The sequence below is a fragment of the Emcibacteraceae bacterium genome (assembly GCA_041396985.1).
In the GTDB taxonomy this organism is placed as follows: Bacteria; Pseudomonadota; Alphaproteobacteria; order Sphingomonadales; family Emcibacteraceae; genus Pseudemcibacter.
Genome location: JAWKXO010000001.1, coordinates 403,701 through 634,386, shown reverse-complemented (window position 1 = coordinate 634,386; position 230,686 = coordinate 403,701). Strand labels below are relative to the sequence as shown.

Here is a 230,686-nt window from a genome sequence, read left to right as displayed (position 1 = left end):
CGACTTGATGATTTCTGTCTGGACATTATGAAACTATTTCTACAGGATGGCCCGGTTAATAAGAATGAGCAGAGGGGAAATTTATGCATCTGTTAGACAGTCCGATAAGGTCAGAAGAGCTGCTTGTAAAAACGTTCGGGATAAAACACCGTTTCTATGCTTCTTCATCAGAACCGCTTTCCCATAAGGAACTGATTGAACTTGCCGAGAAAAACGGGGATCAGGATCTTATTGATCTTTATAATGATCATTCCCTTGGCTATGCGGAGAATAGCGGCAGCCTTGATCTAAGGCAAGAACTGGCAACCCTTTATGGGCCCGAAATTGGTGCTGATAATATCGTCGTTTTCCCGGGTGCTCAAACGGGTATGACTTTGACCACATTGTCGCTTCTTCGTCCGGGGGATCATTCAATTGTTATTACGCCCAGCTATCAGTCCCTTGAAGAGGGTATCAAAATTGCCGGAAGTGATTTTACGCGAGTGACTCTAAGCCCTAAAAATAACTGGCAGATTGATGTGGCAGCCATCGAAGCAGCCATTCGTGGTAATACAAAATATATTGTTTTTAATGATCCGCATAATCCTTCAGGGTCACTGATGAGAGAGAAAACCAAAAAAGAACTGGTTGAACTGGCCGAACGACATAATATTCTGTTATTTTCTGATGAAGTTTACCGATTGCTTGAGCTTGATCCCGCATTGCGGTCTGCGTCAGTTGCTGAACTGTCGGAAAATGGCATTGCCCTAGGCACAATGGCCAAGCCCTTTGGTGCCGGAGGTACCTGTATTGGCTGGGTCGCCTGTAAGAATAAGGATATCATTGAAAAACTGCGCAAGGCACAGCATATTTTCGCGGTTTGTTTTGCCCGTGCCGGTGAAATACAGGCAATGATGGTTCTTCGTGTGCGCGAGAAGATCGTTGAAAAAAATATGAATATCATCAAAGAAAATCTTGTTCTGCTCGAAGATTTTTTTGCGGAAAATTATGACCTGTTTGAATGGATGCCCCCACAGGCTGGTGGTACAGGGTTTGTCAAATTCAAGGGGCCGCTAACGTCGGATCAACTGGCCAAGGAACTGCTTGAGCAGGGGATTTTGGTGTTCCCGTCGTCAATATTTGATTGCGATGATGATCTTAAACAATATTTCCGTATCGGGTTTAGCCGCCGGACAATGCCCGCTGCGTTAGAGGCATTTAAGGAATTCGTTGATGAAAGGCGAGAAAGTTGGGGATTTCCCCGATCATAAACCAATAAATTATATAGTGAAGCGTTAAATTATAGAAAAAATATGCAAGATCAGGTTCCCAATTTTAGTGATGAGAAAATCGCCCGGATCGCCAAAGAGCTTTATGGTCTTGAGGGGGAAATTAAACCGCTCGTTTCCTTTGAAGATCAAAACGCCCGGATTAAAACGGCACATGGCCGCTATGTCCTTAAAATTGCCAATAAACGGTGGAGCAGGGAATTCCTTCAGATGCAGACTGATATTCTGGATCATTTAAAATTAACTGTCCCTGATCTGGCCTTCCCGGAAGCGGTTAAAACCAAAAATGGGAAAACCATGACGATTATTGATGGTTTTGCGGTTCGGCTTCTGACCTATCTTGAGGGCAATATTCTGGCAAATATGGATAGAAGCCCTGAACTTTATAATGATATCGGACGTTTTCTGGGCCAGTTTTCAAAAGCGATGGAGAGCTTTCCCTATGATGGCACCGATGGGTCGGATAAATACTGGAAGCTGGATAATGTCATCGCCTGCAAAAAATATCTGCCGGAAGTTGATGACCTTGATGCCCGTGACCGGATTGAACGGCTTTATAACAATTATGAAAAAAATATACTGCCAAGATTGCCTGAGCTTCGCAAAGCGGTTATCCACAGTGATGCCAATGAGCAAAATTTTCTCATTAATCCGGAAAGTCCCGAAAAAATAGCCGGGCTAATCGATTTTGGAGAAATGCAGTATGCCAGTCAGGTCAATGAACTTGCCATTACCCTTGCCTACAGTCTTTTAAATGAAGAAGATATTGATATGGCAGCATGCAATATCATTGACGGGTATGTCAAAGAATTTCCGCTTGAACCGATAGAGCAGGAAATTTTATATGATCTGATGGCCATGCGGCTTGTCACCAATATTACAATGACTTCCCATAGCGCAAAAATGTTTCCGGAAAATGACTATATTCTGATTTCGCAAAAACCGGCCAGAATGCTTTTAAAGAAACTGGAAGACGAAAACTATATACTAGGGTAGCATTGATTAATGACATACAGAGAACCATGGTCAAAAAAGCATAAAAGGGTGACGGCAAATACTCCGTTTAATCTGTCCAATTCCTTTGCCGAGCCACTCACCAGTGGTGAGCTGATCAAACTGTCACTGGAGCGGGGCGATGAGGATATTGTTGAGCAATATCAGCACCATATTCTGACCTATACCCCCAATGGCGGCAGCCTCGATCTGAGGGAGGAAATAGCGGGACTATACGGCCCGGAAATTGGTCCGGAAAATATTGTTGTTTTTCCGGGCGCTCAGGTGGCTTTGCAGACAGCCGCCAATGCAATAGTTGATGAAACTTGCCATTCCATTGTCTTTACACCCGCTTATCAGTCCGTTCAGCAGGCACCCCTTCATGCGGGAGGTGAGATTACAAAAATCAGACTTGATCCGGAAAATGGCTGGCAGATTGACACGGGTCAGGTGGAAGCAGCAATAAAGCCAAATACCAGATATATGGTTTTTAATGAACCCTATAACCCGGCCGGAACATTGATGAGCCGCGAGACTCAAGCGCGTTTAAAGGAAATTGCAGAAAAAAACGGCATTTATATATTGTCTGATGAAGTTTACCGCTTGCTGGAGCATGATGAAAAAAACAGACTGCCGGCCATGGCCGATTTATATGAAAAGGGTATAAGTGCTGTTACCCTTTCAAAGCCGTGGGGTGGATGCGGCATAACCATCGGCTGGCTAGCAATGCAGGACCCGGACTTAAAGCAAAAAATTATTGATACAATGTATTTTGCCACGGCCTGCCCAAGTCGCGCCAGTGAAATTCAGGCGATAATGACACTTCGCGCTAGTGATTATATTTTAAAGCGGAATTTAAAAATTATCAGACAGAATGTCGCCCTTCTGGATCGGTTTGTCGAAAAATATCATGAGTTTTTTGAATGGGTGAGACCAGTTGCCGGGGCCATTGCCTATATGAAATTTAAAGGTCCTTTTAGTTCCAATGAGCTTGGCGAACAATTGGCGGAACATGGAATCTCAATAAAGCCCGCTTATGTCTTTTCCGATGAAAATCTATATAGTGACTATTTTCGTATTGGTTATGGCGAGGCCATTATGCCAAAAGCTCTTGATGCGCTCACCCGATTTGTCGAAGCTCATCAGGAAGAGTGGCGAAGCCAGCTTTCATAAATTATCCCGCCTTTTTTATTTCATCTAATAATCATGTATGTTATGAAGCGGTTGTTATTGATAATCGCTTCGATGAATGTGAGGGTGCCGGATGTCAGATGAAGTTATTGCAATTGCCAGTGATCATGGCGGTTTTGATTTAAAAGAAATTCTGAAAACTGAATTAGAGCACCTGGGTTATGGGATTCTAGATCTTGGCTGTTATAATAATGACTCGGTGGATTACCCCGATTATGCAAATAAAATGGCGGCAACACTCCTTAATAAATCGGCTGAACGTGGTGTCCTTATTTGTGGTTCCGGTATCGGTATCAGCATAGCGGCAAACCGCCACAGGCATGTGCGCGCAGCACTCGTTCATGACGGGTTGACCGCGCAACTTTCCAGACACCATAATAATGCCAATGTCATCGTCCTGGGTGGGCGGACAACTGGTGTTGATGTGGCAAAAGACTGTCTTAAAATTTTCCTTGAAACTGATTTTGATGGTGGACGCCATCAACGTCGAATTGAACTAATGTCCTAATTTTTTTTATTATTAAAGGCCCTTACAAATGTCATCATATTTAGATTCATTTTTTAATGCACCCTTAAGCGAAGCAGACCCTGAAATTCTGGAAAGTATTGATCTGGAAATGGGGAGGCAGCAAAGCCATATTGAGCTGATTGCCTCTGAAAATATTGTCAGCCGCGCGGTAATGGAAGCGCAAGGCTCAATCATGACCAATAAATATGCGGAAGGATATCCCGGTCGTCGTTATTACGGTGGGTGTGAGTATGTTGATATTGCCGAAAATCTGGCGATTGAGCGGGCCAAAAAACTATTTAATTGTGAATTTGCCAATGTTCAGCCCCATTCCGGTGCTCAGGCCAATGGCGCCGTGATGATGGCTCTTGCCAAGCCGGGGGATACTATTCTTGGAATGTCACTTGATGCCGGAGGACACCTAACCCATGGTGCGCCACCCGCACAATCAGGAAAGTGGTTTAATGCCATTCAGTATGGAGTGCGCCGCGATAATCATCTGATGGATTTGGATCAGATTGAAAGTCTGGCAAAAGAACATAATCCAAAAATTATCATTGCTGGCGGGTCTGCCTACCCACGGGAAATCGATTTTAAAAAAATGCGCGAAATTGCTGACAGTGTCGGTGCTTACTTAATGGTTGATATGGCTCATTTCGCCGGCTTGGTGGCAGGTGGTGTTCATCCAAGCCCGCTTGAGCATGCTCATGTTGTGACAACCACAACCCATAAGACCCTGCGTGGCCCGCGCGGTGGTATGATCCTGACTAATGATCTGGAGCTTGGCAAAAAAATTAACAGCGCGGTTTTCCCTGGTCTTCAGGGTGGGCCGCTTATGCATGTTATTGCGGCAAAGGCTGTGGCTTTTGGTGAGGCGTTGACGCCGGAATTCAAACAGTATGCCGCTCAGGTAAAATCAAATGCCCACGCATTGGCAGCCAAACTAAAATCTGGCGGCTGCGATATTGTTTCCGGCGGGACGGACACCCATGTAATACTGGTTGATCTTCGTCCGAAAGGACTGACAGGACGTGATGCGGATAATTCACTGGGACGCGCCAATATTACCTGCAATAAAAATGGTGTACCGTTTGACCCGGAAAAACCAATGATTACTTCCGGTATCCGGGTGGGAACACCTGCTGGCACAACACGGGGCTTTAAAGAAGCAGAATTTGAACTGGTTGGGGATTATATTCTTGAAATTCTTGACGGGCTTGCAAAAAATCCAGAAGATAACAGCGCAGCGGAAGCAGCAGTGAGGGAAAAAGTAATCGCACTTTGTGACAAATTCCCGATATATTAATTTTTAAGAGGAAATGAAATGCGGTGCCCATTTTGCGGTAATGAAGATACCCAGGTAAAGGACAGTCGACCGACCGAGGATAATTCTGCGATCAGGCGCCGCCGTTCCTGTGGCGGCTGCGGGGCGCGCTTTACAACGTTCGAACGTGTTCAGCTTCGTGAGCTGACCGTGCTTAAAACATCCGGCAAAAAAGTACCATTTGATCGTTCCAAACTTGAGCGGTCAGTGGATATGGCAATCAGGAAACGACCGGTTGCAGAAGAACAAGTCGAAAGAATGGTTAGTGGTGTCGTCCGACAATTGGAAAGTATGGGGGAAAGTGAAATTCCTTCAACGACCATAGGGAAATTAATCATGGAAGGATTGAAGCAACTGGATACTGTTGCCTATGTCCGGTTTGCATCGGTATATAAAAATTTCCGTGAAGCCAGCGATTTTGAACATTTCGTCAGCGAGATTGCTGATCATGAAGAAAGCTGAATATTTTTCAGAGCAGGACAAGGCTTATATGAAGATTGCGCTTGATCTTTCAAGGCGCGGTCTTGGCATAGTTTTTCCAAATCCATCAGTCGGCTGTGTCCTCGTCAGAAATGGCCACATAATCGGTCGTGGCTGGACAGGGGCGGGCGGGCGTCCACATGCGGAACAAAATGCACTTGAGTTTGCAGGAAATGCTGAAAATTCGGTTGCTTATGTTACCCTTGAACCCTGCTCTCATCATGGAAAAACGCCGCCCTGCGCCCAGGCGTTTATTAATGCCAAAGTGGCAAAAGTCATTGTCGCCACCGGTGACCCGGACCCTCGGGTAAATGGCAATGGGATTAGAATGCTAGAAGAAGCCGGAATTGAAGTTCAATTAGGACTTTTGCAGGAAGAAGCGGATTATGTCAATCAGGGATTTTTTCAGAGGATTAAGGAAAGAAGACCGCTGATTACAGTAAAGATAGCCAGTACAAAAGACGGTAAAATTGCCAAAGCTGAAGGGGAGCAATATTGGGTGACCGGACCATTATCACGAAAACGCGGGCATCTTTATCGGGCCACTCATGATGCTATTATGGTCGGGATTGATACTGTAATGACTGACGATCCAACGCTGGATTGTCGAATTAACGGACTTGAAAATCGCTCACCAATTCGGGTGGTACTAGATAGCCATTTAAGGATAAAGCCACATAGTAAACTTTGTAAATCGGCGGAGGAAATTCCGCTCTGGATCATGACCACCGTTTCGGATACAAAAAAATATGCTGAACTGGAAAAACGGGGCGCTAAAATTTTCTGTATCGAAAAGGATGAAATGGGGCGGGTTAATATTGGTCAGGTAATGGAAGTGCTAAGTGGTGAAGGCATTACAAGACTATTGGCAGAAGGTGGAGCCAAACTTAATGCTTCCCTGATCCGGGCAAGTCTGGTAGACCGTCTGCTATGGTTTAAATCTGAAGATTCTATTGGTGAAACAGGCGTTGATGCGTTATATGATATTCCCATAGAAAATCTTGGAAAATACCTTAATTTATCGCTTGTGGATGAAGGGGAGACCCCTCCCGATCACTGGCAGGAATTTAGGATAAAACGTTAGGTAAAAAATGTTTACTGGAATAATTACCGATATTGGCAAAGTGACCGGGATTAAGAAAAGCGGTGATACCCGTATTGTAATCAGCACGGCTTATGATACGTCCACTATAGAATTTGGTGCGTCTATAGCCTGTTCAGGTGTTTGCCTGACGGTTGTTGATAAAGGGGATGACTGGTTCAGTGTCGATGTTTCTAATGAAACGCTTTCCTGCACCACACTTGGTGATTGGACCAATGGAAACCGCGTCAATCTTGAACGTGCCCTGAAAGTTGGTGAAGAATTAGGCGGTCATCTTGTTACAGGACATGTGGACTGTGTCGGCGAAGTTATATCCGTTGAACCGGAAGGGGACAGCAAGAAATTTACATTCAGTCTTCCGCATAAGCTAAAGAATTTTGTCGCGGAAAAAGGGTCTATTACGATCAATGGCGCATCGCTGACAGTCAATAAAGTTACTGATGAAGCTGACCAAACCTTATTTTGTATCAATATCATTCCCCATACCCAGGAAAAAACAACATTTTCAGAAATCAAACCGGGTGACCGGGTGAATATAGAGATTGATATTCTGGCGCGATATGTCGCAAGAATGCGCGATTTATAATTTATCAGACATACCAATAAAAAATTTAGAGAATAATATGCCGAAAAATTTCCTATCCTCCATTGAAGATGTTCTTGAAGACGCAAAAAACGGGCGGATGTTCATCCTTGTTGATGATGAGGACCGTGAAAATGAAGGGGATTTGATTATCCCCGCACAAATGGCAACGCCGGATGCGATCAATTTTATGGCCACTCACGGTCGAGGGCTTGTCTGCCTGGCCCTGACGGCGCGTCGGTCGGAAGATCTGGGGCTTTCAATGATGTCCCAGAAAAATGCCACAAGACATCAGACGGCCTTTACAACTTCAATCGAAGCGGCGGAAGGGGTAACAACCGGTATATCAGCAGCTGACCGTGCCCACACAATTTCTGTGGCCATTGACCCGACAAAAGGCAAAGATGATATTGTAACACCCGGGCATGTTTTTCCGATTGTTGCCAAAAGGGGCGGTGTACTTGTTCGCGCCGGTCATACGGAAGCGGCCGTTGATGTGGCCCGCCTTGCCGGCTTAATCCCGGCGGGTGTCATCTGCGAAATTATGAAAGATGATGGCACCATGGCGCGCCTTCCTGATTTGATTGAGTTTGCCAGAAAACATAATCTGAAGGTGGCAACGATTGCGGATCTGATTGCCTACAGACGTCGCAATGATAATCTGGTTCAGTGCATTGACACCACTAAGGTTGATAGCGAATTTGGCGGTAAATTTTTAATGAAAGCCTATCTTGCCAAAGACGATGGCATTCAGCATTTTGCACTCATAAAAGGTGATCCGAAGTCAGCTGAAAAAGTTCTGGTCCGTATGCATTCCTTTAATATTTTTGAAGATTTGCTCGGGCAAAAGGGACCGAGAAGAAGCCAGTTTAACCGTGCCATGGAAGAGCTTGGCAAGGAAGAGTGCGGTGTATTGGTTTTTCTACGTGAAAACCGGAAGACCTATATTACCGACCAAATTGAAAAGAAAGATCAGAAAGTGAAGAAACAGTCGCCTAATATCAAAAATTATGGCATTGGCGCGCAGATCCTCCTTGATCTGGGCGTGAAGGACTTTGTTTTGCTTTCTGATAGTGAACAGAATGTAATTGGTATTGAAGGGTATGGATTAAATATTATCGGGCATCAAAGATTTGATGAAGCTCTGGACCTTCAGATTGTAAAGAAAAAAGGATAAAACGATGAAGCTGCTGATTGTCGAAGCCCGGTTTTACGAGGATATTGCCGATGAACTTGTAAAAGGCGCAATTCAGGTGCTTGATGAAGTTGGAGCGGAATATGACCGGATATCTGTGCCAGGGGCTTTCGAAATTCCGGCGGCAATCAGGTTCGCGGCTGATGGCCCTGACGGTTATGATGGCTATGTCGCCCTTGGCTGCGTCATTCGCGGCGAAACAACCCACTATGATTATGTCTGTGAGGAAAGCGCAAGGGCGTTACAGGATCTGGCAGTCAGGGACAGATTGGCCATCGGTTATGGAATATTAACAGTTGAAAACGGGGATCAGGCCTGGGCGAGATGTTCTGTTGATAAACATAACAAGGGGGCTGCTGTCACACATGCGGCAATAAGGATGATTGAACTTAAAAAACAATACGGGCTAAAACGCTGATGGCGACAGAAAAGTCAATAAAAGGCGGAGCGCGCAGCTCGGCACGTCTTGCTGCCGTTCAGGCGCTTTATCAGATTGAGGCAAGCGGTACACCCAGCCGGATTGTGATTAAGGAATTTGTTGATCATCGTCTTGGGGAACTCATTGATGATGAACAGTTTGCCAGAGCAGATAATGCTTTTTTTATAGACCTTGTTTCCGGCGTTGATGGCCGATCTGCTGAAATTGATGACTTGATTACGTCTAATCTAACGGACAGCTGGAGCCTTGAGCGAATTGAATCAGTTGCGCGTGCTGTTATAAGATCAAGTGTATATGAAATTCTGGCCAGACCGGATGTGCCGACCAATGTGATAATCAATGAGTATGTTGATGTTACCAAAGCATTCTTTGATGATTCCACCCCGGCCTTTGTGAATGGAATTCTTGATAAAATTGCCAAACTGACGAGAGAATAGACGCTGTCAAAATCAGAATTTGACCTTATAGAAAAATATTTTGCTCCTTTAAGCACGACAGGAGCCCCGGCATTCTCGTTATCAAATGATGCCGCAATTTATTCTCCGGAACCAAACAAAAATTTGATTTTTACGAAAGATATGCTGGTTGGTGGTAAGCATTTCTTTGAACATGATGATCCTTATCTAATCGCCCAAAAAGCCTTGAGAGTTAACCTGTCTGACTTGGCGTCTATGGGCGCAGAACCACTAGGTTATCTGCTTGGGATTGCTTTGCCAGACAAAAATTTTGATCCGGATCATTGGCTTTCTTCATTTGCAGAGGGGCTTAAGGATGATCAGGATAAATATCGGCTGAAACTTTGGGGTGGGGATACTGTGTCAACTACGGGACCGATAACTGTTTCTGTCACTGCCATCGGGCAAACTGGAAGCACAGTAAATCTATCCAGATCAGGGGCAAAAACTGGCGATGACATATATGTTTCTGGAACATTGGGTGATGCCGCTGCCGGTTTGGTCGTTCTGAAGGAAAAAATGGACCCGACAAAATTTGAATATCTGATAAAACGATATCATTTACCAGAACCCAGGATCAGGCTTGGCCAGGCTTTGTCGGAAATCGCCACGTCAATGATGGATATATCAGATGGGCTTTTGGGGGATATTTCACATATTTGTCGCCATTCAAAAGTCGGTGCTGAAATAGAAACAAAAAAAATTCCGTTTTCATTTGCCCTTGGTAATCTTTTGGCAACCAAAGCAGATTATAGTTCTCTAATCTGGAGCGGGGGTGATGATTATGAATTATTATTCACCACTTCACCAGATAATGACAGGGTGATTGAGAAGCTGTCAGAACAGTTGGCTATAAAACTGACAAAGATAGGGAAGATTACCAAAAGTCAGAACGTGATATTATTGGATGACGAAGGCACCGAAATAAAATATGAAAAACGGGGCTTCAGTCATTTCTAAGACCGGGAATGAAGTATGGCTGATGAAGAAGTACAGCAAAATAACGAACAGGAAAAGACAAATAACGGTAGCAAAAAATTACTGATTTTAGGCCTGGTCGCAGGCCTTATTGTCGGTGGGGGAAGCGCAGCTGGCTTTTTTATCATGCAACCGCATGAAACAGCACAAGACGTTCAGGAAGAAAAGATTGTCGAGGAAAAAGAGCCCGAATTACCTGACTATCAATATGCGAGAATGGAAAGACTGCAATTGCCATTATTCTATGATGGTAAAATTTTAAATTATGCCCTTATGGATGTGTCAATTGAAGTGGTCGGTAATAAAGACAAAATGCTTGTTGTAAAAAACATTCTTATCTTTCGGGATGCGCTATTGCGTTACTACAGCGTAAATTCTGTCGGTCGCGATGATAACCCGCGCATTGTTGATTTTGATAAATTATCAGAAAAAATCAAAGGGTTTGTTGACGATGAATTAAATAAAGAAATTGTATCCCGAGTAGTCATTACACAGAGCAGGAATATTTAGTTTCCTGCCTGTGGCCCTCCGGTCGCAGAACCAAAACGACCAATATTTCCAAATAATTCAGCAAGAAAATTAACATCCCGTCCATGTGTAATTGTCTTTTTTGAAACGGGATCAATAACTTTATTGTCGGCAACCGTATAGTGTTTAATGTCTGAAACATAATCTTCGTTATCAAAGGTAATTGCCAGAATATTCATCTCAACAACCTTTTCTTTGAAAAATGCCCAGCGCTCCGTTCTTTTGTTATAATAATACCAGTTATTATCATCAAACGTGGCTTTCATAGTGGGATCTCCCAGCATGGCTACAACAGACTGTTTGGTATCAATATCTTCTCTGATTGCATCGACCTTTTCAGGATCGGGAATGTAACCGTGATAAGCTTTAATAGTGGAGCATCCTGTAAGAAAAGTGACCAACAAAGAAGCAAAGATAAAATTGGTTAAAGTTTTTTTCATATTGATCACAGGCTAATTTTTTAGCTTTCTCACTCTGGAATTCATTGCTGTTTAGGATACTGCATGTTAATCCACATTCAAAAATTCAAAGCAACATACATGTTGAATTCTAATTCAGGCAACAAAATGGCATTTGCAAGGTGGCTAGTCAATAATTTAGTATATGATTTTTAGAAAATATGAATTAGAACCGCCATTTTATTGCTATTATATGAAATTTGAGAAAGAAAATTTTTATGTTTGGTTTTTTGTTTAAAGAAAAAAGACTGAATGATAGCGGTCAGGGTTTATTTCTGTCGATTATCGAACAGTCGCGGCTTCCGTTTTTTTATGCCGACATGGGGGTTGCTGACAGTATTGATGGCAGATTTGATGTGATGGTTTTGCATATGGCAATTTTGCTCGACAAATTGGATAAGCATAGTGATGAAGTCCCGGAAGCGATGAAACTTAGGCGTATAGTTCAGGAAATTATGTTTGATAATCTTGATCTAACTTTGCGGGAAATTGGTGTGGGAGATTTGGGCGTTGGCAAAAAAATCAAGGTTATGGCTGAAGCGTTTTATGGAAGGGTAAAAGCTTATCAGGCGTTATTTTTATCTGAGAATTCTGAAGAAATGTCAGAAGCATTAAAAAGAAATATCTATCGGGGCAACGAGACTGATAAAAAGATTTTAAGTCATTTTTCTGCCTATATCTTTAAAATGCGGCAGGAAGTTTCCAAACAGCCAATTTTGGACATAATGGAAGGAAAAATTACCTTTCTAAAACCAGTGGGGATCAAAAATGACTGATTCAGAAATTGAAAATGAATTCAGCAGACTATTTAACCTCGAACTGATCAAAAAAGATGGCAGTAAGGTTGAATATTCGGCCACAGAGGAGGAAGGTGAAAAGCTTGCAGAAAGATTTTCCATTCCTGCCGTGATAAGCCTGAATGCAAGATGCGAATTAAAGAAACTGGATGAAAAAATATTTGGCGATTATAGCCTTCATGTTGAAATGGAAGCAGAAATTATTCAGCAGTGTGTAATGACGCTTGAGGATGTAAACGAATCAATTAAAGAGAATTTCTCAATTATTTTTAAAAGAATATCATCATCTGAAGTTGAAGATGCTCAGTCTAAGGAAATTGATTTTGATGCAGAGGAAGAGGATATCGTATTTATACATGATAAAGTCGTTGATATAGGTGAATATATTGCCGAATACTTATCGCTTTCTATGAACCCGTATCCTAGGCGGGAAGATATAGATAGAGATAAGTTGGGTTATAAGCTGGTAACGGATGATCAGTTAAATACTATCCCTGAAAAGAAAAACCCGTTTGAAGTTTTGAAAGACCTTAAACATAAAACTTGAAGATAAAGTTTATTACTATATTTTAAACAGATAGCATGATGAACCTGTTGTTAACGGTTCTGATATAATATGATTTATGATATTAATAAAAAGATTATAGAATAAGGGTATGCTTTGACGCGTGAACTTATAATTTCATTAGATGCAATGGGTGGTGATCACGCTCCCGATATTGTTATTGAGGGGGCGAGTATTGCCCGGGAAAGAGTGCCGTATGTACGCTTTCTCATCTTTGGCGACGAAACGAAAATTGTTCCGTTGCTTACCCGTTACCCGATATTAAAAGGTTGTTGTGAAGTCCATCATACTGACAAGGTTATTTCAGCCGATGAAAAACCCAGTCAGGCCCTTCGACGTGGTCGCGACAGCAGCATGGGACAGACAATTCAGTCAGTAAAAGACGGTCAGGCGCAGGCGGCAGTCCTTGCGGGCAACACAGGGGCCCAGATGGCACTTGCCAAATTTATTTTAAGAACGATGCCTGGGATCGATCGTCCTGCACTTGCAACGCTCATTCCCACAAATCGCGGGGAAAGCGTTATGCTGGACTTAGGTGCGAATGTGGAATGTGATGAAAATAATCTTGTCCAGTTTGCGATTATGGGTGCTGCTTTTGCAAGAACGGTTCTTGGTGTTTCCAAGCCTACTGTTGCTATTCTCAATGTCGGTGTTGAGGAGCTAAAAGGAAGCGATGCTATCAAGAATGCTGACCGTATTTTACGTGAAGCAAATATTCCGATGGATTATAAAGGCTTCACAGAAGGCCATGGTCTTGGTGGTGGGGTTGTTGACGTAGTCGTGACCGATGGTTTTACAGGAAATATCGCTCTTAAAACAGCAGAAGGTACAGCAAAAATGATTGCAAACCTTCTGAAAAGATCTTTAAACGAGTCCCTGCTTTCAAAAATTGGCGCGCTGTTTGCCAGTTCTTCTTTGATGGCGCTCAAAAATCATCTTGATCCTAATAATCACAATGGTGCCGTATTTATGGGGCTTAATGGACTGGTGATTAAGAGCCATGGTGGTGCATCAGCAAAAGGCTTTGCCAGTGCGATCGGCGTTGCTATAGATATGGCAGAAAATGATCTGGCGGGTAAAATAACCCGGGATTTGAAAAATTTTAACAGTACAGCAGCTGAACAGGATGATGATCAATTGGCCGAAAATGATGACACAATTGTTGAAATGAACATCAAGGAACACAAATAATGGGCGTAATACGTTCTGTCGTTTCCGGCACAGGGTCATATCTTCCTGAAAGAATACTTACCAACAAAGAGCTGGAAAAAAAAGTTGATACGTCTGATGAATGGATTATTGAAAGAACTGGAATCCATCAACGCCATATAGCGTCTGACACAGAGGTTACATCAGATCTTGCTGTAAATGCTGCACTAAAAGCTCTGGAAAGTGCAAAACTTGAGGCATCAGATATTGACCTGATCGTCGTTGCCACATCGACGGCGGATCAGACATTCCCGTCTACAGCGACAACGGTTCAATATAAACTGGGCAATACGAGTGGCGCCGCTTTTGATGTACAAGCCGTCTGTTCTGGTTTCGTTTATGCATTGACGGTTGCCGATAATTTTATCAAGGCCGGACAATCGAAACATGCACTTGTAATTGGTGCTGAGACTTTTTCACGGATTTTAGACTGGGAAGATCGTACCACCTGTGTTCTGTTTGGTGATGGCGCAGGGGCCGTTATACTTTCCGCCCATAATGGTGCAGGAAATAACAATGACCGTGGCATTCTGGCATCACGCATACATTCCGATGGAACATATAACGATCTTCTTTATGTTGATGGCGGGGTGTCATCTACCGGAACTGTTGGCTATCTTCGGATGAAAGGAAAAGAAGTATTCCGTCATGCTGTTGTGAAACTGGCTGGTGTCATTGGTGAAGTGCTGGAAGACAGCAATATGACCTCTGACAATATTGACTGGATCGTCCCGCATCAGGCCAATAAAAGAATCCTCGACGGAACGGCAAGAAAGCTGCAGGTTGACCCTGAAAAGGTCATTGTGACAGTTGATAAGCATGCCAATACATCTGCCGCTTCCATTCCACTGGCACTGGATGAAGCCGTCAGGGATGGGCGAATCACTAAAGGTCAAGTGGTGATTCTGGAAGCCATGGGAGGCGGATTCACCTGGGGTGCTTGTCTGCTAAGGTGGTAATATTTACATTTAGTGTGATATTTTTATCTTTTTTCCCAATTTGACACATAATCTAGACTATTAGGAACTATACGCATCCCTTTGATATTGACCGTATAATCCTGCTACAGTAGGCTAGAGAAAAAATAAGAGGTAGGAACATGAGTGGAAAAACAGTAACGAGGGCTGATTTAATTGAAGCCGTTTATCAGGAAGTGGGGTTATCCAGAAACGAGTCTGCTGACCTTGTGGAAACAGTGCTTGATGAAATTGCCGCCAACCTGACCAACGGTGACAATGTTAAAATATCTTCATTCGGCAGTTTTATAGTTCGTGATAAAGGTGGCAGAGTTGGCCGCAATCCAAAAACGGGCGAAGAAGTTCCAATTGAGCCTAGAAGAGTGCTGGTATTCAGACCTTCACAGGTTTTGAAAGACAGAGTCAGCAAATCGTAAAAAAATAGAAGTAAGCAGGCTGTAAATATGTTGTTTGACAAAGCAACTGTGCGGCTGCACAGAAAGATATTGAGCTAAATGTCAGCCTCTAAACAAGCCAAATCTCCAAATGCCTTCAGAACCATCAGTGAAGTTGCTGACAATATAGGCATTCCTCAGCATGTACTTCGCTTCTGGGAAAGTAAATTCAGTCAGATCAAACCTATGAAGCGTGGTGGCGGACGCCGGTATTACCGGCCTGAGGATGTTGAGGTAATTGATGCTATTAGAAGACTGCTCCATGATGACGGTTACACCATCAAAGGTGCACAGAAGCTTCTTCGTGAGCATGGGGTAAAAGCAGTCGTTCAGCAAAGTTATGTTCTGAGCAGTGCTGATGATGAGGAAAGGCACATAGAACTGCCTGCAATAGCCAATTCAGACGATGTTTCCTTAACATCAATCAGAGACAAGCTTGAAGAAGTAAGTGAAAATCTGAAAGCGGCACTTAAATCATAGCTATTGAAATTATCTGCCTTAATGCTTAATCAGATCATCCCAATTCAAGGGCTTGATATGGTGCGGGGCATCATCGTAGCGGCCAATGGTATTGCCGGAAATGAAATTCAGTTCAGTTTCCTTCATAACCATAAGTTCTTCAAAATTATCAATACCATCAAGAGATAGATTTATATTTTCACGCGCGCACTCGATGGCAAGTTTCTGTATTTTACTCAGATATGCATCTGAAGTTCTCTCTCTTTCAGTGATATTAAGGCAAATTCCTTTAATGCCACAGGCTTTATAATAACCGACATCTGTTGGAATTTTATCACAGACAATTGTAACATCGCGGCAGAATGTAAGCAGGCTGGTAATAATCTCATGCATTCTGGCTTCCGGGAAACCATCCGGAAAGCCGGCCAATGAAAAAGTGATATATTTTCTTAAGGGAATGGGAATTGACTGACACTGAAAAAGAAAATTATGCAGTCGGGTCAAATTGAATAATGTTTTATAATTCAAGGGGATGGAGAACATTGCCCGGAAATTGTTTTTGAAAAAATCCTGCATCATTTCAATAATTTCATCCAGCATGAACCGGTCAAGCTCAATCATAGACGCCAGGCAGAATGGGTTTTTCAAGGCATTATGACCAATGGGGCCTGTGACCGGATCATTAATATCCTGTTTGCCGGATTTTCTGATACTCACCATGAATGTAGAGACAACATTATTCTTTTTATCCCATATCGGCTTATAAATGAGCTCGTAAGGACGTTTCTTTTTAGCTTTAATCGGGGAGGCAAAAGCTTCCAGTTTAGGAGTGACTTCAGACGACATCCGCTTCCGCTCTTCCTGAAGATCATTTTCTGTTTGACTGGAATAGGCGACATCCTTAAATAGCAACTTTCCGTTTCGCCGGCCAATGGCAAGCCTCAAGGTGATATTATGGTCATATGATTTGCCGAGATATTTAATGGTAATCTGTTTCAGGATATCACCGCAAATCTGTTTTGCATCCGGTTTTGAATGATCTGTAAAAACGACCAGATGATCAATTTCGGACCGTGAACAGAAAATATCATCATCGCCAATATTATTTTTTATTTTTGTTGATAACAGAGATACAATCTCTTCGCGATGATTGATCCATCTTGAGCCGAGTTCATCATGGATAAACTGCAGGCTGATCAGATAAACCTGTCCCGACTGGTAAAGGTCGCTGACGGCAATAAGTTTTTCAAAATTCTGAATATCAAAAGTAGGTGTAAAATGTTTTTTCCGGGTTACGGCGGAAAACACATTCGTAAATTTGCCAGAAAAAAAATCAAGTATGCCTTTCATGTCCAATGATATTCCTGATCATAATAACAGAACCGACGGGCAGAACCCTTTTATCGGTCCATTTCTGATCATAAATATAGCTGGCATGCTCTTAAAAGAGCTTTAAAAATTAGATAAAATTATTATGAAATAACAATATTAATTTTAAGGGTTACGCCCTTCAATCAGGCGACTTATCACCGCATCAGAATAATCAAGCAGTTTGCCAAAGGCGGTGGCTATGTCACGTCTTGCTGCTTTGTCATATTTATTTTGGGCAATCATTTCTGCCTTTTTCTTCTTTAGGGCCTGATATTTTTCAAGCGTATCGCCCTTATAAATTAAAAAAAGCGTTTTTCCCTCTGTTCTCGCCGGGTCAAACAGGTCAGTCACCAGAAAATCATTTTCCCGGTAATATTTGACGTCGTTGCGCTCGGCAATATGGCTGACCACCGGTTCCCATTTGCTTGCTTCTTCTTCCGTGAACATTTCACTAAGGCCAATTTGTTTAACATCCATATTGACCACTTCGGCAAAAGCAGCAATCACGCCCATATGGAAATAGATATTTTCAACAGTGAAATCCTCCAAATTCTGCGCGTGGGCTTGCGTGGAAAAAGTAAGAATTGCGAAGAGAACGAGTTTTCTGATCATCTGAGTATCCTGCAATAATTGTATCTTCGGCCATGGTATAAATATTTATTCAAAAGATCAATTGGCCGTTGCAGGGACAAGGATGTGTCGTTATATTGCCAGCAGTTTGACGGAATGTAGCGCAGCATGGTAGCGCACTTGACTGGGGGTCAAGGGGTCGCAGGTTCAAATCCTGTCATTCCGACCAATCATTATAAGGCCCGGTGGAAAACTGCCGGGCCTTTTTAGTTTTATGGATCAAGTCCCAGCTCAGCGCGCAGTTTTTTTGTCAGGCGGGCGGCGATAATGTCATAGGCCGATTTTAAATAATCCTTTAAATCATCATCGCTCATAGTGTCCGCATCCGTGATCTGAACCCATTTCGCCCGGGCGAGGTAAGGGGCGGGTTCAATCCCGTCCAGCTCACATAAGATCTGAAAATTATGATCGCTGCATTTAAAACTGAGACGGTGTGGCTCACCAACAGTATCGCAAGAATGAATGGCAAAAATCTTGCCGCCAATTTTCCAGACACTGTTATCATCCCACTGAATGACATTTGTGGTGGATTTCAGACTTTTGCAAAATTTGTTAAATTCTTCTAACGTCATGGTGACCCCCTATAATTGATCGGTGCAAATATTGACCTTAGCCGCGACTATGATAAACTTTTAATCGTTAAAATAACAGAGGGGAATTTTATGCCGAAACCGGGTGTATCAGACGAAAAAAGACGGGATTTTTTAAAGCTTGCCAGCAGCCTGTCTGCCGGGGTGATTTTAAGCGGTTCCGCCGCCACCATGGCGCGGGCGCAAGCTTCCGGCATGGCCGAAGCGCCGCCGCAGACGGTTGAAGATCAGTTTGACCCGTGGATTGAGCTTAATATCGATAATCTGAACCATAATATTGCCGAAGTGAGGAAGAAAATAGACGGCCGCCCGATCATGGCGGTGATTAAATGCAATGCCTACGGCCACGGGCTGATTGAAATGGCGACTAGCATGGCAATGGAAGGGATCAACCATTTCGCCGTTGTCAAAATGGATGAAGCCGAAAATCTCCGCCACCATAAAGTAAGCGGCATGATTTTAAACCTTGGCCCTTTTTCGGCGCGGGACGCACGCACCGCCATCACCCATGATATCAGCCAGTCTGTTTTCTCGGATGCCGTTGATATTTTGAACGAGGAAGCCGGAAAGCTGGGCCGGATTGCCAAAGTCCATATCGAGCTGGATACCGGGCTCGGCCGGGTCGGTGTTCCCTATAAATTGGCCGATGCCTTTGTCGAGAAAGTGGCAAAGCTCCCCCACATAAAAATAGAGGGGCTGATGACCGCCATGACCGAGGATGCGGATTTCAACCCCATCCAGATCGCCCGCCTTAATGCGGTTTATGATAACGCCAAAGCAAAGGGGATAGACCTTGGCATTCGTCATGCCGCCTCCAGCGCGGAAGTGGACCATGACCCCAATGCCCATCTGGATATGGTGCGCCCGGGTAGCGCTCTTGTCGGGCTCGAACCATTGCCCAATATGGATATAAAACCGGTGCTTTCGGTCAAAACCAGAGTGCTTTATATCAAGGACATGGAAGTTGGCGAAAGCATTGGTTATCATCAGGCTTATAAGGTCATGAAACCGATGAAGATTGTCACCCTGCCGCTTGGCTATTCCGACGGTTTTTCGCTTAAATCAGTGGATAATGCAAATGTTATCATCGCGGGTAAAAAATACCCGATGATCGCCATGATCACCGCCAATCACACCATCATTGATGTGACGGGGTCGGAGGGGATTAATATCGGCGATATCGTCACCATCATCGGCCGTGACGGGGATGCGGAAATAACCAACACCGACTATTCAAACCAGACCGGCGGCCATGCCTATCATACAGCCAATTGCCTGAAACCATATCTGACCCGGCTTAAGGTCTGATGATGAAGTGGGAACTTAAGGAATATTTGCTGTAGCTCTTAATATTATGAAGTTGGGTATCTCATATGCGGATTCCCCCCATCTTGTAATATTTAGATCGGAATAATTTGACCGTTATCATTGTTTATCTTCTTATAACGCGGAATCCGTTCCATTCAGAACGCTTTGTTTTTTTTATAATGGTGCGTGCCGACAGGCTGGCCCATTCCCACGAGTCCCACCAACTTCCTCCCCGTTCCGCAGTCAAATCACAATCACTTACAATTCTTGGATTAGGTTTTAGATTTAGATCTGCATTATAGCAGCCCATCACCAACTCAGCAGCATTGCCAATTACATCATATAGCCCAAAATGGTTTGGGGCATAATTGCCAACATGCTCCGGCATATCTTCATCTACTTTCGATGAACAACCACTACACAGTGCGTTACCCTCACCAATTTCATCGCCCCACCAATATATAGTCTCTGTATTGCCCCGGGCAGCATATTCCCATTGCTCTTCGGTTGGAATTAAGTATTCCTTGCCTGTCTTTTGACTCAGCCACGCTACATACTCCATCGCATCCTTAAGATTAATGCCCGTGACAGGCAGTCTATTTACGTTCACCTCTTCTGTTCGATTAAATGCTGAACAGAAGGGGTTTTTTTTGCATATATCATAACTACTGGGCGGGGAATAACTGCATCCGCCATCATTGACACAGGCCATATACTGTTGAAAAGTGACTTCATATTTTCCCATATAGAACCCATCTTCAATGACCACACGATGCAGCTTCTGCTCCCAATCAAATGCATTCTTATCATATGGCCGTGCCCCCATCATAAATTCTCCGGCCGGGATAAAGACCATTTCCGGACAATTATCACAATCGACTATTGACTGTATTTGTGCATCATCACCAGAGGAACATCCCTGTAGAAAAGCCAGTAACAAAGAAAAAATTATGTAAGTTTTAAAATTCACCCGCCAAGCTCCATTATTCAGGTATTTATGATTATTTATTCATCTTGTATAAACTTAATTTTCATTGATCTTTTCCAACAATCTCTCAGCCTCAATATAACCGGGTTTGCTTAGGCCCGTTTCCCTCATCTCTATGCGCACATCGCCGCTATTACCTTTTGGGATAAAAACCGGGGTTCGGTTATCCCGTGGCTTTGCGGACTTTTTAAGCCATGATATGGCTGTGTCCGTATCCCCGGCTTCATAGGCGGCAAGGCCCAGTTGGTACTGCGCTTCCTGATCGCCGTTTGCGGCAAGGCATTCAGTATATTTTTCAGAGTATATTTCCTGACCGGCATATTGGCCGCAATCCTGAAATCCGGCCGCGCAACCGCAAAGCGCGAGCAGGAGGAGGGGCAGCTTTAAGGCGAAGCTTAAAAATTTTAAATGTCGGGAAAAAATAAACAAACATACCCCCAATGTCATGACTTATAAATTCAGCCTAATCCATCGTATCAGTAAAATCAAATATTGTATTCCAAGCCGTCATACCCGCGCAGGCGGGTATCCATTGATCAGGAGGACAGCAAATGACAGGGGTTTCATGGACACCTGCTTTCGCAGGAGTGACGATGATGGATCGTTAAATCAGGTCCATGGTTTTAAAGCTGTTGTGACCGGACTTTGAAATGATCAAATGATCATGAAGAAGGACGCCGAGCTGGTTGCCAGCATCCATAATTTTTCGTGTCATTTCAATATCTTCGCGGCTTGGAGTCGGGTCGCCGCTTGGGTGATTATGGACAAGGATAATGGCGGTGGAGCCAAGCTCAAGTGCGCGTTTGATAATTTCCCGCGGGTAAACCGGGGTATGATCAATGGTGCCTTCCTGCATTTTTTCATCACTGATCAGCCGGTTCTGACGGTCAAGGAAGAGCACGCGAAACTGTTCCTTTTTCTTATAGGCCATCTGGGCAGAACAGTAATTGATCAGCGCCTGCCAGTTGCTGAGCACCGGTTTATCAAGGATAAGGCCCTGGGCCAGTTTCTGGGCGCTGGCTTCGGTCAGTTTTAGAACGGTAATGACATTTTCACCGACACCGGAAATTTCCGATAAGCGTTCCGGGGCTGCGCTGATTACTTCGGCGTAGGAGCCGAAATGATTAATCAGGTCCTTGGCCAGTGGTTTGACATCGCGGCGCGGGATTGCGGTCATCAGTAAAAGTTCAAGAAGTTCATAATCAGCCAACGCCTCCACCCCGCCTTTGCGGAACCGTGCCTTAAGGCGTTCTCTGTGGCCCGCTTTATGATCAGTCATAAGGCGGTTTGGTAAACCCTTTTGGTGAAAGGGTGAAAATCTCCACCCCGTCAGCGGTTACCCCCATACTATGTTCAAACTGCGCGGAAAGGGATTTGTCCCTTGTCACCGCGGTCCAGTCATCGGCAAGAACCTTCACATCTTTTGTGCCGAGGTTAATCATCGGCTCAATGGTAAAAAACATCCCTTCCTTAAGTTCGGCCCCCTGGCCCGGGCGGCCATAATGCAGAACATTGGGGCTGTCATGGAATATCCGGCCCAAACCGTGGCCGCAGAAAACCTCAACCACGCTACAACGCTGGCTGTGGGCATATTCCTGAATGGCGTAGCCGATATCACCCATAGTATTGCCGGGTTTTACCTGTTCAATGCCGCGCATCAGACATTCATAGGTAATATCGATCAGGCGTTTTGCCTTGACATTGGGGGTGCCGACATAAAACATGCGGCTAGTATCGCCGTACCATCCGTCGACAATGACCGTGACATCAATATTAATAATATCGCCGTCCTTTAATTTTTTAGGCCCCGGAATACCGTGGCAGACCACATGATTAACCGACGTACAGATTGATTTTGGAAAACCGTGGTAATTAAGGGGCGCGCTGATGGCACCATGATCGGCGACAAATTCGGCACATAATCTGTCCAGCTCGTCCGTGGTTACACCCGGCACCACATGCGGCGTGATCATATCAAGGGTGCGTGCGGCCAGATTGCCCGCCTTTCGCATGCCTTCAAAGTCAGCCGGATCATATATTTTTATCGCATTTGTCGCCTCAATCGGGGCTTCTGATGCTTTTACGTATCTCATTCAATTTCCAATAGGGGAATAGCTTCCCCGACATTAATTGCTTTTGGAGTAACATCGCATATATAGCAATATGCTTCCACACCTTTTTTCTTTGCCGTTTTTAAAGCATCTGAATAAGCGGGGTCAATGTCTGATGCAATCCTGAATTTTTCCAGGTCTCCCCTCTGCGCCAGATAAAGCATGACGCTGCGAAAACCCTGATCGGTCATGTCGCCCAATTCGGCCAGATGCTTGGCGCCGCGGGCAGTGACGGCGTCGGGAAATTCACCAATGCCGCTTTCCCGGCTAAGGGTGACGCTTTTAACCTCGACATAGCAGTCGGGGTTGCCGTCATTATGATCGCTTAAAAATATATCAATGCGGCTGTTCTGGCCGTATTTCATTTCGCGGCGTAAATTCTGATAGCCCTGCAGCTCGGCAATTTTACCGCTCAATATGGCTTCTTCAACAATGCGGTTAGGAAGGGAGGTATTAATTCCGACCAAAGCATCCCCCGCCTGAACCAGTTCCCATTTATAGGAAAGTTTGGCTTTGGGGTTGGTGGCCGGGGATAGCCAGACCGGGAAGCCCTCGTCCTTAAGGCCCATCATGGAGCCACTGTTGGCGCAGTGTGCGGTGACAATCTCGCCGCTGTCCAGTTTGACGTCGGCAAGAAAGCGTTTATATCTTTTTATCAGGGTGCCTTTTAAAAGGTCATGTTCATAATTCATAAGTTAGGATATAATCATATAAACAAATTTATTCAATTAAGTTGATGGAAGAATGGTAAAAAAAGTTAAAGCAGCGCTTATCGTTATTGGCGATGAAATCCTTTCCGGCCGCACCCGGGACGCCAATATAAATTATATTGCCAACTGGTTAGGCGGACTTGGCATTATCCTTGATGAAGTCAGGGTCATTCCCGATGATGCGACACGCATCCAGAAAACCGTTAATGATTGTCGGAAGGCTTTTGATTATGTTTTCACCACCGGCGGTATCGGCCCGACACATGATGATATAACGGCGGCCAATGTCGCAGCAGCTTTTGGGGTCAAATTCTCATTAAATGAAAAAGCAAGAAAACTATTGGAAGATAATATAGGGAAAGACAATATGACGGAAGCACGGCTCAGGATGGCGATGATTCCGGAAGGGGCAAGCCTGATCAAAAATCCGGTCAGCGCGGCACCCGGTTTTCAGCTTGACAATGTATTTGTCCTTGCCGGAATTCCGGTTGTTATGCAAAGCATGCTGCTTGATGTTGAGAACCGGATTTCCGGTGGTGCAAAAATATCATCAAAAGCCATTCATGTTTTTGCCGGAGAAAGTCAGTTTGCCGATATTCTGTCTGAAATTGAAGACCAGTTTGAAAATCTGACGATCGGAAGCTACCCATTTTACAAAGGCGGCACCTATGGCGCGACATTTGTGCTTCGCTCACCTGTTCTTTCAGAGGTTGATGGGGCGCTTGCATTATTAAAGAGCAAAATCAACGAAAGCGGCGTGGAATTTTTCATGGGCGAGGCCCCAGATTAATTGGGAAATCTGCCAATTTTGATATAAAAATTAAAAAAGTTGAAAAAAAGCAAAACTCATGGTTCCATTCATGAATAATATATGGCATACCCTCTTATCGTTTTATCAATCACGATTTTACAGGCGCTCGTGGTGAAATTGGTAAACACAGCAGACTTAAAATCTGCCGCCCTCACGGGCTTGCCGGTTCAAGTCCGGCCGAGCGCACCATATTAATCTATCTTCATAACTATTTGATTTTATTTAATTTTTACAAAAATAAATTCATTCACTTTCATAAATATTTGCTTCCAATGCTCTATGCTTCAATGTAAGTGGCTGCCTTATGGTTAATAAATCTAATTATTTCTGCTAATTTTCTTAATTGAAGCAGTTGGAATAAAAGGATTTTTATAATTTGTTAACCTTGTATATGTAAAAATGTTCCTTTCAGGTTTTCTTTAAAACGGTAAGCTTATGAAAGTCAGCAGGGGATTACAGGGATTACAGCTAAGTATTTAAAATGACAGATAAATATTCTTCACAAGGCCTGATCAAACTGGCGCAGGAAAATTCCTCGGGATCAAAAAAAATCCTGATGGAAAATATTTCTGATCTGTTCCTGTCCTCGGAAGGACGACTGAACGAGCATGAACGTGTCCTGATGAATGATATTATGGTCAAACTTTTAAAAAGTGTCGAAAGAGCGATCCGTAAGGATCTGGCAGAGCGATTGGCTGAATCAGAAGAAATGTCACCAGAGCTGGTGACGATGCTTGCCAATGATCATATTGAAGTTGCCCGTCCGGTTCTTGAAAAAAGTTCGCTTTTAAAAGATGAGGATCTGATCGAAACGATTCGCAACCGTACGGATGCCCACAGATTGGCCATTGCTATTCGTGCCCATGTCAGTACCGAGGTCTCAAAGGAGCTTATTGAGCATGGCAGCATCGATGTTATTGAGGCACTGGTGCGAAATGAGAATGCCGAACTTTCAAGGGCATCAATTGATTATCTTGTTCAGGAATCCCGTTCTGTTGATCGTTTTCAGGAACCGCTCCTTAACCGGAATGACCTTACTTTTGAGCTTGCCCATAAAATGTACTGGTGGGTATCTGCGGCGCTCAGACGGAAAATTGTAGCGGAATTCGATGTGGATCAGACCATTCTGGATGATGCCCTTGAAATGGTGACCAAGAAAATCGTCAACAAACATGATGAAAAAGAAGGGGTGATGAGCAAGGCAATTCACCTGGTTAAAAACCTGGCGGAGCAGAGAAAACTGAATTTCGATTTTGTGGTAACATCGTTAAGGCAGGAGCGAATCAATGTGGCCGTTGCGGCTCTTGCGGAGCTTAGCGGGCTCAGTGTCAAAATTATCTGGCGGGTTCTTCGTGAAAGGAATGATGAGAGCCTTGCTGTGATTTCAAGAGCTATAGGCCTTGAAAAAAGCCAATTTTCAACGATGTTTCTGTTGATTTTACAAACCAACAGCGGGCCGAAAGCCCGTTCAACGTCGATTTTAAATGCGATGTTGAGTTTATATGATAGAATAAAACCGGCAAATGCAAGGGCTGCTGTTCGCTATTGGCAGCGAGATTTTAGTTACCAGCAGGCCCAGATGCAGCTTAAGGATGCGAGTTAAGTTTTGCTCGTAAATGCAGAATGGCATTGAAAAATATAGGAATGTAAAGTGCGTAATGTAAATAACATAACAGATAAAACGATTATTCCGCTTGAAATCGTGGAGAAGCTACGGGCTGAGAAGCTGGTTAAAACCCAGCTCAGCAAAAGTGAGCATCCAACCGTAAAAGAACAAATTCATTCGCTTCTGGCAAAAATGAAATTTGACGATATGGTTCCCCTTTACGTATCAACGATCGGCGGTGAGTTGGTTTATGTCAATGATGGCTATCGCGCCCTTGTTAGTGACAGTGAATCAATTGGCGGCATGGTTCATAAAGCGGACGGCGATTATAAATTACCACCAAGTCTTATTTCCATATTGAATGAAGTCCAGCTGACCCGCAGCAGTGTAACCGTTGAAGAGTCTATTCATATTCATGGCAACATACGCCAGTACAGATCACGTCATTTCCCCATTTGTGATGATGACGGTTATGTGATTGCGGTGGGGGGCACCTATACGGACTGTACTGAACAATATAAAGTCAGCAATGCCGAGGATTCAACACTGACGGAACAGCGCTACCGTGATTTTGCCCGTGCGACCTCGGACTGGTACTGGGAAGTCGATAAATCGATGAAACTGACATATGTCTCAAACCGTTTTACGGCGATTACCGGTATTCCGTCATTTTTGATGGTCGGCAAACAGATTGATGACATTGGTGAGCTGAAAAACGGTTTTGAAGGTGAAAAAATAGAAAGCAGTTCATTTATGAACAAAAATGCACCATTCAGGGATCAGCTTCTGGTTCTGGAGGGTCAGGAAGGCGAAGATATTTATATATTCCTCAGTGGTGTTCCAATGTTTGATGTGGAAAGTGGTGAATTTCACGGCTTCAGGGGGGCCGGCACCGATGTCACTGAAAGTTATAAGGCAAGGGCAAGAGCAGAAAAAATGCAGAAATCCCTTGAAGATACGCTTTATGACTTGAAAGATAAAAGGGCTCAGCTTGATATTGCGACCAAACAGGCGGAAGCGGCACTGGAAGCAAAAAGCGATTTTCTTGCCGCTATGAGCCATGAGCTCAGAACGCCACTCAATGCCATTATAGGATTTGCAGAAGCGATGAGCATGCAGGCGTTTGGTGAGCTGAATGATCAGTATATTTCCTATAGCAATGATATCATGAATGCAGGACGACATCTGCTTCATCTGATAAATGACATTCTTGATGTCGCCGTTCTTGAAAGCGGAAAAATTCAGCTGGATACGGAAAATGTTTCACTCAAGCAAGTAATTGAAAAAGCACTAAACCTGGTCGTTATCAGTGCAGATAATAAGAATATCGACACCAGTATGGTAAGGGTTAAAGAAGACAAGGATATCTTCGTTGATAGTAGGCGCGTTACCCAGGTATTCGTTAACCTGTTGAGTAACGCCGTTAAGTTTACCCCTGAAGGCGGCAAAATTGGTGTCCGGCTAGAAAATGTTACTGAGGATATTATTGGCATCACGATCTGGGATACGGGGATTGGAATTTCACCTGAACAACAGGAACTTGTGTTTGAAAAATTCCATCAGGACCGTGGTCATATTTATTCACGTAAGGAAGAAGGAACGGGGCTTGGCCTTCATATTTCAAAGCATCTGGCCAAACAGATGGGCGGGGATATTCTTCTGAAAAGCAGAGTGGGTGAAGGCTCTGAGTTTACAGTACTCTTACCGCTTGCCGGATAAGTTCAGCCAATAAATTGTTCCGTTAAAATGCGCTCCTCAAGCGTATGATCTTTGTCAAACAATAGCGTTTTTGTTATTGACTGATCCTGCCTGACAGTAACATACATAACATTTCTTACTTCAATCGTATCGGCAACCGCGCTAACCGGCCGTTTTTGCGGATGACAAATTTCAAGTTTAATTTCCACATCCTGTGACATCAAAGCGCCGCGCCACCGGCGAGGTCTGAAGGCACTGATCGGTGTCAGGGCAAGAATATTGGCGTTCATGGGGATAATCGGGCCATGCGCTGACAGGTTATAGGCTGTACTGCCTGCCGGAGTAGATATAAGCACGCCATCGCAGGCGAGCTCTTCCAGCCGGAGTTTATTATCAACATAAATTTTAATTTTTGCAGTCTGCCTTGTCTCGCGAAGTAAAGAAACTTCGTTAAAAGCGAGTGCCTCCGTTACCTGATTATCGACGGTGACGGCAACCATATTTAATGGATGCATTTTAACGGGAATGGCATTTTTAATGCGATTAATCAGATCGTCCGGATTGAATTCATTAAGCAGAAATCCGACAGTTCCCAAATTCATTCCAAAAATCGGTATTTCAAGATGAAGAAATTCATGAAGCAGATGAAGCATAAAGCCGTCACCGCCGAGTGCAACAATTACATCGGCCTGATCCACGGGCACAAAATTATAAAGCTTTCTGATCTGTTCAGCTGATCTGGTTGCGGCTTCACTGTCGCCATTTACCAATGCAAGCTTAATGTCGGTTTGGGACATGATTTACCTAACTGCATGTAAAATAAATAATTGCGTTAGAATATAGGATTACGGGACGAGTCTTCAACCCATTTGTGTAAAATGCTTTTGGCTCGTTGTTCGCTTGTATTCACAAACTGACTGTAGGCATGCTCTATTTCTGGCTGTGACAGTTCTGTATCCATCATTTTCGCCTCACGGGTAAGCCGGAACATGGTCAGAAATACAGATTTATCAATTTTTGCAGCGCAGCAGGCAATCGCCAGTGCGGATGGCCCCCGTTCATAAAGAATATTATACATAATCGCTTCGGGAATATTCAGAATTTCGGCAAAGGCCAGCTCAAAAAGTCTTATATTTCCCTGACGAAGACTTTTCATCAGGAAGGATATATGAAGTTTATTGGCTTTCTTCAGTTTATCGATAAGGGTCTTTTCACTATCGCCCTTGTTTATTCTGAGTTCATCTTCACTTTTTAACTCATCTACACTTTCGGAAAGGATTGTTTCCAGTTCTTCAGCGGAAAATGAATGTATTTCCAGGAGTTCCTGTTTTAGCGACATAGAAACCCAGCTATACATACGGGCAGCAATATGTTTCGGTAAATCTTCCCGGTGAATAATAGGAGACTGAAGAACTTCCCTTGTTTTTGATTTTTCCACAAGCAGTTCGATGGTTTCATTATCGATCCTTGCTTCCTTATTGGTAAGCATGGTAACGATAACGCCGTCATCATCAGTTTTAACCAACTCCCGACAAACTTCTGAAGAAAGCATTTTACGGGCAGCGATACTTAACTGATGCTGCCGTGATTTTCTCTGGATGATGTTGACGAGTTCCCGGTCGGTCAGGAGTGTATTCTGGATAAGAACGGGGTTGGCGACTTCAATTTCATCATTGGCAAGTAAGATAATCAGTTCCACCGGAACATCGTCTTTATCGGCAAGCTTTAACGAAAGCTTTCTTCTCAGGCTGACCTCAACGTCCCGGATAATTCTGCCGAGAATATCCATCATCAGATCAATTTCAGTAGAGGAAATTTGTTGGTACTGGGATTCAATTAAGTCCGTAATACCATTAAACAAATCTGCCCGGCCTTTCTTGCTACTGTCATGGGCCAGCTTAATCAGATTTTGTATTTCTTCGCCTGTATTTATCATATCGCTCATTTATACTCACCAATATCATTCCAACTCATGAGGAAGATATTTTCTGCTTATTTTAATATATTACTAAATATATGCGTAAAAGGTTAAGAAAATGCATAATCATTTGGAATAATTTCAAAAATTTCCAAAATATAATATCAATTTATAGAATAATAATTATTTGATTATGTCCAGGGCCGCTTCTTCTGTTTCAGATAATGCTCTCAGGACGGCGGCATTGGCTTTATAGGCATGTTTTGCTTTTATAAGTTCTGAAAATTCAATTGCAGGATCTACATTGGGAATGTCCACAAATCCGTTACTGTTAGACGCAGGATCATTAGGACTATAAAGTGAAAATGAAGCCGGGTTAACAGGAACTTTAGTCGCGATGACACCGCCATTCCTGCCACTACTATTAATCACTTTTTGTGGAACATAAGCGCGAGTCGAACGGAGTGCCGCGGTGGAGGTATCACCACCGAGCGGGAGTGAGGTATTATAGGCATTAACGATATTATTGGCAGCGGTGCTGGCTCTCGTTGATGCCGCTAGTAACCCGGACAGACTTGTACTAATTCCATTTATCATGCATACAGAATAAAAATGAATTTCTAAATATTCATTAATGAAAAGCGACAATTTTAACTATTGAATATGATTATTTTTCAGCGATATCAGCAAGGGTTCTGGATAGATTGAGATATCCGTTTATTCGGCTTTCAATTTTTGACCATTTACGCACATAAACAAGCCTGTGATCTGGTCTGATTTTGGTGATACTGTCCTGTTTGGTCAGAAATTCTATAAGGCCGGCAGGGTTGGCAAATTTTGAATTTCTGAAAGCAACGATTGCCCCCTTAGGCCCGGTTTCAATTTTTTCAATTCCTGCTCGTCGGCAATATTGTTTGATTTCAATAATTTTAAGAAGATGTTCGACTTCCTCAGGTAATTTACCAAATCTGTCAATAAGTTCTGCGCCAAAGGCATCAATATCACGTTTGTCATGAAGGTCGGCAATTCGCCGATAGAGAGACATGCGAAGGTTAAGGTCTTTAACATACCGCTCAGGGATCATAACACTGGCACCGACATTGATTTGTGGTGACCAGCTATCTTCAAATTCCTCGTCAAAAGCACCGGATTTTGTCTGTGCGACAGCTTCTTCAAGCATTTGCTGGTAAAGTTCGATACCGACTTCCCTGATATGACCTGACTGCTCATCGCCGAGCAGATTACCGGCACCTCTAATATCAAGATCATGACTGGCGAGGGTAAAACCTGCCCCAAGAGTATCAAGGGTCTGCAATACATGAAGCCTTTTTTCAGCTTGCGGGGTCGGGATTCTTCGGGGGGGCAGGGTAAGATAGGCATAGGCACGAACCTTTGATCGGCCAACCCGTCCTCTTAATTGATAAAGCTGTGCCAGTCCGTAATTGTCTGCCCGGTGAATAATCATTGTGTTTGCTGTCGGAATATCAAGACCACTTTCCACGATAGTGGTCGAAAGCAGGACATCATAAGCGCCATCATAAAATGCATTCATAATGTCTTCGATTTGCCCGGGGGCCATTTGGCCATGTGCTGTGACAAATTTAATTTCAGGCACGGTTTCTTTCAGAAATTCTCCAACTTCCTTAAGGTCGGAAATGCGCGGGCATACATAAAAACTTTGTCCACCCCGGTAATGTTCCCTAAGCAGGGCTTCCCTGATCACCAGATCATCCATCGGCAGAACAAAGGTACGGACGGCAAGCCTGTCCACCGGTGGTGTGGCAATAAGGCTTAAGCCCTGTATGCCACTCATGGCCAGTTGTAGTGTTCTTGGGATAGGTGTAGCCGTTAAAGTCAGCACATGTACATTGCTTTTTAATTTTTTCAGCTTTTCTTTATGAACAACACCAAAATGTTGCTCTTCATCAATGATCAACAGGCCAAGATTATTAAACTTTACAGTTTCACTTAATACAGCGTGGGTACCGACCAATATCTCGCAGTCGCCTTTTGCCACTTCTTCCTTAGTCAGTTTCTGGTCTTTTGAGCTGACGAGGCGCGACAAATGTCCGATTTTTATATTAAGCCCTTTAAATCGTTCACAGAATGTTTTGTAATGCTGCCTCGCGAGCAGGGTGGTCGGTGCAATGATGGCAACCTGATACCCTTCCATTACAGACAGAAATGCGCTTCTTAAGGCAACTTCAGTTTTGCCAAAGCCCACATCACCGCAAATCAGGCGGTCCATCGGACGTCCGCTTGACAAATCATCAATCACATCACCTATAGCCCTCAATTGATCGTCAGTTTCCGTATAGGGGAAGCGGGCACAAAATTCATTATAAAGCCCATCTGCGGGCTTTATAACTTCGCCTTTGCGAAGCGCACGTTCGGCCGCAACCTTGATCAGTTCATCGGCCATCTCACGGATGCGTTTTTTCAGCCTTGCTTTTCGGCTCTGCCAGGCGACACCGCCCAGTTTATCAAGTTTGGCATCACTGTCTTCATTGCCATAACGGCTAAGGACTTCGATATTTTCAACCGGCACATAGAGTTTATCGCCGTCCTGATAATTAAGCAGGACACAGTCATGGGCAGCGCCATCAACCTCAATTGTTTTAAGGCCGACATAACGACCAATTCCATGATCCAGATGAATGACCAGATCACCGGGGGTTAGCGCTGATGCTTCTGAAATAAAATTTTCCGCTTTTCGGCTGCGCCTGACTTTTCGGATCAGGCGATCCCCCAAAATATCCTGTTCAGATATGATGGCAAACTTATCTGTCTCAAAGCCCGCTTCCAGAGGAAGGATTATAAGCCCGATCACTTCTTTCGGCAGACGACTGGCGCTTTTCCAGCTGTCCAGCTGCTTATGGTTAGCCATGCCATGATCCTTAAGAACGGCACTTAATCTATCCTGAGCGCCAATACTGTAACTGGCAAGATAGGTTTTTTTGCCCTTTTCCTGAAGGCTTACGATATGTTTTCTTAAGGCATCATATATATTGGTGTTTTTATCATTCCGCTCCGGAGCAAAACTCCGCCCCGCCACACCTTTAAAAGCGCGGACATTATCAGAAGAGGGAACATTGAAAGGATTAAGCTGATGTATATGAAATTTTTCAGCTAAATCCTGCCATTCTGCTGCTGTTAAAAATAAGCTTTCCGGAGGAACCGGTTTATAAGGGGCAACCGTACTATTGTTTTTGGGAGTATCTTCAAGCGCCGATTTTCGGGCAAGATAATAATCCGAAATAGCACTAAATCTGTTTTCAAGGGCTTCAGTGGTTAAATTATCCATAGTCACCACTGCATCCGGTAAATAATCGAACAGCGTTTCCAGATTTTCATGAAAAAAGGGAAGCCAATGTTCCATCCCGGCATGACGGCGTCCTTCCATTATGGCCTCATAAAGCGGATCATTGCCTCGGGCAGGGCCAAAATTGCTGACATAGGACCGCCGGAACAGGCCAATTGATTTTTCATCAAGAAAAATTTCACCCATGGGCACCAGTTCAATTTTGTCTGTTTTTTCTTCTGTCCTTTGGCTGATGGGATCAAATATTTTAATCGTGTCAATTTCATCGCCCCAAAGATCAATTCTTAAGGGGTTTTCCGATGCGGAAGGGAAAATATCAATGATATTGCCGCGAATGGCATAATCGCCATGATCTACAACAGTGCTGGCCCGTGAATATCCGTTATGGGTAAGGTAGTTATTAAGGACATCAGTATTCAACCTCTCTCCGACTGAGGCTTTAAAACTTGTGTCCTTTAATGTTTTTCTGGTCGGGATACGCTGAGTGATGGCATTAATAGTCGTGATAATGATCTGTTTTTTTGTCTGATTAAGAATTTTAATCAGACTTGTCATTCTGCGTGCAAGAATATCCGGGTTTGGCGAAACCCGGTCATAGGGCAGACAGTCCCAAGCCGGAAAAGTGATAATTTCTGCCTGTGGGTTAAAAAAGGCGATAAGCTCGGCCATATTTTCCATACGCATATCATCGCGGGCAATATGTAAAATTGACTGATTTTCCCCGATCTCATTTGCCGCTTCGGCAAGAAGCTGTGCATCCATGCCTTCCGGCACGTTGCTTAATATCAGGGGATGTTCGGCACGGATAAAACTGATCACTTGATTATCTTAATATAGTCAATGGATTTAAGCATTTTCATGACGTCATGGTCATATTGTTCAGGTGAAGGGCTGTCATTTGTAATCCAGGCAACAAGATCAGAATCAGCTTCCCGCAGTAGATTTTCATAAAGATCAAGTTGCTCCAGTGTCATTTGATCAAGAAACTGATCAGCAAATGAGCCAAGCAGAATATCTGCTTCCTTAATTCCACGATGCCAGCTTCTGAATTTCAGCCGTTTTCTGCGGATATTGATGTCTTCGTTCTTATCAATTTGGCCTTCAATAAAACCTGGCGTATTAAATTGTGTCACTTAACTTCTCATTCGGCAGTTGGTAAGTTATGTTAAGTGTATATAAAAATTACAATTAAAATAAAACCTTTAATATTGCGGAACCGATGCGACCAGAAATACTCTTTCCATTATTTGCTGAAACGGAAACTTTGCCCGGTGTGGGTAAGCGCATTGCTGCCGGAATTGAGAAAGTGGCCGGAAGCCGTATATTGGATTTATTGTGGCATATGCCGGTAGACATTATTGACCGTCGCGCAGGGCCGGACTTGAAAGATATTACATTTGATCAGATCGTGACCTTGGAAGTCACTGTCGGAAGACATGATCCTGCACCGGCAAATAGCAAAAAACCATACCGAGTCTGGTGCCATGATGATACGGGAACAATTTGTCTGGTCTTTTTTCATCCACGTAAGGATTATATTCTGACGCAATTGCCAGAAGGTCAGAAACGTCTTATCAGTGGCAAAGTTGAAGTCTATAGCGGTCAGCTGCAGATGAGCCATCCTGACTATATTCTACCACCCGAAAAAAGAAATGAGATACCGGCTGTAGAGCCGGTGTATCCCCTTACTGCCGGGGTTAGTGGCAAGGTAATGGCCCGAATTATAAATGAAGCGACAAAAAAAGTACCTGATTTACCAGAATGGCTTGATCCTGCTCTAATCAAAAGAGAGAGTTGGCTGGACTGGAATAGGTCTATTATTAAGGCGCATCATCCAGAGAAAAAGGAAGATACCAACGCCAACAGTCCGGCACGCCTACGGCTGGCTTATGATGAACTGCTGGCAAATCAATTGGCTCTTGAAATTATGCGAAAGCAGACGAAGAAGAAAAAAGGTCGTGCCATGAAAGGCACACATAAGCTTACGGATAAATTTCTTGCAAACCTTCCTTATCAATTAACGGGCGCTCAGAATAATGCCATTGCTGAAATAGGGGAGGATATGACTGGTCCATCATCCATGATGCGGCTACTTCAAGGTGATGTGGGAAGCGGAAAAACGGTCGTCGCCCTTTATTCAATGTTGATTGCTGTAGAAAATAAGACGCAGGCCGCGATTATTGCTCCGACCGAAATTTTGGCAAGGCAGCATTATGCAAGTCTTTCGGAAATGGTGAAAGGGCTTGGGGTCAATATAACCATTCTGACGGGAAGGGATAAAGGTAAAGCAAGACAGAAATTGCTGGATGATCTGGCGTCGGGGGAAATTAATATTCTTGTCGGGACACATGCCCTTATTCAGAAAGATGTCATTTATCATGATCTGGCCATGGCCGTCATCGATGAACAGCATCGTTTCGGGGTGGAACAAAGAATGGCGCTTTCCGCCAAAGGCCCTAAAGGGATCGGTATGGATATCCTGGCGATGACGGCAACCCCGATCCCAAGAACCCTTACCCTGACGGTTTATGGCGACATGGATGTATCAAGGCTTTATGAAAAACCGCCGGGTCGTACGCCAATTGATACACGGGTGATGGCATTAAACCGGATTGAGGAAGTGATCACCGCCACCAGAAGAACCATAGAAAATGGCGCCAGAATTTACTGGGTATGCCCGCTTGTAGAGGAATCCGAGGTCCTTGATTTGGCCGCGGCAGAGGAAAGATATCGCCATCTGGAACAGTTATTTGGGCACAGGGTTGGCCTTATCCACGGTAAAATGAAAGTGAAGGAAAAAGATGACGTGATGAACCGCTTCATAGCCGGAGATATTGATATTCTTGTCGCAACAACGGTTATAGAAGTTGGTGTTGATGTGCCGGAGGCAACCGTCATGATTATTGAACATGCTGAGCGATTTGGTTTGTCGCAGCTTCATCAACTTCGTGGCCGTGTTGGCCGGGGAGGAGGTAAATCAACCTGTCTTCTTCTTTATGGTGCACTTGGCGCGACAGCGAAATCACGGTTGAATATCATGCGACAAACCGAAGATGGTTTTATTATCGCGGAAGAGGATTTAAAATTGAGAGGGGCTGGTGAAGTCCTAGGCACCCGGCAGAGCGGGCTGCCCAAATTTAAAGTTGCCAGCCTTGAAGACCATCATAAACTGATCCCGATGGCAAGGGATGATGCAAGGCTGGTTCTGGAACTTGATCCTGAGCTTTCAGGAAAACGCGGAAAAAACCTTCGTATTTTACTTTATCTGTTTGAAAGGGATGAGGGGGTTAAATATCTTAAGTCCGGATAAAAACATCATATCGGGTTGATTTCCCGACAATCTGGTGTGACGGCTTTCTTATGCCATCCAATGATTCCGCCCGCATTGGCCATTTTAATACAACCCGTGATCTGGCGCAGGCGAGGGCAATTTCAAGCAGCTCTCGGGCATCTGGGTCAGTGCCAACAATGTTCCGGATCAGGCGCATTTCTTTTTTCACAAGCGCTGATTTTTGTCTGGGCGGATGCATGGGATCAATCAGTATTACTTCCGGGTTTAAGGTGGGGAGCAGGTCTTTGGCGTCTCCATGAAGAAGGGTCATACGCCCAATAATTTCTGCATATTGCTCATTTTCATTTTTTGCCCGCTTGAGCCCTTCTTGCAGCAAACTATGAATATGATCATTTCGTTCAATCAGGGTAACCTGAGCCCCCAACGACGCAAGTAAGAAAGCATCACGACCAAGACCCGCAGTCGCATCAACGACTGATGGTATATGACCGCTTTTAAATCCAATGGCTTTTGGTAACGCCTGCTGCCGTCCACCGCCATATTTCAGTCGATGACCAACCGCACCACCGACAAAATCGCAGACGAGCTCATCATTATTTTTTGACATTTTTTTTGGGCAGATCCTGTGGATTCACAAGCCCTGCTGAAATAACATATTTTGCACCCTGATCAGGGGTCATATCCAGATAAATCAGGTCTTTCTTCGGCACAAACAGTAAAAATCCTGAAGTTGGGTTTGGAGTTGTTGGCAGAAATACATTGACCACTTCATCTTCAATTTTACCCTGAATTTCGCTTTTATTTTCACCGGATACAAAAGCAATCGCCCATAGACCTGTGCGTGGATATTCAACCAGAACTACATCACTGAAGCTCTTGCTATCCTGGGCAATAACGGTTTCAAATATCTGTTTTAAGGTGCTGTAAACGCTTCTAACGACAGGCATTCTGTCAACCAGTCTTTCACCAAAGCGGATTAGGGCGCGGCCGAACAAATTGGCGGTCAAGGCCCCCAGAATAACCAGAAATAAAAATAAAAATATCAACCCTAATCCCGGTATTGAAATAGGCTTAAGATATGTTTCAGGGTTATAGGCTGCTGGGATCAGCGGCTTAATGTGGCTATCGACTAGGGATATGAACCACCAGCCAATATAGACGGTGATTCCAATCGGGGACGCGACCACAAGTCCGGTCAGAAAATAATTTCTGACACGGTGAAAAAATCCTACTTTTCTAACGGGTTCTTCTGTATCTGACATTTATAAATCTTTTTGATATAATCTGTATGTTTTATATTTCACGCAACCAATTGTCTCAAGCAATTTTGAGAGCCTCGTATTCTCTTCAAGTACCCATGAAAGTTCTGCTTCTTCACATCCGACAGCGGTTGCTGTCTGTCGGCATGCTTCAAACAGTCCGAACGACATTATACCGCTTAAACGACTGTTTTGATATTCTTTTCGAACACCCATGAGTGGCACGCGAACGGTTTTAAAACTGGGGCTTATTTTTAACCGCCATAGCAGTTTAAAAATACCAAATGGAAACAGTTTGCCGTCAAGATCACGGATAATTTCATTGATATTGGGCAGAGTAACCATCATTGCCTGTGGGACACCGTCAATTTCAGCAATGTAGGTAAAATCCTCGCGGATGATCATTTTTAATTCCTTAACTGCATGATCAAGTTCCGCTTCGGTAAAAGGGATATATTTCCAGTTATCAATCCAGGCATCATTAAAAATATCAAGGATAATTTTCAGCTCTTCTTCATATTTATCCATATTTATGGGACGAAATTTTACTTGTCCTTTTTCTACAGCACGATCAACAAGTTTTTGAATAACAGGCGGCAAAATCGGTTTGCTGATATCCAGTGTATATGCCCAAGTGTCCTTCACTTTATTAAAACCGGCACCATTGACCAGTTTTTCGAAATAGGGGCGGGCATGGCCCATTAGAAGCCTGGGCGGGGTATCAAATCCATCGACTAGCATGCCAGTTTCCTCATTGATGGAAAGATTGAAGGGGCCAATTACTTCGATCATGTTATTCTTTTTCAGCCAGTTACAGGCGGTGTTAAATAAAGCATTGGCAACGTCCTGATCATCAATGCAATCAAAATAACCGTAATGACCGGTTTTAATGCCATGATATTTTTCGACCAGTTCATCTATCTGTGCACTGATACGGCCGACCGGTTTACCGTCTTTGTAGGCGATCCAGAACTTTACTGTCGCATGCTCAAAAAACGGGTTCTTTTTTTCATCAATAGCATCAAGCCGTTCCATAATGAGTGGCGGAACCCAGTTTGGTTCATCTGCATATATGTCCCAAAGCAGTTTTACAAAAACTTTGCGGTCTTCTTTTGTTGTCGCTTCTTTTATTTCAATATTAGCGAATGTCATTAACAGTCCTTTTTTTGATTATTCTTCTGTTAACAGGATAAAGCTTACCCCGGCAAGTCCGAATAACAGGAAGGGGAGCCATGCGGCAATAATTGGCGGAACCGCTCCATATTGTCCCAGAGCGATAAACAGATTATTGACCACAAAAAACCCAAATCCCATGGAAAGGGTAATTAATATCCGCCCAAGTAGATTACCGCCGCGATGTAGGCCAAAAGCGGCAAGCCCGGCAAGGAGTGGCATTAATAATGTGCTTAAAGGGGATACAAATTTCTGATAAAGCATGGTTCTCAGATTTGCCGTATCATGGCCTTCGGATTGAAGCTGGCTGATGGCCCGGCGCAGGCGTGGCAGATTAACCTGATCAGCGACGATCGCAAGAGAAATAAACCGTTCCGGTGGAATAGTTGTAACCCAGTCCATATTTTCCAGTACATCGATTTTCAGGGTTTTCAGGTTAAAATTGATAACCCCGTAAAGTTTCCAGCTATCATTTCTGTAAACGGCAAAATCGGCTTTAATGATATTCGTAATGTTTTTGTCTTCGTCCCGGATATATTGCGTCACCTGATCGAGCAGCAAAATGCTACCGTTTCTATTGGCGCTTTCCGCCTTTACAAGGTTCTGGCCGTCCGTGACCCAGGTATCATAAACGGAATCCGGTGCCGGCGGAATATCGGCGGCAAAATTATTGGCTTCCCAGTTTCTGAGTTCAGCACGCGCATGGACAGTAACAGTTTCTGAAAATACAAAATTCACTGCACCGATCAGTAGTGAGACGGCCATCAGCGGTACCAATATCCGAAAGGCGGACCAGCCCGCGGCTTTCATAATAACAATTTCACTATTAACATTTAGCACTGATAGAGTAAGGATTGATGACAGCAACGCAACAAAGGGCGAAAATAAAGAAATCAGATGAGGACTGCGCAGGGTTACATATCGCCATAAGTCAGTATAAACAGCACCTTCACCAGCAAGAATTTCATCGGACTTTGCCAGAAGGTCAAGCATCTGTAATGTTGCAATAAGACCGGCAAGAATTATGACATAACGGACAGCAAAAATTTTTGCCAGATAAACATCCATACTTCCAGGGCTGAATATTTTACCAAAATGTCCGCCATAGCTCATCACCCGCTCAACCATTAGCTTGATGTCCTCACGCGTTTAAATAGTTTGGTGAAAAACTCAAGAATGATATCGGATACCAGTTCAAGTGTTCGCAGCGGCACACCACCGACTGTATAGGCACCAATGTAATAAAGCCTTGCCGTTACAGCAATAAAGACCGCTGTGGGCACCCAAATAGTCAGCCATGGACTAAAGCTGCCGTCTGCAGCAAAATCAAGGCCGAATTCGAGGACTTTATGATAAAGAAGGAGAATAAAGACGCCCACGGAAATGCCGAGTGCCCTTCCGGACCTTTTGGCAACCAGCCCTAATGGCACAGCAAGAAAAGGGACAATTAAAATGGATAATGCCCGGGCAATCCGGGAATGAAGCGTTGCGATGATCGCTGTATTGCCACTATCCCGAAGTTGCCAAAGTTCATTAAATGTCATTTCCGCAGCATCATCACCGCGGTTTCTGAACTGTTCGAACATTGGCACTTCCAATGGTAGATCATGCATATCAAAATTCAAAATGCGCGGCCTGTTCTGGCTGGTATCAAAATCGATGAGCGTCCCGTCAAAGAGCCGTAAAATAATATATTTTTGATCTGGTGAGGCATAAAAACTGCCTTTTTTTGCACTGACAGAATATATATGCCCATCGGGTTCTTCTTTCTGTGCAAAAATATCAAGGAGCTCACGACCTGAGTTTTGAGATTCTTCGATCCTCAGTGTCAAACCTTTTCCAAGATTGGTGAATTCATTTGATTTTATTGCAGCGCCTAACGCGCCACTTCGGACATCAAAAATTAGCTCTTCATAGGCATATTTGGTATAGGGTTGGACAAAACCAACAACAAGAATGTTAATAAGCAGAAGAAGAACAGCCAGAAAAATAGGCATTAACAGTAATCTGTGAAGACTTATACCGCAGGAGAGTAAAGCATCAAGTTCACTGCTTAAAGCGAATTTCCGGATGGCAAGCAAGACCCCGAGGAACATTGCCAGTGGGATAACAAGGGTCAGATATTGTGGCATCAGATTACCCAGCATCTGCCAGACCACATCAATGGGACCGCCCTGGTTAATGACGAAGTCGAACAGGGAAAGCATTTTTTCAAGCAGAAGCAGCAGTGCCGAAATTCCCAAAGTAGCAACTAATGGGACAATCGTACTTTTCAGAACATAAAAATCAATTTTGTTAAACATAAATGGGGCTTTGCCTGATTATTGCCTTGTGTTCTTTCTATAGCTCATTTATGGCTAAGTATATTAATATTTTATAACAGTATTGTAGAAAATAATGTCGAATTAATAAATGTTTTTTGCTTATGACGAAACTTTATGGTCAATATAGGGCAGAAACATGAATTAGTGCGTCAATAAAAATATCGTATGTTGATAAAAAGTACAGAAATAAACCGGGATAATTAAGTTGGATTTGATCGCTATTTTAAGTAGCCCTGACTCATTTCATAATAAAAGTGAAATGGATAAAATCAGGAATATCATAAAAGAGGAAGGTTCAGGGATCATTCACTATGAGGTGAAGAATTTTGCGGACATTGGTGAAGCTTTGTCCAGATTCCACCAATGTAAGGTGAAAGCAATCATCATCGTTGGCGGACAGGCATTATCTTCGGCAACTTTTGAATATTTAATAGATAAGAAGCCGTTTGGAGAAACCAAAATTCCCATTTCCGTACTTTCCGGTGATGATGAAAGATTTATTGCTCAAAGCTTTGGTGCCACATCTAACCATGCTCATCAGGATCTAAAGAATATCCTCAGAAAGCATAAAACCGGACGTCTTTTGGATCATATTGTGAAAACGCCCCTGATCAAGGTGGAAGGTGTTATGCATGTCGGCAAATTATATGGACTTTATTTTTGCACCGGGGAAATTATCAGCAGAAAATCTCTCTTCCAGAGAACATTGCATAGAACAGGTATTCGGCACGTCATTCAGAATTATACAACGATCATTTCCCTTCTTTATAAAGCATATATCGGATCAAGACGTTCCGATGATATAAATGATATGATCCGCATAAACAGAAACCAGAGAGGGGCTGTGGTAGGGCGCTATTTTATGGTACTACTCAGTAGTCTTGACTGGATTTTCCTCGGAACCAGGCTTCCGCATAGGCACAAGGCTAATAGCCTGAATTTCTTAAGTGTGGAAAATACCAAAGATGCCATAATGAGCACAGGAAAAAGAATGCTTAAAGGCAGTTACGGCGAAAGAATGCTTCCCGGGCATGTGATGGCTGAAATTGAACATGCAAGGCTTGTTTTTAATAAGAAATTTGTCGTTGACGGCTGTTTTTATGAAACGGGGTCAAGCGGGGAACTGCTTATTTCCGCTGCGGAAGATTTGACCTTTATCCGTATTGATTAACTTAATACGTTCAGCTTTTTTCCGACGGCTATAAACTTTTCCAGCATATAATCTATTTGTTCAAATGAATGTGCTGCTGAAAGGCTGCACCGCATAAGATTAAGGCCGTTTGGTGTTGCCGGTGGGACGGCAAGGTTCACATAAACGCCTTCTTTCATCATATTCTGCCAGTAGGCAATGGCTGTTGGTTTGTCATCTATGATGATCGCGGCAATCGGGCTTTCACCTGTTGTTCCCATATTAAACCCGGCACTCGCCAAACCTTTATTAAGCCGCATTGAATTTTCGAGCAGTTTTACTCTCAAGTTACTGTCTTTAATTAGTTCCAGTGCTTTTGTGGCTGAAGCAACAACCGACGGGGGAAGTGATGCTGTAAAGACATAGGGGCGACAGACCAGTCTTAATGTCTCAAATTTGGGATGATTTGAAACACAATATCCACCTACTGTGCCAACGCTTTTGCTGAAAGTGCCGACAGTAAAGTCCACCAGATGTTCAACATTTTGCTCCTGGGCAACGCCCCGGCCCGTTTTACCAAAAACACCAATTGAATGGGCTTCATCTACAAGCACAAATGCATCATGTTTTTTTGCCGCAGTCGCCAGTTCCTTAATTGGGGCCTGATCGCCAAGCATGCTGTAAACGCCTTCAATAACGACAAGAATGCCAGCATCCGGATCTTTCCGTCTTATTCGTGCCAGACGTTTTTCAAGATCTTCCGGGTTATTATGGCCGAAGCGGACGACTGTTGCATTTCCCATGGCGCAGCCATCATAAATACTGGCATGACTGTCGGCATCAATGACCACATAATCTTTGGGTCCGGCCACAGTTGAGATGACACCTAAATTTGCCTGATAACCCGTTGAAAAAACAATGGCATGCTTAGCGTCATAGAAATCTTTCAGTGTTTCCTCAAGTTTTTTATGGCCGTAATAAGTGCCGTTTAATACACGTGACCCCGTTGTGCCGGTACCAAAACTCCTTAAGGCTTCCTCGGCTGCCTTAATACAGTCCTGATTGTAGGTCATACCCATATAGTTGTTGGTTCCGGCAAGAATTGTTTTTTTGCCATTTATGATAGCTTCGGTCGGAGAAATCACAGCATCCATACTGACCGTGAAAGGGTTTAACTCTCCACCTTCTGCAAGTTTTTTATACTCAGCAAGGATGTTATCGAATTTATCAAATAGATCGTGGGTCATGGGGTATGATTTTTCCGCTAAAAAATTAATTTTCTTCGTCAAGAATTCTTTTTATGGCTTCGGCGACTTGTCCAACGGTTTCAAGGTCAGGAAGTATATTTAGCGGTACAGTTACATCAAAATGATCTTCAATGGCTGCCAGCATATCCATAACTGAAAGAGAATCCAGTTCAAGATCAGAGGCAAAAGTGGTATCTGCTGATATGGTAACGCCTTTTTTATTAAACGGGGCCATAAGCTCGCAAATCTGATCTAAAATTTCTGTAGTATCAAGTGTCATCTTTGTACCTTTGTTTCGGGTGGCTAACTTACAGAATATGTCTGTTAAAATCCATTAGAAAATGCGCATTATATATATTCGTTCTTTTTGTACCAGTCGAGAGTTTGTTTTAAACCCTTCTGCAAATCATACTCAATGACATTATTGTCTGCCGGGATACCCATCTGCGGATTGCAAACCCAGTCTGAGTGACAAATTTCATTCACCTTTTTTGCTGATAACATTGGCGAGTAACCAAATATACGTCCACTTATGGTATTAATATGGCCGGTAGATTTTAAAATGAATTTGGGCGAAGTGATTTTTAAAGGTGAAACCTGCATAATTGATGCAGCTGTATTATAAAAATATTCATGCGTATATCCGCCCGGCTGACCATCATCAACTTCAAGAATTTGGCTAAATAACTGTTCATTTTCAATTGTTGAAATAATTGAATTAACCAGATCACTTACATGTATCCAGGAAACCCGGTTTTCTCGATTTGCCGGAAATATAGCCAGACCAGACTTTAACATTTTAAATATCTTGAGGGTTTCAGTATCTCCAGGGCCATAGATCCCTGGCGGTCTGATGATCGACCAGTTTAATGAAAGATTATTATTTTTAAGTTCTTCTTCACCCATAAATTTACTCACCGCATAGTCGGATAATTGAGGCTCACGTGCTGCGAGTGACGAAACCTGAATGAAATGGTCTGGCTTATTTTCAGGACTTATGGCACCCAGAATATTTGATACGGCTACTGCGTTGGCTTCTAAAAAATCCTGCTTATTCATTGCCTTGACCAGACCAGCCACATTTATAACAATATCTGCATTCGAGCAAAGTTCCTTGAGCGCTGCCTGATCCCCAAGACCACCATAAATCCAGCTTACATTATCAATGGGCAGTTGATGGCGTCGTGTAAGGGCATTGATTTGAAATCCTCTGGTGAGCAGCTCTTTTAACAGATGTCCGCCAACAAAGCCCGTAGCGCCTGTTAAAGCAATAGTTTTCACTTTTCGTTATTCCTAAATAAGAAAACGCCAATCTTTATGTTATGTAAGATTAGCGTTTTGATATCTCTTTCGTCAATCAGGTAATTTTAGGTAAGCTGTCCTTCAAGATATTGTCTGCGGGCCTTTACCCGTGACAATTTCCCGGATGATGTGCGTGGGAGTGACCTTGGTGGAACCAAAATAACTTTTGGTGCCTTGCCGATAACAGCCTGTACTTCATGTTTAATTCTGTTTTCCAGGTCAATTCGGTCTTCTTCATCACGTTTACGACATTGTACCAAAATAGCCGGTATTTCTTCATTATTTTCACCGGGAATTGAAATGGCGGCACTGTCTCCGGAACGGAGTTCGGGTAATTTTTCTACTGCCCATTCAATATCATGGGGCCAATGGTTTTTACCATTAATAATGATCAGATCTTTAATTCGGCCAATAATATATAAGGAGCCATCAGCCATATAACCGATATCACCAGTATCAAGCCATCCGTCTTCCGACAGGCACTGACGGGTTGCTTCCTCGTCCATATAATAGCCAACCATGACGCTTGGCCCTTTAACACAAACGCGGCCAATTTCCCGTTCCAGCAGCGCATCATCGTGTTCATCACGGATTTCCAGTTCATATTCAGGAAGTGGCTTTCCGCAATTGACAACTTCACGGTAATTGGCACCATTGCCGTTTAATTTGTGGTCCGGAACCGATTTTACATCACCGCTTAAGACTTCTTCGCTGACGAGATCTACTTCATAACCTGAAAAGGCGGGTGCAAAACTAACAGCAAGAGTACATTCAGCCAGACCATAACTTGGCATAAAGGCCCTTTTGTCAAAGCCGCATTCTTTAAATGTTTCAGCAAAAATTTCCAGAACATTCGGGCGGATCATATCAGCGCCAATTCCGGCCACACGCCAGCTTGAAAGGTCAAGCCCCTCAAGGTCGGTTGAATTGGCCCGTCTGGCACAAATTTCATATCCAAAGGTTGGGCCGGAGCACATTGTTCCTTTATTTTTTGAGATCAGTTTAAGCCACTGCATCGGACGGCGGGCAAATGCCTCGGTCGCAAGATAATCAATAGATACCTGGCAGGCAATCGGAGAAATAAGCATGCCAACAAGGCCCATATCATGATAAAATGGCAACCAAGATACGGCACGGTCATTGTCCTTTACTTCCATACCAATTTTACCGATGCCGTGACTGTTTGACATTAATGAACGATGTGTGACGGCAACGCCATGTGGGAAACGCGTGCTGCCAGAGGAATACTGTAGATAGGCAAGGTCGTCCGGTGTCACTTCCGGAAGAATTACATTTTCAATTTCACTATCGCTAGCCTGCGCTTCGAAAGTATCTGGTGTGCCGACAAAAACCATTTCGAGGCCATTTGTCGCTTCATCAAGAAGCGGCAGCATATAAGCGGCTGACATTGCAACCGTTGCCCCGCAGCTTTTCATTTGTTGATGAAGCTGTTCTGTATAGCCTTCCCGACCACCAAAGGAAGTTGGAAGGGGCAGTGGAACCGGGAGTAAACCGGCATATTGACAGCCAAGAAAATAACAAACGAAATCTTCATTGGTTTCAGCGATCAGAGCAACTCTTGAATTTTTCTCAATACCAAAATGAACCAGTCTTCGGCCAATTTCCATAGACCGGTCCCTGACTTGTGTATAGGTGATGCTGCTTTCCAGTTCCCCGCGCGGAGAATAGAAATTAAGGCCCCTTATGCCTTTTGCTGCGTAGTCCAGTGCTTCCAGTAGCGTATTGAATTCGGCATATTTTCGTGGAAGACCAGGGTCTAATGTTGGTGTAGGTTCAAGCATATATGAATAATGTCACTCAGCTGTTTTAAATAAAGTTATGTGAAAAAGTCCAGAACTGAACTATTGGCTTTTCCCGTTTTTAAAAGTTTATCTTTAAAAATAACTCATATGTCATATTTGTTTAATATACAATTTCACCTTCGATACATGCTGTTACATATAATCGCAAGTTATTTTTTATTTATTAGTGCGCATTTTACAGTGCGAATTGGTTTTTGCCAACAAATAAAAGAAACGGTTGAAATATATATAATTTTATCTATTTACTGACGAGGGTCTTTTTTTTAATTTGAGAGACATAAATTCCCCCAGCAATAAACAAAATGGCAAAGAAAGTTGTCGGCTTTAATGTTTCATCCAGAAATAAATATCCGGCCAGCACCCCAACCACCGGAATGATGTAAGTGTTATAGGATACAAATGTAGAGCCAGCTATTTGTGTGAAGACGACCATAACCATTGTGGTAATACCCGTTGGCAGTATGCCCAGATATAAAAGTGAAAGAATTTCAAGAGTACCAAAATTTGTGAAAGAAGGTTGCTCCAGCAGTATAGCAAGTGGCCATAGCAAAACTGATGTTGTCGTCAGCATAACAAATGACGTGCGAATAGGATCGGTTTTTACATATCTTCGAATGAGGATGTTGGCGAGGGCGTAACCGAAAGAAGCCACCATCATTGCAATAAGGGCATAAAATGCCAGATTTCCATGATCATTGTTTATAAAAAGTGAATCGTAAAAGAGCACTAAAATTCCACAAATTCCGCTGATGATGCCAACAAATCCAAGCAGGTTCATTTTTTCATCGTTGAAATGGGCCATAACAAAAACCATGAGCGGGATAACAGACATGCAAATGGCACCGGTCCCGGCATTAATATAAAGCATAGCCCAGCTTATGAGTACGAAAGGGATACCCGTGCCTATCAGGCCGATAACAGATCCTTTTATCCAGATTGATCTGTGGCTGGGAAGTTTTTCACCTTTTGAAAAAATATAAATGGCGATAATGATTGCCCCGACTGAAATACGTGAAGCAGCTATGGTTATCGGAGGAACGGTCGGTGCAATCATTTTTAAAAATAAAAATGACATACCCCAGACACTGGAAAGGAATAATAAATATAAATAATGTGATAAGGGTCTATGCTCGGTCATTGGAAATGGGTAATCTCTGCAAATGAACAAAAAAAGTAAGAAAATTAATATAACAAAAGAATATATTCAAAAAGCAGCCTATCGCTACCTTGAAAGATATGCAACATCGGAAGCGAATTTAAAATTTATTCTGAATAGAAAAATTGATCGTCAGCTGGCAAATATTGAAAATGCAGAGGATTTAAGACGAGAAGCCCGTATGTGGGTGATGGATACAGTTAAAAAATGTGTCGAACTGGGACTGGTGAATGATCAGCTTTATGCTGAAGCAAAAATAAATGCCTATCTGAATTCTGGAAATTCGTTAAATATTGCGAAAAACAAACTGAGATCAAAAGGTCTACCGACACAATTAATTTCGGAAATGGTTTCTGATATTGAAGAAAAATCACCAGACATTAATTTCATTAGCGCAATAAAATATGCAAAGAAAAGACGGTTTGGTCCTTTCCGGGTCAGGAAAGCGAATGAGGATACCGAAAAAAAAGAACAGGCATCGATGGCAAGAGCAGGCTTTTCATTTGAGGAAATTATGCGGGTTTTAAAAGCGGACAGCGAAGAATTGGAAAATATTCTCTATGAAAATTAGTAATCTTGCTTTTTTAAAGCTATCCGCCAATTACACCAGCCTTTATTTGTATCTTGGCATTATGACGCCTTTTTGGGGGATGTGGCTTCGGAATAAAGGATTATCACCTAGCGAAATTGGCATTATCATCGCCCTTCCATATATAATGAAAATAATTATCGTGCCGCTGGTCAGCCAGGCTGCGGACCGCAGAGATGAATATTGGCCCCCGCTTTTGATTTCGGTTTGTTTTGGCACATTATTTTCGACATTTTATTTTTTTGATTTGAATTTCTGGACACTGCTTTTAACAACATTTCTGGTCAATTTATTTGTGCCCGCGATCACACCGCTTCTTGAAACCATAACGGTAAGTCAGGCAGTAAAGCATAACCTGAATTATGGCCGTATCCGCTCATTCGGGTCTTTTTCCTTTATTGTCAGCTCAGTTGCCATTGGAATGTTTTTAAAATCAAATTCTATAAATGATGTGATCTGGATCATTTATGGCATCTTGTTGCTTATGATTATGACCACCTATAATCTGCCGCGCGGAAATAAAAAAATTGTCCAGGATGATGAGCAGATTGTTTCCCCCATAAGATTTTTACTGAGCAGCAGTGAATTTATCTGGTTTCTTATAATTGTCGGATTGTTACAGATGAGCCACGGTGTATTTTATTCGATGGGCAGCATTTACTGGCAGGAAAATGGTATCAGTGAAGAGTTCATTGGTTTGTTGTGGGGGGCAGGTGTTATCGCCGAAATTCTTCTTTTTATCTTTTGCAATAACCTGATCAGGAAATATCCGGTTTTCATCATTTTTGCGATCATCGGTTTTTCCGGTATGGTTCGTTGGTTTATTTTTTCAATGACATTTAACCTGCCGGTTCTGTTTGTCGCACAAATTTTACACGGTCTTACCTTTGGTGCCAGCCACCTTGCCGCCATTCACTATCTGGGCAGTAAAATTGAGAGTGGGTGCGGTGGAACGGCACAAAGCCTCTATTCTTCGTTGCCCCTTGGTCTCGGCATGGGGCTCGCAACCTATGTTGGTGGAGTTGTGTATGAAAGCGCAGCGGGTGGTGCCTATATTGCCATGAGCCTGCTTTGCGCAATGGCGTTTTTACTATCCGTTTTTTATTTTTATCGCAAAAAATAGTCATTTTATCCCCTTTTTTAAAAACAACGACAGGTTTTTAAATCTACGACGTATTATGAGTACATGACTTGTGGGAATGGGATAAATTTTTGGAGATTAAAATGACTAAATCTATTTATGTAATTACAGGAGTATTGGCCCTTACCTTCACAGGCGTTGCGATGTCTCAAGAAGGAGGTCGCGGTATGTCAATGATGGATACTAACAAAAACGGTACTGTTGAGAAGTCCGAATTTTCAGCAATGATGGACAAACGTTTTGCTGATACGGATAAAAATGGTGGCGGAATTTCGCTTGATGAATATAAAGCAAAAGCCAAAGCAGACCGTGAAGCTATGATGGCGAGGCGCCAGGAAATGGCTGAAGAGAATAAGGCGGATCGTGAAAAGCGCGCTGATGAGCGCTTACAAAAACGCTTTGAAAGCATGGATGCAGATAAAAACGGTACAATTTCAGCCGAAGAGTACAAAGCGGCCGGTGAAAAAATGTTTGACCGTATGGACCGTAATGGTGATGGCATTTTAAATGATCGCCGTGATCGTGGTGACAGAATGCGTGATCGTCCACGCGCCATGCGTAACTAATTCATATCTAATGTCCCGTGCGTCTAAGAATTACCCCATAAATTCTTAAACGTATCACTGAAAGGCGGGAAACTATTCCCGCCTTTTTTTTGTTTAAATTCACCGCTATAACCATATATGCTTGCAGAGTTGCCCTATGCGGCTTATTTTGCAGATAAAATACAGAAAATTGGAGCATTATCATGTTTGGCGGATCAATCCCGGCCCTTATCACACCTTTTAAAAATCGTGAGTTTGATGAAGAAACTTACCGAAAATTTGTCAGCTGGCAAATTGAACAGGGCTCCACTGGTGTTGTCCCTTGTGGTACCACCGGCGAATCCCCGACCCTTGATCATACGGAACACCGGGCCGTTACCGAAGCCTGCATTGATGAAGTGGCGGGTCGGGTACCGGTGCTCGCCGGCTGCGGGTCAAATTCAACCCGTGAGGCCATTGGCCTGACAAGGCACGCCAAAGAGGCGGGTGCGGACGGCGCACTGATCGTCACACCCTATTATAATAAACCCAATCAGGAAGGAATGTTTCAGCATTTCAAAGCAATTAACGATGCCGTTAGCCTGCCGATTATTATATATAATATTCCGGGTCGCAGTGTTGTTGATATGAGCGTGGAGACCATGGCGAGATGCTACCGTGAACTGGAAAATGTAATCGGGGTCAAAGACGCGACCGGTAATCTGGCCCGGGTGCCGCTTCAGCGCGCCGCCTGTGGCAAAGGATTTATCCAGCTTTCCGGCGAGGATCAGACGGCACTGGCCTTTAACGCCCATGGCGGTGTTGGCTGCATTTCGGTGACGGCCAATATAGCACCAAAACTGGTTTCGGACTTTCAGAAGGCGTCTTTATCGGGCGACCATAAAAAAGCGCTTGAGCTTGAAGACAAGCTAACCGCGCTTCATGATGTGATGTTTATTGAACCCAGTCCTGGTCCCGTTAAATATGCGGCGTCACTATTGGGATTATGCCTGCCTGATATGCGACTGCCACTGGTGCCGATAAGTGACACGACAAAGGCAAAAGTAAAAGCCGCCATGATAGGAGCGGGCCTGCTGGAAAAATAAATGGCAAGTGATAAAAAAAACAGTGCCTATAAGGTTATCGCGCTGAACCGCAAGGCACGGCATAATTATATTATTGAAGAGGAATTTGAAGCCGGAATTGTGCTTACCGGATCCGAGGTTAAATCGCTTCGTGCCGGTGAAAGCAATATTACCGACAGCTACGCCGAAGTGAAGGACGGCGAAGTTTTCCTGATCAATGCCTATATCAAGGAATATGAACAGGCCAACCGCTTTAACCATAGCGCAAGACGGGTCAGAAAACTGCTTCTTCACCGTAAGCAGATCAATAAAATGATGGCGGCTGTGCAGCGAAAGGGCATGACACTTGTCACCTTAAAGCTTTATTTCAATGATCAGAACCGGGCCAAAGTGCTTCTTGGGCTGGCACGGGGTAAAAAGCTTCATGACAAGCGCGCTTCTGATAAAGAGCGTGACTGGAACCGTCAAAAAGAGCGGCTGTTAAAAGACAGGTAAAAAAGCGAGGGAACAGGCAGATGTCAGCTTTAACACTGGATGATTTTCTAACCGAGATCAGAGCCTGCAAAATCTGTGAAAAATCCTTATCCGATGGCGTAAGGCCGGTTCTTCGCGCGGGCGAGGGGGCAAAAATCCTCATCGTCGGGCAGGCCCCGGGCCGCCGCGTTCATGCAAGCGGTATTCCCTTTGATGACCCAAGCGGCGATCGACTTCGTGACTGGATGGGGGTGGATAAGGATATTTTTTACGACAGCTCCAAAATTAATATAGTGCCGATGGGCTTTTGCTATCCGGGGACAGGGAAAAGCGGTGACCTCCCGCCCAGAAAGGAATGTGCCGACGCCTGGCGCGCGCCACTGATGGAAAAACTGACCTCGGTCGAACTTACCCTTGTGATTGGCCAATATGCCATTGACTGGCATCTTGGGGAACGGCGTAAAAACACACTGACCGATACGGTCCGCGCCTGGCGGCAATACTGGCCCGACCATGTCGTGCTGCCCCATCCCAGCCCGCGCAATAATATCTGGCTTCGGAAAAATGACTGGCTCGAAACTGAAATCCTCCCTCGGCTTAAAAAACGCGTCAGGGAATTACTTTGAAAAATGTGTATTTTGTACAACCTCTTCCGACATATAGCGGACAGTCAAAATTTGCCTAAATATTAAGCTAATGCGCTTATATTCAAATGCTAATCTTTACTCTGATAAATTTTCAAAAACCTGTTTATTGATCAATGTTTAGAAGCTCTTAAATATCTAACGGCAAGGCAATTTTAAATAGGTGAATATACAAAAAAACTAATTTGATCCGACCATGTAAACCTGCTTCATTTAACGAAAATATATAAATAGTTTTTGAAGCCAAAAATAAATTACTTTTTATAAAAAAATCTTGAAATTTTTAAAATTTTGGTGCATTGAGTTGCCGCGCACGTGCCTTGGCTCAATATGGTACAGCAACGACGTAGCTTTTTTGTTAACAACGGGGATTTGTTCCCTATTTGCTTTGGGTTATAGTTGATGCACCATAAAATTTCCTCTGCGGGACGTCAGTCTCCACGCTATATTTCGAATAAGTATGTAGTTGGCCAATATCCGCACGGTTTTTCCAATAGTTTTGTTGATAATGATTTATCAGATGATGACGTTCGTGCGCTTGCTCCTATTTTGCCGGTAGCAATCCTGTTGCCGGATGAAGTAATAGGCAAGACAAGAGAGTTTATGGATGCATTTACGGGGAGCACAATGTTTGCCGTTAAATGTAATCCTGATCCTATAATACTTAAAGCGATTTATCAGTCGGGCGTGCGTCATTTCGATGTTGCATCTATCAGCGAAGTACGTTTGCTACGGTCTCTTTTCGACGACGTTGAACTTTATTTTATGCATCCAATTAAAGCGCCCGAGGCTATAAAAGAAGCCTATGACTTGCATAATTTACGAGTTTTTTCGGTCGATTATATCGGAGAGTTGGACAAAATTCTGAAAGTCCTTGGTGATAAGACTGATTTGGTTTTGTATGTCAGATTTGCAATTCCAAAAGATAAACCGGATGGTGGTGTTGCAACTGATTTTTCTACAAAATTTGGTGCAAAATTTGACGATGGCGTTACTTTGCTGAAAGAATGTCGACCCTATTGCAGCCGACTTGGTGTTAGTTTTCACGTTGGTACACAATGTGAAGATCCGTTCGTTTTTGAAAAAGCCATTGCCCATATATCTCGCGCCATAAACGAAAGCGGCGTAATTGTCGATGCCCTGGATGTTGGAGGTGGATTTCCGGCATCCCTTCCAGGACCAAGATTAATTCCGCCAGTAACCGCATTTACGGCAACAATCGAAACAGCAATTAAAGATCAAGGGCTCGAGGGGCTCGATCTCATCTGCGAGGTTGGTCGTGCTATAGTCGCCTCTGGGGGCTCCCTAATCGCACGGGTTGAAGGACGCAAGGGCGATCTTCTTTACCTGAATGATGGTACATACGGTGGTATTTTCGAAGCCGGCGGGGCGATTGGCCTACGTTATCCCGTACACCTTATTCGGAGTGATGCTCATCGTCCACCTCTACCGCTACAGCCTTTTCGGTTTGCGGGGCCAACATGCGATTCCGTTGACTTGATGAACGGACCATTCATGCTTCCAAATGATGTTCAAGTTGGTGACTGGATCAGAATTGAACAATTGGGCGCATATGGCGAAGTATCCCGCACAGGGTTTAACGGGTTCGATGCCACACATAAAATAACCGTGAGCAGTCAGGTCGAATGACCTTGACATTGGCCAGTTGATTAAAACTTTTATTCTTTTAAAAGTTTCGTTTTTATCCAAAGGGAAATTTATCAATAAAAGTTATGATGTGTGACCGCTTCAGATCGGAAACAGACGGGGGTATATAATCTTTTCCTGTCTAAAGAAAAACTAAAATTATAATCCGTCCAGATGATCCTCTTAACCGTTGCCTATATCCTTTTTGTATTCTTCCAACACTTCCGACAAAAGCTGGATGTCGCTTTCAAATGTTTCGGGCAGGAGGGGGCCGAAACTGAACCTGAACATGTCCATATAGGGGCTGACATAATCCGGATCTTTGGAATGGGGCCGACCCATATCGCAGTCGCGCCCAGCGAGGATCGCTGCACCGCGTTTATAAAGCCGGCGGTTAAATTCATCGCAGTTCATGCCTTTCGGCAGCCTGATCCAGTGGTAAAACCCGCCGTTTCCGGTAAAAACTTCCAGACCCATTTTTTCAAAGGCCTGCTTATACCGCTCCCGTTGCCAGTTATAATGTTCTTCAATGGCTTTGCGCTGTTTGGCGACCCGTTCCGGTTTCATGAGCTCGACAGCATACATCTGGCTGGGGTGGGATACCCCACCCATGCCGAAGGAGCTGAAATTTGACAGCGTTTCAATATTCTTTTTGGACGCAATGATCCAGCCGACACGAATGCCGGGGCTCTGGAGGCCCTTGGTACAGGCCCCGGAAAGAAAGATATTGGAATTATCAAGGTCTTTTACATACTGCAAACCGCTGACCGACGGCGAATGGAACATTTCATAGGCTTCATCAAGCAAGATACCGTTTCGCGGGGCCTCCGCCATCTGCATGAGTTCTTTAAGCTCATCCCCGGCACGCGCGTGTCCGGTCGGGTTGCTGGGGTTCGATATGACCGGGAAAAGCATTGTTTTATGATTAAGGCCCGAGCGGTCGAAATATTCAGCATTGCTCGGATGAAAATTATTTTCCGGCGTCATGGGGACCGTTTTCCAGTCCGCCTTCGTCTGGGTCAGGATATCAAGATATGCTGGCCATTCAACATTGCCGATACGTACCTGGATATTCTTTTTCAGGAATGCCAGTACGGTATAAATACCCGGGCGCCCCCCGGCAAAGATCATGACATTATCCGGGGTAATGTTTGAGCCGTAATAGGTATTGTAATACTCAACGACAGCGTCGCGCAGCAGCGGATGGCCCCATGCTTTTGGATAAAACCGGTCTTCCCATGTCACATCGACGGAGGAAGGGAGCGATGGGCCATTAAACTTTTCAAGTGGGGTGGTAAGCGGAAAGCCCTGTGACCATGGGTGGGTGCCTTCGGTTCCCATGAACGCACCGAAGGCCTCCTTAAAGGCATAAAGCGTTTCATAAATGCCCATGGGCGGCACGTCATCATTTAAAAAAGAGTCTGTCGGGTGATTTGTAAGTGTCATAGCTGTCTAAACCCCTTTATTCTTATACCCATTCTTTTTAACCCGGAATCCGTTTTTTTGCCAAACGATATTATTCGCTGGTCATCTTAAAAACATTCTATTTTTCGTTTCGTTCCTTTATTGGTTTTATATAAAAAACATCAAATTGTGAAATGAGATTGTATTAAACTATTCTCAAAATTTCGTAAGTTCTTCTTGAAGTAAATCATATACTACCCGAATACGCTTACTGGTTCGAAGCTCACGGTGAGAGACAAGCCAAAGTGGTAAAATGGCGATAGGCTCAAGGACTGGAATAACCCTTTCAATTTGAGGGTCTGCATCACCTATATCTTCTGGAAAAAGGGCAATCCCCATACCTTTTTTAACAAGCTCATATTGCATCAGCAGAAACTTGGTTATGATTGGAAAATTTCTTTGGGTTAAATTCGATCCAAAACCATTCAGAATATTCAAGACGGTGTCGCTTCGATCAAACCCAATAAAATCAGCTTGCGAAAGACCGCTCACGGAGTCCGGGTTTCCAATGCTGTTTATATAGCCTGGACTTGCATAGAGACGGATATTAATTTCCCTGATTTTTTTGGCGATGAGATCAGGATGTTCAGGGTGAAAAGTTCGGATCGCGATATCGGCTTCACGACGTCGCAAATCACTTGCATCGTTGGACACAACGATTTCTATATCTATACCGGGCTCTTGATTGCGGAGTTTGGCAATGAAGGCGGGTAATCGAAAAGTAGCATCGACTTCACTCGCAGAGATGCAAACCGACCCTTCGATAGATTGTGACTTGCCCGCTGCAGAAAGCGAGACACGGCTGGCAGCGTCCCCCATAGCGCGGACATGATCAACAAGCTCTAATCCGTTGGGGGTTAAAATCAACCCATTGCCGACGTGTTCAAAAAGCACAACACCAAGCTCTTCTTCCAATGCTGAAACCTGACGGCCAAGAGTAGGCTGTGTCATACCAAGAGCCCTAGCCGCAGCAGATAAAGACCCTTCCTCGACGGTTACTAAAAAGGCACGCGCTCTGTTCCAATCAAATTTTACTGATTTCCAATCCATACAAATATGTATAGCAGAAATGCATATATAGGCAATTTATTTAGAAAAAATGCATGGTTATATAAGGCCAATTGTTGATTGAAAGGAATAAAATGAAAATTTTTATAGCAGGTGCAAGCGGCGCAACAGGCCGATTACTGGTCGCTCAATTACTTAAACGCGACCATGAAGTGAAAGTGTTGGTTCGGTCGAATACTAATTTATCCAGGAAATTGGAAAATCATAAAAACCTGACGGTTGTTTATGAAAGTATTCTTAACCTTGATACCCAGGAAATGGCAAATCTTGTTCATGGATATGATGCCGTGGTCTCATGCCTGGGCCACAATTTGAGCTTTTCTGGTATATTTGGCGCACCGCGCGAACTGGTAACAGAAGCAACACGACGACTTTGTGACGCAATCAGGGTTAATAACCCGGTTAAACCAGTTAAATTTATTCTTATGAATACGACTGGTAACAGAAACAGGGACCTTAATGAGCAGATTTCCTTTGCTGAAAGATGTGTTATTGGACTTATTCGATTACTTCTTCCGCCTCATAGGGATAACGAAAAAGCAGCTGATTATCTGCGCACGCAAATTGGACAAAAAGACGACAGAATAGAATGGGTGGTGGTGCGTCCTGCACTTTTAATCGATGAACTAGAAGTCAGCGACTATAATATTCACCCTTCACCTACCAGAAGTGCAATCTTTGGTGGGGGGAAGACCAGTCGAATTAATGTAGGCCACTTGATGGCTGATCTTATCATAAATGGTGGTCTTTGGAAAAAATGGCAAGGCAAAATGCCAGTAATTTACAATAATATCTGATTTATAATAATATCTGATCCAATTGGATGATTGCCTGGAATCGAGAGAGGTCATCAAAATACAGTTTAAAGAAACAAAAAAATACCCGCGGGGTGCGGGTATTTTCTCTTTTCGGGTTCTATTTAATCGTCTTGCTTAAAAACTTGGTTCCGCGACCGGGTCACCGAATTTCCAGCTGCCATCCGGCATCAGACAGGCATTGCCATATGCGGGGACGTCCTTGCCGCCGATCTGAATAGTTGTGGTATATTCACGAACCTGCAGGCAGTTTTCATTGGCAAACTGGTCTGACTGTTGCTGTTGACCGCTATAGACCTGCTGCTGTGGTTCCTGGGTATAGACCGGAACCTGTTGAACAACGGTCTGTACCGGTCTTTCAATATAAACCACCCGTGTTCTTGGACGATAATAATAGCTGCTGGCCCATCCGTATCTTGGTCCGTAGCCGTAATAATAGGGATAGCTGTAGCCATAAGGATAACCGTAATTATAGGACAGGCTAATGCTGCTGCCGCTATAATAACCGCCATATCCACCATAGTAGCTACTGTAATAGCTTGGGCTGTTCAGCGCAGAATATAAAAACGCACCGGTCACCAGACCCGGAATAAACCCGTTATTGTTATACCGTCTGTTATAGTGGTTTCTATAATTATTGCGGTATCTGTCTCTATAATTGTCGCGGTAATTATAGTTATTGATTATCGTGCGGTTTGGCCGCTGATTGGCCACGTAACCGTTCCCAAGGTCTCTGTTAACCCTTGTCGTCGTGCGGTTAAGAGTTCTTGTAAAAGGGTTGCTATTATTGTTGCTATTGGAAAAAGTTCGGTTGCTGCTTCTTGTGCCTTCACTTAAACTTCTCATGCTGCTCGCATTGACGGCAGGGCGGCTTATTGTAGGGCGACTTGCCTGTTTGTCAAAGTTTCTTGAAGGGCGTACAGCAGCACTTCTTGAAGCCTGACGCATTACACTTGCAGCAGGACGGCTTATGCTGTTTCCCATCGCCCGGTTTGGGCGAGCATTGGATACGGCCGATTTGCCGCCGAAATTTTTATACGCAGCAGATTTCGAGCGCCCATCTTTTGGGCCCGCTTCGGCAAGTGGGGTCATAAGCATACCCATCATTGCCAATCCACATATGGCCGCTGAACTTTTTAGGAATTTTTTAGACTTACTCATAATAGTATTCCTTAGTTATTCATAATAGAACCCGATCACCTGAGAATCACTATACCAAGTTCAGCTTAACCCAAACTGAACGAAAATTCCAGTTTTTCACCATACCAAAGGTTGTTTTATCTATTTATATGGTTGTAAATATCTATATATACTATACTTAAAAATGTATCCGGGTTCATGAAGCCGTTTCCATAATCAGCGTCATATTTTTTAAGCGGGGCCATTTCCTTAACCTGATCAAGGGTTAAGCCCTTTTCAGCTAGGGGCCTTAAGATGCTGTCAATATCCATCAGAACGTCATAATAAATCTTAAGCCCTGCTTTATCGGTTAGGGGGCCGTGGCCGGGGATAATCTTGGTTTGATCATCAATCTGATTAAGGGTGTCCTTAACGGCAATCAGGACGCCTTTCCATGATCCGCCACCTTCAACATCAACATATGGGTAGGCTTCATTAAACATGATATCAGCCATGTGGATGACATTTTTGCCGCCAAAATAAACGATGCTGTCACCGTCAGTATGCGCGGAACGATAATGCCTTGTTTTAATATCCATGCCATTTAAGTGAAATGTCAGCATGTCATTAAATGTGATGATCGGCAGAGCTTCTTTTGCGGCACCACTTTCATTCAGGCGGTTATAAACCTCATCATGGGCAACGATATCAATTCCCATTTTGCCCAGATTTTCATTTCCGCCGGTATGGTCGCCGTGATAATGGGTGTTGAAGACAAAATGAATTTTATCACTTGAAAGTTTTCGGATAGCGGCCACAATTTTTTCAGTTAAAGGGGCATACTGATCGTCAATCAGAAAGACACCGTCTTCACCGATTGAAACCCCAAGATTGCCCCCTTCGCCTTCAAGCATATAAAGATTATCAGTGACTTTGGTGGTTTTGATTTCGATTTTGTCCCAATCCTGCGCGGTTGCCGCACTGGCAAAAGCAAGGCTGGCGGCTAATGTAATAATTGTTTTTTTCACGATTATGTCCTTATTTTATTATGGTCAGGAGTATATTTTGCAATGGAATATTTTGAAACTATATCATAGTGACTGTTCATTTCAAATGGCTGATTATTGTCGTTCTTTTAAGATACTGTTATAGGCAAATTTTAAAAATGTTTCGCCTCTTATATCCCCTTTGCCCCAAGTGTCATCATAGTCTCTAAGCAGCGGCAGTTTGATTATTTCATCTATGCTTATCCCCTTATCAGCAAGGGGGATGAGTTCATTATATATTTTCTTGAGAACCTCGTTATAATTTTCAAGTTCAGCCTTGTTTGAAAGCCTGCCATGTCCTGGAATGATGATGGTTTGATCGTCAATTGTCTTAAGCACATCATCAACTGCATTGATCATACCGATGAAGGATCCGCCAGCATCAATATCAATATAAGGGTAACCGCTTTGTTCAAATAGGTCGCCAGTATGGATGACATTTCGCCCTTCAAAAAAGATAACACTGTCACTTTCAGTATGGGCATTCGGGTAAAATCTGGTTCTGATGGTAAAGCCATTCATGTGAAATGTCATTTTATCATTAAAGCTTATAATGGGCAGCGCTTCTTTAGGGACATTCTGGTCGTGAAGCCGTTCGTAAACCTTATCATGCGCGGCAATGTCAATATTCATTTTGCCTAAATTCTCATTCCCGCCGGTATGATCATCATGATAATGGGTGTTGAAGACGAAATGGATTTTTTTGTCTGACAATTTTCGAAGTGCGGCCAGAATTTTATCGGTCAATGGGGCATATTGATCATCAATAAGAAAAATACCGTCTTCACCGACTGATACTCCAATATTTCCGCCGTTGCCCTGTAGCATATAAAGACCGTCGGTTATTTTTGTCGCTGTGATTTCAACACCGTCAAAACGTCCCTGCGCCCATAATGTTAAGGGCATCATCAATGCAAAAATATATATGAAAATCTTCAATTATTGCTCCCCAGATAATTTTTGATCTGATTAAATACATTCTCAAACATTTCAGTCGTCAGTCGTCCCGTGTTGGTATTATATCTTGAGCAATGATAGCTATTGATCAATTGAATTTTGTTTGAAAGAGTGTGCATCCGGTTATGGCCGAATTTGAAAGCTGATTTTTTCTCGCCAAAGGTGGACAGTACGGCATTATGGGCAACTAGGCCCAGCGCTAGGATTATGCGGATTTTGGGAAGCTTTTCAATCTGTTCAATAAGGTATGGTCGACATGCTTTTTCTTCGGCGCCCATTGTCTTATTTTGTGGCGGAACGCATCTGACAGCATTGGTGATTATGGTATTTTTTAAAATCAGGCCGTCATCAATACGTGCCAGAAATTGTCCGCTTGCAAAATTGAATTTCAAAAGCGTCGGATAAAGCAGGTCTCCGGCATAGTCACCTGTAAATGGTCGTCCGGTACGGTTAGCCCCTTTAAGGCCGGGGGCAAGGCCGATGATCAGGAGTTCTGCATTGGGGTCACCAAATGCCGGGACCGGACCATTGAAGAAATCCGGGTACTTTTTTCTGTTTTCTTCCCTGAAAGCAACCAGACGTGGGCAAAGGACGCAATCAAGCGGAGCATTGCCGGGAAGCAATTCCGTGTTTTTTTTAATAAGATTTAAATTTTTCATATTCTGGGATGCCCGGTGGCAGCTGTAGATGCGCTTCGCCCGAATTCCTCTTTCATATTGGCAATTTCAATAAAGCTGTCTGCCTGACGTCGAAGTTCATCTGCAATCATCGGCGGATTGGTTTTGGTGCTGCTGACGACAGAAACCCTGACCCCTTTTCGCTGCAGGGATTCGACAAGGCGTCTGAAATCACCATCGCCTGAAAAAAGCACCATATGGTCAACATGCTCAGCCATACCCATCATATCAATGGCAAGTTCCATATCCATATTGCCCTTGATCTTCTTTTCACCGTTTTGATCTGTGAATTCCTTCGTTGGTTTGGTTATGAGTGTATAGCCGTTATAATCAAGCCAATCGACGAGTGGTCTTAGCGGCGAATATTCCATATCTTCAATGAGGGCCGTGTAATAATTGGCCCGAAGCAACCGGCTTTGGCTGGCAAAATAAAGCCTTAACCGGCTATAATCAATGTCAAAATTAAGGGCTTTGGCGGTGGCAAAAAGATTAGAGCCGTCAATAAAAATGGCCAATTTTTCTTCTGGGTAAAAGAGCATAATAAAATTCCTGAAAAATAAATAAAATATGTTTCATTATAACATAAAATTTTGGCAAGTGGAACAGGAAGAGAAATGAAAAGATTTAGAAGCTTTATAAGTAATTTTACTGGCTCATTTATAACAGATACTGTAAACAGCAACTGTTTTTAATAGTAATCGGACTTTTCATGATTTTAATTGGCCTGGGCAGTAATCTGACAACTGCTGACTATAAATCGTCCAGCGAAATACTTGATGCAGCCATTAATGAACTTAAGGCAAGTGGGATTCAAATTTTAAAAAAATCCCGATATTATGAAACGGAGCCTGTGCCAAAATCTGACCAGCCATGGTATGTTAATGCCGTAATTTCTGTAGAAACTTCTTTATCTGCTTCAGAACTCCTGAAATTAATGCATGAAATTGAACAGAATCTTGGTCGTGTAAGACGGGAAAGATGGGAAGCACGTATTATCGATCTGGATCTTTTATGTTATCACGACAAAATATATCCGAGTAAAAAAGAGTGGTTGGCAGTGGTCTCTAAAAATACAAATGATGGTATGATTGTCCCGCATCCGCGTATGCATTTAAGAGACTTTGTGCTGATTCCGGCAGCGGAAATAGCGGGCGTCTGGATGCATCCGGTGTTGAAGAAAAATATAAAGACCATGCAAAATGAGCAACTTTCTGATGGAATTGTAAGACTTTTATAGCCATTTCCCCTTAAAATTGCTATATATCGCCTTTACAGAACAGGGTAACAATTGTATAAGCCCTTTTTTATTTATTTATATGGAGAATGTGCACTATGGCACGCGTTACCGTAGAAGATTGCGAAGATAAAGTTGATAACCGTTTTGAGCTTGTGCTGCTTGCCGCTCGTCGTGCGCGTCAGATTTCAGCCGGAGCTCCCATCACAGTTGAGCGTGATAATGACAAAAATCCTGTTGTTGCTCTTCGTGAAATTGCCGATGATGCTATTCAGCCGGAAGATATCAGAGAAGCAATTCTTTATGGCCTTCAAAAGCATGTCGAGGTTGATGAGCCTGAAGAAGATGATATTTCACTGTTGCTCGCGGAGCAGAAATTGTCAGAAAATAATCAGGATATGACTGCCGATAATCTTTCAAAAGTAGCTATGGAAGTGAAGGCTGATGTTGCCAGGGCGGAAGCAGATTTCGACGACGAAGACGACGACGAATAACAGCACAAAAAATATTTATAAAAAAGACTTGTTTGAGGTGTTCTCAGCAGGTCTTTTTTTGTACACTGCCAGAATATACGAACTTAATATGGAATTTGGCTGGTGATACGTCAATTTGAACTGGTAGATATGGTCAAGGCTTATGACCCGGATATAGACGAGGCCCGTCTGAACCGGGCTTATGTTTTTTCCATGAAAGCGCATGGTTTGCAGAAACGGGCAAGCGGTGACCCTTATTTTTCTCATCCGCTTGAAGTTGCAGGAATCCTCACGGAAATGCAGCTTGACTGCGATACCATTGTCACGGCACTGCTTCATGATACGATTGAAGACACGGTTGCCACTTATGAGCAGATCGAAGAACTTTTCGGTACCAACATTGCCAAAATGGTTGATGGTGTAACCAAACTTTCTGAGCTTGAATATACATCTGAAACATCAAAGCAGGCGGAAAATTTTCGTAAATTCCTACTGGCGATGTCAAATGATATACGTGTGTTGCTGGTCAAGCTTGCTGATCGCCTCCATAATATGCGTACACTTCATTATATCAAAAACCCGGATAAAAGGGCGCGGATTGCACGCGAGACACTGGATATATACGCGCCGCTTGCAGAACGGATAGGAATGCAGGAGCTGATGAATGAACTTGAGGATCTCGCTTTTCCTCACGTTTATCCGGAAGCGCACGAGTCGATTATGAAAAGGCTCGATTATCTTTATGCCAACACAGAAAATATCCGTGATGAAGTGATTACGGAGCTTGAAAAAATATTTGCCAAAAATTTTATTGATGCAGAGGTGATCGGCAGAAGGAAGCAGCCTTACTCAATCTGGAAGAAAATTACATACAGAAATGTAAGCCTTGAAAATCAGGCTGATCTGTTTGCCTTTAGGGTGATTGTCGACGATGTGGGGGACTGTTATAAGGCGCTCGGCGTCATTCATCAGGTATGGCAGGCAGTGCCCGGACTTTTAAAAGATTATATCTCCATGCCGAAACCAAACGGATACCAGTCTATCCATACAGTGGTAATCGGCCCGCAAAGAAAACGAATTGAAATTCAGATCAGGTCAACCGAAATGGACATTATTGCCGAGAAAGGGGTAGCCGCACACTGGCGTTATAAAAATGATGCCTCGCCAAAAGACGGCGTTCATTATCGCTGGCTTCGTGACCTTCTGGAAATACTTGAGCATGCAGCTGACCCGGAAGAATTTCTGGAACATACGAAAATTGCCATGTATCAGAATCAGGTTTTTTGCTTTACCCCCAAAGGCGAGCTGATCAATCTTCCGTCCGGCTCCACGGTTGTTGATTTTGCCTATGCTGTTCATACAATCATCGGTGAAACATGTGTGGGCGGCAAAGTGAATGGTGAACCTGTTCAGCTGAAACGGATACTGTCAAATGGTGACCAGGTTGAAATATTAACCTCAAAAGCACAGAAGCCTCATAAAAGCTGGGAAAATTTTGTCGTTACCGGAAAAGCAAAAGCGGCAATTCGGCGTTATACCAGACAGCAGCAAAAACAGGAATATATCAGGCTTGGTGAAGAAATTCTGAAACATTCATTTGAACAGGAAAATCGTGAATATACAATCAAGTCAATTAATGACGCTGCCAATAAGCTTAATCTGGATGGCGGATCATCAACGGTATTTGAGAAAGTCGGCAGTGGTGAGGTTTCAGACAGGAAAGTACTCGAAATCATTTTCCCAAGACTTAAAGACAAAAAAGATGTTAAAAAATCCGGACCAATTATTCTGGACACCAAACGAACCCACAAAGGTGGCGATAATCAGCTGCCTATTAAAGGGCTTACACCCGGATTGCCTGTTCATATATCCAAATGCTGCCATCCGCTGCCGGGGGACCGAATAGTCGGGATTGTCTCGGAAGGAAAGGGCATAATGGTCCATACCATAGATTGTGAAGCTCTGGATGTTTATACAGAAGCGCCCGAAGCCTGGCTTGATCTGTCTTGGCATCCTAAGGATGAAGATTCGGAAATTTTTATCGGTCGTGCTGATATGACAATAAAACACGTGCCGGGGGCACTGGCTTCTGTTTTGTCCATTATTGCGCAGGATGATGGTAATGTCAGTAATATAAAATTCAGCGAAAGATCCGCTGACGTTTTCAGAATTGAGCTTGATCTTGAGGTCAGAGATGTTAAACATTTGACAGACATTATTTCTGCTCTAAGAGCCAGCAAATTCGTTAATACCATAGAGCGGGCATTTACATAAACAAAAAGGATAGCCATGGACAAGCAAGCCGTTTTAAATGAATTCAGAGATGCAAAAGCACTGCTGGAAGGACATTTCCTGCTTTCATCCGGCCTTCATAGTGAAATGTATCTCCAATGCGCAAGGGTTCTTATGTGCCCCGAAAGGGCAGCCCGGCTTTGTAGTGCTTTAGCAGAAAAAATCAGATTAAATATAGAGCCTGAAATAGATATGGTGGTTTCCCCAGCCATGGGCGGAGTGATTGTGGGCTATGAAATGGGTCGACAGCTTGGTGTCAATGCTATTTTCACTGAACGGGTTGAAGGCATGTTTGAGCTGCGCCGTGGTTTTGAAATCCCGAAAGGGGCAAATGTCTTAATGGCCGAAGATATTGTCACAACAGGACTTTCTTCCAGGGAATGTATTGAAACAATTGAAAAATACGGTGGTAAGGTGGTCGCAGCCAGCTGTCTCGTGGACCGCAGCAACGGTAAAGTGGATGTGGGTGTCCCCCTGGTGTCATTAATGGGGCTTGAAATTCCGGCATATTCGGCAGATAACCTGCCGGCGCATCTGAAAAATACCGAGGCTGTAAAGCCGGGAAGTCGTGATTTAAAAAAATAGCATTACAAATTTAAGAGGTTTCGTCCTGTTTAAGCGCCGAAAAAAACAATCCCTATTTGAAAAGCTGAGAGAGTTTTTGTGGCCTAAATCAGGTTGGAGACGTGCGGCCAGCTATCTTCATCACCGCATTGCCCGAATTGACGGAACGCCTTATGCCATTGCCTCAGGGTTTGCCTGTGGTGCAGCGGTTTCCTTTACCCCATTTGTAGGACTTCATTTTGTTATTGCTGCAATAATTGCCTGGATTGTCAGAGGGAATATTTTTACTTCAGCGATCGGAACGGCGGTCGGCAATCCTTGGACTTTTCCAATAATCTGGGCAGTAACCTATGACTTGGGAATTAAAATACTCGGCTGGCAGGCAACTGATGATATTATGATCAAAATGGGTGAAATGTTCAGCAGTTTTACAATTGTTGATCTTGTGAATGATCCGTTAAAGGCGTTAGAACCATTTTTTGAAACAGTTTTTTTACCAATGTTGCTCGGCGGTGTTATCATTGGGGGGATGTTATGGATAGCGTTTTACTGGCCGATTTACAAATTGGTTTCACAATATAAAATAAACCGTCTGAAAAGAAGACAGATGAAAATGAAGAAGGGTAAATATAATGAGCAGCAATAGAATTAGGCTAGGTGTCAATATTGATCATGTCGCCACAGTGAGAAATGCCCGCGGCGGCTTTCATCCGGACCCGATCAGGGCTGCTCTGCTTGCTCAAAAAGCAGGGGCGGACGGTATTACGGCCCACCTTCGTGAAGACAGAAGGCATATAAAAGACAGTGATATTGAAAGGTTAATGGCAGAAATTTCAATTCCCCTAAATTTTGAAATGGCCGCTACAGAAGAAATGCTTGAAATAGCCACCCGATTAAAGCCTGCGTCTTCATGCATTGTACCAGAAAAACGCGAAGAACTGACCACTGAAGGTGGTTTGGATGTGATTGGCAGCTATAAACATCTTGAAGAGTATATTGCCAAACTTAAAGCAGCAGGGGTTAGCGTCAGTCTATTTATTGATCCCGACCCAGATCAGATTAAAGCGTCGAAAGAGCTTGGTGCGAACAAGGTTGAGCTACACACGGGCTCCTATGTAGATGCACATGGCAAAGAAAGGGAAGATGAGCTGGAAAGGCTGAGAGTTGGGGCCAGGTGTTGTGGTGAGCTGGATCTTGAGGTTCATGCAGGACATGGACTTAACTATGAAACAGTTGAAGCAGTGGCCAGAATTAAGGAATTTACGGAATTCAATATTGGTCATTTTTTAATTGGGGAAGCAATTTTTGTTGGCCTGGAAGGCACTATTATTGAAATGCGCAGGCTGATGGACAGGGGACGGGAAAATTGCTAGGCACGTCACATTTAAGCCATATTGGAATTACTAAATGAGAATCATAGGTCTGGGAAATGATTTGGTGGATATCCGCCGTATCGAAAAATCATTAAACCAGTTTGGTGGCAAATTCATGGAACGGGTTTTTACCGACCATGAAATTGATTATTGCAGATCGAAAGGGAATGCGGCGGCAAATTTTGCCAAAAGATTTGCAGCCAAGGAAGCCTGTACAAAGGCATTGGGTACGGGAATAGCCAAGGGGGTATATTGGAAGGATATTTGTGTGATCAATGATGATGCCGGTAAGCCGACTTTAAAACTTGGCGGCGGGGCACTTGAAAGGCTAATTGAGCTGACACCGAGCGGTATGCGGTATCAAATTGATCTATCCATTACAGATGAACACCCTATGGCACAGGCAATTGTTATTTTTACGGCACTGAAAAGTGATGAATAAATATAGAATAATATTTTGAGATTTTATATTTCATGGGTTATTGCTATGTGTTGAATGAAGGATTAGGGTATAGTGAAAAAATTACAAATGGTTACAGTTCATGAGCGAAAAAGAAGATAAAGCAATTGCCAAGGATTTGGCGAAATCAGTCCTGTTAAAAGAAGACGAAAGCTGGGCGGATTTCTTTAAGACAATTTTTTATGCCTTTCTGATTGCCATTTCTTTCAGAACGTTTGTATTGCAGCCATTTTCCATTCCATCAGAATCGATGTTGAAAAATCTTATGGTTGGCGACTTCCTGATGGTCTCGAAATTTTCATACGGATATTCAAAACATTCTCTTCCCTGGAGTCTGCCACTCATTCCGGGAAGGATATTTGCGTCTGATGTTGAGAGAGGTGATGTTGTCGTATTTCGTCTGCCAAGGGATCCGGATACATATTATATTAAGCGTATTGTTGGTGTTCCGGGGGATAAAATACAGGTTAAGGGTGGCCGGCTTTATCTGAATGATGAGAAAATTCCAACAAAACAGCTTGATGATTATGTTCGTACTGATGAATATGGCCGTGAGGAAAGATTTCACCGTATCCAGGAAACAATGCCAAATGGCAAAAGTTATGTAACGCTGGATATTCAGTATATGCAGGGTAGTATGGCAGATGACACAGATGTCTATATTGTACCTGAAGGCCATTATTTTGCGATGGGGGATAACAGGGATAACTCACAGGACAGCCGCTGGCCGAGCAGTTCAGGTGTCGGTTATGTTCCAGCTGAAAATATAATAGGTAAAGCACAGTGGATTACACTTTCATTTGATAATAAAAGTGCCCTGTGGGAGTTTTGGAAATGGTTTCCTGCCGAGCGCAGAGAACGTTTTTTTACAAAAATTAACTAAGCAATTCAGGTGGAGCATTGACAGAATATAAAGGTCAATATGCTGAGTTATATAATATTCTTGGCTATAAATTCAAAAATGAAACGCTCCTTCGTGAAGCGCTAACCCACCCCAGTCTTGAGGGTAATCCAAATTATCAGCGGATGGAGTTTGTCGGTGACCGCGTTTTGGGGCTTGCCATAGCAGTGTGGATGTATGAACTTCACCCAACCGCAGATGAGGGAGGGCTGGCCAGCCGGCATACAAATCTGGTGCGACGGGAGGCCTGTACAAAAATCGGCAAAAAGCTGGAGCTGGGAAGATTTCTGCATATGGCAAAAAGTAGTGATGAGACGGGCGGGCGAACCAGAAACACAATAATAGCCGATTCAGTGGAAGCCATTATAGGGGCTATATTTCTTGATTCAGATTTTAAAACAGCGGAAAAGTTTATCCGCAGGAACTGGGTTGATCTTGCCAATAATGTGAAAGTAGCGGACCGCGATGCAAAAACCAAATTACAGGAAATGGTACAGGCAACAGGCAGACCCACTCCTGTCTATACAACCATAGACAAGTCTGGTCCCGATCATGAACCCGTTTTTACCATTGCTGTCAGGGTACAGGATGAAGGGGAAGAAATAGCCAAGGGGCAGTCAAAAAGGGAAGCGGAAAAACAGGCAGCTTCCCTCATGCTGGCAAGGCTTAAGAGCAGCTGGAATAAGTGATCAGTTTAATGAAAGTAATTGAATGACAGAAGAGCTTGATATAAAGGCAAAGCGCTGTGGATTTGTTGCCCTGATAGGGGCGCCCAATGCCGGTAAATCAACACTTCTCAATTCGCTTGTTGGCAGCAAAATTGCTATTGTTACTCATAAAGTTCAAACCACAAGATCGAGACTTGTTGGAGTGGCGGTACATGGCCAGTCCCAAATGATATTTGTTGATACGCCGGGCATTTTTCAGCCGCGCAAAAGGCTGGAACGGGCAATGGTAGCGGCGGCATGGGAAGGAGCCAATGATGCTGATGTCATTATTCTGCTTGTCGATTCCACAAAAAAACTGGATGACAGCACCAGATTGATTGCCGAAGGACTTAAAGAAAGTAATAAGAAAAAAATTCTGGCTCTTAATAAAATTGACATTGTCAAACGGGACAGTCTGTTGGCTTTGTCAAAGGAGCTCAATGAGCTTGGCGGCTTTGAGGCCACGATGATGATTTCAGCAAAAACAGGAAACGGTCTTGCCGATCTGCAGAATGAAATAGCGAAATTCCTTCCGGAAAGTCCCTGGCTTTATCCGGAAGATCATTTGACCGATATTACGGAAAGGATGCTGGCCTCGGAAATTACCCGGGAAAAGTTTTTCCTGCGTTATCATGAGGAGCTGCCCTATGCCGCAACGATTGAGACGGAACGCTGGAAAGATTTAAAAGATGGCAGCGTGCGGATTGAACAGGTCATTTATGTTGAGCGGGACAGCCAGAAAGCGATGGTTATCGGTAAAGGCGGGCAGGGCCTTAATACCATTGGCAAGATGGCACGGGAAGAACTGGAAGAGCTGCTTGACCGCAAGGTCCATTTATTCATTTTCGTAAAGGTACGAAAAGGATGGAGCGACGATAAGGAGCGCTACCAGAATATGGGTCTTGACTGGGTCAAATGATTATGGCTTAGGCCATTATTCTCCCTGATCAAGTGAATGCGTTGGAAAAATCTGGCGGCCAAAAAGACTTGCTGTCAGATCAACAGCAATTTCAGCCGTGCTGTTTTTAGTGTCCAGTGCCGGGTTGATTTCAGCAATATCAAGCGATCCCATAAGCCCTGAATCATGGATCATTTCCATGCAAAGCTGGGCTTCCCGGTAAGTAAGGCCGCCGGGAATGGTTGTCGCAACCCCCGGCGCAATGGAGGGGTCCAGACTGTCCACATCAAAACTCACATGAAGATGGGCGCCTTTAATGGCAACATCATGCAATATTTCCTGCATGGTCTGGCGTATGCCGATTTCGTCTATTCGGCGCATGTCGTAAACATTTATACCGCTTTCGATCACCAGTTTTTTTTCATTTTCGTCAACGGATCGGATGGCAATCTGGTAGACATTTTCTGGTTCTACCATCGGAATTGCGTGACCGATAGCAAGCAGGTCGGGATGACCGTTACCGGTCGCAACGGCGACGGGCATTCCGTGAATGTTGCCGGAAGGGGATGTCACATTGGTATTATAATCGGCATGGGCATCAATCCAGAGGATGCAGATTGGCTTTCCAGTTTCCGAACAATATTTTGCAATGGCCGCTACAGAACCGATCGACATGGCATGATCCCCGCCCATCATGATTGGTAATTTGCCTGCCTTTAACTCGTTATAAATGGCATTTCGGATATTTTCCGACCATTCAGTTATTTCCTTTAAATGACGATATCCATTTTCCGGCGGCTGTTCTGGATTGGCAGGACCCCGGACGTCGCCTGCATCAGTGACATTGATGTCCTGTTTTTTCAATGTTTCTAAAATACCTGCAACGCGGAGGGCTTCCGGTCCCATTGAGGCGCCACGGTCACTTGCCCCCATATCACTGGGAACACCAACGAGCGATACATTATTATTCATCATATTCTGCCTTTAAATTTTAATTGAACCCGGGAAGCAGCCGGCTTCCCGTTCTGATAACCGGAACAGAGTCTGGCACAAAATTGCCTGAATGAAATTTTTATTTTTAAAATTAAGCCAAATAATATTCGGTGTACTTGAATTTGGCTGAATTTTATTTTATTATTTAATATTTTTAATAAGTTAGTCTTATTTAATCTTGATTATCACAGGATAATATTATGAAAAAGAAAGCTATTGATCAGATTGACCTGAATATTCTTTCGATTTTACAGTCGGATGCAAAAATTACCAATCATGATCTGGCCGGCAGAGTAAATCTTTCGCCAAGCAGTTGCCTGCAAAGGGTAAGGCGTCTTGAAGATGAAAGATATATTGAACGCTATATGGCTCATATTGACCTGAACAAGGTTTGCCGAACGGTCACCGTAATATTAACAGTGAGCCTTCATGACCACACCAATGAAAACTTTGAAAATTTTAACAAGGCAATAAAGGAATTTCCCGAAATTGTTGAATGTTACACGGTGAGCGGCAATTTTGATTATTTTCTGCGGGTGGTCTGTCCGGATATGAAAAGCTATCTTGCCCTCAATGACGCCCTGATTGAACGGATGGGCGGCACAGCCAATATAAGCGGTCATGTTGTCCTGGAATGTATTAAACCGTTTGAGGGCTATGCAATAGACGCATTGGTTGAATAATGCGATTAGTGGTTGAATGTTCCGATTTTTCTTGACTCATGGTTTCCCGTTTTGTTTTATTGATACGTTATATAATAACGATTATTAATAGCATTCTAATAAATTTATATATTAAGTGATAAAAAAATGAATAATAAAACTGCCTGCATAATAAGGGGAACACTGTTTGTTTGTTTGTCGGCGGCCTGCGCCGAAGCGTCTGCTGCTGAAAATGAGGAAGCCACATACGAAAATAGTGAAGTCGATAAAATTGTCGTTTATGGCCGTGCCGAACAGCTGATCGGCACCGCCACGTCAGCATCCGAAGGGGTTGTCGGTTATGATGATTTCACCACCAGGCCGCTGCTTCGTGTTGGTGAACTGGTTGAGGTCATCCCCGGCATGGTCGCAACACAGCATAGTGGCACCGGAAAGGCCAACCAGTATTTCCTGCGTGGGTTTAATCTGGATCATGGCACCGACTTTTTTGCCAGTTTCGAAGGAATGCCAATCAACCTGCCGACCCATGGCCATGGGCAGGGGTATCTTGATCTCAATTTCATCATTCCGGAAGTTGTTGAAACGGTCACTTACCGGAAAGGGCCTTATTCCCCCGAAATTGGCGATTTTTCATCCGCCGGGTCGACCAATTTTAAAATTTATGACCGGCTCGACCGGAATTTCGCGGAAGTCGGCATAGGTGAAGATGGCTATTACCGCTTTGTCAGCGGCAACAGTTTTGATCTGGCTGGCGGTGATTTCCTTTTTGCCGCTGAAGGGCAATTGAATAATGGTCCATGGGTGCTTGATGATGACCTGCGTAAATATAACGCCCTTGCGAAATATACCCGTGATCACGGTGATCTGAAGGCGGAGGTGCTGGCAACCGCATATTATTCAAAATGGGATTCAACAGACCAGATCCCGCGCCGCGCCGTATTAAGCGGCATGATTGATGAAATGGGTTACATTGATGACGATCTGGGTGGGGAAACAACCCGACTTTCCCTTACCACCAAAGTGACGACTGATAACCTTAAAGCGCAGGTTTATGCCCAGTATTATGATTTTGACCTTTTTTCAAACTTTACCTATTTCCTGGATGATCCGGTCATGGGCGATGAATTTGAACAGGTGGATAATCGAAGCATCTGGGGCGGTAATTTATCCTATCAGGATCAACTGACTGTTGATGATGTTGATATTGAATGGGAGGTCGGCGGCTCGCTTCGTTATGATCGTATCGGCGAAGTCGGCCTTTATAAAACCGCCTCCCGTATCCGCCATCAGACCGTCCGCAATGACCGGGTTGATGAACTGGCCCTTGGCGCCTATGGTAACCTGACCGCATTTCTGAATGATGATTTCCGGGTAAGCGGCGGGTTTCGGGCCGACCGTTACAGTTATGATGTGACGGCACAAAGACCGGAAAATTCGGGCAGCGGCAATGATGCAATCTTAAGCCCGAAATTCTCGGCAGCATACAGACTGACGGACGCGGCAGAAATTTACGCCAATTACGGTCATGGCTTCCATTCAAATGATGTGCGCGGTGCCGCCATCAGCGTCGACCCGGTCAGTGGCGATCCGGTCACTGCGGCACCACTGATTGCCAAAAGCAAGGGTGCGGAATTCGGTGTCCGGCTTGAACCGGCGGAAACGGTCAATTTCACCGTGGCCGGGTTCTGGCTTGATGTGTCCTCGGAACTGGTCTTTGTCGGGGATGCCGGCGGGACGGAAGCCAACGACGGCAGCCGCCGTTACGGTGTTGAATTTTCCGGCTTCTGGCAGGCAACAGACTGGCTCGCCTTTGATATGACGGCGGCCTCCACCGATGCCAAATTTAAGCTGCCCGCGGATTTCCATATTCCCGGCTCGGTCGGGGCGGTTCTGGGCGGCGGGGCAACGCTCACCCTTGATAACGGTATAACAAGCAGCTTAAGAGTGCGTCATTTTGGCAGCGCCCCGTTGATTGAGGATAACAGCCAGCGCTCAAAACCGCTGACTTTGGTCAATTTCGGTGTTGGTTATGAATTTGACGCCTACAAAATTGATCTGGATATTTTCAACCTGTTTAATTCAAAGGCGCGGGATATTTCATACTTCTACGAATCCCAGCTGCCGGGGGAGACGGGCCCGGTTGAGGATCTTCATTATCACCCGGTTGAGCCATTCACCGTCCGCCTGAGCTTCAGGATATCCTATTAGTTATTTCCTACCACTCAATTCTGTCATACCCGCGCAGGCGGGTATCCATTATTCAGGCGATTGAGGAATGATGCGGGTTAATGGACTCCTTCTTTCGCAGGGGTGACGAAGAAAAGCAGTGTAACCCCCGTCATCAAAAGATGATTTATGGTGATCAGCTTATGCCAAAATGGGGTGTCTTGCAAATTTCAATAAAAACAGGGGTGCGGGGGGCAGTTGACGCTTGCGATTATGCCGCGCTGGTGTTAGGTTCCGGCAATTATAGTGACTTAAATTGATAGCAAAAATTGATAGAAAAGCAGAACCGATATGTCAGTTGATAAAGATACAGTTGCGAAGATCGCAAATTTGGCCCGGATTGAGGTGAGCGAGGATGAACTCGAAAGCACCGTGGGAGAGCTAAACAATATACTGGACTGGGTTGAGCAGCTGGGCGAAGTCAATACCGACGGCGTGGCGGCCATGACCAGTGTTGTTGCCGCCGATCTGCCCTGGCGCGAGGATAAAATCACTGACGGTGGCTACCGTGATCAGGTTCTGAAAAATGCACCGCAGGCCGAGCATGGTTTCTTTGCTGTGCCAAAAGTAATCGAATAGGGGATGGGATAATGAGTGAACTTACAAAAATGACCCTGTCCGCGGCCCGTGATGCCCTTCATAAAGGGGAAATCAGTGCGGTGGAAATCACCAAAGCCCATCTAGCGGCGATTGAGGACGCAAAAGAACTGAACAGCTATATCGTGGTGACGGGTGATCAGGCACTGGACATGGCGGCAAAGGCTGATGACATGATCAGGGGCGGAAATGCCAAGGGCATGACCGGTATTCCGATCGGCATTAAAGACCTATACTGCACCAAGGGTGTCCACAGCCAGACCGCCAGCCATATTCTGGACGGTTTCAAACCGGAATATGAAAGCACGGTGACCGCCAACCTTTGGGCCGACGGCGCGGTGATGCTTGGTAAAACCAATATGGATGAGTTCGCCATGGGCTCCTCCAATGAAAACAGCTATTACGGCCCGGTGAAAAACCCGTGGCGGGCGTCGGGGTCGGATAAAGACACCGTACCCGGTGGCTCATCCGGTGGTTCCGCCGCGGCAGTGGCAGCTGATATTTCCATTGCCACAACAGGGACCGACACCGGCGGTTCGATCCGTCAGCCGGCGTCCTTTACCGGGCTTGTCGGGCTTAAGCCGACCTATGGCCGCTGTTCCCGCTGGGGCATGATTGCGTTCGCATCATCGCTTGATCAGGCAGGGCCCTTAACCAAAACCGTGCGCGATGCGGCGATCATGATGGAAAGTATGGCCGGGTACGACCCGAAGGATTCAACATCCATCAATGTGCCGGTGCCAAATTATGAAGCGGCGTTAAGCGGTGATATTCGCGGGTTAAAAGTTGGCGTGCCGAAGGAATACCGCGTTGACGGCATGCCGTCGGAAATTGAAAAATTATGGCTGCAGGGCATCAACTGGCTTAAGGAAGCGGGTGCTGAAGTGGTGGATATCATTCTGCCGCATACGAAATATGCGCTGCCGACTTATTATATTGTGGCCCCGGCCGAATGTTCATCAAATCTGGCCCGTTATGACGGGGTTAAATATGGTCTGCGTGTGGATGGCAACAGCCTAGATGATATGTATAAGAAAACACGGGCCGAAGGGTTCGGGGATGAGGTCAGGCGCCGTATCCTGATTGGCACCTATGTGCTGTCGGCCGGATATTATGATGCCTATTATTTAAAGGCGCAGAAAGTCCGCACCCTGATTGCCGGGGATTTCAAGGCGGCTTATGAAAAATGTGATGTGATCCTGACCCCGACCGCGCCGAGTGCGGCTTTTAACCTTGGGGAAAAGGTATCCGACCCGATTTCAATGTATTTAAATGATGTGTTCACGGTTCCGGCGTCCCTTGCCGGACTTCCCGGTATTTCGGTGCCCGCCGGGCTGAGTGCGGAAGGACTTCCGCTCGGGTTACAGCTGATCGGTCAGGCCTTTGGTGAAGAACAGCTGCTTAACGTTGCCGGAGTGCTGGAAAGCGCGGCTTCTTATAAAGAAAAACCCGCAAAATGGTGGGGAGAAAAAGCATGACAAAATTATACCAAGGCGCCACAGGAGACTGGGAAGCGGTCATCGGGCTTGAAATCCACGCCCAGGTCATATCGGAATCCAAATTATTTTCCGGGGCATCAACCGCTTTTGGTGCCGACCCGAATACACAAGTGAGTTTCGTGTGCGCGGCCATGCCGGGAATGTTGCCGGTGATTAATGAGGAATGCGTCCGTCAGGCGGTCCGTACAGGACTGGCCATGGGTTGTAAAATTAACCTTCGCAGTATTTTTGACCGTAAAAACTATTTTTACGCCGATCTGCCGCAGGGCTATCAGATTTCACAATTTAAAGACCCGATTGTCGGCGAAGGCCATGTCAGGATTGATCTTGAGGATGGCACAACCAAGGATATCGGGGTGGAGCGTCTTCATCTTGAACAGGATGCAGGGAAATCCATGCATGACCAGCATCCAACCATGACATATGTTGACCTTAACCGCTCCGGCGTTGCGCTGATGGAAATTGTTTCAAAACCCGATATGCGCACCCCGGAAGAGGCAGGGGCCTATTTCCGGAAAATCCGTTCGCTGGTCCGTTATGCAGGCACCTGTGACGGTAATATGGAACAGGGATCAATGCGGGCGGATGTCAATGTCTCCGTCCGTCGTCCAGGGGAGCCGTTCGGCACCAGGACAGAAACCAAAAATGTCAACTCGATCCGCTATGTAATGATGGTTGTTGAAAGCGAAATCCGCCGCCAGATTGACGTGCTTGAGGATGGCGGCAAAATTGACCAGGAAACCCGGCTGTTTGATGTGGCAACCGGCACAACGCGGACGATGCGATCAAAAGAAGAAGCGCATGATTACCGCTACTTCCCGGATCCTGATCTATTGCCACTTGAATTTTCACAAGAATTTGTGGATGAACTGGCAAAGGATATGCCGGAGCTGGCGGATGCTAAAAAAGACCGTTTTGTAGCCGAGCTGCATATTAGCCCCTATAACGCCGGTGTGCTTGTGGCGGAAAAGGAAAGTGCCGATTATTTTGAAGCTCTGCTTGCGGCAGTGGTCAAGAAATCCGGTAAGCCTGTATCCGAGCTTGGTACGCTGGTCGCCAACTGGGTAATTGGTGATCTTTTTGGTGCCCTTAAAAAACTTGGTGTCGGTATTACCAAAAGCCCCGTGTCCATTGATCATGCGGCTGAGCTTTTATGCCTGCAGATTGATGGCACAATTTCCGGGCGGATTGCCAAGGAAGTTTTTGAAAATATGCTGGAAAGCGGCAAATCACCGGAAGCAATTGTTGAGGAAAAAGGCCTTAAGCAGGTTTCCGACACAGGTGAGATTGAAGCCATGATTGATGAAATTCTGGCGGCCAATGCCGACAAGGTGGCAGAATATCGTGGTGGTAAAGATAAGCTTTATGGCTTCTTCGTTGGGCAGGTGATGCAAAAAACCGGCGGAAAAGCCAATCCGCAGGTCGTCAATCAGTTGCTACGGCCAAAGCTTGACGGCTGATAGTGCCAATTAAAGAATAATTTTAAAGAAGCTGGTGACTGAAAAGCGCCGGCTTCTTTTTTGTGCCATAATTATAGCTAACGCCTATGGTTTATATTTCATTACCTAATGGTATAAAGTGATTCTATTTTTAAGATGATTCCGACTTCTGAAACCCTGATTTTTGCAAAAATTAACCTTTGTTCTATTTGTTAACCTTTAAAAGTTAACTATATTTATCTTTTATTATCAACAACTTATCAAATTAATTTTGTCGTTAACTAAATTTTTATAGTTATAATTCAACTTTGTTAATCATAAGACGAAAAAATAGTCGTCAAACGAGAAATATAGTTAATTTAGGAGAAAATGTTATGGGAAATGTTGATACGAATTATCTGGCAAACAGACTGGCAGATGCCGAACGCGGTAAAGCGGAAGCTTTTTATGATCTTGGTCTGCTTTATTCAATCGGACATGGAGTAGAGCAAAATAATATTGAAGCCCACAAATGGTTTAATCTCGCCGCCATGCGCGGAATGTTGAGCGCGCAGATTGACCGTGCTGAAGTCGCGGACAATATGTCAACGATGGAAATTTCTGAAGCACAGCGCAAAGCGCGTGAATGGATGACACAACACTGATATTGCTGCATCCGGGCGGATGCAAGCACATTAGTTGACTATTGCTGTTCCCATAGCGCATAGTATTTTTAATGTGAAGAAGGCATGGAAAAATTTTCCATGCCTTCTTTTTTTGTTCATTTCAAATTTTGGGTAGAAATGTTTTGACAAGCGCGTCCAACACAACTAAAAACGGCGGCGGAGAGGTGGCTGAGTGGTCGAAAGCGCTCCCCTGCTAAGGGAGTATACCTGAACAGGTATCGAGGGTTCGAATCCCTTCCTCTCCGCCACTTATATGTAGGCCTTAAATGGGCCTTTTTTATTTATGAATATATTCCATAAAATCATCGGCAATTTCCAAAAATCAACATAATTTCGAAAGAATTAATTGATAATATTAGCTTTTGGTGAAGTTTGTATATATATAAGTCTATTCGGTTGTTTTTAATGGAGAATATTACGGTGAAATCATCGTTGAAGGTTGCTCTTCTGGCCGGTATGGAATCAATTGATTTTAAAGTTCTGTACTGCCTTTATAGAGAGTTTAATAATATCTATGTTATTTCTAATGATAAAGAATCCATTTTAAAATCTTCCAGATATAAAAAGAAGTATATTTATATCCCCTGGTCGGCAAAATCAGAAGATCAGGAAAATAATATTGCTGCCATAAAGGATTTCTTTGATGAAAATGGTGTGGACTTTATCATTACCGGCGGTTGCGATTCATCGATATTTCTGGATAAATATAAAGACAGTTTTCCAAACCAGAAATTTTTTCCAACGCTGGATTATAAAACTCTTCAACAAATAGATCATAAATGGACTTTCACGGAAAAATTGGTGAAAGAAGATATTCCTACTCCAAAGACGTTTTATATTGATAAAGAGAGTAAAATAGATGAGACCAGCCGTAAAAGGATTGAACAGGAAATCGGGTTTCCATTAATGGTTAAACCTGTCCTGAGCGACGGGTCATTAGGGGTTAGAAAAATAAAAAGTTTTGACGCTTTAAGGGACCATATTTTTGGAGAGCATGCATATAACGACTTCCCGCTGGTCATCCAAAAATTTGTGGAAGGAAGTGATGCATCATTTTGTTATCTTGCCCTCAACGGAGAGGTACTACATTTTTGTATAAAAGTTTTCTTAAACGAAGATGAAGTTGAATATTACGACCATCCTGAAATTGAAGCGTTGGGAAGAAAAATAATTAAATTCTATAAAATGACCGGGCCTGGAAATTTTGATATCAGAATAGATAAGCATACGGGCAAAATATATGTAATTGAATGTAACCCGAGATTCTGGAGATCGGTTACCGCTTCTATGTGGTGTGGGTTAAATTATCCCGAAGCAATGATTAGGAAAACTATGGGGCTGGAATATAATGCTGAAAGACCGATGGGGAATTATATATTAACAGGGAAAAAGGTAAAAATGCTCGCCAGGAAACCGTGGAAGTATTTTTCTTTTTCCAAATCAGAAAAGGAAGAAATCTGGTTTAATCTAACGGACATTGGGCCCCAGCTGGCACTTTTTATGCGCCGGTTTAAAGATTGAATAATGTTTCTTTTGGTCAGACTTTATCAAATACATTTTTGACAGTTGCGTGTCCTTTTATCAATACGCCTTTAAAGGGCCTTAATTGTTGCAGATCATAGTGTCACAACAGCGAGGACAATATTATGAAAAAAATAATTAATCTTATCACATCAGCATTCATTGCTCTTTCATTATCATTATCAATGGCTTTTTCTTATCAGGCTGCGCCTCAATCATCGGATAAAGCGAAGGAAATGATGGAAAAAAAAGCAGAAAAGATGATGGAGAAAAATGCCGATAAAGGTGAATCTGCTGAAGCAAAAATGAATGCTGAGCAAAAGAAAATGGAAGGTCAGGCTAAAGCAACTGCAGCCAAATCAAAACCAAGACCACCTTCACGACGTTGATTTTTTTATTTTCATGTAAGTTAAATAATAGGCCATTTTCTAATTGAAAATGGCCTATTTCTTAGACGACGCCATATAATAATTTACGTCTTTTTCCAGATTTTGCAGAAATTCCAGATAATCGGATTGTTCGGCCTGACTGAGAAAATTATAAACGACAGTCAGATGTTCATCCTGTTGTTCGACAACCGTTTCAACCTGTTCCATAATGACCTGAATATGATCAAGAAGGGCTTTTGCTTTTTTTAAGCTAACATTCTGTTTTTGCAGTTTAGGAAGAAGCTCTTCGCCTTGAAAAATATTAAAATCTACTGGTGATAACTCATTAAAATGATGATCTATTTTCTCATTGATCACAATTGAAGCCTTTCTATACTATTGGAGAATGATAAAATTTATTATTGCAGCTTGGCAAATTAATTTTCTGGATTTTTTCGGTGCTTTTCAAACCTTGCTGTTATAAAGTTCCACATTGATTGAATTAAAGGATCATGATGGATAACGTTCAGGTCATACCACTGGAAAATCTTGCGCTTGCTTTTATTCCGGTGGCAGTCGTTGTTGTCATTCTTCATAAATGGAAGAGTGACGGACGAGAGGGGCTTTTTGGCATATCACGCATGCTGGTGCAGCTTCTGATCGTCGGTTATTTTCTGAATTATCTGTTTGATGCAAAAAATGCATGGATTGTACTTGGCGTTCTTGCCCTTATGCTGTTTGTATCAAGCTGGATTGCGCTCAGAACTGTTAAAATAAAAAGAAAAGTCCTTTATCCGATCGCTCTTACATCCATTCTGGTAGGGGGTGGGTTTGTACTCATTTTAATTACCCAAGGGGTGCTTGGGCTGGATCCTTGGTATGAGCCACGATATCTCATTCCCTTGGGAGGAATGATTTTTTCCAGCTCAATGAACAGTATCAGCCTTGCCGCCGAGCGGATAAAAGCGGAAAGAAGAAGAGGAATTGAATTTGATAAAGCGCGGAGCATTGCCCTGCGCGCAGCACTCATTCCGATTGTCAATGCGCTTTTTGGTGTTGGCCTGGTTTCACTTCCCGGTATGATGACCGGACAGATTTTGTCCGGTGTCTCACCACTGATCGCAGTCAGATACCAGATTATGGTGATGTGTATGCTCTTTTCCGCATCGGGACTTTCGGCCAGTTTATTTCTAAGCCTTATTAAGTCGCAACTTGATCCGGAAAAAAAACTTTAATCCAGCTTTTTAACTTTCAGGTTTTTAAACCAGACGGGTTCTGTATGATCCTGTAACCCAAGATAACCTGACTTGCTTTTACCAAAACCTGGCCAGGTGGCAAATTTGCTGTCGGCGATCAGGGCAGCCCAATTATCATCCCACATAGTGGTATCAATGACCAAATCACCATTCTGGTAAAATTGGACATTATTCCCCATCACCCTGATCAGAACGTCATTCCACTCTCCGACAGGATGAACATTTTCAACGCGGCTTTCCATCAGATCATAAAGGTCTCCTGCTCGGTGCTGCTTGAATTTCCCGTCAGGATGACCGTCATTATCAAGCACCTGCATTTCCGGTGCCGTTTCATATGGAAACTGATAGGCGTCATCTTCAACAATGTTGAAGAAAATACCGCTGTTTGAGCCCGGAGCGACTTTCCACTGCAGTGAAAATTCAAACTGGTCATATATTTCCCGGCTGATAAGATCTCCGTTGGTCCCATTCGCTTCCGGATTAAAATATATGGCATTATCGTCAATGATCCACTTGGTTGGCGCGTCCTTCATCCGGTAACCGCGCCAATGGGCGTTTATGTCTTTGCCATCGAACAACAGCTGCCAGCCAGCGGCCTTTTCCTGGGCGCTCAGCTCATTATCTGCTGCGTATGTTACGGTGCTTGGCCCATTTGAAATAAACTGCGTAGATAGAATGAGTAAACAAAGTTTTTTTAGCATGTTTAATCCGTTCCTTAAATTGAGGCAGCAATATAATCGGCAATTTGTCCCATTTGCTCAGCGCTGTTATAAATATGCGGACACAGCCGTAGGCGGAGTACGTCCTCACGACCACCAATATTGCCGGCTATGCGGTATTTATCATAAATGGTCTTGGCCGCTTTTGGTGCATCGGTACCGGGAATGAGACCGACAAAAATTCCGCTGTTAAAACCATCTGCCTGTTCCGTCAGCACTTTGATATTGGGAATTTTTGCTTTCATTTTATCACTCAGTAAATTGGCCAGATAATTGATGCGGGCTTCAATTTTATCCTGCCCGATCATTGTGTGAAATTCGACGGCACGTCCCAAGGCCCATAACCTTCCGTCATCACGCTGTCCCAGACTTTCATATTTTTGTGCGCCGTTTTCTCTTGCCCGCTCCCATCCGACGGTCACAAGGTTTGGCCATAATTCATTCTGGACTGATTTTTTGACATAAATAAAACTGGCTTCACGGGGGCCGAGTATCCATTTCTGGCCGCTTGACGTATAAAAATCGCATCCCATATCGTGAAGATCAATATTCATATAGCCGAATGTCTGGGCGCCATCGACAAGGCATTTGGCGCCATTGGCATGGGCAAGGGCTGTCATCTCCTTTCCCGGAAGGGTCGTGCCGGTCACGTTGGAAACGTGGCTGAAGGCAAGGACCTTGGTATTGGAATTAATGGCTTCCTTGAAGGGGCGAAGCAGGTCATCAATGGTGTTAAGAGTTTCATCGGTTGAAACTGTCACCACTTTAAAGCCGAAACGTTCTGCCCTCTGATGCCAGGCAACATTATTGCAAGGGTGGTTTTGGTCCCAGATAAGAACCTCATCGCCGGGGCCGAGGTCGAGCCCGTTAATTACTGTATTATTGGCTTCTGATGTGTTTCTGACAAATCCGATTTCATCGGCATCCGCCCCAAGAAAACCGGCAATAAATTCACGGGATTTTTTGGTCAGGTCGCCATATTTAGCCCTGTTTTGAAAAGAACAGTTTCTTTCCATATCGCGGGTATGTTCGATCACCGTGTCATGTACCACTTTTGGTGTTGGCGTCATATTGGCGGCATTCATCATGATCAGATTATTCTCAATAATAAACTCCTCACGTAGCTTGTCCCAAAAGGCTTCATTATCAGTCATTGCCCCTTGCGCGGCGGCCGCGAGTGCACGAACGTCACCTCCTGCCAATGCAACCGTGTTACTCCCCGATAAAAACAGGGCGCTCATTCCTGCGCTTGCCCCAACCTGTTTTAAAAAATTGCGTCTTGATTGGCTCATCATTTTTCTCCCAAAAATTTTGAACATTATTGTTTGCGAATTATTGTAAACCCCGAATGCAAATTTTAGCAATGATTATTAAGCTTGATTCCATTCTTTTTCCATGCGAGCCTGAGATAAAAGACAGGGGAGCGTAAAATGACTATCTTTAAATCGGCAACAACATCTATAGCCACAATAACTGCCATACTCATGTTGGTAAATTCTGCTTCGGCGGAAAATGATAAGCCGAGAGCCCGTGATATAGGACTAGTGGTCGGGACGATAGCGCCGGGAAAATATAATGCGATTACCGATGTCGCCGGGGTAAAGGTTGGGCATTATACAGTCAATAAGGGTGATGATATCAGAACCGGGGTGACCGCAATTATTCCGTCAGACCATGATATGTATAAATATCCGATCCCTGCATGGATCCATGTTGGAAACGGCTATGGGAAATTAATTGGCGAAACTCAGGTGCGCGAATTTGGACAGATTGAAACGCCGATCATTCTTGTCTGTACATTATGTGTGTGGACGGCTGCGGAAGCCTTAAAAGACTGGCAACTGGCAAAACCGGGTGAAGGACAGCATACATTAAATCCGGTTGTCGGCGAAACCAATGACAGTCGGGTCAATAATATGTGGTCTGCTGACAGTGCCCGCCCTGAATATGTGGTTGCGGCATTGGAAGCGGCAAATGGCGGCCCGGTGGAAGAAGGCAGCGTTGGTGCCGGGCGCGGCACACAGGCCTTTGGCTGGAAAGGCGGGATCGGGACAAGTTCACGCGTGCTTCCAAAAAGCCTTGGCGGTTATACTATAGGCGTTCTGGTACAAACAAACTTTGGCGGGGATCTTATAATGAATGGGGCACCGGTTGGCCGCGAAATGGGCCAGTATTCCTATAAAACCCAGCTTGAAGAAGCCAGAAAAGGCATAACCCCGATGGATGGCGGCTCTATGATGATGGTGGTAGCAACAGATGCACCAATATTGTCCCGAAATCTTGATCGTCTCGCTAAAAGAGCAATGATGGGTCTTGCCCGAACCGGTTCTGTGGCAAATAACAGTTCAGGTGATTATGTCATTGCCTTTTCCACCAACAAGGATGTAAGGCGCGACCGTGGGGCGAGTGATCCGGTGCCGTCAAAAACCCTTAATAATGCATCGATGTCACCGCTTTTTCAGGCAGTGGTCGAGGCCATTCAGGAATCTGTTTATAATGCTATGTTAAAGGCGGAAACAGTAAGCAGCAGTCGCGGCACGCTCGAAGCAATTGATGTTGAAAAGGTGAAGGAGATCATCAAAAAATACAATGTCACTGATTATGATCAGAAACTTTCACCTGTTGCCGGTAACTGAATTATTCCGACATTGTTTGCTCAAGCATAGATTTTAGCCTCGCGACTACCTCCGGATACTGATTATAAAGATTGGTTGTCTGTTGCGGGTCTGCTTCCAGATCATATAGCTGTGCCGGCGGTGCATCTGCTTTTATTTTTCCATTGGCTATGTCGCTGTTTTTCTGGCCGGTAAATCCGGTTGCTGATGCGCCTGCAAACATATGCTGACCCAGACGCGTACCGCCAAAACCGCCTTCACCCTGAGCCCCGATATAAACCCACTTTCCGGAACGAATGGCCAGATGGCTTTTCTGGAAAGGGCTGATCACCAACTGATCACGGATGGGGTTTCCCTCAATTCCTTTAAAAGCATTCATCATATCGACACTGTCCGGTCCTTCGCCTTTTTTAAGATTATAACCGACCAGATCAGCAAGCGTTGCCAGCATATCCACATTGGATAGAAGTTCGGCAGATTTTTTACCCGCCGGAGCTTTGCCAGGCCAACGAACAATGAAGGGTACACGATGACCACCTTCCCAGGCACCGAACTTCATTCCCAGCAAATTTCCGTTCAAATGATGGCCAGCTTCCCAGGCAGTTTGCCCGCCACGATTAAACATACCGCCATTATCGGATGTAAAAATTAGCAGCGTATCGTTGGTCAGCCCCTCTTCATCAAGCGTTTTGGTGACTTCTCCAACAATCCAGTCCAGCTCCTGAATGGAATCACCATATGGACCGGCCTTGCTGCTGGCAATAAACTGCGGGGCAGGAGTAAATGGATGATGAATGTTGGTGGTCGCCAGATAAAGGAAGAAAGGATTATCCTTATTTTCTTTAATCCACTTGATGGCGTGATCCTTAAGGGTGGTACCGACCATGCGGTCTTTATAAAGCTCATGGGCGGCTTCGCCGCCACCTATCAGATCAAGGTCGAATTTTTCATCAAATTCCCTTGTAATGGATGGCTTGTCGTAGATAAGCGGATCATCCGGGACCAGTCCGACCACATGATGGTTCTCAACATAGACAAATGGCGGATGACTGTTCAGAACCGGAACACCGAAATAATAATCAAAGCCAAGCTCAAGAGGACCCGGAACAAGTGGTTTGTTCCAGTCAACGACTTTTCCCCTTTCACCAAATCCCAGATGCCATTTACCGATTATCGCCGTTTTATAGCCGGCTTCTTTCATCAGACGTGCAATCGTCATTTGATCAGTGTCTATGGCAAGGGGGGCTTTTAACATAAGAGGCCCCCACAGATAATCTTTTCGGGATGGATACTGACCGGTCAGTAGTCCATAACGCGATGGTGAACAGACCGCTGAGGCAGAATGGGCATCGGTAAAACTGATCCCCTCTTTTGCCAGCTGGTCAATATTTGGCGTATGTACCTTTGTTGCACCATAGGCGCTCAGGTCACCATACCGATATCGTCAGCATTGATAATAATGACATTTGGTTTTTGTGACTGGGCGTTGGCCCATGAAAATGCTGCCATAAATAAGGCAAGCATCATCAAAATAAATTTCTGATACATTTCCCTCTCCCCTTATATTTATGATTAAAACAGTATTGATCATATGACGCAAGAATTTATCACCTTGCATTTACTTTTTGAGCATGCGAGCTTGGGTATACATATTTCAGAGGTTAAAATGAAAAAACAAACAGGTACCGATCAGTTTATAGAAATCGCCAGAGCATCAGCGCGGATCAGTCATGTGGTCAAACCAACCCCGCTCATTCAAAGTAAAAATTTTGGCCGTGAGGGCGCAAGTGCATATTATAAAATGGAAAATCTTAATCCTACTGGTTCATTTAAACTGCGGGGCGCAGCCAATAAAATCCTTTCTATGTCTGAAGTAGAGAGAGAAAAAGGTGTTGTTACCGCATCAACCGGAAATCATGGTGCTGCCATCGGCTATATGTGCAAATTGACAGGTTGCAAAGGCACTGTGTTTGCACCGAGTGATGTATCCGAAGCAAAATATAACGGCATGATTTCATACGGACTTGAGGTCATAAAAACAGACGGGGACCCCATTAACGGCGAGATTGCCGCCCGTAAATTTGCCAAAGAAAATAAAATTCCGTTTGTTTCTCCCTATAACGATATTCATATTGTCGGCGGACAGGGAACAATCGGTTTTGAGCTTTTCTCAGAAATTCAGGATCTGGATGCTGCCTTTATATCTCTGGGCGGTGGAGGGCTGATGTCCGGTGTTGCCATAGCACTGGCAAATTTATCGCCGAATACAAAGATTATTGCCTGTTCACCTACCAATTCAAAAGTCATGATGGATAGTATCCCTGCGGGAGAGGTGCTTGACCTGCCGTCCCTTCCCACTTTGTCTGACGGTACAGCCGGCGGCGTGGAACTTGGCAGTATTACGTTTGATTACTGCTGCGATTATGTTGATGAGTATATTGATGTTAGTGAAGATGAACTCAAGGATGGATTGCGAGTGTTTATTGATGATACCAATACAATCGGGGAAGGGGCAGTAGGGGTTGCTGTTGCCGGATATATACGCCAGAAAGAGCGTTGGATTGGCAAAAAAGTCGCCATTATTGCCTGTGGTGGCAATATTTCCAGAAAAACCTTAAAAGAAATTCTTTAAAAAATTTAAGCATATTTCAGGTATAGTTGACTTATGCATTTGAATAGTGTATTTAACCAATTAGTTATTAACTAAAAGGTTAAATAAAGATGCATAGCGACCACCTCAGTATGACATTTGCGGCACTTGCCGATCCAACCCGCAGGGGAATGCTTGAAAGGCTGGCAAATGGCCAGGCAACGGTTGGGGAGCTGGCAGAACCCTATGAAATGAGCATGGCCACCATTTCAAAACACTTAACTGTGCTGGAAAAAGCAGGGCTAATATCCCGCACCAAAGAAGCACAGTGGCGACGCTGTCGTTTTGAAGGCGCACCTCTTCGGGATGCTTCGACATGGGTGAAAAAATATACGGTTTTTTGGGAACAGCAGCTTTCACAGCTTGATGATTATTTAAATAAGTCAGGAGAGAAGAACGATGACTGATATGAGAAAAATTGAAAACCCATTTTTTGTAAAGGTTGAACGTGACTTTGATGTGCCTGTTGAAACTGTTTTTGATGCGTGGCTCGATAGAAAAAATATCGGTAACTGGTTTTTTGCCACACCTGATGGAAAAATGAAAGAGGTTGAAGTCGACCCAAGGGAAGGCGGTCGTTTTATAATCGGCGAACAGCGTGGTGAAGAATATGCCAGACATGTCGGAAGGTATCATTTAATTGACAGACCGAAGAAGATAATATTCAGTTATTATTATGAAAGCGGTGATGAGGATGAATTGGAATCCAATGTTATCATTGAATTTAAAGCAAATGGGAAAGGCTGTTCAATCATACTTACCCATGAAATGGATGATATTTATGCTGAATATGAAAAAAGCGCCATTAAAGGGTGGACGATGATCCTGGATGGGCTTGAAGCGGTGCTTTAGCCAAAGCTGATTTTTAATGGGGCTTGATATTTTCTCTTTCAATTTCCAGTTTTTCAATGGCTGCTGCCGCTTCTCCGTAAATGCGCCCTTCCAGTGAAAGCTCCAGAAATCGTATATAATCCTCTTTATCTGTTATTTTTTCACGAGCCATTTCAACAACGTCAAGCTGAGAAGTTGCGCTTAAATTATACTTATTAATCAGTCCGATCATTTCACGGCTGATGGCATCAAGTTCTTTTCGTATATTATTAATGGTTAGTTGGTCAGATTTGAGCATCATTTGTCCATATTAAAACTGTAATTATATATTAATAATTTAATTCTATTTTCATAAAAAGCAAAATATGCATAATTGCTTTAGATAGCAATTCTCAACATACTGTAATATAAGAATTTTTTGTGTATGTTATAATTCATTTTGGGTCTGAACCTTTGTAAAATCTCTTGGATATGGAGAAGGGACGAAAGTGGAAGTTGATCAATTTAAGAGCAATATTGAAAGCCGGTCAGAGAGCGGTCGGGTTCTTAGTGATCAATTAAGAATATTATTTTCCCACATCATTCCCAATACGGCCGGAAGTTTGATCGTCATATCCTGTTATTTCTGGATATTTATAAATAACTTTACATCTAATCTTCAATATTATTGGCTCGCAGCAATTTTAGTGCTTTATTTCGGGCGAATGCTTTTTTATTTCCGCTCTTTAAAATCAGCTTTAAATCTAAAACCCAAAAAATGGCTATATAGCTATAGCATTCTAATGTTTTTGATCGGTGTTACATGGGGGTTGATGATTTTTATTCCATCGGACTTCATGGAAGACGAAATGATGACGCTATCAATTATGACGTTGCTGATCGGCCTGGTGTCAATTTCTTCTATCAGCAGTGCTGCGCATCCTTTAGTCATTTGGTCATTTTTGGTTCCGGTTGCCAGTTTTGTTTCAATATTTGCGCTGAATTCACCTGCCGAAACATTTGGGGTTTTTATGAGTGTCGGTGCGCTGGTTTTTTGCGCCGCAGCGGCATTTGTCGGCCATACATTACATAGAATGATTGTTAATGCCCTTTATCTCGAACGTCGAAATACTTCGCTGATGGATGAAGTCGTTCAGATTGCCAAGCAGAACCAGAAATCATATGAAGGCTTTCAGGTGCTCCTCGATAATCTGGGGGCCGGTGCAGCAATGTTTGATAAAAACCAGAAGGTTATTTCCTGGAATAAGTCATTTGAAAATATTTTTAATATTCCAAAAGGATTGATCAAACGTGGAATGAGTCTTACGGAAATTATCCGTAAAGTGATCAAGCAATCCTGGCAAAATAACATTGATGTCAATTATGCAGCGGATTTTCACGTTAAAGAACTATTCTCTGAAGTTGGCGAAAGAGAAATGGTCAAACTGGTTCTGGCGGATGGGCGTAATTTATATAGCAAGCTCATGAAGATTAATAATGACCAGATGATCCTGAATTATACAGATGTTACTTCACTTGAGAGAGCTCGTGCTGACGATATCATTCATGTGTTGCAGCATGATACCCTTACAGGACTTCCCAATCAGGTTCTTCTAAAAAAAGAACTCAGAAGGCGGATTTCTGAGTATGAACGCGAAGAGACTGCAAATGAAGATAAGCATTTTATGGCTCTTATTCATTTTGGTTTGAATGCCTTAAGTGAGATTTATGAATTTTTAGGAATCAGTGCCAGTGATATGATCGTTACAGAGGTTGCAAACCGCTGCAGAAAATTTCTCCCGAAAGATGTTCATCTTGCCCACGTCGCTTACGATGAGTTTCACATTGTAACGAGCCATGAAAAAAATATAGAAGAGGTTCTGGAACTGGCTGAAAGGTTATTAAAGGTTATTGCTGAACCTATTGAAATTGCTGGAAATTCGATTACGATGAGCGCTTCTGTCGGGATTACAATTTACCCGGAACATGGAAATGACAGTGAAGATTTAAACAGAAATGCCAAAATAGCATTAAACAAGGCAAAACTGCCAAAAGAAAAAAATATTGTCATTTATGATCACGGAATGCATTCGGAAATTAAAGAACGTACCAACATGGTGTTTGATATACGTGACAGCATCAGTAAAAATCAGTTTTTGCTTCATTACCAGCCGCAAATTGACATTAAAAGTAATAATATCGTTGGTGTTGAAGCGCTTTTGAGATGGGATCATCCGGATAAGGGCTGGATTTCTCCTGGCGAATTTATTCCGCTGGCTGAACATACAAAACATATTATCCCACTTACGGAACAATTCCTGCCTGAAGCCTGTGCCCAGGCAAAATCCTGGCTTGACCAGGGACTGCCCAAGATAAAAATGTCGGTCAATATTTCGCCATTTCATTTTCATGAAAAGGGTTTCACCCATTTTGTCAGAACCTGTCTGGAAGATGCCAAACTTGCCCCGGAATATCTGGACCTTGAAATTACGGAAGGCGTCATTATGAGCCATACTGATGAGATAATCAGTATTTTGAATGAACTTTCCGAAATGGGCGTTCAGCTTTCTATTGATGATTTTGGTACCGGCTATTCCTCATTATCATATTTGGGGCAGCTGCCGGTCGATAAACTCAAAATTGATCAGACTTTCATCAAAGATATGTCCACTGTTGAAAGCTCACGCTCTCTGGTGGAAGCGGTAATCAGATTAGGGCACAGCTTTAATTTAAAGGTAATTGCTGAGGGTGTTGAAACTGAGGAGCAACTTTCAAGATTACGATCCATGGACTGTGACCAGGCGCAGGGTTATTTCATTAAAAGCCCGGAAAATGCGGAAGCCATAACAAAATGGATTAAAGAGAAATATACATAAAATAGCCGTTTTTTTGTTTTATTGACAGAATTGGTAGTTTATTCATATAAAATGACCAATACGGATAAACAAAATTATAACCAATAAATATGGGCTTTATTATGTGTAAAAAAATAATCAGTTTGCTTTTTCTAACCTCAGTATTTTCAATTAATGTAGCTTTTGCACAAAGTGATATTTTATCAGATGTCCCTGAAGGGGCCGAAGCCGTATCCTTAATGGGTAAAGCCCTAACCATGCCTGAACCCACAAATGAAACAGTCATTAAAAATCTGGAATCTGCCCGTGTCAGATATATGGATTATCCAATGGATCCTGAAAGAGCGATCTGGTATGGACGCAGGCTTGCTTATGCCGGTGATTTCAGGGAAGCGATTAAAGTTTTCAGCGATGGGATACTTGATAGCCCCAATGATGCAAGATTTTATCGTCATCGCGGTCACCGCTATATCACAATTCGTGAATTTGACCGTGCCATCGCCGATCTTGAGAAAGCGGCACAGCTAATAAAGGGAAAACCCAACTCAGTAGAGCCCGATGGAACACCAAACAAATTTAATACGCCTGTAAGCACTCTTCACGGCAATATTTATTATCATCTGGGCCTTGCCTATTACCTCAAGCATGATCTTGAAAATGCAAAAAGGGTTTATGATCTGGACTATAATGTTGCCCAGAATGACGATAACAAAGTATCAATTGCCCATTGGCGCTATATGATCCGTCGCCTGATGGGGGAAAGCCATGATCAGGCAAAACATGTGCTTGATGATATTAATGCTGACATGAACATCCTCGAAAATGCAAGTTATCATAACCTCGATCTTTTCTATAAAGGTGAGCTTACTGAAGAGGAAATTTCAAAGGATATTAATCTGGAAGACAGCGCTGATGCAGCAATTGCATACGGCCTTGCCAACTGGCATTATTATAATGGAGATAAGGATAAGGCAAAAAGCATGTTTGAAAAAATGCTGAACGCCAAATCCTGGGGATCGTTTGGCTATATTGCTGCCGAGGCCGATTTAGCAGCAATGAAATAAGCATAGTATGCTCGATCTGGCCTCTATATCCGAATATGTGCCTGCTTTTATAGACGGCTTTATTATTACGGCAGAGGTCAGCATCATTTCCATTATCGGCAGTTTTTTTCTCGGCCTTCTTGTTGCCCTGATGCGGGTGTCATCAAATCGGGTTTTAAATTATTCTGCTCTGGTCTATGTCGATTTATTCCGTAACATTCCATTCATTGTTCTGATTTTTTTCGGCTATTATGGACTTCCTGAAATCGGCGTTTACATTGATGCCTTCTGGACCGGATGTCTGGTGCTGAGCATTGCTGTTGGCGCCTATGTTGGTGAAACACTCCGTGCTGGTATTTTATCCGTTGATAAGGGGATCTTAGAAGCAGCCAGATCATTCGGTTTTTCAAAATTTCAGATATATGGAAAAATAATATTGCCGATAGCTCTGACCACTTCAGTACGCCCATTGGGGTCGGTATTTATTAATTTGATCCTGACCACATCTATATTATCCACGATTACACTGAATGAATTAACAGGTGTCAGTAAAGTTATTGCTTCAACGACTTTCCGTCCATTTGAAGTTTATGTATTTCTGGTTATTTTCTATGGATTGTTAACTTTTATGATTTCAGCACTGATTTCATTATGGCATCGGCATCTCAACAGATATCTGGGTGAGGAGGCATCCTAATGGGCTACGGTGATGAAGGCTTCACAATTTATGACTTGCAACTCTGGGCCGAAGGTCTTGGCATATCCCTCTGGATTTTTATACTTTCGACAGTGATCGGATTAATGCTTGGGGTATTAATTGGACTGGTTCGTTATTACCGCGTCCCGATCTTTGGAAGAATATTGATGCTGGTCAGTGAGTTTCTCAAAAACTCCCCCGTTATTGTTCAGCTTTTTCTGGTATATTTTGGAATTCCGGCGCTTCTACAGCTTGACATGACCCCAAATACGGCTGCGGTCATTACTCTAAGCGGAAATACAGCGGCGTTCGTTGCCGTCATTGTAATATCGTCCATCGCCGCCATTGACAAAAAACAGTTGGAAGCGGCAAAAAGTTTTGCGCTGCCCAAACAAGTGATCCTGAGGCACATCATTTTTCCGCAAAGCCTGTCTATAGCCATGCCGATGCTGATTAGTCTGGCGATAAATCAGTTACAGGTGACATCACTTGTATCCGTCATTGGTGTTATTGATTTAACCCGGGTCGGTGATATCGTCAATCAGAGAACATTTGAGCCCTTCATTGTCTGGCCGCTTATTGGACTGACTTACTTTATTCTCGCCAAATTAATCGCTATTGTTGGCGTAAGGCTAGAACGTAAATTCAGTGCCTATCGTATGATTGGTGAAATATAATGATTGAAATAAAAAAACTTCATAAGAATTTTGGTGACCTTCAGGTGCTTAAGGGAGTTGATCTGACACTGAAGCCCGGTGAGGTGGTTTCAATCCTGGGCGGAAGCGGGTCAGGAAAAAGCACAATGATCCGCTGTATCAACGGACTGGAGGCAATAACATCCGGGTCCATTTTTGTTGACGGTTTTGATGTTACCAATAAAAAGGAACTGCTGGAAGTGCGCAAGAAATGCTCTACCGTTTTTCAGCAATTTGATCTTTATCCACATTTATCAGTTCTTGAAAATATCACGCTTGCTCCAATTCATGTTCTATCATCTCCAAAAAATGATGCTGAATTGGTCGCAATGGAATTGCTCGAAAATGTTGGGCTGGCAGATAAAAAAGATGTTTTTCCAACACAGCTTTCAGGCGGTCAGAAGCAGCGGGTAGGCATCTGTCGCGCCCTTGCCATGAAGCCAGGCTATCTACTTCTCGACGAAGTGACCAGTTCACTTGACCCTGAAATGACCGCCGAGGTACTTGATATATTAAAAAAACTGGCCGGTGAGGGTATTACCATGATATCAGTCACCCATGAAATTGACTTTGCAAGAGAAATTTCAGATCGTATTGTTTTTCTTGATCAGGGCAGAATTTTAAGCGATCTTCCAAAGAATGAATTTTTTGCTGATGATGGCGGGTTGGCCGATCCGCGCATTGCAAGGTTTTTATCCAAAATGGGAGAGTTTAATGGCCAGGCCTAAACTGAACAGACGATTATTTTTAAAATCATCAGCGGCCGCAGCCGCATTTTCAATGGCGGGGTCAAGAGCTATGGCACAAACCAAAAAAGAGGACAATATGATACTTTTAACAAACGGCACAGGATGGGCAGGCGTTGAAGACACCGCAAATCATTTGAAAGCTGGAATGTACGGTATTGATGCCATGATTGAAGGTATCAATAAGGTTGAAGCAGAGCCAACCATTCGCAGCGTTGGTTACGGCGGCTGGCCCAATTTACTGGGGGTGATGGAATTTGATGGTGGTGTTATGGACGGCACTACGCGTGAAGTGGGTGCTGTCGGGGCATTAAAACATACTTATCATGCCGCTCAGGTGGCCCGTGCCGTTATGCAGAAACTTAACCATGTTATGGTGACGGGGGATGGTGCAGATCGGCTTGCCGCTGAAATCGGCCTACCTAAAGTAAACACATTGCTTGAGGATTCAGGTAGGGTCTGGAAGGAAAAGGTCAGGGAAATGCTTTCTCCGGAAGAATTTGAAAAATTTCCCAATATTCCTCTTGCTCCGCTTAATAGTGCAATTACTGACCCGGAAAAGGTCAGGGACACAACGGTGTTTATGTGTAAAGATGCAAATAACGGTATCCACACCGCAACAAGCACTTCGGGGTGGGGCTGGAAATATCCTGGTCGTTTAGGGGATAGTCCAATTGCCGGAGCAGGCTTTTACGCAGACAGCCGCTATGGCGCAGCCGCATGCACCCATACCGGTGAAATGGCCATCCGTACAAGTACATCCCGCACAATTATTCTGGCTATGAAAATGGGTTATTCACTGGATGATGCAGTTAAGCTTGCTGTTGAGGAAGTGGACAGCTTATCCGGAGGATTTATTGCGGGGCTAGTGATCCATGCCATTGATAATAAAGGCGGTCATAAAGTTGTTTCCTATAATCTGGACAAGCCAGGAACTTATTGGCTCTGGAAGCCGAGCATGGAAAAACCGGAGATGATGGAAAGCGAGTTGGTATAAAATCATGATGAGATTTTTTGCTTTTTTTGTATTGATCGTTTTTAGCATTACTGCCGCTAATGCGGCAATTCTGGATGAAATTAAAGACAGGGGCTTTATCAAGGTGGGTATATCCTTAGGTGGGATGCCCATGGGCGGCCGTGATGCCCGTAATAATCCTATTGGTTATGATTATGAAGTGGCAAAACTATTGGCAGACGAGCTCGGGGTTGAGCTTCGGGTTACCGATGTTTATGGAGATGCCAGGGTAAGCTTGCTGGTTTCCGGGCAGCTGGATATTATTATCGGCAACATGACCGTGACATCGGCAAGGGCGGAAGTTGTTGATTTCACCCATCCTTATTTTAAAACAGGCCTTCGGGTCATTTATCAAAAAGGATTGAATATCAAATCACTTGCTGATCTTGCTGGTAAAAAGGTTGTGGCCGGACGTGGCACAAGCGGGGCAATATTTATAGAACAAAATGTTCCGGATGCGGAACTGGTTTATAGCGAGAATTTTGCCCCGAACGGGGTTCTTCTTCTGCGCCAGCGCCGCGTTGATGCAGGGATTGAAGATAGCTCAAACGCGGACTATATAGCCAGCCAGGTCAAAAGCCTTGCTATATTACCTGGTATTTTTGTCGCCGGTGATATTGCAATGGGCGTCAAAAAAGAACAGCCTGAATTTCTGGATTATCTCAATGACTTTATTGCAAAGTATATTTCTTCCGGTGAATATGAAAAAAATATCAAAAGATGGTGGGGGGAAGATGCTGAAATTCCCGAGCTTGCACAATGACAAAAATTACATTTGAAGTATGCGTCGATACCATTCAGGGCGCAATTGATGCCGTGAAAAATGGTGCCGACCGGCTTGAGCTCTGCGATGCACTTGGAATCGGTGGAACCACACCATCAGCCGGTTTAATGATGCGGGCCTCAAAGCTGGGTGTGCCCATATATGCCATGATCCGCCCTAGGGGCGGTGATTTTATTTTTAATTTCGAAGATATGGATGTCATGATGCATGACATTGATCGGGCGCGCGTTTACGGAATGGCCGGAATTGTTATTGGTATGACCCATGAGAATGGCGCGCTTGATGTGGCCAAACTGGAAAAACTGATTGATCATGCTGAAGGAATGGGGGTTACCCTTCACCGCGCTTTTGATGTTACGCCGGATACGTCCGAAGCACTTGAGCAGGCCATTGACCTTGGTATTGAAAGGATACTAACGTCGGGGCAGAAGGAAACAGCCCTTGAAGGGGCTATCAAAATAAAAAGTGTGATTGATGAAGCTGCAGGACGTATATCCATCATGCCGTGCTCAAAAATCAACCCGCCAAATGTGGAAAGCCTTCTCAAAATATTTTCGGTCAGTGAAATTCATTCATCATGCAGAACTTTGATTGGCAGTCCATATGACAAAAATGCCCCTTCCATGGCACCGGGTGATGATTTTTCCCGTCATATTACAGACCCGGTAAAGGTAAAGGCGCTCGCTGATTATTTGAGAGTTATAGCAAACTAAAAAATAACGATTTGAAATATAAGGATAAATATGAAAAAATTAAGTTTAGCGATAGTGGTTTTATTCGCAGTGGCAAATGCCAATGCGCAGTCTTCACTATTATCTGAAGTCCCCGATGGGACACAGGCCGTTTCTCTGTTTGGGAAGCCTTTAACAATGCCAGCGCCCAGTCAGAAGCTACTGGATGATCTGGCCGCAGCCAAAGCCAAATATGATGCTGATCCGATGGATGCCGACAATATCATCTGGTATGGTCGGCGCATGGCCTATACCGGTGATTTTCGCCGGGCCATTCTTATTTTTTCTGAAGGAATAGAGAAACATCCTGATGACGAACGTATGTATCGTCACCGCGGACATCGTTATATTACAATCCGTGAATTTGACCGTGCGATTGATGATTTTGAAAAAGCGGCCAGCCTGATTAAAGGAAAAGAAGATAAAATTGAGCCCGATGGTGCCCCGAACCCTGCAGGAATTCCGGTGACCAGCACCCAGAGCAATATCTATTATCATCTGGGTCTTGCTTATTATCTCAAGCATGATTTTGAAAATGCGCTAAGGGCCTATAAAATGGGCCGTGATCTGGGGCTTAATGATGATAATACAGCCTCAACCACCCACTGGATTTATATGATTCTGCGGCGGCTCGGACGGAATAAGGAAGCGCAGGATGCCTTATCTTATGTGAATGCCGATATGGATATTATAGAAGTGCATAACTATCATAAACTCGTGATGTTCTATAAAGGCGAAGTGCCGGAAGAAGAGGTTTTAAACGCTGATCCGAATATACCGGCCGGTGCCAGTATTACTTATGGTGTTGCGAACTGGTTTTTTTATAACGGGGATAAAGAAAAAGCCTATGATTTAATGGAAAAATTCCTTAAAACAAAGTCCTGGGGATCATTTGGCTATATTGCAGCTGAAGTTGATCTGAAAAACAAAATATAAAGGGAAGAAATGAAAAGCTTTAAATTATTTTTGATGAGTGCCATCAGTATAATGCTGGCCAATATCGCACAAGCAGACGACAAATTATTTTCGGATGTGCCGGAAGGGGCGCAGGCGGTTTCATTTTTGGGACAGCCGCTATATTCACCAGCCCCCAGTCAGAAGCTTCTTGATGACCTTGCAGCGGCAAAAGCGAATTATGACGCTGACTCAATGAATGCTGACAATATCATCTGGTATGGACGGCGAGTTGCCTATACCGGTGATTATCGTCGGGCCATTGAAATTTTCAGCGAAGGCATCAAAAAATTTCCAAATGATGCCAGGATGTATCGCCATCGTGGTCATCGTTATATTACAATCCGTGAAATTGACCGGGCCGTTGCCGATTATGAAAAAGCAGCAGAACTCATTCAGGGATCGGAAGATAAAATTGAGCCGGATGGGGCACCAAACCCATTGGGTATTTTCCTGACCACCACGCACAGTAATATTTATTATCATCTGGGGCTTTCCTATTATCTGAAACAGGACTGGCAAAAAGCTTATGATGCATTTAAAGCCGGTCAGGATCTAGGGATCAATGATGATAATATCGTTTCAACTGGTCACTGGATTTATATGATTTTGCGGCGCATGGGCCGCGATAAAGAGGCACAGGCATCCCTTGATAATATTTCGAAGGATATGAAAATTATTGAAAATATGTCCTATCATAATCTGACCCTTATGTATAAGGGCGTAATACCGGCGGAAACATTGACCAATGTTGATCCCAATGATCCAAGTGGAGCTGCGATTGCATATGGTGTTGCCAACTGGTTCCTTTATAATGGTGATAGTGATCGGGCATATGATTTGATGGAGCGGTTTATGAAAACGAAATCATGGCCCGCATTCGGATTTATCGCCGCGGAAATGGAGCTCAGTAAAAGATAATAATGGACTATAAATCAGCCAGTGAAGTTAAAAAGCTCCTTTCCTCATCCGGGGAAATAGCCTTTATAGATGTCCGCGAAGTTGCCGATTACGGCCGCGGACATCCGTTCTTTGTCTCCCATGTGCCCTATAGTATTTTAGAGGCACGGATCGGTCTTTTCGTTCCCTGTCTGAAGACGCCGATGATGCTACTGGATGCTGATGACGGTATCGCGGAAAAGTCAGCAAAATATCTCGAAGCAATGGGTTATCAGAATATCATCATTCTGAAAGGAGGCGTTAAGGCCTGGTCTGATGCTGGATATGCTCTTTATGAAGGGATCAGCGCCCCGTCCAAATCATTCGGCGAAGTTGTGGAACATGAACTTGGTACAAAATCCATTACAGCAACTGAGCTTAAAAAACGTATGGATGCAGGGGATGACAATTTTATCCTTCTTGATGGGCGCACGCCTGAAGAATTTCATAAAATGACCATTCCAGGTTCGACATCCTGCCCCAATGCTGAGCTGAGTTTACGTTATAAAGCCATGATGGCGCGTCCGGATCAGGATATCATTGTCAATTGTGCCGGACGGACAAGAAGTCTGATCGGGGCGCAGACATTAAATCTTCTTAACCTTCCCAATAAAATATATGCCCTGGAAAATGGTACAATGGGGTGGAAACTTGCCGGGTTTGAACTTGAATATGGGGCAAGGCGTGTTTACCCGGAAGATATCCCTGACACAGTCATCGTTGAGGCGCGGCAAAAAGCAGATCGGATGATCAAAGACTATGATATTCCGGTAATTGATAATACACAGCTGAAAGTATGGCGTCAGGAAAAGGACAAAACATGTTTCATGTTTGATATTCGCACCCGTGAAGAATATGAAACCGGCCATGTGGATGGATTTCGTCATGCGCCGGGTGGGCAACTGGTGCAGGCAACAGACCAGTGGTTTGCCACCAGAAATGCTAAAATTGTTCTGTTTGACAATCACCGTATTCGTGCGGTTATGACGGCGATCTGGCTAAAAGGAATGGGGCATGATGCCTATGTTCTGGATGAAAATTCAGTTAATGAGTTCGTTCATATTGAAGAAATTGAAATTGATATTTCAGGCTATGATTTTATTGATGCTGCCGGTATCGCCAAACTGGATGGACCGAAAACCATCATTGATATCAGACCGAGCGCAGATTTCAGGGAAGCACACATTGATGGAGCAGTCTGGACAATCAGACCTAAACTGGCTGATATAAAGGTTGAGGGACAGGTCGTTGTCATTGCGTCCGAGCTTTTAAGCGCCACTTTTATACTAAAAGATCTGGGCGGTAATGGACTGATTTCATTGAGCGAGCCGGATGATTGGCGCAAAGCGGGACTAATAGTTATATCGACACCCAATTGTCCGACCGATGCCGAGCGGATTGATTTTCAGTTTCATACTCATGGTCGTCATAGCGGTAACCTTGACCATGCGCGTGAATATCTGCGGTGGGAAACAGGCCTGATCGCGCAAATGGATGATCAGGAAAAATCGACACTTATTCCATTAAGACCTTAAAGCGGCCAGACAAAAGCAATCATTGGCAATGCTACAATTGTGATGATAATTTCAAGCGGTAGTCCCATACGCCAGTAATCACCAAATTTATAGCCACCCGGCCCCATGATCAGGGCGTTGTTTTTATGTCCGATCGGGGTAAGAAAGGCGCAGGATGATGAAACGGCAACAGCCATCAGAAAGGCATCAGGGTTTGAATCCAGGCTATTGGCGAGACTGACAGCAATGGGGGCCATCATTACGGCGGTGGCAACATTATTCATCAGATCGGACAGGGTCATTGTCACAATAAATAAAACTGCAAGTACTGCAAAAGCGGAAAACCCTTCTGACATATTAAGAATACCCGATGCAATAAGATCTGTGGTGCCGGTGGTTTCCAATGCACCGCCAATAGGGATCATAGACCCGACCAGAACAATAACGGGCCAGTCAATACTGTTATATAGATCTCTAAGCGGAATAATGTTGAAAATAACCATTCCCAGTGCAGCAATGGCGAGCGAAACAGTCAGGCTGCTGATGCCCGTAGCGGCCGCGGCAATCGCTCCGACCAGCAACAGTGTGGCTATCCAGGCATGCCGGCGTTTGCCGATATTAAAACCACGTTCCGCAAGGGGAAGTAATCCAAGGCGGTCCATCGATTTTGTCATACTGTCTGTATCGCCCTGTAACAGCAACACGTCACCTGCGCGGAAGATTAGCTTGTGAAGTTCACTATTAATACTTTGTCCCTGCCTTGAAACACCAAGCAGATTAAGGGCCGATCTTGATTTTAGTCTGATTTCACCAATTTTGCGGCCGATAACACGGCTGTCTGCGGAAACCACAGCTTCCTGCAGCGTTACATCCTCATTTGAAAGCAGAGCACGGTCATAATCACCTCCTTTAATTTCAAGGCCCAGTTTATGGGAAAATGTATCGAGCTCTTTTGGTCCGGTTTTCAGGATTAAAACATCACCTTCTTTTATGACACGGGTTTTTGTTAATCTTAATATTTTTTTTCCGTCTCGGATCAGCCCTGCCAGTCGCACGTCACAACTGTCCGCAATTTCATCAATGTCTTTTATTTTCTGGCCGATCGCGGCGGACCCTTCCTTTACTATTGTTTCGGCGAGATAATCATTAATATCATAAAGGTCATCTGTTGCTGATTTTGCTTGCCTGTCACGGGGTAAAAGTCGCCATCCGACAAGCCCCAGAAACAGGACGCCGCTAACAGCAACAACAATGCCCACGGGAGAGAAATCAAACATTGAAAAAGGCTCACCTGAAACCTTTTCTCTATAATGGGCAATAACGATATTGGGCGGTGTGCCAATCAAAGTAATCAGTCCTCCCAATATTGATCCAAATGAAAGGGGCATCAAGAGCAGTGCCGGGGACCTATTAACCTTTTTTGCACTGTCAATGGTTGCCGGCATTAATAGAGCCAGCGCAGCAACATTATTCATCACCGCTGAAAGGGCTGCGGAAAAGCTCGACATAATGAAAATCTGCATAAACAGGCTTTTTATGGGGGGAACCAGAATATGAGCAATACGGTCTATGACTCCGGAAACCGCCAGACCATTGCTGATGACTAGAACAGCAATGACCGTAATAACGGCAGGATGGGAATATCCGTTAAAGGCATCTTCACCGTTAATGATACCACTTAATACGCTTATCATTAGAGCACTGAAAGCAACGACGTCATACCGCCAGCGTCCCCATAGAAAAAAAATAAACACCCCGGCCAGAATGATGACAATAGTTAGTTGCTCATGTGTCAATCGACGCTCCTGTAATTTTGAAATTTAGTATGAATATACACAATTTTCTATAATTTCCTAAAAATGATGCTAGGGTACTCTATATAAAATAAAAATCAAATTTGGGATGAGGGGACTTGGTCGAAAAATATTCTATGTTGTTTCTGTATCTGGCGGTGCTGGTTTCATTAAGCATCATTGCCTCGAAACGCGTTAGAAATATCAAAGATTATGTAACCGGGAATAAAACATTAGGCTATTGGGTTGCCGCATTTTCCGCCCAGGCAACAGGTGAAAGTGCATGGTTACTTCTCGGTGTTACCGGGATGGGGGCTATGGTGGGCTTCAGCGCCTATTGGGTCGTTGTCGGTGAAATGTTTGGGGTTGCGGTTGCATGGTTTTTAATGGCGGAACGCTATAAAAAACTGACTGATCATTATGACAGCCTGACGATGACAGATTATCTCGTCAGTAGATTTAAGGTTAAAACACATACGTTAAGATGGGTGGCTTCGTTGTCGTTGGCCATTTTTATTCTGATCTATATAAGTGCACAAATTGATGCGACAGGTTCGGCCTTTGAACGCTTTTTAGACTGGGATTATCATACCGGCGCGGCCATTGGGTTTATTATAGTTGTAGTTTACAGCGTGATGGGTGGATTTCTGGCGGTGGCCTGGACCGATATGTTTCAGGGGCTGATTATGATGCTCAGTCTTGTTGCGCTTCCCGTCACGGCATTTCTCATGCTTGGGCCATCCGACCATGTTTATGATACATTGAAAACCATTGATCCTGGCCTTGTCAATATCTGGGGACTTGGTGGATTAACACCTATGAATTTTGCCATTGTCCTTGGTATGATGCTGATCGGGCTTGGCTTTCTTGGTTCCCCACAGGTTTTTGCCCGGTTTTTATCAATCCGGGATATTGATGAAATTAAACGGGGCCGGTGGGTTGCGCTCGGCTTTACTTTTCTTGTTGATACTTCGGCGGTCAGTATCGGTGTGCTTGGACGTTATCTGTTTACAAAAGCAGGGGCTGATCCGGTCGAAATTCTTGGCAACGGTGCGCAAAATGTTTTGCCGACAATGGTGGAATATGTTTTTCCTCTTATTCTGGTCGGGCTATATGTCGCTGCCGTCCTTTCAGCTATCATGTCAACAGTTTCGTCGCTCTTGATTGTGGCTGCCGGGTCAATTACCCATGATATTTACCGTAAAATACTGAAGGCGGAATTTGATGGCATTAAATCGGCAAGCATTTCACGCTGGCTGACCATAATTTTTGCAGCACTTGCCTTGGCAATTGCGCTTGTTGTTTCGTTCTTGTCACCGACCAGAACTATTTTCTGGTTTGTGATATTTGGTTGGTCAGGAATTGCAGCAATATTCTGCCCAATGGTTATCATGTCCTTATTCTGGAAAGGGTTTACCGCCAACGGCGCTATAGCGTCCATGATCGCCGGTTTTGTCATGACAATTCTTGCAAAATTTGTTTTTTCAGAAATGGGAGGAATAGGCGATTATTTTGTTGCCATGGAAACAATGCCACCTGCCTTCTTGTTTTCATTCGTCGTCGGGTATATTGTTAGCATCATAAAACCTGATCAGGAATTAAGGGAAAGTTATCAAAAAGATTTAAGCAATTTAAAATAGAGGGAAAAATTATTATGGATAGACGGGATTTTTTAAAAACGACAGCAGCACTGGCGTCAGTTTCTGTTACTGCTGGCGCAATGGGGGCGCAGGCTCAGGAAATGATGGACAAGGATAGTGATGCCTACTGGCAAACGATTATGGATCAATATAAGGTCACGGATGAGTTTATAAATCTGAATGCGGGCCATTGGGGAATTATGTCTGAACCCGTACGTCAGGCTTTTGCTGATCACACAGCCTTCATAAACGCCTATAGTTCACATTATATGGGATCGGGAAGACGGGTAGACCCGAACGCGAGATCATTTAATGTGGACCGTCAGGAAATTCTTGAAATGCTGGCAAAGAAACTGGGCGTCCGGAGTGATGAGTTGGTTTTCACAAGAAATGTTACCGAGTCCATGCAGCTGCTAATCAGCGGTTATAATAAATTAAAGCCGGGAGATAAGGTTTTATATGCCGATGCGGCCTATTATAGTATGCAGGCGGAAATGCGTCATCTGAGATATTTTCGTGGTGCTGATGTGATCAGGCTTCATACGCCTGATCCGGCAACCTATGAAAATCAGATTGCCGTTTTTGAACAGGGGATTAAAGATAATCCGGGCACCAAGTTAATTCTTGTCACCCATATGGCAAACCGTACCGGGGTTATCGTGCCGCTCAAGGAAATTTCACTGATGGCAAGGTCATATGGTGTTGACGTTATTGTTGATGCGGCCCATTCCTGGGGGCAGTATGACTTTAATTTCCCGGATATGAATGTGGATTTTGTAGGCTTCAACCTACATAAATGGATAGGGGCGGCGCTAGGGGTCGGCCTTATGTATATACGCAGGGAACGTATGCTGGATATTGATACAAAAAGCAGCAAAGGACCTCCCGGAAATATTGATATCAACAACCGTGTACAAACAGGTACGATGAATATGGCAGCGGTTTTGAGCGTTAAGGATGCACTTATTTTCCTTGATAAAATTGGAATCGAACATATCGATCGCCGATTTAGAGCACTTAGACATGAATGGGTTAAAGAGTTTCTTGATGATGACCGCGTTGATATCCTGACACCTGAAGATGAGCGGATGCATGCGGGGCTGACATCTTTCCGGATTAAGAAACATAAAAATGCGATTGAACTCGGGAATACATTGCTGCGCGATTATAAAATTAACAGCGCGCCAATTCCTGAGCTCAATGCTATCCGTATATCACCGGGACTTTATAGCTCGAAACAGGATATGGCCGCGCTCGCCGTGGCAATTAAAGATATTGTGAAAAAGATGGGATAATCAAATGGACCGACGTCAGTTTCTTACTTCTTCAGCACTATTCGCCGGGCTTTCAATGGCAGGAATTCCTGCCCTTAGCTTTGCTAACACCCCGAGAGCAGCGGATGATGAGGATTTCTGGAAAATTATTCAGGATGAATATGATGTAACAGGGGATATTACAAATATGGAGGCTGGCTACTGGGGAATTATGTCAATTCCGGTTACGCAGGCCTATATCCAGCACACTCATTTTGTCAATCAGAACAGCTCATACTATGCCAGAAGACTCTATCGGGATGACTATAATAAAATCATTGCCAGAGTGGCTAAGAAACTGGGTGTTGGTGAAGATGAAATTGAATTAACCCGTAATGCGACGGAAGCGCTTCAATGCCTTATTAACGGCTATAATAAGTTAAAGGAGGGCGACACGGTTATATATGCCGACCTTGACTATGGCTCTATGCAGTCGGAAATGCGTTATTTAAAAGACTATCGTAAAGTCAATGTGGTTGCGATTGCCATGCCGGAGCCGGCATCATATGAAAATGTTATCGCGGCCTATAAAAAAGCACTTGATGATCATCCAAAATGTAAAATGATGCTGATGACCCATATCAGCAATCGTACCGGGCTGATTACACCCGTTAAAGAAATTGCGGCGATGGCAAAAGCAAGGGGTGTTGATGTCATTCTTGATGCGGCCCATTCCTGGGGACAGTATGATTTTGACTTTCAGGATCTAGGGGTCGATTTTGTTGGCTTTAACCTTCATAAATGGATCGGTGTGCCTTTAGGCGTTGGGATGATGTATATCCGTAAAAACCGAATTCATGATATTGATCCGTTTCGGGGGCAGGCCGGTGCGGACAGCGATGATGTCAGAATGCGCGTTCACACGGGAACGATGAATTTTGCAGCGGTTCTTTCAATACCGGATGCTCTAGATTTCAGGGAAAATATTGGTCAGAAAAATATAACCGGAAGGTTAAGATATCTTAGAAATCAATGGGTTAATCAGGTAATCGACAATAAAAATGTCGAGATATTAACCCCGCAGGATGAACGTATGTATGCGGCGATTACGTCTTTCAGGATAAAGGGAAAAACCAGTCGCGAAGAAAATATGGAACTTATGAAAACGCTGACTGACAAATACGGTATTTTTACAACTACAATGGGTAGTATCAATAGCGGTAGTGGTATCCGGGTCAGTCCAGCGCTTTATAATTCAAAAGAAGATGCAAATAAACTGGCAGAAGCCATTAACGATATTGCAGGTTAATAAAAGTAAATTTACTCAATTTGATGAATTAATGAGTTTCGCTAAAGCCAGTTTTATTTCCTTTGCTATGGCATTGCTGCTTGGGCTGTCTTCCTGGATTTCTATACCTTTAGGACCGGTTCCAATAACAATGCAATTAACGATCGTTTTTTTAATTGGCATTCTATTACCGATAAAATATGCCGTATTCTCGCTTTTAGTTTATCTGTTGTTAGGAGCGTCAGGTGTCCCAATTTTTGCGGATGGTAAGTCCGGATTTTCAGTTATTATCGGACCAACGGGTGGTTATCTTCTGGGATTTCTTATTGCTGTTGCGTTAATTTCATTTTTAACAAAAGATGTCAGGAATAATTACTTAAATAATATTCAGAATAAAAATAACTTAAAAATCATATTCGCTTGTCTTGCAGGTTCGTTGATAATTTTAGGTATGGGAGTTGGATGGGGTAAAGTCTTAACAGGCCTTCCTTGGACAGAGATAATAAGATCTTGGTTTCTGCCGTTTCTGCCTGGTTTATTTGTCAAAATAGCTTTAGCCTTAATAATCAGCATAAAATTATTAAAAACAAAAATTACCTTAAGATAATAACTTATTTGGTAGAAGCATAATTGCTCTAAAATCATTAACGTTGGTTTTAGTTGGTCCAGTAATTATAAGATCACCCAATTGAGCAAAGGCCGAGTAGCTGTCATTATTATCAAGTAATGCCTTTAAATTAATTTCCTGTATATGTGCTCGTTTTCTGCTGTCCGGCGTCATTATGGCACCAGCATTATTGCCAAGGCCATCAATGCCATCTGTATCCGCAGAAAGGGCATAAACTTCTTTTGAGCTTTTTATTGAAAGCAGAAGACTAAGCAGAAATTCAGTATTTCTGCCGCCTTGACCATTGCCCCTTACGGTTACGGTTGTTTCACCACCGGAAATAATCAAGGTTGGTTCTGATATGTTTAGGTTGTCAATTTCAAGCGCGGTTTTTTGACCTAAGTCCTTAGCATCTCCGGTCAGTTCCCCTAGATTTATAACGTTGATCCCTGATATATGGGCAAATTCCTCCACTTTTTTTAAGGCCATACTGGCGGACCCGATTATAGTATATTGATTATCTGGAATTGCTTCCTTTTCTGTTTCCGACAAAGGATTTTCCAGCCAATGGCGAACAGCGTCTGAAAATTCGATTGAGTATTTTTTAAGGATGTTCAGGGCATCTGACGACGTGGTCGGATCTATGACCGTCGGGCCGGAAGCAATGGTTGATGGATCATCACCAACCACATCAGAAATGGCAAGTGTATAGACTTTTGCCGGAAAGCAGTGCCGGGCAAAGTGGCCGCCTTTAATGGCTGACAAATGTTTCCGAACACAGTTTATTTCATTAATTGTGGCCCCTGATTTTAAGAGGGCCCGGTTTATTTTTTGTTTCTCGGAAAAATCAATGTCTGTTGCCGGATAGCATAATAGTGATGATCCACCTCCGGATAAAAGCACAAAAACCATGTCTTCTTCAGTCAGGTTTTTTGTTAGTTCAAAAATTCGTTTCGCGGCAATAACAGACTTATGATCTGGAGTAGGATGTGATGCGGTAATAACTTCTATGGAATTGCAGGGGACCTCATGATTCTGAGGCACAACAACAAGTCCTGTTACAGGACCAATCCAGTTCTTTTCAAAGGAAGCAGCCATTGAAGCAGCCGCTTTCCCGGCCCCAATGATGATGACTTTTGAAGTTCGGTTAGATGGAAGATGATCGGGAACTATTTTTTCGGGAAGGGCCGCCTGAACAGCGACCTCGAAACATTTAAGCAGAAATTGTCTGGGGTTAAAATCCATTCCTGTTTATATCATATCTAATATAAAACCAGACAATAAAAAATAAGGCACCGATTATTGGTGCCCAGATTTTTAAATATTATTATGCGTCGGATGGGGTCAGAAGTTTATCAAGACAGACAACAACATATTTTGTCATTGCATCATCGACCATCGCCTGACTGGCGCCTTTCCAGGCTTTTTTGGCTTCTTCATATGAAGGGTATATACCAACAGTATGAAGATATTCAGGATTAATAAAATTGGTCGTTCGTGGGTCAGATACTTTACCGCCAAACACTAAAAATAATTGACCATCAGTCATGGTTCGTTTGTCCCTTTGTTTTTTAAATTGATACTATCAGGAGGTTGCATCATCCTGTGCGACAGCAATGCCGTCGATTATATCTTTCATATATTTATTAAGACCGCTTATGCCGCTGCTGCTTATTCTTGAAGTGAAATCATCCCGCTGAGTGGCGACCATACTGATGCCTTCAATTTTTACATCAATAATCTTATAGGTGCCATTTTTGTCGCTTCTGACCCGCCAGTCAACATCCAATGGTTTATCATCAGCATTAAAGGCTTTGGTCCGCACAAAAATATCCGTTTTGCCATTGGGCACAACCTGATCTATGTCAAGCTTTGTCGTATCAAGTTTTTGAAGACGGGAGGAGTTTACTTTCAGGATAAACTCAGGAAAAAGTCTGGAATACTCGTCAAGCTCTTCCTTACTGGCCTTATTGCGGTGACGGCTTAGTGTAATTCGCGAGATATAATCAATAGCAAACGAGTCATTCAGAATTTTTCTGTATTCATTAAAGGTCTGCTCTTCAGTTAAATTCTTATTATTCAGAATTCCAATAGCTCTGTCTGAAAACGCTTCGATAAATTCTTTAGCTTTTTCAAGCTCCGCCGGGTCCGAATTATCTCCTTGCGCTTTTGAATTGGATCCCATTAAGAACAGAATTCCCATTGCCGCCAAGAAGATAATAAACATTCTTCTGGACAAAAATATTTTCTCTTCAATAGAGGCTGCTTTGGCAGCTATCTTTGGGCGGTGGGAATATTCCATTTTGATAACCTTCTGGTTCCTTTAATTAATTACAGTTCTATTATGCGCTGTAACTATGATTAAATCATTAACATTCAGTCCTGAAATTAATCGTGCAACGATTTTAAGTAGGCAATGATGTCAAGACGATCCTGTTCCTTTTTAAAACCGGCAAATACCATTTTTCCTTTTGGAACAACGTCTTTTGGTTTTGTTAGATAGGCATCCAATGTCGCATCGTCCCAAGTCAGGTTGGCATCAAGCATATTTTTTGAATATTTATAATCTTCAAAATGGCCTGATTTTCTTTCATAAACGCCATAAAGATTTGGACCTATTTTGGCATCAGCACCTTTCTCATTGGTATGACAAATTTTACATTTTTTCTGAAACAGTGATTCACCACTGGCTGCATCACCGTCAGCAAAAGCAGCAAAAGGCAATAATAAATTTGCTATTAATAAAATAAAACTGATTTTAAATACACTCTTCATTTCAAGTCCCTTTGGTTACTATAAAGTTTATTGCCCTGCCATAGCAAAAAAATAAACTCTCTACAATTTAATTCTATCAGAATGGCTTAAATTAGAGCCATTCTTAATCGCTTTAGAAATGCCATTTTTATAAGGCAGAAATGTGACAAATAGAGCTCATATCTACCTGCGTAAGCATAAAGCCATTAATTACAACATGTTATAACATATCATTTTATATTTGGTAAAGACTGTGTGCCAGAATTAATGAAAATTAACGTGAGTTTAACTTTTTCCGTTCAAAATAGTGAAAATTCATATGAACCATGCCGAAAACGGATTCGTTTTTGAATGGATATATTGTTTAAAGGCCATTTATATATGACGGAATATCTTAATAGTGCAGATGTGGCAAGACTACTGGCCGAGCCGACAGCGGAAAATAGGGCAGTTGCAGCTACCAAAGTGAGTGAGCAGTTTAAAGCTGGTAACCTAAGCACTGAAGAAAGAAAAATTGCTGAGGAAATCTTTCAGATAATGGTCAGGGACGCTGAGGTAAGGGTCCGCGAAGCATTGGCAGAAAGTCTTAAAAATTCTGATAGCATTTCGCATGAAATTGCGATTTCACTAGCCAATGACGTGGCCGAGGTTTCCGTGCCCATGCTTAAATTTTCAGAAGTGCTGACGGATGATGACCTTGTTGAAATCATTAAGAGTCAGGGTGCCGATGCCCAGGTTGCGGTGGCATCAAGGTCCACTGTTTCAGCAAGTCTTGCAGATCATATCGTCGAAAACAGTAAGAATGCCGGTGTTGTAGCAACATTGATGAATAATGACGGTGCCAATCTGGAAGAGGGCACCATGGATAAGGCACTTGATAAATACGGGGATGATGAAGAAGTAAACATTCCTATGGCCAAACGTGCGCAGCTCCCGATCAAGGTGGCTGAGCGCCTTGTAACATTGGTTTCAGAGCAGGTACGGGACCACCTTGTTACTCATCACGAAATGTCAGCCAATACGGTCATGGATTTATTCTTCAACGCCAGAGAGCGGGCAACGGCGAACCTTATCCATGATGGGGATGATGAAGTCGGTTTTGCCGCTCTGGTTGACCAGCTTTATGAAAACGGCCGTTTGACGGAAACCCTGATCTTCCGTGCATTATGCCTGGGTGATGTCATTTTCTTTGAAATGGCATTGGCAAAAATTGCCGGTATTCCAATCGGTAACGCTTATCAGCTTATTCATGACCGTGGTGATCTGGGACTAAAGGCAATCTATGAAAAATGTAAATTTTCACCGCATTTATTCCCTGTTGTTACAGTTGCATTGGATGTGGCAAAAGAAATGGTTTCATCTGCATCTGATGATCCGCTTCGTTATAAAAGCAGGATGGTAGAGCGCATTTTAACACGCTGTGAAAAAACAGTTGATATGGAAAGCTTTGAGTATTTTATCACTCAGATTGTCGGCACAAACGCCGCCTAGTTAAGAGCGCCCGGTAACCATAAGGCAATCGCCGGGAAAATCATCACCAATATAAGCCCTAAAAGCTGAATAATAATATAGGGGACAACACCTCTATATATATCCTTCATGCGTATGGAAGGCGGGGCAACCCCTTTCATATAAAAGAGGGCAAAGCCAAATGGGGGCGTAAGGAATGACGTTTGCAGGTTTATGGCCACAAGTACAGCAAACCACGGTAGAATTTGCACCGGCTCAACATGCCCTCCTAAATCAAGTCCATTCAGGATCGGGCTAAAGATAGGCAGAACAATGAGGGTGATTTCAATCCAGTCAAAGAAAAACCCAAGCATAAAGACGATCAACATCAGCATACAGATAACAATCCAGGGACCGCCTGTGAAATTTTCCATAAAATGGATGATAAGATCATCACCGCCCAGAGACCGAAATACATAGGAAAAGGCAGTGGCACCAACAAAAATTCCAAAGATCATGCCGGAGGTTTTAATCGTTTCATCGCACATCTGCCATAATTTCTCGTGCGTAATGCGGTTTTTGGCAAGTGCAAGCATAATGGCCCCAAATGCCCCGACGCCAGCGGCTTCGGTCGGAGTTGCAAAACCCGCAAAAATGGATCCAAGCACAAGTGTGATCAGCAATACGGCAGGGATAAATCCTTTTAGGATAATTAGACCGATATGATCCTGATTTTCGTCAATTTCTTCCGGTTTCTGACCACGGTGCATAATTACGATATAGAGCAAATAAAGACATGCCAGCATTAGCCCCGGGATCAGGGCTGTCATAAATAGATCCGTAACAGAAATGGACAACAGATCCCCCATAATCACAAGCATAATACTAGGCGGAATAAGAATGCCGAGCGTGCCGGCAGCGGCAATTGTGCCACTGGAAAAGTCTTTTCCATAATTTGCGGCAAGAAGGGCAGGATAGGCCATAAGGGATATCATCACGACACTAGCGCCAATGATGCCCGTTGTTGCTGCCATGATCGTCCCAAGAAGAGTAACAGATATCGCTAATCCACCTGGTATTCTTCTTGTCATGACCTTCAGGCTTTGCAAAAGCTCTTCGGCAATTCCACTTCGTTCAAGGATAAGCCCCATGAAAACAAACATGGGAATGGCGATCAGAACAATATTTTCAACCACACCACCAAAAATTCTTGAATTTATCAGAAAGAATTCCCTGAAATTGAAAATGCCGAGTTCCATACCGATGAGACCGAAATAAAGACCGACACCCCCAAGAACAAAGGCAACCGGGAAGCCGGAAAATAGACTGGCAGCAAGGGCCGGAAACATCAGTAACGGCAAAATTTCGATCAGGCTATTCATTTGTATCTTTCCTTCTTAAAAGGACGGATATGGCTGACAAGCCAAGCAGCAGAAACCCGATCGGTAAAAGCGATTTAATGATGAAACGATAGGGAAGTCCGTTGGTATTGGCGGACATCTCACCGGCGGTATAAGATTTCATAGTGAAATCAATGCCAAAGTAAATAACAACCCCACAATAGGGGAGAAGAAATACAAGACAGCCGATAATTTCAATAAGACGGTTGGTCCTTTCCGAAAAATTCTCCCTGAGCAAATCAACACGGACATGGGCATCTTCCATATAGGTAAAGCCGAGGCAAAGCAGAAAAAGAGCGCCATGAAAGTGCCATTCCAGTTCCTGCAGGGCAACCGAGCCCACATTCATAAAACGCCTACCGATCACATCAAGAATAATCGTAAGCATCAGAGCGATCAGAAAAAACCGTCCAAGATATGAGGTTGATTTTAAAATATGGTCAACGGTCCGCTTTAATATAGCCCAGCTCTTTCCATGTTTTGTATGATGCTCTGAATTTTTGTAAAGAGTCCCACGATCTTTTAAAATCGAGGTCTTTTGCGGCTTCTTCTTCGGCAACTTCCATCCATGCGGCCTCAAAAGCATCAAGAATTTCATCCGGCCATTTGTGGAATATTGTCCCGCTGGCTTTTAGCTTGTTAATGGCTTCCGCCTGCAGCGCTTCCCCTTCGGCAATTCCAAAGCGCATATTGTCTCCACAAGTGGTGTAAATTTCCGCTTTTTGCCTTTCGGATAAAGTTTGCCATTTATCCAGATTAATCATTAACTCAAAAAATGTAGATTGCTGATGCCAGCCCGGGAAATAATAGTGCTTTGCAATTTTATCAAACCCAAGTTTCTGATCAACAGCCGGTACGGAAAATTCCGTTGCGTCAATGGCCCCAAGTTCCAGTGCCGGGAAAATATCACCAGTGGCAAGCAGTTGGGTTGAAACTCCCATTTTGCTCATAACGCGGGCGCCAAGGCCAAAGAAACGCATTCTGATACCTTTTAGGTCATCAAGTGTTTTGATTTCCTTTTTAAACCAACCCGAAGCTTCAGGTGGGCTTATACCGCAAATAATGCTGTGGATATTATGTTTATGATAAATATCTTCAAAAATTTCCTTGCCACCGCCATTATAATACCAGGCCATATATTCTGCACTGTCAGGGCCGAAGGGGATTGCTGCGAAGGTCTGCAGGGCGGGTACTTTCCCGCTCCAGAAGCCGGGGGATGACCAGGCGCTGTCCAATGCGCCATATGAGACTGCATCAAATGTTTCAAGTGGCGGGGCGAGAGCACCGGGTTCAAAAAATCTGAACTTGATATTGCCGCCTGAAATCAGATCGATCTGCTGTTCAAACCGCTTGGCCATTGTTCCAAGAATAGTCAGGGTACTAGGGTAAGTGCTGGCAAGTTTGAAATTAACCGGGTTATCTTCTGTCGAGGCATCTGACTTTTTTTCAACATTTCCGCTACAGGCAACCAGTAAAATTAATAGTGTTGCACAATAAACCGATCTGAAGAATTTAATCATTATGTTTAAGTCGTCCGGTTGCTTCTGCAAGCGCAAAGTAAACCTTGCTGATATCCGATGTTATAAGAGTTTCTTTAAATACAGTTTCGGTGGATTCATTAAATGTTGCAAGCAATTCTTCAAATGTATAGATGAAACTATCTACATTTTTTCTAAATTCCGAATTTTCAATATAATGATTTTTAATGTCAGAAACGGCTTGTTTGCTTATATATTTTTTAAATTTGCGGATAAACAGGTTCTTATCACCATCAAGGTAATTGTCCCAGAGCTCTTTAGGAATGCTGCCATCAAGGTAATATATAATATCAATGGATTCTGATTGCAGTTTTTCCATTATCCTTGCAGATACATGCGCAAAATTGACAGAATTGATTTTCTTTAGCTTGGTTTCAATGGCGTTGGCATTCAGGGCAAGGCTCTGGCTGGACAGCTGAATTGCATTTATCATTTGCTGATATTTTTCAGCATTTTTATTCAGCGCCCTGTTTGTTTCATCCAGTGCTTCAATAGCACTATTGGAGGCAATTTGAATGCTGTCTGTGCTGCGCAGAAGCTCGCTGGAAATTCTTCTGATATTTTCTTCGGAAGTTGAAAGCGTATTTTCAGTTGCTTTTTCAAGCTTTGAAAGCTCGCCCATGATGCTTTCAATTTTTTTCATGCTTTCATTATGCTCGATGCTGACATTGTTTGCCGTCAGGAGCCATTCTTCAATAATTTCAGTGGTTTCTTTTTCTCTATTCAGAATATTATCAGTTGCTTTAAGGCTGGCATTCTGAATTTCTGTAATACTGTTTTTGCTGCGGTTCTGTACTTCTGTAATCTGATTTGTAAGTTCAGAAGTCTGTGAAATGATGCTTTCAATAACCTGTTGACCATGAGCCCCAAGGTTTGTAGAGCTTTTTTTGATTTTATCTATGGAAACAGCCAGCCCGTCTTCAATAACAGTAATACAGGAAAGCATGTCGACCTGCTGCTTTTTAAGTTCATTTTCAGTTCTGACCATTCTTTCCTGAAAACTGGCGGCATATTTTTCCAATGCTTGATGTTCGGTTTGCAGAAGAGTAGTACGGTCAACAATATCAGCTCTTGTCTCGCCAAGTGATTTTCCAATATAGTCCGACTGCTCTTCAATTGAAGACAGAATTTCCTGCAAATATTTTTCCGTTTCTGCTTTGCTGTTTTCAATATGGCCGGACAGCTTATTGATATTGCGCGCAAGAATGTCCGAAATGGCCTCATTACCGCGTTCAAGGTCAGCTTCGATATTCTGGAACTGAATTGAGATATCATCGCCTAGGGATAGGGCTTTATCAGTAAGAATATTTGAAATTTCATCTAGGTTCTGTTTGATGCTGTCTTCAAGATCGCTTGATACGCGGTTAAGGTCGTTCGCTTTTTCAGTGAAATAATCACTTGCTCTGGCTATGCTTATTTTACTGTTTTCAGTTGCCTCATCAATAGATGTTCCCATAAAGCGGGTTTGCTTTTCAATTGCAGCGCCGCTTGCAGAAATGTCTTTAAGGGTTTTTTCGGCAATTCTAGAAAGCTCCTCAGCTTGGGTTTTTATTTCCCTGGTTATTTTCTCGCTTGTTTTTGATGATTTTCCACTAAAATCGTTTAGTGTGTTGGCCTGTTTATCAAGTTTCTCACAAATTGAGCCGACTTCGTCCATCAAGGTTGTCATGAAATTATTAAGAACTGCTCTTCTTTCATCAAAGCCGTCAATGACTTCACTTAGATGATGATAGGAATGGTTTGACTGATCCGTAATATCATCGGAAATTTTAGCAAGTCTTTTGCCAAGTCCTTCGAGATTTTCCTCAATCTGTTTTGATCTGTTTTCAAGAGTTTTGTTTTGAAAGCTCAACTCATTATTCAAAAATTCAGAGTGCTTTTTTGTATCGTCGCTTGTTTGCTGCACATCTTCCCTGAACTGTTTGAATTGCACAGTCAACTGTTCAGTCTGTTTTTGAATATCTGATGTCAATGTTGAAATCGCTTCCCGCTCGCCGGAAAGCTTTTCTCTGATTTGAGAGGATCTTGCATCCGCATCAATAGTTGCATCGAAAAGTTCTGAAATCTGTTTTTTAAAATCTTCCTGAAGTTTCTGAAACCGGTTTGCGGCAACGTCACCGGCTTTGTCAATTTTATCTATTTCAGTTTTTAGGTTATCAATAATTTTGACAATTCTTGTCCGGGTAATTTCCACAGGGTTCAGAAGCTGGTCAAGCCCTGTTTCAAGGGCGCGATAATTTTCTTCAATCGGATTAACACGTATTAATACCAGACATAATATCCAGATCAAAACCAAAGGAAGCATCACTCCGGAAAGAATTGCTGACAATTCCATAAGCGGCATTGAAGCAAGATTAATCCCGGAGTTTTTTGCGATATAAACACAAAAAGAAATCCAACAAATAGTGATCAGTCCAGCAAAATATACCGGCCACCGACGCTTGAATTTATTCCAAAATGACAGATTTTCTACACTGTTTAAGTTGGAATGTTTCAGCGATGATGGGTGTGCCGTAACGACCTGCCTGGTTTTTATGCCTTTTTTGTCACTCATATACCTGATCTGCCTAAAAATACTCTACTGCATCTATTGTATCAGTGCAGCCTATTGATCGCAAGAGGATCGCACCAATTGATAATGGTGTTTTTTATAACGCCTCAATGATTATTATATCATTAAAATCTGGTAATATTATTTAATTAATTATAATTTATAATTTGTTTACCATAATAGAGTTTAAATGGCTAACAGATGTTAATAAAGTAATATAATTAAAGAGATAATTTATGAGTGGGATTGATTTAAGTCGAATAAGTGTTCTTGTTGTGGAAGACAGCCCCTTTATCCGTGCATTATTGGTAAACAGTGTTAGAATTCTCGGCGTTCAGTCAGTAAGATCCGTTGATGACGGTGCCGAAGCGATCGAATTTATCAAGCTGGTTGAAGAAAATCCCATGAAAGCCGGTATGATGTCGGTTGATATTGTGATCAGTGACTGGGAAATGAGCCCGGTAAATGGTCTTATGCTGCTGCGCTGGATCAGACGCCATAAGGACAGCAGGGACCGATTTAAACCATTTATAATGCTGACCGGATATTCAGAACCGAAAAGAGTACATGAAGCGCGCGAAATGGGTGTTACAGAATTCATGTCAAAGCCATTCTCCGTTAACGCCTTGGCGGACAAACTTAAATCCGTAATTTTTAAACCAAGACAATTTGTTCATACAAGCTCTTATTTCGGTCCTGACAGACGGCGCCAGGAAATTCCGTTTAGCGGGGAAGACAGACGTAAATTAACCTATAACAGTCCTGAAGTGGAGATAGTCAATGTCTAAGCCAGGTGTCAAGGTTCGCTTTTATCGCATAAAAAACAGACTGAAGGAAAAGACCGCAGGTCTTGGACTTGATGCCAATGCGGTTATCGAATTTGATGATGATCTGCTTACAGAAGCGGAAGAAGCCTTAAATGAAATGGCCGAAGATTATCCGGATTGGGTTATGAGTGTTATTGATGAACTGTTTGAAGTTCATCGGCGCTGCGTTGATGATGAAACAAACCGTAAAGGGTATTTTGAACGGATTAACTCAATTGCTCATGATATGAAGGGGCAGGGCGGGACATTTGGCTACCAGTTGATCACCGATTTTGCCGAAGGGCTTTATAATTTTACGTCGTCCGGTTCAGGATTAACAGATAACCACGTGGAAATTATTAAAGCGCATATTGATGCCATGCGTGTGGTGATCCGTGACCGCATAGATGGTGATGGTGGTGAAATTGGTAAAGAACTGAAAATGGGACTGGAACAGTCTGTTGCGAAATACAACAATCGAAAATAATTTATTTTCTTTTTGCTTTTAACCATTTTCCCAGTTCCGAAGCACAATTGGCCATATGACCGGACCACGGGTCATTGTCGTTTTTCTCAAGGATTCTTGATTTCGGGTTCCATTTTGGTTTATCCTCACCAAAACTCCACCAATGCATTCCGGAAATAATAAACCATGTTTCCACCCCAGCCATCTGGGACTGCATTGTTGGCGCTGATGAAGGACCAATGACCAGATCAAGTGAACTCATCATTGCTGTCGTCGCTTCAAAATCATCCCTGAGGTCCAAATCCTTGAAATTATGAATTTTAATTCCGGTTTTTTCCTCTAACTCAGCCAACTCTGCGTCACAGTCTCCATATTGAACATTTACATAATTTACATTTGGGTGCTCTAATAATGGTTTCCAGTTGAGTAATTCAGTGTAATTTCGCGACCTGTTAGCGAGTGTTATACCGCTTCGCCAGGCAACCCCAATGGAAATTTTATGCGGCAGCTTATCAAGCTCTTTTTTCCAGTGCTTAACAATTTTCTGATCAGGTTTTAATGTAGGAATAATGTTATCTTTAATGTCTTCATATGATTGCCATTTATATTTTGTGACATCACAGGCAGCACACTGATAATCAAATTCTTCAAGATTAAAATCCGGAAAGGCGCGAAAAATATCATCACTCTGCTTATTAAGCTTTGTGAGAGTTTTTTCAACTTGGGCATCTGGAAAGCTGCTTCTAAATAATGGTACCAGCCTCTCGGCACAGGCTATACCAACTTTATCGGCTTCCTTAATTAATTCATTAAAATGCCACGTAAACAAAATTTCATCACCGATGCCCTGTTCGCAAAAGACAAATATTTTTTTTCCTTTAAGCGGCTCTCCCTGCCAATAAGGAAGCTGATTAAATCTTATTGTCAGTTTTATTTTTGCATCATGCCGCCATTGATATTCCTCCCAACCTTCTTTGAACTGCCGGGTGCTGAGCAACAGGGTTGCAAGATACAGATGGGGGTCCTTCATTGTTGGTTGAACTTTAATGGCCTTTCTTATCATTTCCTCGGCTTTTTTATAATTACCTACGGAATAATATGCTGGCGCAATATTGTTTAAGGCTTGTGCATTTTCCGGATTGAGTTTAAGGGACTCCTCAAAAAATACGATCGCTTTTTCTTTACCGTCGCGAAAAGCCACAATGGACCCCAATGTATTCCATAGCTCGACAGATTGCGGAAATAAGGGTAGAACATCCTGAAGAATTGAAATGGCTTCATTAAGTTTGCCGTCTTCCCTGAGCGCGGTTGCATAATTATTATACCCTATTGGGTCATTGGGGCTTAGTCTTATATGGTGAGCATGAATTTTTGCAGCAAGATCAAAAAATTGCATATTATAAGCGGCATTCCCTAAAACCAGAACATTGGCCGGATCATCTGGATTTGCTTCAAGCGCATGGGACATGACCTGTAAAGCGGCCTGTTTATTGTCGATTTTAAATAAGCTGTCAGCCAGCAACATGAATAACTGAGAATTTTTAGTATCATACTCCATTGCTTTATTAAGATGTTTAATTGCATTTATGAAGTCAGAGTTTCTGTGATACGTAATGCCTTTTTTTAAGAGTTTTATATACTGAGCCTTATTTTTAGGAGGAGAAGGTTCCGGCGAAATTTTTTTTCTCTTGTTTGTCATTTAAATGCCCGTAATTGCTATTTTTATTAATATATGACTATTTATATAAAATATTCTTTATCATTTTTAGATTATATTAACCATTTAATTGTGAAATGGTTAACAGAAGTATATTATCCTCGTTATTAATAATACAGGATATAGGAAGAAAAAATAAAATGGCGTTGAAATTATCGTTAAAGCCCGGGGAAAAATTTGTTGTAAATGGAGCCGTCATCGTAAATGGTGATCGGCGCTCAACTTTGGTGCTACAAAATAAAGCGTCCCTGCTTAGGGAAAAGGACATTCTTCCTTCCGAGCAGGTTGATACACCTGTTAAACATGTCTATTTCCCCATCATGCTTATGTACATGGATCCAGCTGGCTTTAATAAATATCATGAACAGTTTGTTCTAAGAATGACAGAATTTCTTGGTGTGGTAGAAGACCCGGAAACCAAACTGCTTTGTGTGGCAATCAGCAAGGATGTCATGGAAGGTGAATTTTATAAAGCACTGATGAAATGTAAAAAATTATTTGAGTATGAAAATCTGAGATTAGCACATGTCACTTAATGCCTACCAGAATACAAGTAAAACAACCGAAACACCGCAGCAAACGGAATATCGACTATTTGTTGACGTAACCCGCGCCCTGATGGATGCAAAAGGATTGGCAAAAACCGATCAGAAATTGCATGACGCGCTTTACTGGAACAGACGGATGTGGTCAACGTTTGCCACGGATTGTGCGGTAGAGGGAAACCAGCTTCCAAAAACACTTCGGGCGCAAATAATATCTCTATCCATATGGGTCGGTAAGCACAGCTCAAAAATTATCAGGGAAAACGAGGATATCCAGGCGCTTATAGATGTAAACAGGAGTGTGATGGAAGGGCTTGCAATGCAGCAAAAAAATGCAGCGGCCCTGCAGGAACAGAATCAGCAGCAGCATACATCTCAGACCACCGGATACTCACCTGAATCTTCACCACATTCAGGGACTTCAATTAAGGTATAATATGGTTAATTTTTGTTAACTATATTAATTTTTTAGTTGTAACTCATTATAATATATGATTTATTGAACTTATTAATGAAAAGGTGAATCTTGTTAAATTTTTGTTAAAGGGTTGTAGAATAATTTGGTCAGGTTAGTAGGTGTCAGAAAGACATTTTTGTTAACATTATAACTGGCTGAAATAAATTCGGCTCTAACTGGAGCAAAATGCTCCGTAACATACTCTAGAATGGAGATTATACTATGGGTTTTTCCGTAAATACAAACGCAGGTGCGCTCGTTGCTCTGCAAAATCTGAATAAAACAAATTCACAATTAAATATTGTTCAAAGCAGAATTAACACTGGTCTTAAAGTGGCTGGTGCTAAGGATGATGCATCTGTTTTTGCGATTGCACAAAAACAACGTGCCGAGCTTGGTGGTCTAAGAGCTGTTAAATCAAGTCTTGACCGTGCGACTGGTGCCGTTGATGTGGCTTTGGCCGGCGCGGAAGCAGTTTCTGATCTTTTGGTTCAACTGAAAGAAAAAGCTGTTGCTTCACGTGACCAGGGTAATGATGCAACGTCACGCGGACTTCTTAATAACGATTATCGTCAGCTTGTTTCACAAATTAATACAATTGTGAAAAATGCTCAATTTAACGGATTGAATGCACTTCAAGCTAATAATATCGTTGCGATCGTTGATGCGAATGGTCTATCAGCAAATGCTATTACGATTACTGCACAAGATATCGATTCAACAACTCTGGCACTTGCAACAACGTCTATTGACACATCTGCAAATGCTCTTGCTGCTGTTACAGCGATTTCTACTGCGATTGCTACTGTGAATGCTTCACTATCAGCACTTGGTGCGGGTTCAAAACGTATTGAGGTTGTTGGAACATTCATTGAGAAGCTTTCTGACGCTATCGAAGTTGGTATTGGTAATCTGGTTGATGCTGATCTGGCTCGTGAAAGTGCGAACTTGCAGTCACTGCAGGTGAAACAGCAACTTGGCTTGCAAGCCTTGTCTATTGCGAACCAGGCACCTGGAACAGTGCTCTCACTATTCCGTTAATTGGTTATTTGATTTTTGGTGGGGTATTTTATACCTCACCAAAGTCATCAACTTAGCAATTCAGATAAGGAATAAAGATTATTATGGTAGATGGAATTAACACATATGGTGGGGGCTTAACCGCTGCTCGTGTTATTCAGGACGCTGCCCTCCCTAAAAGGAATGTAGGTGGCACCGCCACTGAAAATACTGATGCGGCTCCGGAAGCTGCTAATGCGGTACAGTCCAAAACCATTAATAACCTACTGAAAAAAGATACAAAACAAGCGGGTGATTTTGTCAGTCAGGCGGAAGCTATATTGAATAAAGCGCTCACTTTGAAATCAGCAAATACAAAATTGAGTATTGATGTTGATGGTGAATCAGGATTGTTTGTTTATAAAAGTGTAGATAAAAAATCCGGTGAAGTTGTATCCCAATTTCCCGCCGAGGAAGTGCTGGCACTCATTGCCTATTACCGGGAAACGGAGGGACTTGTTGTCGATGAGACAGCATAATAAAAAGAGTTTAGTATGATTAATATAAGTTTATAAAAAACCTGCATGAAAATTATTCCTGCAGGTTTTTTGTTATAAAATTTATTAATTTTAAACTTACCCGGTTTTTTCCATTAGAAACCAGGTAATATCATCCTGAGGGAATGACGGGTCATTTTTATAGGCAAACCCATAATCAATAAGCCTAAGATCAGGATAGGTTTTTAGCATTTCCCCGCAAAAGTCTCTTTTATATAATCTCTCGGCATGACCTCTATAATTAATTTCCACAGGTGAGGGGTTATAATATTCACAAACCAGAATATATTTGTTCGAGGCATTATAAAGAGCTTCATAAACATTAGGCAGCATTTCCGGGTTGATGTGTATGAGTACCCCTTTAATAAGAGAGAGGGTAACCTTCTTTTTAATTTTAAAGTCAAAAATTGAACTGTTGAACACATTCTTTTCACCTAAAAACCTGCATAATTCCGTTGCGGCTTTCTCATTAATTTCAATGCCAAACTGTTCCTGATGTGGATAAAGGAGCTTTAAAGCCCTCAGGTTCATTCCTATATTGGCACCAAACTCAATCACTGAATCTAAACCGGATGCTGAGTTGAGGGCTTTTGAGAAGAAATTTAGATTGGAGGCAAGCAGTTCATCCCCCTGATTTCGGCCTATATAATCGTCGCCAAATTCACCAGCCCAAAATTCTTCCTGTTCGGTTTTATAACTCATATTCATTCTTTCCAAATGTCAGTTTATTCTATCAGCTCAAATTTAACCGGTGTACCACGGGCTATATCAGTTTTAACTTTTTTTCCCAATATTTCATCATAATATTTTGGAGCAATGCCAAATCCGGGGCGGATACTGCGCATATTTTTACCCGTAATAATGTCGCCTTTTTTCAAATCCTCAACAAAATAAAGGGACCGCCGGAATTTTAAATTCTGCTCTTCGGCAGGTTTTCGATCATAACTTGCCGTGCCGAGTGCCTGCCACGCATTTTTTGTTTCATCACATAATATTTTCAGCTGCTTGTCGGTCAGCGAGAAAGCGCTATCGGGTCCTTCTTCATCATCATCAAGTTTAAAATGTTTTTCAATGACGGACGCGCCTAGCGCGATCGATGAAACAGCAACTGTCGTGCCTAATGTATGATCCGAAAGACCGGCGACGACATCAAAACGTTTTTCAATATCTGCTATTGTTCTTAAATTCGACTGATCAACAGGGGCAGGATAACTGCTGATACAGTGAAGCAGACATAGTTGGTCGCAACCATATTTTCTTGCCGTTTCGACGGCAAGTGTAATTTCCTGCTCATCTGCCATTCCGGTGGACATAATCATCGGTTTTCCCGTTTTGGCCACTTTCCGGATCAGCGGAATATCCACAAGTTCAAAGGAGGCAATTTTATAGGCGGGTGCATTCAGGCTTACTAGTAAGTCGACAGCCGTATGATCAAACGGGCTGCTGAAAAGTGTAATGCCCAGCTCTTTGGCTTTATCAAATAGAGCCTGATGCCATTCAAATGGGGTTTCCGCCCATTTATAAAGTTTATGAAGACTATAGCCATCCCAAAGGCCACCATCATTGATCATGAAATCATCACTTTCACAGTCAATGGTTATTGTATCAGCCGTATAGGTTTGAATTTTTACGGCGTCTGCCCCCGCATCCTTGGCAGCCACAATGGATTTTAAAGCACGGTCAATTGATCCATTATGATTGGCGGAAAGTTCTGCAATAATATAGGGAGGGTAGTTATGGCCAATTTTCCGTCCGGCTATTTCAATAAATTTCTGGGTCATTTCATTGTATATATCAGTATATTGTTAATACATTCTTTTTGGACAAAACCACATTTTTCAAAGAGAGCGATGCTCGCTTTATTCTCTGATTTAATTTTTGCGATGATTGTGTCAAATTTCCATTCTTTTCTTATTTCGTCAATTGCAATAGAAAGTGTTTTAACAGCCAATCCCTGACCTCTGAACGCGGGATTTAAATTTATGGAAACAATCAAGTCCTGATCTGCACGATCAAATCTTACCACGCCAACTTTTTTATTCTCACTTTCTAAAATATAAAGCCTTAAATTATTGTTTTTTAATGTTTTTTCCAGCCAGTTAACATGATTCTCAAAATTGATTTCTCCCGTATCAATTGACATTTGTCTGGTCGTCAAATCATTGCGCCAGATAAATATGTCTCTGCAATCTTCCATGGTTGCTGTGCGTAATTTCATTCAATTCCCCTGCCGGAAGATATCATATAGCCATTTTGGATTTGAGACTAGAAACAATTTTCTCAGCTCCTGTGCCGTCACAAATTTCACTCGAGATTTGTTGCATGACATTTATTCTTGAAGGGTTTTGAAAAAGCTCATTTATCATTTCTGACAGTTTCTTTGCTGACAGGCCTGCTGCGTTTCCGGCATTGATAATGGCCCCCTTTTTTTCCAGAGCATTTATGGTATCGCGCTGATTATCAGCAAGACAAACCACAATGCTGGGCAGAGCAAGACAGCATCTTTCCCAGGTGGTTGTTCCCCCGGCACCAAGCGCCAGATCGGCTTTCATCATTAAATCGGCCATGTTATTGGTATTAATGTGTAGACTCACGTCAAGCTGACTTTTATCAATGAATTCTTTAAGTTCTACCTGATTTTGGTTGGATGGGCCGAGCACCAAGTCAATTATAAATTTCTTTGCCGGATAAAGCATTTCGCAGGCGTTTAGGGCAAGGAGAGATATATTATCCGGGTCGCTGCCGCCAAATGAAATTAAAATAGTTTCTATCGAATTTTTTTGTTTCCTGCTTTCAAGAACAGCTTTTCGTCCAGCTGAATATTCTTCGCGGAGCAGAGCAAATTGGGAGCCAATAAAATTCACACAGTGCATGGGGACAAGATCTTTATATCTGTTTTCGTCAACGCCATAAGTCTGGTCAAGCAGGAAGTCGCAGTCGTGGCTGCGGTCGGCAAGATCATCAATAACAAATATGTGTTTTGTATAGTTTCTGGCCTGTTTATGCCAGTTTTGGTCCAGTGAATAATGATCAATTATTATCATATCCGGCTGAAAATTTTGAAGAAACGGTCTACAGGCATCAAAGTCTTTCGTCTGATCAGCCTCTGACCAGATAGACATAGTGGAGTGGGTTGTGTTTTGGTTATTATTACTTAAGGGCAGAAGATTAGCTTGAAAACCATTTTTTTCTATGGTTTCTGCCATATTGCCTTTCAGGTCTTTGCACAAAAAGAAGATTTCACAACCGGATTTTCTTAATGCCGCAGCAAGCGTAAGGCAGCGCATGACGTGACCCGTTCCGATCGTTATGGATGCATCAGCGCGGAACAGTATTTTTTTCATTGTAAGTTCGCTTTATAAAGGCGCTCTGCCCTTATCCAGTCTTCTTCATTATCAATATCCTGAACCAGATATCTGGGAAGAATAACAGGAATTGATGCTTTTGAAAAAAAGGGGACATCGGCAAGAAAAGCGTCCGGTCTGCCCCAGTAAAACTGCCCGGCATCATGATAGGCTTCCTCAAGATCCTGTGAACGGGTCAATAAATATTCAGGTGAGAACATTTCAATTCTTCCCTCATTAATTTTTATAGCTCGCTGGATGGGAAAAGGAAAACTGGTGACTGATAAGGCAAAGTCGGCATCCTTGTTTTTTTCCAAATAATCAAGGCCTAATTTAATATCTTTTTCCCTGATAAAAGGCGCGGTTGCATATATGCAGCACAGAAGATCAATAGAAATATTATTATTTTTCAACCAGTTAACGGCATGTTTTATCACATCATTTGTGGTGGCATAATCGTCTGAAATCGTTGCTGGACGGTCAAAGGGTACTTCGGCACCAGCCGCCAATGCGACTTTTTTGATCTCAGGACAATCGGTTGAAACGATGATCCGATCAAAACAATTACTTTTTTTTGCGGCTTCGATTGAATAGGCAATAATAGGCTTGCCTAAAAAATTACGAATATTCTTTCCGGGAATTCTTTTACTTCCCCCTCTTGCTGGTATAAGGGCAATATTCGCCATTTTAATATTTCCTCTATTTTTGCCATTTATAGCAGAAAAAGGCTTATAAAAACACTATTAAAGCTTTGTTATATATGATTTTTCATGTAAGCTACAGCGATAATTACTAAATATTTCTTGGATATAATTAATGAGAGACTTTGAAACAGACCTTTCCTATCTTGAAGGCAAATCGGTACTGATCACCGGGGGGACAGGATCCTTTGGGAAAAAACTGGTAAAAAAATTTCTGGATGACGTAAAATTACGTCGCTGCATTATTTTTTCCAGAGATGAACTGAAACAGTTTGAAATGGAACAGCGGTTTAAAAGTCACCCAAGATTTTCATGTCTGCGCTTTTTTATCGGTGACGTCCGTGACCAGAAGCGTCTTTTGATGGCACTTCGGGGTGTTGATTATGTGATTCACGCTGCGGCATTAAAACATGTTCCGATCGCAGAATATAACCCGTTTGAATGTATAAAAACCAATATACTGGGTGCAGAAAATGTCGCAGAGGCGGCCATTGCCTGTGGGGTTAAAAAGATTGTGGCCCTTTCCACCGATAAAGCGGCAAGTCCATTAAATCTTTATGGTGCTTCAAAGCTTGCATCGGACAAGATTTTTGTTGCAGCCAACAGTTTGGCCGGGTCTCAGGATTTTTCCTGCTCTGTGGTAAGATATGGGAATGTTTTTGGTTCAAGAGGGTCCGTCATTCCTTTTTTCAGAAATATGATTGAGCAGGGGGCAGAGCATTTACCGATCACCGATATGAGAATGACGAGATTCTGGATTACTTTGGAGCAGGGTGTAAATTTCGTGCTCAGCAGTCTTAAAATGATGCAGGGCGGCGAAATATATATTCCGAAAATTCCAAGTATGAAAATTACCGATATGGCCAGAAGCCTGGCACCGGATTTGCCGCAAAAGGAAATCGGTATTCGTCCCGGTGAAAAACTTCATGAAATCATGATTACCAAAGATGACGGCAGACAGACGATTGAGCTTGATGACCGCTATATCATCAAACCACAATTTACCTTCTGGACGGATAAGGCTTATGATGATATGGGGGCTACTCAGGTGGGGGAAGGCTTCGAATATACAAGCGATAATAATACCGAATGGCTTACGAACGAAGCTTTTAAAGAACTGTTGGCTAAAATATAAATTAAAAAATTTTCTTTGAAATTATTTTACGCTTATTTGACTTAAAGATCAGAAGGTTGATTTTTAAATCAACCTTCTGTCTTTCGTCAGAATGCCCTTTTATGGTTTTTATTAACCACCAAAGAGATTCAAAATTGATTTTGGGGCGGCATTGGCAATGGAAAGTGCCTGTACACCAAGTTGCTGTTTCACCTGAAGCGATTGCAGTCGCGCGCTCTCTCGGGCAAGGTCAGCATCGACAAGATTGCCGATACCCACTTCAATTGTATCCGAGATTTTAGTCGCAAATGTGCGCTGGGCTTCCAGTGTTTTGCCACCGGCTCCCAGCCTTGTAAGTACGGCGTTTACGGCAGCGAGCGATGCTGTTACGTCAGCTACTGCAGAAACAGCCGTTGCAAGGGTGGAAACAGTTTGGCCGGCTGTAATCGTGATATTTCCACCGCCAAGTGTCAGGCTTTCGTGGGCAATGGAAATTTTCTGAACAGCATCCGGGCTTGTAATAGCAACAATAATATCTGCGCCAGCATCAATAAGGTTTGTACCGTTAAATTCAGCATTTGCAGTAATGGTGGTAATCTGGTCGCGCAGCGCTTCGAAATCCTGTGCAAGTGCTGTACGACTGTCATCATCAAGTCCGGCATCAGCGGCAGCAACCGCTTTTTCCTTCATTTCAATGAGCAGATCAGAAATTGATTCAGCTGCCGCAAGGGCGATATCAATTGTACTGATTGAGCGGTCCAGACTTTGTTTTACAGCATTATAACCCCGCAAATCGGCACGAAGCTGTTGTGCAATCGAGTAGACAGCGGCATTATCCTTAGCGCTGGAAATTCTCAATCCTGTATTAATTCTTGTTTGAACACTGTCTAAACTATTTGTTGTCGAGTTCAGGTTCTGCAATGCGCTTAAGGCACTAGCGTTTGTATTAACTGAAAAGCCCATTTTTGCTCTCCTCTATGGTTTTCATTCTGACAAATTAAATACCTATTTGGGGTATTTACTCCCTAATAAGCAATAAGCGTGCCAAAGATTTTATTTTTATAACTTATTGAAATATAACAATAAAATTACAGATTACTAATTGGATGCCAGGAGTGGGGAAAAAGATTCCGAGGAACAAGGAAAGGATTGCAGTGTAAAGTTTTATTGACTCATAAGTTGTAAAAAAAATCCCCCGATTTTTGATGCAATCCGGAGGAGTTTTAGATCTGTTTAGTGGTAGAATTTTATAGTTTATATAGTCTGGTTTATGGCCAGTGATGTGGTTTTTGCTGCTGTGGAAGTGGATGCCATTTTTGCATCTCTGCCATATTTATGACCGCGTCCGGACTGACTGGCGATTTCTGCACTGATATCCTTGATCATCTGTTCCGACAGGTTTTTTTTCGCTTTTATAAACCTATGGTGTTTTTCAAGAGTTTTTTGAAATTCCCTGCTTTCAATTTTAAGGGTTCGGACAATATTCCCGCTGCCGGCAGATGCGAGGCCGCCATTTAATTTAATATCGTTCAGTTCTTTCTGATAAGACGCTGTTAAAATATTTTTTTGTTTCTGAAATTTTGCGATTTCAGAAGGCCTGCTGCTTTTAAGGCAGTCCATTTCTTCTTTTAATATGGACGTAAGGCTCTTTGTAATTTCAATCAATGTTACGACAGGAGCTTCATTATGAGATAGGTTTTGCATGACTATTTACTCACTTCCTGGTTTTTTAAAATTTCCCTGTATATTTCATCTGACATCCCAATTCCCCCCTGGCGGGAAATGGTTTTGCCCATTTGTTCATTCATAAGTTCTCTATAAATTTCCTCACTTTGACCGCCACCAAATGGCCCATCTGTTTTTACGCCAATGGACATGCTTTTCAGCATTTGTGAAATAAAGATAGCCTCAAATTCATCGGCAGCCCGTTTTGCCTTAATTTCGTCCGGCGTTTTAGGCTCTGCATGAGGAGCAGGTTTAATCTGGTTTTTTGACCCGCCTATGATCACGGACTGGTAGAGTGACGTATCCATTTTACATCACCTCAATTTCAGCATGGAGTGCGCCGGACACTTTCAGTGCCTGCAATATGGCGATCATATCGCGTGGATTAATTCCCAATGCGTTAAGCCCATCAACCAGATCCTGTAAATTGACACCTTCTTCCAAAATCGCAAATTTCTTGCCGGTTTCATCGTCTTCAACGGTGACCTCTGTTCTTGGAACTACCTGGGTTTGGGCGTTGGGTGTTTGGGTAAATGGAGCTGGCTGCGAAACTTGTGGTGTTTCAGTTACACGTATGGTGAGATTGCCTTGGGCAATTGCAACTTCACTGACTTTTACTTCCTTACCAATGACGATAATGCCGGATCTTTCATCTACGACAACTTTTGCCAACTGATCCGGTGTTACATTCAATTGCTCAATATCGGTCAGAAATGAAAACATGCTGCCCGAATAACCTTGTGGAATTGATACTTCGATGGTCGCAGGATCCAGAGGCAATGCAACATTCTGACCCATAAAATTATTAATGGCAGTGGTAATGCGGCGCGCAGTGGTAAAATCCGGACTTCTTAAGGCCAAATTAAGAGTGTCATTATTATTCAGTGCATAATTAAGTTCTTTTTCAATAAGGCCACCATTGGGAATACGGCCGGCGGTTGGCACGCCTTGCGTAATTGTTTCGGCATTGCCACCTGCTGTAAAACCGGAAATTTGTATTGAACCCTGGGCAACGGCATAAACTTCACCATCGGCACCAAGTAGGGGGGTTGCAATCAAGGTTCCACCACGAAGATCCTGGGCATCACCAATTGAGCTAACGCTGATATCAACGCGTGAGCCGACACGTGAAAATGCATTAAGATTTGCGGTAACCATGACGGCAGCCGTGTTGACTGATTTCATCACCGCATCACGGGTGTTCACACCCATGCGTTCCAACATGGCAATCAGGCTTTGTTGGGTAAAAGGTGAATTTCTAAGTGTATCGCCCGTACCATTCAATCCAACGACCAGACCATATCCGACCAATTGGTTGTCGCGCACGCCTTCTACCGATACAAGGTCCTTAATACGTGATTCTGCCTGTGCGAAATGTACCGTTCCCAGATAAAATACCGTCGCAATGATAAAAAGGACGAGTTTCTTAAATCTAAGAGAATTGACGGTGCTGTAAAAATAATTCTTTTTCAGCATTCTGCCATGTTTTTCTGATCGTGATAACATTTCATTTCCACATATAAATAATTTACAAAAATTAATTCATACTTGGTTATGCGAAAATCGTGCCAATTAATCTCAAATAAATTTATTGTTTATCCATTTGAAAAATAATAACTTTTTTTATGTATAATAAATATCGCACGCTTTTTAGATTTTTCCGGAACATATTTGCCGGGTCATACGGAAAGCATTGCCGGGTGCATTATTTAAAAAATTCATTTATAATTCATTCGTATGATATTGAATTATGTCTTATAGTAATGGCACAGTACAGAAAATTGAAAATAGGGTTTTATTGAGAATAAATAATGAAAGTTAAAGGAACAGATCGCGTCACGACAAGCAGAATCAAGAGGGCAAAATCAGCGTCTTCTGCGGATAAGGCTGCTTTCGGAAAAGCTCTGAATACCGAGGAAACCCAGGCGTCAAGCGCGATGAGCGGTACGGCGCCGATTACATCAGTTAACAGCCTTCTTTCTTTGCAGGAAATGCCAACGGCAACAGATGGGAAAACGAAGGCCATTCAGAGAGCTGAAGGTCTGATCGAGCATCTTGAAGCTATTCGTCATGGACTGCTGCTTGGTCAGATTTCAAAAAAGCGCCTGACCGATATTGTTAAGGCATTGGCAATACAGCGGGAAAAGAACCTTGATCCTCATCTGGTTCAAATTATAAATGATATTGAATTAAGAGCTAAAGTCGAGCTGGCGAAGCTTGATATGTTAAAGTAAGGGACCATAAGGTTCCTTTCACAATTTCTTCATAAACATCTTAAATAAAATAGCTTGAATTTTGCAGTCGACTTAAGTAGGTTGTCACCACTTTTGTAACCATAAATTAGTTGAGGCAACAATGTCAGTGGAATTACCTGATGGATATGAACCTTCCGAAGATGAAGAGTTTATGAATGACCTGCAATTGGAATATTTTCGCCGCAAGCTTGTAGATTGGAAGAAATCAATCCTTGATGATTCCAAAGAAACTTTATCGCACCTCCAGGAAGACAGTCTTAAAGAGCCTGATATTGCCGATAGAGCATCGGCAGAAACGGACTGGTCTGTTGAACTTCGTACGAGAGATCGCCAGCGTAAACTGATTACGAAAATAGATGCAGCCATAAAGCGGATTGAAAATAAGGAATATGGTTACTGCGAAGTGAGTGGAGAGCCGATCAGTCTGCGTAGACTTCAGGCAAGGCCAATTGCGACAATGACAATCGAGTCTCAGGAAAAACATGAGAATTACGAAAAAGTTCACAGAGATAATTAAAAAATAAAATAATTTTCGAAATAGAAAAAAGGGCTGTAACTTTTTGTTACAGCCCTTTTTAATTGTGCAGGAACAATGGTTATAGATGTCTCTCTTTAACCGGACACAATTTATTTGGATTAGAAGGGGAACAGAATATCAAAAAGCTGACTTCCATATCGGGGTTGTTGGAAATCTGTCAGCTGACCACGTCCGCCGTAGGAAATTCTGGCTTCAGCAATCTGCGTATGTTCAATAGTATTTGTCGAGCTGATATCTTCTGGTCGGATAACGCCCATAATCGTCATTTCCCGAACTTCAAAATTAACTCTTACTTCCTGTTTTCCCTGAATAACCAGATTTCCGTTAGGCAACACTTGCGTAACGACCGCGGCTACAACCAGATTTATGCTTTCTTTCCTGTCTACTTTACCGGTCCCCACATTTGATGTGGCTCCAGAGGTGTTAACAAGGTCACCTGGTGTCAGGCTATCAGGAATAATTGTTTCCAAGCCAAGCATTTTATTCAGATTCAAATCTTCTGAATTGGCTCTGGTTCGGGTTGTTGCATTGTTAATGGATGCGGCATCATTGATCGTAATGTTAACTGTCAGAATATCGCCAACAGCAGATGCACGGGCATCTTTAAAAAAAGCACGCGAACCGGTTCTCCAAAGGCTGTTCCCTTTATTTTCAAGGAAGACGGCATTTTGGCGTGTGACTGGAATGGGCGTTGCCACGGCTTGCTGGGGAATAACCCTGTCATCTGCAATAGGTGCTAGGTCCGGGGCGCTGCCTATATTACCGATCCTGTCCAAGGTACCGCATGCGGATAGAGTTAATATCAGCAATATTGGTGTTATTTTAGTAAGGATTAAATTTTTCATAACTGTTCCTTTTTATGAATTAGGGATTATTCAGGAGCACCAGATTGTCGAGCTCCGTATGAACTTCGACCTGACTGGGGCCGAATACTATGGCTGTAACTATTTTCTGGGAATTGTTGTTTTTGACTTGTATAACGTCGCCTTTGCCGCCACTTTCCAACGCTTTTCCAACCGTGGACAGGCTAATTTTGTCGGTGGTAAAGTTAATTTTTACAAGTTCACCACGCTTAACAAGAATGGGTGTGCTTACATCGCCAAGCCGGATAAAAGTATCTTCTTTAATCTGGTTTCTTGGAGTCAGTCCCACAAGGTTCTCAGTATTTCTGATAATATTGCTGCTGACCTGGTTTTCAGGAAGGGATAGCCATTTAATATCCTGCTTCGTAATAATATCACCATTTCTTATGGTTTTTGTGAGTGCAGGTACTCTGACAACCCTTATAGTCCTGCCGCTTATGGTATAAAGCGTTTCGCCCCCATTTCCTGTTGGGGCGCCGACAAGTGCGGAAAATTTATCACTTCTCTTATCCAGTGTAATATTTTTTATATCAATATCAGCTGCATCGAACCCTGTTGGCAGATTGATAATACCGTTTCTATTATAAAAACGGATGTCAAGATTATGGTCCGAATGATAAAGGTTTTTTAGTTCTGCGGTTAGGGCAGGAGTCAAGTCCGTATAATTGACAATACTGCTGGCACGGCTGACCAGAATATTTTTTACACCGGCACTGTTACGCCACCGCACGTTATTTGCGCGGGTTAAGGTAAGGACCTGTCTTGCAGATACCAGGATCTTTTTACCGGGATCGGGTGCATCAGCAACAACAAGATCCTGGTCTTCATTAAGTCCGGAAAAAATATCACCCAATGTGATTACGCTATCATCAACAATAGCTGATGGTTTTAGTTCCGGCAGATCTTCCTGCGCCTGTGCGACAAAAGCTGCAAAACCAACAAACAACAGAAAGAGTATTCTAGATAGCATTTTAAACATAGTGATTACCTTAGATTTGAAGTGACGCTGAGCATGTCATCAGCCGTGCTGATAACTTTTGAATTCATTTCATAGGCCCGCTGCGCAGCAATGAGCTGCGTGATTTCGGCAACAGAGTTAACGTTCGATCTTTCAAGATATCCCTGAACGATCGACCCGTATCCTGGTGTATTTGGAGCACCAATTGTTGCAGCACCTGATGCGGGTGTTTCCGCAAGAAGGTTATCACCCAGCGCCTGAAGGCCTGCATTATTTGGGAAAGTAACCACTTCAAACTGGCCAACATTCTGTGGCTCAAGCTGCCCTTCAATTTTGACAAGTACCTCGCCATTCGGGTTGATAGAAATATCAATGGCTTCCTGTGGAATGGTGATTCCCGGACTGATCGGATACCCTTCCGAGTTGACGATTTCTCCCGTTGGGCTTAACTGAAATGATCCTGCCCGGGTATAGGCGTCTTCGCCGGATGGAAGCTGTACCCTGAAATAACCTTTGCCGTTGATGGCAAGGTCAAGTGGTGTATCTGAATTGACCAGTTCACCCTGTGACGTGACTCTGTAAACACCAGCAGCGCGAACACCGACCCCGATCTGAATACCCGTCGGGACCACTGTTCCTGCATCTGATGACGCAGCACCGGCCCGTTCTATGTTTTGGTAAAGCAAATCCTGAAATTCAGCACGCTGCCTTTTATAGGCAGTGGTGTTCATATTGGCTATGTTGTTTGAAATAACTTCCACATTCAGCTGCTGTGCGAGCATTCCTGTGGCTGCGATACTAAGGGCTTTCATAAGCTACTCCTTTTTAAAATATTCACCATGTTCCTGGTGGTGAATTTAAGTAAATTTGGTAATCGAATTAATGGCTTGCTTCGATGATTGTTGTACATCATTGATCAGGTTTGCTGTCTGTGCATAGGCCCGGCTGAGCTGGATCATATTGGTGATTTCCAGCACGGGAGAGACATTTGATGTTTCCAGCATTCCCTGGGCCATTTTATAGCCTTCGGACGGTGTCGGTTGCTCTTCAGCAGAGTAGAGATTGTCACCAATCTTCTTTAACAGGCCATAATTCTGAAATTTCAGGACGGCAATTTTTCCAATTTGGCCAATTTCCTTGGCCGATACGGTGCCGTCAGGTGCAATTTTAAAGCCATCTGAATTTTGAGGAAATTGAATTGGCGCATCACCGTCATCAAGAATCTCACCACCGTTTGTTGTTATCAAGGTATTATCACCGGATAGGGCAAAATGGCCGTTTCTGGTATAGGCGATATCCCCATTGGGCTTTCTGACCTTGAACATTCCTTCACCATCAATGGCAACATCAAGAACGTTGCCGGTCGTGACAAGTTCACCATTGGTCATCTGCCGTGCGATTCCCATTTCCTGAACGAATGAAACTTTTTTAAATGATTGAGGTAATGAACCACCAATATCGCTAAGATACTCATTAAACATAATACTTTCCCGCTTGTATGCGGTGGTGTTCATGTTGGCTATATTGTTGGCAATAATATCCATCTGACGGCGCATTGCCACCTGATGCGATAGGCTTACTAATATTTTCGTGTCCATCTAACGGTCCTTCTGTCCATTTCGATTGTTCCTGCCTCGTATGATGCATAAACTGTGCCAATGATGGAAAATCTTTTTATTACAATAAGTTAAATGAAATGCAATGGTTGACTAAGTTATGAAAAGGAAGGGTTTGCCTGGTAATATTTTCCGTTTTACCGGGTAAGTTCTGCATCAATGAGAGGCAAGTCGAGTGGCAAGTATACTTATTTTCTTCTTATTATTTCTCAGCTATGTTAAGTATAAAAATTAACCATATCGCATGTGTAAATTACTAACGAAATCTTAACTTTAGATCGTTAAAATTGGCTTTGAAAATAACAGAATAATTAATATCAGGATAAATTTTACCGATGAGCGATGTAGCAAAAGACGATTTAAATGACGATGACGCCGGGCTCGAAGAAGGTCTGGAGAAGAAGAAATTCAGTGGCAAGAAAATGATCATGATCATTGTTCCTGTGCTGCTTTTGCTGATTGGCGGTGGTGCGGCCTATATGTTTATGGGGGGTGAGGAGGCAAGCGAAACGTCACTTGATGAACATGGAAACCCGATTGTCGCCGAAGAAGGTCATGAAGGTGAGTCTCAACTGCTTTTTTATGATGTTGAGCCGATGCTGGTAAATCTTACTTCCGCTGGGGGTAAATCGGCCTATCTCAAACTGTCAGTGACACTGGAAGTTGATAAACAAAGTTCTCTTGAAGAATTGCAACTTAATTTACCGCGAATAATAGATAATTTTCAGGTATACTTGCGTGAGCTTAGGCTTGAAGATATTAATGGGTCGGCCGGTATGTTCCGATTGAAGGAAGAGTTATTAAGCCGGGTAAATGAAACTATTTATCCAACCCGTGTAAATGATGTATTATTTAAAGAAATGCTGATCAACGGATAAAATTTATGTCAGATGACGATGAAATTGATGATGATGCAGTAGCCGCTGAATGGGCCGCTATGGCGGAAGCTGATGATGATGCTGATGACGACAGCGATGATATGGCCACTGCCATGGGAATTGACCGTGTTCTTGATCAGGGAGAAATTGACAGTCTTCTTGGTTTTGATGGCGATGATGAAATTGGCGGGACAAAAACGGGTGTTCAGGCATTAATCAACAGCGGGCTGGTGGCTTATGAACGCTTACCCATGCTTGATATTATTTTTGATCGTTATGTCAGGATGATGTCGACTTCATTGCGTAACTTTACCTCTGATAATTTTGAAGTGTCGATTGATAGTATGACTTCTATCAGGTTTGGTGATTATCTGAACTCAATACCGCTTCCAGCGATGCTTGCGGTATTTGAAGCGAAAGAATGGGAAAACCATGGTCTGATTACCATTGACAGTAACATGATTTATTCTGTGGTTGATGCGCTACTGGGTGGGCGCCGTGGCAATGCCCCAATGAGAATTGAAGGTCGTCCCTATACGACAATTGAACATACACTTGTGGCTGAAATGCTTAGTGTAATGCTGAAAGATCTGTGTAGTGCGTTTGAGCCGTTAAGCCCGGTTAAATTTGAACTGGACCGTATGGAAACGAATCCCAGGTTTGCCACTATTGCCCAGTCCAGCAATGCTGCCTTGCTAATTAAAATGCGTGCTGACATGGCGGACCGTGGCGGAAAAATGGAACTGGTGCTTCCATATGCAACGATCGAACCAATTCGGGAACTTCTGCTTCAGCGTTATATGGGGGAAAAGTTCGGTCGCGACAGTATCTGGGAATCCCATCTGGCCAATGAAATTCTTTTGACTGAAGTTGATCTTGATGCAGTTCTTGACGAACAGAAAATGACGTTGGGTGAAGTGATGGATTTTAAAGTCGGACAGACTTTGATGTTAAATGTCGGGCAGGACGCCGAAATCAATCTGCTTTGCGCGGGTGTACCGATGCTCAAGGGAAAAACCGGGGTAATCGGTCGTTACAAGGCTGTAAAAGTGGAACGTGTAATAAATATCGATGAAAGGTCAATATGATTTATTCAATGGAAAATATTTTAAATATTATCCTTTTGGTTATGTTGGCCGTGATGATCGGATATTGTATTGTCTTAAACAAAAGATTAAAGGATTTCCGCACTATAAAACAGGAAATGGGCGATATTATCGGGCAGCTTAATGCATCCACAACCCATGCGCAGAATTCCATAAAAGAATTTAAAAATATTGTATTGGAAGAAGAAAAAAAGCTCGATGAAAAGCTGAAAAGGGCTGCTGAGCTTGCAGACGAACTTGATATGATCAATGAAACAGGCTCAAACCTGGCAGACCGCATTGAGCGGGGGCTGACAGGGGAAATGCACCGCAGAATATAGCTCAGGAACCAGAAGAAGACCAGGTGCCGAAAATCAAAACCGATAATTTGAGTGAAAGAATTTCGCTTTCAGATCTGGATAGTGATAATAACGCAGAAGAGGATAAAGAACTGCGTGAAAGCTTAAGGAATGTAAGATGAAAATGAAAATTCAGATATTCCCTCTTATGCTATTGGCATTTATTGCCATTTTTGGCTTTAAATCATATGATTTTGCTATGGGGCTGGATAGCAGCGCTCAAAAAAGCAGTCTTAATCAACAGACAAATAATGTGGCCGAACGATTAAACAGGATTGCGTCTGCTGCCGGTCAGGAGACAGAAGCCGGTATGTCAGGTGAACAGGGTGACGCGCAGGCAAATCTTGGTCAAAGTGGTTTTCCATATACTGGCGAAGAAATTCAATTATTACAAAGGCTTGCGGAACGCAGGGAAGAACTTGATCAACGTGCAAGAGATATGGATGTTCGGGAAAAGCTTCTTATCGCTACTGAAAAAGGGATAGATAAAAAAATTGAAACCCTGAAAAATATTGAAGCTCAGATCAAAGCTCTTATTGAAATTCACGACGAGCAGGAAAAAGCCCAAATTGAAAGTCTGGTTAAAACCTATACGGCAATGAAGCCAAAAGATGCCGCAAAAATTTTCAATACACTTGATATGGATATCTTGATCCCCATCATTGAAAAGATGAATCCCAAGGTTGTCGCCAATATTCTGGCCGATATGAATACCGCTTCTGCCAATGATATAACCGTTGAGTTGGCAACAAGAAAAAAGCTTCCTGAAATTGAAGGGTAAGCAATTTATTCTGCGAAAATTGTTATTGTAATAAAATAAATAATGCCAATTATTTAACCGCTTTTTAACGTCTGTTTTGTATCTTTCTAGACTGTTTACATCATGAATTTGATGATTAAGGTATCAGGAGAGTTAAGTATGCAAAGCAATGTGGCAACAATCGACGACAGAATCGAAAATGTTAAAAATAAATTTGATGACCAGATTTCTGTTGAAGAGGTATCAAAAGTAGTAGCAGAAGTTATGGGAAGTATCCATGGCGATGTGGCTTTTGACAGTCTGCATTTCAAGGATGAACTTAAATCTCTTCTCTCATATATTGATCAGGCAAAAAATGAAATCGCATCACTGCGACCAAAAGAATACAGTGTAAACAAAATTCCTGAAGCGTCCAGCGAGTTGGACGCCATTGTCAAAGGAACTGAGGCAGCAGCAGAAAAAATCATGGATAGTGCTGATGAAATTGGTGAATTGGCAGAAAAATGTGATGAAGACGTAAAAGCAAAGCTTGAAGAAATTTCAACAACTCTTTTTGAAGCCTCCAGTTTTCAGGATATTACCGGTCAACGTGTAACCAAAGTTGTAAATACTCTTGCCCATCTAGAAGAAAAGCTCAGTGCACTTGCCGATGCCATAGGGGATAATGATATTGATGAAGTCATCGAAGACAACAATATCGAAAAAGATTATGAGGCAATGGCCAATGAGGAATTTCTTCATGGTCCTCAACTTGAAGAGAATGCACAGGATCAGGCAGCCATTGATGCATTATTTGATGATTTTTAATCATCCAATCATGAATTGGATCGCAAGTGATTGAATTACTTACAGATAATGTATAGATTAAGGCTCACTGTAATTATGGTTAATTTTTATAAAAATGACACAGGAAAAGCAAAATATTTTTATTGAGGCAGCACCCGGCTCCAAAAAGCCGGTTGGCGATACGACCAGCCTTTTTGTCTCTCTCTATCTCATTATTCTTGCTTTTTTTATGGTGCTCAATTCCATCTCAAACCAAAGCCAGACAAAGGTTAAATCAGCAACGGAAAGTGTTAGCCGTGCATTTGATAATCCGTTTGAGCAGAATGCCGACTTTGTCGATGTGACCGAAGAAGATGCCACCGACCTGTCACCTAATGACGAATTTTATGAGCAGTTGCAGGGGGTATTTGCATCGTTGATCGGATTTGAAGGAAAATTTCCGACTCAAGGGGGTAATACGATCAAGGTGGAATTTAAACAATCCGATATATATGACCCGGATAGCAGTGAATTTAGAAAAGATCAGGATGCTTTCTTTTTTCAACTGTCCAGATTTCTAAAGAGCGAAGGAATAGGCTCCATTCGTGAAATTGAGTATATTATATATACAGGGGATAAATTTCCTGAAGGACCTGACTATTGGAAAGATATTTCCATACTTCGTAGCGGAGCAATTGTAAGCAGGCTTACTGAAATGGGGGTCAGGGAAAATCAGATTTCTATCGGCGTGGCTCCGGGTGAGGGTGATCTGCTTAAGATTTCCTTTTTTATTAGAGACGAAAAATCCTCCAGACAAAATCTGAAAAATGCCGACAGGACCGGACTTGGTGAAGTGACAACGCCAATGCCGGAAGTGGGGGAATAACAATGGATAAAAATCTCCTCCAGGACACAAAAAGTGATCCAAACAGCTGGATGGTAATTTTTGCTGACCTATTGGCACTGCTGCTTACTTTCTTTGTTCTTATGTTTTCCATGAGTTCTGTTCAGGTTTCCGAATGGCAGGCTATGGTTACGTCTTTAAGTGAAAATCTTAATCCGGAACGTGCAAAAATTCAGGATATCAACTGGAACAAGATTGATGAAGCGCTAAGTTATGAGGAAGAAGGACTTAACCTTGAATATCTGAAAAATATTTTTGAAGAGAAACTTTCGCATGATCCGATCCTGACCCGAAGCACCATTACCGTATTGGATGACAGACTGGCAATTTCACTTCCGGCAGATTTGATTTTTGATCTGGGGCAGGCAGAACTGGACCCTGATGCAAGAAGCGCCATGATTGAATTAGGTGAGGCGCTACGCTCAATTGATAATGAAGTTATGGTGGTCGGCCATTCTGATCTGGCACCGATTAGCGGCAAACAGTATCCGACAAACTGGGAACTTTCTCTTGTCAGAGCGCTTTCCATTTCAAAGCTTATTAAATCAGGCGGCTATCGCGGAAATATTGAAGCATTTGGTGAAGGCTCTTCCCGTTTTGGCGATCTGGATGAAAGTATACCTCTTGATGAGAGATATCATCTGGCCAGACGGGTGGATGTGATCATTTTACAGAAGAAAAAAGGCTGAATATGAGTAAGTTACTAGATCATATCAGCAAACATCTGATCAATGCGGTTTTCATTTTAATGTTCAGCATTTTCCTGTCATTCAATCTTGCCCTTGCCCAGGAAAAAATCAAAGTGCGTTCAGGTGATCACCCAACATACAGCCGGGTTGTCTTTGACTGGGAAAAAACTGTTGGTTATTCAGCAAAACTGAATTCAGGAAAGCTTGAAATTGAATTTAATGCAAATGCAGTACCTGATTTTACGTCATTTCTTCTTGTTGGGCCGGCATATTTAAAAAACCCGACTTATTCTGTAAATAATGGAAAGCTGAATGTGACATTTCAGGCAACCAACGCTGAGCGCGTGCGTGATTTCAGATCAGGCACGAGAATTGTTATTGATGTTATGGGGGAAGGAGCACCAACACCACCTTCGGTATTGGATAGAGAAAGTGTGGCTACAGTGGATAAAATGCCTGCAACAGAGCAGGCTGTGGTCACAGAAATGCAGGACCAAAGGCAAACTGTTTCTTCGGAAACTAAGCCTGATATGGAAAACGCCGGGTCATTGACCGTACAGGGGCAGAATTCTGAAAATGCATTTACAATTGATTATATCTGGAGCGAAGACACCAAGGCGGCTGCCTTTATCAGGGCAAATAGACTTTGGGTTGTTTTTGACAAATTCACAATTGCTGATCAAAGCGGGTTAAATTCCTTATTAGGGGGGCGTGTCAAGTCTGCTGAGCAGCTAACAAATCATTCGCCCACTATTTTGATATATTCAATAGATCCGGGACAGAGTGCCAGGATGGTGAAAAAAACAAACGGCTGGGAACTTTCACTCAGAACAAATTCAGCCGTCCCTCAGCTTCCTATTGAAGTTGGACATCAGTCTGTCAGCAATGTAGGTGAAAATATCTTTTTAAAAGCGGATGATCTTGGAAATGTGATCAATGTTGAGGATCCTTTCATAGGGGATAACCTGACGATTGTAACAGCAAGCCAGTCATCGCAAGGCGTGATGGAAGAAAATAATTATCCGGAATTTAATATCCTGAAATCTGCTGAGGGAATTGCCCTGGAGCTCATTGCCGATGATATATTTGTATCAAGGCATGACACAGGGATTTCAATTTCAGGAAGGAACGGGCTCGCCGTTTCAAGAAGCAGCGTGCCATTATTAAGCGGCGCCCTTCCGGTTGCGCTTGATACTGACAAAGCAAATGAAGAGCAGGTTAAACTGCTGGATTTTGATACTTGGGCGCAGGGGCCATTGCCAGATCAAGAGTATATGGAAAACAGGCATGAGCTTCTATATCAGCTATCTACGGCAACGGATGATGAAAAAAATGAAGCCCGCTGGAATTTGGCAGTTTATGATCTTGCTCATAATAACGCTGCGGAAACTATAGGTATTCTGGAATTAATGTCCCAAAGTGAGCCCGGTTTTATTGAAAACCCTTCCTTTAGAGCGGTTCTCGCAATCAGTGAAATTAAAATGCGCCGCTTTGACGAGGCGATTGAACTGCTTAGTCATAAGTCACTTGTTGCTGAGCTTGACGCGCTGCTTTGGCGATCACTTGCCTATGAAGAAAAAGGTGAATATCAAAAAGCGATGGACGATTTTAAGCACGGGGTTGATGTTCTTTCCCTGCAGACGAATGATAATCGGGCGGACTTTTTATTTTCGGCAATCCGAGCGGCAAATATGCTTGATGATGTTGAATTTATGAACACTCAGATAAATGGAATGAGGACTGCCCAGCTCAATGCAAGGCAACTTACTTTACTGGATTATTGGCGCGGACAATTGGCGGAAAAATCCGGTGATGATGCATTGGCGTCAGAATTTTATGATCAGGTCATCGCAACAGGAGTGCGTTATCCAGCTGCACTGGCAAAGTTAGCCCGTATAAATCAGCAACATCGCCTGCAGGAAATTGACGCAGTGCATGCGATTGATGGGCTTGAAAAACTGCGCTTTGCCTGGCGTGGGGATAATTTTGAGTTGGATTTACTCAAGCAGCTGGGTGAGCTTTATGTTGAAAATGGTGAATATAGAGAGGGTCTTGCCACTTTAAAACAGGCAGCGACCTATTTTCCGAATTCGCCTGCGACGAGTGATTTAACAAGAAAAATGGGCGATATTTATAAATATCTGTTTCTGGATGGTGGAGCAGATAGCATGACACCATTAAAAGCCATGGCCCTGTTTATGGAATTCAGGGAACTTACACCACTTGGGGCTGATGGTGATACAATGTCAAGAAATCTTGCGGCAAGAATGGTTGCTGTGGACCTGCTTGATGATGCCGCTGACCTGCTTGAATATCAGGTTCAGTATCGACTTCAGGGCGTTGCTCAGGCCGATATCGCCAGTGATCTTGCCAAAATATATATCATGAACAAAGAACCCGATAAGGCGCTGCAGATATTACGCTCAACCAGGCAGACACAATTGCCGGATGATATTGAATTTGAAAGAAGAATGATTGAAATCAGAGCCCTTGTTGAAAATGGCAGCTACGAAGAGGCTGAAGTCATGCTGGAAGGGATCAACAGCGAAGTAGCTGAAGATTTGCGGTCGGATATTTACTGGAAAATGGAAGACTGGGACAGGGTTGTCAGCCATGGATATAAAATGCTGGGAAACCGCTGGGAAGATAGTCTGGAGCTGAATAACAAAGAGCGTAAAATAGTTCTTAGGATTGCAGTCGCATTGGCGTTAGAGGAAAATACAGCTGGCCTTGAGCGGCTCCGCTCGCAATATCTGACACATATGGACAATGGTTTATTTTCAAATGCATTTGCGATGATTACAGAAAAAGATCCGAAAACCGGGAATAATGTCTTGCAGCTTACTCAAAGTATAGCCAGTGTCGATCAGCTGGAAACGTTTATGGATAGCTACCGTGCTGAATTCGAGGCGCCAACCAATATTAATTAAACTGATTTAAATGCCCGGTGGTGTAGCACCTGAACCGAAGCTTTGTATCAAACTGCCAACCAGCAAATGCCAGCCATCAACCATCACAAAGAAAATCAGCTTAAAAGGCAATGAAATTAGAACGGGCGGCAACATCATCATTCCCATGGACATCAGGATTGATGCAACAATCATATCAATAATTATAAAGGGAATGAATATGAGAAAGCCTATTTCAAATGCTCTTCTAAGTTCACTTATGATAAAGGCTGGAATAAGCACCTGAATGGGGGTATCCGCTGCTTCGGCTGGAACGTCCGTTCTTGATAAATCAATAAATAATTGCAGATCCTTTTCCCTGACCTGGCTCATCATAAATGTATGAAAAGGCGTGGTTATTTTATCGTAAGCTTCTTCCTCAGTAATCTGATCATCAATTAATGGGGTTACGCCCTGGTCGTAGGCTTCCTTAATTGTCGGTGCCATTATAAAGGCGGTCATAAAAAGGGCGAGACTGATTAAAACCACATTGGGGGGAGTTTGCTGGGTTCCCATAGCACTGCGTAAAAGTGAAAATACAATGATAATCCGGGTAAAAGACGTCACAACAACCAGAATTGCCGGAGCCAGCGATAGCACGGTCATTAGAAGCAACAGCTGGATAATCTGGCCGGAAAGCCCAAAATCCTCACCAAGATTTAAGGAGAGTTCCTGAGCTGATGCGGGAAATAATGTACCCGATATCAAAAAAGCGGTGATTGCCGCAAGACACAATTGGAGTCTGGTTATTTTATTCATAGTCAAATTCATTTGTCCTGAAATCTGTTCAATCGCCAATATTCTTCGGCGGTCTTGATTTCAGGTCTATATTTTGTTCAATGAGCAAGTCGCGTTCTGCGCCTAGCATAATCAGATGTTCTTTATCATCCCTGCGAATGAGCATAAGCCGTCTTTTAGCATCTACAGGAAGTATTTCCACAATATTCAGTCTTTTTTTCTTTTCATTAGTCTGGTCAACAGTGACCCGAGCAATAAAGCCCAGTTTTTTGGCTCCATAGGCAAAAGCGGCAAGCAATAGAATAACAAAGCCCAGTGCGAAGACGAACTTGATAATAGCGGTTCCGAGTGACAATTCTTCCATTTTTATTCCCGCTTTTCCGCATTCATCATTTCATGGTGTCTTGCTTCATCAAGAACTATATTTTCATGGTACACATGACAGAGAATCTCAGAAACAACATTAAGTGCCTCAATCGGGATGAGACTGTCAACTTCGAACTGCGATAATATTTCAACAAGTTCTTCGTCTTTTCGAACTTTGACATCATTATCAAATGCCAGCCGCAGGATTTTTTCAGCATTTGTTCCAACGCCGGATGCCGTGATTCTGGGGATGTCACGATGATCCCCCTGCTGCTCAAGGGCAACAGCTTTTTGTCGTTTGGCTATCTCTGTTCGGTCATCATTCATTCGACATTTTCGCTTTGATTGAAATGAGGGTATCCTTAATTTTCGGAAATTTAAACTATTTTTCTTAAATAGGCTAACTTAGATTGTAATTATGTAAAAATTTAAGTATGTATTTAAGAATATTAACAGATTGTTAATTATCTGACTGCACAATGTCATTAAATCTACAAATTTACTTTTGTATTTTTATAGTGTAGTCTGAAGTCAGCCTTGGGCAATTTACGCTTAAAGAACGGCTTAGGGAAAAAGAATGGATTTAAAGAACATTTCATTGTTCAAGACGCTCAACCAGAAAATGTCCTGGCTTAATGAGCGGCAAAAAGTCCTGGCACAGAATATTGCCAATGCGAATACTCCGGGATACGTCTCGCAGGATCTGAAGAAAGTCAGTTTTCAATCACACTTGGACAATTATGACGCGGCTGATCAGGATCAGTCACGGACAGTGATGAAAGTATCTGAACCAGGCCATATGAATGGCTTTGGTGCAGCTTCCGCACGTTTTGAAATCAGACAGGAAAAATCAGAATTTCTGGAAACCACACCGGATGGAAATACGGTTGATCTGGAACGCGAGCTTTCAAAAATGGCGGAAGTCCAGATGGAATATACAATGGCAACCAATTTATATAAGAAACATATTGGTATGCTTAAAATGGCATTAGGCAAATAATACAGACAAAGATTCTGTATTTATAAGGCTGGGAGTTTAAAATGGATTTATCCAAAGCGATGCTTATTTCTGCTTCAGGAATGAAGGTGCAGAACGTCCGGATGAGGATTATTGCGGAGAACCTGGCAAACCAGGATTCCGTGGCGACAAAACCGGGGGAGGACCCTTATCGCCGTAAAAGTCTGAGTTTTCAGAATGTCCTGGACAGGGAAGCCGGTATTAATAAAGTTGAAGTGAAAAAAGTTCTTTACGACCAGTCTGAATTTGGTATGCGCTATGACCCGGGACATCCTGCTGCTGATGATACTGGATATATCAAAACAACGAATGTGAACGGACTTGTTGAGCTGATGGATATGAAACAGGCACAGCGCAGCTATGAGTCTAATTTAAACGCAATGGATGTATCAAAAAGCATCATAATGCGTACCGTTGACTTGTTACGGTAAGATAGGGAGCAGATAAATGGCTGATATTAAAACACTTGATGCTGCAAATGCATATGCCAATGCCTTAAAAAACCAGGGTTCCGGATCAGTAGGATCAATTGGAAAAATTGGGTCAATTGATGGCGGAGACGGTGACAAAAATATGTTTTCACAAATGGTTTCTGAAACCCTTGAAGGAACATCAGGCGCTTTGAAAGCCAGTGAAAGTGCCGGTATTCAGGCGATGAATGATAAAGCGGATCTTGTACAGGTTGTAACGACTGTTCAAAATGCAGAAATGGTGTTGGAGACAGTGGTTGCCGTACGGGATAAGGTCATTGCCGCCTATAACGACATCATAAAAATGCCAATTTAGAATTTAATAAGAAGGTAATTCACATGAATGGGGCTGACGTAATAGATGTAGCGCAGGATGCGATCTGGGTTATTATCAAGGTTTCCGGCCCGATCATGTTGGTGGCACTGGTTGTTGGTCTGATTGTTTCAATGTTTCAGGCGCTTACACAAATTCAGGAAATGACCCTAACATTCGTTCCTAAAATTATTGCTATATTTTTCTCTTTGCTTTTGTTCCTTCCATATATGGGCGATACGCTTGGAGCATTTATGCAACGAATTGCGGAACGGATAATCGGCCTTGCTTGATTTTTTACCCCAGGAAATTTTTGGTTTTTTTCTTATCTTTGCCCGCATGGGGGCAATGGTAATGATGTTACCGGCGCTTGGTGAAACAAGTGTTCCGGCAAGGGTAAGGTTATTTCTTGCGTTAAGCATTTCGATTATAATTTACAGTCTGGTAAATGCGTCAGTGCCGATGATGCCGGTATCACCGATTGCGCTTGGTGTATTAATTGTTTGTGAAACATTGATCGGCTTAATGATGGGGCTTTGTATCAGACTGCTGGTAAGCGCACTTCATATTGCCGGGACTGTTATTGCCATGCAATCCGGGCTTGCTATGGCACAGGCTTTTGATCCTTCACAAGGCAGTCAAAGTTCACTGGTGGCAACTTTTATGACTTTGCTTGGTATTACACTTATTTTTGTGACAGATTTACATCATCTGATGATTTCGGCAATGTATAACAGTTATACTCTGTTTCCAATTGGAGGGAATATTGTCATTGGCGGCTTTGCGGAACTTGTTGCTGATACCGTCAGTAATTCATTCAAGCTCGGTATCCAGATGGCGTCGCCCATAATCGTCTATGCAATTGTCTTTAATGCAGGGCTGGGGGTGATTTCACGGCTCGTCCCTCAGCTTCAGGTGTTTTTTGTTGCCATTCCTATTAATATCGTCATGGGATTTGTCATATTGGCTGTGGTTATTTCGGCTGCCATGGCATGGTATCTTGATAATATTGAAACAAGTCTAAGGATGTTCCAATAGATGTCAGACGAAGATGAATCACAAAAAACAGAAGAACCGACGCAGAAGAAACTGTCGGACGCCATGGAAAAGGGCGAATTTGCTAAAAGCCAGGAAGTAAAAAACTGGTTTGTGCTATTCGGTGCGATGATTGTCGGGATGGTGGCGATTAATGGTTTGGCCAGCAATATCCGTATTGCCATGGCCAGTGTGATTGAAAATTCCTACCGAATTCCTGTCGATGCAGAAGGGCTAGGCAGATTTATGACGGATATTATAAGCCAGATTGGTATCTATCTGATTTTTCCTGTCATAATATTAATCCTGGCAGCATTGGCTGGAGCGATGATCCAGCACCGACCAATGATCAGTTTTGAGAAAATTCAGCCTAAACTTAATAAAATTTCACCGTTAACGGGATTTAAAAATAAATTTTCAATGCAAAATCTGGTTGAGTTTCTGAAGTCACTCTTCAAACTTATCCTTGTCGCTACAGTAGTTGTCTTGATTGTCTGGCCGGAAAAAGATGTTCTTGAATCGATCATGACAATGGAAGCATCGGATGTGAATGGAATAATTTCCAATCTGGTCCTACGGGTTTTAATTGGTGTTGTTTCCATTATGGGGCTGGTTGCCGGACTTGACTTCCTGTTTCAGAAATTTCAGTTCACCAAAAAAATGAGGATGACTAAGCAGGAAATCAGAGACGAATATAAACAGTCCGATGGTGACCCGCAGGTAAAAGCAAGGCTCCGGCAAATCAGGATGGAACGGGCTCGTACAAGGATGATGGCTGCGGTTCCCGAGGCGGATGTGGTGATTACCAACCCGACCCATTATTCCGTCGCTCTCAAATATGAGCATGGCAAAATGGAAGTGCCGAAAGTTGTTGCAAAGGGAGTGGATAATATAGCGTTAAAAATCAGGGAAGTGGCAAAGGAAAATAATATTCCCATTCTTGAAAACCCGCCGCTCGCGCGAACCCTTTATGCTGCTGTCGAAGTTGACGAGGAAATTCATAGCGATCATTATAAAGCGGTTGCCGAAATCATTGGTTTTGTGATGCGTCTGAAAAAAGGTGAAAGAATTGTGTATCAGGCGCCAAAAGAATGATACATATTTCGTTGTAATAATTAAGAGAATTTGTAAGGCATTTATTTATGAATAGATCAGATCGTCATATTTCATTTGATTATTCCTATTTTATTGCAATTGCCGGAATTGGTGGATTGTTCTGTTGTGCAGCTCTCATGATTGGAATTGCCTATGGATTGCCAAGTATTGGTTATTATGCTGCCTCTGTAGTGCTTGTTATTACAGCCTTTATCCTGCTTATGATTATCAGAAAGGCAAATTCGGTTCGGGCCGTTCTTGCAGACAGCCTGACTTCTGCCAAAAGTGAAAATGTTGGTGTGGCGATGCTTATGACTTCACCTGCAGGTGATGTGGTCTATGCCAACAAAGCGGCCAAAACTTTATTTGAGAAATATGAATTTGGAACACCTAAATCACCTCTGAAAATCGATGTCTCCAATAAAAATACGATTGAAGATACGCTAGGTTCCCTTGTCGTGGGAAAAATGAAAATCATTGTTTCTGAAGTCCGTGACAGTGGGAAATATCTCAAATTTGAAGTTGAGAAAGTACATAAAAATGGTGATTTTTTCTCCTGGCGTATTTTTGAGGACGCGACTGCTGATAGCCCGTTTAATATAGGGAGCACCGGGCTTGACCAGCTTGAAAAAATTGGACATTTTTTTGGAAAGTCGGATATCGGAATTGTAGCGCTTAATGAAGCAGCGAAGATTACATATCTGAATGAATTTATGATTAGCCTGTTATTTGAAGACAAGGCAGAACCGGAATTCCCCATTGATCTGTCGCAGATCAGTCAGCACACTCATAAGAACTTTAAAAATCAGGTTGAGTTTACCGCCAGTTCAGGGAAAAAAATAAAGACCTATGTGAAACCGTGGGCTCATTATACAGATGAAAATACACGTTATTTTCTTATTCTGCCTGATCAAAATAATGAAAATCAGAATGACAGTGAAAATAATGATGTCAATTCTGATAACAGCTTTTTCCTAAGTTCGCCTATCGGCATTGCGGTGGTGAGCAAAAAAGGATTAATCAAGAAAAAAAATATTGTTTTCAGTAATTTTCTGGCTGAGTTGGAGCTAGATCAGAATGACAATATTAAAGATATCCTGACAGAAGAAAATACGACGGCCGTTTTTAAGGAAATTAAAAAAACGCTGGAGACCGGCAAACCCAGTCGTATGGTGGAGCTAAGTTTTCAGGGCATTAGCGGTAAGCAGGGACAATTTTATATTACGAGCGCGGGAAGCGACGGTGATCATAAAGATGTCATTATTTATCTTATTGATATTACTGAACAGAAAAGTCTTGAGCTTCAGTTTTCCCAGTCTCAGAAAATGCAGGCAGTGGGACAGCTGGCAGGCGGGATTGCCCATGATTTTAACAACCTTCTTACGGCAATTACAGGATTTTGTGATCTGCTGCTGGTTAAACATGGCCCCGGCGATCAGTCTTTTTCAGATATTATTCAGATCAAACAGAATGCCAATAGAGCGGCAAATCTGGTCAGACAGCTTCTTGCATTTTCAAGGCAGCAGACGCTCAGGCCCAAAGTTCTGGTCATGACAGATGTTATTGCCGAGCTTTCAAATCTGTTAAGACGCCTGATTGGCAGCAATATCGAACTGGAAATAAATCATGGTCGGAATATTGTACCGGTAAGGGTTGACCAGGGTCAGCTTGAACAGGTGATCATTAATTTATGTGTCAATGCCAGAGATGCGATGCCGGATGGCGGCAAACTGGAGATTAAGACCCGCAATATTGGTACGGATGAGTCAATAAAAATTGGCAAGAAATATTCGGTATTCCCGAAAGGGGATTATGTTCTTCTGGAAGTTATTGATAACGGCATAGGGATTTCAAAGGAAAATCTGGAAAAAGTTTTTGAGCCGTTTTTCAGCACAAAAGATGTGGGTAAGGGAACGGGACTTGGTCTTTCAACAGTTTATGGGATTATCAAGCAGACCAATGGTTATGTGTTTCCGGAAAGCGAACTTGGGGTCGGTACATCATTTAAAATTTATCTTCCGCAATATGTAGAAGGCGAGGTTGAGGAAATTGATAGTGTTGAGAATACGATCAAATCCGAGGATAAGGCAAAAGATCTGACAGGCAGCAGTACAATCCTGTTGGTTGAAGACGAAGATGCGGTCCGCATGTTTGCCTCCCGTGCGCTTAAAAATAAGGGTTATACTGTTTTTGAGGCAGATTGCGGTACGTCCGCCCTTAAATTGATGAATGAAACGGACGTAAAAATTGATTTGCTGATCAGTGATGTGATGATGCCGCAAATGGACGGACCTACACTGGTTAAGAAAATAAGAGAGACAGATAAGGAACTTAAAGTGATCTTTATATCAGGATATGCGGAAGATGCGCTTGATGATAATATTATGGATAAGGATTTTAACTTTCTTTCTAAACCATTCAGCCTTAAACAGCTTGCCGAGCAGGTCAAAGAGGTTCTTGAGAAATAACTGCTCACTTCTCTTTTGTGTGATTCTTTAAATTTCATAACAGATTCTGATTTCTAGTGTTCTTATGTTCTTTATTTTTGAGAACAAAAAGAACATAAAATTAATAAAAGTGTTTAAAATCAATTAGTTATAAAGTTCTTTACAAATAAGAACAAACAGTGTACATATAGTTTGTTTACAAGCAACAACACTATATGGGATATAGAAGGAGACATAGAAATGGCATCATCAAATTTAAAGCTGGTTGGACAGGATAATATGGATAAACAAAAAGCATTAGACGCGGCTCTGGGACAGATTGAACGCGCCTTCGGTAAGGGCTCAATTATGAAACTTGGCCAGAATAACGCCGTGGATGTTGCGTCTGTTTCAACCGGTTCTCTCGGGCTTGATATTGCACTGGGTATCGGCGGACTGCCGAAGGGGCGGATTATTGAAATATATGGTCCGGAAAGCTCAGGTAAAACCACACTTGCGCTACATGTGGCGGCAGAAGTGCAAAAAGCTGGTGGAACTGCTGCTTTTGTTGATGCGGAACATGCGCTTGACCCTGTTTACGCGGGCAAGCTCGGCGTTAATCTTGACGAACTGCTGATTTCCCAGCCTGATACCGGTGAACAGGCATTGGAAATTACTGATACACTGGTGCGTTCCGGTGCAATTGATGTTCTGGTTGTAGACAGTGTCGCCGCACTGACACCGCGGGCCGAGTTGGAAGGGGAAATGGGCGATTCACATGTTGGCTTGCAGGCACGCCTGATGAGTCAGGCCCTTCGAAAACTTACCGGTTCAATTTCCAAATCAAATTGTATGGTCATTTTCATCAACCAGATCCGTATGAAAATTGGTGTGATGTATGGAAGCCCGGAGGTAACGACTGGTGGTAATGCGCTGAAATTTTATTCTTCCGTACGTATTGATATTCGCCGCATCGGTGCCATCAAGGAAAAAGAGGAAATCGTCGGCAACCAGACACGGGTTAAGGTCGTTAAAAATAAGGTCGCCCCACCATTCAAGGTGGTTGAGTTCGACATTATGTACGGTAAAGGTATTTCCAAAGTGGGTGAACTGGTTGATTTGGGTGTTAAGGCCGGAATTATTGAAAAATCAGGGTCCTGGTATTCCTATGACAGCCAGCGTATTGGTCAGGGTCGGGAAAATGCCAAACGTTTTCTTGAGGAAAATCCGGAACTTGCCGATGAAATTGAAAAATCTGTTCGCGTCAATGCCGGCGTTATTGACAATGCGATGTTGAAAGACGGCTCCCTGTGGGAAAATGAAGAGCAGGAAGACGTGTAAGTTAATTATCCCAGCAAACTCATAAGGCACCGGGTTTCCGGTGCCTCTTTTTGTTTGTTTATTCGTCTTTTTATTGTTCTGTAAGGGCGAGCTTAATGCCTAATGCAGCAAAAATGATGGCAAAAGTACGCTGGCTATTTTTCATGATTTTTGGCGATTGGATGATATGTGTTCTGAAGCTTCCAGCAAAAATTCCATAAAGTGCAAAAACAACAAATGTCATAACCATGAAAATTATGCTGAGGGTAAACAGATTGATTACAGGCGCCTCGGTATTGGCCGGGATAAATTGCGGCAGAAAAGCCAGAAAGAAAATAGACAGTTTCGGATTTAAAATATTAATCAAAAATCCTTTGGTAATTATATCGCTCATTTTTTTATCTGCGCTTTGTTTTTCGAGCTTTAAGCTGCCGGTTTCCCGCCACATGGACCAGGCCAGAAAGAATAGGTAAGCAACGCCGATAAATTTTACGATCTGAAAGGCAAGAGCACTGACATGTAGCAAAGTGGCAAGCCCGAGGATCGTGGCAAGAAGGTGGGGAATTATTCCGGTCGTACAACCGATTGCTGCAAATATGCTGGCGCGTGCCCCTAGAAAAAGACCATTTGAAACTGTATAAATCACTCCTGTCCCCGGGATCAGAACTACAATTAAAGACGTTATCAGAAATTCAGTCGTGATCATTTTGTATCCTTTATCTTATCTCTCTTTATGAGTAATAGAGAAAATAACATCATTCAAGCGTATTAACAGGCTTAATTTAGGTATTATTTTTGATTGGCTCAAGTTCATCTATGGACTTGATTTAAGGGCTGTTATAAAAGGCTTTGAAAAGAAGCTGACAATATGGGATAAAAAATAAAGTCAGTTAGATTGAATGAAGAAGGTAAGTGGACATAAAATGAAGAGTACCAATGAAATAAGAAACGCTTTTTTGAACTATTTTAAAAATGCAGATCATGAGGTTGTTCCAAGCAGCCCATTGGTGCCAGATAATGATCCGACTTTGATGTTCGTAAATGCCGGTATGGTTCCCTTTAAAAATGTTTTTACAGGTATGGAAACACGCCCTTATCAAAGGGCGGCATCAAGCCAGAAATGTGTCCGTGCCGGTGGCAAGCATAATGACCTTGATAATGTGGGGTATACAGCAAGGCATCACACATTTTTTGAAATGCTCGGTAATTTTTCCTTTGGTGAATATTTTAAGGAAAACGCCATTTATTATGCCTGGGAATTGCTGACTAAAACATATGGAATTGATAAGGCCAGATTACTGGTCACCGTGTTTCATGATGATGATGTCGCCTTTGATCTCTGGAAAAAAATCAGTGGACTGCCGGAAGAAAAAATAATCCGCATTGCCACTTCGGATAACTTCTGGTCTATGGGACCAACTGGACCGTGTGGCCCCTGTTCAGAAATATTTTTTGATCATGGCGAGAAAATATGGGGTGGTCCTCCCGGTAGCGCTGAAGAAGATGGTGACCGGTTCGTGGAAATCTGGAACCTGGTTTTTATGCAGTTTGAACAGCTTGAAAATGGGGACAGAATTAATCTGCCAAAGCCAGCCATTGATACGGGTATGGGGCTGGAGCGCATTGCGGCCGTATTGCAGGGAGTTCATGACAATTATGAAATTGATCTTTTTAAAAAGCTTATTGAGGCATCGGCTTCCTGCAGTGGTGTTGAGCCATATGGTGATCATAATACCTCACACAGGGTGATTGCGGATCATCTCAGATCGACATCATTTTTGATTGCTGACGGTGTCCTTCCATCCAATGAAGGGCGTGGCTATGTTCTCCGGAGAATTATGAGAAGAGCTATGCGTCATGCCCAGATGATTGGATGTACTGAACCATTGATGCATAAACTGGTTCCGGCACTGGTCGGTGAAATGGGACAGGCATTTCCGGAATTGGCAAGGGCGGAGGCACTTGTTGCTGAAACCCTTCTGCTCGAAGAAAAGCGGTTCCGTAAAACATTGGATCGTGGTCTTCGCCTGCTGGATGAAGAGGTGGCAACTATTGGCAAGAATGGGGTGTTGGATGGTGCCGTTGCCTTTAAACTTTATGATACGTATGGCTTCCCGCTTGATCTGACACAGGACGCATTACGGATTAAAGGGCTTACGGTTGATGAGAATGGTTTTAATGAAGCCATGAAAAAACAAAAAGCAGAAGCCAGAGCCGCATGGAAAGGCTCAGGCTCAAGTGCAACAGAAACAGTATGGTTTGAAGCGCAGGAGAAGCTTGGGGCCAGTGAATTTGTCGGTTACAGTACGACCCATGCTGAAGGGATTATCAGTCAGATCGTCGTTGATGATACAGTCGTGGACAAAGCCAAGCAGGGGGATAAGGTATCCATACTGACCAACCAGACACCTTTTTACGCGGAGTCAGGCGGTCAGGTGGGTGATATCGGAACCTTTGTAACCTCAAAAGGGGCAGAGGTAAAAATTACCGACACTCAGAAAAAACTTGGTGTTCTTCATGTTCATATCGGCACAGTTACTAAAGGGAATATTTCTGTTGGCGATGTGGTTGAAATGACGGTCGATGTTGAGAACCGTAACAAGATCAGGGCCAACCATTCAGTTACCCATATTTTGCATGCGGCACTTCGTAATCAGTTTGGTGAGCAGCTGACCCAAAAAGGATCACTGGTGAGTGCTGATAAAATGCGTTTCGATATTAGTCATGCCAAAGCACTTAGCCACAATGAATTAGGCAGCATAGAAGCAGAGGTAAACAGGATTATCCGTCAGAATAGTGAAGTAACCACCAGATTAATGACACCGGATGAAGCAATAAAGGCTGGTGCCATGGCTTTATTTGGTGAGAAATATGGTGATGAAGTGCGCGTTGTCGCCATGGGCAAGGCAGATAACGGGAATGATTATTCGGTGGAGCTTTGTGGTGGAACTCATGTGAAACGAACAGGTGATATCGGTTATTTCAAGATTATATCGGAAAGTGCGGTCTCATCGGGTGTTCGCCGTCTTGAAGTGCTGACAGGGAATGCGGCCTGGCAATATTCTGCGGAGCAGGAAAATTATCTGATCGAAGCGGCCTCAGCCATTAAAGCACCTGTAAATGAGCTGCCAACCCGATTGGCAAGTCTGATCAGTGAACGTAAAGCCATGGAAAAGGAAATTGCGGATCTGCAGAAAAAAGTGGCTCTTGGTGGGGGGGCGTCAACCAAAGAAGATGAAATAAAAGATATAGGCGGTATTAAGTTTATTGGCAGGGTTCTGGATGGAATACCGGCAAAAGAACTTCGCGGTCTGGCCGATGACGCGAAAAAAAGGATTGGCTCCGGTGTTATAGCCTTTATTGCCGTTAATGATGGAAAGGCTGCCGTATTGACAGCTGTCACTGATGATCTGACAACAAAAATCAGTGCCGTAGACCTGGTGCGAATTGGGGCAGGGGCCGTGGGGGGTAGCGGTGGTGGCGGCCGTCAGGATATGGCGCAGGCTGGCGGTCCTGACGGCTCAAAAGCACAAGAAGCACTAAAAGCGATAGAGGAACACTTATCCTGATGGGACGAAAATGTCAGCAAGCGAGACGAGTTTAAGAAGGAAAATATTTGAAATAATTGAAATTGGTGGGAGTGGTCACCGGATCGGGCGCTTTTTTGATGGTTTCATGATCGGCTTGATTTTGCTGAATGTCTGTGCTGTTGCTCTCCAAACCGTTAAATCCATTGATATGGATTATGATAAGCAGTTCGTAATTTTTGAAATATTCTCCCTTACCGTTTTTATTATTGAATATTGTCTTCGTATTTGGACGTCCGTAGAATATCGACCGCATCCCGAAATGCATGGTAAAAATAAATTCAGACTGCAATTTATGCTGTCACCATTAATGGTGATTGATTTTATTGCAATTGCGCCGACAATAATGTTTTCCTTTGTTGGCCTTGATCTGCGTTTCTTACGAGTTTTCAGATTTTTAAGACTGTTTAAATTAATGCGCTATTCGCCGGCGCTTAGTTCCCTGGCGAGCGTTTTTTATGAAGAAAGAAGGGCGCTTATTGCGACCTTAATAATTATGCTGGGTCTGGCTTTATTTGCATCAAGTGTCATGTATTATCTGGAACATGCCGTGCAACCACAGGCGTTTGGCAATATTCCCAGTGCGATGTGGTGGGCTTTCGCAACGCTGACGACGATAGGGTATGGCGATGTTGTGCCAATCACCACAATGGGAAAAATATTTGGGGCAATTGTTATGGTGCTCGGGGTTGGTGTCTATGCACTTCCAATTGGTATTGTGGCATCCGGTTTTGCCAATGAAATTCATCGACGGGATTTTGTTGTCCGTTGGGGGCTGGTGGCCAATGTTCCATTATTTAACGGGCTTGATGCCAATCTGATCAATACAATTGCCAAAAGATTGAGATCACAAGTGGTTGAAAGCGGGCGCCTTGTTGCTTATGAAGGCGAAGACGCAGACAGATTATTCTTAGTGGTTTCAGGAGATATAAGAAGAAGGGATGAAGAAGGGGAATTTCATCTGAAAAAGGGAGCCTTTTTTGGTGCAAAATCATTAATGGAAAGGACGACTTTTCGTGCCAATTATGTGGCAACCTCAAAAACGCAGCTTCTGGTCCTTGATGCAACAGACTTTCATCACTTGCTGGATCATTATCCGAGCCTTAAAGATAGAATAGAAGAAACCTATGTTCGTGGTGACGCCAAAGAAGACTTTGGTCAGGCAAAAGTAGAAGAATTGCGGTGATAAAAAAAGCGGACACATGGTCCGCTTTTTACTTTTTCGATTAAAGCTAATTTAGCCCATTTCTTTTTGAAGATTTTCATCAATTTTATCAAAAAACTGTTTTGAGGTCAGCCAGTTTTGCTCTGGTCCGACCAGCAGGGCGAGGTCTTTTGTCATGTCGCCCTGTTCCACAGTTTTAACGCATACTTTATCCAGCGCATTGGCGAAATTTATCAGCTTCTGATTGCTGTCAAGTTCGCCGCGGTGGCGTAATCCGCCGGTCCATGCATAGATTGACGCAATCGGATTTGTTGATGTTTCTTCGCCACGCTGATGCAGACGGTAATGGCGTGTTACTGTACCATGTGCGGCTTCCGATTCAACGACCTTGCCGTTCGGTGTCATCAGAATTGATGACATAAGTCCAAGGGATCCAAAGCCCTGTGCCACAGTATCCGACTGGACATCGCCGTCGTAGTTTTTACAGGCCCAGACAAATTTACCGTTCCATTTCATGGCGCAGGCGACCATATCGTCAATCAGACGGTGTTCATAAGTAATGCCTGCCGCTTTAAATTTATCAGCAAATTCATTTTGGTAAACGTCTTCAAACAAATCCTTAAATCGTCCATCATAAGCTTTGAGGATAGTGTTTTTCGTTGAAAGATAAACAGGCCATCCAACATTCAAGCCGTAATTCATGCTGGCGCGGGCAAAATCACGAATGCTGTCATCAAGATTATACATTCCCATGGCAACGCCGCTGCTTTCGAAATTATATACTTCGTGTTCGATAACATCGCCACCATCTTTTGGCTCAAACTTAATAGTAAGCTTACCAGCACCTGGAATTTTAAAATCAGTTGCGCGGTATTGGTCACCAAATGCATGACGTCCGATCACTATCGGGTCGGTCCATCCTGGAACCAGACGCGGAACATTTGAACAGATTATTGGGCTGCGAAACACGGTTCCACCAAGAATGTTGCGGATTGTCCCATTTGGTGAACGCCACATTTTCTTTAATCCGAATTCTTTTACGCGTTCTTCATCAGGCGTAATGGTCGCGCATTTTACGCCAACACCATGTTCTAAAATCGCATGAGCACTATCAATGGTGATCTGGTCATTTGTCTCATCCCGGCTTTGAATGCTGAGATCATAATAGTGAAGATCAATATCGAGATAAGGATGAATAAGACGCTCCTTGATCCAGGCCCAAATGATGCGTGTCATTTCATCGCCGTCAAGTTCGACGACGGGATTATCTACTTTAATTTTTGCCATGTTGTTCCTTTTTGTTTTGATAATTGCCGCAGTCTGCGGCGGTTAAAAATATTCCCGTTTATTGCGCGAAACCTACCACTAGCGGGCGTAACATGGAAGACCTGAAATGCATTTTTTGATTAAAACAGGGTATTTTTCGGGTCAATTTTAGGCTCCGGCAAGGATTCTAGCAGAGGCAACACTTCATCCGGAGAATTTACGACATTGAATAAGTCCAATGTTTCTTTCATGGTAAATTCATAATTCATGATATTTCTGAGGAGGTCCATAAATGGATTCCAGTAATTTTCCGAGTTAAGCAGGATAATGGGCTTATCATGCAGTTTCAGTTGTTTCCATGTTATGACCTCTATCGTTTCATCCAGTGTACCGATGCTGCCAGGTAAAACTAGAAAGGCATCGGAATGATCAAACATCAGTCTTTTCCTTTGATGCATATTATCAACAATCGTAAGTTTGGTCAGATTTGGGTGGGCAACTTCAGATTTGTCAAGGTGACCCGGGATGATTCCATGGACCCGGCCGCCACTGTCCATCACTGACGTTGCGATAATGCCCATAAGGCCGACATTGCCGCCACCATAAATAAGTTCAATTTGATTGTTACTCATAATTTCCCCCATCTTTCTGGCTAGAAGTCGGAAATTTTCGTTATTGCCCGGGCGTGAACCGCAATAAACGCATAATGATTTAATTTTGTTCATCAGAAAATCTTATAAATTAATAATCCATATTTTTTTGAATCTTATTTGTTAGCCACATATTTGACAAATTTTATTTTTAAAAACATTTTTGTGAGGGTTATATTTTACGGAATATTTGAATTAGCAAAAAACACACTGGTAATTATATGGTCTTAGACTATATAAGTGTTATAGTTAAAGGTGAATTGCTTCATTTTTGTGAAGCTGGAAAAGAAAATTGAGCGACTATTTAAATCATCAAAATAATAATCGGGGGTCTGGGTTAAAATTTAGCCTGTCACTGTTAGCCATCGTAGCAATTGGTGCAGTGATCTGGGTAATATTTCTTGCTGATGATGGTGCTGAAACCGATTTTACAACGGCAACCATCAATGAGGTGACGGAAAGTACAAATGTTCAGGCACCTGCCGTCCCTGTGGCAGAAACAATAGTTCCCAGTTTTGATGTCGTTCGTATCAGTCGAAATGGTACCGGTGTTATCGCCGGTCGCGCCGAGCCAAATAGTGACGTGATCATTTATGCAAAAGAAAAGCCAATAGGGTCAGCCATTACGGACAGAAACGGTGAATGGGTTTTGCTTTTCGATGAGCCATTACCAATCGGCCCGACTGAGCTGAGCATCGTTTCAAAAACCCAGAGCGGGTTTGAAATTGCATCAAGTGATATTGTCATTGTGGCTGTTCCTGAAAGAGGGGATGTTGACTTTAACAGCGATGATACTGATGGTGTGGTTGCAATTTTAAGCCCTCGTAGTGGAAATGGACCGAGCAGGGTTTTACAAAAACCGAAAAATGTTAATCTTGCTTCAGCAACCAAGGGACTGTCTCTTGATGCGCTTGACTATACTGACAATGGCATAACTGTTGTCAATGGAAGTGCTGAAGCCGGGGCAACGATCAGAATATATCTTGATAATGAATTTATGGGCGATGTCACATCAGGTGAAGAGGGAACCTGGAAATTTGAAATTGATAAAAAATTGGCGCCCCAGGAGCACGTGATAAGACTTGACCAGCTTCTTCTGGACGGCAATGTGGAGGTCAGGATTTCACAGCCATTCAATCCTTATATTGCAATTGACAAGGACAGGGCGACAGGCGATGTGATCGTAAAACCGGGCAACAGTCTGTGGCATATTGCCAGAAAGCTTTATGGCTCAGGATATCAATATACGGTTATTTTTGGGGCCAACATGGATATCATAGGGGATCCAAATCTGATTTATCCCGGTCAAAAATTAAACCTGCCACTTGAGCTGTTACAATAAATTCAGGCAATTTTCCTGCTGACGTAATCATTCTGAGTTTTGCCGACCGCAGTTTTTATCTCAGCAAATATTTTTCTCGTATCGAGAAGAGTATAAAGGATAGCCTCCATAATTATTTTGGCACTGATTTCTTGACCCAAATGAGTTTTTAAGGGCATACGGCACCGGCAGTGGTGGTCAATGGTTATGATACCGCGTACTATTAAAGGTCCTAGTTCCTTTAATATTTGTGAACGGTGCAATTTGTTTTCAGCACTGTAAGGAAGAATTCCTAAATCTGCATCCAAGTGAAGTATATATGAATTCCCTGAAGCGTCTTTTAAAATTTCACAGGCAAAGGGGATCGCGCCATAAGTAAATTTGTAATGGAGCGGAAGCAAAGCTTCATAGTCTGTCTGATTAGAAACGAATGATGTTTTAAACTGTTCTATTTTTTCCATGCCGTTTGCACAAAACCCTTGATTTATTAGTCGGATATTGAATTTTCAGAAAAGCAAATTAAATAAGTTACTATCCCATATTTCTGATAGTATGAAATTGATATTAATATTATGTAAATCAGGCCGCTTTGGGTTTTAAAAAGTGGCTATTTATTTTTTAATTTAATTAAATTCTATAAATTCCCGTAAGGACAATCCTGATGGCAAGTGATGAAACAGCCGATAATAAAGATCTACTTGAAAGCAATGAGAGCGCTGGAAACCATGTAGCCACCGTAAGGGAGCTTTGGCGTTATTTATGGGTTGATGGCAGGAACGACCTAAAAATGCGGGTTGTGTTGGCCATGTTTTTTCTTGTTATGGCTAAAGTGCTTGGCGTTTATGTCCCGTTTTTATTTAAGGATGCCGTCAACATTCTTTCCGGTGATACGAAACCGACAACGGGAATGGTTGTTGCCGCTGTCCCGCTAGGCTTGATTATTGGATATGGCACGGCAAGGGTTTTAACGCAGGCGTTCGGTGAAATAAGGGATGCGATTTTTGTGAAAGTCGGACAAAACGCACTTCGGAATATTGCCCTGAATACCTTTCGACATTTGCATCTTCTATCTTTAAGATTTCACCTTGAACGTCGAACCGGAGGATTAAGCAGGGTTATCGAAAGAGCGACAAGAGGAATTGATTTTCTGCTTCGCTTCATGCTTTTTAACATCATCCCGACCATTATAGAAATTGGAATGATTTCGGGCATTTTCTGGATAAAATTCGGCTATCTTTATGCACTGATCACGTTTATCTGCTTAAGCAGTTATATATATTTCACTATTGCCGTGACTGAATGGCGTCTTAAATACCGCCGTGAAATGAATAAGCAGGATACGAGGGCCAATGGCCGGGCCATTGACAGTCTGATCAATTTTGAAACCGTAAAATATTTCACCAGCGAAGAACATGAAGCAGAGCGCTATGACCGTTCGCTCAGGCAATATGCCGAAGCGGCAATCAGAAGTCAGCTTTCACTGACCTTGCTCAATATAGGGCAGGGCGTCATTATTTCAGGGGGGCTGATAGCCGTATTACTGATGGGGGCGCAGGGGGTTGCAGATGGGCGTTTTACCATAGGTGATTTCGTGTTGATCAATGCGCTGCTGATACAAATTTATATTCCGCTTAATTTTCTGGGCTTTGTTTACCGTGAAATTAAACAGGCACTGGTCGATATGGAAAAAATGTTTCTGTTAATTGCCAAAAACCCTGAAATAAAGGACAGCGAAAATGCTGTTCCCCTGCATGTTAGTAAGGGGGATATTGAATTTGAAAATGTCTGTTTTCAATATAATGAAGACAGGCCCATTTTAAAAGATATCTCGTTCACGGTAAAAGGTGGTACGACAACGGCGATTGTCGGGTCCAGCGGTGCCGGAAAATCAACCATTTCACGGATTTTATTTCGCTTTTATGATATCAGCAGCGGCGCGGTCAAAATTGACGGACAGGATATTCGAAATGTCACGCAATATTCATTGAGACGGGAAATCGGGGTTGTGCCGCAGGATACAGTCCTTTTTAACGACAGTATAAAATATAATATCGCCTACGGTAATCATGAGGCAAGTGATGAAGAAATATTCAATGCCGCAAAACTGGCAAAAATTCATGACTTCATAATGAAATTACCGGATGGCTATGAAACCGAAGTGGGTGAGCGCGGACTTAAGCTTTCGGGAGGCGAAAAGCAGCGTGTCGCCATCGCCAGAACGATCCTTAAAAATCCATCAATATTACTGCTTGATGAGGCAACATCCGCACTGGACAGCCATACCGAACGAGATATTCAAAAATCACTAGAACAAATTTCCGAGCAAAGAACGGCCATCGTTATAGCCCATCGGCTCTCGACAATTATCAATGTAAATGAGATACTTGTTCTGGATGATGGTGTAATAGTGGAGCGGGGAGATCATAACACATTGCTTGAAAAAGAAGGTGTTTATTATCAGATGTGGCAGAAACAACAACAGCTTGATGAAGTGCAGCAAAAACTTATCGAGCTTGAAAAAGATGACGAGAATGCTTGCATAACTGAAGCTTAGGCATTATCGATTGATTAAATTGACTTAAAATAAGAACCAAGGACAAAATTAATGGAAACAATTCTTTCTGTTTTCGTTCCAATTCATAGGGAAGGTCATAAGTTTGTCGCCGCATTTGCGGTGGTCACCTTACTGTTCTTTTTATGGGGGGCGGATTTTCTGGCAACTGTTGGTGTTATACTGACATTATGGTGTGCCTATTTTTTCCGGGACCCGGACCGCGTTACCCCACAAAAAGAAGGACTTATTATTGCACCGGCCGATGGCGTTGTGCAATCAGTGAAAAATAATTCAATCCCGCCGGCAGAGCTGGAAATGGGAGATGATGAATGCACTCGTGTTAGCATTTTCATGAATGTGTTTGACGTTCATGTGAACAGAGTGCCGGTTGATGGCAAAATTATCCGTCAGGCTTATACGCCCGGAAAATATTTGAACGCATCCCTTGAAAAAGCCTGTGAAGATAATGAAAGACATGCGATCCTGATGGAAACAACATCCGGCAACAATATCGCCTTTGTGCAAATCGCAGGGCTCGTTGCCCGGCGTATTTTATGCTGGGCCAGGGATGGCGATGAAATGAAGGCGGGTGAGCGCTTCGGTCTTATCCGTTTTGGCAGCCGTGTCGATGTCTATCTCCCAAAAGGTGTGCATTCACTTGTCGCGGTAGGACAGCGGGCAATTGCCGGCGAAACTGTTATAGCCAATGAAAAAGGCCGCGAAAAACAAAGAGACGGCGAGATCAGATAACCATGGCCAATAGAAAAGTTCCATTTCAAATTCCAGCCAGAAGCCTTGCACCAAATGCCATTACCGTTCTTGCCCTTTGTGCTGGAATGTTCGGTGTTCGCTTTGCTTATCTGCAACAATGGGAATCAGCAGTAACAGCCATACTGGTAGCAGGGGTTTTTGATGGACTTGACGGCAGTGTCGCCAGACTATTAAAAGGGACCAGCCGATTTGGGGCTGAACTTGACAGTCTGTCCGATGTCATCAGCTTCGGTGTTGCACCGGCCCTGATTATGTATATGTGGGTCCTGAGTGATGTGCGCGGTCTTGGCTGGCTCATGTCGTTGGTCTTTGTTATTTGCATGGCCCTGCGTCTGGCCCGGTTTAATACGGTGATGAAAGATAATGAACTGGGAGCAGATGTGAAAATAGGTTATTATACCGGTATTCCTGCACCTGCTTCTGCTGCGCTGGCTTTATGGCCGATGATATTGTCATTTGAATTTGATTATGAAATCCTGAAAGACCCAAAGGTATGCTCGGCTTATATGGCTGTGCTTTGCATTCTCACAGTCAGCCGTATTCCTACTTTTTCTCTTAAAAGCCTTAAAATTCATAAAGAACATGTGATTTTTGTGCTTTTGGGAATTGCCGTATTGGCCTCATTACTTATCACTGATTTATGGATGACTATGGCGGTCGTCGGGATAATTTATATTATTTCTATCCCGACAATTGCCATTTTTGCTTATCGTAAAAAAGAATAGGGTTTCCTACTCCGCTGCCTGCCGTTCTGAAGCGGTGGCGATCGGACGAAGGTTTGATTCACGATATTTTTTGGAAAACTTTACCCTTACCGCCAAAAGGCAGGGGGTTAGTAATAGTGTGAGTACCGTAGCGAACAAAAGCCCGAAAGAAACGGCAATCGCGAGATCAACCCAGAATGAACCGGATGGAGCACCTATTTCAACATTGCGGTTTGTAAAGTCAATATTGACCATGAATACCATCGGCAGAAGGCCGACCACTGTCGTAATAGTTGTCAGCATTACCGGGCGAAGTCTTTGTGCGACTGTTTGCACAATCGCTTTCATTGCATCCATTCCTTCTTCCTTAAGCCGGGCATAGGTATCAATAAGAACAATATTGTTATTCACCACAATACCGGCAAGTGATATGATACCAACACCTGTCATAATGGTCTGGAATGTTCGGCCTGTGATCATAATGCCCAGCAATACACCTGCGGTGGACAGCAATACAGCCAGAAGAATAAGCCCTGAATGATAGAAACTGTTAAACTGGGTTACCAGAATAAGCGCCATCAGGAATAATGCCATCGCAAATGCATTGGCCAGGAAGGCTTGCGATTTCTGCTGCTCTTCATCAGTCCCTGCAAATTTAATTTCAACCCTTGGGTCAAATTTCTGCTCGGCAATCCATTTACCGATTGCTGTGGAAATATTATTCCGTTGGGTGACATCAGTAACATTGGTTCTGATTTTATAAGCCGTTTTGGTGTCAATTCTTTCAACTGTGCTGATTTTTTGTTTGGCGACACGTTTGACAAAATTTCCAATTGGCACTAATCCGTCACGGGTTTGAACCCGGACTTCATCCAACTGTTTAATGTTACGGTATTGTTCAGGGAAACGGACACGAATATCAACTTCATCATCGGCATCGTCGGGTCTGTATTCACCGACTTTAATACCATTGGTGACAAGCTGAATAACACTGCCGACATTGGCAATATCGGTACCAAAGAACCCGGCCAGCGCGCGGTCAACTTCCAGTTCCCACTGAATGCCGGGCAGGGGCAATGTATTTTCAAGATCGGTTAATCCCTCAACGTCATTTTCCATATGGTCATAAACTGCCTTAACAACGGGGATCAGTATATCTGTACTTTCGGCCTTAAATTCCATCTGAATGGCCTTACCTTGAACAGGTCCCTGTGCCGGTTTCTCGACTTCAACGATAATACCGGGGATGTTCGCCGTATCACGACGGAAATCTTCGATAATTTCATCAACTTTTTTGGTTCTGTCTTTCCAGTCAATAAAGTTAATAAAAAGGGTTCCGACAACATCTTCCGCCTTATTCTGTGAATTATCATTTAAGGCAGTCGTCGTTGACTGGAAATGTTCAATATTGGGATCATCCTTGATGGCATTGGAAACCTGACGCACCAGGTAATCACGTTCATCGAGAGACAGATTTCCACGGGCGTGTACATTGACCTGAATATTATCAGGATCCATTTCCGGAAAGAACTGAACCGGTGTTCCTGAAAATCCAAAAGCGATGAAAATTGCAAAAATTAGTCCAATGATTACGGCACTGAAGCTAAGCGGTTTTTTGATAAGTCTAGCAACCAGGCGAACATAATAGCCAGTAAATCCGTTTAACTTGTTGGGATCAAAATCGTTGTCGTCACCGGCCATAAGCGCAACATTTTCACCGGCGTCATCAGCTTTTTTACCGATCAGACTGCCGAGGGTCGGCATAAAGATCAATGCCATCAGGAATGATGAAGACAAGGTAAAAATAAGCGTAAGTGGCAAATAGCGCATAAATTCACCCGGAAGTCCGGGCCAGAATAATAAAGGCAAGAATGCAGCGAGGGTTGTTGCTGTTGATGCAAGAATTGGCCAGGCCATTCTCTGCGCTGCCAAGCGATAAGCCGCTTTTTTATCAAGACCTTCCTGCATTTTCCGGTCAGCATATTCAGTCACAACAATCGCACCGTCAACAAGTAAGCCAACTGAAAGAATAAGTCCGAACATAACCACCTGGTTAATGCTCATGCCCATAAAATTCATCAGGAAAATGGCAAGAAGGAATGATCCTGGAATGGAAACAGCGACCAGAAAGGCAGTACGCTCACCAAGAGCAACGATCATTGCGATCGAGACGAGCAGAATAGCTGAAATAATACTGTTCTGCAGACTTGAAACAGATTCTTCCACCTGTGCGGATGCTTCCCCGACAAATTCATAATGAACCCCTTCCGGCCATTGTTCTGAAGAGGCGCGGACGACTTCTTTAATAATGGCATCGGTCAGAATAATATTTTCACCGGTGCGCTTGCTGACACCAATACTCACAGCCGGTTTGTCATTGAAGCGCGCATAACTAATCGGGTCTTTAAATGATTTACGGATTGTAGCAACATCGGATAATGTTACGATGCTGTTCCCTGAAACTTTTACCGGTATATCATAGACATCCTGTGCCGTTTCAAAAATACCGGGTATTTTTACCGAAAAGCGGCCATTGCCATTATCCAGAGACCCGGCAGCAATGAGCCGGTTATTTGTTGCAATGATGGTTGCCAGTTCAGCATAGGAAAGCTGATAGCTTTCCAGCTTAGACGGGTCAATAATGATTTCAAGCAGATCATCACGGTCACCAGTCACGGTTGCCTTTAGAATACTTGGAATTGATTCAAGATCATCCCGTAATCTTCTGGCAATCTGATAGATTACACGGTCAGGAGCGGTTCCATATAAAATAACATTTATAATTGGAAACTCACTGATGTTAATTTCTGTTATTGTTGGCTCTTTGGTTTCAGTCGGTAACTCTGAGCGCGCTTTATCCACCTGTTCACGAACATCAAGAATGGCCAGATCAGGATCAATACCGGCATTAAACTCGATAACGACACTCGCTCCGCCCTCGCGTCCTATGCCGCGCAACGTTTTAATGCCTTCGATAGTCCGTAAAGTTGTTTCAAGCGGTTTTACAAGAAGACGTGCGGAATCCTCCGGTGAAATACCATCATGCACCAGGCTTACATAAATGGTCGGGATTGTAATATCCGGCTGTGCTTCTTTTGGTGTTGTGATGTATGAAACTGATCCGCCAACAAAAATAAGCACAAGGCACAGAAGGACCACACGGTAATGATCAATTGCAGCACTGATAATTGCGTTCATTATTTGGTCCTTTTAGCTCGAAGTCTCAACGGCTTTTACATCCTCGCCGGTTTTGACAAATTCGTGGCCTTCAACAATAATTTTGGAATTATTATCGATCCCGGTTACCCAGATACCATTTTCATAGTTGCCAACAATTTCAACCTCTTTAAAGTAAACTTTATTGTTGTCATCCACCAATCTGACACCGACCTCACCGTTATCATTTAAAACCAATGTTGCCGGCGAGATTTTTTGTGCCTGTACCTGGTTTGACTGAATAACAAGTTCAGCAGTAACCCCGTCCATTATATTACGGTCCGGATTTGCCACTTCCAGTTCAACACGAAATGTTCTTGTAGAGGCATCGGCGATCGTTGAAATATACCTGATTTTACCATCCACTCTTTGTCCATTTTGAAGCATGGCGTGGGCATTATCACCGACTTTGACCTGATTAATATCATTTTCAGAAATATCAGCTACGACCAGGAAAGGATCCTCTTCCATTATTAGGGCGCAGATATCTCCTTCTTTCATATAATCGCCGACTTCAACAGGACGGTCATTAACAATACCATCAAATGGGGCGCGTATTACTGTATGGTCCAAGGCTGTTTTTGTACGAATAGAATTTGCAATTGCTGACTCTAATGCCGATTTCGCGGCAGAATGCTGAGTTTCCGAACGATGGCCCTGCGCAAAAAGCTTTTCAGACGCTGAAAATTCGAGCTCTCTTTGCTTTACCAGTGCTTCAGCTTCTTCATAGCTGGCTTTGCGATCTTCCACTTCAACCCGGCAGATGGCGTCGCCTTTTTTTACACGGGTTCCTTTTTCCACGGGAAGTGATTCAATGCGGCCCTTTACCTGGCTTTTAAGGCTTACTGCTCTTAAAGCTTTGGTATAACCGCGTAAAATAATATCCTTGGTATAAGCTTCTGGTTTTGCATTTATAAATGTTACCGCCATAATTGTTTGTTCGGGCTGCGCTTCCGAAGCTGACTGAGCTTTATTGTCCTCTGACGGAAAAAATACGCCCGATATCAAAATTAAGACGATACCGACGACGATTAATAATGCTGTTCTATATGACTTATTCATAATTTTGCTATTCTTGTTATTTCTGCTTTTGATTATATATTCGTTTTACGGAAAATTTTATTAATCAGATTAATTTTTCTTTTCCAAAATACTCACAATGACCCATTGAATTACAGTGTATTTTTGCCAAGATACATACTGAAATATGTTATATATGTAAACATAAATATGTAATAGGTGTAAACATTATGATGTAATTTCAAATATATGTAAGTGTAACTATTTGATAAAAATATGTAATTACGTGATATTAAATGTAAATAAAATTGCGATAAAGCGCATATCTAATGCGATAAATTATTAAATTTTATCATAAATTAAGGAAAATCTATTCAAAAAGATCATCAATTGAATTTTGATCAAATGACTCGTTTTCTGGCAGGCTGTCATCGAAATAGTTATCAATGATGTCCTGCTGCGACGTAATTTCTTTACTGTTTATAATTGTAGAACAGATCTCAATAAGTTTTTCCATCCGAGGGGTATAATCAGAAATCAGCATATTCAGACTGTCAGTATTTTGTTCATCAATTGCTGTTTTTGCTTTTACAATTGTTTCCAATACTAATTGGTTCATTTTGGAAACACAGTTCTCAAAAGGTATTTTATACTGATCAGGTGTATGGTTATAAGCGTCTATTGCCAATTCTTTGTCCTGAAAAACACTATATTTAAAATGTTCCTGATAGGTGATTGATTTCCATTCAAGAATGTCATCAAGGCAATCAGGCATATCGCCCAGCATTCCAAGTAGCATATGTATTTCATTGAAGTGATTTAAATAATCCGTCGCCAACAGCGTTTGCTGATTTATATTTTTTCCAAAGACAAGTTTTTGATACTTTTTATAGTCTGTATCTTCAGTTTCCATTTTATTATTTATCCACTCATTTCAACTTCATACAACTATTTTCCATTATGACTATATAATATTGCATAATGGTTAATGGGTGGTTGGACAAAAAAAGAAAGCCCATGTTAGAAAAACATGGGCTTTCCGGATTTAATGTTCAGAAACGATTATGAAGAATAATACATTTCAAATTCAACTGGGTGTGGTGTCATGTCAAGTCTTTGAATATCGTCTTTCTTAAGTTCGATATAGGCATCGATCTGATCATCGGTAAACACATCGCCTTTTTTAAGAAATTCACGGTCAGCATCCAGGGCATCAAGGGCTTCAGCCAGGGAAGCTGCAACACGTGGAACTTCTTTTAATTCTTCTGGTGGAAGATGGTATAGGTCTTTATCCATAGCATCACCAGGATGGATTTTATTTTCAATACCATCAAGACCAGCCATCATCAGAGCAGAGAAGGCAAGGTAAGGATTGGCTGTCGGATCTGGGAAACGAACTTCAACACGCTTGCCTTTTGGACTTGCTGAATATGGAATTCGGCAGGAAGCAGAGCGGTTACGTGCAGAATAAGCAAGCAGTACAGGTGCTTCAAATCCCGGTACCAAACGCTTATAGCTGTTTGTCGAAGGATTGGTGAATGCGTTAATGGCTTTAGCATGTTTAATGATACCACCAATATAATAAAGACATGTTTCTGAAAGATCAGCATAGCTGTTACCGGCGAAGAGTGGTTTGCCATCTTTCCAGATTGACATATGCACGTGCATTCCTGAACCATTGTCCTGAGCAATCGGTTTAGGCATAAATGTCGCCGTTTTGCCGTATGCTCTTGCAACCTGATGGGCAACATATTTGTATATTTGTACCCGTTCTGCAGTTTGTACGAGTGTTCCAAAAGTCAGCCCAAGTTCATGCTGTGAAGGGGCAACTTCCTGATGGTGTTTGTCCATAGGAAGACCACATTCTTTCATCAAAGTGACCATTTCACTACGAATATCCTGACATCTGTCATAAGGTTCCATTGCAAAATAGTTGCCTGTAATTCCAGCACGGTGGGCTTTATTACCATCTTCAATCGTTCGTGCAGATTTCATTGGTGTTTGATCATCATCAAGTGAGTAGCCGGCACTAGCATAATCAACATTATATTTTACATCATCAAACATGAAGAATTCAGGCTCCGGACCAAAATAGGCGACATCACCAATGCCTGAAAACTTAAGATAGGCTTCAGCACGTTCAGCAGTGGAGCGTGGGTCACGACCATAGCCTTCACCTGTTGCAGGCTCTACGATTGAGCAGAAAATTGCCAGTGTTGGCTGGTCATAAAAAGGATCAAGAAAAACTGTTGAAGGATCGAGTTTTAGGATCATGTCGCTCTCATTAATGGATTTCCAGCCTTTTACTGATGATCCATCAAACATGATACCTTCTTCAAATGTGTCTTCTTCAATGACATCTGCACACATGCTTAAGTGAAATAATTTTCCTTTTGGATCAGTAAAGCGGAGATCCACATATTCAATCTCTTCGTCTTTAATAAGATCGAGAACTTTTTTTACGTCTGACATTTTTTTTCCTAGTTCATTAAAGTTAATAATTGTGGTTAGTTTTTCTATATAGCTTCTTCACCGGTTTCACCGGTTCTGATACGTATGGCTTCTTCAATATTGCTTATGAAGATTTTCCCATCGCCAATTCGCCCTGTTCTTGCAGCCTGCTGAATTGCCTCAACTGCACGTTCAACTAATTTGTCTTCAAGGATAATTTCAATTTTTACCTTAGGCAGAAAGTCAACAACATATTCAGCGCCGCGATAAAGCTCGGTATGGCCTTTCTGACGGCCAAACCCTTTTGCTTCAATCACTGTAATCCCGCTAAGCCCCACCTCATGGAGTGCTTCCTTAACTTCATCAAGTTTAAAGGGTTTGATAATGGCTTCTATTTTTTTCATAATATTTTTCAGTCTTTAAAATTCAGATTTTAAATTTATTTCCCTCTCTATAAGCATTAACCGTGCCAATTATTTTAAATGGCTGAATCAGGAGATTTTTTAGGCAGTTTCAATTTGGGTAAAAATTTTTATGTCTAATTATCAGACATTAGGTGCCTAAAAAATAGGCAATGTGTATGAAAGAGGTCAGAATTCCGGTCAATCAAGAAGAATTATATTTTTGTTATAATCCTACTTGACGCTTTCCATGCTACACCTTAAAAGGACTTCACTTTCCTGTTGTGGCGGGTGTAGCTCAGTTGGTTAGAGCGCCAGATTGTGATTCTGGATGCCGCCGGTTCAAATCCGGTCACTCGCCCCATTTTTCTTCACGTCAAAAATAGAACCAAAATATCAAAGCGGATTTACGGCGGATAATATATGGGTGACATCTATGCCGTTTTCAGCAAGGGGTAAACTCAAAAATAATAGAGGTTTGCTTACCTTACTATAATTGGTCGGCATGGCAATATTTATGGCATAGTGATGATTACATAAATACGATAAATAGTTATAGTAATTATTCTCATTGTCATTTGATATTTTTTCAGAATTTCTCTGTTTATTGTTAACCAAATGCTGCAAAAAATATTGATTTCCGTCGACAGAGGGGCGCGGAGGGCTCCTTCTTCTGGATTTTAAATTTTTGATTTTGCTTCTTATATTGGTCAGCCGCATTCTGTCATGCCAGTCATAAAGGATATCGGATAGTTTGTTATCCCATGATGCCAGCTTATTTTCCGGGCAGGCATTTTCCCACTTTGTGTAGAAGTCAGATAAAGCCCCGATATTTTTTTCAAGATGTTGCCCGACGCAAAAAAAATGACTGACTATTTTTTGTCTTTTTTCAAAAAACTCAAGTGAGCCGACGGCATTGCCGAAGTCTATTAACCTGATTGATTGTTCGCTCATACCCATACCCCCGTTATTATTACTATTACCGTAACATAAGTGTAAGAATTTGTAAATTTTTTTTAGGAAACAATTCTGGTTAACATTATGATATATTGTATCTTTTATCGATATTGGTGCTAATTTATTGTCTCTTTCAATTGCCATCTTTTGATGCTAAAAATGACAAATGAAAAAAGAATGTATATTAACCACTGCCCAGATGAGCCAAGCCGATCAGTTTGCTATAGCTGAACTTGGAAAACAAGGTCGCGGTGGTGCCGATCTTATGGAAGCGGCAGGACTTTCAGTCACTCGGGAAATATTGAAAAACAGCTCTGGCAATAAAGCGCTTATTTTATGCGGTCCAGGGAATAATGGGGGGGATGGTTTCGTTATTGCCAGGCATTTACTGGATGCTGGTTGGAAAGTGACGGTTGCCCTTTTAGGATCGGTCGAAAGTTTGCAGGGTGATGCCTATTATATGGCAAAGCTGTGGAATGGTGAAATTTTACCTTTAAATGAAGCCAGGTTTACAGATCAGGATGTTATTGTTGATGCCATTTTTGGCACAGGATTATCAAGAGAGCTTTCTGATAAAGTAAGAGAAACTGTTGATAAGGCTAATTTGGCCAATGCCCTTAAAATTGCTGTAGATATTCCAAGCGGGATTAAAGGTGATACTGGCGAAATTCTTGGCTCTGCAATTAGGGCTGATTTTACTGTTACTTTCTGCCGAATGAAACCGGCGCATTTATTATTTCCGTCAAAAAAATATTGCGGAAAAATAATCATTGCGGATATCGGAATTTCGGATCGTATAGTTCAACAGGTTGAACCGGGCATATTTATCAATTCGCCCGAATGCTGGATTGACAAAATGCCTGATTTCGAACTTGATATTCACAAATATAATAAAGGACATGCCATTGTCGTTAGCGGGGATTTAACCCATACTGGGGCCAGCCGCCTGGCGGCTATGGCAGCACTCAGGTCCGGTGCCGGGCTGGTGAGCGTCAGTAGCCCCGATGATGCATTAATGGCTCATGCGTCTCATCTGACATCCGTCATGATTAGAAGAAGAGAGGAAATTACCACTGATTTAAAAGATCATCGCTTAAACACATGGTGTATAGGGCCGGCTGCAGGAATAACAAAGCAGACCCGTGATGATGTTTTGAATATACTTAAGGCGGGTAAAAATGCTGTGCTTGATGCCGATGCCCTTACAGTATTTGAAGATGACCCGCGTGTTTTATATGAAGCGATAAAGGAAACTGCCACGAGGCAGTGTGTCCTAACGCCACATGCCGGTGAATTTGCAAGAATTTTTCCTTATCTTAAAAAGCTTGATAAAATTACTGCAGCGCTAAGTGCCGCAAAGCTTTCCGGTGCGGTCATAATCTATAAAGGAGCGGACACAGTCATCGCGTCACCGGAAGGGCAGGTTGTTATTTCTGCAGATGCACCGCCGACACTGGCGACTGCTGGCTCAGGAGATGTGCTGTCCGGAATTGTAACGGGCTTGGTGGCACAGAATATGAATGGATTTGAGGCGGCCTGTGCATCGGTATGGCTTCATGGGCAATGCGCCAATGAATATGGCAGGGGATTGATTTCAGAAGATATGGAGAAGCTTATTCCATTAGTTTTAAGGGCTCTGGATAACAATTTTTCAGTCAAGAGTGTGAAAACTAAGTTTTTTGAAAAAATTTGAATTTTTCTGTGGCGTTTTATTTATATTTGTCTATAAATGCGTTTCAGCAAGCAATTGTGACATTTTTGGTCGCGTATAGCGGGTGTGGCGAAATTGGTAGACGCGCTAGATTTAGGTTCTAGTGTCTAACGGCGTGGGGGTTCAAGTCCCTCCACCCGCACCAAAAATTCACAGCATTAAATGAGGTAACAAGGACTTTGTGAGTAATTGCAAGGTCCCTTTATTATTAGAACGGTTGGTCCATGAAGATTACTGATAAAGAAAAAAACGGTCTTAAACGGGAATATGAAGTTGTGATATCGGCTGCGGAAATTGACGCCAAAGTTGATGCCGAAATAAAAGAAGCCCAGAAGTCTGTGAAAATGCCAGGCTTTAGACCAGGAAAAGCCCCAGTATCACTTCTCAAAAAACTTCATGGTAAAAACCTTCTTGGAAAAATTCTGGAAGAAACCATTAATGAAACCTCTGCAGAAGTTCTGGAGAAAAAAGGCGATCGTCCGGCAACGCAGCCAAGAATTGAAGTGGTTTCCTTTGATGATGGTAAAGATCTTGTCTATAAAATTGAACTTGAAGTAATTCCTGAATTTGCAATTCCAAATCTGGAAAAAATTAAACTCGAACGTTTGACTGTAAAAGTTGATAAAAAGCAAGTTGATGACGCTATTAAAAATATCGCTTCTGGTCAGAAAGATTATAAAAAAGCACCAAAAACCCATAAGGCAGAGAATGGCGACGCAGTCATAATCGATTATGTCGGCTCCGTAGATGGTGTTGAGTTTGAAGGCGGCGCAGCTGAAGGCGCGCAGCTCGTTCTGGGGTCAAATACATTTATCCCTGGTTATGAAGAGCAGCTTATCGGTACAAAAGCCGGAGATAAAAAAGATGTTGTGGTCACCTTTCCTGAAAAATATCAGGCCGAGCATCTTGCAGGAAAAGAGGCATTATTCAAAGTTACCGTAAATGAAGTTCAAAAGCCCGCTGAAGTAAAAGTGGATGACGAGCTTGCCAAACGTCTTGGACTTGCAGATCTGGCTGGTCTTAAAGAAGCTGTTGAAAAGCAAATAGAAAATGAGCATGCAGGATTAAGCCGCACGCATATAAAACGAGCACTTCTTGATGCCCTTGCTGATGAAGTTGATTTCGAAGTGCCTGAAAATATGCTGGAAATGGAAAATCAGCAAATCATGCAACAGATAAAAATGGATTCCCATCGTCAGCTTCTTGCTGAAAATCCGGAAGCAAAGCCGGAAGATGTTGAAGAGCCAACAGATGAAGTTAAAGAAGAATATGAAGCTATTGCCCTTCGTCGTGTGCGTCTTGGCCTTCTGCTTTCTGAAATTGGAAGCAAAAACAATATTCAGGTCGGTCAGGATGAACTCACTCGGGCGATTTCTGCGGAAGCCCGTAAGTATCCTGGACAGGAACAGCAGGTGTTCGAGTATTTCCAAAAAGATCCTAATGCAATGGCGCAGATGAAAGCCCCGCTTTATGAAGAAAAGGTTGTTGATTTCATTCTTGAGCTGGCAAATATTACTGAGAAGAAAGTTTCTTCAGAGGAAATGATCGCCATTCTTGAAGCAGAAGATGACGATGCACCAAAGAAAAAAGCATCAAAAAAGAAACCAGCGGCTAAAAAGCCGGTAGCCAAAAAGGAAGCACCCAAGAAGGCTGAAGTAAAAAAGGCAGAGCCAAAAAAAGCCCCTGCCAAGAAGCCAGCAGCCAAAAAGGAAGCCCCTAAAAAAGCTGCAACAAAAAAAGCTGACAAAAATAAATAAAATTAATATTTTGATGAGAGTTTCAGTGTAATGTCTCTCAAACAGATTATTAATTAATAAAGGATAGCTTAAATGAACGATATAATCGATACGACGATGAACAACCTGGTTCCGATGGTTATTGAGCAAACGAGCAGGGGGGAGCGTTCATTTGATATTTTCTCACGGCTTTTAAAAGAGCGTATTATTTTTCTGACAGGACAGGTAAATGACAGTGTTTCCGCACTGATTACTGCACAATTACTGTTTCTTGAAGCAGAAAATCCAAAAAAGGATATCGCCTTTTATATTAATTCACCTGGGGGAATAGTGACTTCAGGTCTCGGTATTTACGATACAATGCAATATATTCGCCCGAAAGTGACAACGATTTGTATCGGTCAGGCTTGTTCCATGGGATCGTTGCTTCTTGCCGCGGGTGAGCCCGGTCAACGTTTTTCACTTCCAAACAGTCGTATTATGATTCACCAGCCATCTGGTGGGGCACAGGGGCAGGCCACTGATATTGAAATACAGGCAAAAGAAATCCTCGACTTAAGAAAACGCCTCAATCAGATTTATGTAAATCATACAGGGCAAAAAATTGCAGATATTGAAAAGGCAATGGACCGGGATAATTTTATGTCCCCTGCAGACGCGAAAAAATTTGGTTTAATTGACGAAATATACGAAAAACGTCCTTTTAATTCGGATGATGATAAATAGTTTATGGCAAAATTGAAAAAAACTTACATTTTTTCATGTTGTTAATTAATTGTTTCCACATTTTGTAATATAAATATTTTTAATATTGATATTTCCTCATAATATTTTAAGTTGGAGTATCTGTGGACGCGTATTTAAAGAATAAACTTTAGGAAATTTGACCATATGTCTAAATCGAAAACTGGTGACAGCAAAAGCACCCTCTTTTGTTCATTTTGCGGTAAAAGCCAGCATGAAGTAAAAAAATTAATCGCGGGACCAACCGTTTTTATCTGTGATGAATGTGTTGAGCTTTGCATGGATATCATTCGTGAAGAAGGACAGGCATCTATCACGAAGTCAGATTCAGGAGTGCCGTCACCGGCCGATATTAGAAAAGTACTTGAAGATTATGTTATTGGTCAGGATCTTGCCAAAAAAGTATTATCAGTTGCTGTTCACAATCACTACAAACGTCTCAACCATGCTCAGAAAAATGATGAAATTGAGCTTTCCAAATCAAATATTCTCCTTGTTGGGCCAACAGGTTGCGGTAAAACGCTTCTTGCACAAACACTGGCCAGAATACTTGATGTTCCTTTCACAATGGCCGATGCTACTGCCCTGACAGAAGCGGGTTATGTTGGTGAGGATGTTGAAAATATCATTTTGAAACTGCTTCAGGCATCCGATTATAATGTGGAACGTGCGCAGCGCGGTATTGTCTATATTGATGAGGTTGACAAAATCAGCCGTAAATCAGACAATCCGTCTATTACCCGTGATGTGTCAGGTGAGGGTGTTCAGCAGGCACTACTAAAAATTATGGAAGGTACTGTTGCCAGTGTCCCGCCACAAGGTGGTCGAAAACACCCGCAGCAGGAATTTCTGCAGGTTGATACAACAAATATTCTCTTTATCTGTGGTGGTGCCTTTGCCGGCCTGGATAAATTAATTGCCAACAGAAATGAATCCAAATCAATCGGTTTTGGTGCCAATGTTTCCAGTGAAGATGAAAAATCCGTTGGCGCACTTCTTATGCAGGCAGAACCTGAGGACCTGGTGAAATTCGGCCTGATCCCTGAATTTATCGGTCGACTACCTGTTCTTGCTACGCTTACAGACCTTGACGAGGAAGCATTGGTGGAAATTCTCAGCCTGCCTAAAAATGCTCTGGTTAAACAATATCAGCGTCTCTTCGCTATGGAAGATGTTGAGCTTCGTTTCACCGATGATGCGTTACTTGCAATTGCCAAAAGAGCAATTAAAAGAAAAACAGGGGCTCGTGGTCTTCGCTCAATTATGGAAGATATTCTTCTTGATACCATGTTTGAACTTCCGAGCATGGAAGGCGTACGTGAAGTGGTCATTAACGGTGAAGTTGTTTCCGGAAATGCACAGCCACTTTACATTTATGCTGATAAAAAACAGGATGAAGCCGGGGCCGGGGCCTAATTCCAGTTTTATTTTCGCCCGGCCTTGAATTTGTCATACTGGCATATTAAGTCTGATATAAGTTAGTTAATTTAGAAATGATTTGGATGCCCAATGAGCAAAACATATCCAGTATTACCACTTAGAGATATTGTCGTATTTCCGTATATGATCGTGCCGCTTTTCGTTGGCCGCGAGAAATCGGTTAAGGCACTTGAACAGGTGATGAATTCTGAAAAGAAAATCCTTCTGGTTGCGCAGAAAGACGCAAATCTTGATGAGCCGGATGTGGATGACATTTACCGTATAGGAACACTGGCAACAGTACTGCAATTATTAAAACTGCCTGATGGTACAGTTAAAGTTCTGGTGGAAGGTGTTGAACGTGTAAAGATAACAGGCTTTGCCGGTACGAATGAATTTTTTGAGGCGGAAACAGAGGTTGTGAAAGCCGAAGATGTTGCAGATGATGAACTCGAAGCGTTAAGCCGTTCCGTCATTGAGAAATTTGATCAATATGTAAAGCTGAATAAAAAAATTCCGGCAGAGGTTCTTGAAACAACCAGCCAGATTGAAGATGAAGGCAAGCTTTCTGATGTTGTCGCGTCCCATTTGAGCCTTAAAATTTCAGATAAGCAGCAACTTCTGGAAGATCGCAGTATTGTCAGCCGTCTTGAGAAAATATATTCCGTTATGGAAAGTGAAATTGGCGTTATGCAGGTGGAAAAGAAAATCCGTCGACGCGTAAAGAGCCAGATGGAAAAAACACAGAAGGAATATTATTTGAATGAGCAGCTAAAAGCCATTCAGAAAGAGCTTGGTGAAACCGAAGACGGTAAAGATGAGGTTTCAGAAATTGAAGCCAGAATTAAAAAGACAAAGCTTTCTAAAGAAGCAAGGGAAAAAGCCCAGGCTGAGCTTAAGAAACTTAAATCTATGAGCCCGATGTCGGCAGAATCTGCAGTGGTCAGAAATTATCTGGACTGGATACTTTCTATTCCGTGGAATAAAAAACGTCCGATTAAAAATGATATTGCAGCAGCAGAGAAAATTCTTAACGAAGATCATTATGGCCTTCATAAAGTTAAGGAACGTATCCTTGAATATCTGGCTGTTCAATCCCGTACGAAAAAAATTAAAGGTCCAATTCTTTGTCTTGTCGGTCCTCCAGGTGTTGGTAAAACATCGCTTGGAAAATCCATTGCTAAAGCAACCGGACGTGAATATGTGCGTTTTTCAGTGGGCGGTGTTCGTGATGAAGCTGAAATCCGTGGTCACAGAAGAACCTATATCGGTTCAATGCCGGGTAAAGTTATTCAGAGCATGAAAAAGGCAGGAAGCAGTAACCCAATGTTTCTGCTGGATGAGATTGATAAGATGGGGTCTGACTTCCGCGGTGATCCGTCATCTGCACTTCTTGAAGTTCTAGACCCGGAACAGAACAGCAAGTTTAATGACCACTATCTGGAAGTGGATTACGATTTGTCAGACGTGATGTTTATCACGACGGCCAACACACTTTCTATGCCTGGTCCGCTTCTTGACCGGATGGAGATTATCCGCCTTTCCGGTTATACCGAAGATGAGAAGGTTGAAATAGCCAAGCGACATTTGATTAAAAAGCAGATCAAAGATCATGGATTGAAGGAAAATGAATGGTCAATTTCTGATAAAGCCTTGAGGGATCTGATTAGATATTATACCCGTGAAGCCGGAGTTCGTAATCTTGAGCGTGAAATTGCCAATCTGATCCGTAAAGCCACGAAACAGATTGTGATGGGTAAAGCCAAAAATATTACGGTCACTGTCAAAAATCTTGAAAAATATGCCGGCGTTAAAAAACACCGTTTTGGTGAAGTTGATCAGCAGGATATGATCGGTGTGACCACCGGTCTGGCCTGGACAGAAGTTGGCGGTGTCATTCTTTCAATAGAAGCCATTGTTTCCCGCGGTAAAGGAAAAGTGACCATTACCGGAAAACTTGGTGATGTGATGCAGGAATCAATAAAAGCGGCTCTCAGTTATGTCCGCTCAAAGGCGCCAGAGTTTGGAATTCAGCCAAATGCATTCGAACGAAATGATATCCATATCCATGTGCCTGAAGGAGCGACACCAAAAGATGGTCCATCGGCCGGTGTGGCAATGATCACGTCACTGGTCTCCGTATTAACGGGTATCCCTGTTCGCCATGATGTGGCGATGACCGGTGAGATCAGCCTTCGAGGGAAGGTGATGCCGATTGGCGGTCTTAAGGAAAAACTGCTTGCTGCTCATCGCAGTGGTATTAAAAAAGTTCTGATCCCGATTGAGAATGAAAAAGATCTGGCAGAGATACCTGACAATGTGAAGAAAGGTCTTAATATTGTGCCGATGACAAAAGTGGATGAGGTTCTGGAAAATGCACTTGCTTCTCCACTAATCCCACTTAGTGAAGATGAAATAGAGGGAATCACTGCGCTCGGTAAAGGTGAAAGTGATTCCAATTATACGGATCATATGCATCATTAAATTTTAAATGGCACTTTTAGAGGCCATTTTCTGTTCAAAAGTTGTAATTTAATATTAAAAAAACACTCTTAGGTATTCTTAGAGTGTTTTTTTTGTCGCAAAAAACATTTTGTAATCAATGTCAAGCAAACTTTATGCAAAAAACCGCAGATTTGTGAGGTTTTCCCTTTGACGAATTAAATTTGTCCGTCTAAGATGCATCAACTTTCGATCACATCAGATGAAGAAGTTAATCTCAATTATTATGACTTTTAATTAAGGGGAAGATAATGAACAAAAATGAATTAATTAATAGCGTTGCGGAAGCAGCTGGTCTTTCTAAAGCTGATGCAGCACAAGCTGTAGACGGTGTATTTAACACTATCATGAATACATTGGCAAAAGGCGATGAAGTGCGTTTCGTTGGTTTTGGTACTTTCAGTGTTGCAAAACGTGCAGCTTCTGAAGGTCGTAACCCACGTACCGGCGAAAAAATTAAAATTCCAGCATCAAAACAGCCTAAGTTTAAAGCTGGTAAAGCTCTTAAAGACGCTGTGAATAAATAATTTTTTATTTTATTTTAAAAGCGGTTGGTAATTTTTTTTATCAACCGCTTTTTTAATGCTTTACATATCATCAGCGAGACTGTAGATATGCATCCACACTTGGTAAGACATGTGTATTTTTTATGGTTTTGAGGGCGATTAGCTCAGTTGGTAGAGCGCTTCGTTTACACCGAAGATGTCGGGAGTTCGAGTCTCTCATCGCCCACCATGATCATGGAAAAAAGCTTAAATTGCTACAATGGCTTAAGTAGCGAATCGAATTATCGATAAAACATAAATAAGCCGCTTGACTTGATGGTGGTAATCCCCTACATCAGGTTTGCATTTTAAGGGGGTGTAGCTCAGTTGGTTAGAGCGCTGGCCTGTCACGCCAGAGGTCGCGGGTTCGAGTCCCGTCACTCTCGCCATTTTTTAAAAATGGCCTCTCCAAATATAAAACTATTCCCTAAATTTACGTCTTCATACGATGCATCAAACTTTATGTTCAAGGCATTATCTTTTCACCTTCATCAATTTTTATAAAAAGCAATTTTATCTGAAAAAACTATTGGCAATTTGCATCGCTAGCGGCTATTAACGGGACTAGGAAATTTGCCTTGTATGGGTTGTGATTATGACGATCACAGGGTATAAGGGATTGATAATTTTAAGGCTTGAAGATTAACTGACAGTATTTCAAGTCTTTATGGTGAGGACTGTCGCAAATTTGCTAATTGAAGGGTGGGGCGCTAAATGAATGAACTGCTGCTCGAATATCTTCCGATTCTGATTTTCTTTATTATTGCTATTGTTATGGCGGCTATTTTTGTTCTTCTGCCAATTCTGGTGGTAAAACAAAAACCTGATGCAGAAAAACTGTCGGCATATGAATGTGGATTTGAAGCCTTTACAGACATGCGAAAACAGTTTGATGTCAGGTTTTATCTTGTTGCAATTCTGTTTATTATTTTTGACTTGGAAGTTGCCTTTTTGTTTCCCTGGGCGGTTGCTTTGGGGAGCATTGGAATGTTAGGGTTCATTTCAATGATGATATTTCTTGGTGTTCTTACCATTGGCTTTATTTACGAATGGAGAAAAGGAGCTCTTGAATGGGAGTAGAAAATAAAACCGACATGTCAGCTCAGGATCTCCAGGCGGAAATGGCATCGTTGGAACAGGACGCTTACTTTAAATCCATACAGGATGACCTGGCAGACAAAGGTTTCGTTGTAACTTCACTCGAAGATATCATTGCCTGGGCGCGTACCGGGTCATTATGGTGGATGACTTTCGGCCTGGCCTGTTGTGCTGTGGAAATGATGCACACCTCCATGTCGCGTTATGATGTCGAGCGTTACGGTTTTGCCCCGCGCGGCAGCCCACGACACTCAGACGTGATGATTGTTGCCGGAACACTGACCAATAAAATGGCCCCGGCAATGCGTAAAGTTTATGATCAGATGCCGGAGCCACGATATGTAATTTCGATGGGGTCCTGTGCAAATGGTGGTGGCTATTATCACTATTCATATTCTGTTGTTCGCGGGTGTGACAGGATTGTTCCTGTCGATGTTTATGTTCCGGGCTGTCCGCCAACAGCGGAAGCGCTTCTTTACGGAATTCTTCAGCTGCAGAAGAAGATTCGCCGTACAATAACTTTTGAGCGCTAGGAGAATAGATAAATGAGTTCTGAAGAAGCTTTAAAAGATCTGGGCGAACATATTATAAATAAAAACGGCAGTAACGTAATTGATTTCAAGGTTGCATTCGGTGAGCTAACCGTGAGGGCAAAACGGGACCATATTGTTGATGTGCTTACATTCTTGCGTGATGATGCCAATTGTAAATTTGTGCAGCTGACCGATGTTTGCGGTGTGGATTATCCGGAACGCGTGGAGCGTTTCGATGTGGTTTATCATCTGCTGAGCCTTCACCATAACCAGCGTGTTCGTGTTAAAATTACAACCGATGAAGAAACGGTGGTTCCTTCTGTATTTGGGGTGTTCCCATCTGCCAACTGGTACGAACGTGAAACGTGGGATATGTACGGCATTATGTTTGATGGTCATCCTGACCTTCGTCGACTGCTCAGTGATTATGGTTTTCAGGGCCACCCGCTTCGTAAGGATTTCCCGCTTACAGGATATGTTGAGGTGCGCTATTCCGAAGAAGAGAAGCGTGTCGTTTATGAACCTGTGAAGCTGGCACAGGAATTCCGGACTTTTGATTTTATGAGCCCTTGGGAAGGGGCAAAATATATCCTTCCCGGTGATGAAAAAGCGGAAGAAGGAAAAAAAGGGTAAGTCATGGCTGAAGTTGATATCAAGAACTTTAATGTAAACTTTGGTCCGCAGCATCCTGCGGCTCATGGCGTGCTTCGGCTTATTCTTGAACTCGATGGCGAAGTGGTCGAGCGGGCGGACCCGCATGTCGGACTTCTGCATCGTGGAACCGAGAAGCTGATTGAACATAAAACCTATCTGCAGGCAATTCCTTATTTTGACCGTCTTGACTATGTTGCGCCGATGAATCAGGAGCATGCCTTCTGTCTTGCGATTGAAAAACTGATGGGTCTTGAAGTGCCAAAAAGGGGACAATATATCCGTGTGCTGTTCAGCGAAATCGGCCGTATTCTCAACCATCTTATGAATATTTGCTCGCACGCGACCGATGTGGGCGCTCTTACACCAATGCTTTGGGGGTTTGAGCAACGTGAAATTCTGATGGAATTTTACGAAGCGGTATGTGGGGCGCGGCTTCACGCAAATTATTTCCGCCCCGGCGGTGTCCATCAGGATATGCCAGCAGGGCTTGATAAAAGAATACTTGAATTTTGTGACACTTTCCCAAAAGTGCTCAGTGATATGGAAACGCTGGTGGTTGAAAACCGTATCTTCAAGCAGCGTAATGTGGATATTGGCAAGGTAACAGCGGAAGAGGCATTCGCGCTCGGATTTACCGGTGCAATGGTTCGGGGATGTGATATTCCATGGGATATTCGCCGTGCGGAGCCATATGAAGTCTATAATGAACTGGATTTTGACGTAATCGTCGGCAAAAATGGCGACTGTTATGACCGTTATATTCTCCGTATTGAGGAAATGTATCAGTCAGTAAAAATTATGCGTCAGTGCATCGAAAAAATGCCGGAAGGTCCTGTTGCTTCCATAGATCGCAAAGTAACACCGCCACCACGTGCGGAAATAAAATCGTCGATGGAAGCATTAATCCATCACTTTAAATTATATACTGAAGGATTTAAGGTTCCTGAAGGTGAAGTCTATGCCGCTGTTGAGGCGCCAAAAGGGGAGTTTGGTGTATATCTCGTATCAGATGGCACAAATAAACCGTACCGTTGTCATATTCGCGCGCCCGGATACGCCCATCTGAGCGCTATGGGGCATGTTGCCAAAGGCTATATGCTTGCGGATATTCCGGCAATGATCGGTTCGTTTGATATTGTGTTCGGAGAAATTGACCGATGAGTGTGAAAGTCAAAAATGCTGAAAAGTTTGAGTTTACGCCTGAAAATCTGGAATGGACGAAAACTCAGTTGGCAAAATATCCTGAAAACCGCAAAGAAAGCTGCGTGATGCCGTTTTTGCACCGTGCTCAGGAGCAGAATAATGGATGGGTCAGTGTTCCTGTTATGGAATATATCGCTGATTTTCTTGAAATGCCTTATATCCGGGTGCATGAAGTCGCCAGTTTTTACAGTATGTATAATCTTAAACCCGTTGGCAAACACGTAATTGAGGTCTGTACTACAACGCCATGCTGGCTTCGTGGTTCAGATGATGTCGTCAAAGCCTGTAAGGATGAACTGGGGATCGGTTTCGGGGAAACGACCGAAGATGGCGAATATACACTTCTTGAAGTGGAATGTGCAGGGGCCTGCGTCAATGCGCCGGTAATTGCCTATAAAGAAGAATATTATGAAGATCTGGATGAAGAGAGCACACGCAAATTTATCCGTGATTTAAAAGCCGGCGTTGCTGTGAAGCCGGGGCCACAGAATGGCCGCTTCAAATCCTGTCCGTTTGGCGGACCGACAACACTTAAAGATATGGCACCAAAAGGTGCAACCTTCGGGGGAGATGAATAATGTTAGCTGATAAAGATCGCATCTTCACCAATCTCTATGGATTTGAAAGCCCGTTCCTGAAAGCGGCTAAAAAGCGTGGTGACTGGGACGGTACAAAAAAAATTCTTGCCCGTGACCGGGACAGTATCATAAATGAAATGAAGGAAAGTGGCCTGCGCGGTCGCGGCGGCGCCGGGTTTCCAACCGGTCTTAAATGGTCATTTATGCCAAAAGAATCGGATGGTCGCCCAAGTTATCTTGTTGTGAATGCTGATGAGGGGGAGCCGGGCACCTGTAAAGACCGTGAAATCATGCGCCATGACCCGCATAAGCTTATCGAAGGCTGCCTGATTGCCGGATATGCCATGCGTGCGGTTGCGGCTTATATTTATATTCGTGGTGAATTTGTACATGAAGCAAAGGTGCTTGAGCAGGCAATTGAAGAAGCCCGTGATGCCGGGCTATTAGGCAAGAATGCCTGCGGCAGCGGTTATGATTTTGATGTGTTCGTTCACCGTGGGGCTGGTGCTTATATTTGTGGTGAAGAAACCGCCCTGATCGAAAGTCTGGAAGGTAAAAAAGGTCAGCCGCGTCTGAAACCGCCATTCCCGGCCAATGTTGGTGTGTTTGGATGTCCGACCACAGTGAATAACGTTGAATCCATTGCTGTGGTGCCGGAAATCCTGCGCCGTGGCGGGTCGTGGTTTGCGGGGATTGGACGCGAAAATAATACCGGAACAAAACTTTTCTGTATTTCCGGTCATGTCAATAAACCCTGTAACGTTGAAGAGGAAATGGGGATTCCACTTAAGGAGCTGATTGAAAAACATGCCGGCGGTATTCGCGGTGGATGGGATAATCTGCTGGCTGTCATTCCCGGTGGTTCATCAGTTCATATGATCCCGAAATCTGTTTGCGATACCGTGTTGATGGATTTTGACAGTCTTCGCGCTGAAGGCACCGGACTTGGAACGGCGGCGGTGATTGTGATGGATAAATCGACCGATCTGCTTCGGGCGATCACAAGGTTATCAGCCTTTTATAAGCATGAAAGCTGCGGTCAGTGTACGCCATGCCGTGAAGGTACGGGCTGGATGTGGCGTGTGATGGAGCGCCTTTGTTCCGGTGAGGCGGAAATTGAAGAAATTGATACACTGCTGGAAGTCACCAAACAAATCGAAGGCCATACGATTTGCGCTCTTGGCGACGCTGCGGCATGGCCAATTCAGGGACTACTGCGCCATTTCAGACCCGAAGTGGAACACAGAATCCTTGAATATAAAAAAACGCACAACGCAGCGTAGGAGAATTAAAATATGCCAACGCTAACGATAGATGGAATTGAAGTAGAAGTGGAAAACGGGACAACTGTCCTGCAGGCGGCTGAACAGGTCGGCATTGAAATTCCACGCTTTTGTTACCATGAACGCCTTTCAATTGCCGGCAACTGCCGCATGTGTCTGGTGGAGGTTACTCCCGGACCGCCAAAACCGGCGGCGTCCTGTGCTCTTCCGGCCGGGGAGGGGATGGTTGTTAAAACCAATACTCCTAAGGTTCGTAAATTCCGTGAAGGAGTTATGGAATTTCTTCTTATAAACCATCCGCTTGATTGTCCGGTATGTGACCAGGGCGGGGAATGTGACCTTCAGGATCAGTCGATGGCTTACGGCGTTGGTGACAGTCGCTACAAGGAAAAACGCCGACTGGTCAAAGAAAAATATATGGGTCCGCTGATCAGGACAATCATGACGCGCTGTATTCATTGTACGCGCTGTGTCCGCTTTGCAGATGAAGTTGCCGGTGTTCCGTCCCTTGGTGCCATTGGCCGTGGTGAAAATATGCAGATTACGACCTATCAGGAGCAGGCATTCCAGTCAGAACTTTCAGGGAATGTTGTTGATCTTTGTCCGGTTGGGGCTTTGACGTCCAAACCTTATACTTTTAAGGCACGCCCGTGGGAGCTGACAAATACGGAAACCATTGACGTTCATGATGCTCTTGGCTCAAACATCCGTATTGATAGCCGTGGCCGTGCGGTCATGCGTGCTCTTCCAAGAATTCATGAAGAAGTGAACGAAGAATGGATTTCTGATAAAACCCGTCATGCGGTTGATGGACTTGCCAAAAACAGGCTTGACCGTCCATATGTTAAAAAAGGCGGTAAGTTGCAGGCAGTAAGCTGGAAAGAAGCCTTTGATGTTATTGCTAAAAAACTAAAAGGTCTAAGCGGGGATCAGATTGCCGGTCTTGTCGGCGATCTTTGTGATGCTGAAAGCATGTATGCTTTCAAAGCGCTGATGAGCTCTCTTGGCGCAAATGTTGAATGCCGTCAGGATGGATCTAAAGTCGGTGCAAAACACCGTGTCGGATATCTGTTTAACAGTGGTGTAACAGGTATTGATGAAGCGGATGCTTGTCTGATTATCGGCTCGAACCCGAGAAAAGAAAGCCCTGTGCTCAATGCAAGACTGCGTCAGCGCTGGTTAAGCAGAAAATGTAAGGTAGCAAATGTAGGTCCTGATGTAGACTTAAGCTATAAAGTAGAGCAGCTTGGCGATAGTGCGGCGATATTAAAAGATATCCTGGACGGTAAGAATGACTTTGCCAAAGTTTTGAAATCTGCTGAAAAACCAATGCTTATTTTGGGGCAGGGGGCGCTCAACCGTGACGACAGTCCGGCGATTATTAAGCTTGCCCATGATATTGCGGAAAAATATGGTCTGATTAAAGATGACTGGAATGGCTTCAATGTCCTTCATACAGCCGCCAGCCGCGTTGCGGCCCTTGATATGGGGTTGATCAGGGACGGTGGTGTTGAAGCGATCCTTGAGGGTGCTGAAAAGGGCGATATCAAAGTCGTCTATAATCTAGGTGCAGATGAGCTTGATACGTCAAAGCTTAAAAAAGCATTTGTCATTTATCAGGGTAGCCACGGTGACGAAGGTGTCAGACATGCTGATGTCATTCTGCCGGGTGTTGCCTACACAGAAAAACCTGGTACATATATCAATACTGAAGGCCGTGTTCAGCGGGCACTGCGTGCCGTGTTCGGCCCCGGTGAAGCGAGAGAAGACTGGACAATCTTCCGGGCATTATCAGATGTTCTTGGTAAAACGCTGGATTTTGATGATATTGCCTCATTACGTCAGGTTATGGAAAAAGATTACCCGCAATTTGTCGTGGTTGATGAAAAACCGGATGAAGAGTGGGCGGATTTCGGCGTTGCCGGTAAAGTTTCCAAAGACGGCTTTATATTACCGATTACAGATTTTTACGGAACAAACCCGATTGCCCGGGCTTCCGAAACAATGGCTGAATGTCGTGCTGTTATGAACGGTGCAAACCATACAGAAGGAGCAACAGGAACCAATGGGTAAGTATCTTGACATATTCGTCGGCTGGTTTGGTTACAGGCTTGAAGACTGGGCGTTCATAACCTTCGGGACCATTGCCAATATCCTAGTTGTGGCACTTCCTGTGCTTTTAGCTGTGGCCATGATTGTCTGGGTTGACCGCAAGGTTTGGGCCGCTATTCAGATCCGTAAAGGACCGAATATTGTGGGGCCATTTGGCCTGCTACAATCTTTTGCGGACGGTCTAAAGGTATTTTTAAAAGAAACCATTATTCCGGCGGGCGCCAATAAATTTCTGTTTCTGCTGGCACCGGCGCTTAGCCTGATATTCGGGCTTGTTGGCTGGGCGGTTATCCCATTTGGGGAAGGACTGGTGATTTCAGACCTGAATGTCGGCATTCTTTATCTTTTTGCAGTGTCCTCGTTGGCGGTATACGGCATTATCATTGCCGGTTGGGCGTCAAATTCGCGTTATGCGTTCCTTGGCGCGATGCGAAGTGCAGCGCAAATGGTTTCCTATGAAGTTTCTATCGGCTTTGTGCTGGTGACAGTGTTAATGTGTGTGGGGTCACTTAATCTTACCGACGTAGTAATGGCACAAAAAGGTATTGGGTTTGGTATCTTTAACGGTTATTTCTTTACCGGCCTGCTCCCTATGTTCTTCATTTTCTTTATTTCAGCATTGGCAGAAACCAACCGGACCCCCTTTGACCTTCCTGAAGCGGAAGAAGAAATTGTTGCCGGTTTCCAGATCGAATATTCTTCGATGTCCATGGCGCTTTTCTATCTTGGTGAATATGCAAATATCATTCTGATGTGCGGCATGATGAGCATCCTGTTTTTCGGTGGCTGGCTGCCGATTTTTGACTGGGGTCCATTATATGCCATTCCAGGTATCTTATGGCTGTTCATAAAAATGTTTTTCTTCTTTTTCTGTTTCGCATGGATTAAGGCATCGGTTCCAAGATACCGTTACGATCAGCTGATGCGTCTGGGGTGGAAAGTGTTTTTGCCGGTTTCCCTTGTATGGGTCATTTTAACATCTGGCTATCTTGTCTTTTTTGGCAGATTTGCGAGTTAGGAGCTTAATTTATGGCATTTTTAGATCACGCAGCAAGAACCATTTTTCTGACGGAGTTCGCGAAAGGTATGGCAATGACGCTGAAATATTTTTTCAGCAAAAAAGTTACCCTGAACTATCCGCATGAAAAAGGTCCGCTAAGTCCAAGATTCAGGGGTGAACATGCCTTGCGCCGCTATGAAAATGGCGAAGAACGCTGCATTGCCTGTAAATTATGTGAAGCGATCTGTCCTGCTCAGGCCATTACCATTGAAGCAGATATCAGAGAAGACGGATCACGCCGTACGACACGGTACGATATTGATATGACCAAATGTATTTATTGCGGGTTCTGTCAGGAGGCCTGTCCGGTGGAAGCGATTGTTGAGGGACCGAATTTTGAATATAGCACCGAAACAAGGGAAGAGCTTCTTTATGATAAAGAAAAGCTTCTTGATAACGGGGATCGATGGGAACGTCAGCTCGCGCTTAATATTGAGCTGGATGCGCCTTATCGGTAAAGGGAAAATAATATGATAGTAGCGATCTGTTTTTATATCTTTGCAGCGGTCCTTGTCGGATCGGCGGTGATGGTGGTTTTTAGTAAAAACCCTGTCCATTCCGTCCTGTTCCTGATCCTGGCATTTTTTAATGCTGCGGGACTTTTTGTGCTGCTCGGTGCCGAATTTGTGGCGATGATTCTGGTCATTGTTTATGTTGGTGCGGTTGCGGTAATGTTCCTGTTCGTTGTGATGATGCTTGATATTAATTTTACCGAACTTCGTAAAGGGGTTCAGGAATATCTGCCTATCGGTCTTCTGATCGGATTTATCCTGCTTGCTGAAATGGCAGCTATCGCCAGTGGCTGGAGCATGACAGACGGTATTGCAACAACGATTACATCGGCAACACCTCCGGCAAGTGAGGTGACCAATACAGACGCAATCGGCCGGGTTTTATATACAGATTATATATTCCTGTTTCAGGTTGCCGGGCTGATCCTGCTGGTGGCGATGATCGGTGCGATTGTGCTGACTCACAGAAATCGTCCGGGCGTCAAGAAACAGGATATCGGCAAACAGGTTCGTCGTCGCCGTCATGAGGCCTATGAGGCCGTCAAGGTAAAACCGGGTGAAGGAATATAAGGGAATAGATGATGGAAATTGGAATTGAACATTACCTAACCGTTGCAGCCATGCTTTTTACGCTGGGTGTTTTTGGTATTTTCCTGAACAGAAAGAATGTGATTATCATTCTGCTTTCTGTGGAGCTTATCCTGCTTTCGGTAAATATAAATCTGGTGGCTTTTTCATCCTATATGGGTGATTTGGTAGGTCAGGTCTTTACCATGTTGATTTTAACAGTTGCAGCCGCCGAGGCCTCAATCGGACTAGCCATACTTGTGGTTTACTTCCGTAACCGGGGTTCGATTGCGGTTGAAGACATTCATCTGATGAAGGGATAATAATAATATGTATCAGGCTATTGTCTTCCTCCCGCTACTTGCTGCGATCATTGCCGGACTGTTTGGTGCCCGGATTGGGGATCGTGGTTCACAGATTATAACGTGTGGTGCGCTGATCATATCAGCACTCCTGTCATGGGTGGCATTCTTCAGTGTCGCGCTTGCTCACGGCGACCATGCGGAACATGTACAGGTATTAAGCTGGATTGTTTCCGGTGATTTTAATATCAACTGGGCCTTTAAAATTGATACGCTGACGGCGGTTATGCTGGTGGTTGTTAATACGGTATCGTGCCTCGTGCATATTTACAGTATTGGCTATATGAGCCACGATCCGCACATTCCGCGCTTTATGGCCTATCTGTCACTCTTTACATTTGCCATGCTGATGCTGGTAACATCAGACAATTTTGTTCAGATGTTCTTCGGCTGGGAAGGGGTTGGCCTTGCATCATACCTTCTGATCGGGTTCTGGTATAAAAAACCAAGCGCCTGTGCCGCGGCCATTAAAGCTTTTGTGGTCAACCGTGTTGGTGACTTTGGTTTTGCTCTTGGTATTTTTGCCATTTTCATGACATTTGGCAGTGCTGATTTTGCCGTCGTTTTTTCTGATGTCGCGTCCTATACCGATAAATCAATCCATTTCCTGGGTATGGACCTCGATCTGCTGACAACGATTTGTATACTGCTGTTTGTTGGCGCCATGGGTAAATCGGCGCAGCTCGGTCTCCATACCTGGCTTCCTGACGCGATGGAAGGTCCGACACCGGTGTCTGCCCTGATCCATGCCGCGACAATGGTGACCGCAGGGGTTTTTATGGTGGCTCGCTGTTCACCGCTGTTTGAATATGCCCCCGCGGCTATGGACTTTGTCTGCATCATTGGGGCTTCGACCGCATTTTTTGCGGCGACCGTCGGTATGTCACAATTTGATATTAAGCGCGTGATTGCCTATTCCACCTGTTCACAGCTTGGATATATGTTCTTTGCGCTTGGTGTCGGGGCTTATGGTGCAGCGATTTTCCATCTGTTTACCCATGCTTTCTTCAAAGCACTTTTATTCCTTGGCTCCGGTTCGGTGATCCATGCCAGTTCCGATGAACAGGATATGCGCAATATGGGCGGGCTTCGCACAAAAATTCCTGTCACATTCTGGATGATGACGATCGGGACATTGGCTCTTACCGGCTTTCCGTTCTTCGCGGGATATTATTCAAAAGATATGATTATTGAATCGGCCTTTGCCTCCGGAACCGGGGTTGGTCAATATGCATTCGGGCTAGGTGTCGTTGCAGCACTTATGACCTCATTCTATTCATGGCGTTTGGTATTTATGACATTCTTTGGCAAAAGCCGCGCCAGCAAACATGTACAGGATCATGTCCATGAAAGCCCGCAGGTTATGCTGGTTCCGCTTTATATTCTGGCTGCCGGAGCACTCTTTGCCGGGTATATATTCCATAATTATTTTGTTGGCGAACATTATGAGGAATTCTGGGGCAGTGCCCTGTTCCTTGCCGGTGAAAATGTCATGGAAGAAGCCCACCATGTGCCGACCTGGGTGGTGATATCCCCCTTCATTGCCATGGTTATTGGTTTGGCAACTGCCTGGTATTTTTATATCAAGCAACCTGATATGCCTGGAAAATTTGTTAAAACCTTCCGCTTTGCGCATGCGCTGAGCTATAACAAATGGTATTTTGACGAGCTCTATGACATTCTTTTTGTCCGAAGCGCAATGAAACTGGGTATGATCTTCTGGAAACGCGGGGACGAGGATACCATTGATCGTTTCGGTCCTGATGGCGTATCGGCGCTTGTTGTCCGGGTTGCGGATAAATTTAAACAATTGCAGACAGGCTATTTATATCATTACGCGTTTGCGATGCTGATCGGGCTTTCTGCCTTTGTCAGCTGGTTTGTGTTGGGAGGACAATAAAATGGAATATTTCCCAATCCTTTCCACGATCACCTTCCTGCCGCTGCTTGGTGTTCTTATTATTTTAAGCATCAATGGCGAAAAGGAAATTGTTGAACGAAATTCACGTAATGCGGCTTTGCTGACCACTGTCGCGACATTCCTGTTTTCACTGGTTCTCTGGTTCAGCTTTGATAAATCTACTGCCGGGTTCCAGTTTGTCGAGGAAGCAAAATGGCTTGGTGGCGGCATCCAGTATAAGATGGGCATAGATGGCATTTCAGTATTGTTTGTGCTGCTGACCACTTTTATCATGCCGATCTGTATTCTGTGTGGCTGGGATACCATTAAGAAACGGGTTAAGGAATATATGATTGCCTTCCTGCTTCTGGAATGTTTTATGATCGGTGTGTTCTGTACCCTTGACCTTGTACTCTTCTATGTCTTCTTTGAAGCGGGTCTGATCCCCATGTTCCTGATTATCGGTATCTGGGGCGGTGATAACCGTGTCTATGCGGCTTATAAACTGTTCCTATATACATTGCTGGGATCGGTTCTGATGCTGGTGGCCATGCTTTATATGTATGGGCAGGCCGGAACGACTGATATACCGACATTGATGCAGTTTAATTTTGACCCGCATGCACAGACATGGCTGTTCCTGGCCTTTTTTGCTTCATTTGCGGTAAAAATGCCGATGTGGCCGGTCCATACCTGGTTGCCGGATGCGCACGTACAGGCACCGACTGCCGGTTCTGTTATACTGGCTGGTATCCTTCTGAAAATGGGTGGGTATGGTTTCCTACGGTTCTCGCTTCCGATGTTTCCTGTGGCGTCTGAACAGCTTGCCTGGCTTATATATCTTCTGAGCTGTATTGCGATTATCTATACATCGCTGGTGGCCCTGCGTCAGACAGACATGAAAAAACTGATTGCCTATTCATCGGTTGCGCATATGGGGTTTGTGACCATCGGTATTTTCGCCTTTAATATTCAGGGCATCGAAGGTTCGATTGTGGTGATGCTGGCTCATGGTTTTGTTGCCTCGGCACTCTTCCTTTGTGTCGGTGTTGTTTATGACCGCCTTCATACGCGGGATATTGACCGTTATGGCGGTCTTGTCAATATCATGCCAAAATATGCACTGGTCTTTATGTTCTTTACTATGGCGTCTGTTGGCCTGCCGGGTACTGCTAACTTCGTCGGTGAGGTGCTGGTGCTTGTCGGTATCTTTAAGGTCAGCACCTGGACAACCTTCTTTGCACTCTTCGGGGTCATTCTTGGTGCAGCCTATATGCTTTATCTCTATAGACGGGTTGTGTTTGGTGATCTTACCAAGGAAGATCTTAAAGCCATGCTTGATCTTGATAAGCGTGAAATACTGGTCTTCGCACCGCTAGTTATCCTGACCTTATGGCTTGGCGTCTATCCGACTTCATTCATGGATTTTATACATGTGTCTGTTGATAATCTTGTCACCCAGCATGAAGCCTCTATGGCAACATATCATGCTGCCGTTCAAACCGTAGCCGGAAATTAGGAGAAAAATAATGACTGAAATATTCCCTAATCTCGAAATTGCATATGGTGAAATTTTCCTCGCTATTGGGGCAATGCTGCTTTTGATGGTCGGTGTGTTTAAAAAAGACAGTGTAAATCTGGTTAGCTGGCTGGCGGTTGGTTTTATCGTCATTACCATGTTTCTTTCTCTGGCTGTTGGGTCCGATCAGACATTTACATTATCAAACCTGTTCGTCGTTGATGGTTTTACCCAGTTTATGAAAATACTGGTGCTTGTTGCGTCAGCATTGGCGGTCATTATGTCACGCGAATTTTTCAGACTGGAAGGGGAAGACAGGTTTGAATTTCCGGTTCTGATGGTCCTAGCGACCGTTGGTATGATGATCATGGTCAGCGCCAATGACCTGATGAGCCTTTATATGGGGATTGAGCTTCAAAGTCTTAGTCTTTATGTCCTGGCGGCCTTTAAACGTGACAGTGAAAAATCAACAGAAGCCGGCCTTAAATATTTTGTGCTTGGTGCCTTGTCATCCGGTATCCTGCTTTATGGCTGTTCATTGATTTACGGTTTTATCGGCAGCACCAATTTTTCATCCATTGCCACAGCTGTTGCCGGTATAGAAGAGGGCAGCGCATCGTTTGGTGTGATTGTGGGACTTGTTTTCGTTCTTGCGGGGCTCGCGTTTAAAGTTTCTGCCGTGCCGTTTCATATGTGGACACCGGATGTTTATGAAGGCTCGCAAACACCGGTTACAGCCTTTTTCTCGGTCGCGCCGAAGGTTGCTGCTCTTGCACTTCTTGCCCGGACACTTTATGTGCCCTTTGGCGATCTTAGTGGTTCATGGGCACAGGTTGTAATCTTTATGTCTGTAGCTTCGATGATACTTGGGTCATTTGCAGCCATTATGCAAACCAATATAAAACGGCTTATGGCTTATAGTTCCATCGGTCATGTCGGTTTTGCCCTTCTTGGCCTTATTGCCGGAAATGCTGAAGGTATCAGGGGCGTGATGATTTATATGGCCATTTATCTGGTCATGAATGTGGGTATGTTTGTCTGCATTATGTCAATGCGCCGTAAAGAAGAAGGTATGGTGGAGGATATAGCGGACCTTTCAGGACTTGCCCAAAATCATCCTGTTATGGCGGCCTTTATTAGTATCTTTATGTTCTCTCTTGCCGGGGTTCCGCCGCTCGCCGGGTTCTTCGCCAAATGGTATGTGATTATCCCGATCGTTAATGCCGGATATTTTACTCTGGCTACCATTGCCGTATTAGCAAGCGTTGTTGGTGCCTATTACTATATCCGGATTGTTAAGGTGATGTATTTCGATGCACCAGCCGAAGAATTTGTGCCCCAGAAATCTTTGCCAATGAAAGTGATTGTAACATTGTCGGCAATCCTCGTTCTGGCCTTTATTGCACCACAAATTTCAAGTCCTGTTCTTGACCATGCGCAAGCGGCAGCACAGGGCCTTTCCCAGAAATAGGCCCAAATGACGGAACAGAATAAAATGAATGTGCCTGGTGGTTTTAGCCATCAGGCATTTTTATCACTGGACAGCACAAATAAGGAAGCAATCCGGCGGCTTGAAAGCGGTGCAGCCAGTGGCCTATGGATCACAGCAGGTGAGCAGACAGGTGGCCGAGGTCGTGGTGGACGTTTCTGGGTGTCCGAACCCGGAAATTTATACAGCTCTCTTATATATGATTGTGGAAAAGACATTTATACCGCTGCACAGTTAAGTTTTGTATCTTCCCTTGCCGTGCGTGAAACAATTCTTGAATTTCTGCCGGATAGTAATGTTAAATGCAAATGGCCCAATGATGTGTTGCTTGGGAATAAAAAAATTTCGGGCATTCTTCTTGAAAGCCACAGTAAGGGCTTGGGGTCTCCCATTCATATAATCATCGGTATTGGTATAAATGTTGTCCACCACCCGGAAGTAACAAGTTACGGGTCAACCCATATCAATGAGCATGGCGGGCAGAATGTCAGTCCTGAGGATGTTTTTATGGTTTTGTCGCAGAAAATGGCTTTCTGGATTGAAATCTGGCAGAATAATGGCTTTGAAGAAATTAGAAAAGAATGGCTGAATTGCTGTAAGGGACTGAATGAAATGATTACGGTAAGAACATCGGATCAGGAATTCATCGGACGATTTATTGACCTGAACAGTGATGGCGCGCTAAAGTTGGAAACAGAAGCTCAAATAAAGCTGATTCATTCGGGTGATGTTTTTTTCACCTCTTAAAAAAGAGAGACTACAATGCTGCTTGCAATTGATGCCGGAAATACCAATATTGTTTTTGCCCTTCATGATGATGACAGGATCATTCATAAGTGGCGTATATCCAGCGCCAACAGCAGAACAGCAGATGAATATATGGTGTGGTTGTCGCAGCTTTTAAAATTTGAAAATCTTGATGCGTCTGTCATTACCGGGGCGATTATTGCGACAGTGGTGCCTCAGACTTTATTTCCCTTACAATTATTATGTCGGCGGTATTTTCGCTGTGAGGCCATGGTGGTTGGTGATGCGAAAGTCAAACTTGATGTAAATGTGAAACTGCCTAACCCGGAAGAGGTTGGCGCTGACAGACTGGTTAATGCCGTGGCTGCGCAGAAAAAATACGGTGGACCGATGATCATAATTGATTTCGGAACGGCAACGACATTTGATGTTATTGATGATAAGGGTGATTATTATGGCGGCGTCATTGCACCGGGGGTTAACCTTTCGGTGGAAGCGCTCAGTATGGCGGCGGCAAAGCTGCCAAGGGTGGCCGTAGAAAAGCCCGAAAAAGTTATCGGCAACAGCACTATTTCTGCCATACAGTCAGGTATATTTTATGGCTATCTTTCAATGATTGAAGGAATGGTCGCCCGTATTACCGCTGAATTTGGTGGCCCGATGAAAGTATTGGCAACTGGTGGGCTTGCACCACTTTTCAGTGATGCGTCAAATATCATAGAATATGTTGATCAGGAACTGACAACATATGGTCTGTTTGAAATTTATTCAGCCAATATTGATAAGAAATAATGAGCGGAAACCATAAACAGCTATTGTTTTTGCCGCTTGGCGGGTCCGGCGAAATAGGAATGAATTTAAACCTTTATTCCTATGATAATCAGTGGATTATGGTGGACTGCGGCATTTCATTTGCCGATGATTACCTGCCGGGAATTGATCTGATTATGCCGGATGTCAGCTTCATTGACAATATTAAGGATGACCTGCTTGGTCTGGTGCTGACCCATGCCCATGAAGATCATATAGGGGCTGTTGTCCATTTATGGCCGCGTTTTCGTTGTCCAATCTATGTAACGCCGTTTAGTGCTATAATACTACGGTCAAAACTTGCTGAAGAAGGATTACTTGACCAGGTTACCATCCATGAAATTGCTTTAAGTGGGATTTTTAGCCTTGGCGATTTTGAAATTGAATATGTCACCCTGACCCATTCCATACCGGAGCCAAATGCGCTGAGGATAACAACGCCGCTTGGGACAATTTTCCATACAGGGGACTGGAAACTGGACCCAGAACCAATCATCGGTGATGTCAGTAATATCCAAAGGCTTAAGGAAATAGGCGATGCGGGCGTCCTGGCGATTGTGTGTGACAGCACCAATGTTTTTAATGAAAAATCATCAGGTTCGGAAACGGCGGTCCGCGAAAGTCTGCTTGAGCTATTAAAGGATAAACCTGGGGCGATTTTTTGTACGACCTTCTCATCAAATGTGGCCCGTGTGGAAACGCTTGGGCATGTGGCACGGCAAACTGACCGCCATTTATGCCTGATTGGGCGGTCAATCAAACGCAATGTGGCAGCAGCGCGGCAGTGTGGTTATTTGCATGACTTTCCGGCAATTCTGGATGAGGAGGATGCCGCACATTTGCCGCGAAACAAGGTGCTTTATGTCTGTACTGGCTGTCAGGGAGAGGCAAGAGCAGCTCTCCTGCGGATCGTGCAGGATAACAGCAAGCATGTACATATTGCCAAAAAGGATACGGTGGTATTTTCTTCAAAAGTAATCCCGGGAAATGAACTGGCAATCTCCCGGATTTATAACCTGCTGATTGAAAAATCAGCCGAGGTTATTACAGAAAAAAATGCTTTTGTCCATGTATCGGGCCATCCGGGGCAGGAGGAGTTGAAGCAAATGTATGAATGGATAAAACCTGAAATTGTTGTTCCCACTCATGGCGAACGTGTCCATATGATGAAGCAGGCTGAGTTTGCAAAATCATTGGGATATAAAAAAACGGTCGTTCCTAAAAACGGATGTGTTGTTAAATTGGCGCCGGCCCCGGCGGAAATTATCAATGAAGTCCCGTCAGGCAGATTGGCACTTGATGGCAGAATATTGATCAGGGATGATGATATGGCTATCATAGAACGGCGGCGGGTTTTATTTAATGGTGCGCTGGTTGTTCATGCGGTGCTTGAAATGGATGGATCATTACTGGCGCCGCTTGAAATTACCCCCATTGGACTGCCGGATGAAGGGGGAAATAAACTTGAAAAATTTATCGATGATAAAATTCATCGGGCGCTTGAGCGGGCTCAGAAGTCACATCTGGTTGATGATGATATCATTAAGGAAATCATACGTGTTTCAGCGAGAAAGGCATCAAAACAATATACCGGCAAGGAAACGGGCCCGGTAACAACCGTCAATCTGACTAGGATGACCAGAAAATGATTAAAAAATTAAACCATGTGGCAATAGCCGTACCGGATCTGGAAGCAGCTATTAAGCTTTATAAAGACGTGTTGGGGGCGGATGTCGCGGGTGTTGTTGATCTTCCGGCACATGGTGTTACGGTCGCATTTGTTGACTTGGGGAATACGAAAATTGAACTGCTTTATCCGCTTGGGGATCATTCACCAATTCTGTCTTATTTAAATAAAAATTCGTCAGGGGGTATTCATCACATTTGTTTTGAAGTAGAAGATATAAAAGATGCACGCGACCGATTGCTCGAAAAAGGTATGAGAATAATCGGAAAATCAGAACCGGCGCTGGGTGCCCACGGCAAGCCGGTGCTCTTTCTTCATCCAAAGGATTTTTGCGGCACACTTATTGAGCTTGAGCAGATTTAGAGGTTTCGTCATGAATTATATCGGATATAGCATCACTTTTTTCATTTCCTGGTGGTTTTTCCTCTTCATTGTTCTGCCGATTGGAGTGACCACCCATAGTGAACTCGATGAAGACGTTGAGGACGGCATTGAGGTCGGCTCACCCGTAGATGCCAATATTAAGAAAAAAATGCTGATGGCGAGCGGTCTTACTGTATGTTTTATGATACTGGTGGCAATAATTGATTATTTTGATCTGATTTCAATTAAATAATTGGATTTTACAAATTTCAGACATAAAAAAAGCAAGGATTAAACCTTGCTTTTTTTATTTGGTGTAGTGATTTTTGTCCAAATTTTTATTTTTTTACTTTAAGAGTTTCCTCGCTCCCAAACTTGGGCTTCACTAATGGGGTTAAGTTACCTTTGGCATGCTGCTCTGTCACCCTAAAAATGAGTAAAATTGTAATATTTTTGTAACTTGTTGTATTTCTGCCACATATTGATCTTACTAAGAAAATTCATCTATGATGTGAAGCAGGAGAGATTATGATGCGACTAAAGGTAACTATTCTGATAATGCTTGCTTTTTCAGCTTTGTCATCAGGTTTATCTGCGCAGGAAAGCTCTGATAATAAAAAAGCTGAAGAGACAAAAACGCCAGACCAAATCCTCCTAGTCACCTATGAAGATTGCCAATTGTTAAGACCTTATATTCCGGGTGAAGATGTCACCTATAAACCCGATCTGGATGTGCGTGGAAATGCGTTGGTACCAGCTGAAATTAAAAATGAAAATGATCTGATGATCGGAAGTAACGGATACTCATTTTATTTAACCCATGATGCCTTAAAAGTAATGAACGACAATAAAAGTTCGGGTCTTACAGGAAGTGAAGAAGGGAAAATCATTCTGGGCCAGATTACGGTTAAAAATGGAGATGTGCTTTGGAATGGTCAGTCGCTTAAGGAAAGTGACAAAAGCCGCATTTATATACTTTGCGATCAGCAAAGAAAAAGACGACCGATTATCAAAAGGTAATTGAAGAAACCGCCACCTTTGCTATAAAGCAGTATATCATTTTTTAAATTATAATTTTTTCAAGGTCTAAAATGCGTCTTTCAAATTATTTTATCCCGACCATCAAGGAAAATCCGGCAGAGGCACAGATCGTCTCCCACCGTTTGATGCTTCGTTCCGGAATGATCCGTCAATCAAGTGCCGGGATTTATATCTGGCTGCCGACCGGACTGCGGGTGATGAATAAAATTGCCGATATAGTCCGTGAAGAACAGGGCCGGGCTGGGGCCATTGAATTATTGATGCCAACAATTCAGCCTGCGGAGCTATGGCAACAAAGTGGCCGTTATGATGCCTATGGTAAGGAAATGCTCCGGATCACGGACCGTAGTGAGCGGGAAATGCTTTATGGGCCAACCAATGAGGAAATGATCACCGATCTTTTCAAGAATAATGTGAAAACCTACAAAGACCTGCCACTTAATCTTTATCATATTCAATGGAAATTCCGGGATGAGGTGCGCCCACGCTTTGGTATTATGCGTGGCCGTGAATTTCTGATGAAAGATGCCTATTCCTTTGATTTGGATTTTGAAGGAGCGAAAGACTCCTATAATAAAATGTATGTGGCATATCTTCGAACATTTGCGCGGCTAGGCCTGGTGGCTATTCCAGTGCGGGCCGATGCAGGGGCTATCGGGGGTGACCTAAGCCATGAATTTCAGATCCTTGCCGAAACCGGTGAAAGTACGCTTTATTATGATAAGGGTATTGAAAGTTTTGAACTGGCCTCCCTGACCGGCGATATCGAAAGTGAGACGGTAAGCAAACTGCAAAGCTATTATGCAATGGAAGAGGAAAAGCATGATCCGGAAAATTGCCCGGTACCGGCTGAAAACTTAAGAACAGCCAAGGGGATTGAAGTCGGGCATATTTTCTATTTCGGTAAAAAATATTCCGAACCTATGGGCGCGAAAGTGGCTGGCCCTGACGGCAGGGAAGTGGTTGTTGAAATGGGGTCATACGGCATTGGCGTATCGCGACTGGTCGGTGCACTGATTGAAGCCAATCATGATGATAAAGGGATTATCTGGCCGGAAGCGGTTGCCCCCTTTAAAGTCGGGATCATTAATTTACGCGCTAAAGATGAAGCTTGTACTGCTGCCTGTGATGATCTTTACCAAAAGATGCAGGACCGTGGCATCGAAGTGTTATATGATGACCGTGATGCGGGACCAGGTGCCAAGTTTGCGGATATGGATCTTATTGGCCTGCCGTGGCAGGTGGTTGTGGGGCCTAAAGGTCTTGAAAAAGGTGTTTATGAGCTTAAAAACCGTCGTACTGATGAACGGATAGAACTTGGCCTTGATGAACTGCTCAATAAATTAGGATAATATATGTTCAGAAGTTACGAGTGGAAAGTCGCGCTCAAATATTTAAGCATTAAGGGTCATGACGGCTTTGTCACTGTAATTGCTTTATTTTCACTTTTTGGAATTTTCCTTGGGGTAGGGGCTTTGGTTGTCACCATGTCGGTGATGGGCGGCTTTCGTGAAGAACTCCTAAATAAAGTTATCGGTTTTAACGGTCATGTTCTTTATCAGCCGTTTGGCGGGAAAATGGAAAATTATGATCAGGCTGCCTCTGATTTAAGCACGGTAAAAGATGTGGTGAAAGTCCGACCGATTATTGAAGGGCAGGCATTGGCAATGATGGGGGAAAATGGCACATTTGCCCTTGTCCGCGGTGTTAAGCCTGAAGATCTGAAATCAAAAGATCTGGTCGCATCAAATATAGTCGAAGGCAGCCTTGATCATTTTGGCGAGGGTGAAAATGATATTGTTATTGGCAAAAGGCTCGCTGAAAAATACAGCCTTCAAATCGGAAGCGATGTAACACTGATGTCGCCAAGGGGGCGAATTACAGCGTTTGGAACCGTACCGCGAATTCAGCAGTTCACCGTTGTCGCAATTTTTGAAGTCGGTGAATTTAATTATGATTCAAGCTACTTTTTTGTTCCTCTTAAAGCAGCACAGACCTATTTCCAGTATGGGGATCAGGCAGGCGGACTTGAAATAACACTGACCCACGCGGATATGGTTGGGAATGTATACCCACTTCTTGCTCAGAGGATCGTTGATTCCGGTCTGGCAGGCCGTATTATTGACTGGCAGCAGCTCAACCGATCATTTTTTAACGCGTTGCAAATAGAAAAGAATGCCATGTTTATCATTTTGTCCCTGATTATTCTGGTGGCGGTTTTTAATGTTATCTCAACAATGATCATGCTGGTAAAAAGTAAAACCAGGGATATTGCCGTCCTGCGAACTATGGGGGCATCCCGCTCATCCATCACCCGGATATTTTTCATTATCGGCTCCAGTATTGGGGTTATTGGTACTTTTCTGGGTGTTGTCGGGGGTGTTTATCTGGCCAATCATCTTCAATGGGTGGCGGACCTGATTGAAAAAATGACCGGGGCCACTGTCTGGGATGCCGAGACAAGATTTATAAGCGAAATACCGTCTAAAGTTGATAATACGGAAGTGATCGCCATCACTATCGTTGCACTTACTTTATCCCTGCTTGCAACAATATTTCCGGCTCTTAAAGCCGCAAATACTGACCCGGTAAAGGCGCTTAAGTATGAGTAATATTATCGAACTTAAGGACATTTATAAAAGTTTTGATCAGGGGACCCAGCACCTTGAAATATTGAAGGGTATTTCCCTTTCCATAACAAGTGGTGAAGTCGTGGCCCTGGTCGGCGCTTCCGGTGCCGGTAAATCAACCCTGCTTCATATTATGGGGCTTCTTGAGCGGGCCGATAGTGGTGATGTGGTTATTTCGGGAATTCCGACCAAGGATTTAAATGATATCAAGCGCACAAAAATTCGCCGTCTGGAAATAGGGTTCGTTTATCAGTTTCATAATCTGCTTCCTGAGTTTACAGCGCTGGAAAATGTGATCATTCCGCAGCTAATTGCCGGGTCGTCAAAGAAGGATGCAAATACACGTGCAATAGAACTGCTCGAAAAAATGGGGTTGGGGCAGCGGCTGGAGCACAGGCCATCTGAACTTTCCGGCGGTGAACAGCAGCGGGTTGCGATCGCAAGGGGGCTGGCCAATCGCCCGCGACTGATTTTGGCGGATGAGCCAACCGGTAATCTTGACGAAAAAACCGGGAATGATGTGATGGATATTCTGCTCAAGCTTTCCAAGGAAGAGGGAGTATCCGCCTTAATCGCCACCCATAATAATGCCCTTGCCAAACGCATGGACCGGATCGTAATATTGAAAGAAGGCGTTATTCAGGATACTCTTTAGCGCATCTAAAAGATTATCATTGATTATAAGGGGAAGGCATGCTTGAGCCGGGTGACCTAGACTATTTGGCGATTATCATAGCCGCAATTGCAAAATTTCTTGTAGGCGGTGCCTGGTTTTCAAATTTACTGTTCAGCCGGCTTTGGCTGAAGGAAACGGCCCTTAAACCGGAGAATATGGGAAAACCGCGAAATGCAATGATGATCGGGTTTGCTCTTTGTCTCTTGGTATCATTTTCATTTGCCGTTCTGCTCGCATTATTGCAGCTTGATTTGAAATCCAGTCTTGCTGTGGCGATCATAATCGCTATCGGCATTTCATCGGCGCAAATGGGATTGTCATTTGCTTTTGAGAACAGGTCCTTAAAATTATTTTTGATTTATGCCGCGCAATCAGTTGCTGAATTTGCTACGGTCGTCTTAATATTAAAACTGATATAAAGATCGGAAAAACTGCATAAATGCCAGGCGATAAAACATTTATCCACTTAAGAGTTCATTCAGCATATTCACTGGCTGAAGGTGCGGTTCATATTAAGGATCTGGTAAAGCATTGTATTGGCAATAATATGCCTGCCGTTGCGATTACTGATACCAATAACATGTTTGGGGCACTTGATGCGTCTTTAAATCTGCCAGCCGGCGGTATTCAGCCAATCATTGGGGTGACACTGGCTATCCGCCACGGCGAAAGATCAGACAATCAACATGTGAAAGTTCCTGACCCGGGGTGGTTGGTGCTTCTGGCGCAAACCCAGCGTGGATATGAAAATCTTATGATTCTGGTCAGTAAGGCCCATCTGGACTCCGATCCAAGTGAAAGTCCACAGATTTCTATTGCTGATCTTGATGGTCATACTGAAGATATTATTTGCCTCAGCGGAGGGGTTAACGGTCCTATCGGGAAATATTTACAGGATGGAGATGCCGAAAAAGCAGAAGAGTGCCTCAAATATTTAAATAGACTATTCCCAGGGCATCTTTATATGGAAATTGCCCGTCATGGACATAAAATCGAAAATGATCTTGAGGAGACTTTTATAGAGCTCGCCTATAAATATGACATTCCTTTGGTGGCAACCAATCAGGTCTTTTTCCCGACACGGAAAATGTATCAGGCCCATGATGCACTGCTTTGTATTGCCGGTGGCAATTATGTTGATCAGACTGATCGGCGTAAAGAGTCGCCTGAAAATTATTTCAAATCATCAGCCGAAATGATTGAGCTTTTTAAGGACATTCCGGAAGCAATTGACAATACTATTGTCATTGCCCAAAGATGTGCCTTTAAAGTGCCGACAATTGATCCTATTTTGCCGAAATTCACCATTGATGAAACGATGGATGAAGCTGAGAGCCTGAAACTCATGGCGAAAGAAGGGCTTGATGAACGGCTTAGTCAACATGTGTTTGCTGGTGAAAATGATCAGGAGCTTGGGAAACCATATTATGATCGTCTGGATTATGAGCTTGATATTATCAACAAAATGGGTTTTCCTGGTTATTTTCTTATCGTTGCCGATTTTATTCAATGGTCAAAGGATCACGGCATTCCGGTCGGGCCGGGGCGGGGGTCCGGCGCTGGGTCTGTTGTCGCCTGGGCACTTAAGATCACTGATTTGGATCCACTAAAATTTGGCCTTCTGTTTGAACGGTTCCTAAACCCGGAACGTATATCCATGCCTGACTTTGATATCGACTTTTGCCAGGACAAGCGTGAGCGTGTCATTAAATATGTGCAGGATAAATATGGACATGACCAGGTCGCCCAGATCATTACCTTTGGTAAATTACAGGCTCGCGCCGTGGTGCGTGATGTCGGGCGTGTGCTACAGATGCCTTATATGCAGGTTGACAGGCTATCAAAGCTCATTCCCAGCAATCCGGCTAATCCGATAACACTATCAGAAGCGATTGAAAGTGAGAAAAAGCTGCGTGAGGAAATCAGTAGTGATCCCAATACCTCGCACCTGATTGATATCGCACTCCAGCTTGAAGGGTTATTCAGGCATGCTTCAACCCATGCCGCGGGAGTTGTGATTGGAGACCGGCCACTTGACCAGCTGGTTCCCCTTTATCGCGATCCACGTTCCGATATGCCGGTAACCCAGTTTAATATGAAATATGTCGAGCAGGCCGGCTTGGTGAAGTTCGACTTTCTTGGCCTTAAAACACTGACCGTGCTTAAAAAAGCTCAGGAATTTATCGCGGCTAGAAATATCGAAGTCGATCTGGAAAATGTCCCGCTTGATGATAAACCGTCATATGAGCTTATGTGCAGCGGCAAGACCACGGGTATATTCCAGCTTGAAAGTTCAGGAATGCAGAGTGTGTTGATCAATCTAAAACCTGATATGTTTGAAGATATTATTGCGGTGGTTGCCCTTTACCGGCCCGGGCCAATGGATAATATCCCCCGCTATATTGCCTGTAAACATGGGGATGAGGAACCGGATTATCTTCACCCATTACTGGAAGAAATCCTAACCGAAACCTACGGTGTTATCATTTATCAGGAACAGGTGATGCAGATCGCCCAGATCCTGGCCGATTACACATTGGGGGATGCGGATATTCTTCGCCGGGCCATGGGTAAGAAAATTGCATCAGAAATGGATGCTCAGCGAGCGCGCTTTCAGGAAGGCGCCGATAAAAAAGGGGTAGACCCGAAACAGGCCGCAACAATTTTTGATCAGGTGGCGAAATTTGCCGGTTATGGTTTTAACAAGAGCCATGCGGCTGCCTATGCGCTGGTTTCCTATCACACCGCTTATTTAAAGGCTAATTACACAGTTGAGTTCATGGCGGCGATCATGACGCTTGATCTGACCAATACCGATAAGCTTCATATTTTCAAACAGGAGTTGGGGAACCTTAATATTCCCGTGCTGCCGCCGGACATTAACAAATCCAGAGTGGAATTTTCCGCTGAAGTAATTGAAGGGGAGAAAGACGAGCAGAATATTGGCGGCGCCATGAGTGACGGAAAGCTCAGAGGGGTAAGATATGGTCTCGCCGGGCTTAAAAATGTTGGTGTGGCTGCCATGGAAAGCCTGATTGCTGAGCGCGATAAGAACGGGCCCTTTAAGGATATTTCTGATTTCTGCAACCGGGTTGATACAAGGCAGATAAACAAGAGAGCCCTTGAAAACCTTATAAAAGCAGGGGCTTTTGACAGTCTTAACCCCAACCGTGCCCAGCTTTATAGTGGCGTTGAAATGATCCTGCGTCAGATGAGCCTCGCCACCCAGGAACGAAACTCTAATCAGGTCAGTCTGTTTGGGGATCAGGTTGAAGTACAGTCGGTTATACTGGCGGATGTGAATGACTGGGACCTCATTGAAAGACTGAAATGTGAGCAGGAAGCTGTAGGCTTTTATCTGTCCGCTCACCCGCTTAATGCTTATACCAGTGTCCTTGCCCGTCAGAAAGTGGTTCCGAGTACGGAAATTGCAGAAAGGGCCATAGGAAAGGGCGGGTTTATTAAACTTGCCGGGACTATCCAGGGCATCAGACGCATGAAATCAAAGAGCGGCAAGCCATATGCCTTCCTGAGTTTATCTGACCCATCCGGCGGATTTGAAGTCACCCTTTTTTCTGAGCTACTGGATGCGGTGGATGATTTTCTTGATAATGGTAATTCGGTTATTATCAGTGCGGAAGTGAAGCATAGCGATGATGGTGCCTTAAGGATTACAGCACAGGGCCTTGAAACCATTGACAGTGTAGCAATGCGAACAGGGACGGGACTTGATATTTACCTGAAAGACGCGAGCAATCTGGAAGCCATTAAAGAAATCCTGAACAATAGTAAAAATGGTCGAGGACGGGTTACGTTCCGCATGAATATCAAGCATGATGACTTTCCGGATTGTGATGTGGATGTTGAGCTTAAAGACCGTTACAAAATTTCACCGGCAATCAGGAATGCCGTAGCATCCCTTAAAGGTGTTATTGATGCCAGAGAAATTTAACCGCCAAAGAAATTTATATGAATGACGAAGCGACCATCATTGATTCAGCATCCATTCTTGTTATCCGGGATAATGATGTAACAGGTGATCTGGAAGTATTAATGGTCAAACGGCATCCTGATATTGATTTTGCCGGTGGGGCTTATGTTTTTCCGGGCGGTAAGGTTGATCCGGATGATTTGGAACTTTCAAGAAATATACCGTCATACCCGGCAGGATATTCTGATTTTATTTATACAGCCTTTCGGGAAGTATTTGAAGAATCAGGTTTGATAATAGGGAGTGGCGGTGAAGCTGGCAATTATCGAGATGCACTGTTGCAAGGGGAAATAGCATTTTCTGACATTATAAAGCGTGCCAACTTAATCCTTAACCCTGACGATATCGTTCCCTTTGCGCGCTGGGTAACACCAAGACAATATTCGAAACGATTTGATACACGGTTTTATCTGGCCAAAGCGCCTCAAGATCAGCAGGTAATTCCCGATTTTAAGGAGATTACTGAAGCAAAATGGGTTCAACCAATTGAATTTATTGACCAATTCAGAAATGAAATTATGTTTCCCACTTTGATGAATTTAAAACTTCTGGGACAGGCAACTTCAGTTGATGAGGCGATGGCTCAGGCCAGACAACGTAAAATAATTACGGTTGAGCCAAAATGGGTGGGCGGTATTCCTTCAATTGATCCGCGCGCCGGGTATGGCGAGCTGGATTATGGCGGGCTCCATAAAGGGATTAAAGGTGATTAGGTGTAATTTTTTGTCGGTTTTTCAAGAAAACCCTTGATATCATATGCTTCAGCGTGTATTACCCGCTTACTTTCACATGCAGGTATTTGTTTATCCCCTACATATTGGGATCGACACACCGGTGTTCTAAGGAACTCAGAACCTGCAGAGGATTAACCGGAAAAGGAATTTATAGAATGGCAATGCCTACATTTACTATGCGCGAGCTATTGGAAGCTGGCGTTCACTTTGGACATCAAAAACACCGTTGGAACCCACGTATGGGGGACTATATTTTTGGCGTCAGAAATAAAGTTCATATTATCAACCTTTCAATCACTGTGCCGCTTTTGCATCGCGCACTTGAGCAGATTCGCGACATTACTGCTGGTGGTGGTCGTGTACTCTTTGTCGGTACAAAAAGACAGGCATCAGGCGCAATTGCCGAAGCAGCGAAACGTTGCGGACAATATTATGTTAATCACCGCTGGCTCGGTGGAATGCTGACAAACTGGGAAACAATTTCCAATTCGATCAAACGTCTTAATGACCTTGATGAAAAACTTTCAGGCGATCTGACCGGATTTACCAAAAAAGAAACCCTGCAAATGACACGTGAGCGCGACAAGCTCGAACGCTCCCTCGGTGGTATTAAGGAAATGGGTGGTATTCCTAGCGCGATTTTCGTGATCGATACAAATAAAGAAGAGCTTGCTATCGCAGAAGGTAAAAAACTGGGTATTCCAGTGGTTGCCATTCTTGATACAAACTGTGATCCGGCAAATATTGATTTTCCAATCCCGGGAAATGATGATGCGACCCGTGCCATTGATCTTTACTGTAATCTTGTTGCTGATGCAGTTCTGGAAGGTATCCAACAGGAACTTTCGTCACAGGGGGTTGATATTGGTGCAATGGAAGCACCGGTAGAAGAAATTCCGGACGTTGCTGAAGAGGCTCCAGCCGAGGAAGACGCCCCGGCTGATGAAGAAATGAGTGAAGAGAAATCTTCTTAATTTAGAATTTTAAAACAAGGAAAGAATGATGGCTCAAATTACTGCCGCTCTTGTTAAGGAACTGCGTGAAAAATCAGGCGCAGGTATGATGGATTGTAAAAAAGCGCTTAGTGAAAATGATGGTGACATCGAAGCGTCAATGGACTGGCTCCGTCAAAAAGGTATTGCGAAAGCTGAGAAAAAATCAGGTCGTGTCGCCGCTGAAGGTCTTGTTGCAGTCGCTTCAAACGGAACCACTTCTGTTGCTATTGAAGTGAACTCGGAAACAGACTTTGTGGCCCGTAACGAGAAATTCCAGTCTCTGGTTAAAGGGGTTGCTGATGTTGCACTAGCCAATAACGGTGATTATGATGCAACAAAATCGGCAACATATCCTGGCGAAAGCCACAGTGTGGAAGCGGAAGTGACTGAAGCTGTTGGGACAATTGGTGAAAATATGAACTTCCGTCGTTCAGCCGGACTTTCTGTTTCTAAAGGCGTGGTCTCAACTTATATTCATAATGCCGTTGCCCCTGGTCTGGGTAAACTAGCCGTATTGGTTGCATTGGAATCTGATGCTGATCAGGGTGCTCTTGAAGCCCTTGGCAAACAGCTTGCCATGCATGTTGCGGCGACAAACCCGCAATCAATGACAATTGAAGAACTGTCCGAAGAAGCCGTAGAACGTGAAAAAGCCATTCTCGTTGAGCAGGCCCGCGAATCCGGCAAGCCTGACAACATTATCGAGAAAATGATTGGTGGTCGCATGAACAAATTCTTCCAGGAAGTTGTGTTTCTGGAGCAGACATTTGTAATTGACGGTGAAACGAAAGTTAGCAAAGTCATTGAAAAAGCTGCCAAAGATGCTGGCTCCGACATTAAACTTACAGGATATGTAAGACTTGAGCTTGGTGAAGGCATTGAAAAAGAAGAAGGTGATTTTGCCGCTGAAGTAGCCGCAGCCGTTAGCAGCTAATAATATAATTATATCGGGCTCATATATGGATTAAAGAGGACTTTATCCGTATTTGGGCCCGAATTGTATGTAACGTCCAATTTTTTATAAAAACATAATGGACATATGGGGAATTTGCGAGCAAAGTACTCATGAACAAAATAGGAGAGAATTATTCATGACAGAAGACCTTCAGTATAAACGTGTTTTGTTAAAATTATCCGGTGAAGCCCTGATGGGGGATCAGAATTACGGTATTTCACCAAAAGTGGTCAAAAGAATTGCTGAAGAAGTTAAAACTGTCGTTGAAATGGGGACCCAAGTTTGTCTAGTCGTTGGTGCCGGAAATATTTTCCGTGGCATGACGGGGGTTGCCAGCGGATTTGACCGCACGTCTGCCGATCATATGGGGATGTTGGCAACGGTCATGAATAGTCTGGCATTGCAGAATGCGCTGGAACAAAATGGTGTTGATACCCGCGTTCAGTCAGCCTTTCCGATTGCATCCGTGTGTGAGCCATATATCAGAAGAAAAGCAATCCGGCATATGGAAAAGGGCCGTGTGGTTGTATTTGCAGCGGGAACAGGAAATCCGTTTTTTACAACGGACAGCGCGGCGGCACTCAGGGCCGCTGAAATGAACTGCGATGCGATACTCAAAGGGACTCAGGTTGATGGTGTATATAGTGCTGATCCGAAACTTGATCCAAATGCTGTAAAATATGATACATTAAGTTATATGGACGTTCTGAAAAATGATCTGAAGGTCATGGATGCTTCGGCAATTTCACTGGCGCGTGAAAATAATATTCCCATTCTGGTATTTTCTATTCATGAACCGGGAAATTTTGCCAAAGTATTGCTTGGAAAGGGTCCTCATACTAAAATCTGCAATTAAAGCAGTGTTTGTTAATCTTGGGGCAATGATTTATAAATTATAAAAAAATAATAAACAGGAGTGATATAATGTCATCGGAACTGGACCTTGCGGATATTAAACGCAGGATGAATGGCGCAATAGAAAATCTTAAGAACGAATTTAAAGGTCTCAGAACAGGAAGAGCATCTGTAAATTTACTTGATCCTGTCGTTGTGGATGCTTACGGCGCTCAAATGCCGATCAATCAGCTTGGTACTGTTTCAACACCGGAAGCAAGAATGATCAGCGTTCATGTTTGGGATAGGGGGCTAGTTTCATCAGTGGAGAAGGCAATCCGCAATTCCGGTATTGGCCTTAATCCGATTGTTGATGGGGATACCTTGCGCCTGCCAATTCCTGAACTTAATCAGGAGCGGCGGATGGAGCTGACCAAGCTTGCCAGAACTTATTCCGAACAGTCAAAAGTGGCGGTAAGGAACGTTCGTCGTGATGGCATGGAAACAGTTAAGCACATGGAAAAAGACGGCGATATCAGCCAGGATGAACAAAAATCATTGGAAGCGGATATACAGAAATTAACGGATGATGCTGTTCACAGCATTGAAAAAATTACAGCAGCAAAAGAAGAAGAAATTATGCAGGTGTAAAAGCAATGTTGCTTGTTAAGGAAGATAATAAAGTGGCAGAAAATGAGGGTCGGGCTGAAAAGCGGCTTACTCATATTGCCATTATTATGGATGGTAATGGACGCTGGGCCAAATTACACCGTCTTCCCAAATTTGCGGGGCACAAAAAGGGTGCGGATGCCGTTCGGGGGATTGTCGAAAAATGCGCTGATCTGGATATTGGATATCTTACATTATATGCTTTTTCTTCTGAGAACTGGAACAGACCGATTGAAGAAGTGAACGACCTGATGGGGCTTCTTAAAATCTACCTGACCAAGGAAATTGAAGAACTTCATAGAAAAAATATCCGTATCAGTTTTATAGGCAGCAGAAAACGCTTAAGCAAAAATCTTATCAGCCTGATTGAAGAGGCAGAAGAAAAGACAAAAAATAATAGGAAGCTTCGATTAACACTTGCGCTGAATTATGGTGGACAGGAAGAAATTGTCTGTGCAGCCAAAAATTTGGCCAGTAAAGTAAAAGAAGGCAGCCTTGATGTTGAGGATATTGATGAAAAATTATTTTCTCAGAATCTCTATACAAATGATATGCCGGAACCGGACCTTATAATCCGTACCAGTGGGGAACAACGCCTCAGTAATTTCATGCTTTGGCAGGCGGCTTACTCGGAATTCGTATTTCAGGACGTATTATGGCCTGATTTTACTCAGGATAGCTTACTAAGCGCCATAGATGAATATTACAAAAGAGACAGGCGGTATGGTGCAAGACATTGAGAATGCTAAACCAGCTAAAAAAAATAATCTGCTGACACGAATTCTTTCGGCACTAATTATGCTGCCGCTGGCCGTTTTTATCATATTAAAAGGCGGAATGTTTTTCTTAATTCTGATCAGCTTGCTTACGGTCTTGATCCTTTCAGAGTGGAATGGCATTTGTGAAAAGAAGCCGTTTTCATGGTTGTTTGCTGTTCAGGCGTTATCTGCCTTACTTTTGATTTACCAGCTAAATATTGAAAGTTCCTACATTTGGATTTCTTTTATTTCAAGTGTGATTTCAATTATGGCAATTGCTCTACTTATAAAAGCCAAAATGATTTGGGCTGTCACAGGCTTTCTTTACGCTATAATTCCATCGGCCAGTTTTTTGCTTATCGAAAAACAGTTTGGTGGCATTCTGGTTCTGTGGATGATGATTGTGATCTGGTCAATGGATACGGGTGCTTATTTTGCGGGGAAAAATATTGGGGGTCCAAAAATGTCTCCTAAAATAAGCCCTAATAAAACATGGTCAGGCCTTATTGGTGGTACAATTGCAGCAATATTGATAGGTGGTTTTTACGGCTTTTATATGCAGGATCAAAATGTACCCTTATTCTCTGATGCCACAATTTTGCTTTTATTCAGTGGTTTGTTTGCAATATTGAGCCAAATGGGTGATCTGGCAGAGTCTGCGGTTAAAAGGAGATTTTCCGTAAAGGACTCCGGCTCGATCATTCCAGGACATGGTGGTGTAATGGACCGGGTTGATGGTGTGTTATTTGTGGCCCCGGCTGTTCTTATTGTATCTAATGTGCTATATGCCTGATGAATGGAAATAAGTTGTTGATATGAATATGAGTTTACCAGACATAAATCACCTTTCGAGAACGTTAGGTCGAACGAGAAAAGACGTAACCATATTAGGCTCAACGGGGTCTATCGGCTGTAATACTCTGGATTTGATTTCCCGAAACCCAGAAAGTTATTCCGTCAAAGCGTTAACGGCAAACCACAGTGTTGAAAAACTGGCAGAGCAGGCAATAAAATATAATGCTGAAATGGCAGTTATTGCAAATAATAGCCTTTATGAAGAACTGAAGTCAGCATTATCTGGAACCCATATTATTGCCGCCGCAGGCGAGAATGCTTTGAATGATGCGGCTGAAATGCCTGCTGATCTAGTTATGTCATCAATTGTCGGCGCAGCCGGACTTCGTCCAACATTAACAGCAATAAGACGCGGGGCAACAATCGCACTGGCCAATAAAGAATGTCTTGTCTGTGCCGGTGACTTCATGATGGAACAGGTTGAGGAATTTGGGGCGACAATGTTGCCGGTAGATTCAGAGCATAATGCCATCTTCCAAATATTTGATTTCGATAACCCGCAAAATGTTGAAAAAATTATTTTAACGGCTTCCGGCGGCCCGTTCTGGAACTGTGAAATTTCAGATATGACATCAATTACGCCGGAGCAGGCGATCAATCATCCCAATTGGTCAATGGGAGCAAAGATTTCAATTGACAGTGCGACTATGATGAACAAGGGACTGGAACTCATTGAAGCTTATTATCTTTTCCCCGTTGAAAAAGATCAGTTGGAAATTATTATACACCCAGAATCCATAGTTCACAGTATGGTTTCCTACATGGATGGCTCAGTTCTTGCCCAGCTTGGAACACCGGATATGAGAACACCAATTTCCTACGCACTGGCCTGGCCCGATAGAATGAGGACACCTTCTAAAAAACTTGATTTGACAGAAGTCGGACGGCTTAATTTTATTAAACCGGATGAGGAAAAATTTCCGGCCCTTAATATTACACGACAGGTGTTGCAAAATGGCGGAAGTGCGCCTACTATCCTCAACGCTTCTAATGAAGTTGCAGTATATGCTTTTCTTGATGGAAAAATAAAATTTCTGGATATAGCAAGAATTGTTGAGGAAACTCTTGAAAAAATTAGTTTCCATAAAATGACAAGCCTGAGCGATGTACATGAAGTGGACGAGAATGCACGAAAAGTGGCGCAGGAGATTATAACAGGAATGAGCATGTAATATGGATTTTTTATTCTCGACTATTCAGCCTGCATTGGCATTTCTCATTATTCTGACGGTGCTTGTTTTCGTGCATGAATGGGGTCATTACATTGTTGCAAAATTCTGCGGCGTAAAAGTGGAAGTTTTTTCAATCGGATTTGGCCCGGAAATAACCGGTTTTTATGATCGTCATGGAACACGCTGGAAAATCAGCTGGATACCACTCGGCGGATATGTGAAATTTTTTGGTGATGCTACGGAATCCAGTGCTCCTTCCCAGGAACTGTTTGAAATGAGTGAAGAAGAGAAAAAAGTTTCTTTTCATCATAAGAATCTTTTACAAAAATCAGCAATTGTTTTTGCTGGACCTGCCATCAATTTTATTTTTGCTATCTTGATTTTTTCCGGGATGCTTTTTTCCTATGGAAAGATGGTATATGAGCCTATTGTTGGTGAAGTCATTACAGATGGCGCCGCTGAAAAAGCGGGTATCTTAGCCGGTGACCGCATTATTGAGATTGATGGATCTCCAGTTACTGCATTTCGTGATATCAGCAAGCATCTGGCGCTGAAAGTTGATGAAAAAATATCTTTGATTGTTCTGCGTAACGGTCAGAACTTAACTCTAAGTTTTCCTCTTAAAACCGTTGAAATTAAAAATTTTCTTGGTGAAGATAAGAAAATTTACCAGATCGGAATCAGAAATAATCCTGAAGAACGAAAAATACTTCATTTTGGTGTTATTGGGGCTATTTGGGAAGCAACCGGTGAAATAAAAGAACTGACCTATGCTAATCTTACGGGGTTGGGGCAAATTATAATGGGGGACCGCTCTGCTAAAGAACTGGGAGGTCCAATAGCAATTGCAAGAGTTGCCGGTAAAGCGGCAGAATTTGGGATTGTTGAGTTTTTAAATATTATGGCAATGGTTTCCATGGGATTGGGGCTGATAAATCTCTTTCCAATACCTATGCTTGATGGGGGGCATTTGCTGTATTACGCGATAGAAGCGGTCAGAAGAAAAAAAATGAGCCTGAAAGCGCAAGAAATTGGTTTCAAGATTGGCGCTGCTGTAGTATTAAGCCTGATGGTTTTTGTCTTCTATAATGACATTTCGGCAATTATTGATCTGGTCGGATAATATAAGGTAAGATTTAGTGGTATCAAAAATATATAAACTTATTAGTATCTGTTTAATTGCCTTATTTGCTCAATTTAATTTGGTAAGCTTGGTTTGGGCACAGGAAACAACGCCTCAAGAAGAGCCAGGCGTTGTTATTGCTAATATAGAGATTAGCGGTAATCAGCGAATTGAAAAAAGCACTATTGAATCCTACCTTCTCATTAATGTCGGTGATGCTTATACTGAACAGCTTGGAGATGCATCGCTTAAACGCCTATACAATACCGGTTTATTCGCAGATGTGGATGTAGGGCGTCGTGGCACGACACTTGTCGTTACAGTCTCTGAAAATCCCATCATCAACAGAATTGTATTTGAAGGTAACAAATATAAAGATGATGATGATTTATATGAAGAAATTCAGCTGAGACCAAGAATTGTATTTTCAAGAGCAAAAGTAAGGGCTGATGTTCAGCGTATCCTCGAAATATACAGAAGAGGTGGGCGGTTTGCAGCGGCTGTTGACCCAAAAATTATTCAGCTTGATCAAAACAGGGTTAATTTAGTCTTTGAAATTTCTGAAGGTGCAAAAAGTGTCATCGGTAAAATTAATTTTATGGGGAATAAAGTGTTTAATAACGCCATTCTCCGTGAAAAAATGGCTTCAGTTGAAAGCCGCTGGTGGAAATTTCTGGCTGCTGAGGATACTTATGATCCTGACCGGTTAAATTATGATAAACAATTGCTCAGGGATTTTTATCGGGAGCAAGGATATGCCGACTTTAGAATCACATCAGCAGTAGCAGAGCTTTCACCGGATAAGAAATTCTTTTTTATAAATATTTCACTGGAAGAAGGAGAACTTTACACATTTGGAGATATTTCTGTTGAAAGTGAGATTGAGGAGTTAGATCCAGAAATTCTAGTTCGAACATTATATACCAGAAAAGGCCAGCAATATGATTCATCAGCAATTGACTCGTCAGTTGAAGTGCTCACTGAAATTGCTGGGCTGAGAGGTTATGCTTTTGTTGATATTAGGCCACAGGTTAGACGTAACCGGGCAGAGCGAACGGTCGATATTATATATGTAATTAATGAAACACCAAGAGTATATGTTGAAGAAATAAAAATTATTGATAACGTTCGTACTCATGACAAAGTGATCAGGCGTGAATTAAATTTGGTTGAGGGTGATGCCTATAACTCTCAAAAAGTTAAAAGATCTGAAGTAAGGGTTAGAGCATTACAATTCTTCAAAGAAGTGTCCATAGAGCAAATTGAGGGGACTGCAGCGGATAAGACAATTCTGGAAATTACGGTTGAAGAACAACCGACAGGTGAATTAACGGCAGGGCTTGGGTATTCTAGTTATGAGGGATTATTGGTAAATTTCAGCATTGCAGAAAGAAACTTATTAGGGAAGGGACAATTCGTAAGATTGGGATCCAATTTATCGAAAAGACGTAAAGAAGTGGAATTAGGTTTTACAGAACCTTACTTCCTTAACAGAAGGCTTGCTGTTGGGGCAGATATTTTCTTACGCGATGTTAATTTTATTGAAAGTGGTTTTAGGCAGAAGACGCTTGGTACAACGTTACGAACTGGATTTCCGCTTACTGAATATATTGTTATGAATTTCTCTTACGGTCTAACAAAAGATACGGTTCTTACCAGTTTCTTTACAGACAGTCCCTATATTAGTGGCAATAACGGAGAATATATAACATCATATATTAGCTATGGTATTTCATATAATACACTTGATTATCCGCAAAAGCCAAATCGTGGTCAATTATTTACGGTAAGTCAGGAAGTCGCGGGACTAGGTGGTAACGAAAGATATATTAGAACATCAGCTAAATATGACATTTATTATCCTATATACAAAACATGGGTGTTTAATATTAGTGCTGAAGGCGGTCACATTGAAGGTTTGGGTAAAGATATAAGGTTAAATAAACGATTTTTCCTTGGAAACCCAAAAATACGTGGGTTTAAAGAGGCAGGGTTGGGACCAAGAGAATGGGGAGAAGGTTTTACTCAGTTATATTCTGGCTATACTCTTGGTGGGAATACATATTATACCACTAAAGCGGAACTGTTCATTCCGCTTGGAGGAGGCGCAAGAGATCTTGGAATTGAAGCCAGTGCTTATGTGGATGCCGGAGCTCTATTTAATGTTGATGCAGAAGATAGTTTGACCTCAGCAACAGGCGTGGTATATAGCAAGCTTGGAGATACACCAACACCGAGGGTATCTGTAGGAATAGGTTTCTCATGGGCGTCACCTTTTGGTCCATTTAGAATTGATTTGGCCAAAGCAATTAGAAGTCAACCAAGCGATGAAACGGAGTTTTTCCAATTTAATGTCGGAACGAGATTTTAAGATGAATAATATTATGAATGTAAAAAAAATATCAACCGCACTGCTGACAATGCTGACAGTGTTATTTGTAAACAATGCGGCATTTTCGCAAGAAATACCTGTGGCGAAAATCATCGTAATTGATAACAGGGTGATCAGCACAAATGCTGCTGTTGCCAAAGATATAAACAGACAAACAGCACAAATTAAAGCAACGATGGAAGCTGAGCTTCAAACAAAGGAAAATGCTTTAAGAGCTGAACAGGAAGATTTGAAAACAAAAATAAATATTATTCCGCAAGAATCATTTAACCAGTTGCAGCAGGCCTTTCAGGTAAAAGTGAACCAGTATCAACAGGAAGTGCAAATTAAAAGCCGTCAGTTGGAGACGGCAATTGTTAATGCAAATGATGCCATTGAAAGGGAGCTAAAACCAATTTTACAAAAGATCCTGAAAGATACCGGCGCGACAATGATGTTGGATAAAAATCTGATCAGAGAACAGATTCCTGGCCTGGATGTAACCACCAGAGTTATTGAACAGTTAGATCTTGTAATGCCTTCAACGACAGTTACCTTGCCGCCGCTTCCTGAAGCTGCACCGGCAGCTGCGCCGCAAGAGAATTAAAAATATATATCTGAAGAAAAAAGCCTGTCAATTATGGCAGGTTTTTTTTATTGAGGCCTTTAAATTTTTTTCCAGCTTATTATACTGGTCTAAACAATAATTATAATGGAAGATCAATAATAATGTCTCTCGAGAAAGTTGATGATATTGACATAAATAAAATTAAGGAATTAATTCCTCATCGCTACCCTATGTTACTGGTGGACAGATTGTGTGACATTAATCCTGGCGAAAGCGCAATTGGGAAAAAAGCTGTCACCATGAATGAGCCTTTTTTTCAGGGGCATTTCCCTGAAAAACCTGTGATGCCCGGTGTGCTGATTGTTGAGTCTATGGCGCAGACTGCGGCAGCTCTGGTTATGCTTAGTCTGGGTGAGGATGCAAAAGGCAAACTGGTATATTTTATGTCAATTGACAGTGCGAAATTCAGAAAACCTGTTGAGCCCGGTGATATGCTGGAGCTTCATGTTCAAAAAGAACAGAGTCGCAGAAATATCTGGCGGTTCTCAGCCCAGGGAAAAGTGGATGGTGCCGTTGTCGCCGAAGCCACATTTACGGCAATGATAGCGAACTGATGGTCAATGACTGAACATTTCAAAATGCTCCACACGATGATCCGGGTTAAAGACCTGGATAAATCCATTGCATTTTATTGCAATTTTTTAAAAATGAAATTGCTTAGAAAAAAGGATTACCCGGAAGGTAAGTTTACATTGGCCTTTGTCGGATATGGGGATGAGGAAAATAATACCGTGGTCGAATTAACCTATAACTGGGGCAGAGAAGAAGGGTATGACCTAGGTAATGGCTTTGGTCATCTGGCTCTGGGCGTACCGGATATTTATAAAACCTGCGAAGAACTTGAAAGAGCAGGCGTTGAAATACCGAGGCCGCCTGGTCCTATGAAACACGGCAAGACGGTAATTGCCTTCATTAAAGACCCGGATGGGTATATGATTGAACTTATTGAAAAGAAATAAAAAAACCCGGCTTATAAGCCGGGTTTTGTTTTTTGAATAAAATTTCTGATCAGCGTTTATCAATGCTAACATACTGGCGTTCAGTTTCACCAATAAAGAGCTGACGTGGGCGGCCGATTTTCTGGGTTGGATCTTCAATCATTTCAATCCATTGTGACACCCAGCCAACAGTACGGGCAAGCGCAAACAAAACTGTAAACATTTCAGTCGGGAAGCCCATGGCTTTCAAGATAATGCCTGAATAGAAGTCCACATTAGGATAAAGTTTCTTTTCAATGAAATATGGGTCTTCAAGGGCAATTCGCTCAAGTTCTTTGGCAACTTCAAGAAGCGGATCATTGATGCCAAGCTCACCAAGCACTTCATTAGCGGCCTGTTGAAGAACTTTGGCACGAGGATCAAAGTTTTTATAAACGCGATGTCCAAATCCCATAAGGCGGAATGGATCATTTTTATCCTTTGCCTTTTCAATATATTCTGGAATTCTGTCAACAGTTCCAATTTCACTAAGCATTTTAAGGCAGGCTTCATTGGCGCCACCGTGAGCAGGTCCCCAGAGTGAGGCAATACCGGCAGCAATACAGGCAAATGGATTTGCCCCCGATGAACCGGCAAGACGTACCGTTGAGGTTGATGCATTTTGCTCGTGATCAGCGTGCAGAATAAAGATTTTATCCATGGCATTGGCCAGGATCGGATTTACTTTATAGTTCTCGCAGCTTGGAACACCAAAAGTCATATAAAGGAAATTCTCTGCATAATTAAGATCATTGCGGGGATAGACAAATGGCTGGCCGATTGAATATTTGTAAGTCATCGCAGCAATCGTCGGGATTTTTGCAATCAGTCTGTTGGAAGCCACCCTGCGTTGCTCCGGATCGTTAATATCTGTGCTGTCATGATAGAAAGCTGACATAGCGCCAACAACACCACACATAATAGCCATCGGATGGGCATCACGGCGGAAACCGCCGAAGAATTTGCTGAGCTGTTCATGAACCATTGTATGATAGGTAATGGCATGTTTGAACTCTGCATCCTGCTGTTTGTTTGGAAGCTCGCCGTTTAACAATAAATAGGCAACTTCAAGAAAATCACTTTTTTCAGCAAGCTGGTCAATTGGATATCCGCGATAGAGTAGTTCACCCTTATCGCCATCAATATAGGTTATGGCGCTTTCACAGCTTGCTGTTGATGTAAAGCCGGGGTCAAATGTGAACATGCCGGTATCACGGTAAAGCGTACGGATATCTATGACATCTGGTCCGGTTGAGCCACCGTATATAGGCAATTCGAAAGTATTTCCGCGAACTGTTAATGAGGCCGTATCTGATGCCACAGTTTTTTTATATTTTTCTTCCATATGTCTCTATCCTTTTCGTATTTTCCTGGTTTTAAAAGACAATTGCCTCCTAAAACATTTATTTATGAGTTTCTATACACTGTTTTCTTAAATAAATTGTTTATTTTTTGTGAAATTAAACAATTTTTACATCTGGTCTTTAATCCTCGCCATGCTTTCGTTTTTACCAAGCCAGTCCAGCACTTCTGAAATGCCCGGGGAAATATTACTACCGGTTAATGCTGCTCTAAGTGGCTGGGCCACTTTACCAAATCCAATTTCTTCCTTTTCTACGAAATTCTCTATGGCCTTTTGTAAATTATCCCGGTTCCATTCTGCTACATTTTCGAGCGCATTATAAATTTTGCTTAATATCGGTTTTGCCTCGTCATTAAGTGAATTCATTGCTTTTGGAATAATATCCAGCGGCCGTGCGGTAAATAGGAATAAGGCACTCTCCGCCAGATCAATCAAATTCTTCGCTCTGTTTTTAAGCTCGCTCAATGCTTTTAAAAGAGTTTTTTGCTCTTCTACAGTCAGTTGGCGATTAAGGTTTCTTTCAAGAAACGGCAGACATCCTGTCAGTAGTGTCTGGTCACTTGCGGTTTCACGCATGTAAATGCCGTTTAAATTTTCAAGTTTATTAAAATCAAATCTTGAAGGTGACTTGCCAATAGCATCAAGATCAAACCACTCAATTGCCTGCTTTTCGGAGATCACTTCGTCATCACCATGGGCCCAGCCTAATCTGAGCAGGTAATTTTTTAAGGCATCTGGAAGATACCCCATATCACGGTAGGCATCAACCCCCAGGGCACCATGACGTTTTGACAGTTTTGCCCCGTCCTGCCCGTGAATAAGGGGAATGTGGGCATATTCCGGCAGTTCCCAGCCAATGGCGTTGATCAGTTGTGCCTGTCTTGCTGCATTGGTTAAATGATCATCCCCCCGAATAATATGGGTAACGCCCATATCATGATCATCAACGACAACAGAAAGCATATAGGTCGGTGTGCCGTCCGCGCGAAGCAGGATCATATCATCAAGTTCTTTATTCTTTACCGTGACATTGCCCTGTACATGATCTTTGATAACAATTTCGCCCTCTCTCGGGGCTTTGAAACGGATAACCGGTTCGATATCCTTTGGGGCATCGGACGGATCGCGGTCCCGCCAGCGCCCGTCATATCCAAGCGGTAATCCTTTTGCTTTTGCTGTTTCACGCATTTCTGCCAGTTCTTCTTTCGAGCAATAGCATTTATAGGCTTTTCCCAGTGCAAGCAGTTGATGAGCAACTTCCGCATGACGTTCACGATAATCATATTGGAAAATAATTTCGCCGTCTGCTTTAAGGCCCAGCCAGTCCAGACCATCAAAAATTGCATCTACCGCTTCCTGAGTTGAGCGCTGACGGTCAGTATCTTCGATCCGGATTCTGAAATCGCCACCATGATGGCGGGTAAACAACCAGTTAAACAGGGCTGTTCTTGCACCACCTATATGTAAAAATCCCGTTGGCGAGGGGGCAAATCGTGTCACTACTTTCTTCATTTGACTGTTTGTGAAGCTCCGGTAAGATTAAATCTTGAAATTCCGCAGTGACTCGTTTGAAATTCACATGATTGTGCTCAAATGATATAAATACCAACACTGCTTGATTTTGTTGCGTTTTTACTAGCATATAATCCAGTGAAAATGGAAGCTTTTTTATTAATTATTTTAGTTTTTTTGGGGGATACAAAATTCTAAAGCTTGCAGAAAACTTGAAGGAAGCTTTTTTCCGGGAACATGAACAATTTATGCTGGTTGTACCGGTGCTGCTGGCGTTGGGGATTGGCTTTTATTTTTCATATAATCTGGAATTAAATTTTATTCACCAGCTCATATTTTTATTTGTTCTGGGTATAATTGTTTATTTAATTCGTAAGCGGTTTCCTTTTATAAAATATATTCTTCTTGCCTTATTTTTCATATGCGCTGGATATTCACTTGCTGATTATCGTGTTCTGTCAGTGGCCACTGTCACGCTTGAAAAAGAATTAAGCCCAACCAGTGTTACCGGCATTATTCAGAAAGTGCATCTTTACGAAGATGGAAAAATCAGACTGACACTAAGCAGTCCCGAAATCAGGGGAGAAAAGCCCCTTGGTCTGGTTAATGTTAAGGTCAATAAATTCTCTGAAATGCCTTATCCCGGCGACAAAGGCAGAATTAGAGCGGGGTTAATGCCTCCGCCCGGACCATCTATGCCGGGTGATTATGATTATGCCAGACAGGTCTGGTTTCAGGGGCTCAGTGCGGTTGGTTATGCGGTTTCTGATCTTGAAATTCTTGAAAAAAACAACGGTATAAAAGCATCATTCAACCAGTTAAGGCAACATATGGCCGAGCGGATCAGGTCTGAGTTGCCAGGGGAGGCAGGGACACTGGCAGCAGCCCTGATCACAGGGATCAGGGGAGGAATGCCGGACGAACTCGCAGAAGCCATGAGAAATGCAGGGCTTGCCCATTTATTGGCGATATCCGGGCTTCATATGGGACTTCTTTGTGGGGTAGTGTTTTTTATCTCAAGAATTTTACTGGCCTTATCACCAACCCTTACCCTAAAATATCCGATTAAGAAATGGTCGGCTGTCATTGCCTCGCTGGCCGGACTTGGATATCTGTTTATCAGTGGGGCATCCATTCCGACGGTGCGTGCTTTTATAATGGTCGTGATCGTTTTTATCGGTGTATTGACGGACCGTAAAGCCATTTCATTAAGGCTGGTGGCTATTGCTGCCACATTCATCCTTGTCACATCACCGGAAGCTTTAATTGGGGTCAGTTTTCAGATGTCATTCGCTGCCGTGGTTGCGTTGGTGGTTGTTTTTGAACGTTTTGGCAATGATTTTTTAAACCGGTTTCGCAGTGACAGTGGATTAAGACAAAAAATACTCTTATTTATCGTTGGCAGCCTTTTTACGTCATTGGTTTCAGAAGTCGCAATTGCCCCTTTTGCGCTCTACCATTTTAACAAAATTGTTTTGTTCGGCCTGCTCGCCAATCTTATTGCTATGCCGGTGATGGGGTCTTGGGTTATGCCGTGTATTGTGGCAACTTTGGTACTGATGCCATTTGGGCTTGAGAAAATTGCCCTGATCCCTATGTCCTGGGGACTTGAAGTGATTATGAGAACGGCTTATTGGGTATCCAACCTTCCCGGAGCGACACTTGAAATTCCGGCAATCAGTTTAAAGGCGCTTGTTTTTCTGGTCATCGGAACTTTGTGGTTTGGGATCTGGCGGCTTAAATGGCGTTATGCCGGTGTTCCGGTTATACTTTTTGGCATTTATCTGGCCGTTAGTTATGTTCGCCCGGATATATTAATTGATAACGCCGGAAAAACCATTGCGCTTCGCGGCGACGATAACAGCCTCAGCTTATCCCGCACAAATGGCAGCCGAATTGTGCGTGAACGCTGGCAACAGCGATATGGGCTATCTGAAATTTCTAGATGGGACTATGAAAGTTTTGCGCCCGATAATGCGGCGGGCAGGGAGCTTTCCTGCGATGCGCTCAGCTGTCTTTACCGTCCGGAAAGAACGGATCATTTGCTGATTTCACTGGTTCAAAATGAACTGGCCTTACCGGAAGACTGTCAGAATGCCGATATTATTATCAGTTTGGTCCCGGTGGAAATAAATTGTCCGGCAAATGTGGTTCTCGACCGTTGGGATTTTTACCATAATGGCGGCTATGCACTCTGGCTGCCAGATGGCAAAGAAGAACAGGTAAAAATGATCAACGTAAAGGAAAGCCGCGGCCATTACCCCTGGGTACATTAGTCCTTTGCGACTGAAAAATGGTCGTAATATTCGCTTTCCATACCCTGACCGAAACGTTCTATTCTGACATCAAGAAGATATGGACGCCCACGGGCCATTTCGGTACGGCAACGGTCAATGGCGTCCTTCAGGTCTTCCGCCTTTTCAACCCGCTCGCCTTTGATATCATAGCTTTCAGCCATTTTTGCATAGTGAATGTCCGGGTGTCTGAGATTGCAACCGATATAATTGCCGGTTTGAGAACTGCGTCCCTTATAAAAATTCTGTGCTTTGCGATTGGCGGCATATTCACCGTTGTTGAAAATGATAATACCGATGGGGACATCATAGCGTGAAGCACTCCAGAGAGCCTGTGAGCCAAAATTAAACGATCCGTCGCCCGTCAGGCACCATGTTTCCTTTTCCGGTCTGCCCATTTTAACACCGATGGATGCCGCAAGTCCCCAGCCAAGTACACCGGAATTGGTGGCAAAATTCCGTCGTCTTTTATCAAATGGTTTTTGATGATCAATTTTGAAATAATCCCAGAAATGATATTTGGACAGAATAAGTTCCGTAACCACCAACGCATCATCAGCAATCTGCCTGTCCAGCTCAAGCATAAGACGTGATGTAGAAATAATTGGAGCATCCCATTCTTCACGGGCTATCCGGTCTAGATTGGCGCGACGATTTTTGGTATAATCAGTGACCCATTTGGCGTTTTTGGGGGTTATTTTACGGGCTTTAAGTTCTTCAATTACGGCTTTGGCAGTTGCCTTGACGCTGGCAACAACGGCGATATCAACCGGATAATTGCGGCCGACTTCTGACCCGGCAAGGCTGGTATGGATAATTCTGGCATCACGCCTGACCCAGGGAATATCCGGTTTATTAACCACTTTAAACATATGACCACCAAGAGCCCAGAAACAATCAATGGATTGGGCAAGAGCCTGGTCAATTCCATAATTACCAATAAAATACGGATGCGTGTTGGGAAAAACCACTGGCATTCTTGCTCCGAAGGATACGGCGGCCCCGACAATTTCAGCAATTTCCTGGACCTCTGCGCTAATCTCATGACGGACACAATCATCATCAAGAAACAGCATCGGCCTTTCTGCAGCGATTAGAAAATCGACAATTTTTTTGACATCCTGTTCCCGTGGCGCCACGTCAATATCAACCATTGATCCGGACCGCGGGATAATTTCTGTACTTTCAACTTTCGTTTCCCAATGGTCTTTTGAAAATGTCAAGAAAGTAGGCCCACCCGGAGGGGCTTCCGACAGCATAAATGCACGGCGCAAAGTTTCAGTGATAGTTTTCGCACTTGTCACATCCCAGGTCCATTGGGCATAATCAGCGGGTAGTTTATGAAGGTTAGGGGCTTCAAGAAAACCGTTGCTGCCGCGATATTCACTATGTTGCCGCCCCGCTGTGACCACAACCGGCGTGCGGTCACGATAACAGCTGACCATCTGACCAAGGGCATATGATGCTCCGGCAACAGAATGAAGCTGAACAATGGATGTTTTTCCTGTCGCACGGCTAAAACCATCAGCCATCGCCATTGCGGCATTCTCATGGATGCAGGTAACATATTTTAGCTTATCCCGGTCAACGAGCGCATCCAGAAAGCCAACCTCTTCCGACCCGGCCAGTCCAAAAACATAAGGCACATCCCAGTCGATCAGAAACTCAGCCATAATTTCCCCGCCGCTCAGCCCTTTGACCGTCCGGCTTTGTTCGGGCCTTTCTCCTGAATAGGGAGCGGCCGCAGTCGCTTTTCCGGATAGGGACAAGCTACCGGCGATCGCCCCGGCACCGACGCTTGAAATACCGATATTGCGAAGTTTGGTTATAAACATTCTGCGATCAATTTTATTATCAATAAAATCCTTGCTGATTTTAAACATGAAACCACCCCTTTTTTATCTGAATAATATCGTAGCTTACTTCGGGATTGGGTCAAGCAAAACTAAAAATTGGCAAGTGGGAAACCCTATGATAGTGTTTGAACATAAATATTAAAAATGAGGGAAAAATGAGCATAAAAAAACTGATGACGGGGGTTGCATTTGGTGTAATGATGACCTCACAAATTGCCAATGCTGACGAGCCGTATCAGGATGTCGCCTACAAAATTTTAAAAGACAGTATTTCGATGCGTACCGTGGTTGGCGAGGGCAACGAAACACCAAAATTTGCGGCCTATCTTGCTGATTTATTCAAGAAAGCGGGCTTTTCAGATGGTGATATTACCATTATCCCTTATGAAGATACGGCTGGGATGATTGTCAGATTCAGGGGGATGACCGTTCTGGCAAAAAACCATTCATTATCTCAGCGCATATGGATGTGGTCGAAGCATTTCGCCAGGACTGGGAACGTGATCCCTTCACCATGATTGAAGAGGGGGATATGTATTTCGGGCGCGGAACACTGGATACAAAGCTGAATGTTGCCGCTATTGTTGCGACCTTTTTAAGGCTTAAATCAGAAGGTTTTGTCCCCAGCCGTGATATTATTATGGTGCTGAGTGGGGATGAGGAAACATCCATGGCGACCACAAAAATTATCACAAGTGATTATCGGGACCAGATTGATGCTGAATTTGCCATCGTTGCCGATGGCGGTGGCGGTGCCCTAGATGAAAATGGCAAGGCATTTTCCTTCACGGTGACCCATTCTGAAAAGACTTTCGCCTCTATCGAAGTTACGGCTCATAACCCCGGCGGCCATAGTTCACGTCCGCGCAAGGATAATGCCATCTATGATATTTCACAGGCGATGATCAATCTGTCAAAATATGAGTTCCCGGTTATTCAAAGCGAACTGACCAAAACATATTTCGAAAAAACAGCAAATCTTGTGACTGATCCCAAAATCAGTAAAGCCATGGCCGATTTTGCCAAAAACAAAAATGATAAGGAGGCAGTGGCAACCTTAAGGTCATACCCCCAGTATATCGGGGCAACGGGAACCACCTGTGTCGCCACCATGCTTCGCGGTGGGCACGCGGATAATGCGTTACCCCAATCAGCGACAGCGACGGTTAACTGCCGTATTTTCCCGGGGATTAGTGAAGAAGAAACCATTAATCAGCTAAAAGCGGTTATGAAAAATGACAAGCTTGACTGGAAAGTGATCAATACGGTGGAAGCGGCCCCGGAATCACCGCTGAATGAAGAGGTGCTTTCTGCGGTGGAGCGGGCCATTCATGTTGAATTTCCGGATATTCCGATCGTTCCGGCAATGGCCCTTGGTGCCAGTGACGGCAAACATTTCCGTTCGGCCGGTATTCCAAGTTATGCATTGACCGGCATTTTTATCAAGGCATCAGACGGGTTTTCGCACGGCCTAAATGAACGGGTCCCGAAAGATAATCTGGAACGCTCCATGCGCATCTGGCATCAGCTCTTTTCCGAATGGGCAGGGTAAATTAAAATTTTCTGGGCGTCGGCGTACCGCGTTTTTTACGGTACTGCCGGGTTCCCGGTTTGCCGAGGGTTGACCGACCTTCCGGTTTGCTATAGCGGGCCATAGGGTCAAGGTTTATCCCGAGCTCTTTTTCTTCAAGCTGCTTAATCTCGTCCCGCAATCGGGCGGCTTCCTCGAATTCGAGATTTCCTGCCGCTTCAAGCATACTTTTCTCCAGGCCCTCAATATAGCTTCTTAAATTATGACCGACCAGATTATTGGTACTGTCCGTACCCAGTGACACAGTGACATGGTCTCCCTCGGCAGTATCACCAATAATATCGCCAATTGATTTTTTGATGCTTTCCGGGGTTATGCCATGTTCTTTATTAAAGGCTTCCTGAATGGCACGACGGCGGTTTGTTTCACTGATCGCGGCTTTGATGCTGTTGGTTTCCTTGTCCGCATAAAGAATGACTTTACTGTCAACATTTCGCGCCGCGCGGCCAATAGTCTGGATGAGGGAGGTTTCAGAACGAAGGAAACCTTCCTTATCGGCATCAAGAATGGCAACCAGCCCGGTTTCCGGGATATCCAGTCCTTCCCGAAGCAGGTTGATACCGATCAGAATATCAAAAACGCCCAAGCGTAAATCACGAATAATTTCAATACGTTCCAGAGTGTCAATATCCGAATGCATGTAGCGAACCTTTAGTCCGCTGTCATGCATATATTCGGATAAGTCTTCTGCCATGCGTTTGGTAAGTGTGGTGACAAGAACGCGGTGGCCTTTATTGATTACTTCCTGAACTTCATGAAGCAGGTCATCAACCTGAGTTTCGACAGAGCGGATTTCAACCGGCGGATCGGTAAGCCCGGTTGGCCTGATGACCTGTTCGACAAATTCGCCACCTGTTTGTTCAAGCTCCCATTTGCCGGGTGTGGCGGAAACATAAATCGACTGAGGTCTGAAATATTCCCATTCACTGAATTTTAAAGGCCGGTTATCAATGCAGCTAGGCAGCCGGAAACCATATTCGGCGAGGGTACTTTTCCTTGAATAGTCGCCTTTTGACATACCGCCGATCTGGGGCACACTGACATGGCTTTCGTCCATGAAAAGCAGCATATTTTCCGGCAGATATTCAAATAAAGTTGGTGGTGCCTCGCCGGGGCCGCGCCCTGTCAGATGACGTGAATAATTTTCAATACCAGGGCAGACACCACTGGCGCTGAGCATTTCAAGATCAAATTTTGTTCTTTGCTCAAGCCGGGCGGCCTCAAGCACCATGCCTCTTTCCTGATAGTCTTTCAGCCTTAATTCAAGCTCGGCCTTGATGGTTTTGATCGCCTGATCCATGCTGGGTCCAGGAGTGACATAGTGGCTGTTGGCATAGAGTTTGACGGCGTCAAGCTCCTCAACCTTTTCACCGGTCAGGGGATCAAACAGGGTTATTTTATCCAGTTCATCACCAAAGAAATCAAGCTGCCAGGCACGGTCCTCAAAATGGCTCGGGAATATTTCGATGACATCACCACGAACACGGAACGTGCCGCGGGTAAAGGACATATCATTGCGTTTATATTGCAGTTCCACCAGATCACGCAGCAATTTACGCTGGTCATAAATCATGCCCAGTTTAAACGGGATCGCCATTTGCAAATAAGTTTCAGCGGCCCCCATACCGTAAATACAGGACACGCTGGCAACAATAATCACATCATCGCGTTCAAAAACTGCCCGGGTGGCGGCATGGCGCATGCGGTCAATGCTTTCGTTGATATTGGCATCTTTTTCGATAAAGGTGTCTGACCGCGGCACATAGGCTTCCGGCTGATAATAATCATAGTAGGAAACGAAATATTCTACCGAATTATTGGGAAAGAAGCTCTTCATCTCGCCGTATAGCTGCGCGGCAAGGGTTTTATTATGGGCCATGATCAGGGCAGGGCGCTGCGTTTCCTCAATTATTTTGGCCATGGTATAAGTTTTGCCGGACCCTGTCACTCCAAGCAGAACCTGATCAGTCAGGCCACTGTTCAGACCTTCGGTCAGGGCTTTAATGGCATGAGGCTGATCACCGGCCGGCTGAAAATCGGATTCGATTTTGAATTTTATACCGCCTTCGGTCTTGGCAGGACGCTCATAAAAGACACGTGGCATGTTAATTGTCGGTGATTTTAGATTATATTCAAATTTCATGTGACTAATATGTGGTGATTGGCCACATTTTGCAATCTCTCTCTTGCACAATTTTGGAACTTCACTTAATTTCGCCTCAACAACTCAACTGATTCATAAATGGATATTATTATGGCGTTTATTGCGGATGCTCTCGGGCGTATAAAACCTTCTCCTACTATCGCGGTGACCAGTAAAGCAGCAGAGCTTCGTGCTGCTGGCAAGGATGTTATCGGTCTTGGTGCCGGGGAGCCGGATTTCGATACTATTGATTATGTGAAAGAAGCAGGGATCAAGGCGATCAGGGACGGTCAGACAAAATATACAGCTGCCGACGGAACACCGGAGCTTAAAGACGCGATTTGCCTGAAATTCAAGCGTGA

At 43.2% G+C, this 230,686-nt stretch carries 230 protein-coding genes and 7 tRNA genes (1 of these 237 running past the window's edge); 159 read left to right on the top strand and 78 right to left on the bottom strand.

Annotated elements, in window-relative coordinates; all coding sequences use genetic code 11:
• The first annotated feature begins 83 nt into the window (after nt 1-83).
• The 13 genes from R3D86_03030 to R3D86_02970 all read left to right on the top strand — a co-directional run bounded on the left by R3D86_03030 (nt 84) and on the right by R3D86_02970 (nt 11,026).
• On the top strand, nt 84-1,250 hold the full coding sequence (locus tag R3D86_03030) for a pyridoxal phosphate-dependent aminotransferase (GenBank protein ID MEZ5757176.1): 1,167 nt from the start codon (nt 84-86) through the stop codon (nt 1,248-1,250).
• A gap of 42 nt (nt 1,251-1,292) precedes the next feature.
• Nucleotides 1,293-2,264, top strand: coding sequence for a phosphotransferase (locus R3D86_03025; protein ID MEZ5757175.1), 972 nt, complete (start codon nt 1,293-1,295; stop codon nt 2,262-2,264).
• Nucleotides 2,265-2,273: 9 nt separating this feature from the next.
• Nucleotides 2,274-3,434: an aminotransferase class I/II-fold pyridoxal phosphate-dependent enzyme gene (locus tag R3D86_03020; GenBank protein ID MEZ5757174.1), complete on the top strand. Its 1,161-nt coding sequence runs from the start codon at nt 2,274-2,276 to the stop codon at nt 3,432-3,434.
• A 91-nt stretch (nt 3,435-3,525) separates the two neighbouring features.
• Nucleotides 3,526-3,960: a ribose 5-phosphate isomerase B gene (rpiB, locus tag R3D86_03015; GenBank protein MEZ5757173.1), complete on the top strand. Its 435-nt coding sequence runs from the start codon at nt 3,526-3,528 to the stop codon at nt 3,958-3,960.
• A gap of 28 nt (nt 3,961-3,988) precedes the next feature.
• The gene (gene glyA / locus R3D86_03010) at nt 3,989-5,266 is read left to right on the top strand and encodes a serine hydroxymethyltransferase (protein MEZ5757172.1); all 1,278 of its coding nucleotides are present in this window, start codon (nt 3,989-3,991) and stop codon (nt 5,264-5,266) included.
• A gap of 18 nt (nt 5,267-5,284) precedes the next feature.
• Entirely contained in the window at nt 5,285-5,746 is a 462-nt protein-coding gene (gene nrdR, locus R3D86_03005; protein MEZ5757171.1) for a transcriptional regulator NrdR, read from the top strand.
• Nucleotides 5,733-6,848, top strand: coding sequence for a bifunctional diaminohydroxyphosphoribosylaminopyrimidine deaminase/5-amino-6-(5-phosphoribosylamino)uracil reductase RibD (ribD, locus tag R3D86_03000; GenBank protein MEZ5757170.1), 1,116 nt, complete (start codon nt 5,733-5,735; stop codon nt 6,846-6,848). The genes nrdR and ribD overlap by 14 nt, the downstream gene beginning before the upstream one ends.
• A 7-nt stretch (nt 6,849-6,855) precedes the next feature.
• Nucleotides 6,856-7,452: a riboflavin synthase gene (locus tag R3D86_02995; protein ID MEZ5757169.1), complete on the top strand. Its 597-nt coding sequence runs from the start codon at nt 6,856-6,858 to the stop codon at nt 7,450-7,452.
• Nucleotides 7,453-7,489: 37 nt separating this feature from the next.
• Complete coding sequence (ribB, locus tag R3D86_02990) at nt 7,490-8,626, top strand: 3,4-dihydroxy-2-butanone-4-phosphate synthase (GenBank protein MEZ5757168.1); 1,137 nt, start codon at nt 7,490-7,492, stop codon at nt 8,624-8,626.
• 4 nt (nt 8,627-8,630) lie between these two features.
• Nucleotides 8,631-9,062: a 6,7-dimethyl-8-ribityllumazine synthase gene (locus R3D86_02985; protein ID MEZ5757167.1), complete on the top strand. Its 432-nt coding sequence runs from the start codon at nt 8,631-8,633 to the stop codon at nt 9,060-9,062.
• Nucleotides 9,062-9,520: a transcription antitermination factor NusB gene (nusB, locus tag R3D86_02980; GenBank protein MEZ5757166.1), complete on the top strand. Its 459-nt coding sequence runs from the start codon at nt 9,062-9,064 to the stop codon at nt 9,518-9,520. The genes R3D86_02985 and nusB overlap by 1 nt, the downstream gene beginning before the upstream one ends.
• Nucleotides 9,521-9,523: 3 nt before the next feature.
• Nucleotides 9,524-10,498 carry a thiamine-phosphate kinase gene (gene thiL, locus R3D86_02975; protein MEZ5757165.1) on the top strand — a complete coding sequence of 325 codons (975 nt, stop codon included), beginning with the start codon at nt 9,524-9,526 and terminating at the stop codon, nt 10,496-10,498.
• 15 nt (nt 10,499-10,513) lie between these two features.
• Nucleotides 10,514-11,026 (top strand): hypothetical protein, encoded by a 513-nt coding sequence (locus R3D86_02970; protein ID MEZ5757164.1) that lies wholly within the window; start codon nt 10,514-10,516, stop codon nt 11,024-11,026.
• Here the strand turns inward: R3D86_02970 and bamE are convergent.
• Nucleotides 11,023-11,484, bottom strand: coding sequence for an outer membrane protein assembly factor BamE (bamE, locus tag R3D86_02965; GenBank protein ID MEZ5757163.1), 462 nt, complete (start codon nt 11,482-11,484; stop codon nt 11,023-11,025). The genes R3D86_02970 and bamE overlap by 4 nt on opposite strands.
• Before the next feature lie 236 nt (nt 11,485-11,720).
• Between bamE and R3D86_02960 the strand changes: the two genes are divergently transcribed.
• The 6 genes from R3D86_02960 (at nt 11,721) to R3D86_02935 (ending at nt 15,964) form a co-directional block, all read left to right on the top strand.
• Nucleotides 11,721-12,278, top strand: a complete 558-nt coding sequence (locus R3D86_02960) for a ubiquinol-cytochrome C chaperone family protein (protein MEZ5757162.1) — start codon at nt 11,721-11,723, stop codon at nt 12,276-12,278.
• A complete protein-coding gene (locus R3D86_02955) occupies nt 12,271-12,846 on the top strand; it encodes a DUF177 domain-containing protein (GenBank protein MEZ5757161.1) in 576 nt (191 codons plus the stop codon). The genes R3D86_02960 and R3D86_02955 overlap by 8 nt, the downstream gene beginning before the upstream one ends.
• A 114-nt stretch (nt 12,847-12,960) precedes the next feature.
• Entirely contained in the window at nt 12,961-14,055 is a 1,095-nt protein-coding gene (gene plsX, locus R3D86_02950; GenBank protein MEZ5757160.1) for a phosphate acyltransferase PlsX, read from the top strand.
• On the top strand, nt 14,055-15,032 hold the full coding sequence (locus R3D86_02945) for a beta-ketoacyl-ACP synthase III (protein ID MEZ5757159.1): 978 nt from the start codon (nt 14,055-14,057) through the stop codon (nt 15,030-15,032). Before plsX ends, R3D86_02945 begins: the two co-directional genes overlap by 1 nt.
• A 125-nt stretch (nt 15,033-15,157) precedes the next feature.
• Nucleotides 15,158-15,466: an integration host factor subunit alpha gene (locus R3D86_02940; GenBank protein MEZ5757158.1), complete on the top strand. Its 309-nt coding sequence runs from the start codon at nt 15,158-15,160 to the stop codon at nt 15,464-15,466.
• 78 nt (nt 15,467-15,544) lie between these two features.
• The gene (locus R3D86_02935; protein ID MEZ5757157.1) at nt 15,545-15,964 is read left to right on the top strand and encodes a MerR family transcriptional regulator; all 420 of its coding nucleotides are present in this window, start codon (nt 15,545-15,547) and stop codon (nt 15,962-15,964) included.
• Nucleotides 15,965-15,982: 18 nt separating this feature from the next.
• On the opposite strand, the gene R3D86_02930 is transcribed toward R3D86_02935, so the two are convergent.
• Together R3D86_02930 and R3D86_02925 are read right to left on the bottom strand one after the other, a co-directional pair.
• Nucleotides 15,983-17,293: a hypothetical protein gene (locus R3D86_02930; protein ID MEZ5757156.1), complete on the bottom strand. Its 1,311-nt coding sequence runs from the start codon at nt 17,291-17,293 to the stop codon at nt 15,983-15,985.
• Nucleotides 17,294-17,437: 144 nt separating this feature from the next.
• A complete protein-coding gene (locus R3D86_02925) occupies nt 17,438-17,926 on the bottom strand; it encodes a hypothetical protein (GenBank protein ID MEZ5757155.1) in 489 nt (162 codons plus the stop codon).
• Nucleotides 17,927-18,036: 110 nt separating this feature from the next.
• Between R3D86_02925 and R3D86_02920 the strand changes: the two genes are divergently transcribed.
• Nucleotides 18,037-18,113, top strand: a tRNA-Pro gene (locus R3D86_02920).
• Nucleotides 18,114-18,156: 43 nt separating this feature from the next.
• Here the strand turns inward: R3D86_02920 and R3D86_02915 are convergent.
• Complete coding sequence (locus tag R3D86_02915; GenBank protein ID MEZ5757154.1) at nt 18,157-18,516, bottom strand: MmcQ/YjbR family DNA-binding protein; 360 nt, start codon at nt 18,514-18,516, stop codon at nt 18,157-18,159.
• 90 nt (nt 18,517-18,606) lie between these two features.
• Here R3D86_02915 and alr point away from each other — a divergent pair, with 90 nt between their 5' ends.
• Nucleotides 18,607-19,842: an alanine racemase gene (gene alr, locus R3D86_02910; GenBank protein MEZ5757153.1), complete on the top strand. Its 1,236-nt coding sequence runs from the start codon at nt 18,607-18,609 to the stop codon at nt 19,840-19,842.
• Between the two features lie 124 nt (nt 19,843-19,966).
• Here the strand turns inward: alr and R3D86_02905 are convergent, their stop codons facing one another.
• From R3D86_02905 to sfsA, 5 genes are all read right to left on the bottom strand, one after another.
• On the bottom strand, nt 19,967-20,812 hold the full coding sequence (locus R3D86_02905; GenBank protein ID MEZ5757152.1) for an SUMF1/EgtB/PvdO family nonheme iron enzyme: 846 nt from the start codon (nt 20,810-20,812) through the stop codon (nt 19,967-19,969).
• A gap of 54 nt (nt 20,813-20,866) precedes the next feature.
• On the bottom strand, nt 20,867-21,259 hold the full coding sequence (locus tag R3D86_02900) for a hypothetical protein (protein ID MEZ5757151.1): 393 nt from the start codon (nt 21,257-21,259) through the stop codon (nt 20,867-20,869).
• A gap of 175 nt (nt 21,260-21,434) precedes the next feature.
• Nucleotides 21,435-22,109 (bottom strand): DNA repair protein RadC, encoded by a 675-nt coding sequence (gene radC / locus R3D86_02895; GenBank protein ID MEZ5757150.1) that lies wholly within the window; start codon nt 22,107-22,109, stop codon nt 21,435-21,437.
• A complete protein-coding gene (gene map / locus R3D86_02890; protein ID MEZ5757149.1) occupies nt 22,102-22,923 on the bottom strand; it encodes a type I methionyl aminopeptidase in 822 nt (273 codons plus the stop codon). The genes radC and map overlap by 8 nt, the downstream gene beginning before the upstream one ends.
• Nucleotides 22,920-23,633 carry a DNA/RNA nuclease SfsA gene (gene sfsA / locus R3D86_02885; protein MEZ5757148.1) on the bottom strand — a complete coding sequence of 238 codons (714 nt, stop codon included), beginning with the start codon at nt 23,631-23,633 and terminating at the stop codon, nt 22,920-22,922. Before sfsA ends, map begins: the two co-directional genes overlap by 4 nt.
• 52 nt (nt 23,634-23,685) lie before the next feature.
• Here sfsA and R3D86_02880 point away from each other — a divergent pair, with 52 nt between their 5' ends.
• The 4 genes from R3D86_02880 (at nt 23,686) to R3D86_02865 (ending at nt 27,787) form a co-directional block, all read left to right on the top strand.
• Nucleotides 23,686-24,441, top strand: a complete 756-nt coding sequence (locus tag R3D86_02880) for a molybdopterin-binding protein (protein ID MEZ5757147.1) — start codon at nt 23,686-23,688, stop codon at nt 24,439-24,441.
• 123 nt (nt 24,442-24,564) lie between these two features.
• Nucleotides 24,565-24,651 (top strand) — tRNA-Leu (locus R3D86_02875).
• Nucleotides 24,652-24,943: 292 nt separating this feature from the next.
• Nucleotides 24,944-26,065: a DUF2336 domain-containing protein gene (locus R3D86_02870; GenBank protein MEZ5757146.1), complete on the top strand. Its 1,122-nt coding sequence runs from the start codon at nt 24,944-24,946 to the stop codon at nt 26,063-26,065.
• A 48-nt stretch (nt 26,066-26,113) separates the two neighbouring features.
• Nucleotides 26,114-27,787: a PAS domain-containing sensor histidine kinase gene (locus R3D86_02865; GenBank protein ID MEZ5757145.1), complete on the top strand. Its 1,674-nt coding sequence runs from the start codon at nt 26,114-26,116 to the stop codon at nt 27,785-27,787.
• 2 nt (nt 27,788-27,789) lie between these two features.
• Here R3D86_02865 and R3D86_02860 read toward each other — a convergent pair whose 3' ends face one another.
• The 5 genes from R3D86_02860 to R3D86_02840 all read right to left on the bottom strand — a co-directional run bounded on the left by R3D86_02860 (nt 27,790) and on the right by R3D86_02840 (nt 34,139).
• Entirely contained in the window at nt 27,790-28,563 is a 774-nt protein-coding gene (locus tag R3D86_02860; protein MEZ5757144.1) for an NAD kinase, read from the bottom strand.
• 35 nt (nt 28,564-28,598) lie between these two features.
• Nucleotides 28,599-29,711: a DUF2336 domain-containing protein gene (locus R3D86_02855; GenBank protein MEZ5757143.1), complete on the bottom strand. Its 1,113-nt coding sequence runs from the start codon at nt 29,709-29,711 to the stop codon at nt 28,599-28,601.
• A 156-nt stretch (nt 29,712-29,867) separates the two neighbouring features.
• Nucleotides 29,868-30,281, bottom strand: a complete 414-nt coding sequence (locus R3D86_02850; protein MEZ5757142.1) for a flagellar basal body rod C-terminal domain-containing protein — start codon at nt 30,279-30,281, stop codon at nt 29,868-29,870.
• A 70-nt stretch (nt 30,282-30,351) separates the two neighbouring features.
• A complete protein-coding gene (gene mfd, locus R3D86_02845) occupies nt 30,352-33,825 on the bottom strand; it encodes a transcription-repair coupling factor (GenBank protein MEZ5757141.1) in 3,474 nt (1,157 codons plus the stop codon).
• Nucleotides 33,822-34,139, bottom strand: coding sequence for a succinate dehydrogenase assembly factor 2 (locus R3D86_02840; GenBank protein ID MEZ5757140.1), 318 nt, complete (start codon nt 34,137-34,139; stop codon nt 33,822-33,824). The genes mfd and R3D86_02840 overlap by 4 nt, the downstream gene beginning before the upstream one ends.
• A gap of 86 nt (nt 34,140-34,225) precedes the next feature.
• Here R3D86_02840 and recG point away from each other — a divergent pair, with 86 nt between their 5' ends.
• Nucleotides 34,226-36,316 carry an ATP-dependent DNA helicase RecG gene (gene recG / locus R3D86_02835; protein MEZ5757139.1) on the top strand — a complete coding sequence of 697 codons (2,091 nt, stop codon included), beginning with the start codon at nt 34,226-34,228 and terminating at the stop codon, nt 36,314-36,316.
• Here the strand turns inward: recG and R3D86_02830 are convergent.
• From R3D86_02830 to lptF, 5 genes are read right to left on the bottom strand one after another with little or no spacing between them, the layout of a single operon-like run.
• A complete protein-coding gene (locus tag R3D86_02830) occupies nt 36,303-36,905 on the bottom strand; it encodes a class I SAM-dependent methyltransferase (protein ID MEZ5757138.1) in 603 nt (200 codons plus the stop codon). The genes recG and R3D86_02830 overlap by 14 nt on opposite strands.
• Nucleotides 36,892-37,560, bottom strand: coding sequence for a DUF502 domain-containing protein (locus tag R3D86_02825; protein ID MEZ5757137.1), 669 nt, complete (start codon nt 37,558-37,560; stop codon nt 36,892-36,894). The genes R3D86_02830 and R3D86_02825 overlap by 14 nt, the downstream gene beginning before the upstream one ends.
• Complete coding sequence (locus R3D86_02820) at nt 37,561-38,709, bottom strand: hypothetical protein (protein ID MEZ5757136.1); 1,149 nt, start codon at nt 38,707-38,709, stop codon at nt 37,561-37,563.
• An 18-nt stretch (nt 38,710-38,727) separates the two neighbouring features.
• Complete coding sequence (gene lptG, locus R3D86_02815; protein MEZ5757135.1) at nt 38,728-39,858, bottom strand: LPS export ABC transporter permease LptG; 1,131 nt, start codon at nt 39,856-39,858, stop codon at nt 38,728-38,730.
• Complete coding sequence (gene lptF, locus R3D86_02810; GenBank protein ID MEZ5757134.1) at nt 39,858-41,033, bottom strand: LPS export ABC transporter permease LptF; 1,176 nt, start codon at nt 41,031-41,033, stop codon at nt 39,858-39,860. Before lptF ends, lptG begins: the two co-directional genes overlap by 1 nt.
• Before the next feature lie 280 nt (nt 41,034-41,313).
• Between lptF and R3D86_02805 the strand changes: the two genes are divergently transcribed.
• Nucleotides 41,314-42,225 (top strand): hypothetical protein, encoded by a 912-nt coding sequence (locus R3D86_02805; GenBank protein MEZ5757133.1) that lies wholly within the window; start codon nt 41,314-41,316, stop codon nt 42,223-42,225.
• Here R3D86_02805 and R3D86_02800 read toward each other — a convergent pair.
• The 5 genes from R3D86_02800 to R3D86_02780 form a co-directional block, all read right to left on the bottom strand.
• Nucleotides 42,222-43,430: an aminotransferase class I/II-fold pyridoxal phosphate-dependent enzyme gene (locus R3D86_02800; GenBank protein MEZ5757132.1), complete on the bottom strand. Its 1,209-nt coding sequence runs from the start codon at nt 43,428-43,430 to the stop codon at nt 42,222-42,224. The two genes, R3D86_02805 and R3D86_02800, sit on opposite strands and share 4 nt — an antisense overlap.
• Nucleotides 43,431-43,455: 25 nt before the next feature.
• Nucleotides 43,456-43,710 carry a phosphopantetheine-binding protein gene (locus R3D86_02795; GenBank protein MEZ5757131.1) on the bottom strand — a complete coding sequence of 85 codons (255 nt, stop codon included), beginning with the start codon at nt 43,708-43,710 and terminating at the stop codon, nt 43,456-43,458.
• A 68-nt stretch (nt 43,711-43,778) separates the two neighbouring features.
• On the bottom strand, nt 43,779-44,711 hold the full coding sequence (locus R3D86_02790; GenBank protein MEZ5757130.1) for an NAD(P)-dependent oxidoreductase: 933 nt from the start codon (nt 44,709-44,711) through the stop codon (nt 43,779-43,781).
• Nucleotides 44,712-44,797: 86 nt separating this feature from the next.
• The gene (locus R3D86_02785) at nt 44,798-46,534 is read right to left on the bottom strand and encodes a fatty acyl-AMP ligase (GenBank protein ID MEZ5757129.1); all 1,737 of its coding nucleotides are present in this window, start codon (nt 46,532-46,534) and stop codon (nt 44,798-44,800) included.
• A 259-nt stretch (nt 46,535-46,793) separates the two neighbouring features.
• Entirely contained in the window at nt 46,794-47,693 is a 900-nt protein-coding gene (locus tag R3D86_02780; protein ID MEZ5757128.1) for a DMT family transporter, read from the bottom strand.
• Nucleotides 47,694-47,715: 22 nt separating this feature from the next.
• Here R3D86_02780 and R3D86_02775 point away from each other — a divergent pair, with 22 nt between their 5' ends.
• The 7 genes from R3D86_02775 (at nt 47,716) to R3D86_02745 (ending at nt 53,818) form a co-directional block, all read left to right on the top strand.
• Nucleotides 47,716-48,282, top strand: coding sequence for a RecX family transcriptional regulator (locus tag R3D86_02775; GenBank protein ID MEZ5757127.1), 567 nt, complete (start codon nt 47,716-47,718; stop codon nt 48,280-48,282).
• A complete protein-coding gene (locus R3D86_02770) occupies nt 48,272-49,423 on the top strand; it encodes an MFS transporter (protein MEZ5757126.1) in 1,152 nt (383 codons plus the stop codon). The genes R3D86_02775 and R3D86_02770 overlap by 11 nt, the downstream gene beginning before the upstream one ends.
• Before the next feature lie 101 nt (nt 49,424-49,524).
• Nucleotides 49,525-50,007, top strand: a complete 483-nt coding sequence (locus tag R3D86_02765; protein ID MEZ5757125.1) for a hypothetical protein — start codon at nt 49,525-49,527, stop codon at nt 50,005-50,007.
• A gap of 182 nt (nt 50,008-50,189) precedes the next feature.
• A complete protein-coding gene (dapA, locus tag R3D86_02760; protein MEZ5757124.1) occupies nt 50,190-51,071 on the top strand; it encodes a 4-hydroxy-tetrahydrodipicolinate synthase in 882 nt (293 codons plus the stop codon).
• Nucleotides 51,072-51,545, top strand: a complete 474-nt coding sequence (gene smpB, locus R3D86_02755; GenBank protein MEZ5757123.1) for an SsrA-binding protein SmpB — start codon at nt 51,072-51,074, stop codon at nt 51,543-51,545. It begins immediately after the preceding gene.
• Between the two features lie 20 nt (nt 51,546-51,565).
• Nucleotides 51,566-52,150, top strand: a complete 585-nt coding sequence (locus tag R3D86_02750; protein ID MEZ5757122.1) for a uracil-DNA glycosylase family protein — start codon at nt 51,566-51,568, stop codon at nt 52,148-52,150.
• Nucleotides 52,151-52,570: 420 nt separating this feature from the next.
• The gene (locus R3D86_02745) at nt 52,571-53,818 is read left to right on the top strand and encodes a hypothetical protein (GenBank protein ID MEZ5757121.1); all 1,248 of its coding nucleotides are present in this window, start codon (nt 52,571-52,573) and stop codon (nt 53,816-53,818) included.
• Between the two features lie 180 nt (nt 53,819-53,998).
• On the opposite strand, the gene R3D86_02740 is transcribed toward R3D86_02745, so the two are convergent.
• A complete protein-coding gene (locus tag R3D86_02740) occupies nt 53,999-55,261 on the bottom strand; it encodes a pyridoxal phosphate-dependent aminotransferase (GenBank protein ID MEZ5757120.1) in 1,263 nt (420 codons plus the stop codon).
• A gap of 174 nt (nt 55,262-55,435) precedes the next feature.
• A complete protein-coding gene (locus R3D86_02735; GenBank protein MEZ5757119.1) occupies nt 55,436-56,329 on the bottom strand; it encodes a LysR family transcriptional regulator in 894 nt (297 codons plus the stop codon).
• Nucleotides 56,330-56,421: 92 nt separating this feature from the next.
• Between R3D86_02735 and R3D86_02730 the strand changes: the two genes are divergently transcribed.
• Complete coding sequence (locus R3D86_02730; GenBank protein ID MEZ5757118.1) at nt 56,422-57,144, top strand: NAD(P)-binding oxidoreductase; 723 nt, start codon at nt 56,422-56,424, stop codon at nt 57,142-57,144.
• Nucleotides 57,145-57,279: 135 nt separating this feature from the next.
• Here R3D86_02730 and R3D86_02725 read toward each other — a convergent pair whose 3' ends face one another.
• The 5 genes from R3D86_02725 to R3D86_02705 all read right to left on the bottom strand — a co-directional run bounded on the left by R3D86_02725 (nt 57,280) and on the right by R3D86_02705 (nt 61,500).
• On the bottom strand, nt 57,280-58,323 hold the full coding sequence (locus tag R3D86_02725) for a hypothetical protein (protein MEZ5757117.1): 1,044 nt from the start codon (nt 58,321-58,323) through the stop codon (nt 57,280-57,282).
• Between the two features lie 116 nt (nt 58,324-58,439).
• A complete protein-coding gene (locus R3D86_02720) occupies nt 58,440-59,309 on the bottom strand; it encodes an MBL fold metallo-hydrolase (GenBank protein MEZ5757116.1) in 870 nt (289 codons plus the stop codon).
• A gap of 93 nt (nt 59,310-59,402) precedes the next feature.
• Entirely contained in the window at nt 59,403-60,266 is an 864-nt protein-coding gene (locus tag R3D86_02715) for an MBL fold metallo-hydrolase (GenBank protein MEZ5757115.1), read from the bottom strand.
• Entirely contained in the window at nt 60,263-60,943 is a 681-nt protein-coding gene (locus R3D86_02710; GenBank protein ID MEZ5757114.1) for a uracil-DNA glycosylase, read from the bottom strand. Before R3D86_02710 ends, R3D86_02715 begins: the two co-directional genes overlap by 4 nt.
• The gene (locus tag R3D86_02705) at nt 60,940-61,500 is read right to left on the bottom strand and encodes an NYN domain-containing protein (GenBank protein MEZ5757113.1); all 561 of its coding nucleotides are present in this window, start codon (nt 61,498-61,500) and stop codon (nt 60,940-60,942) included. Before R3D86_02705 ends, R3D86_02710 begins: the two co-directional genes overlap by 4 nt.
• A 170-nt stretch (nt 61,501-61,670) precedes the next feature.
• Between R3D86_02705 and folK the strand changes: the two genes are divergently transcribed.
• The 10 genes from folK (at nt 61,671) to era (ending at nt 69,884) form a co-directional block, all read left to right on the top strand.
• The gene (folK, locus tag R3D86_02700; protein ID MEZ5757112.1) at nt 61,671-62,198 is read left to right on the top strand and encodes a 2-amino-4-hydroxy-6-hydroxymethyldihydropteridine diphosphokinase; all 528 of its coding nucleotides are present in this window, start codon (nt 61,671-61,673) and stop codon (nt 62,196-62,198) included.
• 95 nt (nt 62,199-62,293) lie between these two features.
• Nucleotides 62,294-62,689, top strand: a complete 396-nt coding sequence (gene rpoZ, locus R3D86_02695; GenBank protein ID MEZ5757111.1) for a DNA-directed RNA polymerase subunit omega — start codon at nt 62,294-62,296, stop codon at nt 62,687-62,689.
• Between the two features lie 102 nt (nt 62,690-62,791).
• Nucleotides 62,792-64,942 (top strand): bifunctional (p)ppGpp synthetase/guanosine-3',5'-bis(diphosphate) 3'-pyrophosphohydrolase, encoded by a 2,151-nt coding sequence (locus tag R3D86_02690; GenBank protein ID MEZ5757110.1) that lies wholly within the window; start codon nt 62,792-62,794, stop codon nt 64,940-64,942.
• Between the two features lie 15 nt (nt 64,943-64,957).
• Nucleotides 64,958-65,545: an orotate phosphoribosyltransferase gene (pyrE, locus tag R3D86_02685; protein ID MEZ5757109.1), complete on the top strand. Its 588-nt coding sequence runs from the start codon at nt 64,958-64,960 to the stop codon at nt 65,543-65,545.
• Nucleotides 65,546-65,621: 76 nt separating this feature from the next.
• Nucleotides 65,622-66,170, top strand: coding sequence for a DUF2062 domain-containing protein (locus R3D86_02680; GenBank protein ID MEZ5757108.1), 549 nt, complete (start codon nt 65,622-65,624; stop codon nt 66,168-66,170).
• Nucleotides 66,157-66,897: a pyridoxine 5'-phosphate synthase gene (locus tag R3D86_02675; protein ID MEZ5757107.1), complete on the top strand. Its 741-nt coding sequence runs from the start codon at nt 66,157-66,159 to the stop codon at nt 66,895-66,897. Before R3D86_02680 ends, R3D86_02675 begins: the two co-directional genes overlap by 14 nt.
• Before the next feature lie 34 nt (nt 66,898-66,931).
• On the top strand, nt 66,932-67,339 hold the full coding sequence (acpS, locus tag R3D86_02670; protein ID MEZ5757106.1) for a holo-ACP synthase: 408 nt from the start codon (nt 66,932-66,934) through the stop codon (nt 67,337-67,339).
• Nucleotides 67,340-67,439: 100 nt separating this feature from the next.
• A complete protein-coding gene (lepB, locus tag R3D86_02665) occupies nt 67,440-68,240 on the top strand; it encodes a signal peptidase I (protein MEZ5757105.1) in 801 nt (266 codons plus the stop codon).
• Between the two features lie 17 nt (nt 68,241-68,257).
• The gene (gene rnc / locus R3D86_02660) at nt 68,258-68,947 is read left to right on the top strand and encodes a ribonuclease III (GenBank protein MEZ5757104.1); all 690 of its coding nucleotides are present in this window, start codon (nt 68,258-68,260) and stop codon (nt 68,945-68,947) included.
• A gap of 22 nt (nt 68,948-68,969) precedes the next feature.
• On the top strand, nt 68,970-69,884 hold the full coding sequence (gene era / locus R3D86_02655) for a GTPase Era (GenBank protein ID MEZ5757103.1): 915 nt from the start codon (nt 68,970-68,972) through the stop codon (nt 69,882-69,884).
• A gap of 15 nt (nt 69,885-69,899) precedes the next feature.
• Here era and rocF read toward each other — a convergent pair whose 3' ends face one another.
• Complete coding sequence (rocF, locus tag R3D86_02650) at nt 69,900-70,838, bottom strand: arginase (protein ID MEZ5757102.1); 939 nt, start codon at nt 70,836-70,838, stop codon at nt 69,900-69,902.
• A gap of 218 nt (nt 70,839-71,056) precedes the next feature.
• On the opposite strand from rocF, the gene R3D86_02645 reads away from it, so the two are divergent.
• The 10 genes from R3D86_02645 (at nt 71,057) to R3D86_02600 (ending at nt 79,854) form a co-directional block, all read left to right on the top strand.
• On the top strand, nt 71,057-71,539 hold the full coding sequence (locus R3D86_02645) for an Lrp/AsnC family transcriptional regulator (protein MEZ5757101.1): 483 nt from the start codon (nt 71,057-71,059) through the stop codon (nt 71,537-71,539).
• A 126-nt stretch (nt 71,540-71,665) separates the two neighbouring features.
• Entirely contained in the window at nt 71,666-73,726 is a 2,061-nt protein-coding gene (locus R3D86_02640; protein ID MEZ5757100.1) for a TonB-dependent receptor, read from the top strand.
• Nucleotides 73,727-73,806: 80 nt separating this feature from the next.
• On the top strand, nt 73,807-74,004 hold the full coding sequence (locus R3D86_02635; GenBank protein ID MEZ5757099.1) for a hypothetical protein: 198 nt from the start codon (nt 73,807-73,809) through the stop codon (nt 74,002-74,004).
• 31 nt (nt 74,005-74,035) lie between these two features.
• Nucleotides 74,036-74,323: an Asp-tRNA(Asn)/Glu-tRNA(Gln) amidotransferase subunit GatC gene (gatC, locus tag R3D86_02630; protein MEZ5757098.1), complete on the top strand. Its 288-nt coding sequence runs from the start codon at nt 74,036-74,038 to the stop codon at nt 74,321-74,323.
• Nucleotides 74,324-74,334: 11 nt separating this feature from the next.
• Complete coding sequence (gatA, locus tag R3D86_02625; GenBank protein MEZ5757097.1) at nt 74,335-75,819, top strand: Asp-tRNA(Asn)/Glu-tRNA(Gln) amidotransferase subunit GatA; 1,485 nt, start codon at nt 74,335-74,337, stop codon at nt 75,817-75,819.
• On the top strand, nt 75,816-77,300 hold the full coding sequence (gatB, locus tag R3D86_02620; protein MEZ5757096.1) for an Asp-tRNA(Asn)/Glu-tRNA(Gln) amidotransferase subunit GatB: 1,485 nt from the start codon (nt 75,816-75,818) through the stop codon (nt 77,298-77,300). The genes gatA and gatB overlap by 4 nt, the downstream gene beginning before the upstream one ends.
• Nucleotides 77,301-77,653: 353 nt before the next feature.
• Nucleotides 77,654-77,923, top strand: coding sequence for a hypothetical protein (locus tag R3D86_02615; protein MEZ5757095.1), 270 nt, complete (start codon nt 77,654-77,656; stop codon nt 77,921-77,923).
• A 179-nt stretch (nt 77,924-78,102) separates the two neighbouring features.
• Nucleotides 78,103-78,192: transfer RNA gene (locus R3D86_02610), tRNA-Ser, on the top strand.
• Nucleotides 78,193-78,349: 157 nt separating this feature from the next.
• Nucleotides 78,350-79,465 carry an ATP-grasp domain-containing protein gene (locus tag R3D86_02605; GenBank protein MEZ5757094.1) on the top strand — a complete coding sequence of 372 codons (1,116 nt, stop codon included), beginning with the start codon at nt 78,350-78,352 and terminating at the stop codon, nt 79,463-79,465.
• A gap of 125 nt (nt 79,466-79,590) precedes the next feature.
• Entirely contained in the window at nt 79,591-79,854 is a 264-nt protein-coding gene (locus R3D86_02600) for a hypothetical protein (GenBank protein ID MEZ5757093.1), read from the top strand.
• A gap of 54 nt (nt 79,855-79,908) precedes the next feature.
• Here the strand turns inward: R3D86_02600 and R3D86_02595 are convergent, their stop codons facing one another.
• A complete protein-coding gene (locus R3D86_02595; protein ID MEZ5757092.1) occupies nt 79,909-80,211 on the bottom strand; it encodes a hypothetical protein in 303 nt (100 codons plus the stop codon).
• Nucleotides 80,212-80,345: 134 nt separating this feature from the next.
• On the opposite strand from R3D86_02595, the gene R3D86_02590 reads away from it, so the two are divergent.
• A complete protein-coding gene (locus R3D86_02590) occupies nt 80,346-81,068 on the top strand; it encodes an ABC transporter permease (protein MEZ5757091.1) in 723 nt (240 codons plus the stop codon).
• Here the strand turns inward: R3D86_02590 and R3D86_02585 are convergent.
• Nucleotides 81,065-81,790, bottom strand: coding sequence for a DUF1080 domain-containing protein (locus R3D86_02585; GenBank protein ID MEZ5757090.1), 726 nt, complete (start codon nt 81,788-81,790; stop codon nt 81,065-81,067). The genes R3D86_02590 and R3D86_02585 overlap by 4 nt on opposite strands.
• Nucleotides 81,791-81,804: 14 nt before the next feature.
• Nucleotides 81,805-83,103 (bottom strand): aminotransferase class V-fold PLP-dependent enzyme, encoded by a 1,299-nt coding sequence (locus R3D86_02580; GenBank protein ID MEZ5757089.1) that lies wholly within the window; start codon nt 83,101-83,103, stop codon nt 81,805-81,807.
• A gap of 135 nt (nt 83,104-83,238) precedes the next feature.
• Here R3D86_02580 and R3D86_02575 point away from each other — a divergent pair, with 135 nt between their 5' ends.
• Nucleotides 83,239-84,444, top strand: coding sequence for a P1 family peptidase (locus tag R3D86_02575; protein MEZ5757088.1), 1,206 nt, complete (start codon nt 83,239-83,241; stop codon nt 84,442-84,444).
• A gap of 1 nt (nt 84,445) precedes the next feature.
• Here R3D86_02575 and R3D86_02570 read toward each other — a convergent pair whose 3' ends face one another.
• On the bottom strand, nt 84,446-85,801 hold the full coding sequence (locus R3D86_02570) for a sulfatase-like hydrolase/transferase (GenBank protein ID MEZ5757087.1): 1,356 nt from the start codon (nt 85,799-85,801) through the stop codon (nt 84,446-84,448).
• Nucleotides 85,802-85,845: 44 nt separating this feature from the next.
• Nucleotides 85,846-85,971 carry a hypothetical protein gene (locus R3D86_02565; protein MEZ5757086.1) on the bottom strand — a complete coding sequence of 42 codons (126 nt, stop codon included), beginning with the start codon at nt 85,969-85,971 and terminating at the stop codon, nt 85,846-85,848.
• A 118-nt stretch (nt 85,972-86,089) separates the two neighbouring features.
• On the opposite strand from R3D86_02565, the gene R3D86_02560 reads away from it, so the two are divergent.
• From R3D86_02560 to R3D86_02550, 3 genes are all read left to right on the top strand, one after another.
• Nucleotides 86,090-87,055, top strand: coding sequence for a pyridoxal-phosphate dependent enzyme (locus R3D86_02560; protein MEZ5757085.1), 966 nt, complete (start codon nt 86,090-86,092; stop codon nt 87,053-87,055).
• An 89-nt stretch (nt 87,056-87,144) separates the two neighbouring features.
• Nucleotides 87,145-87,480, top strand: coding sequence for a metalloregulator ArsR/SmtB family transcription factor (locus R3D86_02555; GenBank protein ID MEZ5757084.1), 336 nt, complete (start codon nt 87,145-87,147; stop codon nt 87,478-87,480).
• The gene (locus tag R3D86_02550; GenBank protein MEZ5757083.1) at nt 87,473-87,925 is read left to right on the top strand and encodes an SRPBCC domain-containing protein; all 453 of its coding nucleotides are present in this window, start codon (nt 87,473-87,475) and stop codon (nt 87,923-87,925) included. The genes R3D86_02555 and R3D86_02550 overlap by 8 nt, the downstream gene beginning before the upstream one ends.
• Nucleotides 87,926-87,938: 13 nt before the next feature.
• Here R3D86_02550 and R3D86_02545 read toward each other — a convergent pair whose 3' ends face one another.
• A complete protein-coding gene (locus tag R3D86_02545; GenBank protein MEZ5757082.1) occupies nt 87,939-88,205 on the bottom strand; it encodes a hypothetical protein in 267 nt (88 codons plus the stop codon).
• Nucleotides 88,206-88,752: 547 nt separating this feature from the next.
• Here R3D86_02545 and R3D86_02540 point away from each other — a divergent pair.
• The 11 genes from R3D86_02540 to R3D86_02490 all read left to right on the top strand — a co-directional run bounded on the left by R3D86_02540 (nt 88,753) and on the right by R3D86_02490 (nt 99,877).
• Nucleotides 88,753-90,759: an EAL domain-containing protein gene (locus tag R3D86_02540; protein MEZ5757081.1), complete on the top strand. Its 2,007-nt coding sequence runs from the start codon at nt 88,753-88,755 to the stop codon at nt 90,757-90,759.
• 101 nt (nt 90,760-90,860) lie between these two features.
• Entirely contained in the window at nt 90,861-91,802 is a 942-nt protein-coding gene (locus R3D86_02535; GenBank protein ID MEZ5757080.1) for a hypothetical protein, read from the top strand.
• Nucleotides 91,803-91,809: 7 nt separating this feature from the next.
• Nucleotides 91,810-92,478 carry an amino acid ABC transporter permease gene (locus R3D86_02530; GenBank protein ID MEZ5757079.1) on the top strand — a complete coding sequence of 223 codons (669 nt, stop codon included), beginning with the start codon at nt 91,810-91,812 and terminating at the stop codon, nt 92,476-92,478.
• The gene (locus R3D86_02525) at nt 92,478-93,155 is read left to right on the top strand and encodes an amino acid ABC transporter permease (protein MEZ5757078.1); all 678 of its coding nucleotides are present in this window, start codon (nt 92,478-92,480) and stop codon (nt 93,153-93,155) included. The genes R3D86_02530 and R3D86_02525 overlap by 1 nt, the downstream gene beginning before the upstream one ends.
• Nucleotides 93,155-93,901, top strand: a complete 747-nt coding sequence (locus tag R3D86_02520; GenBank protein ID MEZ5757077.1) for an amino acid ABC transporter ATP-binding protein — start codon at nt 93,155-93,157, stop codon at nt 93,899-93,901. Before R3D86_02525 ends, R3D86_02520 begins: the two co-directional genes overlap by 1 nt.
• Nucleotides 93,888-94,916 carry an isoaspartyl peptidase/L-asparaginase gene (locus R3D86_02515; GenBank protein MEZ5757076.1) on the top strand — a complete coding sequence of 343 codons (1,029 nt, stop codon included), beginning with the start codon at nt 93,888-93,890 and terminating at the stop codon, nt 94,914-94,916. The genes R3D86_02520 and R3D86_02515 overlap by 14 nt, the downstream gene beginning before the upstream one ends.
• Nucleotides 94,917-94,920: 4 nt before the next feature.
• Entirely contained in the window at nt 94,921-95,697 is a 777-nt protein-coding gene (locus R3D86_02510) for a transporter substrate-binding domain-containing protein (protein MEZ5757075.1), read from the top strand.
• Nucleotides 95,694-96,431 carry a copper homeostasis protein CutC gene (locus R3D86_02505; protein ID MEZ5757074.1) on the top strand — a complete coding sequence of 246 codons (738 nt, stop codon included), beginning with the start codon at nt 95,694-95,696 and terminating at the stop codon, nt 96,429-96,431. The genes R3D86_02510 and R3D86_02505 overlap by 4 nt, the downstream gene beginning before the upstream one ends.
• A gap of 30 nt (nt 96,432-96,461) precedes the next feature.
• On the top strand, nt 96,462-97,385 hold the full coding sequence (locus R3D86_02500) for a hypothetical protein (GenBank protein ID MEZ5757073.1): 924 nt from the start codon (nt 96,462-96,464) through the stop codon (nt 97,383-97,385).
• A 9-nt stretch (nt 97,386-97,394) separates the two neighbouring features.
• Nucleotides 97,395-98,324, top strand: coding sequence for a hypothetical protein (locus tag R3D86_02495; protein MEZ5757072.1), 930 nt, complete (start codon nt 97,395-97,397; stop codon nt 98,322-98,324).
• A 2-nt stretch (nt 98,325-98,326) separates the two neighbouring features.
• Entirely contained in the window at nt 98,327-99,877 is a 1,551-nt protein-coding gene (locus R3D86_02490; GenBank protein MEZ5757071.1) for a rhodanese-like domain-containing protein, read from the top strand.
• Here the strand turns inward: R3D86_02490 and R3D86_02485 are convergent.
• Nucleotides 99,874-101,652, bottom strand: coding sequence for an SLC13 family permease (locus tag R3D86_02485; GenBank protein MEZ5757070.1), 1,779 nt, complete (start codon nt 101,650-101,652; stop codon nt 99,874-99,876). The genes R3D86_02490 and R3D86_02485 overlap by 4 nt on opposite strands.
• A gap of 116 nt (nt 101,653-101,768) precedes the next feature.
• Here R3D86_02485 and R3D86_02480 point away from each other — a divergent pair, with 116 nt between their 5' ends.
• From R3D86_02480 to R3D86_02465, 4 genes are read left to right on the top strand one after another with little or no spacing between them, the layout of a single operon-like run.
• A complete protein-coding gene (locus R3D86_02480) occupies nt 101,769-103,289 on the top strand; it encodes a sodium/proline symporter (protein ID MEZ5757069.1) in 1,521 nt (506 codons plus the stop codon).
• 14 nt (nt 103,290-103,303) lie between these two features.
• On the top strand, nt 103,304-104,584 hold the full coding sequence (locus R3D86_02475) for an aminotransferase class V-fold PLP-dependent enzyme (GenBank protein ID MEZ5757068.1): 1,281 nt from the start codon (nt 103,304-103,306) through the stop codon (nt 104,582-104,584).
• Between the two features lie 4 nt (nt 104,585-104,588).
• Nucleotides 104,589-105,851 (top strand): aminotransferase class V-fold PLP-dependent enzyme, encoded by a 1,263-nt coding sequence (locus tag R3D86_02470; protein MEZ5757067.1) that lies wholly within the window; start codon nt 104,589-104,591, stop codon nt 105,849-105,851.
• Nucleotides 105,841-106,437 (top strand): biotin transporter BioY, encoded by a 597-nt coding sequence (locus R3D86_02465; protein MEZ5757066.1) that lies wholly within the window; start codon nt 105,841-105,843, stop codon nt 106,435-106,437. The genes R3D86_02470 and R3D86_02465 overlap by 11 nt, the downstream gene beginning before the upstream one ends.
• On the opposite strand, the gene R3D86_02460 is transcribed toward R3D86_02465, so the two are convergent.
• The 4 genes from R3D86_02460 to R3D86_02445 form a co-directional block, all read right to left on the bottom strand.
• Nucleotides 106,429-107,682, bottom strand: coding sequence for a glycerate kinase (locus tag R3D86_02460; protein MEZ5757065.1), 1,254 nt, complete (start codon nt 107,680-107,682; stop codon nt 106,429-106,431). The two genes, R3D86_02465 and R3D86_02460, sit on opposite strands and share 9 nt — an antisense overlap.
• An 82-nt stretch (nt 107,683-107,764) precedes the next feature.
• The gene (locus R3D86_02455) at nt 107,765-107,986 is read right to left on the bottom strand and encodes a DUF4170 domain-containing protein (GenBank protein MEZ5757064.1); all 222 of its coding nucleotides are present in this window, start codon (nt 107,984-107,986) and stop codon (nt 107,765-107,767) included.
• A 36-nt stretch (nt 107,987-108,022) separates the two neighbouring features.
• Entirely contained in the window at nt 108,023-108,739 is a 717-nt protein-coding gene (locus R3D86_02450) for an ABC transporter substrate-binding protein (protein ID MEZ5757063.1), read from the bottom strand.
• A gap of 86 nt (nt 108,740-108,825) precedes the next feature.
• Nucleotides 108,826-109,212, bottom strand: coding sequence for a cytochrome c family protein (locus R3D86_02445; GenBank protein ID MEZ5757062.1), 387 nt, complete (start codon nt 109,210-109,212; stop codon nt 108,826-108,828).
• Nucleotides 109,213-109,572: 360 nt separating this feature from the next.
• Between R3D86_02445 and R3D86_02440 the strand changes: the two genes are divergently transcribed.
• Nucleotides 109,573-110,682: a DUF2336 domain-containing protein gene (locus R3D86_02440; GenBank protein ID MEZ5757061.1), complete on the top strand. Its 1,110-nt coding sequence runs from the start codon at nt 109,573-109,575 to the stop codon at nt 110,680-110,682.
• Here the strand turns inward: R3D86_02440 and R3D86_02435 are convergent.
• Genes R3D86_02435 through R3D86_02420 form a run of 4 tightly spaced genes read right to left on the bottom strand, consistent with a single transcriptional unit; the run spans nt 110,679 to nt 116,132 of the window.
• A complete protein-coding gene (locus tag R3D86_02435) occupies nt 110,679-112,022 on the bottom strand; it encodes a TRAP transporter large permease subunit (protein ID MEZ5757060.1) in 1,344 nt (447 codons plus the stop codon). The two genes, R3D86_02440 and R3D86_02435, sit on opposite strands and share 4 nt — an antisense overlap.
• On the bottom strand, nt 112,015-112,428 hold the full coding sequence (locus R3D86_02430) for a TRAP transporter small permease subunit (protein MEZ5757059.1): 414 nt from the start codon (nt 112,426-112,428) through the stop codon (nt 112,015-112,017). The genes R3D86_02435 and R3D86_02430 overlap by 8 nt, the downstream gene beginning before the upstream one ends.
• A 52-nt stretch (nt 112,429-112,480) precedes the next feature.
• Nucleotides 112,481-113,560, bottom strand: a complete 1,080-nt coding sequence (locus R3D86_02425; GenBank protein ID MEZ5757058.1) for a TRAP transporter substrate-binding protein — start codon at nt 113,558-113,560, stop codon at nt 112,481-112,483.
• A complete protein-coding gene (locus R3D86_02420) occupies nt 113,553-116,132 on the bottom strand; it encodes a hypothetical protein (protein MEZ5757057.1) in 2,580 nt (859 codons plus the stop codon). Before R3D86_02420 ends, R3D86_02425 begins: the two co-directional genes overlap by 8 nt.
• 233 nt (nt 116,133-116,365) lie before the next feature.
• Here R3D86_02420 and R3D86_02415 point away from each other — a divergent pair, with 233 nt between their 5' ends.
• Both R3D86_02415 and R3D86_02410 read left to right on the top strand, forming a co-directional pair.
• Nucleotides 116,366-116,917, top strand: a complete 552-nt coding sequence (locus R3D86_02415) for a response regulator (protein MEZ5757056.1) — start codon at nt 116,366-116,368, stop codon at nt 116,915-116,917.
• Nucleotides 116,910-117,422, top strand: coding sequence for a hypothetical protein (locus R3D86_02410; protein ID MEZ5757055.1), 513 nt, complete (start codon nt 116,910-116,912; stop codon nt 117,420-117,422). Before R3D86_02415 ends, R3D86_02410 begins: the two co-directional genes overlap by 8 nt.
• Nucleotide 117,423: 1 nt before the next feature.
• Here R3D86_02410 and R3D86_02405 read toward each other — a convergent pair whose 3' ends face one another.
• Nucleotides 117,424-119,100 (bottom strand): tetratricopeptide repeat protein, encoded by a 1,677-nt coding sequence (locus R3D86_02405; GenBank protein ID MEZ5757054.1) that lies wholly within the window; start codon nt 119,098-119,100, stop codon nt 117,424-117,426.
• Between the two features lie 158 nt (nt 119,101-119,258).
• Here R3D86_02405 and flbT point away from each other — a divergent pair, with 158 nt between their 5' ends.
• The 4 genes from flbT (at nt 119,259) to R3D86_02385 (ending at nt 121,658) form a co-directional block, all read left to right on the top strand.
• Entirely contained in the window at nt 119,259-119,654 is a 396-nt protein-coding gene (gene flbT, locus R3D86_02400; protein MEZ5757053.1) for a flagellar biosynthesis repressor FlbT, read from the top strand.
• Nucleotides 119,644-120,099 carry a flagellar biosynthesis regulator FlaF gene (gene flaF / locus R3D86_02395; protein ID MEZ5757052.1) on the top strand — a complete coding sequence of 152 codons (456 nt, stop codon included), beginning with the start codon at nt 119,644-119,646 and terminating at the stop codon, nt 120,097-120,099. Before flbT ends, flaF begins: the two co-directional genes overlap by 11 nt.
• Before the next feature lie 243 nt (nt 120,100-120,342).
• A complete protein-coding gene (locus R3D86_02390; GenBank protein ID MEZ5757051.1) occupies nt 120,343-121,161 on the top strand; it encodes a flagellin in 819 nt (272 codons plus the stop codon).
• Between the two features lie 83 nt (nt 121,162-121,244).
• Nucleotides 121,245-121,658 (top strand): flagellar protein FlaG, encoded by a 414-nt coding sequence (locus R3D86_02385; GenBank protein MEZ5757050.1) that lies wholly within the window; start codon nt 121,245-121,247, stop codon nt 121,656-121,658.
• A gap of 96 nt (nt 121,659-121,754) precedes the next feature.
• Here the strand turns inward: R3D86_02385 and R3D86_02380 are convergent, their stop codons facing one another.
• The 5 genes from R3D86_02380 to pseF are packed head-to-tail and all read right to left on the bottom strand — an operon-like array spanning nt 121,755 to nt 125,706.
• Nucleotides 121,755-122,378, bottom strand: a complete 624-nt coding sequence (locus tag R3D86_02380; GenBank protein ID MEZ5757049.1) for a hypothetical protein — start codon at nt 122,376-122,378, stop codon at nt 121,755-121,757.
• Between the two features lie 23 nt (nt 122,379-122,401).
• Nucleotides 122,402-123,457: a pseudaminic acid synthase gene (gene pseI, locus R3D86_02375; GenBank protein MEZ5757048.1), complete on the bottom strand. Its 1,056-nt coding sequence runs from the start codon at nt 123,455-123,457 to the stop codon at nt 122,402-122,404.
• Nucleotides 123,454-123,894 carry a GNAT family N-acetyltransferase gene (locus tag R3D86_02370; protein ID MEZ5757047.1) on the bottom strand — a complete coding sequence of 147 codons (441 nt, stop codon included), beginning with the start codon at nt 123,892-123,894 and terminating at the stop codon, nt 123,454-123,456. The genes pseI and R3D86_02370 overlap by 4 nt, the downstream gene beginning before the upstream one ends.
• 22 nt (nt 123,895-123,916) lie before the next feature.
• The gene (gene pseG, locus R3D86_02365; GenBank protein MEZ5757046.1) at nt 123,917-125,020 is read right to left on the bottom strand and encodes a UDP-2,4-diacetamido-2,4,6-trideoxy-beta-L-altropyranose hydrolase; all 1,104 of its coding nucleotides are present in this window, start codon (nt 125,018-125,020) and stop codon (nt 123,917-123,919) included.
• Nucleotides 125,017-125,706 (bottom strand): pseudaminic acid cytidylyltransferase, encoded by a 690-nt coding sequence (pseF, locus tag R3D86_02360; GenBank protein MEZ5757045.1) that lies wholly within the window; start codon nt 125,704-125,706, stop codon nt 125,017-125,019. The genes pseG and pseF overlap by 4 nt, the downstream gene beginning before the upstream one ends.
• 130 nt (nt 125,707-125,836) lie before the next feature.
• Between pseF and pseB the strand changes: the two genes are divergently transcribed.
• Nucleotides 125,837-126,856 carry a UDP-N-acetylglucosamine 4,6-dehydratase (inverting) gene (gene pseB / locus R3D86_02355; GenBank protein ID MEZ5757044.1) on the top strand — a complete coding sequence of 340 codons (1,020 nt, stop codon included), beginning with the start codon at nt 125,837-125,839 and terminating at the stop codon, nt 126,854-126,856.
• A 111-nt stretch (nt 126,857-126,967) separates the two neighbouring features.
• Here the strand turns inward: pseB and R3D86_02350 are convergent, their stop codons facing one another.
• From R3D86_02350 to R3D86_02335, 4 genes are all read right to left on the bottom strand, one after another.
• Complete coding sequence (locus tag R3D86_02350; protein MEZ5757043.1) at nt 126,968-127,798, bottom strand: flagellin; 831 nt, start codon at nt 127,796-127,798, stop codon at nt 126,968-126,970.
• 291 nt (nt 127,799-128,089) lie between these two features.
• Nucleotides 128,090-128,539: a hypothetical protein gene (locus tag R3D86_02345; protein MEZ5757042.1), complete on the bottom strand. Its 450-nt coding sequence runs from the start codon at nt 128,537-128,539 to the stop codon at nt 128,090-128,092.
• Between the two features lie 2 nt (nt 128,540-128,541).
• A complete protein-coding gene (locus tag R3D86_02340; GenBank protein MEZ5757041.1) occupies nt 128,542-128,868 on the bottom strand; it encodes a rod-binding protein in 327 nt (108 codons plus the stop codon).
• Between the two features lies 1 nt (nt 128,869).
• Complete coding sequence (locus tag R3D86_02335; protein MEZ5757040.1) at nt 128,870-130,066, bottom strand: flagellar basal body P-ring protein FlgI; 1,197 nt, start codon at nt 130,064-130,066, stop codon at nt 128,870-128,872.
• Between the two features lie 305 nt (nt 130,067-130,371).
• Between R3D86_02335 and R3D86_02330 the strand changes: the two genes are divergently transcribed.
• Both R3D86_02330 and dksA read left to right on the top strand, forming a co-directional pair.
• Nucleotides 130,372-130,794 (top strand): flagellar assembly protein FliX, encoded by a 423-nt coding sequence (locus R3D86_02330; GenBank protein MEZ5757039.1) that lies wholly within the window; start codon nt 130,372-130,374, stop codon nt 130,792-130,794.
• A gap of 121 nt (nt 130,795-130,915) precedes the next feature.
• The gene (dksA, locus tag R3D86_02325; protein MEZ5757038.1) at nt 130,916-131,332 is read left to right on the top strand and encodes an RNA polymerase-binding protein DksA; all 417 of its coding nucleotides are present in this window, start codon (nt 130,916-130,918) and stop codon (nt 131,330-131,332) included.
• A gap of 119 nt (nt 131,333-131,451) precedes the next feature.
• On the opposite strand, the gene flgH is transcribed toward dksA, so the two are convergent.
• The 4 genes from flgH to flgF are packed head-to-tail and all read right to left on the bottom strand — an operon-like array spanning nt 131,452 to nt 134,772.
• Entirely contained in the window at nt 131,452-132,198 is a 747-nt protein-coding gene (flgH, locus tag R3D86_02320; GenBank protein MEZ5757037.1) for a flagellar basal body L-ring protein FlgH, read from the bottom strand.
• Between the two features lie 19 nt (nt 132,199-132,217).
• Nucleotides 132,218-133,195, bottom strand: a complete 978-nt coding sequence (flgA, locus tag R3D86_02315; protein MEZ5757036.1) for a flagellar basal body P-ring formation chaperone FlgA — start codon at nt 133,193-133,195, stop codon at nt 132,218-132,220.
• A 5-nt stretch (nt 133,196-133,200) separates the two neighbouring features.
• The gene (gene flgG / locus R3D86_02310) at nt 133,201-133,986 is read right to left on the bottom strand and encodes a flagellar basal-body rod protein FlgG (protein ID MEZ5757035.1); all 786 of its coding nucleotides are present in this window, start codon (nt 133,984-133,986) and stop codon (nt 133,201-133,203) included.
• Between the two features lie 45 nt (nt 133,987-134,031).
• Nucleotides 134,032-134,772: a flagellar basal-body rod protein FlgF gene (gene flgF / locus R3D86_02305; GenBank protein MEZ5757034.1), complete on the bottom strand. Its 741-nt coding sequence runs from the start codon at nt 134,770-134,772 to the stop codon at nt 134,032-134,034.
• Nucleotides 134,773-135,125: 353 nt separating this feature from the next.
• On the opposite strand from flgF, the gene R3D86_02300 reads away from it, so the two are divergent.
• The 8 genes from R3D86_02300 (at nt 135,126) to R3D86_02265 (ending at nt 143,160) form a co-directional block, all read left to right on the top strand.
• Entirely contained in the window at nt 135,126-135,668 is a 543-nt protein-coding gene (locus R3D86_02300) for a flagellar basal body-associated FliL family protein (GenBank protein ID MEZ5757033.1), read from the top strand.
• Between the two features lie 5 nt (nt 135,669-135,673).
• Nucleotides 135,674-136,756 (top strand): flagellar motor switch protein FliM, encoded by a 1,083-nt coding sequence (gene fliM, locus R3D86_02295; GenBank protein MEZ5757032.1) that lies wholly within the window; start codon nt 135,674-135,676, stop codon nt 136,754-136,756.
• Between the two features lie 8 nt (nt 136,757-136,764).
• Nucleotides 136,765-137,094 (top strand): DUF6468 domain-containing protein, encoded by a 330-nt coding sequence (locus R3D86_02290; protein ID MEZ5757031.1) that lies wholly within the window; start codon nt 136,765-136,767, stop codon nt 137,092-137,094.
• Between the two features lie 136 nt (nt 137,095-137,230).
• Nucleotides 137,231-137,893: a hypothetical protein gene (locus R3D86_02285; protein MEZ5757030.1), complete on the top strand. Its 663-nt coding sequence runs from the start codon at nt 137,231-137,233 to the stop codon at nt 137,891-137,893.
• A 138-nt stretch (nt 137,894-138,031) separates the two neighbouring features.
• On the top strand, nt 138,032-138,679 hold the full coding sequence (locus tag R3D86_02280) for a hypothetical protein (GenBank protein MEZ5757029.1): 648 nt from the start codon (nt 138,032-138,034) through the stop codon (nt 138,677-138,679).
• 94 nt (nt 138,680-138,773) lie between these two features.
• Complete coding sequence (locus R3D86_02275; protein ID MEZ5757028.1) at nt 138,774-139,523, top strand: hypothetical protein; 750 nt, start codon at nt 138,774-138,776, stop codon at nt 139,521-139,523.
• A gap of 2 nt (nt 139,524-139,525) precedes the next feature.
• Nucleotides 139,526-140,230 carry a flagellar motor protein MotB gene (locus R3D86_02270; GenBank protein ID MEZ5757027.1) on the top strand — a complete coding sequence of 235 codons (705 nt, stop codon included), beginning with the start codon at nt 139,526-139,528 and terminating at the stop codon, nt 140,228-140,230.
• Between the two features lie 2 nt (nt 140,231-140,232).
• Complete coding sequence (locus R3D86_02265; protein ID MEZ5757026.1) at nt 140,233-143,160, top strand: hypothetical protein; 2,928 nt, start codon at nt 140,233-140,235, stop codon at nt 143,158-143,160.
• 6 nt (nt 143,161-143,166) lie between these two features.
• Here R3D86_02265 and fliP read toward each other — a convergent pair whose 3' ends face one another.
• From fliP to R3D86_02250, 3 genes are read right to left on the bottom strand one after another with little or no spacing between them, the layout of a single operon-like run.
• On the bottom strand, nt 143,167-143,937 hold the full coding sequence (gene fliP, locus R3D86_02260; GenBank protein ID MEZ5757025.1) for a flagellar type III secretion system pore protein FliP: 771 nt from the start codon (nt 143,935-143,937) through the stop codon (nt 143,167-143,169).
• Nucleotides 143,938-143,965: 28 nt separating this feature from the next.
• A complete protein-coding gene (locus R3D86_02255; GenBank protein MEZ5757024.1) occupies nt 143,966-144,280 on the bottom strand; it encodes a flagellar biosynthetic protein FliO in 315 nt (104 codons plus the stop codon).
• Nucleotides 144,281-144,282: 2 nt separating this feature from the next.
• Nucleotides 144,283-144,609, bottom strand: coding sequence for an EscU/YscU/HrcU family type III secretion system export apparatus switch protein (locus R3D86_02250; protein MEZ5757023.1), 327 nt, complete (start codon nt 144,607-144,609; stop codon nt 144,283-144,285).
• A gap of 250 nt (nt 144,610-144,859) precedes the next feature.
• On the opposite strand from R3D86_02250, the gene flgB reads away from it, so the two are divergent.
• The 8 genes from flgB (at nt 144,860) to recA (ending at nt 151,980) form a co-directional block, all read left to right on the top strand.
• The gene (gene flgB, locus R3D86_02245; GenBank protein MEZ5757022.1) at nt 144,860-145,282 is read left to right on the top strand and encodes a flagellar basal body rod protein FlgB; all 423 of its coding nucleotides are present in this window, start codon (nt 144,860-144,862) and stop codon (nt 145,280-145,282) included.
• 41 nt (nt 145,283-145,323) lie between these two features.
• On the top strand, nt 145,324-145,731 hold the full coding sequence (gene flgC / locus R3D86_02240; protein ID MEZ5757021.1) for a flagellar basal body rod protein FlgC: 408 nt from the start codon (nt 145,324-145,326) through the stop codon (nt 145,729-145,731).
• Nucleotides 145,732-145,747: 16 nt separating this feature from the next.
• Complete coding sequence (locus R3D86_02235) at nt 145,748-146,086, top strand: flagellar hook-basal body complex protein FliE (protein ID MEZ5757020.1); 339 nt, start codon at nt 145,748-145,750, stop codon at nt 146,084-146,086.
• Between the two features lie 23 nt (nt 146,087-146,109).
• On the top strand, nt 146,110-146,376 hold the full coding sequence (gene fliQ / locus R3D86_02230) for a flagellar biosynthesis protein FliQ (GenBank protein MEZ5757019.1): 267 nt from the start codon (nt 146,110-146,112) through the stop codon (nt 146,374-146,376).
• On the top strand, nt 146,369-147,121 hold the full coding sequence (gene fliR / locus R3D86_02225; protein MEZ5757018.1) for a flagellar biosynthetic protein FliR: 753 nt from the start codon (nt 146,369-146,371) through the stop codon (nt 147,119-147,121). The genes fliQ and fliR overlap by 8 nt, the downstream gene beginning before the upstream one ends.
• Nucleotides 147,122-148,213: a flagellar biosynthesis protein FlhB gene (gene flhB / locus R3D86_02220; protein ID MEZ5757017.1), complete on the top strand. Its 1,092-nt coding sequence runs from the start codon at nt 147,122-147,124 to the stop codon at nt 148,211-148,213.
• A gap of 47 nt (nt 148,214-148,260) precedes the next feature.
• A complete protein-coding gene (locus R3D86_02215) occupies nt 148,261-150,681 on the top strand; it encodes a response regulator (protein MEZ5757016.1) in 2,421 nt (806 codons plus the stop codon).
• Between the two features lie 219 nt (nt 150,682-150,900).
• Complete coding sequence (gene recA / locus R3D86_02210) at nt 150,901-151,980, top strand: recombinase RecA (GenBank protein ID MEZ5757015.1); 1,080 nt, start codon at nt 150,901-150,903, stop codon at nt 151,978-151,980.
• Nucleotides 151,981-152,050: 70 nt separating this feature from the next.
• Here recA and R3D86_02205 read toward each other — a convergent pair whose 3' ends face one another.
• Nucleotides 152,051-152,665 (bottom strand): LysE family translocator, encoded by a 615-nt coding sequence (locus tag R3D86_02205; GenBank protein ID MEZ5757014.1) that lies wholly within the window; start codon nt 152,663-152,665, stop codon nt 152,051-152,053.
• A 217-nt stretch (nt 152,666-152,882) separates the two neighbouring features.
• Between R3D86_02205 and alaS the strand changes: the two genes are divergently transcribed.
• Together alaS and R3D86_02195 are read left to right on the top strand one after the other, a co-directional pair.
• Entirely contained in the window at nt 152,883-155,528 is a 2,646-nt protein-coding gene (gene alaS / locus R3D86_02200; GenBank protein MEZ5757013.1) for an alanine--tRNA ligase, read from the top strand.
• A 10-nt stretch (nt 155,529-155,538) separates the two neighbouring features.
• Nucleotides 155,539-156,732, top strand: a complete 1,194-nt coding sequence (locus tag R3D86_02195) for a cyclic nucleotide-gated ion channel (protein ID MEZ5757012.1) — start codon at nt 155,539-155,541, stop codon at nt 156,730-156,732.
• A 51-nt stretch (nt 156,733-156,783) separates the two neighbouring features.
• Here the strand turns inward: R3D86_02195 and R3D86_02190 are convergent, their stop codons facing one another.
• Together R3D86_02190 and R3D86_02185 are read right to left on the bottom strand one after the other, a co-directional pair.
• On the bottom strand, nt 156,784-157,998 hold the full coding sequence (locus tag R3D86_02190; protein ID MEZ5757011.1) for an NADP-dependent isocitrate dehydrogenase: 1,215 nt from the start codon (nt 157,996-157,998) through the stop codon (nt 156,784-156,786).
• Nucleotides 157,999-158,117: 119 nt separating this feature from the next.
• Entirely contained in the window at nt 158,118-158,702 is a 585-nt protein-coding gene (locus R3D86_02185; protein MEZ5757010.1) for a TIGR00730 family Rossman fold protein, read from the bottom strand.
• A 217-nt stretch (nt 158,703-158,919) separates the two neighbouring features.
• Between R3D86_02185 and R3D86_02180 the strand changes: the two genes are divergently transcribed.
• Nucleotides 158,920-159,969 carry a LysM peptidoglycan-binding domain-containing protein gene (locus R3D86_02180; protein ID MEZ5757009.1) on the top strand — a complete coding sequence of 350 codons (1,050 nt, stop codon included), beginning with the start codon at nt 158,920-158,922 and terminating at the stop codon, nt 159,967-159,969.
• 2 nt (nt 159,970-159,971) lie between these two features.
• On the opposite strand, the gene R3D86_02175 is transcribed toward R3D86_02180, so the two are convergent.
• The gene (locus R3D86_02175) at nt 159,972-160,409 is read right to left on the bottom strand and encodes a hypothetical protein (GenBank protein MEZ5757008.1); all 438 of its coding nucleotides are present in this window, start codon (nt 160,407-160,409) and stop codon (nt 159,972-159,974) included.
• A 200-nt stretch (nt 160,410-160,609) separates the two neighbouring features.
• Here R3D86_02175 and R3D86_02170 point away from each other — a divergent pair, with 200 nt between their 5' ends.
• The 3 genes from R3D86_02170 to pssA are packed head-to-tail and all read left to right on the top strand — an operon-like array spanning nt 160,610 to nt 163,998.
• Entirely contained in the window at nt 160,610-162,502 is a 1,893-nt protein-coding gene (locus R3D86_02170; GenBank protein MEZ5757007.1) for an ABC transporter ATP-binding protein/permease, read from the top strand.
• A 51-nt stretch (nt 162,503-162,553) separates the two neighbouring features.
• Entirely contained in the window at nt 162,554-163,252 is a 699-nt protein-coding gene (locus R3D86_02165; protein ID MEZ5757006.1) for a phosphatidylserine decarboxylase, read from the top strand.
• 2 nt (nt 163,253-163,254) lie between these two features.
• The gene (pssA, locus tag R3D86_02160) at nt 163,255-163,998 is read left to right on the top strand and encodes a CDP-diacylglycerol--serine O-phosphatidyltransferase (protein ID MEZ5757005.1); all 744 of its coding nucleotides are present in this window, start codon (nt 163,255-163,257) and stop codon (nt 163,996-163,998) included.
• Between the two features lie 6 nt (nt 163,999-164,004).
• On the opposite strand, the gene R3D86_02155 is transcribed toward pssA, so the two are convergent.
• The 5 genes from R3D86_02155 to R3D86_02135 form a co-directional block, all read right to left on the bottom strand.
• On the bottom strand, nt 164,005-167,175 hold the full coding sequence (locus tag R3D86_02155) for an efflux RND transporter permease subunit (GenBank protein MEZ5757004.1): 3,171 nt from the start codon (nt 167,173-167,175) through the stop codon (nt 164,005-164,007).
• A 12-nt stretch (nt 167,176-167,187) separates the two neighbouring features.
• Nucleotides 167,188-168,255, bottom strand: a complete 1,068-nt coding sequence (locus tag R3D86_02150; protein MEZ5757003.1) for an efflux RND transporter periplasmic adaptor subunit — start codon at nt 168,253-168,255, stop codon at nt 167,188-167,190.
• A gap of 328 nt (nt 168,256-168,583) precedes the next feature.
• Nucleotides 168,584-169,126, bottom strand: a complete 543-nt coding sequence (locus tag R3D86_02145) for a hypothetical protein (protein MEZ5757002.1) — start codon at nt 169,124-169,126, stop codon at nt 168,584-168,586.
• 149 nt (nt 169,127-169,275) lie between these two features.
• Nucleotides 169,276-170,685 (bottom strand): type I glutamate--ammonia ligase, encoded by a 1,410-nt coding sequence (gene glnA / locus R3D86_02140; GenBank protein MEZ5757001.1) that lies wholly within the window; start codon nt 170,683-170,685, stop codon nt 169,276-169,278.
• A 44-nt stretch (nt 170,686-170,729) separates the two neighbouring features.
• A complete protein-coding gene (locus R3D86_02135; GenBank protein MEZ5757000.1) occupies nt 170,730-171,068 on the bottom strand; it encodes a P-II family nitrogen regulator in 339 nt (112 codons plus the stop codon).
• 284 nt (nt 171,069-171,352) lie between these two features.
• Here R3D86_02135 and R3D86_02130 point away from each other — a divergent pair.
• Nucleotides 171,353-171,429, top strand: a tRNA-His gene (locus R3D86_02130).
• A gap of 32 nt (nt 171,430-171,461) precedes the next feature.
• On the opposite strand, the gene R3D86_02125 is transcribed toward R3D86_02130, so the two are convergent.
• Nucleotides 171,462-172,019, bottom strand: a complete 558-nt coding sequence (locus R3D86_02125) for a hypothetical protein (GenBank protein ID MEZ5756999.1) — start codon at nt 172,017-172,019, stop codon at nt 171,462-171,464.
• Nucleotides 172,020-172,188: 169 nt separating this feature from the next.
• On the opposite strand from R3D86_02125, the gene R3D86_02120 reads away from it, so the two are divergent.
• The 47 genes from R3D86_02120 (at nt 172,189) to gloA (ending at nt 219,547) form a co-directional block, all read left to right on the top strand.
• Entirely contained in the window at nt 172,189-173,715 is a 1,527-nt protein-coding gene (locus R3D86_02120) for an NAD(P)H-hydrate dehydratase (protein MEZ5756998.1), read from the top strand.
• A gap of 78 nt (nt 173,716-173,793) precedes the next feature.
• Nucleotides 173,794-173,878 (top strand) — tRNA-Leu (locus R3D86_02115).
• A gap of 79 nt (nt 173,879-173,957) precedes the next feature.
• On the top strand, nt 173,958-175,490 hold the full coding sequence (gene tig / locus R3D86_02110; protein ID MEZ5756997.1) for a trigger factor: 1,533 nt from the start codon (nt 173,958-173,960) through the stop codon (nt 175,488-175,490).
• 72 nt (nt 175,491-175,562) lie between these two features.
• Nucleotides 175,563-176,195, top strand: coding sequence for an ATP-dependent Clp endopeptidase proteolytic subunit ClpP (clpP, locus tag R3D86_02105; GenBank protein ID MEZ5756996.1), 633 nt, complete (start codon nt 175,563-175,565; stop codon nt 176,193-176,195).
• A 165-nt stretch (nt 176,196-176,360) separates the two neighbouring features.
• On the top strand, nt 176,361-177,629 hold the full coding sequence (gene clpX / locus R3D86_02100) for an ATP-dependent Clp protease ATP-binding subunit ClpX (GenBank protein ID MEZ5756995.1): 1,269 nt from the start codon (nt 176,361-176,363) through the stop codon (nt 177,627-177,629).
• 93 nt (nt 177,630-177,722) lie between these two features.
• Entirely contained in the window at nt 177,723-180,116 is a 2,394-nt protein-coding gene (lon, locus tag R3D86_02095; protein ID MEZ5756994.1) for an endopeptidase La, read from the top strand.
• Nucleotides 180,117-180,385: 269 nt separating this feature from the next.
• On the top strand, nt 180,386-180,661 hold the full coding sequence (locus R3D86_02090) for an HU family DNA-binding protein (GenBank protein MEZ5756993.1): 276 nt from the start codon (nt 180,386-180,388) through the stop codon (nt 180,659-180,661).
• 132 nt (nt 180,662-180,793) lie between these two features.
• Nucleotides 180,794-180,869, top strand: a tRNA-Val gene (locus R3D86_02085).
• Between the two features lie 122 nt (nt 180,870-180,991).
• Nucleotides 180,992-181,068, top strand: a tRNA-Asp gene (locus tag R3D86_02080).
• A 325-nt stretch (nt 181,069-181,393) separates the two neighbouring features.
• On the top strand, nt 181,394-181,759 hold the full coding sequence (locus tag R3D86_02075; GenBank protein ID MEZ5756992.1) for an NADH-quinone oxidoreductase subunit A: 366 nt from the start codon (nt 181,394-181,396) through the stop codon (nt 181,757-181,759).
• Nucleotides 181,750-182,310: an NADH-quinone oxidoreductase subunit B family protein gene (locus R3D86_02070; GenBank protein MEZ5756991.1), complete on the top strand. Its 561-nt coding sequence runs from the start codon at nt 181,750-181,752 to the stop codon at nt 182,308-182,310. The genes R3D86_02075 and R3D86_02070 overlap by 10 nt, the downstream gene beginning before the upstream one ends.
• A 12-nt stretch (nt 182,311-182,322) precedes the next feature.
• Nucleotides 182,323-182,943 (top strand): NADH-quinone oxidoreductase subunit C, encoded by a 621-nt coding sequence (locus R3D86_02065; protein MEZ5756990.1) that lies wholly within the window; start codon nt 182,323-182,325, stop codon nt 182,941-182,943.
• Nucleotides 182,944-182,946: 3 nt separating this feature from the next.
• Entirely contained in the window at nt 182,947-184,125 is a 1,179-nt protein-coding gene (locus R3D86_02060) for an NADH-quinone oxidoreductase subunit D (GenBank protein ID MEZ5756989.1), read from the top strand.
• Nucleotides 184,122-184,745: an NADH-quinone oxidoreductase subunit NuoE gene (nuoE, locus tag R3D86_02055; GenBank protein MEZ5756988.1), complete on the top strand. Its 624-nt coding sequence runs from the start codon at nt 184,122-184,124 to the stop codon at nt 184,743-184,745. Before R3D86_02060 ends, nuoE begins: the two co-directional genes overlap by 4 nt.
• Nucleotides 184,745-186,028 (top strand): NADH-quinone oxidoreductase subunit NuoF, encoded by a 1,284-nt coding sequence (gene nuoF / locus R3D86_02050; protein MEZ5756987.1) that lies wholly within the window; start codon nt 184,745-184,747, stop codon nt 186,026-186,028. Before nuoE ends, nuoF begins: the two co-directional genes overlap by 1 nt.
• 12 nt (nt 186,029-186,040) lie before the next feature.
• On the top strand, nt 186,041-188,101 hold the full coding sequence (gene nuoG / locus R3D86_02045; GenBank protein MEZ5756986.1) for an NADH-quinone oxidoreductase subunit NuoG: 2,061 nt from the start codon (nt 186,041-186,043) through the stop codon (nt 188,099-188,101).
• Nucleotides 188,094-189,158 (top strand): NADH-quinone oxidoreductase subunit NuoH, encoded by a 1,065-nt coding sequence (gene nuoH / locus R3D86_02040; protein MEZ5756985.1) that lies wholly within the window; start codon nt 188,094-188,096, stop codon nt 189,156-189,158. The genes nuoG and nuoH overlap by 8 nt, the downstream gene beginning before the upstream one ends.
• A gap of 11 nt (nt 189,159-189,169) precedes the next feature.
• The gene (gene nuoI / locus R3D86_02035) at nt 189,170-189,658 is read left to right on the top strand and encodes an NADH-quinone oxidoreductase subunit NuoI (GenBank protein ID MEZ5756984.1); all 489 of its coding nucleotides are present in this window, start codon (nt 189,170-189,172) and stop codon (nt 189,656-189,658) included.
• Nucleotides 189,659-189,670: 12 nt separating this feature from the next.
• Nucleotides 189,671-190,282 (top strand): NADH-quinone oxidoreductase subunit J, encoded by a 612-nt coding sequence (locus R3D86_02030; GenBank protein ID MEZ5756983.1) that lies wholly within the window; start codon nt 189,671-189,673, stop codon nt 190,280-190,282.
• 11 nt (nt 190,283-190,293) lie between these two features.
• Nucleotides 190,294-190,602, top strand: a complete 309-nt coding sequence (gene nuoK / locus R3D86_02025) for an NADH-quinone oxidoreductase subunit NuoK (GenBank protein MEZ5756982.1) — start codon at nt 190,294-190,296, stop codon at nt 190,600-190,602.
• A 7-nt stretch (nt 190,603-190,609) separates the two neighbouring features.
• Nucleotides 190,610-192,541, top strand: coding sequence for an NADH-quinone oxidoreductase subunit L (nuoL, locus tag R3D86_02020; GenBank protein MEZ5756981.1), 1,932 nt, complete (start codon nt 190,610-190,612; stop codon nt 192,539-192,541).
• A 1-nt stretch (nt 192,542) separates the two neighbouring features.
• The gene (locus R3D86_02015; GenBank protein ID MEZ5756980.1) at nt 192,543-194,060 is read left to right on the top strand and encodes an NADH-quinone oxidoreductase subunit M; all 1,518 of its coding nucleotides are present in this window, start codon (nt 192,543-192,545) and stop codon (nt 194,058-194,060) included.
• 10 nt (nt 194,061-194,070) lie between these two features.
• Entirely contained in the window at nt 194,071-195,531 is a 1,461-nt protein-coding gene (gene nuoN, locus R3D86_02010; protein ID MEZ5756979.1) for an NADH-quinone oxidoreductase subunit NuoN, read from the top strand.
• A gap of 6 nt (nt 195,532-195,537) precedes the next feature.
• Nucleotides 195,538-196,296, top strand: a complete 759-nt coding sequence (locus tag R3D86_02005) for a biotin--[acetyl-CoA-carboxylase] ligase (GenBank protein MEZ5756978.1) — start codon at nt 195,538-195,540, stop codon at nt 196,294-196,296.
• A 15-nt stretch (nt 196,297-196,311) separates the two neighbouring features.
• On the top strand, nt 196,312-197,088 hold the full coding sequence (locus R3D86_02000) for a type III pantothenate kinase (GenBank protein ID MEZ5756977.1): 777 nt from the start codon (nt 196,312-196,314) through the stop codon (nt 197,086-197,088).
• A complete protein-coding gene (locus R3D86_01995; GenBank protein MEZ5756976.1) occupies nt 197,088-198,755 on the top strand; it encodes a ribonuclease J in 1,668 nt (555 codons plus the stop codon). Before R3D86_02000 ends, R3D86_01995 begins: the two co-directional genes overlap by 1 nt.
• Nucleotides 198,752-199,156, top strand: a complete 405-nt coding sequence (gene mce / locus R3D86_01990; protein ID MEZ5756975.1) for a methylmalonyl-CoA epimerase — start codon at nt 198,752-198,754, stop codon at nt 199,154-199,156. Before R3D86_01995 ends, mce begins: the two co-directional genes overlap by 4 nt.
• Nucleotides 199,157-199,166: 10 nt before the next feature.
• The gene (locus tag R3D86_01985) at nt 199,167-199,409 is read left to right on the top strand and encodes a DUF1467 family protein (GenBank protein ID MEZ5756974.1); all 243 of its coding nucleotides are present in this window, start codon (nt 199,167-199,169) and stop codon (nt 199,407-199,409) included.
• 275 nt (nt 199,410-199,684) lie between these two features.
• On the top strand, nt 199,685-200,176 hold the full coding sequence (locus R3D86_01980; protein MEZ5756973.1) for a hypothetical protein: 492 nt from the start codon (nt 199,685-199,687) through the stop codon (nt 200,174-200,176).
• Nucleotides 200,177-200,247: 71 nt separating this feature from the next.
• The gene (locus R3D86_01975) at nt 200,248-201,549 is read left to right on the top strand and encodes a proline--tRNA ligase (protein MEZ5756972.1); all 1,302 of its coding nucleotides are present in this window, start codon (nt 200,248-200,250) and stop codon (nt 201,547-201,549) included.
• Nucleotides 201,550-201,552: 3 nt separating this feature from the next.
• Nucleotides 201,553-202,809 carry a lipoprotein-releasing ABC transporter permease subunit gene (locus R3D86_01970; protein MEZ5756971.1) on the top strand — a complete coding sequence of 419 codons (1,257 nt, stop codon included), beginning with the start codon at nt 201,553-201,555 and terminating at the stop codon, nt 202,807-202,809.
• Nucleotides 202,802-203,482, top strand: coding sequence for an ABC transporter ATP-binding protein (locus tag R3D86_01965; GenBank protein MEZ5756970.1), 681 nt, complete (start codon nt 202,802-202,804; stop codon nt 203,480-203,482). The genes R3D86_01970 and R3D86_01965 overlap by 8 nt, the downstream gene beginning before the upstream one ends.
• A gap of 38 nt (nt 203,483-203,520) precedes the next feature.
• The gene (locus R3D86_01960) at nt 203,521-203,922 is read left to right on the top strand and encodes a DUF1761 family protein (GenBank protein MEZ5756969.1); all 402 of its coding nucleotides are present in this window, start codon (nt 203,521-203,523) and stop codon (nt 203,920-203,922) included.
• Nucleotides 203,923-203,942: 20 nt separating this feature from the next.
• Complete coding sequence (dnaE, locus tag R3D86_01955) at nt 203,943-207,455, top strand: DNA polymerase III subunit alpha (protein ID MEZ5756968.1); 3,513 nt, start codon at nt 203,943-203,945, stop codon at nt 207,453-207,455.
• A gap of 17 nt (nt 207,456-207,472) precedes the next feature.
• Entirely contained in the window at nt 207,473-208,207 is a 735-nt protein-coding gene (locus R3D86_01950) for an NUDIX hydrolase (GenBank protein MEZ5756967.1), read from the top strand.
• A 176-nt stretch (nt 208,208-208,383) separates the two neighbouring features.
• Complete coding sequence (rpsB, locus tag R3D86_01945; GenBank protein ID MEZ5756966.1) at nt 208,384-209,202, top strand: 30S ribosomal protein S2; 819 nt, start codon at nt 208,384-208,386, stop codon at nt 209,200-209,202.
• A gap of 25 nt (nt 209,203-209,227) precedes the next feature.
• The gene (gene tsf, locus R3D86_01940) at nt 209,228-210,157 is read left to right on the top strand and encodes a translation elongation factor Ts (GenBank protein ID MEZ5756965.1); all 930 of its coding nucleotides are present in this window, start codon (nt 209,228-209,230) and stop codon (nt 210,155-210,157) included.
• A gap of 157 nt (nt 210,158-210,314) precedes the next feature.
• On the top strand, nt 210,315-211,034 hold the full coding sequence (gene pyrH / locus R3D86_01935; GenBank protein ID MEZ5756964.1) for a UMP kinase: 720 nt from the start codon (nt 210,315-210,317) through the stop codon (nt 211,032-211,034).
• A gap of 68 nt (nt 211,035-211,102) precedes the next feature.
• Nucleotides 211,103-211,663 carry a ribosome recycling factor gene (gene frr / locus R3D86_01930; protein MEZ5756963.1) on the top strand — a complete coding sequence of 187 codons (561 nt, stop codon included), beginning with the start codon at nt 211,103-211,105 and terminating at the stop codon, nt 211,661-211,663.
• A 5-nt stretch (nt 211,664-211,668) separates the two neighbouring features.
• Nucleotides 211,669-212,421 (top strand): isoprenyl transferase, encoded by a 753-nt coding sequence (locus R3D86_01925; GenBank protein ID MEZ5756962.1) that lies wholly within the window; start codon nt 211,669-211,671, stop codon nt 212,419-212,421.
• Nucleotides 212,378-213,232, top strand: coding sequence for a phosphatidate cytidylyltransferase (locus R3D86_01920; protein ID MEZ5756961.1), 855 nt, complete (start codon nt 212,378-212,380; stop codon nt 213,230-213,232). Before R3D86_01925 ends, R3D86_01920 begins: the two co-directional genes overlap by 44 nt.
• A gap of 28 nt (nt 213,233-213,260) precedes the next feature.
• Nucleotides 213,261-214,466, top strand: coding sequence for a 1-deoxy-D-xylulose-5-phosphate reductoisomerase (locus tag R3D86_01915; GenBank protein ID MEZ5756960.1), 1,206 nt, complete (start codon nt 213,261-213,263; stop codon nt 214,464-214,466).
• Nucleotide 214,467: 1 nt separating this feature from the next.
• The gene (gene rseP / locus R3D86_01910; GenBank protein MEZ5756959.1) at nt 214,468-215,589 is read left to right on the top strand and encodes an RIP metalloprotease RseP; all 1,122 of its coding nucleotides are present in this window, start codon (nt 214,468-214,470) and stop codon (nt 215,587-215,589) included.
• A 16-nt stretch (nt 215,590-215,605) separates the two neighbouring features.
• On the top strand, nt 215,606-217,960 hold the full coding sequence (gene bamA / locus R3D86_01905; protein ID MEZ5756958.1) for an outer membrane protein assembly factor BamA: 2,355 nt from the start codon (nt 215,606-215,608) through the stop codon (nt 217,958-217,960).
• Between the two features lie 13 nt (nt 217,961-217,973).
• Nucleotides 217,974-218,567: an OmpH family outer membrane protein gene (locus tag R3D86_01900; GenBank protein ID MEZ5756957.1), complete on the top strand. Its 594-nt coding sequence runs from the start codon at nt 217,974-217,976 to the stop codon at nt 218,565-218,567.
• Between the two features lie 122 nt (nt 218,568-218,689).
• Nucleotides 218,690-219,142, top strand: coding sequence for a 3-hydroxyacyl-ACP dehydratase FabZ (gene fabZ, locus R3D86_01895; GenBank protein ID MEZ5756956.1), 453 nt, complete (start codon nt 218,690-218,692; stop codon nt 219,140-219,142).
• Nucleotides 219,143-219,148: 6 nt separating this feature from the next.
• The gene (gene gloA / locus R3D86_01890) at nt 219,149-219,547 is read left to right on the top strand and encodes a lactoylglutathione lyase (GenBank protein ID MEZ5756955.1); all 399 of its coding nucleotides are present in this window, start codon (nt 219,149-219,151) and stop codon (nt 219,545-219,547) included.
• A 49-nt stretch (nt 219,548-219,596) separates the two neighbouring features.
• On the opposite strand, the gene R3D86_01885 is transcribed toward gloA, so the two are convergent.
• Together R3D86_01885 and gltX are read right to left on the bottom strand one after the other, a co-directional pair.
• The gene (locus R3D86_01885) at nt 219,597-220,910 is read right to left on the bottom strand and encodes a citrate synthase (protein MEZ5756954.1); all 1,314 of its coding nucleotides are present in this window, start codon (nt 220,908-220,910) and stop codon (nt 219,597-219,599) included.
• 126 nt (nt 220,911-221,036) lie between these two features.
• Nucleotides 221,037-222,428 (bottom strand): glutamate--tRNA ligase, encoded by a 1,392-nt coding sequence (gene gltX / locus R3D86_01880; protein ID MEZ5756953.1) that lies wholly within the window; start codon nt 222,426-222,428, stop codon nt 221,037-221,039.
• 260 nt (nt 222,429-222,688) lie between these two features.
• Here gltX and R3D86_01875 point away from each other — a divergent pair, with 260 nt between their 5' ends.
• The gene (locus tag R3D86_01875) at nt 222,689-224,716 is read left to right on the top strand and encodes a ComEC/Rec2 family competence protein (GenBank protein MEZ5756952.1); all 2,028 of its coding nucleotides are present in this window, start codon (nt 222,689-222,691) and stop codon (nt 224,714-224,716) included.
• On the opposite strand, the gene R3D86_01870 is transcribed toward R3D86_01875, so the two are convergent.
• Entirely contained in the window at nt 224,713-226,617 is a 1,905-nt protein-coding gene (locus R3D86_01870; GenBank protein MEZ5756951.1) for a thiamine pyrophosphate-binding protein, read from the bottom strand. The genes R3D86_01875 and R3D86_01870 overlap by 4 nt on opposite strands.
• A 128-nt stretch (nt 226,618-226,745) precedes the next feature.
• Between R3D86_01870 and R3D86_01865 the strand changes: the two genes are divergently transcribed.
• Nucleotides 226,746-227,108 (top strand): hypothetical protein, encoded by a 363-nt coding sequence (locus R3D86_01865; protein ID MEZ5756950.1) that lies wholly within the window; start codon nt 226,746-226,748, stop codon nt 227,106-227,108.
• On the top strand, nt 227,060-228,142 hold the full coding sequence (locus tag R3D86_01860) for a M20/M25/M40 family metallo-hydrolase (GenBank protein MEZ5756949.1): 1,083 nt from the start codon (nt 227,060-227,062) through the stop codon (nt 228,140-228,142). Before R3D86_01865 ends, R3D86_01860 begins: the two co-directional genes overlap by 49 nt.
• A gap of 1 nt (nt 228,143) precedes the next feature.
• Here the strand turns inward: R3D86_01860 and uvrB are convergent, their stop codons facing one another.
• Nucleotides 228,144-230,285, bottom strand: coding sequence for an excinuclease ABC subunit UvrB (gene uvrB, locus R3D86_01855; protein ID MEZ5756948.1), 2,142 nt, complete (start codon nt 230,283-230,285; stop codon nt 228,144-228,146).
• Between the two features lie 150 nt (nt 230,286-230,435).
• Here uvrB and R3D86_01850 point away from each other — a divergent pair, with 150 nt between their 5' ends.
• Nucleotides 230,436-230,686, top strand: partial view of a pyridoxal phosphate-dependent aminotransferase gene (locus tag R3D86_01850; protein MEZ5756947.1) — the beginning only. Its footprint extends 952 nt past the window's final position; only the first 251 of its 1,203 coding nucleotides appear in the window; it begins with the start codon at nt 230,436-230,438; the stop codon falls past the right edge of the window.

Coding starts and splice junctions, on each gene's coding strand:
- R3D86_02075 (MEZ5756992.1), top strand. CDS start 181,394: ATGAATGAACTGCTGCTCGAATATCTTCCGATTCTGATTTTCTTTATT.
- R3D86_02005 (MEZ5756978.1), top strand. CDS start 195,538: ATGACGGAACAGAATAAAATGAATGTGCCTGGTGGTTTTAGCCATCAG.
- R3D86_01965 (MEZ5756970.1), top strand. CDS start 202,802: ATGAGTAATATTATCGAACTTAAGGACATTTATAAAAGTTTTGATCAG.
- R3D86_02255 (MEZ5757024.1), bottom strand. CDS start 144,280: ATGGAAGAATTGTCACTCGGAACCGCTATTATCAAGTTCGTCTTCGCA.
- R3D86_02545 (MEZ5757082.1), bottom strand. CDS start 88,205: ATGATGCTCAAATCTGACCAACTAACCATTAATAATATACGAAAAGAA.
- R3D86_02205 (MEZ5757014.1), bottom strand. CDS start 152,665: ATGATCACGACTGAATTTCTGATAACGTCTTTAATTGTAGTTCTGATC.
- R3D86_02450 (MEZ5757063.1), bottom strand. CDS start 108,739: ATGGAATATTCCCACCGCCCAAAGATAGCTGCCAAAGCAGCCTCTATT.
- clpP (MEZ5756996.1), top strand. CDS start 175,563: ATGAACGATATAATCGATACGACGATGAACAACCTGGTTCCGATGGTT.
- acpS (MEZ5757106.1), top strand. CDS start 66,932: ATGAGAATCATAGGTCTGGGAAATGATTTGGTGGATATCCGCCGTATC.
- R3D86_02415 (MEZ5757056.1), top strand. CDS start 116,366: ATGAGTGGGATTGATTTAAGTCGAATAAGTGTTCTTGTTGTGGAAGAC.
- mce (MEZ5756975.1), top strand. CDS start 198,752: ATGATTAAAAAATTAAACCATGTGGCAATAGCCGTACCGGATCTGGAA.
- R3D86_02550 (MEZ5757083.1), top strand. CDS start 87,473: ATGACTGATATGAGAAAAATTGAAAACCCATTTTTTGTAAAGGTTGAA.
- rpiB (MEZ5757173.1), top strand. CDS start 3,526: ATGTCAGATGAAGTTATTGCAATTGCCAGTGATCATGGCGGTTTTGAT.
- pseB (MEZ5757044.1), top strand. CDS start 125,837: ATGAGAGACTTTGAAACAGACCTTTCCTATCTTGAAGGCAAATCGGTA.
- R3D86_02370 (MEZ5757047.1), bottom strand. CDS start 123,894: ATGAAATTACGCACAGCAACCATGGAAGATTGCAGAGACATATTTATC.
- R3D86_02460 (MEZ5757065.1), bottom strand. CDS start 107,682: ATGGATTTTAACCCCAGACAATTTCTGCTTAAATGTTTCGAGGTCGCT.
- R3D86_02640 (MEZ5757100.1), top strand. CDS start 71,666: ATGAATAATAAAACTGCCTGCATAATAAGGGGAACACTGTTTGTTTGT.
- flaF (MEZ5757052.1), top strand. CDS start 119,644: ATGTCACTTAATGCCTACCAGAATACAAGTAAAACAACCGAAACACCG.
- R3D86_02475 (MEZ5757068.1), top strand. CDS start 103,304: ATGGATAGACGGGATTTTTTAAAAACGACAGCAGCACTGGCGTCAGTT.
- R3D86_02340 (MEZ5757041.1), bottom strand. CDS start 128,868: ATGGATACGTCACTCTACCAGTCCGTGATCATAGGCGGGTCAAAAAAC.
- R3D86_02525 (MEZ5757078.1), top strand. CDS start 92,478: ATGGGCTACGGTGATGAAGGCTTCACAATTTATGACTTGCAACTCTGG.
- R3D86_02125 (MEZ5756999.1), bottom strand. CDS start 172,019: ATGAGCGAACAATCAATCAGGTTAATAGACTTCGGCAATGCCGTCGGC.
- R3D86_02615 (MEZ5757095.1), top strand. CDS start 77,654: ATGGGAAATGTTGATACGAATTATCTGGCAAACAGACTGGCAGATGCC.
- R3D86_02435 (MEZ5757060.1), bottom strand. CDS start 112,022: ATGAATAGCCTGATCGAAATTTTGCCGTTACTGATGTTTCCGGCCCTT.
- R3D86_02645 (MEZ5757101.1), top strand. CDS start 71,057: ATGAAAAAGAAAGCTATTGATCAGATTGACCTGAATATTCTTTCGATT.
- R3D86_02280 (MEZ5757029.1), top strand. CDS start 138,032: ATGCAAAGCAATGTGGCAACAATCGACGACAGAATCGAAAATGTTAAA.
- R3D86_01995 (MEZ5756976.1), top strand. CDS start 197,088: ATGAGCGGAAACCATAAACAGCTATTGTTTTTGCCGCTTGGCGGGTCC.
- R3D86_02675 (MEZ5757107.1), top strand. CDS start 66,157: ATGAGCAGCAATAGAATTAGGCTAGGTGTCAATATTGATCATGTCGCC.
- R3D86_02290 (MEZ5757031.1), top strand. CDS start 136,765: ATGGAAAATATTTTAAATATTATCCTTTTGGTTATGTTGGCCGTGATG.
- R3D86_02425 (MEZ5757058.1), bottom strand. CDS start 113,560: ATGATTAAATTCTTCAGATCGGTTTATTGTGCAACACTATTAATTTTA.
- gatA (MEZ5757097.1), top strand. CDS start 74,335: ATGAGTGAACTTACAAAAATGACCCTGTCCGCGGCCCGTGATGCCCTT.
- R3D86_02505 (MEZ5757074.1), top strand. CDS start 95,694: ATGACAAAAATTACATTTGAAGTATGCGTCGATACCATTCAGGGCGCA.
- R3D86_02350 (MEZ5757043.1), bottom strand. CDS start 127,798: ATGGGCTTTTCAGTTAATACAAACGCTAGTGCCTTAAGCGCATTGCAG.
- R3D86_02410 (MEZ5757055.1), top strand. CDS start 116,910: ATGTCTAAGCCAGGTGTCAAGGTTCGCTTTTATCGCATAAAAAACAGA.
- R3D86_02495 (MEZ5757072.1), top strand. CDS start 97,395: ATGAAAAGCTTTAAATTATTTTTGATGAGTGCCATCAGTATAATGCTG.
- R3D86_02335 (MEZ5757040.1), bottom strand. CDS start 130,066: ATGTTATCACGATCAGAAAAACATGGCAGAATGCTGAAAAAGAATTAT.
- flgF (MEZ5757034.1), bottom strand. CDS start 134,772: ATGGACACGAAAATATTAGTAAGCCTATCGCATCAGGTGGCAATGCGC.
- lptF (MEZ5757134.1), bottom strand. CDS start 41,033: ATGTTTAACAAAATTGATTTTTATGTTCTGAAAAGTACGATTGTCCCA.
- R3D86_02820 (MEZ5757136.1), bottom strand. CDS start 38,709: ATGACATTCGCTAATATTGAAATAAAAGAAGCGACAACAAAAGAAGAC.
- R3D86_01875 (MEZ5756952.1), top strand. CDS start 222,689: ATGCTGGTTGTACCGGTGCTGCTGGCGTTGGGGATTGGCTTTTATTTT.
- R3D86_02765 (MEZ5757125.1), top strand. CDS start 49,525: ATGACTAAATCTATTTATGTAATTACAGGAGTATTGGCCCTTACCTTC.
- smpB (MEZ5757123.1), top strand. CDS start 51,072: ATGGCAAGTGATAAAAAAAACAGTGCCTATAAGGTTATCGCGCTGAAC.
- flgC (MEZ5757021.1), top strand. CDS start 145,324: ATGGATTTATCCAAAGCGATGCTTATTTCTGCTTCAGGAATGAAGGTG.
- R3D86_02740 (MEZ5757120.1), bottom strand. CDS start 55,261: ATGACACTTACAAATCACCCGACAGACTCTTTTTTAAATGATGACGTG.
- dapA (MEZ5757124.1), top strand. CDS start 50,190: ATGTTTGGCGGATCAATCCCGGCCCTTATCACACCTTTTAAAAATCGT.
- R3D86_02925 (MEZ5757155.1), bottom strand. CDS start 17,926: ATGATCAGAAAACTCGTTCTCTTCGCAATTCTTACTTTTTCCACGCAA.
- R3D86_02265 (MEZ5757026.1), top strand. CDS start 140,233: ATGAGTAAGTTACTAGATCATATCAGCAAACATCTGATCAATGCGGTT.
- R3D86_01985 (MEZ5756974.1), top strand. CDS start 199,167: ATGAATTATATCGGATATAGCATCACTTTTTTCATTTCCTGGTGGTTT.
- fliM (MEZ5757032.1), top strand. CDS start 135,674: ATGTCAGATGACGATGAAATTGATGATGATGCAGTAGCCGCTGAATGG.
- R3D86_01865 (MEZ5756950.1), top strand. CDS start 226,746: ATGAGCATAAAAAAACTGATGACGGGGGTTGCATTTGGTGTAATGATG.
- nuoL (MEZ5756981.1), top strand. CDS start 190,610: ATGTATCAGGCTATTGTCTTCCTCCCGCTACTTGCTGCGATCATTGCC.
- rseP (MEZ5756959.1), top strand. CDS start 214,468: ATGGATTTTTTATTCTCGACTATTCAGCCTGCATTGGCATTTCTCATT.
- R3D86_02935 (MEZ5757157.1), top strand. CDS start 15,545: ATGTCAGCCTCTAAACAAGCCAAATCTCCAAATGCCTTCAGAACCATC.
- R3D86_02285 (MEZ5757030.1), top strand. CDS start 137,231: ATGAAAATGAAAATTCAGATATTCCCTCTTATGCTATTGGCATTTATT.
- R3D86_02915 (MEZ5757154.1), bottom strand. CDS start 18,516: ATGACGTTAGAAGAATTTAACAAATTTTGCAAAAGTCTGAAATCCACC.
- R3D86_02030 (MEZ5756983.1), top strand. CDS start 189,671: ATGATAGTAGCGATCTGTTTTTATATCTTTGCAGCGGTCCTTGTCGGA.
- R3D86_02580 (MEZ5757089.1), bottom strand. CDS start 83,103: ATGATGAGCCAATCAAGACGCAATTTTTTAAAACAGGTTGGGGCAAGC.
- R3D86_02380 (MEZ5757049.1), bottom strand. CDS start 122,378: ATGAGTTATAAAACCGAACAGGAAGAATTTTGGGCTGGTGAATTTGGC.
- pseG (MEZ5757046.1), bottom strand. CDS start 125,020: ATGAAAAAAATACTGTTCCGCGCTGATGCATCCATAACGATCGGAACG.
- R3D86_02015 (MEZ5756980.1), top strand. CDS start 192,543: ATGGAATATTTCCCAATCCTTTCCACGATCACCTTCCTGCCGCTGCTT.
- R3D86_02995 (MEZ5757169.1), top strand. CDS start 6,856: ATGTTTACTGGAATAATTACCGATATTGGCAAAGTGACCGGGATTAAG.
- R3D86_02000 (MEZ5756977.1), top strand. CDS start 196,312: ATGCTGCTTGCAATTGATGCCGGAAATACCAATATTGTTTTTGCCCTT.
- R3D86_01925 (MEZ5756962.1), top strand. CDS start 211,669: ATGTTGCTTGTTAAGGAAGATAATAAAGTGGCAGAAAATGAGGGTCGG.
- R3D86_01920 (MEZ5756961.1), top strand. CDS start 212,378: ATGAATATTACAAAAGAGACAGGCGGTATGGTGCAAGACATTGAGAAT.
- nuoH (MEZ5756985.1), top strand. CDS start 188,094: ATGGGTAAGTATCTTGACATATTCGTCGGCTGGTTTGGTTACAGGCTT.
- nusB (MEZ5757166.1), top strand. CDS start 9,062: ATGGCGACAGAAAAGTCAATAAAAGGCGGAGCGCGCAGCTCGGCACGT.
- R3D86_02175 (MEZ5757008.1), bottom strand. CDS start 160,409: ATGGAAAAAATAGAACAGTTTAAAACATCATTCGTTTCTAATCAGACA.
- R3D86_02420 (MEZ5757057.1), bottom strand. CDS start 116,132: ATGAGTGACAAAAAAGGCATAAAAACCAGGCAGGTCGTTACGGCACAC.
- R3D86_02970 (MEZ5757164.1), top strand. CDS start 10,514: ATGGCTGATGAAGAAGTACAGCAAAATAACGAACAGGAAAAGACAAAT.
- R3D86_02120 (MEZ5756998.1), top strand. CDS start 172,189: ATGAAAAAAGAATGTATATTAACCACTGCCCAGATGAGCCAAGCCGAT.
- R3D86_02830 (MEZ5757138.1), bottom strand. CDS start 36,905: ATGTCAAAAAATAATGATGAGCTCGTCTGCGATTTTGTCGGTGGTGCG.
- pseF (MEZ5757045.1), bottom strand. CDS start 125,706: ATGGCGAATATTGCCCTTATACCAGCAAGAGGGGGAAGTAAAAGAATT.
- pyrE (MEZ5757109.1), top strand. CDS start 64,958: ATGGACAAGCAAGCCGTTTTAAATGAATTCAGAGATGCAAAAGCACTG.
- R3D86_02725 (MEZ5757117.1), bottom strand. CDS start 58,323: ATGAGTAAGTCTAAAAAATTCCTAAAAAGTTCAGCGGCCATATGTGGA.
- R3D86_02430 (MEZ5757059.1), bottom strand. CDS start 112,428: ATGCTTACGATTATTCTTGATGTGATCGGTAGGCGTTTTATGAATGTG.
- folK (MEZ5757112.1), top strand. CDS start 61,671: ATGATTTTAATTGGCCTGGGCAGTAATCTGACAACTGCTGACTATAAA.
- R3D86_02850 (MEZ5757142.1), bottom strand. CDS start 30,281: ATGATAAATGGAATTAGTACAAGTCTGTCCGGGTTACTAGCGGCATCA.
- recG (MEZ5757139.1), top strand. CDS start 34,226: ATGCGACCAGAAATACTCTTTCCATTATTTGCTGAAACGGAAACTTTG.
- pseI (MEZ5757048.1), bottom strand. CDS start 123,457: ATGACCCAGAAATTTATTGAAATAGCCGGACGGAAAATTGGCCATAAC.
- nuoK (MEZ5756982.1), top strand. CDS start 190,294: ATGGAAATTGGAATTGAACATTACCTAACCGTTGCAGCCATGCTTTTT.
- R3D86_02635 (MEZ5757099.1), top strand. CDS start 73,807: ATGGACTCCTTCTTTCGCAGGGGTGACGAAGAAAAGCAGTGTAACCCC.
- R3D86_02960 (MEZ5757162.1), top strand. CDS start 11,721: ATGTTTGGTTTTTTGTTTAAAGAAAAAAGACTGAATGATAGCGGTCAG.
- flgA (MEZ5757036.1), bottom strand. CDS start 133,195: ATGTTTAAAATGCTATCTAGAATACTCTTTCTGTTGTTTGTTGGTTTT.
- rpsB (MEZ5756966.1), top strand. CDS start 208,384: ATGGCAATGCCTACATTTACTATGCGCGAGCTATTGGAAGCTGGCGTT.
- R3D86_02150 (MEZ5757003.1), bottom strand. CDS start 168,255: ATGAATAAGTCATATAGAACAGCATTATTAATCGTCGTCGGTATCGTC.
- R3D86_02235 (MEZ5757020.1), top strand. CDS start 145,748: ATGGCTGATATTAAAACACTTGATGCTGCAAATGCATATGCCAATGCC.
- frr (MEZ5756963.1), top strand. CDS start 211,103: ATGTCATCGGAACTGGACCTTGCGGATATTAAACGCAGGATGAATGGC.
- R3D86_02985 (MEZ5757167.1), top strand. CDS start 8,631: ATGAAGCTGCTGATTGTCGAAGCCCGGTTTTACGAGGATATTGCCGAT.
- R3D86_02775 (MEZ5757127.1), top strand. CDS start 47,716: ATGAACAAAAAAAGTAAGAAAATTAATATAACAAAAGAATATATTCAA.
- lptG (MEZ5757135.1), bottom strand. CDS start 39,858: ATGGTTGAGCGGGTGATGAGCTATGGCGGACATTTTGGTAAAATATTC.
- flbT (MEZ5757053.1), top strand. CDS start 119,259: ATGGCGTTGAAATTATCGTTAAAGCCCGGGGAAAAATTTGTTGTAAAT.
- gatC (MEZ5757098.1), top strand. CDS start 74,036: ATGTCAGTTGATAAAGATACAGTTGCGAAGATCGCAAATTTGGCCCGG.
- era (MEZ5757103.1), top strand. CDS start 68,970: ATGACAGAAGAGCTTGATATAAAGGCAAAGCGCTGTGGATTTGTTGCC.
- clpX (MEZ5756995.1), top strand. CDS start 176,361: ATGTCTAAATCGAAAACTGGTGACAGCAAAAGCACCCTCTTTTGTTCA.
- nuoE (MEZ5756988.1), top strand. CDS start 184,122: ATGAGTGTGAAAGTCAAAAATGCTGAAAAGTTTGAGTTTACGCCTGAA.
- R3D86_02405 (MEZ5757054.1), bottom strand. CDS start 119,100: ATGACAAACAAGAGAAAAAAAATTTCGCCGGAACCTTCTCCTCCTAAA.
- R3D86_01950 (MEZ5756967.1), top strand. CDS start 207,473: ATGAATGACGAAGCGACCATCATTGATTCAGCATCCATTCTTGTTATC.
- R3D86_01960 (MEZ5756969.1), top strand. CDS start 203,521: ATGCTTGAGCCGGGTGACCTAGACTATTTGGCGATTATCATAGCCGCA.
- R3D86_02165 (MEZ5757006.1), top strand. CDS start 162,554: ATGGAAACAATTCTTTCTGTTTTCGTTCCAATTCATAGGGAAGGTCAT.
- R3D86_02955 (MEZ5757161.1), top strand. CDS start 12,271: ATGACTGATTCAGAAATTGAAAATGAATTCAGCAGACTATTTAACCTC.
- flgB (MEZ5757022.1), top strand. CDS start 144,860: ATGGATTTAAAGAACATTTCATTGTTCAAGACGCTCAACCAGAAAATG.
- R3D86_02585 (MEZ5757090.1), bottom strand. CDS start 81,790: ATGCTAAAAAAACTTTGTTTACTCATTCTATCTACGCAGTTTATTTCA.
- lepB (MEZ5757105.1), top strand. CDS start 67,440: ATGAGCGAAAAAGAAGATAAAGCAATTGCCAAGGATTTGGCGAAATCA.
- flgG (MEZ5757035.1), bottom strand. CDS start 133,986: ATGAAAGCCCTTAGTATCGCAGCCACAGGAATGCTCGCACAGCAGCTG.
- R3D86_01975 (MEZ5756972.1), top strand. CDS start 200,248: ATGCGTCTTTCAAATTATTTTATCCCGACCATCAAGGAAAATCCGGCA.
- gloA (MEZ5756955.1), top strand. CDS start 219,149: ATGACTGAACATTTCAAAATGCTCCACACGATGATCCGGGTTAAAGAC.
- R3D86_02515 (MEZ5757076.1), top strand. CDS start 93,888: ATGGCCAGGCCTAAACTGAACAGACGATTATTTTTAAAATCATCAGCG.
- R3D86_02270 (MEZ5757027.1), top strand. CDS start 139,526: ATGGATAAAAATCTCCTCCAGGACACAAAAAGTGATCCAAACAGCTGG.
- R3D86_01980 (MEZ5756973.1), top strand. CDS start 199,685: ATGATGCGACTAAAGGTAACTATTCTGATAATGCTTGCTTTTTCAGCT.
- R3D86_02880 (MEZ5757147.1), top strand. CDS start 23,686: ATGGTAAAAAAAGTTAAAGCAGCGCTTATCGTTATTGGCGATGAAATC.
- rpoZ (MEZ5757111.1), top strand. CDS start 62,294: ATGGCACGCGTTACCGTAGAAGATTGCGAAGATAAAGTTGATAACCGT.
- R3D86_02275 (MEZ5757028.1), top strand. CDS start 138,774: ATGACACAGGAAAAGCAAAATATTTTTATTGAGGCAGCACCCGGCTCC.
- R3D86_02190 (MEZ5757011.1), bottom strand. CDS start 157,998: ATGGCAAAAATTAAAGTAGATAATCCCGTCGTCGAACTTGACGGCGAT.
- R3D86_02500 (MEZ5757073.1), top strand. CDS start 96,462: ATGAAAAAATTAAGTTTAGCGATAGTGGTTTTATTCGCAGTGGCAAAT.
- dnaE (MEZ5756968.1), top strand. CDS start 203,943: ATGCCAGGCGATAAAACATTTATCCACTTAAGAGTTCATTCAGCATAT.
- R3D86_02855 (MEZ5757143.1), bottom strand. CDS start 29,711: ATGAGCGATATGATAAATACAGGCGAAGAAATACAAAATCTGATTAAG.
- R3D86_02345 (MEZ5757042.1), bottom strand. CDS start 128,539: ATGCAAAACCTATCTCATAATGAAGCTCCTGTCGTAACATTGATTGAA.
- R3D86_02730 (MEZ5757118.1), top strand. CDS start 56,422: ATGAAAATTTTTATAGCAGGTGCAAGCGGCGCAACAGGCCGATTACTG.
- R3D86_02490 (MEZ5757071.1), top strand. CDS start 98,327: ATGGACTATAAATCAGCCAGTGAAGTTAAAAAGCTCCTTTCCTCATCC.
- radC (MEZ5757150.1), bottom strand. CDS start 22,109: ATGACTGATCATAAAGCGGGCCACAGAGAACGCCTTAAGGCACGGTTC.
- R3D86_01970 (MEZ5756971.1), top strand. CDS start 201,553: ATGTTCAGAAGTTACGAGTGGAAAGTCGCGCTCAAATATTTAAGCATT.
- R3D86_01900 (MEZ5756957.1), top strand. CDS start 217,974: ATGAATGTAAAAAAAATATCAACCGCACTGCTGACAATGCTGACAGTG.
- R3D86_02600 (MEZ5757093.1), top strand. CDS start 79,591: ATGAAAAAAATAATTAATCTTATCACATCAGCATTCATTGCTCTTTCA.
- R3D86_02145 (MEZ5757002.1), bottom strand. CDS start 169,126: ATGGAAACTGAAGATACAGACTATAAAAAGTATCAAAAACTTGTCTTT.
- R3D86_02535 (MEZ5757080.1), top strand. CDS start 90,861: ATGTGTAAAAAAATAATCAGTTTGCTTTTTCTAACCTCAGTATTTTCA.
- R3D86_03020 (MEZ5757174.1), top strand. CDS start 2,274: ATGACATACAGAGAACCATGGTCAAAAAAGCATAAAAGGGTGACGGCA.
- R3D86_02575 (MEZ5757088.1), top strand. CDS start 83,239: ATGACTATCTTTAAATCGGCAACAACATCTATAGCCACAATAACTGCC.
- R3D86_02780 (MEZ5757128.1), bottom strand. CDS start 47,693: ATGACCGAGCATAGACCCTTATCACATTATTTATATTTATTATTCCTT.
- sfsA (MEZ5757148.1), bottom strand. CDS start 23,633: ATGAATTATGAACATGACCTTTTAAAAGGCACCCTGATAAAAAGATAT.
- R3D86_02930 (MEZ5757156.1), bottom strand. CDS start 17,293: ATGAAAGGCATACTTGATTTTTTTTCTGGCAAATTTACGAATGTGTTT.
- lon (MEZ5756994.1), top strand. CDS start 177,723: ATGAGCAAAACATATCCAGTATTACCACTTAGAGATATTGTCGTATTT.
- alr (MEZ5757153.1), top strand. CDS start 18,607: ATGCCGAAACCGGGTGTATCAGACGAAAAAAGACGGGATTTTTTAAAG.
- R3D86_02945 (MEZ5757159.1), top strand. CDS start 14,055: ATGGGCGTAATACGTTCTGTCGTTTCCGGCACAGGGTCATATCTTCCT.
- R3D86_02330 (MEZ5757039.1), top strand. CDS start 130,372: ATGAAAGTTAAAGGAACAGATCGCGTCACGACAAGCAGAATCAAGAGG.
- nuoN (MEZ5756979.1), top strand. CDS start 194,071: ATGACTGAAATATTCCCTAATCTCGAAATTGCATATGGTGAAATTTTC.
- R3D86_02390 (MEZ5757051.1), top strand. CDS start 120,343: ATGGGTTTTTCCGTAAATACAAACGCAGGTGCGCTCGTTGCTCTGCAA.
- R3D86_02785 (MEZ5757129.1), bottom strand. CDS start 46,534: ATGCTTGAACCTACACCAACATTAGACCCTGGTCTTCCACGAAAATAT.
- R3D86_02440 (MEZ5757061.1), top strand. CDS start 109,573: ATGACGGAATATCTTAATAGTGCAGATGTGGCAAGACTACTGGCCGAG.
- ribD (MEZ5757170.1), top strand. CDS start 5,733: ATGAAGAAAGCTGAATATTTTTCAGAGCAGGACAAGGCTTATATGAAG.
- R3D86_02470 (MEZ5757067.1), top strand. CDS start 104,589: ATGGACCGACGTCAGTTTCTTACTTCTTCAGCACTATTCGCCGGGCTT.
- R3D86_03030 (MEZ5757176.1), top strand. CDS start 84: ATGCATCTGTTAGACAGTCCGATAAGGTCAGAAGAGCTGCTTGTAAAA.
- R3D86_02590 (MEZ5757091.1), top strand. CDS start 80,346: ATGATGGATAACGTTCAGGTCATACCACTGGAAAATCTTGCGCTTGCT.
- R3D86_02135 (MEZ5757000.1), bottom strand. CDS start 171,068: ATGAAAAAAATAGAAGCCATTATCAAACCCTTTAAACTTGATGAAGTT.
- R3D86_02770 (MEZ5757126.1), top strand. CDS start 48,272: ATGAAAATTAGTAATCTTGCTTTTTTAAAGCTATCCGCCAATTACACC.
- R3D86_02385 (MEZ5757050.1), top strand. CDS start 121,245: ATGGTAGATGGAATTAACACATATGGTGGGGGCTTAACCGCTGCTCGT.
- R3D86_02805 (MEZ5757133.1), top strand. CDS start 41,314: ATGGATAAAATCAGGAATATCATAAAAGAGGAAGGTTCAGGGATCATT.
- ribB (MEZ5757168.1), top strand. CDS start 7,490: ATGCCGAAAAATTTCCTATCCTCCATTGAAGATGTTCTTGAAGACGCA.
- glyA (MEZ5757172.1), top strand. CDS start 3,989: ATGTCATCATATTTAGATTCATTTTTTAATGCACCCTTAAGCGAAGCA.
- R3D86_02710 (MEZ5757114.1), bottom strand. CDS start 60,943: ATGAAAAATTTAAATCTTATTAAAAAAAACACGGAATTGCTTCCCGGC.
- R3D86_02555 (MEZ5757084.1), top strand. CDS start 87,145: ATGCATAGCGACCACCTCAGTATGACATTTGCGGCACTTGCCGATCCA.
- R3D86_02215 (MEZ5757016.1), top strand. CDS start 148,261: ATGAATAGATCAGATCGTCATATTTCATTTGATTATTCCTATTTTATT.
- R3D86_02560 (MEZ5757085.1), top strand. CDS start 86,090: ATGAAAAAACAAACAGGTACCGATCAGTTTATAGAAATCGCCAGAGCA.
- R3D86_01885 (MEZ5756954.1), bottom strand. CDS start 220,910: ATGGAAGAAAAATATAAAAAAACTGTGGCATCAGATACGGCCTCATTA.
- pssA (MEZ5757005.1), top strand. CDS start 163,255: ATGGCCAATAGAAAAGTTCCATTTCAAATTCCAGCCAGAAGCCTTGCA.
- R3D86_02155 (MEZ5757004.1), bottom strand. CDS start 167,175: ATGAACGCAATTATCAGTGCTGCAATTGATCATTACCGTGTGGTCCTT.
- R3D86_02605 (MEZ5757094.1), top strand. CDS start 78,350: ATGGAGAATATTACGGTGAAATCATCGTTGAAGGTTGCTCTTCTGGCC.
- R3D86_02735 (MEZ5757119.1), bottom strand. CDS start 56,329: ATGGATTGGAAATCAGTAAAATTTGATTGGAACAGAGCGCGTGCCTTT.
- R3D86_02705 (MEZ5757113.1), bottom strand. CDS start 61,500: ATGCTCTTTTACCCAGAAGAAAAATTGGCCATTTTTATTGACGGCTCT.
- R3D86_02250 (MEZ5757023.1), bottom strand. CDS start 144,609: ATGAATGATGACCGAACAGAGATAGCCAAACGACAAAAAGCTGTTGCC.
- glnA (MEZ5757001.1), bottom strand. CDS start 170,685: ATGTCAGACGTAAAAAAAGTTCTCGATCTTATTAAAGACGAAGAGATT.
- R3D86_02520 (MEZ5757077.1), top strand. CDS start 93,155: ATGATTGAAATAAAAAAACTTCATAAGAATTTTGGTGACCTTCAGGTG.
- R3D86_02530 (MEZ5757079.1), top strand. CDS start 91,810: ATGCTCGATCTGGCCTCTATATCCGAATATGTGCCTGCTTTTATAGAC.
- flhB (MEZ5757017.1), top strand. CDS start 147,122: ATGTCAGACGAAGATGAATCACAAAAAACAGAAGAACCGACGCAGAAG.
- recA (MEZ5757015.1), top strand. CDS start 150,901: ATGGCATCATCAAATTTAAAGCTGGTTGGACAGGATAATATGGATAAA.
- R3D86_02870 (MEZ5757146.1), top strand. CDS start 24,944: ATGACAGATAAATATTCTTCACAAGGCCTGATCAAACTGGCGCAGGAA.
- flgH (MEZ5757037.1), bottom strand. CDS start 132,198: ATGAAAAATTTAATCCTTACTAAAATAACACCAATATTGCTGATATTA.
- R3D86_02185 (MEZ5757010.1), bottom strand. CDS start 158,702: ATGAACAAAATTAAATCATTATGCGTTTATTGCGGTTCACGCCCGGGC.
- R3D86_03025 (MEZ5757175.1), top strand. CDS start 1,293: ATGCAAGATCAGGTTCCCAATTTTAGTGATGAGAAAATCGCCCGGATC.
- tig (MEZ5756997.1), top strand. CDS start 173,958: ATGAAGATTACTGATAAAGAAAAAAACGGTCTTAAACGGGAATATGAA.
- fliP (MEZ5757025.1), bottom strand. CDS start 143,937: ATGAATAAAATAACCAGACTCCAATTGTGTCTTGCGGCAATCACCGCT.
- R3D86_02090 (MEZ5756993.1), top strand. CDS start 180,386: ATGAACAAAAATGAATTAATTAATAGCGTTGCGGAAGCAGCTGGTCTT.
- R3D86_02745 (MEZ5757121.1), top strand. CDS start 52,571: ATGCACCATAAAATTTCCTCTGCGGGACGTCAGTCTCCACGCTATATT.
- map (MEZ5757149.1), bottom strand. CDS start 22,923: ATGAGATACGTAAAAGCATCAGAAGCCCCGATTGAGGCGACAAATGCG.
- tsf (MEZ5756965.1), top strand. CDS start 209,228: ATGATGGCTCAAATTACTGCCGCTCTTGTTAAGGAACTGCGTGAAAAA.
- R3D86_02750 (MEZ5757122.1), top strand. CDS start 51,566: ATGTCAGCTTTAACACTGGATGATTTTCTAACCGAGATCAGAGCCTGC.
- fabZ (MEZ5756956.1), top strand. CDS start 218,690: ATGTCTCTCGAGAAAGTTGATGATATTGACATAAATAAAATTAAGGAA.
- R3D86_02170 (MEZ5757007.1), top strand. CDS start 160,610: ATGGCAAGTGATGAAACAGCCGATAATAAAGATCTACTTGAAAGCAAT.
- nuoF (MEZ5756987.1), top strand. CDS start 184,745: ATGTTAGCTGATAAAGATCGCATCTTCACCAATCTCTATGGATTTGAA.
- dksA (MEZ5757038.1), top strand. CDS start 130,916: ATGTCAGTGGAATTACCTGATGGATATGAACCTTCCGAAGATGAAGAG.
- R3D86_02455 (MEZ5757064.1), bottom strand. CDS start 107,986: ATGACTGATGGTCAATTATTTTTAGTGTTTGGCGGTAAAGTATCTGAC.
- fliQ (MEZ5757019.1), top strand. CDS start 146,110: ATGAATGGGGCTGACGTAATAGATGTAGCGCAGGATGCGATCTGGGTT.
- R3D86_02825 (MEZ5757137.1), bottom strand. CDS start 37,560: ATGTCAGATACAGAAGAACCCGTTAGAAAAGTAGGATTTTTTCACCGT.
- gatB (MEZ5757096.1), top strand. CDS start 75,816: ATGACAAAATTATACCAAGGCGCCACAGGAGACTGGGAAGCGGTCATC.
- R3D86_02300 (MEZ5757033.1), top strand. CDS start 135,126: ATGAGCGATGTAGCAAAAGACGATTTAAATGACGATGACGCCGGGCTC.
- nuoG (MEZ5756986.1), top strand. CDS start 186,041: ATGCCAACGCTAACGATAGATGGAATTGAAGTAGAAGTGGAAAACGGG.
- uvrB (MEZ5756948.1), bottom strand. CDS start 230,285: ATGCCACGTGTCTTTTATGAGCGTCCTGCCAAGACCGAAGGCGGTATA.
- R3D86_02060 (MEZ5756989.1), top strand. CDS start 182,947: ATGGCTGAAGTTGATATCAAGAACTTTAATGTAAACTTTGGTCCGCAG.
- R3D86_02445 (MEZ5757062.1), bottom strand. CDS start 109,212: ATGAAGAGTGTATTTAAAATCAGTTTTATTTTATTAATAGCAAATTTA.
- R3D86_02540 (MEZ5757081.1), top strand. CDS start 88,753: ATGATGACGCTATCAATTATGACGTTGCTGATCGGCCTGGTGTCAATT.
- rocF (MEZ5757102.1), bottom strand. CDS start 70,838: ATGATGAATAATAATGTATCGCTCGTTGGTGTTCCCAGTGATATGGGG.
- R3D86_02800 (MEZ5757132.1), bottom strand. CDS start 43,430: ATGACCCACGATCTATTTGATAAATTCGATAACATCCTTGCTGAGTAT.
- nrdR (MEZ5757171.1), top strand. CDS start 5,285: ATGCGGTGCCCATTTTGCGGTAATGAAGATACCCAGGTAAAGGACAGT.
- R3D86_02860 (MEZ5757144.1), bottom strand. CDS start 28,563: ATGTCCCAAACCGACATTAAGCTTGCATTGGTAAATGGCGACAGTGAA.
- R3D86_02795 (MEZ5757131.1), bottom strand. CDS start 43,710: ATGACACTTGATACTACAGAAATTTTAGATCAGATTTGCGAGCTTATG.
- pyrH (MEZ5756964.1), top strand. CDS start 210,315: ATGACAGAAGACCTTCAGTATAAACGTGTTTTGTTAAAATTATCCGGT.
- R3D86_02195 (MEZ5757012.1), top strand. CDS start 155,539: ATGTCAGCAAGCGAGACGAGTTTAAGAAGGAAAATATTTGAAATAATT.
- bamE (MEZ5757163.1), bottom strand. CDS start 11,484: ATGAAAAAAACTTTAACCAATTTTATCTTTGCTTCTTTGTTGGTCACT.
- R3D86_02565 (MEZ5757086.1), bottom strand. CDS start 85,971: ATGTATCAGAAATTTATTTTGATGATGCTTGCCTTATTTATGGCAGCA.
- R3D86_02510 (MEZ5757075.1), top strand. CDS start 94,921: ATGATGAGATTTTTTGCTTTTTTTGTATTGATCGTTTTTAGCATTACT.
- R3D86_01915 (MEZ5756960.1), top strand. CDS start 213,261: ATGAGTTTACCAGACATAAATCACCTTTCGAGAACGTTAGGTCGAACG.
- R3D86_02070 (MEZ5756991.1), top strand. CDS start 181,750: ATGGGAGTAGAAAATAAAACCGACATGTCAGCTCAGGATCTCCAGGCG.
- nuoI (MEZ5756984.1), top strand. CDS start 189,170: ATGGCATTTTTAGATCACGCAGCAAGAACCATTTTTCTGACGGAGTTC.
- R3D86_01870 (MEZ5756951.1), bottom strand. CDS start 226,617: ATGTTTAAAATCAGCAAGGATTTTATTGATAATAAAATTGATCGCAGA.
- R3D86_02065 (MEZ5756990.1), top strand. CDS start 182,323: ATGAGTTCTGAAGAAGCTTTAAAAGATCTGGGCGAACATATTATAAAT.
- alaS (MEZ5757013.1), top strand. CDS start 152,883: ATGAAGAGTACCAATGAAATAAGAAACGCTTTTTTGAACTATTTTAAA.